The following is a 230,686-nucleotide window of genomic DNA, read 5'->3' on the forward strand; positions in this document are numbered from 1 at the left end:
CGGATGCGCCAGCTTTCGCCGCTCATGAGAAGAACCGACGGGTATCTCAGACTAGCCATGCGGGCGTGGGGTGGTCGCCGCACGGGACGCCGCGTACCCGGCCGAACGAACCGGCCGACGAGGAGGCCGAGGCGCGGTGGCATCGTCGAGGGCCCGGAGGCGGGGCGACGCGGGGGAACGCGTACGCACTGGTCGAACCGGGTGAATCCGAAGCGGTCGCACCCGGCGAATGCAGGTCCGGGGGGCTCACCGGACGCGTCGTTCCGCACCGGGTCCCGGCGGTGGCCGGTCTCCGGCCGCCCAGCGCAAGCGAGGCGCGGCGGCCGGTGTCATAGTCGGGATGTCACCGTCAGGCCGGACGGACGGACCAGGAGAACCGGGCATGGTGTCAGCACAGGACGGTTGGCCGGGGAGCACCGGCGGGGGCCGGTTCACGGTCGAGACGCGGCCGGGCCCGGAGCCGGACATCGTGGTGCTCGCGGTCGCGGGGGAGCTCGACCACGACACGGCCGAACCGCTGCGCACCGCCCTGGACGAGGCGGTCGCGAGCGGCGCGCGGCGCATCCTCGTCGACTGCGGCGGGCTGCTGTTCTGCGATTCCACGGGCCTGAACGTGCTGCTGCGCGCGCGGCTCGCGGCGCAGGAGAACGAGGCCCGGGTGGAGCTTGCGGCGCTTCGGCCCCAGGTGGCCCGGATGCTCGCGATCACCGGTGCCGGGGCGGTCTTTCCCCGGTACGCGAGCCTCGCGGAGGCCCTCGCGGGGCCCCCGCAGGAGTAGTCGTGAGCGCGGCCCTTCCCGCACAGGGACAGACCCGCAGACTCGTCCTCTCCGGGACCCGCGGCGTGGTCGGGCGCTGCCGGGACTTCAGCGCCACGGCTCTGGCCGACTGGGACTGGCTCCCGCCCGACGGCGCCGGGCACGCCCTGTACGGCGGCACGCACGACGCGGCGGAGAACGGCGCGGCGGAGAACGGCGCGGCGGAGAGCGGCACAGCACGCGTCGAGTTCGCCCCCGACGAGTACGGGGGCTGGGACGAACGGTCCTGGAACGAGAGCGCCTGGAACGAGACCCTGGACGCCCCGGTGACCTGGGACGACGAGCGGCGGGCCATCGCCGAGGACGTGCTGATGGTCGTGTCCGAGCTGGTCACCAACGCCTGTCTGCATGCCGGAGGGCCGCTGGAGCTGGTGCTGCACTGCACGCCCGACCGGCTCCGTATCGAGGTCACCGACGCCAGCCCGGTGCAGCCGCGGCCGCGCCCGCACGCCGACCCCGCGGTGCCCGGCGGACACGGACTGGTCGTGCTGGCGAGGCTCGCCCGCGCCTGGGGCTCGGTGCCGCACGGCTCGGGAAAGACGGTGTGGGCGGAGGTCGCGGCACCACGGCGGCCCTGACCGTATCCGGGGCGCCGACCCGGACGCCACGTGCGACAGTCGGTAGTGGACACAAGACGCCGGACGAGCGACACACGAGGTCGGCGATGGACGCATCCGGTCACTCTCGGCCCCCGCTGCGGGACCAGGAACGCGAAGAGGTCCGGCCACCGGCGGCGCTGAGCGAAGAAGGGCTCAGAAAGCTCCTGGCCGGACTCACGGCCGTACGCGACGGCGACTTCTCCGCCCGGCTGCCCGACGAGGCCGACGGCATCATGGGCGAGATCGCCGGCGTGTACAACGGCATGGTCGACCAGCTCTCGCTGGTCACCGCGGAGGTCACCCGGGTCGCGCGCGAGGTCGGCGGCGAGGGCCGGCTCGGCGGCCATGCCCGGGTGAAGGGCGTCGGCGGCGTCTGGCAGGAACTCACCACCGGCGTGAACACCATGGCCGACAACCTCACCTCCCAGGTGCGGTCGATCGCGCAGGTCGCCTCCGCCGTCGCCCGCGGGGACCTGACCCGGAAGATCCGGGTCGACGCGCGCGGCGAGATCCTGGAGCTGAAGGAGACCATCAACACGATGGTCGAACGGCTCTCCTCCTTCGCCGAGGAGGTCACCCGGGTCGCCCGCGAAGTGGGCACCGAGGGCAACCTGGGCGGGCAGGCGACCGTACGCGGAGTGTCCGGGACCTGGAAGGACCTCACCGACAACGTCAACTCGATGGCGATCAACCTGACCAACCAGGTGCGCAACATCGCGCAGGTCACCACGTCCGTCGCACAGGGCGATCTGACGCGCAAGATCGACGTGGACGCGCGCGGCGAGATCCTGGAGCTGAAGACGACCATCAACACGATGGTCGACCAGCTGTCGTCGTTCGCCGCCGAGGTCACCCGCGTCGCCCGCGAGGTCGGCAGCGAGGGGCGGCTCGGCGGCCAGGCCGAGGTCGAGGGCGTCTCCGGCACCTGGAAGCGGCTCACCGAGAACGTCAACGAGCTGGCCGGGAACCTCACCCGCCAGGTCCGCGCGATCGCCGAGGTGACCAGCGCCGTCGCCGAGGGCGACCTCACCAGGTCGATCGCGGTCGAGGCGCCGGGAGAGGTCGGCGATCTCAAGGACAACATCAACGCGATGGTCGAGTCGCTGCGCGCCACCACCCGCGCCAACGAGGAACAGGACTGGCTGAAGACGAATCTGGCCCGCCTCGTGGGCCTGATGCAGAGCAGTCGCGACCCCGCCCAGGTCGCCCACGTGATCATGGAGGAGGTGCCGCCGCTGGTCTCGGCGCAGTACGGCGCGTTCTTCCTGGCCGAGTACGCCGAGTACGCGGAGAACGCCGACAACGACGCCGAGGAGGACGGCGACGGCCCCCAACTCGTCATGACCGCCGCCTACGGAGCCCCGCCCACGCGAGCGTCCGAGCGGCCCGCCCGCTTCCGGCTCGGCGAGTCCCTGGTGGGCCAGGCCGCGCTCAGCGGCCGCACCATCGCCGTCGACGATCTGCCGCCCGGCTACGTCACGATCTCCTCCGGTCTCGGCGCCGGTACGCCCGCGGCCCTGATCGTGCTGCCGATCCTGGTCGAGGGCCAGGTGCTCGGCGCCGTGGAACTCGCCTCGTTGCGCCCCTTCACCGGCATCCACCGCGACTTCCTCGACCAGTTCGTGGAGACGGTCGGCGTCATCGTCAGCTCGCTCATCGCCCATGCCCGTACCGATGAGCTGCTGGACCAGTCCCAGCGGCTGACCTCCGAACTCCGCACCCGCTCCCAGGAGTTGCAGGCACGCCAGGAGGAGCTCCAGCGCTCCAACGCCGAACTCGCCGAGAAGGCGGCCCTGCTGGCCGACCGCAACCGGGACATCGAACGGAAGAACCTGGAGATCGAGCAGGCCAGACAGGAGCTGGAGGAGCGGGCCAAACAGCTCTCCCGCACCTCGATGTACAAGTCCGAGTTCCTCGCCAACATGAGCCACGAGCTGCGCACCCCGCTCAACAGCCTGCTCATCCTGGCCCAGTTGCTCGCCCAGAACCCCGAGGGCAATCTGACGGAGAAGCAGGTCGACTACGCCGAGGTCATCCACTCCGCGGGCTCCGACCTGCTGCAGCTGATCAACGACATCCTCGATCTGTCCAAGGTCGAGGCGGGGAAGATGGACGTCCACCGCGAGCCGGTCTCACTGCACCGGCTGCTGGAGTACGTCGAGATGACGTTCCGCCCCCTGGCGAGCGAGCGCGACCTGGACTTCCGGGTCGTCACCGCGCCGGGAGTCCCCGCCGAGATCACCACCGACGAGCCACGGCTGCGGCAGGTGCTGCGGAACCTGCTGTCCAACGCGCTGAAGTTCACCGAGAGCGGCGCCGTCGAACTGCGGATCGACAAGGCGTCGGACGACGAGCTCCCGGAGGCGCTCCACGGCGTGCAGGTGGTCGCCTTCCGGGTACGGGACACCGGCGTCGGCATCGCACCGGAGCATCTGGACAGCATCTTCGGCGCGTTCCAGCAGGGCGCCGTCACCACCGGCCGCCGCTACGGCGGCACGGGCCTCGGACTGTCCATCAGCCGCGAGGTCGCCCAGCTCCTCGGCGGCGTGCTCGTCGCCGAGAGCCGGCTCGGTGAGGGCAGCGAGTTCACCTTCTACGTGCCCGTCGGCGGCTCCCCGCCGTCGCGTGCCGTCACCGGGACCGGGATCGCGGCAGGCGCGTCACGGCCGGGCGGTGAGGCCCTGCCCTCCGCCGACAAATCGCTCGCCGGGCGGGTGGTCCTGATCGTCGACGACGACGCGCGGAACGTGTACGCGCTCACCGAGATCCTGGAGGCCGAGGGAGTGCGGGTGCTCACGGCGGACGACGGACGGACCGGCATCGAACTGCTCACCGCCCACCGGGAGGTGGACCTCATCGTGATGGACGTGATGATGGCCGGGATGGACGGCTACACGGCCACCGCCGCCATCCGGAGGATGCCCGGCTTCGCCGACGTCCCCGTCATCGCCGTGACCGCCAAGGCCATGCCGGGCGACCGGGCCAAGAGCCTGGCGGCAGGCGCAAACGACTACATCACCAAACCGGTGGACGCGGACGACCTGGTCACCCGCGTACGCAGCTGGCTCAAGCGGCGCTGACCGCACCGGGGGTGAGGGCGGACGGGCCGCAGGCGGAACGCCCGGGGACGGGGAGGGCCGACGGGCCGCAGGCGGGACACACGAGGACGGTGCCTCAGGACAGCCGGACGACGACCAGGCTGGTGTCGTCGTCCGTGTCACCGGTGACCGAGGCCAGCAGGGCGTCGGTCCGCTCGTCCAGTCCACCGGGGCGCAGGCGTTCCACCGCGCGCCGCAGCCGCTCCAGACCCTCGTCGATGCCGGTGCGCCGGCTTTCCACCAGACCGTCCGTGTACAGCATCAGCGTGTCCCCGGGCACGAGGGGCGTCACCGTCTCCGTGTAGTCGGCCGCCGGTACCGCCCCCAGCAGGATGTTGCGCGGCGGTTCGAGGAACACGGCCTCACCGGCCCGCAGCAGGAGCAGCGGGAGGTGCCCGGCGCTCGCCCAGCACAGCGACCGGTCCGACGGGTCGTACAGCGCGCACACCGCGGTGGCCGTCGGACGTCCGTGCGTGTGCAGCGTCACCTCGTTGAGCCAGGCCATCAGGCGTGCGGGCGAATGACCGGTGAACGCCAGCCCGCGCAGCGCGTTCCGCAGCGCCACCATGCCGGTCACCGAGTCGATGCCGTGCCCGGCGATGTCGCCGACGGCGACGAGCACCCGGCCGCTGGGCAGCGGCAGTACGTCGTACCAGTCGCCGCCGACGCGGTACTCCTCGGCCGCCGGCCGGTAGCGCGCCGCGACCTGGAGGCCGGGCAGGCGCTGCAGCACGGGCACTTCGGGGACGATCGCCTGCTGGAGCTGGAGGACGAGCTGGTGGCGCAGCGCCGCCTGCGTCTGGGCGGCGGTCAGCCGGTCGAAGGTCGCGGTGAGCGCGATCTCGGTGTGGTGCTGCGCCGAGACGTCCTGGTAGACGCCGGTGATGCCGGTGAGGACCCCGCCCGTCAGCAGCGGCTCGGCGGCGATCCGTACGTGCCGCAGCCCGCCGTCCTCGCGGACCGCGCGTACGACGGTGTGCGCGCCTTCACGGCGCTCCGTCAGCTCCACCAGCAGCTCGTTGAGGTTGCCGGTCTCGTCGCGGTGCAGATGCGGGGCGAGCCGGCGCAGCGGCACCGGGGGAGCGGCGGGATCGAGCCCGAAGATCCGGTACGCCTGGTCGCTCCACCGGGACTTGCCCGTGATCAGGTCGTCCTCGAACGCGGCCAGGTTCTCCAGCCGGCCCAGCACGCGGCTGAGGGACAGCCCGGGGTCGGTGGCGCCGTGCCAGAGCACCACCGTCCGGCCGGGGCCGACGGGCAGCACCCGCACATCGTGCAGCGGATCGGGATCGCCTGGCCGGTGCTCGACGGGCACCCGGGCCGCCCGCTGCGGGGCCGCCGACTCCCGGGCCACCCGTGCCAGCCGTACGAGACCGGCCTGCATGACCGGGAACAGCTGGGCGAGCGGCCGGCCCGCCGGGCCGTGCACATGACGCGCCGAGTCCAGCGCCGGCCGGTTGAGATGCTCGACGTGCAGCGTTCCGGTCTCCGGATCGGCGCGCAGGACCATGGCCGGATGGGTCAGCAGATCCAGGAGCGGGACGAGCACACCGGACTCCGAGGGGTCGCTCGCGCCCGCGTCCAGGATCCGCGCGGCCGGTACGGCCAGACCCGTCAGCGCCCGTCGTACGGGCTCGTCCAGGGCCGTGGGCCCGGGCCAGTCGACGAGGGCGAGGCCCGTCACCACACCGCGCTGCCGCAGGGGCAGCAGGGCCCGGGCCGCGTCCGGCGCGGGCCCCGGCAGCCGCTCGCCCTCGGGCGGACCGGCCGGCAGCCACAGGGGCGCCGCCTCGGCCAGCACCCGGTGCAGCGCGCTGCCGGTACCCGGTGGCACCCAGCGCCAGTGCGCGGCCTCCAGCGCGCTCACTCCGGCCTGACCGGCGAGCTGGAGGCAGTCCGTCTCGGTACGCCGGAACAGCCAGAGCCCCCGGACCCCGAGCGGCCGCATCCCGCCGTCCAGCAGGGTTCCGGCGATCTCGTCGACCGAGCTGCCGGTCTGTGCCGCTGCTTCCGCCGTCGCCTCGACGAGGCGTGCCCTGCGGGCCGCGGACCTGTCCTCGTCCGTGGCGGCCTCGGCGGCGGCCCCGGTCCCCGCGGCGGCGGCTTCGATGTCCCCGCTCGCCGCACCGTCCCCGCCCGGTGCGCCCTGCCCGCCCGGTGCGCCCTGCCCGGCCGCGGCATTGACGATGTCGGCGGCGAGATCCTCCGGGGAGACGTTCGTGGTCTCGGCCAGCTGAGCGAGGTGGTCCGCGGCGTCGGCGGGGGTGAGGGAGCGCTGGGCGACGAGGACGCCCGAGGCGAGGTCGAGCAGATGACGCCGTGCGAGATCCCGGCGCAGGCCGGCGAGTTCGGCGGTGAGCTGGGCGACCGCGGCGGTCAGTGCGTCTGGGCCGGGCTCGTCCGGGCCGGGTGCGTCCGGCCTCGGTTCGTCCTGTCCTTGATTGGACATGGTCATGTCGTCTCCAGCGTGACGAACCGGATTCTACCCGGGCGAACCGCCCCGGGCAGCGGACGCCCGCCGCACCCGTCCAGGGGGTGCGGCGGGCCGCCGCCTCCTCGGGCCAGGTGGCCCGTCGGTCAGGCGCCGCGCGGCCGGTCCGGCCCGGGGCCGTGCGGTCCGCGCGGCGGTCCGTGCCGCCGATGGTGCTGCTGGTCCTGGCGCGACGGCGCGGGGGCGTCCGGAGCGCCGTCGTCGCCGTCGTCGCCGTCGTACTCCCGGCGCAGCTGCTCGGCCCTGCGACGCAGTCGTGCGCGGTGCTCGGGATCCTTGCAGCGCTCCGCGCCGCGGTCCAGTTCCTCGGCCATCACCCGGACCTGCTCCGACGTCCTGACGGGTTCACCTGCTGTGCTCATGGCTCCTCCTTCCGTGCCCGCACGCCTGACGGCGACGGGCCAGGGGCCATGTGCCAGGCAAACACGGCGAGGTCACGTGCGCATCCGATCACGTCACTCAGTGTGATGACGTGGCCTCCCACCTGGTGCTTTCCGTCGGGAGCCCGGTCGTGACCGGCAGCTTCCACCACTTTTCCGGGATAACCGGGAGGAACCGGGGCAGGCGCCGTACGTCAGCGAAGGGAGAGGGGAGTGGACACCATGACGCAGCTGGTGAAGGACGTGATGACGATCGGAGTGCTGGCACTCCCGCCCGAGGCGTCACTCGTCGAGGCCGCCCGGTTGATGCGCGACAGGGACGTCGGTGATGTGCTGGTCGCCGACGACGACCGGCTGCTCGGTGTGCTGACGGACCGTGACATCGCGGTACGTTCGGTCGCGATGGGCCATGACCCGCACATCATGCCGGTCCGATCCGTGTGCACCCCCGACGTGCTCACCGTCCGGCCCGACGCGGACTCCGGGGAAGCCGTCAGCATCATGAGGGAGCACGGAGTGCGCCGGCTCGCGGTCGTCGACGACGGTCACCCGATGGGCGTCGTCACGCTCGGAGACCTCGCGAGGGCGCGCGATCCCGGATCCGCCCTCGCCGGCATCAGCGCGGCCCCGCCGAACACCGGCGCCTGAGGCCACTGCCGTACGAGGACTGCCGTACGAGCACCTTCCGCAAGGGCGCGTGACGCCCGGCCGCCGCGCGGGGTGGCCGGGCGTGAGGCCTGAGGGCGTGAGGCCTGCGCTCGCGCCGGTGCGACGCATCGGCGCGAGCGAGAGGGCTCCTCAGCCGTCACATACGGCCGTCACATGTGACGGCCGTAGTGCTGCTCGATGAGACGGATGGACGCCACATCGTCGGCGTACCGCCCGCTCTCGAAGTCCGGCGAATCCTTGATCTGCTGCTTCGAGCAGTCCACGTGGACCGTCTCGCCCTCGTGATCGACGCGCGAGACGACTCCCGCCGGGACGAGCACATGGTGACCGAAGATCCACGGCCCGGTGTTCACGACGATGTAGGACCGGCCGACGTCCCCGGAGTGCTTGTCGATCTTGCCGATGGCGCCGTCGGTCGCCTCGACGTGGTAGCCGATGAGCTGCGCCCCCGGCACGAGTCCCGCGCTCTCCGGGAAACCCCAGATGCCTTCACCCATGGCGAAGTCCTTTCCTCTCACGTCGGCCTACCGCTGGGGCGCCCTCCACTCCGGACGCATCGGCGACTACGCGGGCCGACGGAGCGTTGTGCACCGGACCGTTCGGACCGTTCGTCGAGGTGCGCACGTGGCTAATAACCGTGTCGCGCACCCACGTCCGACCGGTTCGTCCTCCGGTCCGGCGTCGTCCGCCAGCAGTGCCGCGCGCAGCTTCGTGAGGACCCGGGCCAGCAGCCGGGAGACGTGCATCTGCGAGATGCCGAGCCGCTCGCCGATCTCCGACTGGGTCAGATCGTCCCCGAACCGCAGGGCGAGGATGGTGCGTTCACGCTCGGGCAGCTCCGCGATGAGCGGCTTCAGGCACTCCAGACACTCGATGATGTCCAGGGCGGGGTCCTCCGCGCCCAGCCGGCGCGTGAGGGGACTCGTGGACTCGTCGTCCTCGAGAGGCTCGATGGAGCGGGCCACGTAGCCGTTGGCGGCGCGCTGGCCCTCGACGACCTCCTCCTCCGTGAGCCCGAGGCGGTCGGCCAGTTCTGCCGCGGTGGGCGCGCGGCCGAGGTCCTGCTCCATGACGTCGTACGCCTTGGCGAGGTCCAGCCGCAGCTCCTGCAGCCGCCGCGGCACCCGCACGGCCCAGCTGGTGTCACGGAAGAAGCGCTTGATCTCGCCGACGACGGTGGGCAGTGCGAAGGAGGTGAACTCGACCTCGCGCTCGACGTCGAAGCGGTTGATCGCCTTGATCAGGCCGACCGTGCCGACCTGGACGATGTCCTCCATGGGTTCGCTGCGGCCGCTGAAGCGGGTGGCGGCGAACTTCACGAGGCTCAGATTGAGCTCCACGAGCGTGTTGCGGACGTACGAGTACTCCTCCGTGCCCTCCTCCAGCGTGCGGAGCCGCCGGAACAGGGAGACGGAGAGAGCGCGCGCGTCCAGCGCGCTGATGGTGCGGAAGTCCGGAATCTCCGGCAGACCGTCGAGTGCCGCCGAACGCTCCGGGCGGGCGGCACGGACGGTCGTGGGCTGTCGGGTGCTGGCGATGGGGGACATGAGCATCCTTCGACGGGAGGAGGCCGGCGCCGGTGGCTGCGGCGCGACCGTCGGTCGAGCTCTGCCGAGCTCATACCCATATGCCCGCTTTTGATGCTTTGGCGTTTTCGCGCCGTGTGCTGCGGTGTGTGCGAAAGGAGACGAAGCGGCAACCGTACGTAGCGGCTTCGGTGGTGTGCGGGCGCGCACTCCCCGTCAGGGCAGGTAACGCTCCAGCGCCGCGGCGCCCTTCTCCTCGATCTCCTTGCGGGCGCGTGCCAGGTTGGCGGGCGTGGGCTCACGGCCGGACGCCATCACCAGATCCTCGGCGTCGAAGGGCCGTTCCGATCCGGTGAATATCTGCGCCGGCCCCTGCCTGCTCTCCGGCTGCTCGCCGCTCTTTTCCTGCTTCATGATGTGCCTCCGGGCGAAATCCCGTGTCTGGGGACGGGGGAACTGACTACCAGCATCACGCGGGATCCGGCGCAATGCAGCCCGGCGGGCACAAAGCGCCGGAAATCCGGCCCGGTCGGTAACGCGACGCAGTACTTGCCCGGCGTGGTGCGGCCCGTGGTGCGCGCCTTCCGCGTCACGCACGGTCCGCGGTGGGCACGGTCCGTAGCGCGCAACGTCGGTAGCGCGCCAGGTCCGTGTCGTCAGGTGGGTCCGTGTCGTCAGGCGACCGTGTTGTCAGGCGATCGACGCCGAGACGATCGCCGCCACCGCGATGTTGCACGACGCCGTGACCCACACCGCCGGGTGCGGCTCCGGCTCCACCAGCGTCGCCCCCAGCTTGCCCGGCGTCACGAGGTCGACGACCAGGAACGCCACGGCCATCAGCACCAGCCCGAGCAGACCGAACGCCGCGGTCGACGCGAGGCCCTTGCCGAAGTCGTTGTACGTCGTCCAGATCGAGGTGAAGACGATGCCGCCGATACCGAGCAGGGCCGAGCTCAGCAGAACGGCCGCGTTGCGATTGCGCTCCTCCCAGATCTGCCGGCCCAGCTTTCCGGGCGTCAGCAGGTCCACCAGGAGGATTCCGAGGATCAGCAGCACCACGCCGAGGGCACCGTAGGCGGTGGCCCGGCCAAGTCCGTTGACTATGTCCGTCATTGAGAAGCCAGTCTCCGTCGTCTGAAAATGATCGTGGTCAAGGCGCCGCAAAATGTATCGCACGGGCTTCGCCCCGAGTCGCCCGCCCGACTCGCCGCCGGCCGGGCCACTCCGCCGCTCGCACGCGCTGGGGAACCTCGTACGCGCTGGGGAGCGCCCGACGCGCGGATGCACCTGCCCGGCGAGATGCTGTTGCTGTGCGCAGTGATGGCGGGCCGCCCCGGCGCCCGGGTTATCTCGCGGCGGCCGCCGTGTTCGCGATCGGCATGGCCGGGACGACCCTGCCCACCCCCCTGTACGGCCTCTACCAGCAGGAGATCGGCTTCTCCGAGCTGGTCGTCACGCTGGTGTTCGCCGTCTACGCCCTCGCCGTCATCACCGTGCTCCTGGTGGCCGGCAACTACTCCGACGACGTGGGCCGAAGGCCCGTGCTCCTGGCCGCCATGGCCTTCTCCGCCGCGAGCGCGGGCTGCTTTCTGCTGGAGCGCGGTCTGCCCCTGCTCTTCGCGGGACGACTGCTCTCGGGTGTCGCCGCCGGGCTGCTGAGCGGTGCGGCGACGGCGGCCGTCATCGAACTCGCCCGCCCGGGACGCAAAGCGCGCGCCGGGTTCGCCGCCACCGCCGCGAACATGGGCGGCCTCGGCTGCGGACCACTGCTGTCCGGCCTGCTCGCGCAGTACGCGCCCCGGCCGTTGACGCTGGTCTTCTGGGTGCATCTGGGACTGATCGCGGTGGGGTGCCTGATCACCTGGTCGCTGCCGGAGACCGTCGAGCACCCGAAGAGGTGGCCACCGCTGAGGCCGCAGGGCGTCAGCGTGCCCGACGAGGTCAAGGGCGTGTTCGTGCCCGCATCGGTCGCGGCCTTCGCCGGCTTCGCGCTGCTGGGGCTGTTCACCGCCGTGGCGCCGAGCTTCGTGGCGACGACCCTGGACGTGCACAACCTCGCCGTCACCGGCGCGGTCGTCTTCTCCGTGTTCCTCGCCTCGACGGCCGGACAGTCGCTGACCCCGATGGTCGGTGTCCGCCGGGCGCTCCCCGTAGGGTGCGGCCTGCTGGTCGTGGGACTCATGCTGGTGGCCTCGTCACTGATCGCCCAGTCGCTGCCCCTGCTCGTGGTGGGCGCCCTGTGCGGGGGAACGGGCCAGGGCCTCGCCTTCCGCGCGGCGCTCACCCTCATCGGCGACGCGGCCCCGGCACACCACCGGGGCGGGACCATCTCGGCGTTCTTCGTCGTCGCGTACACCGGTATCTCCCTGCCGGTCGTCGGCGTCGGCGCGATGGCCACCTGGCTCGGACTGCGCACGGCGGGGCTCGTCTTCTCCGTATGCGTGATGGTGATCGCCGCCTGCGCGGGCACCTACGCGGCCCTCCGCCCGCCCATGGAGCGCAGCACCGAACCCGCTGCCCGGGCAAGCGACTCGTTGTAGGCTGCGGAGAAGATCGGTGCAGCACGGCGACCTGGGTTCGAGCGGCAGCCTTCGCGCCCCCGAGGACCCGGGGCGCGACGGGACGCACACCGATCCGGGACGGAACGGGGACGCCCGATGGCGCGGACACTTCAGTGCTTCCGATGGAAGCGCGTCGTCCTCCCCGTCGGCGTGGTGGCCGCGCTCTGTCTGACCGGCCCGGTCCTCGCCGCCTGCTCCGGCGCGGCCGAGTCCGGTACGGCCGACAGGACCGGCGAAGTGCCCGGATGGGACGACAAGGCCACCCCTGCGACGGTCAGCCGGCAGATGAACATCGACTTTCCGTCCAAGGCCGCCGACATACGGGCGGCACATCAGAACGGGCTCCAGGATGACGGGCTGCTGCTGGCCTTCACCCTCCCCACCTCCGGTGTGAACGCCTTCGTGGAGCAGCTCCGGCCCGAGGGTGGGTTGAGGCAGCGCGACGAGCCCCGCAAGAGCGTCGCGAAGCCCATGACCCCCTTCTCTCACCTCGGACTCCCGGAACCCGAGTCGTTGCCGGACGTCCAGGAAGGGCAGGTCTGTGCCCCCTGCAGCGGAGACTTGAACTCCCTGGCGATCGCGGTGCACAGGCTGGACGACAGCGAGAGCCGGGTCTACCTCAGGGCAGTCGACTGACGAGAACATTCGGCGGCCGGCGGCTCTGCCCGGGGCTCCTGCTTCACATCAACCACCCGGTCATTTCCGGAGGGTAAGGAGTGGCGACGTTCAACCGAGCGACCACCGCATTCCCGAGATCATGCCGGACTTGTCCAAACGTCCGGAGAATCCGAGAAACGAACGCCTCGATCATCCGAGGAACACCGACTGATGGCCGACGACGAGAAGAGCCAGAACGCACAAGACATCGTGGTCGCGGAATGGGCGACCGTTCTGGCCTACGGCCCGGAACGCGTCGACCCGATCGTGCCCCGCACCGCCTACGGCCATCCGGCCCTGCGCGAACCGTTCCCCATGGTCGGCCACGGCGTCCTCTACCTGAGCCGGTGCACCCAGTACCCGTGGACGCACGATGTGCCGACCGCTTTCCCGCACGTCGCCGGCGGCTACCGCGTCCGGCGCGAGTCCGACCGCTCGCTGGTCGGCATGGCCGGGACCGTGGAAGAGGCCTACGAGTTGATCGCGGCCAACCTCCCCGAGGGCTGCGGCCCGGCAGTCGACGGCACTCCGGACGATCTGTGACGCGTGTTGGCCCGGGCATGTCGAACCCTGTCGGTGTGACTCCCGGGACACCTGAGCACCGCTGGAATCACAGGGGGCGGGAGAGCTGCTGTACCGCTCTGGCGATACGTCGGAAGAGTCGGTAGCCGGTCAGCTCCAGTCCTGAAAGATCTGGGGAGAGCCGACCGAAGAAGGCGACTCGTTGTAGGCTCCAGAGATCGCCCTTGACCTGCAGAAAGCAGGCAGGGAGCTGCAGGCATTTCGGGAGTTTTGCCATGTTTCGTACCATGTTCAAGTCCAAGATCCACCGCGCCACCGTGACCCAGGCGGATCTCCACTACGTCGGATCCGTCACCGTCGACGCCGCACTGATGGAGGCCGCGGACCTGCTCCCCGGCGAACTCGTGCACATCGTCGACATCGACAACGGGGCCCGGCTGGAGACCTACGTCATCGAGGGTGAACGCGGTTCCGGCGTCATCGGCATCAACGGTGCCGCCGCGCATCTCGTCCACCCCGGCGATCTGGTGATCCTCATCAGCTACGCCCAGGTCGACGACGCCGAGGCCCGCGCGCTGGTGCCGCGCGTCGTCCATGTCGACGAGCGCAACCGCATCGTCGAGCTGGGCTCGGACCCGTCGCGGCCCGTGCCCGGCAGCGGCACCGAGAGCAGCCCCCACGCCGTCCCGGCCGCCACCGCGGCGCACTGACCCGAGAACTGACCCGAGGAGAACACGATGGCCGATCCAGAGATCCGCGACGACCGGGAGAAGGGCCGCCTGGAGGCGTACGTGGACGGCATGTTCGCCGGTCACGTCGCGTACTTCACGCTGGACTTCGATCCGGCCGCGCTCGTCCCGGTCCACACCATCGTGGAGCCGATGTTCGAGGGCAAGGGCGTCGCGAGCTCGCTCGTCCGCTCGTTCTACGCGATGGCCGCCCGCGAGGGTGTGCCCGTCGTGCCGCTCTGCCCGTACGCGGCCAAGTGGGCCCAGCGCCATCCCGACGAGGCACCGGTGCCTCCGGCCGAGCTGGTGCAGGAGGCCGAGCGGCAGCTGACGAGGCACCCGGGACTGTGACGGACCGGTGCGGGCCCGGGGTGCCACCGGCCCCGGGCCGGGCCCGCACCTGCGCCGCCGCACACCCCGGCCGGTCCCTGCCCCCGTTTTCGACGCCGCGAGCGGCAGCGCCGGCGGCCTGCGGTGGCGGCCCCCGGTGGAAACGGCCGCCGTCCCATGACTGGACCCGGCACGCGGGGGCACCCGCATCGTTGGACCCTGGAATCCGGAGCCGTACGGCCCCGGATGTGCGGCCCCACCGAACCGGGAGAGTCCGTCATGACGCAACCACCGCCCCCCGACCCCGTACCACCCGCACCCACCCCGCCGCCAGGTCCGGGACCCACCCCGCCGCCGGAACCGGGACCCGGACCGGGACCGGGACCTGGGCCGGAACCAGGACCCGCGCCCGGGCCCGTGCCCCCGCCACAGCCGCCGCCCGGCCCCGCACCCGACCCGATCCCGAAGCCCCCGGGACCCGACCCGGTGCCCGAGCCCGAGCCGCCCGGCCCGATGAGCTGAGCGGACCCGGCCCTTCGGGCGAGGCGGCCCCGTACCGGGTCAGTCGGTGCGCACCTCCGACCGGTCGCCGCCCCACAGCGTGTGGAACGACCCGTCACGGTCGGTGCGCCGGTAGGTGTGCGCACCGAAGAAGTCGCGCTGCCCCTGGGTGAGCGCTGCCGGCAGCCGGCGCGCCCGCAGAGCGTCGTAGTACGCGAGCGCCGCCGAGAAGCCCGGAGTCGGTACGCCCTGCCGCGCCGCCGCCGCGACCACGCCGCGCCAGTCGTCCTGGGCCGACCCGATCTCCTCGGCGAACTGCTTGTCGGACAGTAGGCTCGGCAGGTTCGGCTGTGCGTCGTACGCGGCGCGGATCCGGTCCAGGAATGCGGCGCGGATGATGCATCCCGCCCGCCAGATCGACGCGACCGCGCCCAGGTCGATGCTCCAGTCGTAGGCGTCGCTGCCCGCCTGGATGTGGTGGAAGCCCTGGGTGTACGACACGATCTTCGACGCGTACAGGGCCTGCTCGACCTGGTCCGCGAAGTGCGCGGCGTCCTTCTCGCCGAGCGGCTGCGGCACCGGCCCCGGCAGGGCGTGCGAGGCCTCGCGCAGGTCGGCGTGCCCGGAGAGCGAGCGGGCGAAGACCGCCTCGGCGATACCGGAGACGGGAACCCCCAGGTCCAGCGCGATCTGCACGGTCCAGCGACCGGTGCCCTTCTGCTCGGCGCGGTCGGCGACGATGTCGATGAACGGCTTGCCGGTCGCCGCGTCCTTGTGCGCCAGCACTTCGGCCGTGATCTCGATCAGATAGGAGTCGAGCCGTCCCGTGTTCCAGCCGCGGAACGTCTCGGCGATCTTCTCGGGCGAGTAACCGGCGACCGAGCGCAGCAGGTGGTATGCCTCGGCGATGAGCTGCATGTCCGCGTACTCGATGCCGTTGTGCACCATCTTCACGAAGTGGCCCGCGCCGTCCGGGCCGATGTGCGTGGTGCAGGGCGTGCCGTCCGGCGCCTTCGCGGCGATCTTCTCCAGCAGCGGGCCGAGCGAGGCGTAGGACTCCTCGGAGCCGCCCGGCATGATGCTCGGCCCGTGCAGCGCGCCCTCCTCACCGCCGGAGATGCCCACGCCCACGAAGTGGATGCCGCGCTCGCGCAGGTCGTGTTCGCGGCGCCGGGTGTCGGCGAAGTGCGCGTTGCCGCCGTCGATGATGACGTCACCGGGTTCGAGCAGCGGCGCGAACTCCTCGATCACCGCGTCCGTGGGATCGCCCGCCTTGACCATGATCACCAGGCGGCGCGGCCGCTCCAGCGCGGCCACGAACTCCTCGGCGCTCTCGGCGGGGACGAAGGACCCTTCGTCGCCGAAGGCCTCGACGAGTTCGCGGGTGCGGGCGCTGGTCCGGTTGTGCAGGGCCACCGTGAATCCGTTGCGCGCGAAATTACGGGCGAGATTGCGGCCCATCACCGCGAGCCCGGTGACGCCGATCTGGGCGGTACCACTCATGCGTGTGCTCCTGGAGTACGTCGAATACGTCGAGTCCGTCGGAAGTGCGCCCCCGTGGCCAGTATGGATACGCGGGACGGGAGTGCGGCGTTCATGAGAGGCCAAGTCGCTCAAGGGGCGCATCATTCCCCGAATTCCTCCGAACGGCGGCCCGCCGTTGCGCCGTGGCGCCTGACGCACCCCCTTGTCATGCCGTGTTCCGAGCCCATAGCTTGGGCGGCTGCCGAGGTGTTCAAGGGGGACTCATGGCCGTTCGTGGACGACACCGCCGCTACCAGCCGAGCCGTATCAACCGGGCCTCGCTCACCGTCACGGCGGGCGGCGCGGGCATGGCACTGCCGCTGATCGGCGCGGGCGTGGCGAACGCGGCCTCCGAGGACGTCTGGGAGAAGGTCGCGGCCTGCGAGTCCACCGGCAGGTGGCACATCAACACCGGCAACGGCCATTTCGGCGGGCTGCAGTTCAGCCAGTCCACCTGGGAGGGGTACGGCGGTACGGCCTACGCCCCCCGCGCCGACCTCGCCACCAGGGACCAGCAGATCGCGATCGCCGAGAGGGTGCTCAAGGGGCAGGGGCCGCGCGCCTGGCCGACCTGTTCCTTACGCGCGGGGCTCACCCGGGGCGGTGACACGCCCGACGCCTCACAGGTGCGGCAGCGCGAGCCGGGTACCGCCCCCGTCAAGCGGACCGTGCAGGCGGCGACGCCGACCACCGTGCCCACCCAGCGCGAGAGCTACACGGTGGCGCGGGGCGACTCGCTCTCCGGCATCGCCGACTCCCAGCAGGTCCGGGGCGGCTGGCAGGCGCTCTACGAAGCCAACCGGAAGGTCGTCGGCGACGACCCCGATCTCATCCTCCCGGGCCAGCGGCTCGTCCTGCGCGTCACCGCGCCCCGTCCGGCGGCGCCCGGCCGGCAGGAGGCACAGCCGAAGCCCGAGCGGCGCAAGCCGCAGGCGAAACCGGAGCCTGTGCACCAGGCGAAGCCGAAGCCGAAGCCGAAGCCCAAGTCCGAGCCCCGGCAGGAACAGCGGCAGAAGGAACAGCGGCAGAAGGAACAGCGGCAGAAGGAACAGCGCGGGCAGGAGCGCACCGACCGGTCCAAGCACACGGCGGGCTTCAGCGCGCCCGTGGCCGCGGGCGCCGGCACTCCGTACGGCAAGGCCGGTTCGTCCTGGTCGAGCGGCTACCACACGGGCGTGGACTTTCCCGTGCCCACCGGCACATCGGTGAAGGCCGTCGCCAACGGCCGGGTCGTCTCGGCCGGCTGGGCGGGGGCGTACGGCTATCAGATCGTCATCCGGCACGAGGACGGCAGGTACAGCCAGTACGCGCATCTGTCGGCGCTCACCGTCCGCGAGGGACAGCGGGTCAACAGCGGCCAGCGGATCGCCCGTTCAGGATCCACCGGCAACAGCACCGGACCGCACCTCCACTTCGAGGTGCGCACGGGCCCGGGGTACGGCTCCGACATCGACCCGCTCGCGTACCTCCGCTCCGGCGGGGTCGGGATCTGACACGGGTCCGGGCTCCGGCCCGGCCGCCGTGGGGTGGCGCCGCCCCGTGAGCAGGAGGAGCCCCGCGGCCGCCACGACGGCGCAGACGACGGCGAGCGCGGTGCCGCCCGGCCCGTAGCGGAACCGTTCGCCGAAGAGCAGGACGCCGACCGCGGCGGCGACCACCGGGTTCACGACCGTCACGGTCGCCAGGGGTGCGGCGAGCCCCGCGCCTTGGTAGGACGCCTGCGACAGGAGCAGCCCGGCCGCGGCCGTCACCGCGATCATCAGCAGCCCGGGCAGCACACCGGGAAGCAGCCCGACCGGCGAGCGGACCGTCAGTTCGGTCAGGTCCGTCAGGTCTGTCATGCCTGCCTGGCCCGGCAGTTCCTCGGCGACGATCTTGGTGAACACCGAAGCGACGCCGAAGGCCACCCCCGCGCCGCCCGCCAGGGCCACCCCGCGCACCGCGGGCCGCCGCGCCCGCCGTGCCACGACGAACAGCGCGGCGATCGCCGTGAACGCCACCGCGGCCAGCGCCAGCCGTTCCCCGCCGTCCGGCGCCCGGGACTCCCCGGTCTCCGTCAGCGCCAGCAGACCGGCGAGCCCCGCCGTGGCGAGACCCGCGCCCCGCCAGGTGCCCGCCGCCGCCCTGCGCCCTGTGAAGAGGGCGGCCATGGGCAGGGCGAACACGACGGTCAGCGCGCCGAGCGGCTGCACCAGACTCAACGGCCCGTACGCCAGCGCGGCCACGTGCAGCAGCCCGCCCGCGCCGTTCAGGCCGAGAGCCGCCCACCACCCGGCACTGCGCACCGGCGCGTACGACCCGTCGGAGTCACCCGCGGCGACCCGCTCCTGCACGATCGCCGCGGCCGCGTAGGCGACCGCGGAGACCAGGGACAGCAGCACGGCCGGCGCGAGGGAGCTCATGGCAGACACGATCTCCCCGGCGGGCCGCTCCCGTCGTCGTCCTTGAGCAGGCACTTCGGTGTACTGCCGACGGAGTACGGGAGTACGCGCGGGGCACCGCCCGGCGGCCTCGCCGGGCCACCTGGCAAGGTGACGGTGAGCGGTCCCGGGCGGGATGCGCTCCTGACCGACGCGACAGCGATCATCGACCGAAACCGATCACCGATCGAAACCGATCATCGACCGAACCGGGGGAGAAGTGGACGGGAAAGAGCTGGAGTCGGTCGGCGGGTTCTTCGTCGTACGCACCGGGGAGCCCGGCCCTGAGCATCTGCCGCTGGCCCGGCTCTACGGCGGAGACACCGCACCGCTGACCGCCCGGGTCGACCGCGTCGCCGCCCGGCTGCACACGCCCGAGCGCAGGGTCGCCGCCTCCATCGCGCATCTCGGGCTCGCCGCCCGCCTCTGGTCCACCGCGCTCGGCCCCGCGGCGCTCCACGGCGAGTTCCCCGACCCGGCGGCCGGCGGCCTGCACTGGGACCCGGCACTCACCTCGCCCGACGACCTGCGCTGGACCCGGGCCGAGGCCCTCCCCGGCACCGTCGAGAGCATCCGGGAGGCCGTCCAGTACGGCCATCTCGTGCCGCTCGCCGAGGCGCTGCGCCGCGACGTCCGCATCTCGCCCCGGCTGCTGTGGGGCAACGCCGGCTCCGCGCTCGCCGGCGCCCTGCGCGAACTCACCCGCTGGGCCCGGGCGCAGCACCGGCCCGAAGCCGCCGCACGGGCCGCGGACCTCACCGCCGGACTGCTGGCACACCCGGACCTGGCCGGCACCGTCCGTGGCCCGGCCCTGCGCCGGACCACCTGCTGCCTCTACTACCGCTGCCCCGGCGGGGGGCTGTGCGGCGACTGCGTCTTCGACAGCCCGCCGCGGCGCCGGGCCTGAGGCGTCTCAGGTGCGGACACGCTCGCGGGCCCGGTTCCGGATCGGACACTCCCTCGGGCCCGGGTCGGACACTCCCTCGGGCCCGGTTCCGGATCGTGCCCCTGCCTGCAGCGGTCTTCCGCCCCGGCCGTATCTGAGTGACCATCGAGGTATGAGGGTGGGACTGCTCACACGCGAGTATCCGCCGGATGTCTACGGCGGCGCCGGAGTTCATGTGGAGTTCCTCGCCCGTGAGTTACGGGCACTGACCGACCTGGATGTGCACTGCTGGGGCGAGGGCCCGGCGAACGGGGCGGTCCGGCACACCGCCCTCGCCGGGCTCGACGGCGCCAACGACGCCCTGCGCACCTTCTCCGTCGATCTGTCGATGGCCGCGGCGCTCGCCGGCCGTGAAGTCGTCCACTCCCACACCTGGTACGCGAATCTCGCCGGCCATCTCGCCAAGCTGCTGTACGGCGTCCCGCACGTCGTCACCTCGCACTCGCTGGAGCCCCTGCGGCCCTGGAAGGCCGAGCAGCTCGGCGGCGGATACGCCCTCTCCGGCTGGGCCGAGCGCACCGCGGTCGAGGCGGCCGACGCCGTCATCGCCGTCTCCCACGGCATGCGCGCCGACATCCTGGACTGCTACCCGGCCCTCGACCCGGCCAGGGTCCACGTCGTCCACAACGGCATCGACACGACCCTCTACCGGCCCGACCCCTCGACGGACGTGCTGCGCGGCCTCGGCATCGACCCCGCGCGCCCCTACGTCCTGTTCGTCGGCCGCATCACGCGCCAGAAGGGCGTCCCGCACCTGCTGCGCGCCGCCCGCGCCCTCGACCCCGCCGCCCAACTCGTGCTCTGCGCCGGCGCCCCCGACACCCCCGAGATCGGCGCCGAGTTCCGTGAACTCGTCGACGAGCTCGGCCGTGCCCGGGACGGGGTGCTCTGGATCCCCGGCATGCTGCCGAGGCCGGACGTGGTCCAACTCCTCACCCATGCCGCGGTGTTCGCCTGCCCCTCCGTCTACGAGCCGCTCGGCATCGTGAACCTGGAGGCGATGGCCTGTGGAACCGCCGTCGTCGCGTCGGCCGTCGGCGGCATACCCGAAGTCGTCGAGGACGGCCTGACCGGGCTGCTCGTACCGTACGACGCCCGGCATCCGCAGGGCTTCGAGACGGGGCTCACCGAAGCCCTCAACCGGGTGCTCGACGACCCCGCGACGGCACGGCGGATGGGCGAGGCCGGCCGGCGGCGCGCGGTCACCACATTCGGCTGGGACCAGGTGGCCCGGCGTACCTACGAGGTGTACGAGCGGACGCTCAAGTCGGACTGACGGCGCGAGCCGATGGCGTGAGGGGGCGCGATGCGCGGTGGACCTTCGGTGCTCGGGATCGTACTGGCGGGAGGGGAGGGCAAACGGCTGATGCCGCTCACCGCCGACCGTGCGAAACCGGCGGTCACCTTCGGCGGCACGTACCGGCTCGTCGACTTCGTCCTGTCCAACCTGGTCAACGGGGACATCCTGCGGATCTGCGTACTGACCCAGTACAAGTCGCACTCCCTGGACCGCCATGTCACCACCACCTGGCGGATGTCCGGCCTCCTCGGCAACTACGTGACGCCCGTGCCCGCGCAGCAGCGGCTCGGTCCGCGCTGGTACCTCGGCAGCGCGGACGCGATCCTGCAGTCCCTCAACCTGGTCCACGACGAACAGCCCGACCACATCGCCGTCTTCGGCGCCGACCACGTCTACCGCATGGACCCCCGCCACATGCTGAAGCAGCACATCGACAGCGGGGCCGGGGTCACCGTGGCCGGGATCAGGGTGCCGCGCGCCGACGCCTCGTCGTTCGGCGTCATCAGCCCCGCCGCGGACGGCACACGGGTGGAGCGCTTCCTGGAGAAGCCCGCCGACCCTCCCGGCCTGCCCGGCGACCCGGACCGGGTGTTCGCCTCCATGGGCAACTACGTCTTCACCACCAAGGTCCTCGTCGACGCGCTGCACCGGGACGCCGAGGACCCTCGGTCGGTGCACGACATGGGCGGCTCGATCCTGCCGATGCTCACCGAGCGCGGGATGGCGCAGCTCTACGACTTCGACGGCAACCACGTGCCGGGGGAGAGCGCGGCGGAGCACGGCTACTGGCGCGACGTGGGCACCCTCGACTCGTACTACGAAGCGCATATGGACCTGATCGCGGAACGCCCCGGATTCAGCCTGGAGAACCGCCGCTGGCCCATCTACACCCACCCCGGCCAGCTGCCGCCCGCCAGGTTCTGCGCGGGCGGGATCGCGAGCGAGTCGGTCGTCAGCCCCGGCTGTGTGATCCGCGGCCAGGTCACCCGGTCCGTGCTCTCCCCCGGAGTGACCGTCGGACCCGGCGCCGTCGTGCAGGGCTCGGTCCTGCACGACAACGTGCGCATCGGGCGCGGCGCGGTGGTACGCGGAGCCGTCCTCGACAAGAACGTCGAGGTGCCGGCCGGCGCCACGATCGGCGTCAATCCGGAGCGGGACCAGGAGCTGTACACGGTGTCGAAGGGCGGGGTGATAGCCCTCGGGAAGGGGCAGCGGGTGCTGTGACCACGGAGCGGGTGCGCCGACCACGGAGCGGGTGCTCCGTCCCGTACGCCCGGGTGTCGACCTCGCGACGCAGGGTCACGATCCTGACCCTGCGCGCAGGCGAGGTCACGGCCGTGACCTTGCGCGCAGGCGGTTTGGCCTGCACACCCCCGTCTGAAGTAAAGTTCCGCTTTTGGAAACTTCACGCGGACACCACGCGGGTCTCAGGGACACAGGGAACGGCAGCGGCGATGACGGTGACAGACGACAGCCTGGAGTACGGCCCCGGCATCGACCCGGAACGCCTTGCCGTCTGCCTGGGCGTCCTGGAGGAGCTCGACCGGCTGGAGGTCGACCACCCCGACGCGATCATGGTGCGCCGTGCCACCGCCGGTATCTACCGGACCGTGAAGCAGCGCCGCCGCCAGGAGCGCCGGGCGGCCAAGACGGCCCATGACAAGTCGGTCACCGAGGCCACCGCCACCGGCTCCGCCGAGCGCATCGACGACGAGACCCAGGGTCTGCTGCCCTCCTCCTCCGTGGCCGGGGAGATCGCCGGCATACTCCAGCGCCCGCGGTCCTGCTACATCTGCAAGACCCGGTACATCGAGGTCGACGCCTTCTACCACCAGCTGTGCCAGAAGTGCGCCGCCGAGAACCGCGCCCGCCGTGACGCCCGCACCGACCTGACCGGACGGCGCGCCCTGCTCACCGGCGGCCGCGCCAAGATCGGCATGTACATCGCCCTGCGGCTGCTGCGCGACGGCGCGCACACCACCATCACCACCCGGTTCCCGAACGACGCGATCCGCCGCTTCAAGGCGATGCCGGACAGTGACGAGTGGATCCACCGCCTCAAGGTCGTCGGTATCGATCTGCGCGACCCGGCGCAGGTCGTCGCGCTCGCCGACTCGGTCGCCGCCGAGGGCCCGCTGGACATCCTGATCAACAACGCCGCCCAGACCGTACGCCGCTCTCCCCAGGCCTACAGCGAGCTGGTCGTCGCCGAGAGCGCCCCGCTGCCCGCGGGCGAGCTGCCCGCCGCCGAGGTGATCGGCACCTTCGGCAGCGGTGGCGTGGACCGGATGGCCGCCCTGCCCGCGCCGCGGTCCGAGGGGCTCACCGCCCAGGACGTGACCGAGCTGGCGCTGGTCCCCGGCTCGGCGTCGCTCGCCAGGATCGAGGCGGGCACCGCCATCGACGCCGGCGGTCTCGTCCCCGATCTGCACGACACGAACAGCTGGATCCAGACGGTCTCCGAGGTCGACCCGGTCGAGCTGCTCGAAGTGCAGCTGTGCAACTCCACCGCGCCGTTCATCCTGATCAGCCGGCTGCGCCCGTCGATGGCCGCCTCGGCCGCGAAGCGCAAGTACGTCGTGAACGTCTCCGCCATGGAGGGCGTCTTCAGCCGCGGCTACAAGGGCGCAGGCCACCCGCACACCAACATGGCCAAGGCCGCGCTGAACATGCTGACCCGCACCAGCGCCCAGGAGATGTTCGAGTCCGACGGCATCCTGATGACCGCGGTCGACACGGGCTGGATCACGGACGAGCGCCCCCACCCGGACAAGATCCGGCTGGCGGCCGAGGGCTTCCACGCCCCGCTGGACCTGGTCGACGGCGCGGCCCGGGTCTACGACCCGATCGTGCGCGGTGAGGACGGCGAGGAGCTCTTCGGCTGCTTCCTCAAGGACTACGCGCCGGCCAACTGGTAACCCGAATGGCCCAACCCCCCGGGCGAGCAGGACTCCCCGGGGGTTTCCTGTACCCGATGGAGCGTCACCTCTGGCCTGTTTCCTGTAAAGAAACGCCCAATGTGACGTAATCCATCGAGCGCAGCCGCGCTCATATGGGTACTCTGGAGTCAACGGACGGTCGGCAAGGGCCCACGAAACCCCCCGCGACCGCCCTGGGACAGGCCCGCAACCTCGGCCGCGATCCCGCCAAAGACGGCGCCACCGCGACCGGACTGCCCCTGTCCCTTGTGACGCGACACTAAGGAGTGCGCGGTGACGACTGAAATGAAGAAGAAGGACAAGCCCTCGGCGGATCCCGGAGAACGACCCGGGCGGCCCGACGAGCTGGGGAGCCTCGAGGTCTGGGCCAGGTCGGCGCCCATCCGGCTGGCCGGATACGAGGACGATCTCGCCGAGCCGCACATCCTGCCGGGCATCGACTGAGCCGGCGCCGCACAGCGATCGCGTACCCCCTGGTCCCCGCACGGACCGGGGGGTACGTGCGTTCGACGGTAGGTATGCGTGCTCCTTCGCTCCTTACGCCCGGTCGGTGCTGACATCGGTGCCGGCATCGGCGCCGGCATCGGTCGTGCTCAGCCGGGTCGGCGGCAGGAAGTCGCGCACGTGGCGCCGCTGCCACCAGGCCCCGGTGGCGCGCAGCTGCCGCCACGTCGTGAACTCGTAGTGGTACAGCCGGGCCCGGACGTACAGCGGCGGCGCGTCGGGGAACGGGTTGCGGCGCAGCAGCCTCAGCGTGTCACGGTCGTTGTCGAGCAGTCGTTCGACGAAGCCGCCGAACCAGGGCCGGGCGTACGCGGGCGAGAGGGCGGCGAACCACATCAGCCAGTCGAGGCGCAGATGGTACGGGGCGAACTGCCGGGGCAGCCTGCGGACGTCACCGGGTTTGCCGTGGAACTCGTATTCCCGCCACACGGTGCCGGGGCGCAGTACGCGCTCGTCCGTGCCCTCCACGACGACCTCGAACCGGACCCGCCCGACGGTGCCGAACGCCCCGTAGGTGTTCACCAGGTGCAGCGGGTCGAAGGAGCGGTTCATCGCCTGCCGCCGGGAGAGCAGATTGCGCACCGGGTGGTAGCTGAGGGCCAGGACGAGCACCGTCACCGCGATCACCAGGACCTCGTACCACAGCGGCGGGGCGGGGAGCGGATGCGGTCCCGTGAGCGGGGAGAAGTCGACGGCGGACAGGGCGAGGGCGATCGTCAGCCAGTTCAGCCAGGAGAAGTTGCCGGAGAGCACCAGCCACAGCTGGGTCAGGGCGATCATGCCTGCCGCCGCGGTCGCGATCGGCTGCGGGGTGAAGAGGAGTACGGGGACGAGCAGTTGGGTCACGTGGTTGGCCCCGGCCTCCACCCGGTGCAGCGGCCCCGGCAAGCGGTGGAAGAACCAGCTCAGCGGGCCCGGCATCGGCTGGGTCTCGTGGTGGAAGTAGAGACAGGTGAGCCGGCGCCAGCACTCGTCGCCACGGATCTTGATCAGCCCGGCGCCGAACTCCACCCGGAAGAGCAGCCAGCGCAGCAGCCACAGCACCAGTACCGGCGGCGCCGCGCGCTCGTTCCCGAGGAAGATCGCGAGGAATCCCGCTTCCAGCAGCAGGGACTCCCAGCCGAAGGCGTACCAGGTCTGCCCCACGTTGACGATCGAGAGATACAGCGCCCACAGAGCCGCCCACCACAGCATCGCCGTCCACAGCGGCAGCCGGTCGGCCGCGCCGGCGAGCAGCGCGGCCGACAGCGCCGCCCCGGCCCAGGCGCAGCACGCGAAGAACCGGTCCGAGTAGTGCAGTTGGAACAGGCCCGGCGCCCGCCGCATCGTCGCGTACCGCAGATACTCGGGTACCGGCAGCATGCCGCGCTCACCGATCAGCGCCCGGAACTGCAGGGCGGCACCGACGAAGCCCACGAGGTACACGGTGGCCAGCGCCCGCTGGAAGACCAGTCTGCTCAGCCAGTACTCGGGTGCCGTGAACCACTCCATCGCGGACCTCCGGTACCTCCAGTATCGGCCTCGGCCGCGAGGCGCCGCAGCGTGGCGCCGAGCCTGCGGGCGTACAGGCGCTGCAGGAGCGGTACGAGGGGTCCGGCGAGCCGGGTGTACCAGCGGTCCGGCCTGCTGAAGGCCATCACGGTGAACCAGACGGAGCCGTCGTCCCCGAACTCCACGACGAAGCACTCCTCGCCGCGCTCCGGGTGGCCGGTCAGGGTGCCGTAGGCGAAGCCGGTGCGGTCGCGCTCGTACGCGGTCCAGATCACCCGGCAGGGGGCGCGGAACCGCACCGGTCCGATGCCGAGCGACACCTCCACGGCGCTGCCCGGCTCGGCTCGGGTGGTGGAGGCGTCCACGCGCGCGCCCGAGGCGCGGTGCATCCGCCAGCTGGTGACGGCGGCACCGGCGGTCTCGAAGGCGGGGCGGCCGCGGCCGATACGGGTGCGGTGGTGGAGGTGGTGGTAGCCGTCGGGCAGGGGGCCGAGGCGGGTGGCTCCGGCCTGGGGGTAGTTGAGCCCCTCGGTGGAGGTCATGGGGTGGTCCTCTCCGTTCTTCTTCATCGTGCCCATGCGGTCGTCTCCTTCAGTCGTCGCCAGGCCAGGAGCGAGCAGAGCGCGAAGCCCAGCGCGTTGCCGAGGCCGTGCGTGGCGGCCATCCAGGTGAGGTCGGGGTGGGGCAGGCCGGTGGCTTCGCCCAGGGCCCAGCTCAGTGCGAGGAGCATCGTCGCCACCAGAACGGCCGCAGACACCCCCAGCAGCGCGCGAATCAGCCGTTCGGCGCTACTCCTGCGTACATCACGCCAGGTCAGCAGGGCGACGGCCCACATGCCGGCGGTCAGCACCAGCGCCCCGGCGAGCTCGGCCCAGTCGTCGACGAAGTAGCCGGCGAGCACCAGCAGGGTGCCGACCGGGACGCTGAGCGCCGCGAAGCGGCCGGTGGGACCGTCGGCCGACCGGCATACCAGGCCTGCCACCAGCGCGGCGGCGAAGCCTGCGAAGTGGAAGTGCGGCACGGTCAGCGCCAGGATCTCCAGGTCGAAGCCGAAGAGTTCGTGGCCCGAGCGTTCGGCCACCAGGGCGACACCGGCGACGGCCGGCGTGACCAGGGCCGTCAGTACGGCGATCTCCGCGGGGGCGAGCGAGCGGGTGCGCCGCAGCCGGGCGGGGGCGTGCAGGGCGAGCGCCATGGTGGCGAGGGCGTACACCGAGGCCAGGGCGGTGGCGGCGGGGCCGCGGGGCAGCCACAGAGCCACGGCGCCGGGGACGGCGAGCAACGGCCACAGCCTGCGCAGCAGTACCGGGGCCGGCGGGGCGACGAGGCGCAGCCCGAACGGAACGATCACCAGCATGCCCAGCATCACGATCACGTTGACCAGCGCGGTCCTCATGCCCCACCCCCTGCTTGAACATGTTCAATTCCCAGGATTGAGCCTAGAGGGTGACTTGAACATGTTCAAGTCGCGGGTTGCGGGCGAATGCGGCAAGACATGGAGGGATCACTCTGGGTACACACCTCAAAACAGGCGGGAGATGGCGGGGAATGTTCGTGCGCTCACCGATGTATCGCCGGTACGCCGGGCCGGCAGTGTTGTCGGCCGGTCTGTCGGCCGCGCTGCTGGTCACGGGTTGCAGCAGCCTGACGGATCAGGGCCAGTCCGGTTCGGTCCCCACGCAGGAGATCCGTCTGCAGCCCGCCGCGGAACCGGGCCCCGATCCCTTCACCCCATCGACGGCCACCGCCACCGCGGTGTCCCGGCAGCTTCCCGCGCCGCGGGCCTCGGCGTCCGGCGAGGGCTCCGGCACCGTCCGGTCCATCCGCACCGTTCTGGGCTCCACGCCCGGACTGTACGGCGGCACCCGTTCGGTCGCGAGCTGTGACGTCGAGCAGCAGATCCGGTTCCTCGTCGGCGACCCGGGCAAGGGGCAGGCGTTCACCGAGGGGGTCGGCGTCAGCCAGGAGGACATGCCGGCGTTCCTGCGCGGGCTCACTCCCGTCGTGCTCCGCGCCGACGCCAGGGTGACCAGCCACGGCTACCGCGACGGCGTCGCCCAGCGCCGCCAGGCCGTCCTGCAGGCCGGTACCGCCGTCCTGGTCGACGAGCACGGCTCGCCCCGGGTGCGCTGCGCCTCCGGCAGCCCGCTGGCCTCGCCGGTCGTCACCGCGGGGGCCCAGAACGAGCAGGGCAAGCCCTGGCCGGGCTACGACCGCGACCGCGTCGTCGTGATCACCCGTGCCGCCCAAGTGATCGACAACCTGGTGATCGTCGACCTCGCCGGCAACAGCTGGATGGAGCGCAGGAGCGGCTCGGACGGCGAAGCGGACCAGAACCCCCAGGTGCCGCCCTCGTACGACCCCGGACTCCATGTCACCGAGGTCCCGCCCGGCCCCCAGCCGGCCGGGCCGGACAGTCCCAGCGCGCCGCCGCCGAGCCCCGACGCCGCCAGCCCGCAGCCGACGCCTCCGGGGACGGTCGGTCCCGGTGTACCGACCTCCCCGACCCGCGGCCCCGACGGGCCCGGCGCGGGCATCGTGCCGGACGCCGACCCGCCCGCCGATCCGGGCGGCGCGGGCCAGGATCCGGGCGGTCAGGGCATCGACCCGGGCGGCGCCGGCCAGGACGACAGCGGTCTGCTCATCTCGCCCGACTCCGGTGGTGCGCTCCCGCCGGGCGGAGTGGACGGTTCCGGACAGGGGGCCGGCTCCGGTGACGGCGGAGGCGGCAACCCCGACGGCGGGCCCGACGTCATCCTTCCGGACGCCCCGATGCCCGACGGCGTCGGAAGCTTCCCGGAGCCGCAGGCCGACGGGGACGGGAGCCTCCAGGGCTGACATCGAGGGATGCCCGCTCGCTCGATAAATCGGACAAATGATGGCAGAGTGTCACCATGGTTGATCGGGCAGCGGGTGCCCTGTCGCTTCCCGACGACTGGCCCGCCCACCCGGATCTGAGCCTGGCCCTCAACCGCATGGGCAGCTTCGACTGGGATCTCGACAGCGGGCTGATGCATCTGGATCAGCCCGCTCTCGACGTGTTCGACACGCCGGCCGACGCCTACGACGGACGCCCGGAAACGCTCGCCTCCCGCTTCCCGCGCGGAGAGTCGACCCGGCTGGACGGGCTGGTCTCGCAGGCCCTGAAGGACGGCAGCACCAGCTACGGCGCGTACTTCCGCATCCGCTGCAGGGACGGCACGCTGCGCTGGACCCACACCCAGGGATCGATCCTCCGTGACACTGCGGGCCGCCCCCACCGCATCATCGGCATCGTCCGTGACGCGACCCAGGAGCTCGCCGACTCCACCGCCCGGGTCGAACTCGACGCGGAACGCCGCCGCCAGACCAGCGTGGTCGAGAGCACGACCGCGGCGCTCGCGCACGCCAGAACCGTCAAGGACGTCATCGACGTACTGAAGGACTCGCACGGCATGGAGCATCTCGGCGCCACCAGCCTGGTCATGGGCCTGCTGGAGGCCGGCCGGATCCGTCTGGTCGCCGAGGGCCCCGAAGGCTCGTTCGTACCGGGCACCCGCTACACCCGGGTCGACGAGCAGTACCCGATGAGCGAGGTCATCCGCACCCTCGCGCCCCGCTTCATCGAGTCCAAGGAGGACTTCGCCACCTCCTACCCCAGGCTCTGGCCGCACATCAGCGGGCTCGGCATCACCTCGGCCGCCTATATGCCGCTGATCGCCCAGGCCCGCCCCATCGGCGCCCTCGGTCTGCTGTACCGGGAGAAGACCGGCTTCACCACCGAGGAGCGCAATCTGCTCGTCGCGCTCGGCAGCAGCATCGCGCAGAGCCTTCAGCGGGCCGTCCTGTTCGAGCAGGAGCACGATCTCGCCGAGGGGCTCCAGCAGGCGATGCTGCCGCGCCGGATCCCGTCCGTGCCCGGAGCGCAGATCGCGGTCCGCTACCGCTCCGCCCGTCTCGGCCGCGACATCGGAGGCGACTGGTACGACGTGATCCCGCTGCCCGGCGGACGCGTCGGCGCGATCATCGGCGACGTCCAGGGCCATGACACCCACGCCGCGGCGGTCATGGGGCAGCTCCGCATCGTCCTGCGCGCGTACGCCGCCGAAGGGCACACCCCGGCGACCGTGATGGCGCGCGCCTCCGTGTTCCTCCACGAGCTCGACACCGACCGCTTCGCGACCTGTATCTACGCGGAGGCCGATCTGACCACGGGCGTCGTGCAGATGGTCCGCGCCGGGCACATCGACCCCCTGCTGCTCGGCGCCGACGGCGACTGCCGCCGCCTTCCCGTGGACGGCGGGCTGCCGCTCGGCCTCTCCGCCGAGTTCGGCCGGCTCGAGTACCCCGTCGCCACCCTCGAACTGGACCCGGGGCAGACGCTGTTGCTCTGCACCGACGGGCTCGTCGAGCAGCCGGGCGCCGACCTCGACGACGGAATGCAACTGCTCACGGTCATGATCCGCGGTGGCCCCAAGAACCTCCAGCTGCTGGCCGACCGGCTCTGCGAGGAGGTCGACGAGCGGGGCGGCGAGGACGACGTGGCGATCCTGCTGCTGCGGCGCCACGGCGCGTACGCCCCGCGCAGCGGCGGACGCCTGCAGCAGCACGTCGCCCAGAACGATCCCGAGGCGCTCAGCTCCGGCAGGCACATGATCCGGGCCGCGGTACGGGCCTGGGGTGCGGCGGAGCGGTCCGACGAGATCGAGCTGGCGGCCGACGAACTGATCACCAACGCGCTGATGCACACGGACGGCGGTGCGATCGTGACCGCGCGGGTGCTGCCGGGGCCCGAGCGGCGGCTGCGGGTGGAGGTCGAGGATTCGTCCAGCGCACTGCCCAGGCGCCGTGAGGCGGGGGAGTCCGGGGTCTCGGGCCGGGGGCTGATGCTGGTGGACCGGCTGGCGGACGTCTGGGGTGTGGAGTCGCGCGGCAGCGGCAAATGTGTGTGGTGCGAGTTCGCCGTCCCGGGCAGAGCGGCCGCCGGACGGCCACCGGAACTACCGGACGGTAACCCTATGTAACCTGATTGTACTTGACCGTAACCGACCGCAGGCGATTGACTGCGTACTCCTGTGTTCCGGCCTCCTAGGACATGAGGACCTCCTTGAGCACCGAGCTTCTGGCACCTCTCGATCTTGCTTTCTGGCACCTCGAGACCGCCGACCACCCGATGCACCTCGGTGCGCTCGCCTACTTCTCCCCACCCACGGCCGGGGACGGCGCCGCCGCGACCGGCAGCGAGGAGATCCTCGGCCTGCTCGCCACCCGCGCCGCCGCGATTCCCCGGCTGCGGATGTGCGTACGGGACGTCCTGCTGCCCGTGGGCGGCCTGGCCTGGACGGCCGACAAGGACTTCGACGTCCGCCGGCACCTGCGTCAGGTCCGGCTTCCGGCAGGTGACTTCGCCGAGGCGGCGGCGAGGCTCGCCGGAGAGCTGATGGAGCGCCCGCTCGAACGAGGGCTGCCGCCGTGGGAGATGTACCTGCTCACCGGCGGGCCGGGCGATCCGTTCGGCGTCCTGGTCAAACTGCACCACGCCCTCGCCGACGGCATGCGCGCCGTCGCCATCGGCGCCGGGATCTTCGACGAGATCGCCGGGCCGCTCGCCGCCCGCGCCCGCAAGAGCGGACGCAGGGCGGGCCTGGGGCCCTCCTCCGTGCCCCCTCGCTCCTGGCTGCCCGGACCCTGGCAGGTCGCCGGAATGGCACGAGGCCGCATCGAGGAACTGGGCCGGGCCCTCGGCGTCGGCGCGTCCCTCCTCGGCGCCTCGCTCGCCAGAGCCCGCCTCGACCCGCGCGGCGCGGCCGCGCTGAGCGCCACCTCCAGCGGTACGCGCAGGCTCGCCACCGCCGTGCTCGACCTCGACGACGTCCACGCGGTGCGCAGGGTCGCGGGCGGCACCGCCAACGACGTGCTCCTCGCGACCGTCGCCGGAGCGCTCCGGCGCTGGATGGCGGAGCGCGGCGACACGCTGCCGCTCTCCGATCCCAGCGCCCTCGTCCCGGTGTCCCGCCGCCGCCCCGGGGGCCCGCCCGGCTCCGGCAACAAGCTCTCGGCGTACCTCCTCGGACTGCCCGTCTCCGAAGCCGACCCCTGGGCCAGGCTCTACGCGGTCCGCACCGGCATGGACCGCAACAAGGCGGCCGGCCCGCTCCGCGGCGCCGGAGCCGTCGCCGTCCTCGCCGACCAACTCCCGCCCCTGGCCCACCGGTTCGGCGCCCCGCTCGCCGGGAACGCCGCCCGGATGCTCTTCGACCTGCTGGTCACCAGCGTGCCCCTGCCCCGCTCGGCCCTCTCGCTCGGCGGCTTCCCGCTGCGCGAGATCTACCCGATGGCGCCGCTCGCCCGCGGCCAGTCGCTCGCCGTGGCGATGTCGACGTACGGCGGCCACGTCCACTTCGGCCTGGTCGCCGACGGCAAGGCGCTCCCCGACGTCGACCGTCTCGCCCGCGCCGTCGAGGAAGAACTCGCGGCGCTGGTGGAGCTGGTCTGCTAGGTGGAGCTGGTCTGCCGGGACCTCCGCACCCGGGGCTGAGCCCTCGGAAACGGGCCGGGGCGCTCGCCTCACGCGGCGCCGTGCGGCACGCTGGTGGCATGCCCGAACTGCCCGAGGTCGAAGCTCTCAGAGAGTTCCTCGACGAGAACCTGGTCGGCAAGGAGATCGCCAAGGTGTTCCCCGTGGCGATCAGTGTGCTCAAGACGTACGACCCGCCGCTCACCGCCGTCGAGGGCGGCGAGGTCACCGCCGTGCACCGGCACGGCAAGTTCCTGGACATCTCCACCGGAGCCGGGCCGCATCTCGTCTTCCACCTCGCCCGCGCGGGCTGGCTGCAGTGGAAGGACGTCCTGCCGTCCGGAGTGCCCCGCCCCGGCAAGGGCCCGCTCGCCCTGCGCACCGCGCTCACCGGCGGCGACGGCTTCGACCTCACGGAGGCCGGCACCACCAAGCGGCTCGCCGTCCATCTCGTACGCGACCCCGCCGATGTGCCCGGCATCGCCCGGCTCGGCCCCGATCCGTTCGGCGACGGATTCGACCGGGACGCGTTCGCCGCGCTGCTCGCCGGCGAGCGCCGCCAGATCAAGGGCGCGCTGCGCGACCAGAGCCTCATCGCGGGGATCGGCAACGCCTACAGCGACGAGATCCTGCACGCCGCGCGGATGTCGCCGTACAAACTCGCCGCGAAACTGGACGAGGACGAGATCACGACTCTGTACGAGGCGCTGCGCACGACGCTCACGGACGCCGTCGAGCGCTCGCACGGGCTGGCCGCCGGCCGGCTGAAGGCCGAGAAGAAGAGCGGACTGCGGGTGCACGGCCGCACCGGCGAGGCCTGCCCGGTGTGCGGCGACACCATCCGCGAAGTCTCCTTCCACGACTCCTCGTTGCAGTACTGCCCGACCTGTCAGACCGGCGGCAAGCCGCTCGCGGACCGGCGGATGTCCAAGCTGCTCAAGTAGAGGCTTCGGTGGGCGATGGTGCTCAACGGGCCAGGGACACCAGATGCTCGCCGCGCACGGTGCGGACCTCGAAGCGGCCGATCTCCTCGCGCCGCAGCGCCGTACCCACCTCGACATCCAGCGGTTCCGCCGCCTCGGGCGAGCCGGGGATGCCGTAACCACGGCTCGGCACCGACCAGGTGGTGACCGTGTGTTCCTTGCCGTCCTTGCCGACCGCGACGAGGACGCACGTCCGCGGACCGGGCAGTCTGGCCATGCGCAGCGCGACGGACGTGCCCCAGTCCGCCGAGCGCAGATCGACCGCCCCGTAGACACCGGTCGCGGAGTCGGTCGCGGCGATCCGCTCGTCGGGGCCACCCTTACCGCCGGCCGTGCGGCCCCCCGCGAGGCCCGCGGCGACGGCGGGCAGCGCCACGATCAGCGCGGCCGCCGCGGCGACCAGCCGCAGCCTGCGGCGCGAACTGTTCCGGCGTCGCAACGCGACCTCGTGGAGCAGGCGTTCCAGCAGCCGCGGCGCCGGAGGCTGCTCGGGCCGGCCGGGCCCGCTCAGATCGCTCAGCGCCGAGGCGATCGGCGTGAAGTCGGACAACTGCACCGCGCACAGCACACACTCCGACAGATGCTCCTCAAAGCGGAAGGCGTCCGCGGGGCCGAGGACGCCCAGCGCGTAGGCGGCCACATCCCGGTGCTGCTCCCGCAGATTCATGGACCAATCCTTCGGCTCGTCGGCTACGAACGGTCCATACGCGTCGTACGCACCGTGTGGTCTCGACCAGGAGTACGCAGCGGAACCGTGCCGTGCTCACCGGCGGAGGCGGAAAGTGCGCTCCGGTCACACAGAGCGCAACCGGCGTGAGAGAGTGTGGAGAAGGCTCGTGGAACAGGTGTGTAAATGGTGAAGAATCGAGGAGCGGGATCCGCATGACCGGGCCCCCTTCCGTCAGTCCCCACGTGGACGTGCTGCTCGGCGCGTATGTGCTCGGTGCGCTCGCCCCCGCGGAGGAGGCCCGAGTGGCCGGGCATCTCGCTCACTGCGGCACATGCCGGATCACGTATCTGGACATGGCCGATGCCCAGGCGCTGCTGGCGACGCTCTCCGAGGACGATCTCCTGGACCTCCTCGGCGGACCCGGCGGGTCCGGCCGGCCCGGCGGGGGCACCACCCCGTAGTCCCCGGCTTCCCGCGCGCCTAAAATCCGCTGCATGCTGCGCGTACTGGCGGTCGACGACGAGAAACCGGCTCTCGGTGAACTGCTCTATCTGCTGCGCTCCGACCCGCGTGTGCACAGCGCCGACGGGGCCACCGACGCCACCGAGGCGCTGCGCCGCATCGGCCGCGCCCTCGACGCCGGACCCGACGACGCGGACGGCATCGACGTCGTGTTCCTCGACATCCACATGGCCGGGCTCACCGGGCTCGATGTCGCCAGGCTGCTCGCCGGCTTCGCCAGCCCGCCGCTGATCGTGTTCGTCACCGCCCATGAGGGCTTCGCCGTGCAGGCGTTCGATCTGAAGGCCGTCGACTACGTTCTGAAGCCCGTGCGCAGGGAGCGGCTCGCCGAGGCGGTACGCCGGGTCAGCGAGCTGGTCGAGTCGGCGCGCGAACCGCGGCAGCCCGTGTCCTCACCCGCGACCACGACCGCGACCGCGACCGCGACCGCAGCCGCCTCGGCCCAGGCGCCGCACGGTGCGACGGTGCCGGCCGTACACCGGGGAGCCCCCGACCAGATCCCGGTGGAACTCGGCGGTGTCACCCGCTTCGTGGCCATCGACGACATCACGTACGTCGAGGCCCAGGGCGACTACGCCCGCCTGCACACCGCGGACGGCAGCCACCTCGTACGGATCCCGCTGTCCACACTGGAGGAACGCTGGGCGTCCCGGGGGTTCGTCCGCATACACCGCAGCCATCTCGTCGCGCTCGGCCGCATCGACGAGCTCCGTCTGGACGCGGGCGCCACGACCGTACGGATCGGCACGGCGGAGCTCGCCGTCAGCCGCCGCCACGCACGCGAGCTGCGCGACCTGCTGATGCGGCACGCCCGACGCTGACCGCCGTTGGGCGCGCGCGGCGCACCGTTCACCGCCCGGGGCGGACCGTACGGCGACGGGTGCCCCGGCAGGTCCGCGAGGACCCGCCACCCCTGCCTACCCTTGATCGGGAAGCGAGAAGGGGCGGCCGGATGTCCGATATCGAAGCGCTGCTCCGCGAACTCCGTGGTCTGGAGGCGATCCGCGGTGCCGGACCGGGCGAGATCGCGGAGCTCCTCACCAAGGCCAAGAGCGCGGCCGGCCGCTGGGCCGACGTGCTCTACGAGATCCAGGAGTCCACGCAGGGGCTGGTCGGACCGCGCGCGGAAGCCGCCCTGGAGTTCGCGTTCCGCCGCGCCGAGGAGTCGTACGTCGAACTGGAGATCGCCCTCGCGGACTGCTCCCGCGAGCACGGCCGATGAGACCGGGACGAGACCGTCGTGCGCCTACCCTCCCCGATCCTCCCTGCGTAGACTCCTCGGATCCCTGTACGAACGAGACGCCGGGAGCGGACACCGATGTCTGCAGCACAGCCACCCCGCCGTGAAGTCGTCACGGGAGTGCCCCGCGGCGCCCGCCGCCGCCCCGGCCACGCCCCCGCCCGCTCCGAGATCAGCGAGCAGACCCCGCTCGGCACCGTGTACGTCCGCTCCCTGATGCGCAGCCAGCTGCGCGCGGCGCTGTACGCCCTGGGCATGCTCGCCCTCCTCGTCGGCACCCTCCCGCTGCTGTTCGCCTTCCCCACCGCCGTGCTCGGCTCCTTCTCCTCTCCCGAGCCGTTCGTCTGGGTCGCGCTCGGCGTCGCCGTCTACCCCGTGATGTGGCTGATCGCGCGCTGGTACGTGCGCCGGGCCGAGCGCAACGAACGCGACTTCACCGGGCTCGTCGAAGGCCGCTGAGACCGCCAGTGGGGGACGACCGGTGAACCAGACCTACGCGGTGACGGCCGTGACGTTCGTCGTCCTCATGACCGTCCTCATCGGCGCACTCGGCCTGCGCATATCCCGCACCACCTCCGACTTCTACGTCGCCTCGCGCACCGTCAACCCGGGCCTGAACGCCGCCGCCATCAGCGGCGAGTACCTGTCCGCCGCCTCCTTCCTCGGCATCGCGGGGCTCGTGCTCCTCCAGGGCCCCGACATGCTCTGGTACCCCGTCGGCTACACCGCCGGCTATCTCGTCCTGCTGGTCCTGGTGGCCGCCCCGCTGCGCCGCTCGGGCGCCTACACGCTCTCCGACTTCGCCGAGGCCCGGCTCGAATCGTCCGCGGTACGGCGCCTCGCCAGCCTCTTCGTGGTCGGTATCGGCTGGCTCTATCTGCTGCCGCAGCTCCAGGGCGCGGGCCTCACCCTGGAGATCCTGACCGGCGCGGCCGACTGGGTCGGCGGACTCGTCGTCGCCGTCGTCGTCACGGGCGCCGTGGCGGCGGGCGGGATGCGCTCCATCACGTTCGTCCAGGCGTTCCAGTACTGGCTGAAGCTCACCGCGCTGCTCGTGCCCGCCCTGTTCCTCGCCGTCGCCTGGGCCGGCGACGACGCGCCCAGGGCCCGTTTCGACGCGCCCACCGTCTTCCGCGAGCACACCGAGGTCCGGATCGACGACACCGTACGGATCGAGCTGACGGCCCCGCTCACCGTCACCGTGTCCGGCGCGGTCGACGGCACCCGGCACGACGGCCGGCCGCTCACCCTCGACGAGGGCACCCACCGCATCGACGCGGGCACCACGCTCGGCTTCCCCGAGGGGGCCGCCGTACCCGAACGGGCCACGACCGGCGCCGACCCGGCCAGCTGGTCCCAGCCGCTCGCGGGCGGACGCGACGGCTACCAGCTCTACGCCACCTACGGGCTGATCCTCGCCACCTTCCTCGGCACCATGGGCCTGCCGCACGTCGCCGTCCGCTTCTACACCAGCCCCAACGGCCGCGCCGCACGCCGGACCACCCTCGTCGTGCTCGGGCTGATCGGCGCGTTCTATCTGCTGCCGCCCGTGTACGGCGCCCTCGGCCGGATCTACGCTCCCGAACTCGCTCTCACCGGCGATGCCGACGCCGCCGTGCTCGTCCTGCCGGAACGGATGGTCGGCGGACTCGCGGGCGATCTGCTCGGCGCGCTCCTCGCGGGCGGTGCCTTCGCGGCCTTCCTGTCCACCGCCTCCGGGCTGACCATGTCGGTGGCGGGAGTCATCACCCAGGACGTGCTGCCCGCGCGCGGTGTACGGCACTTCCGCCTCGCGACCGTCCTCGCCATGGCCGTACCGCTCGCCGTGAGCGTCGTCGCGACCAACGTGCCCGTCGCGGACGCCGTCGGGCTCGCCTTCGCCGTCTCCGCGTCCTCGTTCTGTCCGCTGCTCGTCCTCGGCATCTGGTGGCGGCGGCTCACCCCGCCCGGCGCCGCGGCCGGACTCCTCACCGGCGGCGGCGCCGCGCTGACCGCCGTCATGGCCACCCGCGCCGGACTCGCGCCCGAGGGCTGGCCGCACACCCTGATGGCCTGGCCCGCCGTCTGGTCGGTGCCGCTCGGATTCCTCACCATGGTGCTGGTGTCGCTCGCGACACCGCGCCACATACCGTCCGGTGCCGCCGCCATCCTCGCGCGCCTCCATCTGCCCGAGGACCTCGTCGGGCGGCCGTCCCAGACGGAAGGAGCCCAGCGGTGACCGGGACGGCGCTCGCCGCGCTCGGCGCCGCCGGAACCCTGCTGCTCGCCGCCGGATTCGCGCTCGGCCGGCTCACCGCACGGCGCGGCGGCAGCCCCGACCTCGACCTCGGCACCCCCGTGGAGCGGGCCACCTTCCACACCCTGCACACCGCCTCGCTCGCCGCACCGCCGCTGCGCGCCGGACTCACCGAGGACACCGCCCGCAAGGCCGCCCGCCGGCTGCGCTCGCTGCTCGGCACCGAGGCGCTGTGTCTCACCGACCGCGAGAGCGTCCTCGCGTGGGACGGCCTCGGCGGCGACCACCACCAGCAGCGGGTGATGCTGCGCGTCACCGAGGTACTGGACTCCGGGCGCAGCCAGAGCATCCGCACCGGCTGCGACGACGTGGAGTGCCCGCTGCGCTGGGCCGTCATCGCCCCGCTGACCGGCGAGGAGGGCGTGCTCGGCGCGCTCGTCGCCTACGGCTCCCGGGAGTCGGCGGTCCTCGTACGGGCGGCGACCGAGGTCGCCCGCTGGGTCTCCGTCCAGCTGGAACTGGCCGAACTCGACCGCTCCCGCACGCGGCTCATCGAGGCCGAGATACGCGCCTTGCGCGCCCAGATATCGCCGCACTTCATCTTCAACTCGCTCGCCGCGATCGCTTCCTTCGTCCGCACCGACCCCGAGCGGGCCCGTGAACTCCTCCTGGAGTTCGCCGACTTCACCCGCTACTCGTTCCGTCGGCACGGCGACTTCACGCATCTCGCCGACGAGTTGCGCTGCATCGAGCAGTATCTGGCGCTCGCCGGCGCCCGCTTCGGCGACCGGCTCAAGGTGACCCTCCAGATCGCGCCAGAAGTGCTGCCGGTGGCGCTGCCGTTCCTGTGCCTCCAGCCGCTCGTCGAGAACGCCGTCAAGCATGGGCTGGAGGACTCCGGACAGGCGTGCCGTGTCTCCATCTCCGCGCAGGACGCCGGCTCCGAGGCGGTCGTCACCATCGAGGACGACGGTGTCGGCATGGACCCCGCCGAGCTGCGCCGGATCCTCGCCGGCGAGGCGGGTGGCTCCTCCGGCATCGGGCTGTCCAACGTCGACGAACGGCTGCGGCAGGTATACGGCGACGATCACGGCCTGGTCATCGAGACGGGCCTCGGGGCGGGAACGAAGATCACGGTGCGGATCCCCAAGTACCGCGCGGGTGTGCACAAGAGCACGGGCGGCCACTGAGCCGTCGGGCCCGCGTGCTGCGTCCGGTGTACCCCGTTCTGCGTCCCGCGGCGGGCGTCAGTAGAGGTGGATGGCCAGATGCCCGAGCGGAAGCCCCAGCCGCCAGGCCGGAGTCCACACCTGCGCCGACTCGTCGGCGGCCGGGTCGGGCCCGAGCGCGGGATGCCACAGGCCGCCGTCCTCGCCGAGATCGGCGGCGAGCAGTTCGGTCCGCTCCAGCCACGTCCAGGCATCGCGCGCCAGTGCCAGATCGGGGTCCGCGCCGGTGACGTCCCGCTCGAAGGACTCCCGTGCGGCGATGCGTTCACGTACCCAGTCCCGCCACGGGTGACCGTACGCCGTGACGGAGAGCCACTCGTCCAGCCGGGACGGCGCACGCCCGTCGGCCGGCCCGTCGCTGGCCTCGCACAGATAGACCGTCAGCGCCAAGGTCTCCCGGCCGGCTCTGTACTCCAGCGAACCGGGCTCCACGAGGCCTCCGGTGCGCAGGACCTCATCGGCTGTGTACTCGGCGCACAGCCAGGCCATGGGGACCGCAAGACCGCCTCCGCTGGTGCCGTTCGTACCCTCGGGCAGCACTCTCTCCACCTTCTCCCTGACGTGTTCTGGCACGGGTTTCGACGACGAGCCTCCACCCGGAGACACGCGTCAGGGTTCCTCTTTACTCAACTCGAGCGGGTCGTTTCGAATCCGGTCGCCCGCGGACGTGGCCCCAGGGAGAGCAGCGTGCCCATGGGGGAGCGGGGACTGAAGTGACCCGCCCGGGAGCCGCGTTGTGGTCGGTGGTCGGTGGTCGGTGGTCGGGCGGTCGGGCGGCGGGTGGTCGGCGGCGGGCGGTCGTCTCACGCGGCGGCCGGGAGCGGAGCCCTGCTGTAGCCGGGCAGACAACGTGCCAGGGCGCGCAGCGCGTAGTACGAACGCGACTTGACCGTGCCCGCGGGGATGCCGAGTGCCTGGGCGGCCTCGGCCACGCTGCGGCCGTGGAAGTAGATCTGCACCAGCACGGCACGGTGCTCGGGGCTCAGTGACCTGACCGCGGCACGGACGTCGAGCACGGCGACCGCGCGATCGGTGACGTCGGACGGGTCCGGGGTGGCGGCCAGGATGCCGTCACCGATCTCGGTCGGCCGCGCCAGCCGCGAGCGTCGCGCGTCGATCGCGAGCCGGCGGCCGACGGTGAACAGCCACGGCCGCATCGACTCGTACGGCGCGTCGAACGCCTCGGGATGCTGCCACGCCCGCAACAGGGTCTCCTGCAGCAGGTCCTCGGCGCGCTGCTGGTCCCCGTACGTCAGGCCGACGAGAAAGCTCAGCAGGGCGGGTCCGTGTTCGCGCTGCAGCTCGACCAGGGCCCGCTCGTCGGTCGTCGCCGTCGCCGTCGTCATCGTCGGCTCCTTTCCCGCATGCATGTCCGGAGAGTTCGCTCCTACGTGGCGTATCCGAACGCATCGGTGCGCGAAGGGACAGGCGTCACACACGGATGTGCGACGAGCGGTCGCACAGAGCGGCGAATGGTGCGCCGAACGGTCCACCGGCCGCGCGTCGTGCCGACGTGAGCCGCGGCGCCGTCACGCCGTCACGCCGGCGGCGTCGCCCCGGTCTCCTGCTTCGCCAGGTTGGACTTCCGGTACGAGTAGCCGAAGTAGATCAGCAGGCCGACCACGAGCCAGACCGCGAAGCGGAGCCAGGTCTGCCAGGCCAGGAAGGTGATCAGCCAGAGCGAGAACACGACGCCGAGCGCCGGCACGAACGGCATCCACGGACAGCGGAACGACCTCGGCAGCTCCGGCCGGCGGTAGCGGAGCACGATCACCGCGATGCAGACGACGACGAACGCGAGCAGAATGCCGATGTTCGTCAGTTCCGCCGCCTCGCCGATCGGCAGGAACCCCGCGATCAGCGCCGACGCCACCCCGACGATCCACGTCACCCGCACCGGCACGTGCCGCGTCGGGTGCGTCTTCGCGAACCAGTGCGGCAGCAGCCCGTCACGGCTCATGGAGAACCACACCCGGGTCACGCCCAGCATGAACGTGAACATCACCGTGAGGATGCCGATGATCGCCCCGATCGCGATGACGTTCGCGAGACCCGGCAGCCCGACCGACTCGAACGCCGTGGAGAAGCCGCTCTCCGGGTCGATCTCCGTGTAGTTCTGCATACCCGTCAGCACCAGGCAGGCCAGCACGTACAGCACCATCGAGATCGCCAGCGAGTAGAGGATCGCCTTCGGCATGTGCCGCTGGGCGTCCTTGGACTCCTCGGCCGCCGTCGACATGGCGTCGTAGCCGAACACCGCGAAGAAGACGGTCGCCGCACCCGTGAACGCCCCGCTGACGCCGTACGGGAAGAAGGGGTTGTAGTTGGACGTGTCGATGTGGAAGAAGCCGACCGCGATCACCAGCAGCACGACCAGCACCTTCAGCACCACCACGACCGTCTCGAACCGGGCCGCGTTCTTGATGCCGAGGGTGAGCAGGTACGCGGTGAACAGACACAGGACCATCGCGAACAGATCGACCTCGTGCCCCGGGCCCGTACCCGGCGCGCCCAGCATCCACGCGGGCAGGTCCACGCCCAGCGCGCCCAGGAGGAAGCCGAAGTAACCCGAGATGCCGATGGCGACCACCGCCACGATCGCCGTGTACTCCAGCAGCAGGTCCCAGCCGATGAACCAGCCCGCCAGCTCGCCGAGCACCGCGTAGCCGTAGGTGTACGCCGACCCCGCCTTCGGGATCATGCCCGCGAACTCGGCGTACGAGAAGGCCGCCGCCGCGCTGGCCACGCCCGCGATGAGGAACGAGACGAGCACCGCGGGACCGGCCGTACCGTTGGCGACCGCTCCGGCGAGGGCGAAGATGCCCGCGCCGATGATGCCGCCGACTCCGATCGCGGTGAGCTGCCAGAGGCCGAGTGTCCTGGTGAGCTGCTCGCTCGGAGCGCCTTCTTCGATCTGTTCGATGGGCTTGCGGCGCAGCACGCCCTGTCCCATCCGGAGCCCTGCCATGAGTCACCTCTTCGCAGACTGCTGTCGGCCGATGGCGGCTCATGATGGCCCAGGGAGAACAGCGGCGGAAGACGACATGCGGTGTCGGCGAGGTGAGGGTTCCTGGGGGCTTACGGAACCACCGTCACCGGCCAGCGCCCGGCCTTCACCAGCCGCACCGCCACCGAGCCGATGAACCGGTGTCCCGCCGACTCGGACGCGCCCACCACCACCGCGTCCGCCTTCAGCTCGTCGGCTGCCGTCACCAGCCCGCTGTACGGATCACCACGGAAGGTGTGGAACTCCCAGCGTACGTCCCAGATGCCGCGCACCCGCTCCGTCGCCGCGCGGATCTCGGCGACCAGACCCTCGGCGATCTCACCGGTCGCGTCCACGACCGGAACGCCCAGCGCGGCGCCCGCGGGCATGACCGGCTGCACGTACACGAGTGCGAGCAGCGCGTTCTGGCGCCGGGCGAGACCGCTCGCGTAGGCCGCCGCCCGCAGCGACGATTCGGAACCGTCCACACCTGCCACGATCACCTTCGGACCGTCGGTGCCGCGCTCGAAACCGCTGGGCTGCTCGTTCACACCCTGAGGCTATCCCCGCCCGACAGGCGGCGGGGCGGCGGTCTCCCTAGAGTGCGGAACATGAGCGTCAGCGTGGCGGAGCGGGCGACCACGGCCCGGAGCGGATTCCTCGGCAAGGTGCCCGGCGCCTTCGCGATGTTCTTCGCCCTGCTCGGGGTGTACTGCGCGGTCATCGCGCTGATCGCACCGCTGCGCCGGCTGCTGGTCCCCGTCTCCGACTTCCTCGACCAGGTCGCCGTACCCGTCAGCGCGAACCTCGCCTACGCCGTCTTCCTGATGCTGCTGGCCGCCGCGATCGGAGCGCGGAAGAGGATCGCCTGGTGGCTGGTCGTCACCTATCTCGCACTGCTCGTCATCACCGACGCGCTGACCCTGATCCTCCAGCGGGACTGGGACTGGATCCCCAACCTCGTGCTGTGCCTGATCGCGCTCGCCCTGCTGGTCGTCGCCCGGCGGGAGTTCTACGCCCTGACCCGGCGCGGCGCGCTGCGGCACGCCCTCCTCGTCCTTGTCCTCGGACTGGCCGCGGGCATCCTCGTCGGCTGGGGGCTCGTCGAGCTCTTCCCGAACGACCTCGTCCCCGAGCAGCGGCTGCTGTGGTCCGCCAACCGGGTGCTCGGCGGGCTCGCCTCCAGCGCCCAGTTCGACGGCACCCCGCCCCGAGCCCTCTTCTTCCTGCTCGGCCTCTTCGGCGCCCTGGCGCTGCTCAACTCCGCCCGCACGCTCTTCCGCTCCCAGCGCATGGAAGCCGCCCTGCACGGTGACGAGGAGCCCCGCATCCGCGCCCTGCTCGGCGCCTACGGCTCCCAGGACTCCCTCGGCTACTTCGCCACCCGCCGGGACAAGGCCGTCGTCTTCTCACCGAACGGCAAGGCCGCGGTCACCTACCGCGTCGAGGCGGGCGTCGCCCTGGCCAGCGGGGACCCCGTGGGTGACAAGGAGGCCTGGACCCCCGCCGTCGAGGCCTGGCTCGACGTCGCCCGCCGCTACGCCTGGGCGCCGGCGGTGATGGGCGCCTCCGAGGACGGTGCCCGCTCCTACGCCCGCTCCGGACTCGGCGCCATCCAGCTCGGCGACGAGGCGATCCTGCACGTCGACCGCTTCGACCTCGACGGCCGCGACATGCGCGTCACCCGGCAGGCCGTCGGCAGGGTCCGCAGGCTCGGCGCGACCGCCCGCATCCGCCGTCACTCCTCCCTCACCGAGGAGGAGATGAAGCAGGTCGTCGACCGTGCCGACGCCTGGCGGGACACCGAGACCGAACGCGGCTTCTCCATGGCCCTGGACCGCCTCGGCGACCCCGTGGACGGCGACTGCCTGCTCGTCGAGGCCTTCGACGCCGACGAGCGGCTCGTCGCCCTGCAGTCCTTCGTCCCCTGGGGGCGCGACGGGATCTCCCTCGACGTGATGCGCCGCGACCGCGACAGCGCCCCCAACGGAGTCATGGAGTTCATGGTCGCCGAGCTGTGCGCGCAGGCCCCGCAGCTCGGCGTGCGCCGCGTCTCCCTCAACTTCGCCGTGTTCCGCTCGGTCTTCGAGGAAGGCGCCAGGATCGGCGCGGGACCCGTGCTCCGGCTCTGGCGCAGGATGCTGCTCTTCTTCTCCAGATGGTGGCAGCTGGAGGCCCTGTACCGGTCCAACGTCAAGTACCGGCCCGCCTGGTACCCGCGCTTCCTCTGCTACCAGGACGCGGGCGCCCTCGCCCGTATCGGCCTCGCCTCCGCGATCGCCGAAGGCTTCGTCTCCGTACCCCGGCTGGGCAAGCGCCGGGGCAAGGGACGGCCACGCGGCATCGCCGGACCCGTCGCGGGCACCGCGGGCCTTCCGTCGATCGACGCGATGGAGCTGACCGGGCCCGACACCGTACGGCCGATGGGGGAGCGCAGACTGCCCGAGCAGGTGCGCATCCGTCACCGCAAGCTGGAGCGGCTGCGTGAGCGAGGCACCGACCCCTATCCGGTCGGCATCGCCGCACGCACCGCCACGCTCGCCGCTGTCCGCGCCGCCCACCCCGACGTCCCGGCCGGGGCGCGCACGGGCGAACGGGCCACCGTCGCCGGACGCATCATGGCCGTACGCGACTTCGGCGGCATCGTCTTCGTCGTCCTGCGCGACTGGTCCGGCGATCTCCAGGTCGCCTTCACCCGCGACGGAACGGGCCCCGAGGTCCTCGACCGGTTCTCCGCCGACGCCGACCTCGGCGACCACATCACCGCCACCGGCGCGATCGGCGCCAGCGACCGCGGCGAGCTCACCGTCTTCGCCGACGCCTGGCAGCTCACCGCCAAGTGCCTGCGCCCGCTGCCCGACAAACGCCGAGGACTCGCCGACCCCGAGGCCCGGGTCCGCCGCCGCTATCTCGACCTCGTCGCGAGCCCCGACGCGCGCGGCGTCGTCCGTGCCCGCTCCACCGCCGTCCAGGCGCTGCGCCAGGGGCTCCTCGACCGCGGCTACCTGGAGGTCGAGACGCCGATGCTCCAGCAGATCCACGGAGGAGCCAACGCCCGTCCCTTCACCACCCACATCAACGCCTACGACATGGACCTCTATCTGCGCATCGCGCCCGAGCTGTTCCTCAAACGGCTGTGCGTGGGCGGTATGGAGAAGGTCTTCGAGATGGGCCGCACCTTCCGCAACGAGGGCGTCTCCTACAAGCACAACCCCGAGTTCACGATGCTGGAGGCCTACCAGGCCTTCGCCGACTACGACGTGATGCTCGACCTGGCCCGTGAACTGATCCAGGGCGCCGCCACCGCAGCCTTCGGCTCGCCCGTCGCCCACAGGGCAGGCCCCGACGGCAAGCTCGTCGTCCACGACATCTCCGGGCCGTGGCCCGTCAAGACCCTCTACGGCGCGGTGTCCGAGGCGCTCGGCGAACACGTCGACGCCGACACCGAGGACGACGCGCTGCGCAGGCTCTGCGATCTGGCCGGAGTACCGCACGGCCCCGACGACACCCGGGGCGACGTCGTACTGGAGATGTACGAACGGCTCGTCGAGGAGAAGACCCAGCTGCCCACGTTCTACAAGGACTTCCCGACCGACGTCTCCCCGCTCACCCGCCAGCACCGTCGTGACCCCCGCCTCGCGGAACGCTGGGACCTCGTCGCCTTCGGTACGGAACTGGGCACCGCCTACTCCGAGTTGACCGACCCGGTCGAGCAGCGGCGGCGACTCACCGCCCAGTCGCTGCTCGCCGCCGGTGGCGATCCCGAGGCCATGGAGCTCGACGAGGACTTCCTCGACGCCCTGGAGTACGCGATGCCGCCGACCGGCGGACTCGGTATCGGAGTCGACCGACTGGTGATGTTCCTGACGGGCCTGACCATCCGCGACACGCTGCCGTTCCCGCTGGTACGCCGCCACTGAGCAACGCCAACTGATCGTCCCATCGGGTGTATTCGACCGCCGAACCGGTGTTGTTGAGGCGCCTCTACCGTCGCCCGTGGCAGCCATTGCTCATGGAGAACGATCAGATGCCGCAGAACCGCCGGTCGGTGCTGTGCATCGCCGCCGGTGTCGCGGCCGCCACAGCCGTGGCCCTGCTCGCCGACGAACGGTTCGATTCGCCGGCCGCCGGGCCCGCCGGGCCGTCCGCCGCACCGGCGTTGGGGGGACCGCAGGCGGGTACGGTGAGCACCGTGAGGAAGTCGTCCGCGTACCGGCTGCAGCCCATGACGGCGTTCGCCCCGGCCCGCCTGGCCAGGGGGACGACTCCCGTACGACAGCAGGCATTTGTGCGCATGCCCGGGCTCGGCCGCTCCATGGTGCTGACCTTCGACGACGGCCCCGACCCCCGCTGGACCCCTCAGATCCTGAAGACGCTGCGGCTCCACGGAGTCCGGGCCATGTTCTTCGTGTGCGGCGAAATGGCCGTCCAGAACCGGGATCTGCTGCGGGAGATGGCCGACGACGGGCATGTGGTGGGCAATCACTCCTGGTCGCACCCCTTGCTCCCAGAGCTCGCCCCGGCCCGGGTCCGTGACGAACTCGGCCGTACCAGCGAGGTCATCGAGCGGACACTCGGCACTCCACCGCTCTGGTACCGGGCGCCGTACGGGGCCTGGGACAGGCACTCCTTCGCGATCGGCGCCGAGCTGGGCATGGAGCCGGTGGCCTGGACGATCGACACCCTCGACTGGTGCGAGCCCGGCACCGGCAGCATCGTCGGCCGGGTCATGGACGGGGCGGAACCCGGCGCCATCGTCCTGTCCCACGACGCGGGCGGCGACCGCTCGCAGAGCGTGGCCGCGCTGAGCCGCTATCTGCCGAAGCTGCTCCAGGCCGGATACCGGATCAAGGTGCCGACTCGCTGACACAACGCCCCCTGATGCAACGTCTCGTGAGGCGTAGGCCTCTGACGCAACGATGCCGCCGGCCGGCCCGCCGATTGCGGACCGGCCGGCGGATCGGCCGGCGGACGGGACGCTCAGCGTGACGCGACCATGCGGGCGAAGACGACGACGTTGCCGTCGTAGCCGGTGCCTCGCGAGTAGCCGCCACCACAGGTGATCACCCGCAGTTCAGGGGTGCCGGTGTCGCCGTAGACACGGGCACCCGGGAAGTTGTTCTTGGAGAAGACCTCGACGCCGTACACCTCGAAGACCGCCACCCTGCCGTCGAAGCGGGTCACTTCGACGTGCTGGCCCTTCTGCAGCGAGCCGAGGCCGTAGAAGACGGCAGGGCCTCCGGCGTTGTCGACGTGGCCGACGACCACGGCGGTGCCCTGCTGGCCCGGTGCGATGCCGTTCTGGTACCAGCCGGCGAGGTTGGGGTCCTGCGCGGGCGGTGCCTCGATCCATCCGTTCGCGTCCAGCCCCACATCGACCATCGGGGCGTCGACACCGATCGCCTGGACGGCGATGCGGGACGCGGGTGCGTACGGGAGCGGCTCCACGGTGCCGGGCAGAGGGACCGAGTCCGGGTTGGCCCGCATGTCGTCCAGCGCGGCCGCGACAGCCGGCTGGGGCGGGCCCATGCCGACGTCGACGCCGTTCCGCACCAACGCGAGTCCGGTGAGCATGACAAGAGCGAGAACGCCCCAGGGTGAGCGTCTTCTCGACTCCGAGCCGGTGTAGTCCTGGCGGCCCATGGTTCTCCCATCTCATCGTCTGCACGCACGCTAAGCACGCCTGCCGGAACCGGCGACCTGAGAGGGGCGAACGGGTGGTACGGCCACTTGGGGTGACCCATACGAGTACGCAGTCATACAAATTCTCTGATGGTCTGTGACCTGCGGCTCCGTCAGATCCGGGCTCTTCGCGTCGGCGTGTCGCTCACTGGGGTGGACGAGTCCCGAAATGCGTCGGATGTTCCTGCCGGTGAGGGTTCGTCATGGAGGGCGTTCTCGTCGAAATCTCCGGAGCGCCGTTCCGGGGCGCACCTCCGCTGGAGGTTCAACCATGCGTGCTTCACGCGCTCTCGCGGTGGCGATCACCGCGTGTGCGGCCATGGGCGCCCCCTCGCCCGTGGTCGCCGCCACCGCCTCCGGGGGTGGCAACGGTCCGACCAACGTCCGCATCTCCCCGTCCGAGGTTCACCAGGGCGCGACCCTGACCATCCTGGTCGATGGCTGCCACCGCGGCGGCACCGTCACGTCCAACGCCTTCCCCGCGGCGATCCTGACCACAGAGCGTGGGGGATACGGCCCGCCCGGCAAGCGAGCGGGCGAGGAGGGTGCGGGCGAGGCGGGGAACGGGACCGGAAACGGGACCGGAAACGGCAACGGCACCGGGAACGAGAACGGGAACGGAAGCGCCTTCGGCCAGGACCAGGGCGGGAACGCGAACGCGAACGGCAACGGGAACGGCAACGGCAACGGGAACGGCAACGGGAACGGGAACGGCAACGGGAACGGGAACGGGAACGGCAACGGGAACGGGAACGGGGTCGGGAACAACGACAACGGCCGTAACGATCAGGGTGGGAACAACAACAACGGCCGTAACGATCAGGGTGGGAACAACAACAACGGCCGTAACGATCAGGGTGGGAACAACAACAACGGCCGTAACGATCAGGGTGGGAGCAACAACAACGGCCGTAACGATCAGGGTGGGAACAACAACAACGGCCGCAATGACCAGGGTGGGAACAACAACAACGGCCGCAATGACCAGGGTGGGAACAACAACAACGGCCGCAATGACCAGGGTGGGAACAACAACGGCCGCAATGACCAGGGTGGGAACAACAACAACGGCCGCAATGACCAGGGTGGGAACAACAACAACGGCCGTAACGATCAGGGTGGGAACAACAACAACGGCCGCAACGACAACCGCCGTGACCAGGGCGGCAACAATGACCGCCGCGGTAACGAGGGCCGTAACGACAACCGTCGCAACGACCGCGACCACTTCGGCAACTTCCGGCGCGGTGAAGGCGTCGCCCTCGCGACGGCACGGATCTTCGACCGCGCGACCCCGGGCCAGTACAACCTGGCCGTCCGGTGCCACGACAGCAACCGGATCGCCACCCGGACCTTCATCGTCCTCTCGGGCCGTGGCGCCCTGGGTGGCCTCGGTGGCTCACAGAAGGCCTCCAGCACCGAGATGGCCGTCGGCGGCGGTCTCGTCGCCACCGCGGCGGTCGGCAGCGCCGTCTACCTCTTCCGGCGCCGCCGCATGAGCAGCGGAAAGGCATGACCGGCCGAACCTCCCGGCCGGCTTTCACCGCCCGTCGCCCCGAATCCTGGCTCAGGACTCGGGGCGACGGGCGTTGCGGGGGTGCTGTAGGTGCTGTCGAGCGGATGCCGTGAGACTGCGAGCTGTCAGTGCAGCCGGCCGCCCGAGCGGCGGCGCAGTACGTAGAACACTCCGCCCGAGGCCGCCACGACGAGCACGGCACCTGCCGCGATCTCGCCGGCGTTCATCCTGCTGATGCTGCCGCCGAGGCCGCCCCTGACGCCCTGGGGGGCGGGGACGGTCGAGGTGGTCGTCGACCGGATCGTCGGCGTGGCCGAACCGCCGGCGCCGCCGCTGATGGTCAGATCGGTCGTTCCGGTCTGGCCGTTGCAGGTGAACTGCACCGAGTACACGGCACCGCGCCGGGCATCCCAGTCGATCGTGGCCGTGCCGGTCTGACGAGGGGGGATGGTGACGGTGTCGAACACTCCCGACGAGGCCGTGGCCGTGGTGTTGCAGCCGGACACGGTCAGTCTGACCGAGCCGCCCGGGGCGACGGTAGAGGGAGTGACGGCGAACGAGAACGGCTGCTTGCGGGCGCCGCCCGCGGCGCCGCCCGCGGTGTCCGCCATCGCGGTGGGAGCGGACAGGGCGAGTGAAGCCGCTCCCAGCAGAGCGGCGGACGCGACGGGTATCGCGCGCATGGCAATCCTCCGGGTCCCCGAGGAGCAGCTGCGGAAGGGGTTTCCACAAAGGCAGGGATGCACCTCGATGACCGAAACGCTAAGAGTGCACGATTGCGCCCGCGATCTCAGACGGGCGAACGGGTCATGCTTGTCCCTCGGGTGGCCCATCGGAGCCTTCCCCGGCTTGCGCCACCCGGGGATCGTGCTCTCAGTTCACGATGTGCGGGAAGAGGTCGGTGAAGGGTCCCGCGGTGGCCGCGAGGCCCCTGCCGAACGGTGCGTCGAAGTCCCAGATCAGGAAGAGCAGAAAGGCGATCAGCGCACTGAAGAGTCCGGCCAGCAGCAACTCGCGGAAGGTCCGGCGGATCTGGAGCGTGAAGATCAGGCCAACGGTCACCAGTGCGCCGGAGATGAGTCCGAACCACACCACACCGGGCATCGTCGCCTCCGCGCCCTGCCCCCGGGCACCTCGCGCGTCGTCGGCCGCCGCGACCTGATCGACCAGTGGCTGGTACGCCTGCCCCTCGTGGTCCGTCTTCGGCACATAGTGCGTCACGTCCCGGCGCACCCGCTCGAGCAGTCTGGTGCCCTGGTCGGTGAGCTGTCCCTTCTCGACCATGTGGTCCCACTCGGTGTTCACGGCATAGCTGACATAGGCGTCGACGTCGTCACGGATACGGGCGCGGACCTCGGCCGGATAGACCTCTGCCCGTGCGCTCACCTCGTGCAGCGCCTGCGCTTCGTGGCGCACCGACTCCTGGGCCGCGCTGCGAGCCTCCCAGACGCCCGCGATGGCCAGGCCCAGCACGATCGCGTACACCACGCCGATCATCATCGTCATGTACTCGATGACGCTGGGGGTCTCCGACGGGTCGTCGTCCTCGCCGACCCGCCGGTGGTTGATGACGGTGATGGTGAGGACGACGGCGCACGCCGCGGCCATCGCGATCGACAGTACGACCCATTCCGACAAGGAAACCTCCGGGAACTAGCGGGATCGGGGGCGCAGAAAGGCCGCGGCGAGCACGGCCGGGGCGGTGACCAGGAGCGTGAGCGAGACCAGTGACGGACCGTCCCGCGGCTCCTCGCGCTGAGGTCTGCGGTAGTGGGGGAGCGCGACCGGGGTCGGTGGCGCGGGGGCCGGCCGGGCCTTGACCGGGGCGGGCGGCGGCGGTGCCGGTGGAGGCGGCGGCGCGGGCGCCGGCTCGATCCGCGGGGGCGCGGGCGGCTCGGGCGGTGGGGGCGGTGGAGGCGGTGGAGGCGGTGGAGGCGGAGGCGGTGGAGGCGGGGGTTCCGGTGGCGGTGGCGCCGGGGCCGGCGGCGGAGGAGGTGGCTCCGGAACGGGCGATGGCCCCGCCACGCAGTGGGCGCTGCCCGCGACCGCGACGGCGGAACCGGGCCCGCCCGGACCGATCGAGGCATACGAGCAGGAGTCGGCCGCGGCGGGCAGTGGAGCCGTCAGCAGCCAGGCGAGTGCGGCGGCTGAAAGCAGCCGTCCGACGAGCGATCCGTACACGCCGGTGAGCATGATCCACGAAGGTGGCCGGCACGCCCGAACGGGTGGTGATTCGCCTGATGGAGGGGTTGTCGGCGGATCGGGTTTGCGGCCCCGGGGAAATTTTCCGCCGGCCGTTGAACACTCGGTGCCCTCCCGCCCGTACCTAGGGCCATGAACGGGCGCACCCCAGGCGCCACAACAGACACCGGGGATTACGGGAGTTGACATGAACACCTGGCGGAACGCCTCGCTCGCGGTCACCGCGGCGGCCGTACTCGCGCTGACGACGGCGTGCGGTCAGGAAAAGGGAACGGAGACCAACGGCCAGGCGGTGGGCGCGGTCAACCCGGCCGGACAGCCCGCGGCCGACAGCGGCTACGGGGCCGGGTACGGCTCCGGCGCCGACGCCGCCGCCAACCCCAAGACGGCGGGACAGCTCGCCGTCTGGGACAGCAAGAAGCTCGGCAAGGTGCTCACCGACAGCGAGGGGTTCACGCTCTACCGCTTCGACAAGGACACCGCCACTCCGCCGAAGTCGAACTGCAACGGCGACTGCGCGAAGGCCTGGCCCGTGGTGGCCGCCGGTGATGTCACTCCCGCCCCCGGCACGGACACCTCGATGATCGGCGAGGTCACCCGCGCCGACGGCACGAAGCAGCTGACCATCGGCGGCTGGCCGATGTACCGCTATGCGAAGGACACCAAGCCCGGCGACGCCAACGGCCAGGGCGTGGGCGGCACCTGGTTCGCCTCGGCCCCCGACGGCAAGAAGGCCGCGCTCGGCGGAGGCGGTGCGGCGGAGGAGGGCGGCGAAGCCGCCGATCTCGCGGGTCTTTCCGTCCGCAAGGACCCCAAGCTCGGCGAAGTCGTCGTCGACAAGAACGGAATGACCGTCTACCGCTTCATGAAGGACTCGGCCTGGCCGATGAAGACGGCCTGCACCGGGTCCTGCCTGACGAAGTGGCCGGTCGTCGAGCCCGTCGACAAGAACGACACCGAGGGCATCCTCAAGAAGGGCTTCGTCACCTTCGACCGCCCCGACGGCATCAAGCAGCAGACCATCGACTGCTGGCCGATCTACACCTTCTCCGGCGACAAGAAGCCCGGCGACACCAACGGGCAGGGCGTGGGCGGCACCTGGTTCGCCGTATCACCCCAGGGTAAGCCGGTCGGAGCGCCCAAATAGGTCCCCACGCAGCGCCTCCGGCCACCGGCCCGCCGTCACGCCCCCGCGTGCCGGCGGGTCGGCTGTTTGCCGTTGTTCGCCCATGGTCCGAGGGCGCACGTGCCGGTGGCGTGTGACCAAGAACGGATCGTTAATTTCCGTTTCTGCTCGCTCTCTTGGCGGGCGATCAGTAGCCTCGGCTCGAACACCGGCCGCGAAGCAGGCCGTATCCCCCGTGGCGACTTGTTGGAGACATCAATGGAGCGTCCCGCCTGGGCCCCGCCGGGCATCGACATTTCGGTGCCGAGCGTGTCCCGCATTTACGACTACTACCTGGGCGGCTCGCACAACTTCGAGGTCGACCGTGAAGCCGCCCGCAAGGCCATGCAGTTCCTGCCGGGCCTCCCCAAGATCATGCAGGCGAACCGGGCTTTCATGCGCCGAGCCGTACACTACGCCGTCGGTGAGGGAGTCACCCAGTTCCTCGATATAGGTTCGGGCATACCGACGTTCGGCAATGTGCACGAGGTCGCGCAGAAAGCCGAACCGGAGGCCCGCGTGGTGTACGTCGACCACGACCCGGTCGCCGTCGCCCACAGCCAGGCCGTGCTCGACGGCAACGAGCGGGCCGGCATCGTCCAGGCCGACCTGCGCAAACCGGCCGAGATCCTCGGGAGTGCCGAGGCCGGCCGGCTGCTCGACCTCGAACAGCCCGTGGCCCTGCTGCTCGTCGCCGTGCTCCACTTCCTGGAGGACGCCGACGACCCGATGCGCTCCGTCGCCGAACTGAGGGACGCGCTCGCGCCCGGCAGCCTCCTCGTCGTCACCCACGCCTCGTACGAGGGCATTCCGCTCCCCAAGGAGCAGGCGGGCGGCGCCGTCGGCGTCTACCGGGACATCCGCAACCCGCTCGTCATGCGCTCCCGCGAGGAGATCGCGCGCTTCCTCGACGGGTTCGAACTCGTCGACCCGGGGCTGGTGTCGATGCCCGACTGGCGGCCCGACGCCCCGGCCGAGGAGGACCCGTTCGCGTTCTCCGGTTTCGCAGGGGTGGGGCGCAAGGCGTGATGTCGCCGTCGCAGGCAGCGGGTTCCGCGGCGGACCCGGACGATCCGGAGGACAGACTCCGGCGGTTCGCGACGATCTGGAGCCGGGCGATCTTCCCGGTGACGGCCACGTCGCTGACCCGCCCCGAGTTCGAACAGCATCTCCTGCCACTGGCACGGGAGTTGAACGAGGCGCTGCACGCGCGTCCGTTCGACCCCGTCGCCGCCCAGCGGGTCGGAGCCGCCCTCGTCGACGCCCACTGCACGGATCCGGACTCCCTCAGTCGTACGCTCGGCGTCGTCGACGCGTATCTGGTCCTGTACTGCGGGGCCGACCAGGAGCCGGCCGAGGACAGCCGCGCCCGCTGCGCCCGGCTGCAGCACGCCCTCGCCGCCGGCTACGCCCAGGCGCTGCGGGAGCGTACCCTCACCGAGCAGGAGGCCATCGCCCGTTCGGCGCTGGCGGCGCGCAGCGACGCCATGGACGCCCTGCACGCCACCGAGACCCGCTTCCGCGCGGTGTTCGAGGGAGCGGCCATCGGCATCGGCATCGCCGACCTCGACGGCAACGTGCTGGAGGTCAACGACACCCTGACCCGGATGTTCGGCGGGCTGGAGCACCATGTGCGCGGCCGCAAGGTCAACGAGTGGGCACACCCGGAGGACCGGCCGCAGACCTGGAACATGTACGACGAGCTCGTACGCGGCGAACGCGAGCACTACCGGGTGGAGAAGCCGTTCTTCCGCAACGACGGCACGGTGCTGTGGACCAATCTCACCGTCTCGCTGCTGCGGGACGCGGAAGGTCTGCCGCAGTACCAGCTGGCGTTGATGGAGGACACCACCGAGCGGCGGCTGCTCAACCTCCGGCTCCGGTACGAGGCGACGCACGACGCCCTCACCGGTCTGCCCAACCGCACCCTCTTCTTCGAGCGGCTGGAGAAGGCCCTGGCCGCGGCCGACGGGGCGCGCTTCGGACTCTGCTACCTCGATCTCGACGGCTTCAAGGCCATCAACGACAGCCTCGGCCACTCGGCGGGCGACCGGCTGCTCGTCGAGGTCGCCGACCGGCTGCAGAGCTGTGCCACGGCACCCGTCGAGATGGTGGCGAGGCTCGGCGGCGACGAGTTCGTGGCCCTGACCACCGGCCGGGACACCCAGCGCGCGGTCCGTGACCTCGCCACCAGGATCCTCACCGTACTGGCCGCGCCGATCACGCTCGACGGGCGGGAGATCAGGGTCCGCGGCAGCATCGGGATCGTCGAGGGACCCGCGGGCGAGCGGACCTCCGCCGAGGTGCTGCGGAGCGCCGACATCACGATGTACCGGGCCAAGTCGGCGGGCGGCAACCGGTTCGAGCTCGCAGACCCCGAGGCGGACGCCCGCGCGATCACCCGGCACGGGCTGACCACGGCGCTGCCGGCAGCGCTGGAGCGCGGCGAGTTCTTCATCGAGTACCAGCCGTTGGTGCATCTCGGCGACGGCACCGTGTACGGCGCGGAGGCGCTGGTGCGCTGGTCCCATCCGCAGCACGGCGTCCTCGGGCCCGACCACTTCATCCCGCTCGCCGAACACACCGGGCTGATCGTGCCGTTGGGCCGCTGGGTGCTCCAGGAGGCCGTAGGGCAGGCCCGGTTCTGGCACGAGCAGGCGAGCCTCGGCGGGCAGGGGGAGCACGGGGCCGCCGCGCGGCCGCTGCGGATCAACGTCAACCTGTCGCCGACCCAGCTGCACCATCCCGGTCTCGTCGCCGACACGGTCGATGTCCTGGAGCGCTCGGGCCTCGCACCCGGGGCGCTGTGCCTGGAGGTCACCGAGTCGGCGCTGATCGGCGCGGACGAGGATCTGCTCAAGCCGCTGCGGCAACTCGCCGAGATGGGCGTCGACATAGCGCTCGACGACTTCGGCACGGGCTACTCGAACCTCGCCAATCTGCGGCGGCTGCCGGTCAGCGTGCTCAAGCTGGACCGCTCCTTCACCCAGGGCATGCAACGGCATCCGGCGGATCCGGTCGATCTGAAGATCGTCGAGGGGATCGTCTCGCTGGCACACAGCCTGGAACTGGCCGTGACGGTGGAGGGCGTGGAGACCGGCGTGCAGGCGGAGCAGCTCCGTGAACTGGGCTGCGACACGGCCCAGGGCTGGTACTACGCCCGCCCTGGCCCGCCGGACCGCCTTCACACCCTGTCCCTGGCGGACGCGGTGTAGGGGGTGTCCGGTGGGTCTTGCTGGGCTCGCGGCGTCATGCGACTCCGTCTCCGGCGTTGTCGTCGGGCGCCAACTCCCCCGTAGCCCTCCGGGCACGGGAGGTACCCCCACCGCGTTGTCTTCCTCCTCCGCCTTGGATCCGAAGCCGCATGACGCCGCTCACTGATCCGGCCTGACCCACCGGACACCCCCTAGCCCTCCGGGCGTGGGGACGATCGATGCTCCGGCCCCGGGCGGGTCAGCGGCTCGCCCGGCCTGCGTCCGGCCCCCGGCCGTGGCCGGCCCTGGCGGCGCTCGCGTGCGAGCGCGGGGGCCCGAGGGCCGGCCCCGTACGCGTTCGTCAGGCGTCCGGGGCCGGCGTGCGGGTGCGCAGCAGCATCCGCTGGAGTTCGCGTGCCGCGCGCGGGGGCGCGACGTCACTGCGGTGTGCCAGCGCGATCGTGCGCCGCAGCCCCGGCCGCGCCAAGGCCGTCACGCGCAGGTCGCGGCCCGCCCGCGCCGCCACCATGCGCGGTACCACCGCCAGCCCCAGCCCCGCCCGCACGAACCCCAGCACCGCGTCCATCTCACCGCCCTCCACGGTGAAGGCCGGCTCGAACCCCGCCGCCCGGCACGCCGCCACCGTCAGGTCCCGCAGGTCGTACCCGTGGCGGAACATCACCAGCGGCTCGCCTTCCAGGTCCGCGATCCGCACCGGCCGGCGCGGCGCGGGCGCGGCCGCCGACGAGACGACGACCAGGTCCTCCTGAAGCAGTTCCACCGTCGTCAGCGCCGGCGACGGCGTCGGCAGCGGCAGCACCACCAGCGCCAGGTCGAGCGCGCCGCGCGCGAGCTCCCGTACGAGATCGTGCGAGCCGCTCTCCTCGATCAGCAGCTCGATCCCGGGGTGCAGATCATGGAACGCGCGCAGCACGTCGGGCAGCAGCCCCGTGCACACGCTCGGCGTCGCTCCGAGCCTGATCCGCCCGCGCCGCAGCTGCGCCAGCTCCTGCACCTCGTGCCTGGCCGTGTCCGCGTCCGCGAGGATCCGCCGGGCCAGCGGCAGCAGGGTCTCGCCGGCGTCCGTGAGCGCGACATTGCCGCGCGCCCGGCTGAACAGCTCCGCCCCCAGCTCCTTCTCCAGCGCCCTGATCTGCTGCGACAGCGACGGCTGCGAGACGTGCACCCGCTCCGCGGCCTGCGTGAAGTGCAGGGTCTCGGCCACGGCCACGAAGTACACGAGCTGCTGGAACTGCATAGGCACAGCCTATCGATATGAGCCGGACCATGTCTTGGACCTGTCGCCACTACCGGCCCTAGCGTCTGGTCCATGGCTCTGGCAACGCGGACGGACCGACGACCGTCCATGACCCGCACCCTGTGGGGATCGACCGTCGGCAAGAAAACGGTCATGGCCGTGACCGGCCTGATCATGCTCGGCTACCTGGTCGTCCACATGCTGGGCAACCTCAAGATCTTCTTCGGCTCCGACGAATTCAACGGCTACGCCCACTGGCTCCGGACCCTCGGAGAGCCCTTCCTCCACTACGAGTGGGCCCTCTGGATCTTCCGCGTCGTGCTGCTCGCCGCCGTCGTACTGCACGCGGTGTCGGCGTACCAGCTCAGCCGCCGCGACATCAGGGCGCGCCCCGCCGCCTACGTCCACAAGCGGCGCCGCGCGAGCTACGCCACCCGCACCATGCGCTGGGGCGGCATCATCCTCGGGCTGTTCATCGTCTGGCACCTGCTGGACCTGACCACGCTCACCGTCAACGAGAACGCCCAGCACGGCCGGCCGTACGAGAACGTCGTCGCGACCTTCTCCACCCCCTACGGCAACGCCATCTACCTCACCGCGATGCTCGCCCTCGGCCTGCACATCCGCCACGGCTTCTGGAGCGCCGCCCAGACCCTCGGCGCGGGCAACGCACGGCGCGAGCGCGCCCTCAAGACCACCGCCAACGCCCTCGCGCTGGTACTGACGCTGGGTTTCATCGCGGTGCCCGTCGCCGTCATGACCGGAATGGTGAAGTGACATGACCTTCCTGGAGTACGAGACCGGTGCACCGGTCGCCGACACCAAGGCCCCCGAAGGCCCCATCGCCGAGCGCTGGGACCGCCGCCGCTTCGAGGCCAAGCTGGTCAACCCGGCCAACCGCCGCAAGCACACCGTCATCGTCGTCGGCACCGGCCTCGCCGGGGGCTCCGCCGGAGCCACCCTCGCCGAGCAGGGCTACCACGTCGTCCAGTTCTGCTACCAGGACTCACCGCGCCGCGCCCACTCGATCGCCGCCCAGGGCGGCATCAACGCGGCCAAGAACTACCGCAACGACGGCGACTCCGTCCACCGCCTGTTCTACGACACCGTCAAGGGCGGCGACTTCCGCGCCCGCGAGTCCAACGTCCACCGGCTCGCCCAGATCTCCGTGGAGATCATCGACCAGTGCGTCGCCCAGGGCGTGCCCTTCGCCCGCGAGTACGGCGGCCTCCTCGACACCCGCTCCTTCGGCGGTGTCCAGGTCTCCCGGACCTTCTACGCCCGTGGCCAGACGGGCCAGCAGCTGCTCCTCGGCGCCTACCAGGCGCTGTCCCGGCAGATCGCGGCCGGCAACGTCGAGCTGCATCCGCGCACCGAGATGCTCGACCTGATCGTCGTCGACGGGCGGGTCAGGGGCATCGTGGCCCGCGATCTGATCACCGGGAGGATCGACACCTACTTCGCCGACGCGGTGGTCCTGGCCAGCGGCGGCTACGGCAACGTCTTCTACCTGTCGACGAACGCCATGAACTCGAACGCCACCGCCGTCTGGCGGGCCCACCGGCGCGGTGCCTACTTCGCCAACCCCTGCTTCACCCAGATCCACCCCACCTGCATCCCGCGCACCGGCGACCACCAGTCCAAGCTGACGCTGATGAGCGAGTCGCTGCGCAACGACGGACGGATCTGGGTCCCGAAGGCGAAGGGCGACACCCGTCCGGCGAACGAGATCCCGGAGGACGAGCGCGACTACTACCTGGAGCGCATCTACCCCTCCTTCGGCAACCTCGTGCCGCGCGACATCGCCTCGCGGGCGGCGAAGAACGTCTGCGACGAGGGACGGGGAGTCGGCCCCGGCGGCCAGGGCGTCTACCTCGACTTCGCCGACGCCATCCGCCGGATGGGCCGGGCCAAGGTCGAGGAGAAGTACGGCAACCTCTTCGACATGTACGAGCGGATCACCGCGGAGAACCCGTACGAGGTGCCGATGCGGATCTATCCCGCCGTGCACTACACGATGGGCGGACTCTGGGTCGACTACGACCTCCAGACCAACGTCCCCGGCCTCTTCGCGATCGGCGAGGCCAACTTCTCCGACCACGGTGCCAACCGCCTCGGCGCGTCCGCGCTGATGCAGGGACTCGCCGACGGCTACTTCGTCCTCCCGTCGACCATCAACGACTACCTCGCCCGCAGCCCGCACCTGGACGCCCTGGACGCCTCGCACCCCGTGGTGGCCGACGTGCTCGCCGAGACCGAGGACCGGCTCCAGCTGCTCCTCGCCGTCGACGGCGACCGTACGCCCGACTCCTTCCACCGTGAACTCGGCGAGCTGATGTGGGAGTTCTGCGGAATGGCCCGCACCGAGGAGGGGCTGCGCAAGGCCCTGGACCGGATCCCGCAGATCCGCGAGGAGTTCTGGCGCCGGATCAAGGTTCCCGGTACCGGCGAGGAGTTCAACCAGTCGCTGGAGAAGGCCAACCGCATCGTCGACTACCTGGAGCTCGCCGAGCTGATGTGTCTCGACGCGCTGAACCGGAGCGAATCCTGCGGCGGCCACTTCCGTGAGGAGTCCCAGACCCCCGACGGCGAGGCGGAGCGGAGGGACGAGGAGTTCTCGTACGCCGCCGCCTGGGAGTTCACCGGCACCGGCGAAGCCCCCGTCCTGCACAAGGAAGACCTCGTCTTCGAGTACGTCCACCCCACCCAGCGGAGCTACGCATGAAGCTCAGACTGCGCGTCTGGCGCCAGCAGAACGCCGACACCCCCGGTGCCATGGCCACCTACGAGGTGGACGGGATCTCGCAGGACATGTCGTTCCTGGAGATGCTCGACACCCTCAACGAGGAACTCATCCTGCGCGGTGAGGACCCCGTCGCCTTCGACCACGACTGCCGCGAGGGCATCTGCGGTGCCTGCTCGCTCGTCATCAACGGCGACGCGCACGGCCCCGAGCGCACCACCACCTGCCAGCTCCACATGCGGTCGTTCCAGGACGGTGACACGATCGACGTCGAGCCGTGGCGTGCCTCCGCCTTCCCGGTGGTGAAGGACCTGGTCGTGGACCGCTCGGCCTTCGACCGGATCATCCAGGCCGGCGGCTACATCTCGGTGCCGACCGGCGCCGCCCCCGAGGCCCACGCGACCCCGGTCCCCAAGGCCGACGCCGACACCGCCTTCGAACACGCCGAGTGCATCGGCTGCGGCGCGTGCGTCGCGGCCTGCCCCAACGGCTCGGCGATGCTCTTCACCTCGGCGAAGATCAACCACCTCAACGTGCTGCCGCAGGGCGCCCCCGAGCGCGAGACCCGGGTGCTCGACATGGTCGCGGCCATGGACGAGGAGGGCTTCGGCGGCTGCACCCTGACCGGTGAGTGCGCCACCGCGTGCCCCAAGGGCATCCCGCTGCCGTCCATCGCGGCGATGAACCGGGAATGGCTGCGGGCGACGCGCAAGGTCAACCGGTAGGGCCGACGAGGAGCCGGCCGGCCCCCGGACGCCGGAGCCGGCGGGTCTGCGGACGCCGGAGCCGGCGGGTCCGGTCGCCGGGATGTGTCGTCACGTGAACGACCCGTGGCGGCCCGCGCCGTCCGCGAAGCGTTCCGCGCCCTCCTGGGTCTCCCCGGCGGTGAGCGGGACCAGGCCGTGCCGGTACTCGCCGGCCAGCGCGTCCGCTTCGGTCAAGCCGTGCTGTTCGCGTACGGAGAGCCGGTCGTGACGGAGACACAGTTGCGGGAACGCGGCGATCTCCCGGGCGAGTCGCTCGGCGGCCCGGCGGGCGTCGCCGGTCGGCACCAGCCGGTTGGCGAGCCCGATGTCGAGCGCCTCGGCGGCCGGGACGGGCCGGCCGGTGAGAATCATGTCCATGGCGCGGCTCTCGCCGATCAGCCGCGGCAGTCTCACCGTGCCGCCGTCGATCAGCGGTACGCCCCAGCGCCGGCAGAACACCCCGAAGACCGCGTCCTGTTCGGCGACCCGCAGATCGCACCAGAGCGCGAGTTCCAGTCCGCCGGCCACCGCATGCCCGGAGACCGCGGCGATGACGGGCTTGGTCAGCCGCATCCGGGTGGGACCCATCGGCCCGTCGCCGTCGGCGGTGACCTTGTTTCCGCGCTCGGTGCCGATGCCCTTGAGGTCGGCGCCCGCGCAGAACGTACCGCCCTCGCCCCACAGCACCGCGACCGCCGCCTCCTCGTCCGCCTCGAAGCGGCGGAACGCGTCCGCGAGCAGGGCGGCCGTCGGGCCGTCGACCGCGTTGCGCACCTCGGGGCGGCTGAGGACCACCGTGAGCACGGGGCCGTCACGTTCGGTCCGTACGGCTGGACTGTCGTCGTTCATCGTTCGCCCTCCTCGGTGACCGGCCTGGCACGGGACATGGTCGCGCGACCAGGCGGCCGACGCTGCCCTTGGCATATGTTCAGGCCAGATTCTCCCTGTGACGCCCGGCACGCACGACACGCACATTGTGAAGATCTTTCACGTGATCGTCACATTCGGGCCCGGACTTCACGTTCGGAGGTCCGGGGGAGTGCGCGGACCGCAAGATCGGCCTTGTTCAACTCTGCACTGTGTGTGGCGACATGTCCGTATGGCGGCCAACCCGTTCCCGGCGATTTCTGCCCATTGCCGACCGGGCGGTAGGCATGGCGACGGCGGTACCGACCGACCAGCGGAACCGCCGTACGACCACATCCACTTGGGGGTAACGCATGTCCGGAATCACCCGCCGCCAGGCCCTGGGCGCGGCCGCCGGTGCCGCCACGGGCCTCGCCGTCGCCGGTGCCGCCTACGGCGGCGCGGCACAGGCCGCGGCCGATCCGCAGAACGAGCCCGGTACGCCCGGCTCCTTCGACGAGGTCTACAAGGGCCGCCGTATACAGGGTGGGCCGTCGCACGACGGCGGCCACGGAGGCGGTCATGGGGGCGGCAACGGAGGCGGCGGCGACCACGGAGGCCACGGCGGCGGCTACACCGTCCGCATAGACGGCCAGGAGCTCCACGTCATGCGCAACGCGGACGGCACCTGGATCAGCGTGATCAACCACTACGAGCCGCAGGCCACGCCACGCGCCCTGGCCCGCGCCGCCGTCACCGAACTCCAGGGCGCCGCCCTCGTCCCGCTCGCCCTCGTCTGATCCGGAGCACCACCGCCATGACCATACGCAAGAACCAGGCCCAGCTCAGCGCCGACGAGAAGCGACGCTTCGTCAACGCCCTCCTCGCCCTCAAGCGCAACGGGCAGTACGACACCTTCGTCACCACCCACAACGCCTTCATCATGAGCGACACGGACACCAGCGACCGCGTGGGCCACCGCTCGCCGTCGTTCCTGCCGTGGCACCGCAGATTCCTCATCCAGTTCGAGCAGGCCCTGCAGTCCGTGGACCCGACCGTGGCACTCCCGTACTGGGACTGGACCGCCGACCGCACCACCGCCTCCTCGCTCTGGGCCGCCGACTTCCTCGGTGGCACCGGCCGCGCCCGGGACGGACAGGTCATGGACGGCCCCTTCGCGGCCGCCTCAGGAGGCTGGAACATCAACGTCCGCGTCGACGGCCGCGGTTACCTCCGGCGCGCCCTCGGCTCCGGCGGGCGGCAGCTCCCGACGAAGGCCGAGACCGACTCCGTCCTCGCCATGTCCACCTACGACGCACCGCCGTGGAACAGCGCCTCGGACGGCTTCCGCAACCACCTCGAAGGGTGGCGCGGGGTCAATCTGCACAACCGTGTGCACGTCTGGGTCGGCGGCCAGATGGCGACCGGAGTCTCCCCGAACGACCCGGTGTTCTGGCTCCACCACGCGTTCATCGACAAGCTCTGGGCCCAGTGGCAGCAGCGCCACCCCGCCTCCCCGTACCTCCCGGCCGCCGGCACACCCGACGTCGTGGACCTGCGCGACACCATGCGCCCGTGGAACGACGTGACACCGGCGGACATGCTGGACCACACGCCGCACTACACGTACGACACGGCCGCCTGACCCACCACGGGACCCGCGCCGTCAGGTCGTGCGTGTCGCGCGGCCGAGCGTCGTGGCGAGATACGGCGCGGTGCGGCTCCCCGCCGCCCGCGCCACCTCCGCCGGGGTGCCCTCCGCCACGATCCGGCCGCCCTCGTCCCCGCCGCCCGGGCCCAGGTCCAGCACCCAGTCGGCGTCCACCACCACGTCCATGTCGTGCTCGACGACCACCACCGAGTGCCCGGCGTCGACCAGATCGTGCAGCCGGCGCATCAGCACCTCCACGTCCGCCGGATGCAGTCCGGTGGTCGGTTCGTCCAGGACGTACAGCGTGTGGCCCCGGTGCTGCCGCTGCAGCTCGGTGGCGAGCTTGATGCGCTGCGCCTCGCCGCCGGACAGTTCGGTCGCCGGCTGGCCGAGCCGCAGATAGCCGAGGCCGACGTCCAGCAGTGCCCCGAGGCTCCGCAGCGCCGCCGGGGTGCCGGCGAAGACCTCCGCCGCGGCCTCCACGGTCAGATCGAGCACCTCGGCGACGGTCAGCCCGCCGTGCCGCACTTCGAGGGTCTCCGGGTTGTAGCGGGCCCCGTGGCACTCCGGGCACGGCGCGTACGTACTGGGCAGGAAGAGGAGTTCCACGGACACGAAACCCTCGCCCTGGCAGGTCTCGCACCGACCGCCGGCCACGTTGAAGGAGAACCGCCCGGCCCGGTAGCCGCGTGCCCGGGCCTCGTCGGTGGCGGAGAAGAGCTTGCGTACGACGTCGAAGAGCCCCGTGTACGTGGCGAGATTGGACCGGGGCGTGCGGCCGATCGGCTTCTGGTCCACGGTCACCAGCCGTTCCACGCCCGGTAGTTCCTCCGTGATGGCGCCGACCAGCGTCGACTTCCCCGAGCCCGACACACCGGTGACCGCCGTGAACACACCGAGCGGCAGCCGCGCCGTGAGACCGCGCAGATTGTGCCGGGTGACCGGCCCGAGGACGAGGTGCCCGGACGGCTCGCGCACCGCCCGCCGCGGCCCCGCGCCCGCCTCGAAGAGGAAGCGGCGCGTCGCCGACTCCGCCACCTCGGCGAGCCCCTCGGGGGGCCCGCTGTGCAGCACCCGGCCGCCGTGCTCACCGGCCCGCGGCCCCACGTCGACCAGCCAGTCCGCGTGCCGCACCACCTCCAGATGGTGCTCGACCACGAAGACCGTGTTGCCGCTCGCCTTGAGCCGGTCCAGAACGACGATCAGCGCATCCGTGTCCGCCGGGTGCAGCCCGGCCGACGGCTCGTCGAGCACGTACACGACACCGAAGAGCCCGGACCGCAGCTGGGTCGCCAGCCGCAGCCGCTGAAGCTCCCCGCTGGAGAGCGTCGGCGCCGCGCGGTCCAGACTCAGATAGCCGAGACCCAGTTCGGTCACCGTGGCGATCCGGGCCAGCAGATCCGCGGTCAGCACCCGCGCCGGCTCGTCACCGGGGCCCTCGTGCAGCACCCGGGCCAGCTCGGTCAGCGGCAGTGTCGCCAGCTCGGCGATCGTCCGCCCCGCGTAGGTCACCGCGAGCGCCTCCGGCCGCAGCCTGCTGCCCCCGCACACCGGGCACGGCTCGGCCGTCAGGAAACGCTCGGCCTTCGTGCGCAGGGTCCGGCTCTTGGAATCGGCGAAGGTGTGCAGCACATAGCGCCGGGCGCTCATGTACGTACCCTGGTACGGCCGCTGGATACGGCCCGCCTCGCGGACCGGATGCACCGTCACCACCGGCTGCTCGTCGGTGAACAGGATCCAGTCGCGGTCCTTCTGCTCCAGCTCGCGCCACGGCCGCTCGATGTCGTACCCGAGGGCGTCCAGGACGTCGCGCAGGTTCTTGCCCTGCCAGGCCCCCGGCCACGCGGCGATCGCTCCCTGCCGGACCGACAGCGCGGGATCCGGCACCAGCAGCTCTTCGGTGGTGCGGTGGATCCGCCCGAGACCGTGGCACTCGGGGCAGGCCCCGGCCGCCGTGTTGGGCGAGAACGCGTCGGAGTCGAGCCGCTCGGCGCCCTCCGGGTACGCGCCGGCCCGCGAGAACAGCATCCGCAGCGAGTTCGAGAGCGTCGTGACCGTGCCGACGGAGGAGCGCGACGTGGGGGAGGAGCGGCGCTGCTCCAGGGAGACGGCCGGCGGCAGCCCGGTGATCTCGCCGACCTTCGGTACGCCCACCTGGTGGATGAGCCGGCGCGCGTAGGGGGCGACGGACTCGAAGTAGCGCCGCTGGGCCTCGGCGTAGATCGTGCCGAAGGCGAGCGAGGACTTGCCCGACCCGGAGACGCCGGTGAAGACGGTGAGGGCGTCCCGGGGAATGTCGACGTCGACGTTCCTGAGGTTGTGCTCGCGGGCGGCGCGGACGCGGATGTAGGGATCGTGGGGGCCTTGCATACCGCGGATTCTAGGCAGCGGCCGGGACATCCGCGCTGGTCAGCCCCGCGAGCAGGGCGAGACGGCGGAACGAGTCCAGCAGTGCGGCGCGGTCGTACGTACTCGTCGTCACCAGCACCTCGTCCGCGCCGGTGTCGCTGATCACCGCCTCCAGCGCCTCCTTGACCTGCTCCTGCGTGCCGTGGATCGGGCCGCGCAGCCCCGACTCGTAGAACTCCCGCTCCTTCGCGGTCATCGCCGCGGCCTCGATCCGCCCGGCCGGCGCGAGCGGCGGGAACGTGCCGTGCGTGCGGGAGTACGCCATCGCCCACGCCTCCGGCACCAGCAGCCGCCTCGCCTCCTCCTCGCTGCCCGCGACCGCGACGGTGCCCGCCACGACGACGTACGGCTCGTCCGCCCACACGGAGGGGCGGAACTCCGCGCGATACCGTTCGACGGCCGCCGACAGCCGGTCCCGGCCCTTCAGGTCGCCGATCACCAGGGGCACCCCGGCGGCCGCGGCGATCCCGGCGCCCTCACCGGTGGCCAGCACGAACGGGGGCACCCGCAGCCCTTCGGAGGGATGGGCGTGCACCTGCGGATGCGCTCGCCGTGTGCCCCGCGGTCCCCGTGATCCCTCGAACCACCCCAGCAGCTCGCTCAGCTGCCCCGCGAAGTCCTCGGCGTCGTCCTTCTCGCGCCCGAGCGCCCTGCGGACGCCGCCCGTGAACCCCACCGAGCGGCCGAGGCCCATGTCGATCCGGCCCGGGAAGAGCGACTCCAGTACGCCGAACTGCTCGGCCACCACCAGGGTTTGGTGGTTGGGCAGCATCACCCCGCCCGTCCCGACCCGGATCGTGGACGTCGCGGCGGCCACCGCGGCCGCCAGCACCGTCGGCGCCGAACCGGCCACGCCCGGCACCCCGTGGTGCTCGGCCACCCAGAAGCGGTGGAAGCCCAGCTCCTCCACCTGCTGTGCGAGCCGGACGGTGCCGCGGAGCGCCTGAGGGGCGTCCTGGCCCTCACGGGTGCGGGAGCGGTCCAGTACGGAGAACCGGGTCGAAGCGATCACTGAGCTCATACACCGTTCAACAGGTGGGGGCCATGATGATTCCCGCAGGCCCTACGCTTGGGGCGCGTGACGCAAGCGACGACGCAGACGGGCCGCGAGCCCGGCCGTGAGACAGGCCGGGGCAGCAGGCCGCTGGCCGTGTTCGACCTGGACGGCACCCTCGCGGGGAACGGCCACCGCCAGCACTTCCTGGAGCGCAGGCCGCGCGACTGGGCGGGGTTCTTCGCCGCCGCACCCGACGACACACCGCTCGCCGAGGGCCTGCGGATCGTGGCCGAGGCGACGGTGGAGTGCGAAGTCGTGTACCTGACCGGTCGGCCGGAGCGCTGCCGGGCGGACACCGTGGCGTGGCTGGAACGGCACGGCCTGCCGACGGGCCGCATCTGGATGCGCCGCAACGACGACCGCCGCCCCGCCCGGACGACCAAGCTGGACACGTTGCGGCGCCTCGCCCGCAGCCGCGAGATCCGCATGCTCGTGGACGACGACGAACTCGTCTGCGACGCCGCCGAACGTGCGGGCTTCCGCGTGGTGCGGGCCCGCTGGGCCGAGGCGTAGCGCCTCAGGCCCGCGGACGCGGGTGCTCACGCTCCCGGACGCGGATGCCTCACGCTCCCGGACGTGGATGCCTCACGCCCTTGGATGCGTCTGCCCTACGCCCTCTCGGACGCGGGTGCCTCAGACGTCGCCCTCTGCGTCCTCGAGGCGGAAACCGACCTTCAGGCCGACCTGGTAGTGCTCGATCTCGCCGTCCGCGATGTTGCCGCGCACCTGCGTCACCTCGAACCAGTCGAGGCTCCTCAGCGTCTGCTTGGCGCGGGCGATGCCGTTGCGGATGGCCTGGTCGACGCCCTCGTGCGAGGTGCCGACGATCTCAGTGACCCGGTAGGTGTGGTGGGACATGGGATCGCATTCCTCTCGGCCGTGTCAGTGGTTCCCCTCCACGTTGCCCCACCACGCCGAGGCGCGCGAGGCGTCGGCCACCGGCCGCCCGCCGTCGTCCCGGCCCACGGCCAGCCGCGACACGATGCGGTAGCGGTCGCCCCGGTACAGCGAGCGGACGTACTCCACGGGCCGGTCCGAGGCGTCGACGGTGACGCGGTCGAACAGCAGCGCGGGAGAGAGCACCGGCACGTCGAGCAGCCGCGCCTCGTCCTCGCCGAGCACGGTCGGCTCGATCGACTGCGTGGCGTGCGCCAGGCGGATCCCGAGGCGCTCGCGCAGATGGGCGTAGAACCCGCCCTCCATCTGCTCCGGCGACAGGCCCGGGACCAGGTCCGCCGGGATGTGCAGGTGCTCGAGGGCGATCGGCGCCCCGTCGACGAGCCGCAGCCGTGCCACGTACACCAGGGCGGTGGCGGAAGAGACCCGGAGCCTGCGCCCGACGCGGGCGCCGGCCCGGACGTCGCGCAGCTCCAGGACCCGGCTGGTCCACGCACCCGGAGCCCGCGGGGCCGTCCCCGGACGGTCCTCGGCGACGAGCTCCTGGGTGATCTTGGCGGGGGCGACGAACATCCCGCGCCCGTGCTCGCGCACGAGCCGGCCGGTGGCGACCAGGCTGGACCGAGACCGGCGAGGACCTCCCCGCCGGCTTCACCGTCCTGACCTGGCGCGACGCGGCCCACGGTCTCACCGCCGCACGCCGCGGCCACGACGTGATCATGGCGCCGTACCGCTGACCTATCTCGACTACCCGCAGTCCGACGACCCCGGCGAACCGCCCGGCCAGCCCGGCGGGATCGTCGACCTGCGCACCGTCCACGGGACCGAACCCGCCCCCGCCGACTGGGAACCCGAGGCCGCCGCCCGCGTCCTCGGCACCCAGGCCCAGCTGTGGACCGAGTACGTGCCCACGCCCGCGCACGCCGAGTACCTGTCCTTCCCCCGGCTGTGCGCCCTCGCCGAGAACGCCTGGTCCGGCCGCCGCGACTGGCCCGGCTTCCAGGAGCGGCTGCACCACCACCGCGTCCGGCTCGACACCCTCGGTGTGCCGCGCCGGCCCCCCACCATCGCCTCAGGAGAGGACAGCTCATGAACGTCAGACGCACCCGGATACGCGCGGCCCTCGCCGCCGCCCTCGTCGCCGGCGTCGGCTGCGCCACGCTCACCGCGGTGCCCGCGGCGGCAGGCGGTGAGCAGGTCAAGGTCCAGTACCGGCAGAGCTCCACCGGCGGCGACCAGGCCGAGCCCTGGTTCAAGGTGGTCAACACCGGCTCCGCCTCCGTTCCGCTGGGCCAGGTCAAGCTCCGCTACTACTTCAAGGCCGAGGCCGGCGCCTCGTACACCTACGCCTGTTCCTGGGCGGTGAAGGGCTGCGCCAACATCACCGGCACCTTCGGGACGCTCGCCAACCCGACCGCCACCGCCGACCGTTATCTGGAGATCGGCTTCACCGCGGGCGCAGGCAGCCTCGCCCCCGGCGCCGACACCGGCGACATGCAGCTGCGCTTCCACCGCTCCAACTGGCAGTCCCTCGTCCAGAGCGACGACTACTCCTTCGGGCCCACCCAGACCGCGTACGGGGACTGGACGAAGGTCACCGCGACCGTCGGCGGCAGCCTGGTCTGGGGCACGGCACCCGCGGGCAACGCCCCCGACCCCGATCCGACCGACCCGACCGACCCGCCGCCCACCGGCGGCGCGGCCCTCTTCGACGACTTCGCCGACACCTCGCACACCGACCCGGCGATCAGCGCCCACGGCTGGAGCGTACGGTCCAACTCCGGCGGCCCCGGGGTGCCCGGCGCCACCTGGGCCCCCGAGAACGTCACCTTCGCCCTGGAGGGACCAACTCGGTCATGAACCTGGAGACGTCCACGGCGGGTGCGGCCCAGTCGACGGAGATGACCGAAGTCCTCACCCGCGCCACGAAGTTCAAGAACGGCACGTACCCGGCGCGCGTCAAGTTCTCCGACACGCCCAAGAACGGCGGCCCGGACGGCGACCGCCTCGTCCAGACGTTCTTCACCATCAACGACCTCAAGGCGCCGATGGCGGACGACTACGCCGAGTACGACTTCGAGTACCTGCCCAACGGCGGCTGGGGCGAGCCGTCCAGCATCCTCTACTCCACCTCGTGGGAGACCTACCGGGCCGACCCCTGGGAGGCCGTCAACCAGCACTCCGAGGTCCGGGCGAGCTACGCCGGCTGGCACGACCTGGTCTTCACCATCGACAACAACGGCATCGTCTACTACGTCGACGGGCAGGAGTTCGGCCGGCACACGTACCTGCCCGAGCGGCCGATGTCGATCGACTTCAACCACTGGCTGATCGACCTGGCGGGACAGCCGAGCACCACACCGCGCGCCTACGACCAGAAGGTCGACTACGTGCTGCACGTGAAGGACCAGGTGCTCACCCCGGCGCAGGTGGCGGCCAAGGTCGCCGCCTATCGGTCGGCCGGCACGGCCTTCGAGGACACGGTGCCCGCGAGCCAGTGACCGGGTGCCCCGGGCCGGGCGGGCGAGGTGTCCCCTTGCCCGCCCGGTGGCACGGAGCAAGCGGCTGATCGCACGGTGCCCGGCGGTCACGTGAGGCTCCGGTGACCCCCTTGCCGTCCGCGGTCGCCCGTCATTCAGATGGCGCACATCCACACTCCGCACCCCCGTCATGTCGAATCCAGCCGGTCACGGAATTAGTTAGGTGCCGGACCGCCGCAGGCGCGGTCCGTCCCCACCGTCCGGCAAGGAGACCGCCATGCCCGCATCGCCAGCCGTCGTCCCGGCCCCGCTCATGACCGCCGCCGAACCCCGTTACGTGGTGTCCCTCGCCCGTGACCAGGACGACGTACGGGCCGCCCAGCGGCTGCGCCACCAGGTGTTCGCCGGCGAGATGGGTGCCCGGCTGGAGGGCCCCGAGCCCGGCCTCGACATCGACGCCTTCGACGCGTACTGCGACCACATCCTGGTGCGCCACGAGGACACCGGCGAGGTCGTCGGCACCTACCGGGTGCTGCCGCCCGAGCGCGCGAAGGTCGCGGGCCGGCTGTACTCCGAGACCGAGTTCGACCTCGCCCGGCTCGAGCCCATCCGCGACGACCTCGTGGAGGTCGGCCGCTCGTGCGTCCACCCCGCGCACCGCAACGGCGCCGTCATCGCCCTCATCTGGGCGGGTCTCGCGCGCTACATGACCCGCACCGGCCACACCTGGCTGTCCGGCTGCTGCTCGATCCCGCTCGCCGACGGCGGCACGCTCGCGGCCGGGACCTGGGACACGGTCAAGGCCAAGCACCTCGCCCCCGAGGAGTACTGGGTCACCCCGCACAAGCTCTGGAGCGCCGACGGCATCGCCCGCCCCGAGGGCCGCGCCGAGCTCCCGCCGCTGCTGCGGGGCTACCTCCGCCTCGGCGCCTGGGTGTGCGGCGCGCCCGCCCACGACCCGGACTTCGGCGTCGCCGACCTGTACGTCCTGCTGTCGCTGCGCCGCACCAACCCCCGCTACCTGCGCCACTTCCTCTCTCTGGCGCCGGTGAAATGAGCGTCTGGCTTCCCACCGCGCCCTGCACCCCGGCCGGCTGCGCGAGCTCGCAGTGGCCGACCGTCGGGCGGCTCACCGCCGTCCTGCGGCTGATCGCGGGCGCGTCGGCGGTCCTCGCGGGCGTCGTCCTGTCCCCGCTGGCGATCCCGCTCGGCCCGCGGGGCCGTGCCCGGCTGGTCGGGATGTGGTGCCGCACCGTGATCCGGGCCTTCGGGGTACGGATACGGATCACGGGTCCCGTGCCCGCGAGCGCGCCGGGCACCGGGCAGCACCCGGCGGCCGGCACGCTCGTCGTCCCCAACCACATCTCCTGGCTGGACATCCCGCTCGTCGCCGCCGTGCTGCCCGGGCGGATGCTCGCCAAGCGCGAGGTGCGGCAGTGGCCCGTCCTCGGGCCGCTCGCCGGATTCGGCGGGACGGTCTTCGTGGACCGGGACAGACTGCGCGCCCTGCCCGGGGTTGTCAGGGTCATGGCCGAGGCGCTCCGGTCCGGCGCACGGGTGATCGTCTTCCCCGAGGGGTCCACCTGGTGCGGCCGGGAGAAGGGGCGCTTCCGGCACGCGGCGTTCCAGGCGGCGATCGACGCCGGGGCGACCGTGCAGCCCGTACGGATCAGCTACGGTCCCGTCGGTGCCGCGGCGTTCGTCGGCGACGATCCGCTGGCCACCTCGCTCTGGCGGGTCGCGACGGCCGCCGGGCTCACCGCGGAGATCACGCTCCTGCCGCCGGTCCCCGCGGGCGCCCACCCCGACCGCCGCTCACTCGCCCGCGCCGCACAGCGCGCCGTGGCCGGGACGACGGCGGGCAACCACGCCGCCGCCCCGCACCTCGTGCGTGCGGCGATCCCCGGTCAGACCGCCGTCGACAGGGACAGCGCGAACCTGCCCTCCGCGTCCGTCCACCACTCGACCAGCTTCATCCCGGCATCCGCGAGTTCGGAACGCACCCCTTCCTGACGGAACTTCGCCGACACCTCCGTACGGATCTCCTCACCCGCCTCGAACGGCACCACCAGGTCCAGCTCGCGGATCTTCACGCTCACCGCCTCCCGCGCCCGGAGCCGCATCTCGATCCACTCCTCCCGCGCGTTCCACACGGCGACATGCTCGAACCGGTCCGCAGGGAAGTCCGCACCCAGCTCCCGGTTCATCACCGCCAGCACGTTCTTGTTGAACTCGGCGGTGACACCGGCCGCGTCGTCGTACGCCGCGACCAGGACCCGCTCGTCCTTCACCAGGTCCGTGCCGACCAGCAGCGCGTCCCCCGGCGCGAGGAGGGCCCGTACGGACTTCAGGAACGCGGCCCGTTCGGCCGGCAGCAGATTGCCGATCGTCCCGCCGAGGAACGCGACGAGCCGCGGCCCGGGTGTCTCCGGCAGGGCCAGCACCCGGGTGAAGTCGGCGATCAGCGCGTGGACATGGAGGTCCGGACGCTCGGCGAGCAGTGACCGGGCCGCCCCGGTCAGCGCGCTCTCGCTGACGTCCACCGGCACATAGCTGTGCAGCCCGTCGAGGGCGTCCAGCAGATACCGGGTCTTCTCCGACGAACCAGAGCCCAGCTCCACCAGGGTGCGGGCGTCGGTCGCCGCCGCGATCTGCGCGGCCCGGGCCACGAGGATCTCCCGCTCGGCGCGGGTCGGGTAGTACTCGGGAAGCCGGGTGATCTCCTCGAACAGCTCACTTCCGCGGGCGTCGTAGAACCACTTGGGCGGCAGCTCCTTGGGGGTACGGGTCAGGCCGCGCAGCACATCGGTGCGCAGCGCGGCGCCGGTGGCGTCCTCGGGCAGGGTGCGGGTCAGCTGGAACGGGCTCACGCGGATGGCTCCTTGAGCGGGGTCAGTAGTACGTCGGTACCGGTGGCCACGAGCAGCGTGCGGTCGGGCACCTCGCACCAGTGGGGGTCGTCGTCGTAGGGCTCCGAGGCCACGACCGTGCTCCGGCCGGGGCCGGCCAGATACCAGAGCGTGTCGCCCCAGGCGGTCGCGGTGATCGTCACACCGTCGGTGAGCAGCAGATTGAGCCGGGACTCGGGGGCGGCGGCCGCCACCTCCAGGACGGTCCCGGCGAGCGCCTCGCCCATCTCGTCGCCGTCCCGGAGCCGGTGCATCACCAGCGCCCAGACGAACGCCGAGTCGCAGCGCGACTCCAGCGACAGCAGTTCGGCGGCGGGCAGCGCGGCGGCGAGCGGCGCGACGCTGCCCGGCCAGCCCCTGACGGCGCCGTTGTGGCTGAACAGCCACGGCCCCGCGGCGAACGGAGCGGCCGCGGCCTCACCGTCCGCGCCCGCCTCGGTCGCGTCCCGCACGGCGGCCAGCAGCGCCTCGCTGCGGACCACCCGGACGAGGTCCGCGAAGGACTGGTCGGCCCAGACCGGCCCGGCACGGCGGTAGCGGGCCGGGACCGGATCGCCCTGTGCGTACCAGCCGACGCCGAAACCGTCGGCGTTCACCGTGCCGTACCGCTGCCGGCGCGGCGCCCAGGACTGCCGCAGCAGTCCGTACGGCGGCTCCACCAGCAGCTCGCCCAGTGCCGTCGGCCGCCCCAGGAAGGCGATGTGACGGCACATCAGACGTCCCTGGCGGTACGGAAACCGGAGAAGATCTGCCGGCGCACCGGCAGGTCCCAGTTGCGGAACGTCCCTCGGCACGCCACCCGGTCCACGGCGAACGAACCACCCCGCAGCACCTTGTGGCCGGGGCCGAAGAACACCTCCGAGTACTCGCGGTACGGGAACGCCACGAAGCCCGGGTAGGGCAGGAAGTCGCTCGACGTCCACTCCCACACATCGCCGATCAGCTGCCGCACCCCGAGTGGCGAGGCACCGTCCGGGTACGCCCCGGCGGCCGCGGGCCGCAGATGCCGCTGGCCCAGGTTGGCCCGCGTCGCGGTCGGGTCCTCGTCGCCCCACGGATAGCGCCGCGAGCGACCGGAGACGGGATCGTGCCGTGCGGCCTTTTCCCACTCGGCCTCCGTCGGCAGCCTCCGCCCGGCCCAGCGGGCGTACGCGTCCGCCTCGTACCAGCTGACGTGCAGGACGGGCTCGTCCTCGGGCACGAGCTCGGTCACCCCGAACCGGCGTCGCAGCCATTGGCCGCCCTCGTGCCGCCAGAACAGCGGCGCGGTGATGCCGTGCTTGCGGATCTGGTCCCAGCCCTCCGGCGCCCACCAGCGCTCGTCGGTGTAGCCGCCCTCCGCGATGAACGCCTGGAAGGCGCCGTTGGTGACGGGCGTGGTGTCGATGAAGTACGCCGGTACGTCACGTCGGTGCGCGGGCCGCTCGTTGTCCAGTGCCCACGGCTCGGCCGAGGTTCCCATCGTGAACGGACCCTTGGGGACCAGCACTTCGGCGGGCAGGCCGGCGGTGCCGCCGGCGGGCGGCTCGGGTGCGTCGAGGGCCGCCGGACCACGCCGCAGCTGATGGGTGATCAGCATCGTCTCGTCGTGCTGCTGTTCGTGCTGCGCGATCATCCCGAAGGCGAACGCGGAATCGACCAGCGGGCCGCCGCTCAGCGGGTGTGCTTCGAGGATGTCGAGCACCCGGCCGCGTACGTCGGAGGCGTACGTCCGGGACTCGGCGGGGGAGAGCAGCGGCAGCGTGGGGCGTTCGGCGCGGGGGTGCTCGAAGGCGTCGTACACCGAGTCGATCTCGGGCCGTATCGCCTCACGCCCGGCGACGGCCCGCAGCAGCCACTGCTCCTCCTGGTTGCCGATGTGCGCCAGGTCCCAGACGAGGGGGGACATCAACGGCGAGTGCTGGGCGGTGAGTTCGTCGTCGTCGACGCAGGTCGTGAGCAGTGCGGTGCGGGCCCGTGCGGTGGTCAGCGCCTCCAGGGCGCGCTCCCTGAGCACGTCGTCCGGCACCACCGGGGACTCGTTCATGAGCTGGTCTCCTTGCTGAGGAGCGTGAAGTCGTCGGCCGGACAGCGGCCCGGCAGGACATAGCGGTCGTGGAACGCGGCGACCGCGTCCTGCACGGCCGTGGACGCCCCCAACCGGGGCAGCGCGTCCAGGGCGACGGCGAAGCAGGTGACGGCGGCGCTGTGCAGCTCGGGCTCGGCCAGGCCGAACCGTGCGGCGTCCTGCCACAGCGGATTGCGCGGCGCGGGCAGCGGCCCTGCCGTCTCGGCGAGCGGCTTGACCGTGCGGTACGCGGTCTCCGCCGCCTCCGGATCGTCGAAGAGCGCCATGGTGACGGCGAGCGGGACCCTCCAGCCGTCCTCGCCCGACTGCGCGTCGATCATGCGCAGTTCGAGATGCCCGCGAGGGCGTACCGGCGGGAACAGCGTGGTGATGTGGTACTCCAGATCGGCGCGGGAGGGCGGCCGGGGCGCCCCGGACCGTATCCACTCCCGGAACGTCAGCCGTTCCGGCACCGGCCAGGGCCCCTCCTGCGCACGTATGCACATCACCGGTGTGTCCAGGACGTGCGTGGCCCAGGCCTCGCGCGGCGGCGCGTCCGGGGACGGCGCGAGGGCCCGGCGCGGATCGAGCTCCGCCCACAGGGCCTGACGGGTGGATTTCCAGCCGGTGGGTCTGCCCGCTCCGGACGGGGAGTTGGCGAACGCGCCGACCAGCACCGCGCCCAGGAGATGGGCCAGTTGCCAGCGCCGGCCGAGGCCCAGCGGGCCGGGCACCTCGAAGCCCGCGTCCAGGCACACCTGGACGGACGCGGACGAGCACATCATGGACCGGCCGGCGGGCCCGGTGCGGTCGAGGCACGCCTCCATGGCGTCGTACCGCGGCTCAAGCAGCAGTCGGCGCGGAGGGAGCCAGGGGTCGTGACCGAGACCGGTCAGTGCGAGTCCGGAGCCCGCCAGCGCGGTCCGGACGGCGGCCAGATCCGCCGAGGTGGAGTCGATGCACTCCATCAGCGAGGCGGCGGGCGGGGAGCTGAGCTCCAGCTGGCCGCCGGGCTCGAAGGTGAGCGCCGAGGCCAGGGGCAGGGTCCGCAGCCCCGCGAAGGCCCGGTCGAGCCGGGTGGCCGCGACGGGCAGGTGCGGCAGGTGCTGATCGTGGACGAGCCACTCCAGTTCCACTCCGACGGTGCGGGGCGGGCCCGTCTTGAAGCAGATACATCGGAGCAGGTCTTCTGCGTCGTCCTCGGTGAGCGGCGGGCCGCTCCCCCCGAAGCCGGGTGCTGCCATGGTCGATCTCCTCCTGTCGATGGCGTTCCGTCCACCTAAAGCCACCGCCGACGGTTCGCACAAGAGTGCCCCTGTGCGCCGTAAGCGGGGCGTAATAGGTTTGCCGCCACCCTTCGTGATCACCGAGGATTCGGGCATGAGTGCACGTTTGCGGGGGATGGCGCGGCAGACCCAGGAGATCGTCGAAGCGGGTCGCTACCGGGCATCGGGCGGCCACATGGTGACGATCGGCGGGGATCTGTCCGCCGCGGTCGAGGGGACACGGATGTTCGGGCCCGAGCCCGTGCCGGTGGTCCCCGACACGGACCGTTTCAGCGTATGCGAGGTCTCCGGGGAGAGCAGCCTGGAGGCTGCCCGGCGGATGACGGCCCGGGGCGGCGGGCCCGTCGCGGTCCTGAACTTCGCCTCGGCCCGCAATCCCGGCGGCGGCTTCCTCAACGGCGCCCAGGCGCAGGAGGAGGCGCTCTGCCGGGCCTCCGCGCTCTACACCACGCTGCTGACCGCTCCGGGCTTCTACGCGCACCACCGCGCAGACCGGAGCCCCTTCTACACCGACCGGGTGATCCACTCGCCCGGAGTCCCGGTCTTCCGGGACGACCGCGGCGGCCTCCTCGACACGCCCTACACGGTGGGCTTCCTCACCTCACCCGCACCCAACGCGGGCGTGATCGCCAGCCGCACCCCCGAGCAGGCCGGCCGCATACCGCAGGCCCTCGGCTCCAGGGCGGAGCGCGTGCTGGAAACGGCCGCCGCCACCGGCTACCGGCGACTCGTCCTCGGCGCCTGGGGCTGCGGGGTGTTCCGGAACGACCCGGCCCAGGTCGCCGAAGCGTTCAGGGCCCTGCTCGCCGACGGCGGCCGGTTCGCCGGACACTTCGACGAGATCGTCTTCGCCGTCCTGGACCGCACACCGGGCCGGACCACGCTGGGCGCCTTCCGGGAGGCGTTCCCGGCGGCTGTCTGAGCCGACCTCCGGCCGCCTGCTGTCAGACCCATCCCTCCAGCGACGCCATGAAGGCGCCGAAGTCGTCGCGGTGGATCGTGTGCCCCGCGCCGGTGACCGTACGTACCTCGAAACCGCGCGAGGTGAGGATCCGGGCCTGCTCGGCGGACACCAGGGAGCTGCCGTCCGCGCGCTGGACCAGTGACGGCACGACCGGCTTCGCCGGCAGCAGGTCCGCACCGCTCGACCCGCCCGACCCGGCCGATCCGGCCGATCCGGCCGATCCGGCCAGTCCGAAGGCGGACGCCTCGTCCCACACCGCGAGGGTCGCCAGCTCGATGTCGACGTCCTCCCGCTCCCATCGCGGGTTGAGCTGCTCGATCCGCTCCCGGGTGGCGAGCGACCTGAACTCGGCGAACTGCGCGGGATCGAAGCCGTTGTCCGGTGTGCCGAGATGCCAGGCGGGATCGGAGTAGACGGCACGCCGTGGAGCGAGGCGCTCCACGGCGAGGGACAGTGTGAGCCCGCCGAGCGAGTGCCCGACGGCCAGGTCGGCGCCCGTAGGGAGGGTCTCGGCCAGATCGTCGGCGTGGTCCCGCGCGGTGTACGAGGCGGCGCGGCCGCTCCGGCCGTGGCCGCGCAGATCGACGGCGAGGACCCGGTAGCCCCGGTCGGCGAGCGCGGGCCCCACCTTCCGCCAGGTGCGATGGTCGGCCATGATGCCGTGGATCAGGAGCGCGACGCGGTCGCCCGCGCCCCAGGTGTGGGTGTGCAACTGCACGTCGGTGCCTTCCGGCCGGCGGAGCGGGGCGGTGAATGCGGAGCCCAGCAGTCGTTACTCGTGTCAGTGACGCGTGCGACCCTTGTCTAGCATCCACTTCAGGCCAACCGCCAGAGCCCGGACGGGACCGGTCTGGAAAGATGCGCAACGCGATGAGCCAGACACCGAGACAGTCAGCAGAACGCTCCGTTCCGACCAGTGCCGACGTCGCCCGGCTGGCCGGGGTCTCCCGCGCCACCGTCTCGTACGTACTGAACAACACCTCCGCGGTACGCATCAGCGAACCCACCCGCCTCCGGGTGCGTGAGGCCGCGGAAGAGCTGGGCTATGTGCCGCACGCGGCGGCGCGCAGCCTGCGCGCCGGGCACACCCGCATGGTGCTGCTGCCCACCGGGCAGGTCCCGGTCGGCCCGCTGTACAGCCGCTTCCTCAACGAGATCCAGTGGGCGCTGCGACGCCTGGACTACACCGTCGTCCAGTACGGCAGCATGGGCCTCGACGGCGACACCGCCGCCCGTGCCTGGGCCGAGCTGCGGCCCGTCGCGGTCGTCTCGCTCGGGGAGATCGCACTGACGCCCCACGGTGTCGAGGTGCTCAAGCGCTCCGGCGCGAAGGCCGTGATCACGCTCGGCCCGCGGCACGTCGAGGGGGCGCACTCCCTGGTCATGGACCAGCGTGAGGTGGGCGCCAGAGCCGCGGAGCATCTGCTGGAGCGCGGTCGCCGGCGGATCGCGGTGATCATGCCGGAGGAGCCCGGCCTCGACCTCTTCTCCGAGGCCCGTCTCGCGGGGATCCGCCAGGCCGCCGAGCCGGCGGGAGCGACCGTACGGGCCGTCCCCCTCGCCTACGAGGAGGGCGCCGCAGAGGCGCTCGCGGCGCGCTGGCGCCAGCTGGGCGCGGACGCCGTGTACGCGTACAACGACGAGTACGCCATGCTCCTGATGCGTGCCCTCCAGGACGCCGGGATCGGTGTCCCGGACGAGACCGCCGTGATCGGCGCCGACGACCTGCTGCTGGGGCGGCTGCTGCGGCCCCGGCTCAGCACGGTGCGCATGGACTTCGTGACCGGGCAGTACCTCGCGGAGCTCGTGGACCGCGTGGTGCGGGAGCCCGGCGGTGCGCCGGAGCGGCACGATCTGATGGGGGCGACAGTGGTACGGCGCGAGTCCACCTGAGCGCGCGGTGACCTCGTGGGGCCCGAGGGCCCTGGGCGCTGACATGCGCGGTGGGCCGTCCGTGGCTAGCGTCATGGCATGAGCACAGTTCCGCGGCGCTTCGAGATCCTGCTCGTGCCCGAGCACGTCGAGGACCGCGGTGGTGCGGCGGTCGAGGACAGCGCGGTCCGCTCGGCCGTCGTGGAGGCCACCGGCGAGAACGGAGCCTCGGGCTACCCGCGGTACTCGGGCCACGGCATCGTCGCGGACATCGACCCCGCCACGCGCACGGTCGAGGCACTGCTCGTGGACGGCTACGAACTCGACTACGGACTGACGGCCCTGGTCTCGGACCGGGCGCCGCGCTGAGGTCCGTACCGCGTACGCCCAACACCCCCGCCGTCGCCGCGCGTTGGCGCCCGGCCGACCGCACCGACCGCACCGACCGCACCGACCGCACCGACCGCACCGACCGCACCGACCGCACCGACCGCACCGACCGCACCGACCGCACCGACCGTGGCCCGGTCCGCGGCCCGGCGCCCGGGCCCACGGTGTCCGGGGCCCGGGCGGCGCCGGGGATCTACTGCTTCTGCTCGGTGTCGGCGATGGACTTGCGCACCTCGTCCATGTCCAGCCCGCGTGCCTGGCCGATCACGTCCTCCAGAACGGGCTCCGGCAGCGCGCCGGGCTGGGCGAAGACCGCCACGTTGTCCCGGACGATCATCAGCGTCGGGATCGACTGGATCTCGAAGGCCGCCGCAAGCTCCGGCTGTGCCTCCGTGTCCACCTTCGCGAAGACGAGATCGGGGTGCCGGTCCGCGGCCTTCTCATAGACGGGGGCGAACTGGCGACACGGACCGCACCAGGAAGCCCAGAAGTCGATCAGGACGAAGCCGTTCTCGGAGACGACCTGATCGAAGTTTTCCTTGGTGAGCTCGACAGTGCTCATTACTCGCTACCTCTTCCTGATGTCCGATCGGACCGCTCCCGACAACGGCGCAGGGGGCGGCCGTATTCCGCCTGCCCATGTGGCCACGGCGCACACGTACCACCACACTGTCCGTATGACGGATGCCGTGGAGTACGACGTTGTGGTGCTGGGGGCGGGCCCGACCGGGGAGAACGTGGCGGACAGGGCACGCGCCGCCGGACTGAGCACCGCGGTGGTGGAGAGCGAACTCGTCGGCGGTGAGTGCTCGTACTGGGCGTGCATGCCGAGCAAGGCGCTGCTGCGGCCCGTCATGATCCGGGCCGACGCACGCAAGGTCCCCGGCGTACGCCAGGACGTGCAGGGCCCGCTCGACGTCGAGGCCGTGCTCGCCCACCGTGACGACTACACCTCGCACTGGAAGGACGACGGCCAGATCGCCTGGCTGAACGGGATCGGCGCCAGGCTGTACCGCGGACAGGGCCGGCTGCACGGCCCCCGCAAGGTCGTCGTCGAGGGATTCGAGGGCGAGCATCACGTCCTGACCGCGCGGCACGCCGTGGCCGTGTGCACCGGCACCCGCGCCGTCCTGCCCGACCTGCCGGGACTGGCCGGCGCCCGGGTGTGGACCAGCCGCGAGGCGACCAGCGCGCAGGCCGCCCCCGGGCGCCTGGTCGTGGTGGGCGGGGGAGTCGTCGGTACGGAGATGGCGACCGCGTGGCAGGCCCTCGGCTCCCGGGTCACCATGCTGGTGCGGGGCGAGCGGCTGCTGTCGCGCATGGAGCCCTTCGTCGGTGAGCACGTCGCCGACGCGCTCACCGCGGCGGGCGCGACCGTGCGCACGAGGGTGCGCGTGGCATCGGTGCAGCGCGCCGACGCCACCGGCCCGGTCATCGTCGTCCTCGACGACGGTGAGCTGATCGAGACCGACGAAGTCCTCTTCGCCATGGGCCGCGCCCCGCGCACGGACGACATCGGGCTGGAGACCGTCGGCTTCGAGCCCGGTTCCTGGCTGCCGGTCGACGAGAGCTGCCGGGTGGACGGCACGGAGTGGCTGTACGCCGTCGGGGACGTCAACCACCGTGCCCTGATGACCCATCAGGGCAAGTACCAGGCACGCATCGCGGGCGCGGCGATCGCGGCCCGGGCCCAGCACGTACCGCTGCTGGAAACGGACCGCTGGGGCGCGCACTCCGCGACCGCGGACCACGACGCCGTACCCCAGGTCGTCTTCACCGACCCGGAGGTGGCGGCGGTCGGCCTCTCCCTCGCCGAGGCGGAGGCCGCCGGACACCGGGTGCGCGCGGTCGACCAGGACATCGCCGCGGTCGCCGGCGCGGGACTCTACGTCGACAACTACCGCGGCCGCGCCCGGATGATCGTCGACCTGGACCGGGAGGTCCTCCTGGGTGTCACCTTCGTCGGCCCCGGCGTCGGCGAACTGCTCCACTCGGCCACGGTCGCCGTCGCCGGCGAGGTCCCGGTCAGCCGGCTCTGGCACGCGGTCCCCGCGTACCCGACCATCAGCGAGGTGTGGCTGCGCCTGCTGGAGGCGTACCGGGACGGGCGCTGAGCGCCCGTCCCGGCTCCCGCTGTCGCACTTCTGAGTCCCGCCCGGCGCCCGCCTCAGGCGACGTCGGGCAACTCGCCGGACATCGCCGCGGCCATCCGCAGATGCGGAGCGGCCTCGGCGTGCCTGCCCTGCCGCTCCAGCGTGCGGCCGAGCATGAGCCGGGCGTAGTGCTCGACCGGATCACGCTCCAGGACCGCGTTCAGCTCGGCCTCGGCCTTACCCAGCCGGGCCGAGTGGTAGTACGCCCGGGCCAGCAGCAGCCGCGGCGCCACCTGCTCCGGTACCTCGGCGACGAGCCCGGCCAGGATCCGCGCCGACGTCACGTACTCCTTGGCGTCGAAGAAGAACCGCGCCCGGTCCCAGCGCTCCGCCGGCGTCCCGAACTCGTAGTACGTGTCGCTGTACGTGTCGCTCATGCGCCCTCCTTCTCCGGCCCACCCGGTGACCCCGGCAACCGGAGAAAGGGATTCAATATTCCACGTCCGTATCCGTACCCATGCCGTGCAGCGCATCGGCAGCGCACAGGACTAGGTTGGGCCCATGAGCAATCTCGATCGGCAGGCCGCGCTCTCCGTGTGCGGCGGCAGGGGCTTCGTCGTCGCCGAGCCGGTGCGTGAACTCCTCGCACCCCGCCGCGTCCAGCTCGGCGAGTCCACCGAAGTGCGCCGGCTGCTCCCCAACCTCGGCCGCCGTATGGTCGGCGCCTGGTGCTTCGTCGACCACTACGGTCCCGACGACATCGCCGAGGAACCGGGGATGCAGGTCCCGCCCCATCCGCACATGGGCCTTCAGACCGTGAGCTGGCTGCACGAGGGCGAGGTGCTGCACCGCGACAGCGTGGGCAGCCTGCAGACGATCCGGCCGCGGGAGCTGGGGCTCATGACCTCGGGGCGGGCGATCAGCCACTCCGAGGAGAGCCCGAAGGCGCACGCCCGCCTTCTGCACGGCGCCCAGCTGTGGGTCGCGCTCCCCGACACCCACCGCAACGTGGAACCCCACTTCCAGCACCACGCCGAGTTGCCCCACGTCACCGCTCCCGGACTGACCGCCACGGTCATCCTGGGCGAACTCGACGGCGCGGCCTCGCCGGGCTCGACGTACACACCGATCGTCGGCGCCGATCTGGCCCTCGCCTCCGGCACCGAGACGAGTGTCCCGCTGGAGCCCGACTTCGAGTACGCCGTGCTCGCGATGTCCGGCGAGGCCCACGTCGACGGCGTGCCCGTCCTGCCCGGCTCCATGCTCTACCTCGGCTGCGGCCGCACCGAACTGCCGCTGCGCGCCGAGTCGGACGCCGGCCTCATGCTGCTCGGCGGCGAGCCGTTCGAGGAGGAACTGGTCATGTGGTGGAACTTCATCGGCCGCACCAACGAGGAGATCGCGCAGGCCCGTTCGGACTGGATGGGCGGCTCCCGCTTCGGCGAGGTCAAGGGCTACGACGGCGCCCCGCTGCCCGCCCCCGACCTCCCGCCGGTGCCTCTGAAGCCGCGGGGACGCGTGCGCTGACATCGGCGCTGCGTCTCGACCTGGTCGCGGTGGTGTACACCTTCAGGCCCCTCCGCCCGTGGGCGGAGGGGCCTGTTCGCGTCCGCCGGGCGCCGGCACCGTGGCGGGGGCGGACGGCCTTCGGCCGACGGCAGCCTTTGATCGATAAGGAATCACCCGATCTTTCGATGAAGGTCTCCGAGGCATCCTTGTGGATTGCAGGCGTGGAGCGACAGACTTTCCATTGAAGGTTGTACAACCTTCTCATTGGTCGGATCTATCGTTGGCCGGTCGGCAAACGAGGTCCGTTCGACACTGATCCCGAAGGGGAAGCGAGTGACACTACTTCGGCCCGTGGCGGGTGCGCTGTCCGCTCTTGCGCTGTGTCTGGGTTTCTCGGCGTCATCCGCGGTGGCGGCACCGGCCGGCGCGGCGTCGGCGGAAGAGCCCTGCCGCGCCGTCGGCCAGGACTGGTACTGCCATACCCGTGGCGGCACCGTGATGTGGGACTCCTGGGAGGGCACCCAGAACCTGGCCGGAATCATGCGCGAGGGAGAGCACTGGTTCCACTGCTGGATCGAGGGCAACCAGCACGAAGGCGGCAACCTCTGGTACTTCGCCGGCCCCCTCGACGAACGTCCGCCGGGGAGCAACGGCGGGATCTACGGCCACGGCTTCATCAGGTCGATCGACGCCGTGGCCGGCACCCACCCCATCCCGCAACTGGGGCGCTGCGCCTTCTGACGGATCGTGCGGCGGGCCACCCGAACGGTGCGGGTTCCGGCCGGGCGCTTCGCAGCAACGGGAACGCCGGGGAGACGGGTGGAACCGTCTCCCCGGCGCATTCCGGGGTCCGTTGCCGGCCGGCGGTCCGGGCTACTGGAGCCCGGTGCTGATCGCTGTCGCCAGCTCACCGTTCGTGGTGTCGCCGCTGAACTCCCAGAAGAAGGCGCCTCCCAGGCCCTGGTTCTTCACGTAGGTCATCTTTCCGGCGATGGTGGACGGGGTGTCGTAGCTCCACCAGTTGCTGCCGCACTTGGCATAGGCGGTGCCGGCGATGGTGCCGGTGGACGGGCAGGACGTCTTGAGGACCTTGTAGTCCTCGATGCCCGGCTCGTACGTGCCGGGGGCCGGTCCGGTGGCGCTGCCGCCGGGGGCCGCTTGGGTCACGCCGGTCCAGCCGCGGCCGTAGAAGCCGATGCCGAGGTTGAGCTTGGTGGCCGGAACGCTCTTGGACTTGAGCTTGGTGATCGCCTCGTCGGAGGTGAAGCCCTGCTGCGGGATGCCGCTGTAGGTGGTGAGCGCGGAGTGCGGGGCGGTCGGACCGTCCGCGTCGAAGGCGCCGAAGAAGTCGTACGTCATCACGTTGTACCAGTCGATGTACTGTGCCGCGCCCGCGTAGTCGGTGGCGTCGATCTTGCCACCGCTGCTCGCGTCGGCGGTGATGGCGGCCGTGACCAGGTTGTTCGCACCGAACTTGGCGCGCATGGCCTGCATCATGTTCTTGAACGCGGCCGGGCCGCTGGTGTCGCAGGACAGGCCGCAGGAGTTGGGGTACTCCCAGTCGAGGTCGATGCCGTCGAAGACATCGGCCCAGCGCGGGTCCTCGACCAGGTTGTAGCAGGAGTTGGCGAACGCGGTCGGGTTGGCCACGGCCTGCGGGAAGCCGCCGGACCAGGTCCAGCCGCCGAAGGACCACAGGACCTTGATGTGCGGGAACTGCTGCTTCAGCTTGCGCAGCTGGTTGAAGTTGCCGCGCAGGGCTCCGGCGTCCCAGGTGTCGGCCACGCCGTCGACGCTCTGCGCGGCGGTGTAGGCCCGGTTGTGGTCGGCCTCGGCGTCGCCGATGGTGCACTGGCCGTTCTGTACGTTGCCGAAGGCGTAGTTGATGTGCGTGATCTTCGCCGCCGTGCCGGAGGTCACGAGGTTCTTCACGTGGTAGTTGCGGTCGTAGGTGCCCCAGTTGGTGAAGTAGCCGAGCTTCACCTTGTTGCCTCCGCCACCGCCGCCGGTGGTCGAGACGGTCAGCGAGCCGCTGGTCGCGCCGACCTGGTCGGCGGTGTCACGGGCCTTGACGCTGTACGTGTACGCGGTGCCCGCGGTGAGACCCGAGTCGGCGTAGCTGGTGCCGGTGACCGTCGCGATCTTCGTGGAGCCGCGGAAGACGTCGTAGTTCTTGATGCCCTTGTCGTCGGTGGCCGCGGTCCAGTTCAGGGTCAACGCGGTGTTGGTGATGCCGCTCGCGGTCGGGGTGCCGGGGGCTGACGGCGGATTGTCGCCGGGGACGACCGGGCCGCCGTCACAGGAGACGCCGTTGAGCTTGCAGCCCGTGGGGGCGCCGGGGCCGGTGCCGTTGAAGCCGAAGGAGACGGAGGCGCCGGGGGCGAGCGTGCCGTTCCAGCTCTTGTTCTTGGCGGTCCAGTGGTTTCCGGAGCCGGTGATGTCGGCGTCCCAGCCGGAGGTGACCGCGGTGCCGGACGGGAAGTCCCACTCGACGGTCCAGGAGGAGACGCTGGTCGTTCCGGCGTTGGTGACCGTCCACCTGCCCTCGAAGCCGGTGCCCCAGTCGGACGTTCTGGTGTACGTCGCGGTGGGCCCGGCGGCCTCGGCGGGAGTCGCCAGGCCGACGAGGGCCGCGAGGGGGAGCAGCAGGGCGGCGAGACCGGCCGTCGCGCGGCGTCTGAAGCGGGTGCTGCGACTAGGGGGTGCAGTGGTCAAGGCGCGCTCCTCGGAAGAGGTTCGGACGTGGGAGGGGGGATTCCTGCGTCGCGCATGAACACGCCGTGCCGCGGCGTGCTCACTGCAGTGCGGCGAGGCTAGATAGGTCTGGACCAGTGGTCAAGGGGCCCTGGGGGCGGCTTCGCAGGTGCGATCCGGAGTGCAACGGTCCTGTGAACGCCGCAGGTTGGGCTGCGTTCCGCCGCACAAATGGACAAACAGCAGGCCGCGGGATCCGGTGCGCGGCAGGTCGGTGAGCCGGATCGCCCCGGCCGGATGTTAGGAAAGTTTCCTAATGGATACCGGAGGCGGACGCCTCGCCTCGGCCCCGGGGGAGGCCTCGCCCGCGGACGGCCGCCACGACGCTTGCGGACGTCGACCGGGGCGTCGCCGGCGGGGTGGGGCGGGATCGCTCACCGTCTTGCGCTAATGCGCTTTAGTAGCTAGTTCTGACTAAAGCGCATTAGTTCTGCCGGATTCATTGACTTCCGTTCGCGCGGGATGCACTTTGGTCGCGCATACGAGCTGAAGGAGAGGCCAGTCATGCGCATCCCGAACAGGCCGGCCGTGGCCGCCGCTGTCGCCCTCGTGTCCGTTCTTTCCCTGGCCGCCTGCGGGACCGGCACTGGGGGCGGGGACCCCGCGGCGGACGCCTCTGGCAAGGTCGAAGGATCCATCACCTTCCAGACCTGGAACCTGAAGGCGTCATTCGGGGACTACTTCAACGGCCTCATCGCGGACTTCGAGAAGCAGCACCCCGACGTCGACGTGAAGTGGGTCGACCAGCCCGCCGAGGGCTACGCGGACAAGCTCAGCGCCGACGGCGCGAGTGGGACGCTGCCGGACGTCGTCAACGTCACCCCCGACCTGGTGCACCCACTGGCGCGGGCAGGGCTCGCGCTGGACGTCGGCAAGGCCGCCGGTCAGTACGAGAAGGAGTACCTGTCCGGTGCCTGGAAGGGGTTCGAACTGCCGGGCGTGGAAGGCGTCTACGCCTTCCCGTGGTACCTCAACACCGGTCCGACGTACTACAACGAGAAGCTCTTCGCGCAGGCGGGCCTCGACGCCGGCAAGCCTCCGAAGAGCTACGACGAGCTGTTCGGCGCGGCGCTGACCATGGCCGAGAAGACCGACGGCCGCATCGCGATGCTGGCAGGAGCCCCCAAGCTGGAGGACTTCGGCCGCTACGGTGTGCGGCTGATGAACGAGGAGGGCACCTCGTTCACGTTCAACGAGGCCAAGGGCGTCGAACTGGTCCAGCGCTACAAGGAGTTGTACGACGCCAAGGCGCTCGACGCGCAGGCGCTGACCTCGTCCCCCGAGAAGACCCTGCACAAGTTCCTGACCGGTGCCGTCGCGATGAACCCGGGCAGTGCCTACGACCTGGAGAACTTCAGGAAGCAGGCCCCCGGCCTGTACCAGAACCTCGGCATCACCGAGGCGGTGACCAACACCGGTCACAACCAGATGTATCTGCAGGGCCTGATGGTCAACTCCCAGAGCAGGCAGAAGCCCGCCGCGGTGCAGTTCGCGCACTTCATCACCAACGCGGAGAACCAGATGAGCTTCGCGAAGCAGGTCACCATCTTCCCGAGCACGCGGGGCTCCCTGGACGACCCCTACTTCTCCAAGGACGACGGCACGCTCGGCACACAGGTGCGGATCGCCTCGGCCAAGTCCCTGAAGAACGCGGTGAACTACGTCCCGGCCGTGTACAGCGAGCAGATGAAGGCCGTGCTGGACGTCGCGGTGGCGAAGGCCCTGCAGGGCAAGCAGTCCCCGAAGGACGCCCTGGACGACGCCGTCGAGGAGTGCGACAAGCTGCTGCGGCAGGGCTGACCGATCCCCTCCGCCCAAGCCCTACCGGGGCCGTGAGCCCTTCCGCAATCCCATCAGAAGGCAGGACCGTTCCTCCATGCACGACGATCGCTCCTTGATCGAGGCCCGTCTGAAGCGGGTCCTGGACGAGCGGATCCGCCCCGCCGTCCACCCCGAGTCCGTTCCGCTGGATGTCGCGGTGTGGCACGCACCGGGTGAACCGGTGCCGGTCGCGGAAGGGCTCGCGGCCCAGCACAATCCGATCTCGGTCGGCGAGATGTGGGGCCCGCCCTGGGGCACCAGCTGGTTCCGCGTGTCGGGCACCGTGCCGCGTGAGTGGGCGGGACGGACCGTCGAGGCCGTCCTCGACCTCGGCTTCGACAACCGGTTCACCGGCAACCAGTCCGAAGCACTCGTCCACACCCCGGACGGGACCCCGGTGAAGGGTGTGAACCCGTGCAACCAGTGGGTGCGGATCGGTGCGTCCGTCGCCGGCGGCGAGCAGGTCCTGCTGCACCTGGAGGCCGCGTCCAACCCGATGCTCCTGCCGCCGGAGAACTCCTTCCGGCCGACGCCGCTCGGCGACCGGGAGACCGCCGGAAGCGAGCCGCTCTACCGGCTGACCCGGATGGACCTCGCCGTGTTCGACGAGACGGTGTGGGAGCTCGTACAGGACCTGGAGGTGCTGGGCGGGCTGATGCACGAACTGCCCGTGGACTCAGGCCGCCGCTGGGAGCTGCTGCGCGCGATCGAGCGCGCCCTGGACGCCATCGACCTGCAGGACGTGAACGGCACGGCGGCCGCCGCCCGATCGGCCCTCGCACCGGCACTCGCCTCTCCCGCGTGCGCCTCCGCGCACCGGATCAGCGCGGTCGGCCACGCCCACATCGACTCCGCCTGGTTGTGGCCCCTGCGGGAGACCGTACGCAAGGTCGCCCGCACCGCCGCCAACATGACCGCGCTGCTGGAGGACGCTCCGGAGTTCGTGTTCGCCATGTCGCAGGCACAGCAGTACGCGTGGATCAAGGAGCACCGGCCCGAGGTCTACGAGAAGGTCAAGAAGGCCGTCGCCGAGGGCCGGTTCGTCCCCGTGGGCGGCATGTGGGTCGAATCCGACACCAATATGCCCGGATCCGAGGCGCTGGCACGGCAGTTCGTGCACGGCAAGCGGTTCTTCCTGCAGGAGTTCGGGCTGGAGAGCGAGGAGGTGTGGCTGCCGGACTCCTTCGGCTACACCGCTGCCCTGCCGCAGATCGTGAAGCAGGCCGGAGCCCGGTGGTTCCTCACACAGAAGATCTCGTGGAACCAGCAGAACCCGTTTCCGCACCACACCTTTCAGTGGGAAGGCATCGACGGCACCCGCGTGTTCACCCACTTCCCGCCGATCGACACCTACAACGCCCAGCTCTCCGGCGCCGAACTCGCCCATGTGGAGGCCAACTTCCGGGACAAGGGAGCCGCGACGCGCTCCCTCGCCCCGACCGGCTGGGGCGACGGCGGAGGCGGGACCACCCGCGAGATGCTCGCGCGCGCCGAGCGCGTACGCGATCTGGAAGGCTCCGCCCGTGTCGAGTGGGAGCGGCCGCGCGACTTCTTCGCCAAGGCCGAGGCGGAGCACCCGAACCCGCCGGTCTGGTCGGGCGAGCTCTACCTGGAGATCCACCGGGCGGTGCTGACCAGCCAGGCGAAGACGAAGCAGGGCAACCGCCGCTCCGAGCACCTGCTGTACGAGGCCGAACTGTGGGCCGCCACGGCCGCGGTACGGGCCGGGTTCCCGTACCCGTACGAGCGGCTGGACCGGCTGTGGAAGACGGTGCTGCTGCACCAGTTCCACGACATCCTGCCCGGCTCATCCATCGCCTGGGTGCACCGTGAGGCCGAGAAGACCTACGCCGCCGTGACCGAGGAGCTCCGGAGCATCGTCGACGCGGCACAGCGGGCGCTCGCCGGGGATCCGCGGGCGTCCACGCATGTGGTCTTCAACGCGGCCCCGCACACGCGCGCCGGAGTCGCGGCCGGCGGAGCGGCACCGAAGGCTCCGGCCGACGGGCGGTCCGTCACCGCGGCCGACCGTCCCGGCGGTGGATTCGTCCTCGACAACGGCCTGCTGCGGGTGGAGGTCGACGGCCGGGGACTCGTCGTCTCCGCGTACGATCAGGCGGCCGACCGCGAGACCGTGGCGCCCGGACGGGCGGCCAACCTGCTCCAGCTCCACCCCGACTTCCCGAACATGTGGGACGCCTGGGACGTCGACGCCTTCTACCGGAACACCGTCACCGACCTGGTGGACGCCGACGAGGTGGCCCTCACCGATCGCCGCCCGCAGGCGGCGTCGGTGCGGGTGGTCCGCTCCTTCGGCTCGTCGCGGGTGACGCAGACGCTGACACTGACGGCCGGTGAGAAGCGGCTGGACATCGACACGGAGGTGGACTGGCGCGAGCGGGAGAAGTTCCTCAAGGCGGCCTTCCCGCTCGATCTCCACACCGACCGGTACGCCTGCGAGACGCAGTTCGGCCACGTCCACCGGCCCACCCACACCAACACGAGCTGGGACGCCGCCAAGTTCGAGGTGTGCGCCCACCGGTTCGTCCACCTGGAGGAGCCGGGCTTCGGTGTCGCCCTCGTCAACGACTCCACGTACGGCCACGACGTCACCCGTGACGTCCGGACCGACGGCACGACCACGACCGTCCGCCTCTCCCTGCTGCGTGCGCCCCGCTATCCCGACCCCGGCACCGACCAGGGCGTCCACCGCTTCCGCTACGCCCTCGTTCCCGGCGCGGGCATCGGCGACGCGGTCCGCGAGGGATACGCGCTGAACCTCCCCGAGCGCAGGGTCCCCGGTGACGCCCGGGTCGCCCCGCTGGTGAGCATCGACAATGATGCCGTCGTCGTCACGGCGGTCAAGCTGGCGGACGACGCGAGCGGCGACGTCGTCGTCAGGCTCTACGAGTCCCGGGGCGCCCGCGCCCGCGTCCGCCTCGACGCGTCTTTCGCGTCCGGATCCGTCATCGCCTGCGACCTGTTGGAACGGCCCTCGCCCGACGGGCCGGCCCTGACGACCACCGCCGACGGCGCCACCTTCGCGCTGCGCCCGTTCCAGATCACCACGCTGCGTCTGAAGCGCACGGCGATCGAGAGGAGCGCGGGATGATGCCGGCGGCCCCGGAACTCCCGGACGCGGCCTTCGTCGTGCACGACGACGCGGACGGTCCGTGCCCCGCCGTACGCAGCGGGGACCGCTTCACCACCGCGGACATGGAGATCGCCCTCGATCAGGCCCGGTACGGGCTCCGCATCGCGGTCTCCTGCCCGTCCCGCGGACTGTCCCGGATCGCGCTGCGATGGCACCGGCGACTGCCCGGCTCCGCGCTGTATCTGGGCGACGCCTGGGAACGCGGTTACGGCGACCTGCAGTGGCGGCACCGCCAGCCGGAGCGGATCCTGCCCTGGTACTGGCTGGCGCACGACCCGCAGGACGGTTCCACCCTCGGAATGGGTGTCCGCGTCAGGCCGCACGCCTTCTGTTCCTGGACGGTCGACGAGGACGGCATCACGCTGTGGCTCGACGTCCGGAGCGGCGGATCGCCCGTACTGCTCGGCGAGCGGGTCCTGGACGCAGCCACTGTCGTGGAGATCGGCAGCGCCGCGGGCGAATCGCCCTGGCAGACGCACCGTCGGCTGTGCACGTCCCTGTGCAGCGACCCGCTGCCCGCCCGCGGCCCCGTCGTCGGCTGCAACAACTGGTACTACGCGTACGGCGTGGACTTCGGTCCCGCGGAGGTGCAGCGCGACGCCGAGACGATCGTGGAGCTCGCCGACGGGCATCCCGTCGCGCCCTACTGCGTCGTCGACGCCGGCTGGAGCCCGGGCGGCGTCGCTCCCGGCGGCCCGTGGACGGCCGGGATCCCCGGTCTCTTCGACGACATGGCCGCCCTCGCCGACGGCATTGCGCAGCGCGGCGCACGGCCCGGCATCTGGTTCAGGCCCGCTGCACTGAGCACGGTGGACCGCGAGGAGCGCCTGCGCGCCGGACCGCGTCCCGTACCGGAGCAGCCGCTCGACCTCACCCTCGACGAGAACCTGGCGGCGATCGGGGACGACGTCTCCCGCCTCGTCGGCTGGGGCTACGAACTGATCAAGCACGACTTCTCGACGTACGACGCCTTCGGCAGATGGGGCAGCCCGACGACCTCCGAACCGACCGAGCCGGGATGGCGGTTCGCCGATCCCCGGGTGACCAACGCGGAGGTACTGCTGGGGCTCTACCGGACCATCCGCGCGTCGGCGGGCGGCGCGCTGGTCCTCGGCTGCAACACGGTCGGCCACCTCGCGGCGGGACTCGTCGACGTGCAGCGCACGGGCGACGACACGTCCGGGCGCAGCTGGGAGCGCACGCGCCGGATGGGTGTGAACACTCTGGCCTTCCGGATGGCGCAGCACGGTTCGTTCTTCACCGCCGACGCCGACTGCGTCCCCTGCACCCCGCGGACGCCCTGGACGATGAACCGCCGGTTCCTCGACCTGGTCGCCCGCTCCGGAACCGCGCTGTTCGTCTCCGTCGACCCGAAGGCCCGTACGACGGAGACCGACGCCGACCTGCGCGCCGCGCTCCGCCTCGCCCTCGACGGCGGCGAACCCGGCGGAGTCGAGGCGCTGGACTGGCTGCACACGACCGCGCCACGACGCTGGAACAGCGCCGGCGGGATCCATGAGTACACCTGGTCCGAGTCGGCCGGAGTCTGGCCGCTCGCCGTGTGAGGGGGCCCGTGTGAGGGGGTCCGGTGAGGAAGCCCGTATGAGGAAGGTCCGTATGAGGAAGGGGAACAATATGGCCGCACCCCACACCGGTGCGTGGTGGCGCGACGCCGTCATCTACCAGGTGTACCCGCGCAGCTTCGCCGATGCCGACGGCGACGGCGTCGGAGACATCGCCGGCATCCGCGCCCGCCTCGGCCACATACGCGAACTCGGCGCCGACGCCGTCTGGATCAGCCCCTGGTACGTCTCACCGATGGCCGACCACGGGTACGACGTGGCCGACTACCGCGACATCGACCCGCTGTTCGGCACCCGTGCGGACGCCGAAGCCCTGATCGCCGAGGCCCGCGAGGCGGGTCTGCGGATCGTCGTCGACCTGGTGCCCAACCACTGCTCCGACCGGCACCCCTGGTTCCGGGCAGCGGTGGCCGCCGGCCCCGGCTCCCCGGAACGGGAGCTCTTCCACTTCCGCCCCGGCCGGGGTGAGGGGGGCGAACTGCCGCCCAACGACTGGCCGTCCAACTTCGGCGGCCCGGCCTGGAGCCGGATCACCGAACCGGACGGGCGACCGGGGGAGTGGTACCTGAGAATGTTCGCCGCCGGCCAGCCCGACTGGAACTGGGACCATCCCGCGGTGCGCGAGGAGTTCGCCTCCGTCCTGCGGTTCTGGCTGGACCGGGGCGTCGCCGGCTTCCGGATCGACGTCGCCGACTACCTCGCCAAGGCGCCGGGGCTCCCCGACAGGGCCGAGTACACGGGTGAGTCCCGCGATCCCTGGTCCGACCAGGACGCCGTCCACGAGATCTACCGCGGCTGGCGCCGCGTGCTCGACTCCTACGACGGCGAACGGGTCTTCGTCGCCGAGCTGTGGAACGACGACCCCGTGCGTTTCGCCCGCTACCTGCGGCCGGACGAGCTCCACTCCGCCTTCAACTTCCCGTTCCTGCAGGCGCGATGGGACGCCCGTGCGATGCGTGAGGTGATCGACGCGACCATCGCCGAGCACGCCCTCGTCGGCGCGCCCACCACCTGGGTGCTGTCCAACCACGACACCACGCGGCACGTCACCCGCTACGGCCGCGTCGAGACCGGCTACGGATTCAACCGGGCCGAGCTGCACGGGACGCCCGTCGACCTGGAGCTCGGCACCCGCCGCGCCCGCGCCGCCGCCCTGCTCACCATGGCCCTCCCGGGCTGTGTCTACATCTATCAGGGAGATGAGCTCGGTCTCTGGGAGGTCGAGGACATCCCGATGGAGCTGCGCCAGGACCCGGCCGTCGTCGGCACGGGCGGCGCCGACCCGGGACGCGACGGCTGCCGCGTGCCGATCCCCTGGGACGGCGACCGCGCCCCGTACGGCTTCAGCCCACCGGACGCCGACGCCGGGCCGTGGCTGCCGCAGCCCGCGGACTGGAAGGCCCACACCGTGGCCGCCCAGACGGGCGACCCCGACTCGTCGCTGGAGCTCTACCGGCGTGCCCTGGCCGTCCGCCGTGCCGAACCGGCCCTGGGTGACGGCACCCTGACCTGGCTGCCCGCACCCGGAGGAGTCCTCTCCTTCACCCGCGGACAGGGCCTCGTCTGCACGGTCAACCTGAGCGGTGAGCCCGCGGAACTCCCGCCCCACACCGAGCTGCTGCTCACCAGCGGCCCCCTGGACCACGGTCTCCTTCCGCCGGACACCACGGTCTGGCTGCGCGGCGCGGAGTGATTCCGACGAGTCCGCGGCCGTGCCTCCTGGAGTGGGGGGCGATTCTGGCGAGAGGTCCGGACAGCGGCACGCCCGACGACCGGCGCCGGACGCCGCGGACTCACGATCCCGGTGCGGAGGCGGGCTCGACAGGGGCAAGCCGTACACCGACGGCGCCGAGCTACCGTGAAGGAAGCTCCCGCCCTCGCCGACGCCCGCACCGTGGCGAGCTCCGATCGTGCCGACGTGACATAGCTCCCGTCCGTAGGAGATCGACTACACCTTTACTGATCGGTACCGTCCACGGGAACAGCGGCTGCCGGACCCGGCGGCCGGAATGACATCGCCACCTTCAGTCCGTACGCCCGCACCACGACAGGGGTCAACGATGTTCCGCAAGGTATTGGTCGCCAACCGGGGCGAGATCGCGATCCGCGCCTTCCGCGCGGCTTTCGAGCTCGGCATCTCCACCGTGGCCGTGTTCCCTTACGAGGACCGCAACTCGCTTCACCGGGCCAAGGCGGACGAGGCCTACCGGATCGGTGAGAAGGGCCACCCGGTACGCGCCTATCTCTCGGTCGACGAGGTGATCAGGGCCGCGCGCAAGGCCGGCGCCGACGCCATCTACCCCGGCTACGGCTTCCTCTCGGAGAACCCCGACCTCGCCGCCGCGTGCGCCGAGGCCGGGATCACCTTCGTCGGGCCCCCCTCCGCCGTCCTGCACCTCACCGGCAACAAGTCCCGCGCGGTGGCCGCCGCCCGTGCGGCCGGGGTCCCCGTCCTGAAGTCGTCCGAGCCGTCCACGGACGTGGACAGGCTGGTCGAAGCCGCCGACTCCATCGGCTTCCCGGTGTTCGTCAAGGCCGTCGCAGGCGGCGGCGGGCGGGGAATGCGTCATGTCACCGAGCCCGCGGAGCTGCGGGACTCCATCGACGCGGCGATGCGCGAGGCGGAGTCGGCGTTCGGAGACGCCACCGTCTTCCTGGAGCAGGCCGTCGTCAACCCGCGCCACATCGAGGTGCAGATCCTCGCCGACACCGAAGGCAACGTCGTCCATCTGTTCGAGCGTGACTGTTCGGTGCAGCGGCGCCACCAGAAGGTCGTCGAGATCGCGCCCGCTCCCGCACTCGACCCGGATCTGCGCGATCGCATCTGCGCCGACGCCGTCGCGTTCGCCCGGCACATCGGCTACGTCAACGCGGGAACCGTCGAGTTCCTGGTCGACGAGCGCGGCAACCACGTCTTCATCGAGATGAACCCCCGTATCCAGGTGGAGCACACGGTCACCGAGCAGGTCACCGGACGGGACCTGGTCATCGCCCAGCTGCGGATCGCCGACGGAATGACGCTTCCGGAGCTGAACCTGACGCAGGACGACATCGTCCTCACGGGCACGGCCCTGCAGTGCCGTATCACCACCGAGGACCCCGCCAACGGATTCCGCCCCGACACCGGCACCATCTCCGCGTACCGCTCCCCGGGCGGCCCCGGCGTACGGCTCGACGGCGGCACGGTCCACACCGGCGCCGAAGTGTCGGCCCACTTCGACTCGATGCTGGTCAAGCTGACCTGCCACGGACACGACTTCGCCAACGCCGCACGCCGTGCACGGCGTGCGATCGCCGAGTTCCGTATCCGCGGAGTCGCCACCAACCTGCCCTTCCTCGGTGCCGTGCTCGACCACCCCGGATTCCGCGAGGGCCGTGTCACCACGAGCTTCATCGCCGAGCATCCGGAACTGCTCCGGGCGCGCCCCTCGGCCGACCGCGGAAGCCGCATGCTCACCTATCTCGCCGAGACGACCGTCAACCGTCCCCACGGCCCGCGTCCCCAGGTCATCGACCCGGCCGCCAAGCTGCCTCCCGCCGCTCTGGACCAGGCACCGCCGGCAGGCTCCCGGCAGCGCCTCGCGGCGCTCGGGCCGGAGGCGTTCGCCGCGGAACTGCGCGCGCAGCGGGCCGTCGCGGTGACGGACACGACCTTCCGCGACGCGCACCAGTCCCTGCTGGCCACCCGGGTGAGGACGCGCGATCTGCTGGCCGTCGCCCCGTACGTCGCGCGCACGGCACCGGAGCTGCTGAGCCTGGAGTGCTGGGGCGGCGCCACCTACGACGTGGCCCTGCGCTTCCTCGCCGAGGACCCCTGGGAGCGTCTCGCGGCCCTGCGGGAGGCGGTGCCCAACATCTGTACGCAGATGCTGCTGCGGGGACGCAACACCGTCGGCTACACGCCCTACCCCGTCGAGGTGACCGACGCCTTCGTCGCCGAGGCGGCGGCGACCGGCATGGACATCTTCCGGATCTTCGACGCGCTCAACGACGTCTCGCAGATGCGTCCCGCCATCGACGCCGTACGGTCCACCGGCACGGCGCTGGCCGAGGTCGCCCTGTGCTACACCGCGGACCTGTCGGACCCGGCAGAACAGCTCTACACGCTCGACTACTACCTGCGCCTCGCGGAGCAGATCGTCGAGGCCGGCGCGCACGTCCTGGCCATCAAGGACATGGCCGGCCTGCTGCGCCCGCCCGCCGCCCGCACCCTGGTGACCGCACTGCGCGAGCGCTTCGACCTTCCGGTGCATCTGCACACCCACGACACGGCGGGTGGCCAGCTCGCGACACTGATCGCCGCGATCGACGCGGGCGTCGACGCCGTCGACGCCGCCGTCGCCTCGATGGCGGGCACCACCAGCCAGCCGTCCCTGTCGGCGCTCGTCGCGGCCACCGACCACACCGAGCGCACCACCGGGCTCTCGCTCGACGCGGTCGGAGCGCTCGAACCGTACTGGGAGGCCATGCGGAAGGTCTACGCGCCCTTCGAGTCGGGGCTCACCTCGCCCACGGGGCGCGTCTACCACCACGAGATCCCCGGCGGACAGCTGTCGAACCTGCGTCAGCAGGCCATCGCGCTCGGGCTCGGCGACCGCTTCGAGCTGATCGAGGACTGCTACGCGGCCGCCGACCGGATGCTGGGCCGGCTGGTCAAGGTGACGCCCTCCTCGAAGGTGGTGGGAGACCTCGCCCTGCACCTGGTCGGAGCGGGCGTCGAGGCGGCCGACTTTGAATCCGATCCCGGCAAGTTCGACGTACCGGACTCGGTGGTCGGCTTCCTCCGCGGCGAGCTGGGCGACCCGCCCGGCGGCTGGCCCGAGCCGTTCCGCACCCGCGCGCTCCACGGCCGCCCCGCGCAGGCCGAGGACCCGACCCTGTCGGACGAGGACCGTCAGGGGCTGGCCCAGGACCGGCGGGCGACGCTCAACCGGCTGCTGTTCCCCGGCCCGGCCAAGGAGTTCGACGCCCATCGCGAGGCGTACGGCGACACGTCCGTACTGCCCACGCAGGACTTCTTCTACGGCCTGGAACCGGACACCGAGCACACGGTCACCCTGGAGGCCGGTGTCACGCTGCTGATCGAGCTCGAGGCGATCTCCGAGGCCGACGAGCGGGGCTTCCGTACGGTCCTGGCCACGCTGAACGGCCAGCTGCGCCCGGTGGCGGTGCGGGACACGTCCGTCGCCACGGAGGTCAAGGCCGCCGAGAAGGCCGAGCGCGGCAACGACCGGCATGTCCCCGCTCCGTTCGCGGGCGTCGTGACGCTCCAGGTGGAGGAGGGCACTTCGGTGTCGGCGGGACAGACGGTGGCCACGATCGAGGCGATGAAGATGGAGGCCTCCATCACCGCCCAGTCCGCGGGCACGGTCGCGCGGCTGGCGATCGGAAAGATCCAGCAGGTCGAGGCGGGCGATCTGCTCATCGAGATCGGCTGACGCCCGCTGCGTGTGTACGTGAGTACGTGCGCGTGCTGCGCGCGTAGCCGGCCCGGGAGAGGTTCCCGGGCCGGCCGCCCGCGTACGGGCGCCGGTCGGCGACGGGTCTCCGGTAAGGACTACGCCTGTGCCGCCTGTGCGGTCAGGAGCGCCAGCGGGGTCGCGGCCGCCCATGCCTGCGGCGAGTTCGCGTGCGGATACGGGACCACGGTCGCGTGCTCCTCGCGCCCGTATCCGGCGAGCACCTCCGGGAGACGGTAGCCGTGCAGGACCGCGGCCGCCGTCAACCCGGAGGTGAGCGCCCGCAGTTCGGCGCCGCAGCCGTAGCGGGCGAGGCCGAGGGCGATGACGGCGTTGTCGTGGGGCCAGGCGCTGCCCCGGTGGTAGGACAGCGGATGGTACGGCGCCTGTCCCGATGCCAGGGTGCGGATCGCCCAGCCGGAGAAGAAGTCGGGCTCCAGCAGGCGCCCGGCGACGCGTTCCCCGTGCGGCTGGTCGAGGATGCCGGACCATAGCAGGTGGCCGGCGTCGGAGGCGAGCACGTCCACCTGCCGTCCCTCGCCGTCGAGCGCGAGGGCGGGGAAGTCCTGGCCGGACATCCAGAAGTCGCGGTGGAACCGCTCACGCAGAGCGGCGGCCGTCGCCTCCAACCGCCCGGCCCAGTCGGCGTCGTGCCACACGTTCCGCGCCAGCCGCGCGGTGCGCACGAGCGCGTCGTAGGCGTACCCCTGGGCCTCGCAGACCGCGATCGGGCCCTCGGCCTGGGTGCCGTCCGTGAAGCAGATCGCGCCGGCGGAGTCCTTCCAGTTCTGGTTGACCAGCCCCTTCGGGTCGGGGTGGTAGACGAGGTAGCCGTGCCGGGTCAGGCCGCCGTCGGTGAGCATCCAGTCGACGGCGGCCCGGGCGTGCTGCTCGAGCCGGAGCGCGAGCGAGGTGTCGCCGGTGGTGTCCGCGTACGCGCCGAGGAGCACCAGGAAGAGCGGTGTGGCGTCGACCGAGCCGTAGTAGCGCCCGTAGGGCACCTGCCGGAAGTGGGCGAGCTCGCCGTGGCGGACCTCGTGCACGATGCGGCCCGGCTGCTCCCCGCGGAAGTCGTCGTAGGAGCGGCCCTGGGTGGCGGCGAGCGCGAGAAGGGTGTTCTCGGCGGTGTCCGGCCGGTAGGGCAGCAGGAAATACGAGGTGAGGAGCGAATCGCGGCCGAACAGGGTGAGGAACCAGGGGATCCCGGCGGCCGGCACGGTCAGTCGCTCGCCGTCGATCCCGTCGGCGGGAACCTGGAGGAGATCGAGGTCCGTGAGCCCTTGCCGGCAGGCGCGCAGCAGGTCCGGGTCGGCGGACCCGGGCAGAGCCACCTCGTCGGACGGCGCGGGGAGCGGGACGGCCTGTGCACCGTGCGGGTGGGCCTCGGCGGTCAGGCGCAGTTCGGCTTCGCCGTGCGCAGGCAGCGTCAGCTCCCAGGCCAGACGCCCTGCGGTGACGGTGTCCGGCGCGGGCCGCGCGGCGACGGTCGTACGGGAGTGCCAGTGGCCGCGCCGGTAGCCGAACTCGACACCGTCCGCGCGTAGACGGGTCTCGTGCTCGGCGTCCGGCTTCGGATAGGCGCGGTCGTCGGCGCGCAGCTCGAACTGGTCCGCGAAGTCGGCGTCGAGCGCGAGTTCGATGTGCGTGGTCAGCGCCGTCGGGCCGTTGTTGACCAGACGCACCCTGTCCACGAAATGCCCTGCCCCGACCGACTGTTCACGGAAGACGGTGTAGGCGGGCGGCGCGTCGCGCGTGCCGGCGGGGGTGAGGACGCTGGTCGACGGGGCGGTGTCCGACGCCGGAACGAGCACGGTGGGGACCGTGCCGTCGACCGTCAGCTCCCAGCGGCTCAGGTGGCGGGCGTCGCGCAGGAACAGCCCGTCCGGCGTCGTCCCCCGGGAGCCGGTGATCGAGCCGTCCGGGCCGAGAATCGCGAACGTACCGTCGCGGACGAGCAGAACGCGGCCGGAGGGTGTCATCGAGCGGTCTCCTGATGGTCCGGGCGCGGGTTCGCGAGCAGATCGAGGGTGAGGGCGGCCGTCCAGGCGAAGTCGAGAGTGCCCCGGCCCTCGCCGGTGAACGGGTCGACGTACTCGGCGAACCCCGAGGTCCCGGCCGCCGTGAGGAACGCGGCCCGCAGCCTGTCGGCGCGGCCGTCGGCGCCGTACAGACGCAGGCCGCGGTCGATGAGCCAGGCGGTGTTGAACCAGGCGGGTCCCCGCCAGTAGCGGGTCCGGTCGAAGGCGTGGCCGCTCAGCGCGTAGCTGGCGACGAGGCCGGTGTCCGACGCGCGGAAGTGGGGGCCGTCGAGCGTGTCGAGCAGTGCCCGCACGATGTCGTCGGGCAGGCCCGGGACGATCAGCGGCACGAGCCCGGCGATGCTGCGTTCCCGTACGAGCTCGCCGCCCACCAGGTCGCGGCAGAGGAACAGCCCGGCCTCCGCGTCCCACAGGCGGGTGACGAGGGCGTCCGTCAGACGCTGCGCGCGCTGCTCGTGGCGCAGCGGGTCGGCGCCGGTCGCCCGGGCGATACGGGCGAGCGCGTACTCGGAGACGATCAGCAGGGCGTTGAAGCACGGGTCCTCGACGGCGAAGGCGTGCTCTCCGTCCGCGTACCCGCCGTCGCGGTAGTCGGCGGCGAGCCGCACGTACCGTCCGTAGTCGACGTCCGTGGGCCGGTCGTCGGCGTGGCCGTGGTCCAGGTCGGCCCGGCGGAAGGAAGCGGGATCGGCCGGCGCGACACGGGAGAGCGGGACGTCCCAGCAGGGACTGTTGTCCATGCCCGGCTCCCACGGGTGCATCACCGCGGCGAGCCCGCCCCCGCCGAGGTCCCGGGCGGACAGCAGGTAGTCGTGCCAGGCCGCGAGACCGGCGTACACACGGGAGAGGAAGCCGCGCCGGACCGACTCGGCCGGGTCCGCCTCGTGCACGAGCCACGCGGCGAGCGCGTGCACGGGCGGCTGGACGATCCCGGAGGTCTCGGGAGCGGCGGGGGCTCCGGCGGCGGCGCCTGCCTGCGACGAGCGCCAGAAGTCCGGGCTCGGGAAGTAGGCGTCCAGGGGCACGGCCGGATTGAAGGCGATGTGCGGGATGCGCCCGTCGGCCCACTGGGCGCCGAGCAGCGTCTCCAGTTCGCGTTGGGCGCGGCGGGGCGACAGATGCCGCAGCCCGATCGCGACGAAGGCCGAGTCCCAGCTCCACTGGTGCGGATACAGGGTGCGCGAGGGGACCGTGGAGGAACCCGTCCAGTTGTCCAGGAGTACCCGTGCCGCACCGCGCCGCAGTGTCAGGTCCGCGGCAGCGGTGGGCACGGGCTGATCGAGGGCGGCCGCCTCGCCGGACGGTGTCCCGTCGGACGGCGCCTCGCCGGACGAGGACTGGTCGGCGACCACTGCGTCGAGGAGGGTCGTCATGCGCCGGACCGCCGAAGGAAGCCGGGGACGGAGCGCACGGCCTCGACCGGGTCGCCGGTCAGCCGGCATTCGGCGGCGAGGTAGCCGTCGTAGCCGATGGTCTTCAGCGCCCCGAGCCAGGCGGGCCAGTCGAGGTGGCCCGCGCCCGGCTGGAAGCGGTTGGAGTCCGAGACCTGGGCGTGGCCGATGACGTCCGCGTGGGCGAGGATCGACGCGGCCGGATCGGACTCCTCGATGTTCATGTGGTAGCTGTCGATGCCGATCCGCACGCCGTCGGAGCCGACGGTACGGATCAGTTCCGCCGCCTGCTCCAGCCGGTTGACCATGTGGTCCTCGTAGCGGTTGAGCGGCTCCAGGTAGAGGGTGACGCCCTCGGCCCGGGCGTGCTCGCCCAGCTCGGCGAGGCCGGCCAGCAGGACGTCGCGGTCCTCCGCCTCGCTGCGCGGCGGCTCGAAGGGAGGCAGCCGGCGCGAGAACATCCCGTACGACGCCGGGGTCTGGGCCCCGAGGCCGCCGAGTTCCCCGATGACGGAGAGCTGGGACTTCATCTGGGCGATCGCGTCCCGGCGCAGCTCCACGTCGAAGGCGCCGAAGAAGTGGAGCATCTCGACGCAGACGGTCGGCATGACGACGCCGTCCTTGAGCGCCTGCCGCAGCTCGGGCAGGCGTCCCCGGAAGTGGAAGTCGCCCTTGGCGCGCAGCTCGATCGCGTCATAGCCGGCTGCCTGCGCGAACTCCCATTTCTCCTGGAGCGTGTCGCCCGGCAGCAGCTGTTCCTGGGCGGCGGTCTTGAGCACGGTCTTGCTCCCTCGGTAACGCGGAAACGTCGGAAAGTCGGATACGTGGAGCCCCGGACACTCGCCGGGGCCGAAGGCTCAGAACTCCAGGACGACCTGGAGCGCGTCGGCGGGGCGCTCGTCCAGCAGGACGTACGCGTCGGCCGCGTCCGCGACCGGGACGACATGGCTGACCAGAGCCTCCACGTCGACCTGGCCTTCGGCGACCAGCCGCAGGAACGTCCGCTGGAGGCGCTCGACCGTCCAGCGCCCGGCGAGCTGCGGCGGCACCCCGCCGATCTGCGAGCAGATCAGCTGCACCCGGTTGTGGTGGAACTCGTCGCCGAGACGCAGCCCGGCGCCGTCCCCCTGGTAGAAGCCGGAGGCGACGACGCGGCCGCCGACGGCGACCGAGCGCAGGGCCTCGTGCAGGGCGGGGTAGGCGCCGCTGATCTCGACGGCGACGTCAGCGCCCAGTCCGCCGGTGGCCTCGCGGACGCGTTCGGCGACCGCGTCGGTGCGGGCGTTGAGCGTGTACTGCGCGCCGTACGCCTTGGCGCTCTCCAGCCGTACGTCGAGGGCGTCCACGGCCGTGACGCGGGCGCCGTTCAGCTGGGCGAGGCGGGTGGTGAGGAGTCCGATGACGCCCTGGCCGAAGACGGCGACGTCCTCTCCGACGTGGATGTCGGCGGCGAGGACGGCGTTGTAGGCGATCGCGCCGACGCGGGCGAAGGCACCGGCGAGCGGCGCGAGCCCGGCGGGCAGGGTGTGTCCGGCCATGCGCTCGGCGGGGACGATGCCCTCGCTGCGGTGGCCCCAGATGCCCCACACGAGGTCGCCCGGCTCCGGCATGCCGGGAGTGCCGACGAGCTCGGGGGAGACCTCGGTGACCTCGCCGACCTCGGAGTAGCCCCAGCCCGCGACCGGGTACTCGATGCCGGCGGCGCCGTCGCGGAACAGCCGGGCCTCGGGGTCCCAGGTGCGGGTCAGATACGGGTTGGTGCCGCGGTAGGCCGTCAGCTCGGTGCCGGCGGAGATGCCCGAGTAGCGGGTGCGCACCCGCAGGTGTCCGGGCGGCAGCGGGGCGGAGGCGTGCTCCGCGACCTCGACCTGGCGGGGGCCGGTGAATTGGACGACACGTTCCACGAGAGGGCTCCGAGGGGGGTTGGGTTCACCACTTAGGTTGAGAATATCTTCGACTTACGTCTTGTCAACACGCAAAAGTGATGCTGAGATGCTTCATCGGTAGACGTAAGTCGGTGATGGCTCAGACGCCGGCACCGAGGCACTGAGGACGGGACATGCGCAAGAGGACCCGGTGGTCGAAGGCGACCCCCCGACGGTCGAAGGTGATCGCAGCCGGTCTCGCGGCGGCACTGGGCATGGGAGTGCTCGCCGGCTGCTCCGGCGGCGGAAACGGCCCTGGTAAACCCGACAAGCGGATCACCGTGTGGTCCCAGGAGAACCTGACCCCGCGCGTGGCGGCCACCGAGAAGATCATCGGACGCTTCGAGAAGGAGACCGGCATCCAGGTCGATCTCGTGGGCGTCGACGAGGGCCAGATGCCCCAGCTGATCATGTCGGCCGCCGCCGCCGGGAAGCTCCCCGACGTCATCGGCGCCGTACCGATGGGCCAGACCTGGCAGATGTACGGCAACGGGCTGCTCAACACCGACGTCCCCGAGGCGATCGTCGACGAACTCGGCCCGGGGACCTTCAACGCCAACGCGCTCGGCCTGACCGCCGACGGCGCCACCCAGCTCGCCGTCCCCTCCGACGCCTGGCTGCAGCTCCTCGTCTACCGCAAGGACCTGCTCCAGCAGGCCGGGCTGAAGACGCCCGACACCTACGACGCACTCCTCGCCGCGGCGAAGGGACTCGACACCAAGGGACGGGACGGCATCGCGGCCGCCACCGACCCCAGTGACGTCTTCACCCACCAGAGCTTCGAGAACATCGCGCTCGCCAACGACTGCCAGCTCACCGACGACAAGGGGACGGTGAAACTCGACTCGCCGCAGTGCGCCACCGCGTTCGAGGCGTACGACACCCTCGCCCGCGGCCACGGCGCACCCGGCACCCAGACCGTCGACTCCACCCGCGCCACCTACTTCGCCGGCAAGTCCTCGATGATCGTCTGGTCGTCCTTCCTCCTCGACGAACTCGCCGGGCTGCGCAAGGACGCCCTGCCCAGCTGCGCCGAGTGCAAGAAGGACCCCGGCTTCCTCGCCGCCAACAGCGGCATCGTCACCGCCCTCAAGGGACCCGACTCCGCGAAGCCGGCCCAGCTCGGCGAGGTCACCTCCTGGGTGACGACCAGGACCGCCGAGACGGACGCCTCGCGGAAGTTCATCGAGTACATGATGGGCGCCGGGTACGAGGACTGGTTCGGCATGGCACCCGAAGGCAAGATCCCCGTGCGCAAGGGAACCGCCGAACAGCCGGAGAGGTACCTGGACGCCTGGCGGCACAGCGAGATGGGCGTCGACACCCTTCGCCCCATGAACGAGGTCTTCTCCGACCGGCTCCTCGACCAGCTCGCCGACGGCGTCAGCAACATGCAGCGCTGGGGGATCACCCAGGGCGAGGGCGCCCTCGTCGGCGCGATGAACGGCGAACTGCCCGTCCCCAAGGCCATCGGTGCCATGACCAGCGGCCAGACCTCCCCGGACGAGGCCGCCCACGAGGCGAACGAGGAAGTCGCCGCCCTGCAGAAGTCCCTCCAGTAGGCCGAGGAACCGACCCATGACCACAGCTCAGCGCGGCGCGACGGAGCGCCGCCCCACGGACGGCGGCCCCACGAACGCCGGCCCCAAGATCCCCCGCAAGGCCCGGCGCCCGCTCACCGCCACGCGCCCGCTCACCGCCGCCCGGCGCGAGAACCGCGCGGGACTCGCCTTCGTCTCGCCCACCTTCCTGGTGGTGCTCGTCGTGGTCGTCCTGCCCATCCTGTGGACCGTGCTCCTCGCGTTCCAGGACGCCAAGCTCGTCGACATCCAGGGCATGGGCCTGTTCGGCAACTGGACGCTCGACAACTTCCAGCAGGTCTTCGGCTCCGCCGGATTCTGGAGCAGCCTCTCCACGACCGTCATCTACACCGTCGGTGCCACCGTCGGATCGCTCCTGCTCGGCCTCGTCGCCGCACTCGCGCTCCGCACCCCCTTCCGAGGCCGCGGACTGCTGCGCGGCGCGATGCTCCTGCCGTACGTCGCCCCGGTCGTCGCCGTCGCGTTCGTCTGGGAGGTCGCGCTCAGCCCCCAGTACGGCATCGTCAACGAGTGGGGCCGCTCGCTCTTCGGCTGGGACGACCCGATCGCGTTCCTGTCCACGCGCGAGTACGAGATCGGCCTGTTCGGGCTGCACTTCGACATCCCGCTGTCCCTGCTCACCGTCATCGCCTTCGAGATATGGCGCTACTTCCCCTTCGCGTTCCTCTTCCTCCTCGCCCGGCTCCAGGCCGTACCGGACGTACTCGAGGAAGCCGCCAAGGTCGACGGCGCCACGCCCCTGCAGCGTTTCCGCCACATCCTCATGCCGCAGCTCATGCCGGTCATGGCGCTGCTGTGCGTCCTGCGCTTCATCATGACGTTCAACAAGTTCGACGACGTCTACCTGCTCACCGGCGGCGGCTCCGGAACCGACGTCGCGGCCGTCCGGGTCTACGACTTCCTCACCGCCCGCTACGACGTCGGCGCCGCCTCGGCCCAGGCCCTCGTCCTCGCCGGCGTCCTCGTGGTCCTGCTGGGCCTCTACTTCAAGTTCTTCGGCAAGAAGATGCAGGAGGAGCAGTCGTGACGCGCATCTCCACGACCCCCCGTACGCCCATGAGCCGGGCGCAGTTCGAGGAACGGCTCATCCGTGTCCTGCGCTGGATCGTGATCGCGTTCCTCGCCGCGATCACGATCGTGCCCTTCTACTACATGCTGCTGCTGTCGGTGAAGTCCATCGACGCGCTGCTGCTCGACCCCGGGTCCCTGTGGGTCTCGGCGAAGGACTTCACGCTCGACACCTACCGCAATGTCATGACGCCCGCCGAGGACGGCGGACAGGGCTTCACACGGCTGCTGCTCAACTCCGCGCTCGTCTCCCTCGGCACGGTGGTGCTCACCCTCGCCGCCGCCGTCCCCGGCGCGTACGCCATCAGCCGCCTCAGGTTCTTCGGCGGCCGGCAGGTGAGCGCCCTCTTCCTGGCCGTCTACCTCTTCCCCGCCACGCTGCTCGCCGTCCCGCTCTTCGTGATGTTCGCGAAACTCGGTCTGTCCTCCAGCCTCGCCGGCCTCGCGATCGTCTACGTGGCGCAGACCGTGCCCGTGTCGATCTACATGCTGAAGAACTACCTCGTCACGATCCCCTCCTCGATCGAGGAGGCCGCCGCCCTCGACGGCTGCTCCCGCCTGCAGACCGTGCGCAAGGTGATCCTGCCGCTCGCGACCCCGTCGCTGATGGCCACCGGGCTGTACGTCTTCATGATCGCCTGGAACGAGTTCCTCTTCGCGCTGCTCTTCCTCGCCGCCGACCCCGGCAAGTGGACCGTCTCCCTGGGCCTCGCACAGCTCGCCAACGGCATCGAGGTTTCCAAGACCGTTCTGATGGCCGGGTCCGTGGTCCTGACGATCCCCGTGGTACTTCTGTTCTTCGCCGCCGAACGCCTCCTCACCGAGGGACTGACCAGCGGCGCGGACAAGAGCTGAGGGGACGGGGACCACCACCATGCCGGGGAACCAGGCGAGCGCCGGACACCTGTTGCGGCTGATCCGCAGCGGCGAGGCGACCACACGAGGCGACCTCCAGCGCGCCACCGGTCTGTCACGGTCCACCGTCGGGCACCGACTGGACCAGCTGTTCGGGGCCGGCTGGCTGCGCGACGCCGCGGGCACCTCGACCGGCGGACGCCCGTCCGCCCGCATCGAGTTCGACCCGAAGCACGCCGTCGTACTCGCCGTCGACCTGGAGACCCGGCACGCCCGCGCGGCGGTCCTGGACCTCACCGGCACGGTGCTCGCCGTCCGCTCGGGAGCACTGCTGATCGGCGACGGGCCCGTGGCCGTCCTCGGCGAACTGGCCCGCTGGTTCGCGCCGCTGCTCGCCGAGGCGGGAGCCGGACCCACGGACGTGTGCGGCATCGGCCTGTCCGTCCCCGGACCCGTCGACTTCGGCACCGGACGTGTCGTCCAGCCGCCGATCATGCCCGGCTGGGACGGCTTCCCCATCCGCGAGACGATGCAGGAGGCGTACGAGGAACACGTCGGCCCCTCGCGGGAACCGGGCCCCGTGCCGGTGCTCGTCGACAACGACGCCAACCTGATGGCGTACGCGGAACACCGCGCCGCCCACGCGGGCTGCTCGGCCTTCCTCCTCGTCAAGGCGTCCACCGGCATCGGCGCCGGCGTCGTCGTCGACGGCGGGATCTACCGCGGCATCGACGGCAGCGCCGGCGACATCGGACACATCAGGCTGCACGACCGGCCCGACGCGCTGTGCATGTGCGGCTCCTACGGCTGCCTCGCCGCCGTCGCGAGCGGACGCGCCCTTGCGGCGCAACTGTCCGAACTCGGTGTCCCGACCACCTCCGGCTCCGACGTCCGCCGGCTCCTCGCCGAGGGACAGCCGGACGCGGTCCGCCTCGCACGCGAGGCCGGGCAGCTCATCGGCGAAGTGCTCGCCACCGTCGTCACGTTGCTCAACCCCGGCGTGCTGGTCCTCACCGGCGACCTGGCCGGGACCCCCTTCCTGACGGGCGTGCGCGAGCTCCTCTACCAGCGCGCCATGCCTCGTACCACCGCCCACCTCGACGTGGTGACGGGCAGACTCGACGACCGTGCGGGCCTGACGGGCGCCGCCGCCCTCGTCGTCGAACACCTCTACGCGCCCGACCTGGCCGACCGGCGCCTCGCCGCCCTCAACGCCACCGCCGATCGCAGACACGGAGCCCCCGCATGAACACCCCCTGGACGCTGCCCCCGGTGAAGGTCGGCCTGATAGGCGCCGGCCCCTGGGCCCGTGCCATGCACGCCCGGATGCTCGCCGCCGGGCCGGAGACCGAACTCGCCGCGGTGTGGGCGCGCCGCCCGGAGGCGGCACACGAGACCGCCGCGCCCTACGGAGTGCCGGTCGCCGCCTCGTTCGACGAACTCCTCGACCGCTGCGAGGCCGTCGCGTTCGCCGTGCCGCCCGCCGTACAGGCGGAGCTGGCCGTACAGGCCGCGAAGGCGGGCCGCCACCTGTTGCTGGAGAAGCCGCTCGGCCCGGACGTGCCCTCGGCACGGCGGGTGGCGGACGCGGTCGCCGAAGCCGGGGTCGTGTCCCAGCTCGTCCTCACCAAGCGCTACCACCCGGTGACCCGCGAGTTCCTGCGCAAGGCGGCCGAGCTGGAGGTCACCGGAGCACGGTCCTGCTACCTCCACGGAGCCTTCCTCGGCGGAGACTTCGCCACCGCTTGGCGCCTCGAACACGGTGCCCTGCTCGACCTCGGACCCCACCTCCTCGACCTCCTCGACACCGCGGTCGGCCCCATCGCCGCCGTCCACGCGACGGGGGACCCGCGCCGCTGGATCGAGCTCACCTGCGAGCACGAGAACGGCTCGGTCAGCCAGGCCTCCCTGTCCGGCACCGTGAACCTGCCGGGTGCCAGAACCCGCATCGAGCTCTTCGGCCCCGAGCGGGAACTCGTCTACGACACCGCCGAACTCGACCACGAGGAGTGCTGGCCCATCCTGCGCAACGAGTTCGCCCACGCCGTACGCGCCGGCAGGTCGACCCCGATCGACGCGGCACGCGGCCTGCGGATCCAGGAGCTGCTGGCCCTCGCGTCGCCCGCATCCTGACGGTGAACCGGCCGGGGCCGGCTCCGCGAGGAGACCGGCCCCGGCGGCCCGTTCGTGTCGCGGCGGGCGAGCCACGCGTCGGCGATGACATCGGCCGGCGTCAGCGGCCGATGCCAGCGGCGGGCATCACCGCCCCGCGTCGACCGCCGCGTCGACCACCGCATCAACCACCGGTTCGACGGTCCCGGGCGTGTCCCGGAGCTCGCGCTTGAGGATCTTGCCCGTGGCGTTGGTGGGCAGGATGTCGAAGAACCCGACGAGGCGAGGGTACTTGTAGCCCGCCATCTCGTCCCTGCACCAGGTGATGAGCTCCTGTGCGGAGAGCTCCGCACCCGGGGCGAGCACCACGCACGCCTTGACCTCCTCGCCGTGGCTCTCGTCCGGCACGCCGATGACCGCGGCCATGCCCACGGCGGGATGGGTGAGCAGTACCTCCTCGATCTCCCGGGGGTAGACGTTGAAGCCGCCACGGATGATCAGGTCCTTGGCGCGATCGACGATGTGGAACCATCCGTCGGCGTCCCTGCGGGCCAGATCGCCGGTGCGGAACCAGCCGTTGCGCATCACCCCGGCGGTCGCCTCGGGCCTGTTGTAGTAGCCCTTCATCACGTTGTGTCCGCGGACGACGATCTCGCCGACCGCGTCGGGGCCGGTGACACGGGTCCAGTCCTCGGCGATCAGGTCCACCTCCACGCCCCAGACCGGACGCCCGATGGACCCCGGGCGCGCCTTCTCGCCGCGCTGCGAGAACGTGGCCACCGGGCTGGTCTCGGACAGGCCGTACCCCTCCAGAATGGTGACGCCGAACCGCTCGGCGAACCGGCGGTGGATCTCGACCGGGAGCGCCGAGCCTCCCGAGCCGGCCATCCGCAGATTCCCGGCGATCTGCGGCAGGTCCACGTCGGGCGCTTCCGCTTCGAGCAGGGCCCAGTACATCGTGGGGACGCCCGCGAAGAAGGTGACGGCATGGCGCTGCATCAGGGCCAGGGCCGACCGGGGGTCGAAGCGCGGCAGCAGCACCAGCGTCGCCCCTGAGGCCAGGCCCGCGTTCATCTCGGTGACCAGCTCGACGACGGCGTTCAGGACCGCCCCGGTGACCCGCTCCTCGCGCGGCCGCCCCGGTCCCCGCTCCGTCCCACGCGCCTCAGTACCCGCCATGCCCCGAGCCTACGAGCTGAGCCGGACCGCGGTGGCCAGGGGGTGCGGTCGCCGAACCGGTGGCCGGTGGGGCGGGCGGTGGGCGACAGGCGCGAAGTCCGGTCCGGCGACCGGGTGGCGTGGGAGCAGGACCCACCGCGACGGCCTGGTTCCCGGCCTGAGAGCATGGCGAGGACCGTAGTGGTACGGACCGTAGTTGATGGGGGAAGACCATGGCTGTGCTCGTCCTGTCCGGCATTCTCGTACTTGCCGTCGGCGGATGCGTCTGCGTCGTGTGGGCGGCGCGCGGCGGCCCACGCTGGGTGCGCGCGATCGCCGCCGCGACCCTGGCGGCGGGCGAACTCGTCCGCCACACGGGGCGTACGAGCCGGAGCCGACGCCTGAGCCAGGGCTCCGACTCGGACGGCTGACTCGCCGCGCGGCGTCCGTGCCGCGGATGTTGGCTTCCAGCTGAGTCGGACGCCCCCGAACCGTCTACGGCACCAGTTCCGCCATCACGACAAGCGGCAGCGACGCGTTGGCGGCCGCCGCTTCCACCACCATCCGGTCCTCGTCGGCGAGCAGTTCGACGACGACCTGCGGAGGCAGGGCGGGGTGGCCTGCAGCGATGGGCCTCGCCTGCTTGTCCGCCAAGCAGGCGAGCAACGACGGGGGCGTCGCCTTGCGGTGCCGGGCGATCTCACGCAACGCCTTGCGCACCGGCGGTTCATGCCGGGCCAGATGCTCCAGCAGCTCAGCCGACGCGTCCGGGTTGGCCGCCACCCTGGCCAGGACCTGGACTCCGTACCGACCGACCATGGCACGCAGTTGGGCTTCGGAAAGACCCGGGTGCGGAGCGATGGCCTTGACCACCTTCGCGTCGGGGTCGGCGGCCAGCGCGTCGCGGACCGAGCCGGGCAGATCGCGTCGTGCGGCAAGGAGCATCCGTACGGTCGGGCTCGGTGAGTGGGCCAGCTCCTCGACCTCGACGGGAGACGCCGAGGCGATCCGCGGCAGCAGTGTCGGGCCGATCCAGGTGGCGTCGGCCAGGTGGGTCAGCACGTCGAGAGGCACGTGTGGGTGGTGTGCGAGCCTGCGCCGGACGTCGTGGCCGACGTCGGTGGCCAGCGTCCGGATCAGCGCGTCATCGATCGCGGGATTGTCGGCGAGTTCGGCTCGGACGGCAGGAGCGGGATCACCCGCGAGCCGTAGGTACATCTCCGGCGGAAGATCGTGCCTGGCGGCGAGTTGGCAGCGCAGGAGCATCGAGGGGTGGTCGGCGAAGCGGATGACGGCCGCGGCGGGCGTGGCCGGGTTGCTCAGCACTCTGAGCTGTATCTCGTGCACGGCGGACTCGTGGGAGCCGTCGCAGGAGGCGCCCGGCCCCAGATCACAGCCGCCCCGGACGCAGTGCGGATCGTGGACGAACGGCGTCCGTTCACGGTCGCAGACCACGCAGCTCCTGGCCGGAGGCAGCCCCTCGCCGGTGACCAGCATCGCCAGGACCGCCGGCGGCGTCGCCTCGTTGCCCGCCACGGAGCGGCGGACCGCGGCATGCGGATGCGCCGCCAGCCGGGTGGCCCATTGCGGCGTCGTCCACAACGCGAGCTCCCCGACGACCCCTATCTCGGGGTCGGCGGCGAGCATCTCCGTCACATCGGGCGGCAGACCGGGACAGGCCGCCAGCTTCTCGCGGTACTCGACGGTGGGATCCGACGCGAAGCGACGCGCCCACTCCGGGCTGCCCGCACCCTCGTCGAGCAAGGCCAGGGCGGCGTGCGGCCGGGTCACGGGATCGACGTCGGCGGTGCTCAGCAGGCCTCGGTAGGCGAGCGGTACCGCGGTCTCCTCGACGCGCGCGGCCAGCGCGACCGCCTGCGCGGGACTGAGGTCCGCGCGATGAGTGAGTTCATCGGCGACATCGGCGTCCGCGATCGCTATCAGCCGGTCGACCAGCTCGGGCGGCAAGGCCGGATTGGCAGCGAGTCCGGACAGGAGATGGTCCACAGGGGCGTCCTGCCCGGACCACGATCGAACGGCCCGTGAATTTCGGCGCCCACGAGTTCCCGGCCGTGCTCCGCGCATCACGGCCCTTCATCACGGACTGCGAGCGGTGCCGTTGCCGGGGCTCAGCCCGTCGGGGACTCCTCGGACGGGCGCAGGTTCTGCTGGAGGTCGGTCGCGCCGGTGATGATCGTGGTGTAGAGCCCGGAGCAGGTCGCGAACTTCTGGGTCGTGGCCGGGTCGATGGTGGTCTCGGGCACGGTGGCGCACATCGAGCCGAAGTACTCGTCGTAGTTCTGGTCGATGGCGGTGGTGCCGTCCAGCGTCGCTCGGTACCGCGCCTTGTCCGGGAGGGCTTCCACCTCCTCGCGCAGCTGCTCGGTGATCGCGTGAACGGCTGCCGCGTGGGTCTCGCAGGCGCTGCCCACGCCCGCCCGGCAGCCGTCAGGCTTCGCGTTCACCGCGTCGCCGATCCTGCCGTGCCACTTCTTCTCCAACTCCAGGGACCCGCCGCCCTGGTCGTCGGCGGAACCTCCGCAGCCGGCGGTCGTCGTGATGAACCCGCAGACCAGCAGCGGTATCAGCGCCCGCAGTCCCGTACCAGCCCTCATCGACCGCCCCAGTCGTCCGCTCTCACCGCCCGGCCCGGGCGGAGCGCCGAGAGCGTAGCGCAACCGCGCGGCCTGGACGAAGCGGCGAAGCTCACCGAGGGGGCGCCTGCCGCCGTCGTGGGAGTGGGAGGGCGGCGGTGCCTTCCCGGACTCGACCGGCCGACGGCGACAGACGGTGCGGCGGGGGTGTGTGGCTCAGAGGCCGAACTCCTGCGGGGACAGCCCGAGCACCGAGCACGCCTCGCGCAGGACCTGCTCCTCGGCCGGTGCGACATACCCGTCCGCGCCGGCGACGACGAAGCCCGTCTGCACGACCGCCCTCGCCTCCGTCGGCTTCTTCGCCGCCTTGGCGATCTCCTGCATGACCTCGGCCTTGCCCTGCTGGAAGTTGAACGCCAGCTGGTCGACGTGCTTGTTGAACCGCTGCCGCAGCTGCTCGGGCGGGAAGTTCTGCAGGACGTCGTTGTTCAGGATCAGCGACTCCACGTGCTGCCGCTCGGCCGGGTCGACCTGTCCGTCGGCGGCCGCGACCAGGGCGCACATCGCCATGCTGGCGTCCCGGTAGGCGCCGCTCTTCAGCTCGGTCTTGAGGGAGGTGAGCTGGGACTTGAGCGTATTCACCAGCTGCGCCCGTGATCCGCCGGAGGACCCCGAACCCGGCCGTCCGTGTCCGCCGGAGCCCCGCGCCCCCTGCGTCTGCTGCAGCGTCTTCGCCTGGTCCTTGATCCGATCCCACATCGCCACTCGTGCCACCTCGGCTTCTGCCACGTCGTTCCGGTCACCCGCGCGCGATCCACGCGCTTCCCTGCCAACGCCTGCCGGCCCCTCGAAGTTCCGCGGCACGACCGGCCACCCCTGCCACGTGCCTCAGGTCGGCCCCGTGAGGTGCCGCCACCCGTAGTCTGCTCGCACTGACCATTCGTCACGAAGGGAGCGACTTGTGGCTTCTCGTCTCAACCCGTACATCAGCTTCTCCGGCGATGCCCGGCAGGCCCTGGAGTTCTACAGGAGTGTCCTCGGCGGCGAACTGCGCCTGAGCACGTTCGGCGAGTTCGGCGGCCCCGGTGGTGGCACCGGGCAGGACGACAAGATCATGCACGGCATGCTGGAGACCAGCAGTGGATTCACGCTGATGGGCGCCGACACCCCGCCCGGGATGGAGTTCAGGCCGGGGACCAACTTCGCGGTGAGCCTGAGCGGTGACGACGCCGACGAGCTGAAGGGCTACTGGGAGAAGCTGTCCGACGGCGGCAACGTGGCGGTTCCCCTCGAGAAGCAGATGTGGGGCGACGTGTTCGGCATGTGTACGGACAAGTTCGGCATCGCGTGGATGGTCAACATCAGCGAACAGCAGTCCTGACCAGGCGTCACCACCGAGCGGTGCGTCGGCGGCCCGGGGGAGGTCGCCGACGCGCTCATGGGCGCCCGGCGATCCGCGGGAGGCCGCCCACGGGCCCCGGCGTGCGGCGGCGCCCAGCAGGGCTGCGGCAGCCCCCCACCAGGCGGGCGGTACCGGCCCCCGTCCGGCATGGCGCCAGGACCGACGGCGCGATGTGCCGGATGCTGATGCCCTCCGACCTGCGGGAGAGGCACGTGAACGACCCCAGTACTCAAGGAACGCGGAATCCGGCACTCCCCGGCGCGGGCCGTGACAGCGTCGGTCAGCCGGGGGTCATCGGCCTCGCACTCGCCGCCGTGCTGGCGGCCGCACTCGCGCAGGGTTCCTGGCAGTGGTTCGCCACCTACATCGGGGTGACACTTCTCGCCGTGCTCTTCGCCTTCCAGCGACTGCCCGCATGGACCTCGGACATCCGGTCCGCGTACATGCGCGGTCTGGTCGCGTACTCGATGGTCGTCGGCCTGTGCGTGGCGATCACGATCGCCCCCATGCTGCAGCGCTGGGCCTGGCTGTTCCCGATGCCGGGCACGCGCAGCCGGTGCCCCGAGCTGGGCGCGTACGAGGCCATGCGGGCACGGGCCGCGCTGACGAACCTGGCCGGCCACGACGGCGTGGCTCTCGCCTACGCGCAGAAGGCCCAGAGCCATGACGCCGTTGCCGTCTGCCTGTCGGCCGTCACGACCGAGTGGCTGCCCGCGTACGCGGCAGGTGCCGCCATGCTGGTGGGTGCGTGTGCGTGGTTCCGCGGCCGGGCCCGGGCGGGGAAGAGGGACTAGCCGCGCACGGCACCGGCAGCCGCCGCGTGCGTCCGGCCGTCAGGGCGTCAGCCGGGCGGCGAGGATGGCGACGTCGTCGTGAAAGAAGCCTTCGCGGTGCGTCAGGAGCTTGTCGCAGAGTTCCGTGAGGGGTTCGGTGGCGAGCGTGGCGGCGACGGCGGCGGCCTGCTGCATGCCCTCGTCGATGGGCCACGTCCGGTGTTCGACCAGCCCGTCGGTGTGCAGCAGCACGGTGGTTCCCGGTTGCATGACCTCCTCGTGGTCGTAGCGGGGCAGGTCCGGGTCCACGCCCAGGGGGAGACCGGTTTCTGCGGTGGGATAGCGCGCCTGGCGGTCGGGGCCGATGAGCAGGGGAGGCAGGTGGCCGGCGCTCGCCCATTGCAGCCGGCGGCCGGTGCCCTCGGGTTCGAGGCGGGCGATGATGACGGTCGCCATGGGGCCGCCGTGGAGTTCGTGCAGAACGCTGTCCAGGCGGTGCAGGATGCGGCTGGGCGGCTCCTGTTCGTCGAAGGCGATGACCCGGAGCATGTTGCTGATCTGGCTCATGACGGTGGCGGCGGCGATGCCGTGACCCATGACGTCACCGAGCATCAGGCAGGGCACCCGATCGGGCAGGTGGATCAGGTCGTACCAGTCGCCGCCGATCCGCGGGGCCTCGGTGGACGGCTGGTACCGGGCCTGGAGTTCCATGCCGTCCAGGTCGGGCATCTGGGGCAGAAGACGCCGCTGGAACTCCTCCGTGGCCTGACGTACCTGCTGGTAGAGGCGGGCGTTCTCGATCGCGACCCCGGCCGCGCCGGCCAGTGCGACCAGCAGGTCCTCGTCCTCGCTCGTGAACGACTCGCCGGTGGTCTTCCCGGCCAGGTAGAGGTTGCCGTAGAGCGCGTCGCGCACCTTGATGGGCACGCCGAGCAGTGTGGGCGTGCGCAGGCGTTCCCCGGTGCTTCCGGTGCTTCCTGCGGCGCCGGCCGGGTCGCCCGGGTCGCCGCTGCCGCCGTGGCTCCGCGTGTGCAGGGGGCGACGGTCGTCGAGGAGGGCGGCCAGCGGCCCGGCCCCGTGCGGGACGCCGTCCCCCGTGGCGGAGCGTCCCCCGGCCGCGAACCCGGACGTGATCACCTCGCTGAACCGCTCCGCGTCGCCCAGTACCCCGAGCGCGCCGCACCGGGCCTGTACCAGCTCACAGGCGGTGTCGGTGATCCTGCGGAGGACCGCGTCCAGCTGGAGTTCCTTGCTCACCTCCAGGACCGCGTTCAGGAGTTCCTGCGCCCGGCCGGGCACCCGCGCGGCTTGTCGCAGCCCCTGTTCGAGGCGGTCCAGATGCTCATCGGTCAACTGCGGGACCGGCGGCACGTCCTCGTGGCCGTGCGGGCTTCCACTCTCAGGGGAGTACGTCATCGTGGTCGCCCTTCCGCGCTGCCCTTGTCGTGGTTCTTCCGGTCCGGTCCGGACGGGGCGAGCCCTGTCGGCCGCCCGTGTCGCGTCCCTTTCGTATGCCCTGCCAGCTTCGCCGCAGACGAATCACCACACAACAGATGAAAGTGCAATCTTCGGGTAGTCGGACGACACCGTTCGAATGATCAAAAGGGCGGCGGGTTAGCATGTGAGCGCCGCCTAGCTCGAAAGATAAACCTGTGACTGTCAATGACGACTCGTTCACCAATTGGAAGAACCGCGAGGAGATCGCGGAGTCGATGATCCCGATCATCGGGAAGCTGCACCGGGAGCGGGACGTCACCGTCCTCCTCCACAGCCGCTCCTTGGTGAACAAGTCGGTGGTCAGCATCCTCAAGACCCACCGATTCGCCCGGCAGATCGCCGGCGAGGAGCTCTCGGTCACCGAGACGTTCCCGTTCCTGCAGGCTCTCACCGCGCTCGATCTCGGTCCCTCCCAGATCGACCTCGGCATGCTCGCCGCGACGTACCGGGCCGACGGCCGCGGTCTCTCGGTGGAGGAGTTCACCGCCGGGGCCGTCGCCGGCGCCACGGGTGCCAACAAGATCGAGCGCTGCGAGCCGCGCGACGTCGTCCTCTACGGCTTCGGCCGCATCGGCCGCCTCGTCGCCCGCCTCCTCATCGAGAAGGCCGGCTCGGGCAACGGCCTGCGCCTGCGTGCCATCGTCGTCCGCCGGGGTGGCGACCAGGACATCGTCAAGCGCGCCTCGCTGCTGCGCCGCGACTCCATCCACGGCCAGTTCCAGGGCACGATCACCGTCGACGAGGCCAACGGCACGATCATCGCCAACGGCAACGAGATCAAGGTGATCTACGCGGGCGACCCGTCGGAGGTCGACTACACGGCGTACGGCATCAAGGACGCCATCCTCATCGACAACACCGGCAAATGGCGCGACCGCGAGGGTCTGTCGAAGCACCTCCGCCCCGGCATCGACAAGGTCGTGCTGACCGCGCCAGGCAAGGGCGACGTCCCCAACATCGTGCACGGCGTCAACCACGACATGATCAAGCCGGACGAGCAGATCCTGTCCTGCGCCTCCTGCACCACGAACGCGATCGTGCCGCCGCTGAAGGCCATGGCGGACGAGTACGGCGTTCTGCGCGGCCACGTGGAGACCGTCCACTCGTTCACCAACGACCAGAACCTGCTGGACAACTACCACAAGGCCGACCGCCGCGGCCGCTCCGCGCCGCTCAACATGGTCATCACCGAGACCGGCGCCGCCTCCGCCGTCGCCAAGGCGCTGCCCGATCTCAAGGCCCCGATCACCGGCAGCTCGATCCGCGTCCCGGTGCCGGACGTCTCGATCGCGATCCTCAGCCTGCGGCTCGGTCGCGAGACCACCCGCGAGGAGGTCCTCGACTACCTCCGCGACGTGTCGCTGACCTCGCCGCTCAAGCGCCAGATCGACTTCACCACCGCCCCCGACGCGGTGTCGAGCGACTTCATGGGCTCGCGCCACGCGTCGATCGTCGACGCCGGCGCCACCAAGGTCGACGGGGACAACGCGATCCTCTACCTGTGGTACGACAACGAGTTCGGCTACTCGTGCCAGGTCATCCGCGTCGTCCAGCACGTCTCGGGCGTGGAGTACCCCACCTTCCCCGCCCCGGTGCTCTGATCCCGGTGCTCTGATTCCGGTGGTCCGGCCCCGACGGTCCGGCCCCGACGGTCCGGGCCCGGCGGACTCTCCGGTCCGGCGTCGCGCCGGCCGGGCGGCGGTGTGGGCGGCAATCGAATCCGACAGGCATTCGGTTGCCGCCCACCGCCTCCGCCGAGCCACCACCGCCACCGTCCGGCCGCGCACCGCGCGACCAGCAACTTCGCAGACCTGTGCCGACGGCCCTTCCGAATCGATTCGACGATCGAGGCACGGGGGCTTGTCGTGACATTCGCACGACACTTAGGGTCCCTTGCAGCAAGCGCTTTCCCGTCATGCGAGGAGCCGCTTCGCGTACCGCTACCGCGTGGTGATCGCGGACGGAGCCTGGGACCGCGACCGCGTCACCTCGCATCTGGAGGGACTGACATGGTGAGCCTGCCGAACCTCCCGCATCCGCTGCCAGGAGCCGTGGGCCTGTCGCACCTCAGCGCCTATGAATGGGAAGCCGCCGACGGGGCGTGCGGCGGCAGCCCGCATCTGCATCTCGTGTGCACGGAGGCGTACGTCGTCACGGGCGGCCGGGGCGCCGTCCAGACCCTCAGCCCCGACGGCTACCGCGACACCCCTCTGGAGCCGGGTTCGGTGGCGTGGTTCACGCCCGGCACCGTGCACCGCATGGTGCAGGGCGGCGGACTGCGCATCACCGTGCTGATGCAGAACAGCGGACTGCCGGAAGCCGGGGACGCCGTCTTCACCTTCCCGCCCGACGTGCTCGCCGACCCCGAGCGGTATGCGGCCGCGGCATCCCTCCCGGCGCGGACCGGCCCGGAGGCGGCGACCGCCGCCCGTAAGCGCCGCGACCTGGCCGTCGAGGGGTATCTGCCGCTGCGCGAGGCGCTCATGGCCGGTGACAACGGCCCCTATGTCGAGTTCCAGCAGGCCGCGGCGCGCCTTGTCAGGGACCGGGTCCCCGCCTGGCGTGAGCTGTGGCGGGCGGGCGCGCTGGCCACGGCGGAGCGCACCGGGGCCCAGCTCACGGCCCTGGAAGCCGGTGACCCCGGCTATCTCGCCGACGCCCGTTCGTACGACACCGGGCCGACCCGGCACGGCGGTTACGGCATGTGCGGCCGCCGCGAGGAGTACGAACTGCCGGGCACCACGCTCCCGTATCACGGCGAGTAGCGCCTTCAGGAAGTCACCGTCCACGCTCCACGGCCGGCGCGGAGCCGTAGCGGCACGCCTGGGACCGGCCCGGTCGACCCACCCCCGTATCCGCACTCCGGAGCCAACTCGATATTTCTACGAGGCTCCCCGGCCCCGTGGCGCACTAGCGTCGCGCCATCGGCTCCGGCGTGAGAAAGAGGTACGAGGTGTCCCATGCGGTGCGGTGGTCCGAAGCTCCGCCGGCGGCGGAGACCTTCACCGACACGGCCGAGGCGGCCAGGCTCCTCGAACTGCTCGTCTGGTGCGGTGCGGCGGCGGGGGTGGCCGGGGTCGTCGTCGTGGGAACACACCTTGCTCTCGCGCTGCGCAGGGGACAGGCGGTCGCGCAACTGGGTTCGCTCGGCTGGGTGCTCGCGGCCTGTGTCGTCGTCGCCACCGCGGCGCCCCTCGTGAACGCGCTTCTCTGAAGCCCCGGAAGCCCCGGAATCCCGCGGGAGCCCCGCAAGTCCCGGCAGCCCCAGGAACCCCGGACCCCGGAAGGCCCAGGAGCCCCAGGACTTCCAAGGATCCGGGAACTCCGGATGCGCGACCGGGCCCCCTCGGCCCCCCACCAATCCCAGGAGAATCGGTGAGATCAGCATTACTGGCGCTTGCGGCGAGATCCCAGGATCCCTCCCCGAACATTCCCCAGCCCACCCCCAGTGCGCCGGCGGCCCTGGAGGAGAAGATCGAGCTCCTTCTCGGCGTACTCGCCTGGGTCGGGACGACGGCCGGTGTGGTCGGCGTCCTGGTGACCGGCATCATGATGGCGGTCTCCCACCGCAGGGGCGAGCTGTCGGAGCACATGAGCCGGCTCGCGACCGTGCTCGTCGGCTGCGGACTGGTCTCCGTCGCCGGCCCGCTCGTCACCTTCGTCTTCGGGCGAGCCGGTGAAGTGGCAGCGCACGCCCCGTTCGCACGGCTCCGGGCACCGAGCGGAGAGCGGTGCCGGGGAACGGCCGTACTGGAAGACGCGGGCCGCCCGGCGGACCCCTTCCAGGGGTACGTGGACGATGTGCGGGCCTTTCCCCGTCCCGTCTCGCAGTCCGAGGCAGCGACGCTGGCGGCCGGATGACGCGCCCGCCCGCGCCCCGCTACTCCTTGCGCCATTCCGCTGCCAGGAGGCCGTAGACCACTTCGTCGCGTCGTCCGTCGGGGAAGGCCGCTGCCTGGCGCAGCACTCCCTCCTGCGTGAAGCCCAGGCGCCGGGCGACCCGCTGACTGCGCTCGTTGTCGGGGTTGGTACGCAGTTCGACCCGTCGCAGTCCGAGAGGGCCGAACGCCTGGTCGAGCACCGCGGCAACGGCTCGGGTCACCAACCCGCGTCCCTCGTGCGCGGCCTCGATCCAGTAGCCGACCTCGCCCGATCGTGCCGGGCGGTCGATCCTCAGGCCGACCGTCCCGACCAGACGCCACCGGTCCTCCTCCGGCACGGCGATGGCCAGGGGCAACAGCGTTCCGTCCAGCCAGGCCCGGCCCGTTGCGACGAGGGCCTCACGGGTCTGGGCCAGCGTGGGCGGGTGGTCGTCGGCCGCCGGATTCCAGCGGGCGATCCGCTCGCGGTGATTGGCCTCCAGCAGCGCGTGGTACGCCTCGGCGATCTCGGGCGTGCGGGGTATCAGGACGGCGTCGTCCCCGAGAGGGTGGGTGAACATCGACGCGGTGACGGTGGACACATGTGCTCCAGAGCTGGTGGCGATGAGGCACACCCTAGAGCGATCATCGCCACGGCGGTCGACTCGTCGAAGGCCCTCGGTACCTGGGCTCCTCAGTCGCGCCGCGCCGCGGCCAGGGAGGCGCGCAGTGTCGCGGCGTCCGCGCTCGTGCCCGGGTCGTCCGCGGAGATGCCGAGCCCCTGCGGGTTCTTCGCGTAGGGGACGACATAGGCGGGAGTGTCGCGCTGGAACCGCCAACTGTCGGCGAGGGGACCCGCGTCCACGGCGTCGTATCCCAGGAGGTCGAGCAGCCGTGTGGCGGCGGCCTTCGCGTCCGGGTCGTCACCGGCGATCGGCAGCGCCGAGCGGTCGGACGCGCCCGACGGCCGGGCCAGCGCGGCCAGATGCCCGTAGTAGATGTTGTTGAACGCCTTGACGACCTGGGCGTCCGGGAGATGCCGCTGCAGGAGTTCGCTGGTGGTGGTCTCCTCCGCGTCGAGTTCGGCGATCCGACCATCGCGTTCGGGGTAGTAGTTGTCGGTGTCGAGGACGACCTTCCCCGCCAACGGCGCCACCGGCACCTGCCGGTAGTTCTTCAGCGGGACGGTGACCACGACCCAGTCTCCCGCGGCCGCCGCCTCGGCGGGGGTCGCGGCCCGCGCGTGCGGGCCCAGCTCGGCCACGAGGCCGGCAAGGGTCTCGGGCCCGCGTGAGTTGCTGAGGACCACGTCGAGCCCGGCGGCGACGCCGAGCCTCGCGAGAGTGCTTCCGATGTGTCCACTGCCGATCAGCCCAAGAGTGCTCATGATGATGACAGCCGGGGATCCGGCACCCGTATTCCCCATCAGGAGGTCGGGAAGCCGGGAGCCGGAAGCCGGGAACCCAGGACGACAGGAAGTCAGGACGACAGGACGCGCAGGAAGTCAGGCGGACAGGAAGTCAGGACGCGCAGGAAGTCAGGACGACACGTCGGCCGGAGCCCCCTTACGTGAGGCGGGTACGGCGGACTCTCGCACGGCGACCCCGCGCGCCGGAACGCGCCGCCCGGCCAGCCGGCACCCGAGGCAGCCCGGGTGCCCCTCACGCGCCGCGCGGTCCCGGTCCCGGAGGCGCCACTGGTCGGCGGGCCGCGGGCCGGGCGGCTTGCCCCAGCCCGCGAGGTGCAGGCCCCAGGTGACCAGCACCGCCGCCGCCATCACACCGACCCCCCACCAGATTCCCGGCCGCCAGCCGCAGAGCCCCGCGCCGGCGAGCGCGGACCCGGCCGTGGCGACGGCGCACCCGGTCCAGCCGGCGATGGTGTGGCCTTCGTCGTACTGATGTCCGCTCATGTGCCCGCCCTTCGCTCCGCCGGCGTTGCGTCACGGCATGCCGCGGCTCCACCACCGGCCCGACCTATGATGTCTTAGCAAGTGAGAAATTTATCTTACGCACTAAGGAACATCAATGGAGGGCAAGCCCCGCCCCGCCGCCTCCGCCTCGGACGCGATCAGCGCGATGGACGGCCTCATCGCGACGAGCATCGTCGGCCAGCAGGAGTTCGCCCGGAACCTCGGACTGAGCGTCACGGACCTCGTCTGCTTCGCGTACGTCCTGGAGGCAGGGGACTCCCCGGTCACCGCCGGCGACCTGGCCGGGCGTGCGCACGTCACGACGGGTGCGGTGACCGGCATCCTCAACCGCCTGGAGCGCGGCGGCTTCGTGACCCGCGAGCCCGACCCCGCCGACCGGCGCCGGGTGCGCGTCGCCGCCGTCCCGGCCGCCGAGGAGCGTGTGCGGGCGATCTACGAGCCGTACTACGCGCGGCTCGCGGAGCTCTTCGCGGACTACGCACCGGACGAGATCGCCGTCCTCGCCGACTGGTTCACGCGCGCCGGTGCGCTGGCGCGCGCCTATCTGGAGGAGTCCTGCGACGACTGAACCGTCGGCTGTCGGCTGTCGGCTGTCGGCCGTCGGGGACGGTCGGCGGGCCGGGGTGCGGCCGGACGGATGAAGTGGCCCCGTCGAACGCGTTTGATGATTGACGCACCATCAGACAGTCGCGACTCTGTTCCTCCATTCCCAGTACCCCTGTGCTCAGGCGAGGAACGATGCTGTCCATTTCGAAGTGGGGCGTGGTGGCCGCGACGACGGTCCCGCTGGCGATTCTCGCGAGCTCGGCCTCCGCGTCCAACGACCCGTACCCCCTGGACCGGAGCGCGGACCGGGCCCGCACCAAGGTCATCAGCGTGACGACGACCGGCACCGGAACCACGATGGTCGACAACGGGGCGCCCGGGCCGGGGATCGGCGACCAGGTCGTCATCACGGCGAATCTCTTCCGCAAGGGTGTCAGTTACGGCGACGAGGGAGCGGTGTGCACCCGGGTGGCGGCGCAGACCACTCACTGCACGGGCACCTTCCGGCTTCCCGGGGGCCAGGTGACGTGGCAGCACCTGCAGACCACCGCGGTGGGCAAGCCGCCGAGCGACTTCGACGTCGCCGTCACGGGCGGCACCGGCACCTATGCCACCGCCCGTGGCTACGGCCACGTCGCCCGCACCTCCGAGTCGGGCGGATCCTTCACCCTCCATCTCGTGCTCTGACCTCTGACCGTGCTCCGACCTCTCCCGTCCGGCCCGGCTGCTGAGCGACTGCCCGGCCGCCGGGCCTGCGTGCCACCACCGACCTCCCGCATGTGACGAAGGCCACAGTGCGTCGTCCCGGATCATCAGGTCATCATATGACCCGATCGCCGCACGGATGAGGAGCCGGGCCACGCCCCGGACGGCACAGCGAGACGAGGATGGGCATGAGTGAGCAGGACAGGCCGGCACGGCCGCGCGTGGGCGTGGTGGGACTCGGGGCCATGGGCCTCGGCATGGCCCGCAGCCTGCGGAACGCGGGCTATGACGTGGGGGTCCACGACCTGCGACCGGAGGTGGCCTCGGCCTTCGCCCGTGACGGCGGCACGGCGTTCGGTTCGCCGGGCGACCTGGCTGCCGCGGTGGACGTCCTGGTCGGCGTGGTGGTCAGTGCGGCACAGGTCGAGTCGGTGCTGTTCGGCTCCGACGGGGCGGCCGACCGGCTCCGCCCCGGCGCCGTCTTCGTGATGTGCTCCACCGTCGACCCCGGCTGGTCCGCCGCACTCGACGCACGCCTGGCCGAGAAGGGCGTGCTGTACTTGGACGCTCCGATCTCCGGCGGCGCCGCGCGTGCCGCGGCCGGCGAGCTGACGATGATGACGTCGGGCTCCGCCGCGGCATACGCGGTCGCCGACCCCGCACTCGAAGCCATGAGCAGCACGGTCTACCGACTGGGGGACCAGGCAGGACTCGGCTCGAAGGTCAAGATCGTGAACCAGCTGCTCGCCGGTGTGCACATCGCCGCGGCGGCCGAGGCGATGGCCCTGGGCATCAAGGCCGGCGTTCCGGCCGAGGCGCTCTACGAGGTCATCACGCACAGCGCCGGCACCTCGTGGATGTTCGAGAACCGCATGCCGCACGTGCTCGCCGGTGACTACACGCCTCTCTCCGCGGTCGACATCTTCGTCAAGGACCTGGGGCTGGTGCTCGACTCCGCCCGGCCGGAGAGGTTCCCGCTTCCTCTGGCCGCCACCGCACACCAGATGTTCCTCCAGGCATCGGCGTCCGGTCTGGGGGCAGAGGACGACAGTGCGGTCATCAAGATCTTCCCGGGCGTCGACCTGCCCGAGCCGGAGGTGGTCTGAGATGGGAATCCGACTCGGGTGCATCGCCGACGACTTCACCGGTGCCACGGACCTGGCCAACAACCTGGTGCGGGCGGGTATGCGCGTGGTCCAGCTGATCGACGTGCCGCCGGCCGGTGCAGACCGGCCGGCCGACACCGACATCGAGGCGGACGCCGACGCCGACACGGACACGGACACGGACCTGGGCGTGGACGCGGACGCCGTGGTCATCGCGCTCAAGTCACGCACCGTCCCGGCGGCCGAGGCCGTCGAGGCGTCGCTCCGGGCACTCGCCTGGCTGCGGGCCGCGGGCGCCGAGCAGATCTACTTCAAGTACTGCTCCACCTTCGACTCGACACCGGCCGGCAACATCGGACCGGTCACCGAGGCCCTGATGGACGCGATCGGCGCCGACTTCACGCTCGCGACACCGGCCTTCCCCGACAACGGACGCACGGTCTTCAAGGGGCACCTCTTCGTCGGCGACGTCCTGCTCAGTGAGAGCGGCATGCGCCACCATCCGCTCACCCCGATGACCGACCCCAACCTCGTCTCCGTCCTCGGCGCGCAGACCACACGCCCGGTCGGCCTCATCGACCACACGGCCGTCGCCGGCGGCGCCGAGGCGATCCGGGCCCGTATCGACGCCCTGCGCGAGGAGGGCGTCGGGATCGCCATCGCCGACGCCGTCTCCGACGACGACCTGCTGCGCCTGGGTTCGGCGGTCCGTGAGCTGCCCCTGGTGACCGCCGGCTCCGGCCTCGCGATCGGCCTGCCCGCCAACTGGGGCATCGAGCCGTCCCCGGCGGCCGCGCAGCTGCCACCGGCCGGCGGCCACCGGGCCGTCGTCTCCGGCTCTGTCTCCGTCGCCACCAACCGCCAGGTCCAGGAGTTCCTGGACAGCGGCAGGCCCGCGTTCAGCGTCGACCCGCTGCGTATCGCGGCCGGCGAGGACGTGGCCGGACAGGCCCTGGACTTCGCCGAGAAGCACCTGGCCGACGGCCCGGTCCTCGTCTACTCCACCGAGGCACCCGACACGGTCCGCACCGTCCAGGGCCGGCTCGGCGCCGCCGAGGCCGGTGAGCTGGTGGAGCGGACCCTGGCCCGCGTCGCCCGGGGACTCGTGGCGCGCGGTGTCCGTCAACTCGTCGTCGCGGGCGGTGAGACCTCGGGAGCGGTCGTCCAGGAACTCGGCCTCACCGGGCTGCGGATCGGACCGCAGATCGACCCCGGTGTGCCGTGGTGCGCGGCGGCCCTGCCCGACGGGGACACGCTTCACCTCACCCTGAAGTCCGGCAACTTCGGTGGTCCCGGCTTCTTCACCGACGCGTTCGCGCTCCTGGACGAGGAGGCGTCATGACCTCGTCCGTCGACACCACGGCCGACGAAGCGCGCGCCGAGATCGTCCGGGTGGGCACGAGCCTGTTCTCCCGTGGCTACGTCCACGCCAGCGCCGGCAACATCAGCGCCAGGCTGGGGGACGACGGCCATCTCATCACGCCCACCGACGCGGCCCTGGGCTTCCTCGAACCCCACCGCCTCGCGCTGGTCGACGCCCAGGGCGAGCAGATCGCGGGCGACCGCGCCAGCAAGACCCTCACCCTCCACCGACGCATCTACGAGGCCGACCCCACGGCCCGTTTCGTCGTCCACACCCACTCCACCCATCTGGTCGCGCTCACCCTGGCCGGTGTGTGGAGCCGGGACGACGTGCTCCCGCCCATCACGCCGTACTACGTGATGAAGGTCGGGCACGTTCCGCTCATCCCGTACCACCGGCCCGGCGACCCGCGCGTGGCCGATCTGGTGACCGCCCGGATCGCCGACCGCAGGGCGAGCCGTACGCCGATCAGGGCCGTCCTGCTCGACCGGCTGGGCCCCGTGGTCTGGGGCCCCGACGCGGCCACCGCCCTGGCCGTCCTCGAAGAACTCGAGGAGACGGCACGTCTCTGGCTCCTGACAGACCGTCGACCGGAGCCGCTCCCCGCCCACGCCGTCGACGAACTGCGATCCACGTTCGGCGCCGCGTGGTGACCAGCCACTGACCCGTCAGCGAATCCCCCGAGCCGCACGAAGGATTCCGTCATGTCCACACCCATATCAACGGCCGAGTCCCCCGACCTCGCCCGCGAGAACGCCGTCTTCCGCAAGGTCGTGCGGCGCATCGTCCCGTTCCTGATCCTCTGCTACGTCTTCTCCTACCTGGACCGGGTCAACGTCGGCTTCGCGAAGTTGCAGATGTCCGACGACCTCGGGTTCAGCGAGGCGGCGTACGGCCTGGGCGCCGGGCTGTTCTTCATCGGCTACTTCCTGTTCGAGGTCCCCTCGAACCTGATGCTGCAACGCATCGGCGCCCGCACGTGGATCGCCCGGATCATGATCAGCTGGGGTCTGGTCTCGGCGTCGTTCATGTTCGTCACCAACGAGGCGATGTTCTACGTCCTCAGGTTCCTCCTCGGCGCCGCCGAGGCGGGGTTCTACCCGGGCGTGATCCTCTACTGCACCTACTGGTTCCCGTCGCACCGCCATGCCCGCGTGATCGCGATGTTCATGTCGGCCATTCCCGTCGCCGGCATCTTCGGCAACCCGCTCTCCGGCTGGATCATGGACCGGTTCCAGGGAGTCAACGGCTGGCAGGGCTGGCAGTGGATGTTCCTGCTCGAGGCGATCCCCGCACTCCTCGTCGGCGTCGCCACGCTGTTCTACCTCGACGACGGCGTGCGCAGCGCGAAGTGGCTCTCCGACGACGAGAAGGCCGTCGTCGAGCGGGCGATCGCCGACGACACCGCGCACCAGACGGTGCACGGCCGTGTCTGGGACGCGTTCCGTGAGCCCAAGGTGTGGCTGATGTGCCTCATCTACTTCTGCTTCGTGATGGGCCAGTACGCGCTGACCTTCTGGATGCCCACGTTCGTCCAGTCCACCGGCATCGAGGGCAATCTCGCGATCGGCGTGCTCAGCGCCGTGCCGTACCTGGCCGCACTCGTCGCGATGAACGTGTTCGGGCGTTCCGCGGACAAGCGCCGCGAACGCCGCTGGCATCTGGTCGTGCCGAGCCTCATGGGCGCGGTCGGGTTCTCGCTGGCCGCCGTCTGGAGCGGGTCGACCGTGCTGTCCCTGATCGCGCTGTCCTTCGCCGCGGCCGGAGTGCTGACCTGCGCACCGCTGTTCTGGTCGCTGCCCACCGCGTTCCTGGGCGGCGCCGCCGCCGCGGCCGGCCTCGCCGTGATCAACTCGGTGGGCAATCTCGCCGGCTTCGTCAGTCCGTACATGATCGGCGCGCTCAAGGACGCCACCGGCTCGACATCGATCCCGATGTACGTCCTGGCGCTCAGCCTCGTCGTCGGAGCCGCCGCGGTGCTCACCACCAAGAAGCAGGTCGTCAACCGCTGACCGGATCCGGCACCGGGCCCGCCGCCCGGGCCCGGTGCCGGTCCGACCACAGGAGCAAACATGCCGAGGTTCGCCGCGAACCTGTCCATGATGTACACGGAACACGACTTCCCCGACCGCTTCGCCGCGGCGTCGGCGGACGGCTTCGACGCCGTCGAGTACCTCTTCCCCTACGCGTACGACGCCACCGGGCTGCGTGGCCGGCTCGACGAGCACGGCCTGCGGCAGGTGCTCTTCAACGCGCCTCCCGGCGCCTGGGATTCCGGTGAGCGTGGGACCGCGGCACTGCCAGGACGCGAGGCGGAGACACGGGCCGGTGTCGAGCGCGCCCTGGAGTACGCCGCGACGCTGGGCTGCCCGCGCGTCCACCTGATGGCCGGGCTGGTACGGCCGGACGCGACGCCGGCGCAGCTCGCCGAGCACCGCGACACCTACCTCGCCAATCTGGCCTGGGCCGCGGAGCGTGCCGCCGCGGCGGGCGTCGACATCCTGATCGAGCCGATCAACACCCGTGACATCCCGGGCTACTTCCTGAACCGGCAGACCGAGGCCCACACCGCGGTGCAGGAGGTGGGCGCCCCGAACCTCAAGGTCCAACTCGACCTCTACCACTGCCAGATCGTCGAGGGCGACCTCACCACGACCCTGCGCCGCGACGTACCGACCGGGAGGGTGGGCCACCTGCAGATCGCCGGCGTACCCGACCGGAACGAGCCCGACCGGGGCGAGCTCGACATCCGCCATCTGTTCGACGTCGTCGACGACCTGGGCTTCGACGGATGGATCGGCTGCGAGTACCGACCCCGCGCCGGCACGAGCGAGGGGCTCGGCTGGCTCGACGACTACCGGAACCAACGAGGGGAACACGCATGAGGATCGTCATCACGGGAGGCTTCGGCTTCCTGGGACGGCAGGTGGCCGCCGCACTGCTGCGGCGGCGTACGTTCCGCGGCACACCGATCGACCGGCTGGTGCTCGCCGACCGCTTCGTGCCGTCCGAGCCGGAGGCCGCCACCGACCCGCTCGTGGAGATCGTGCAGGGCGACCTGACCGACCGCCTCACCGAGCTGTTCGCGGAGCCGGTGGACGTCCTGATCCACCTCGCCTCCGCCGTCTCGGCCGAGTGCGAGGCCGACTTCGACCTCGGCATGAGCGCCAACGTGGACACCACCCGCGCCCTGCTCGAGGCCGCGCGGGCCCAGTCGGTCGCCGGCGGCCCGACGCCGCTGGTGGTGTTCTCCAGCAGCGTCGCCGTCTACGGCTCCGACCCGGCGCTGCCGCTGCCGCCGGTGGTCAGCGAGTCGACCCTGCCCACGCCGCGGTCGAGTTACGGCACCCAGAAGCTCGTCTGCGAGCAACTGGTGGCGGAGTACACGCGCCGTGGCTTCGTGGACGGCCGCGTCGCCCGGCTGATGACCGTGTCGGTACGGCCGGGCAGGCCGAACGCGGCCGCCTCCGGCTTCCTGTCCGGCATCGTCCGCGAGCCGCTCGCGGGCCTCCCGGCGAACTGCCCGGTCCGCCCCGATCTCCGGGTGGCCCTGGCCTCACCGCGCCGCACGGTCGAGGGAATCCTCCGCGTCGCCGAGGTCGAGCGCGGCGACGGCCCGGGCCGGCTCGACGGCGCGCTGCCGGTCAACCTTCCCGCTCTCACGGTCTCCGTCGCCGAGATGCTGGCCACCCTGCGGAAGGTCGCCGGCGACGCCGTCGCCGACCTGGTGACGATCGCGCCCGACGCGGACGTCGAGGCCATCGTGGGCTCATGGCCCGCCGCCTTCGACAACGCCCGCGCCGCCGCGCTCGGTCTCGGACCCGACCCGGACTTCGCCTCGGTGGTACGGGACTACCTCGACGACCACGCCGACGCCGTCACCGCCGGTGCCCTCCTCGCAGCCGGGGCCGCCGGGCCCGCGCCGATAGACTGAAGACCATGTTTTCCAAGGTGAGTGGTTCCGTCCGGCTCGCGGACCGGGTCGCCGAGATCCTCTCGGCGGAGATCGAGTCCGGACGGCTGGCCGAGGGCGACAAGCTGCCGACCGAGGTGGAACTGGTCAAGCAGCTCGGCGTCAGCCGCACGGTGGTGCGCGAGGCCGTCTCCAGGCTCCGCAACGCGGGTCTCGTCGAACCGCGCCAGGGCCGGGGCGTCTTCGTCCTGCCCCGGCGCACCCGGCCACTCGACCTCGAGGCCGGTGCCGCCGACACCCGGTCCAAGGTGCTGCAGATCGCGGAAGTACGCCGCGCCATGGAGGGTGAGGCGGCCTCCCTCGCGGCCGAACGCGCCACGCCCGGCGATCTCGTCCGGATGCGTCAGGCCCTCGACGCGATCGACGCGGCGGTCGCGGCCGGGGGCGACGGCGTGGACGAGGACCTCGCCTTCCACCGCTCCATCGCCGAGTCCACGGGCAACGCGGTGATGGTCTCGACGGTGCGCTACCTCGGCGACGTGCTGCGCGGCGGAATCCGCGTCACGCGGGCGAACGAGGCACGACGGGGCGACTTCATCGAAGCGGTCCGCGAGGAGCACCACGCCATCCTGGCCGCCATCGAAGGCGGCGACCCGGGCACGGCGCGCACCGCCGCCCGCCGCCACATGGAGCACGCCGCCGCCCGGCTCCAGGACGCGGACGACGGCTTCTGGACCGGGGCCGAGACCCTCGAAGTGGACCTCGACGCCGCCCCCTGACGCGCGCCGCCGGGCAGCTCGCCCCCAGCCCTTTCCCGCACTCCGGCCTTTACGCCGGATACATGGATGAAAGAGGCACAATCGAAGGAGAGGGGCACGGCGAACGATCCGCCCGGAGGTGATCAGATGCCAGGGACCCGCTCTCGTTCGCGCTATGTCGCGGATCGGGGACTCACCACCCGCATGGTGACCACGATGTTCCTGATCGGGCTGCTCTATGTGGTCTTCGTCGGCGTCCTGCTGGCGCTCCTGCGGAGTTCGTGGCCCTTCATCCTGGTGATCGCGGGCGCTCTGTTCATCGCGCAGTTCTGGTTCAGCGACCGGATCGCGGCGTACAGCATGGGCGCCCGCGAAGTCACCCCCGAAGAGGCCCCCGAGCTGCACGGAACCGTGGACCGCATCTGTGCCCTCGCCGACATGCCGAAGCCGCGTGTGGCGATCGCCGACAGCGATGTGCCGAACGCCTTCGCCACCGGCCGCAACGAGAAGGCCGCCCTGGTCTGCGCCACCACCGGCCTGCTGCGCCGCCTGGAGCCGGAGGAACTGGAAGGCGTCCTCGCGCACGAGATGTCGCACGTCGCCCACCGAGACGTCGTGGTGATGACCATCGCCTCGTTCCTGGGCGTCCTCGCGGGCGTGATGATGCGCGTCTGGCTCTACAGCGGCCTCGGCCGCAGCAGCCGCGACAGCAACGCCGCCATCGCGATGCTGGTGATTCCGTTGGTCAGCGCGGCCGTCTACGTGATCAGCTTCCTGCTCACCCGGCTGCTCTCCCGCTACCGCGAGCTGTCCGCCGACCGCGCCGCCGCGCTGCTCACCGGCCGCCCCTCCGCACTCGCCTCCGCGCTCACCAAGGTCAGCGGCCAGATGGCCACCATCCCGACCCGGGACCTGCGGAAGGCGGAGCCGTTCAACGCCTTCTGGTTCGCGCCCGCCTTCTCCTCGCACAGCCTGAGCCGGCTGCTCTCCACGCACCCGACGCTGGAGCAGCGCCTGGACCAGCTGGGCAGGATGTCGATGGAGCTCGGCCGTGGGACTTCTTGACACCATCCTCGGCCGCAGCAAGCCGGTACGCCCCGACCTCGACCAGCTCTTCGGCCTGCCGGCAGCCGCGATCACCCTCCAGGCGGGCGCCGGTTTCGTTCCGACGGGCATCGGCTCGGTGTGCTTCGCCAGCGTCGAGGGCGGAGCCTTCGCCAGGATCCAGCAGGACGTACGGGAACTCCTCGACGCCGACACCGGCCGGGGCGGGACCCCCGTCGAGTTCGGCCAGGACGCGTACGGCTACACCTGGCTGGTCGCCCGCCGGGCCGCCGACGACACGGTCTCCCTGGTCAACGACGTGCACGCCGTGAACACCCTCCTCGAGGAGGCCGGATTCGGGCCTCAGCTGCTCTGCTCCCTGATCGGCTTCCGTGACACGGCGGGGGAGCGTGTGCTGGCGCTGGTCTACCTCTACAAGCGCGGCACCTTCTACCCCTTCGCCCCGCTGCCCGGAGCGAACGAGAAGCGCGACAGCGCCCTGGAACTCCAGATCAGGGCGCTGCTCGCGGACGACCTGCGGGTCGAGGAGGACCTTGGCCGCTGGTTCCCGGTCTGGGGCGCTCCGGGGCTCGACGGGACGGAGCGCGGGGGCGGGGGCGGGGGCGGGGGCGAGGGCGTGGGCGGCTGAGTGCGCGCGCCGCGCTGTCCTCACGGCCTCACGGCTCAGTCTTCGGTCCCTACGCCTGCTGCCGGAGCCAGTCCCTGTAGTGGGTGGGGGCCAGCTCGGTGCCCTTCGGCGCGATGAGCACGTCTCCGCTCACCTCTGCGAACATGCCCGCCTGGTCGTCCGTGACCACATGGCGGTCGCCGTCGGGGCGTGCTTCCAGGGTGATCCGGCCCAGCTCGTCCAGCGTGAACACCTCGGGGCCCGCGACGTTGCGGATGCCCTGCAACGGGGAGCCGGTGGCGGCACGAACGACCGCCGCGGCGACGTCGGCGGCGGCGATCGGCTGCACCGGGGTGGACGGCAGGCGGACGGCGTCACCCTCGGTCGTCCAGGACATGATCGCGCCGACGAACTCGAAGAACTGGGTGACGCGCACGATCGAGTACGGCGTCGGCCCGTTCTCGAGGATGTGCTCCTGAGCGACCTTGGCCCGGTAGTAGTCGACCGGGACCTGGTCCACGCCGATGATCGAGAGAATGACGAAGTGGCGGACACCGGCCGCCTCCGCCGCGGCGCCGATGTTGCTCATCGACGTTTCGAAGAAGTCGATGGAGGTGTCGTCGAACGAGGGCGAGTTCGTCAGGTTGATCACCACATCGGCGCCCGCGAGGGCCTCCTCCAGGCCCTTGCCGCTGACGACGTCGAGTCCGGTGGACAACGAGGCGGGTTTCACGTCGTGACCGAGCGCGGTGAGGCCGTCGACCACCTGCGATCCGATCCTGCCGCGTCCCCCCAGGACTGCGAACTTCATGACGCACCCTTCGTCGAGTGTTCAGGTGCCGGGCCGCGCAGGAGGCCGGTCGGCATGCGTGTCGTCCCAGATCGACAACATCCCTTTTGACCACGTTAGCCCGGCAACGGGACAACGGCAGCCGAGCCGGGCCGACGGCCTCGGGGGCGCAGTGTGATCGCCCGGCCCTGGCGTATCCGCCTGGTACGTCTGCTTGTTCGTCGGTTCCGAACGGTGCGCCGAGCCGCTTCGGAGGACCGGGTCACGCCGTTCGGGACGGTGACCGCCCGCGCCCGCGACGTCATGGTCGGTGAGCATGCGCCACGGCATCGCCCGCAGGGGCGGCGTTCGGGCACGCTGGGCCATAGCCTGAAGAGCGGAGCGCGCCGTACGCCGTGCCACCCACTCGGTCAGACGGCGCAGCCAGGACTCGGAGGCCGGTATGGAAATCGGCCGCTTCGGGCGCAGGCCCCGGCAGCCGGCGGTCGGCTTCGACGAGATGGAGGCGAACCTCCGGGCCGACCTGCAGGGAGTGCTTGCGCTGAACGGCATGGGCGGCTTCGTGTGGGAACTCGACAGCGGCCTGGTCTTCCTCGACCGCGGCGGTCTCACCGTCTTCGACCTGGCCCCCCGCGCCTACGACGGCCGAGCGGAGACGCTGAGCCGGCGCATCGAGCCCGAGGACCGCTCAGCGCTCAGGTGCCTGGTGGACGACGCACTCGCGCACCGTGACAGCTTCGGTGCGTACTTCCGTGTGCGCTGTGCCGACGGCCACCTCCGCTGGGCGCATGCGCAGGGCCACATCCAGCGCGACCGAACAGGGCGGCCGTGCCGCATCGTCGGCATCGTGCGGGACGCCGGCCCCGAGCTGGAGCACCTCCGGCAGCAGGCCGCCCTCGAGGCGGACCGTCGGCGCCAGGCGGACGTCGTGCAGGCCACCACGAGCGCCCTGTCCCAGGCCCTGACCACCGAGGACGTGGGCGCCGCGCTGACCAGCAAGAACGTCATGGACACGATCGGCGCCGCGAGCATGGTCCTCAGCCTCGTCGAGAACAAGCGGCTGCGGATCGTGGCCACGGCCGGTCTGGCGCCCGAGTACGCCCGTGACCTGCGCTTCGTCCGTCTCGACGATGCGCTGCCCATCGCCGAGGCCGTCCGCACCCAGTCGGTACGGTTCATGCGCAGGGAAGAGGCCCTCACCTACCCCCGGCTCCGGCCGCACGTCATCGACACCGATCTGACGGTCTCCGCCCTGCTGCCCCTCGTCGCCCAGGCCAGGCCGATCGGTGCCCTCGCGATCATCTACCGGGACAAGGCCGACTTCACTCCCGAGGAGCGCAACCTGCTCCTCGCGCTCGGCGCCACCGTGGCCCAGTCCGTGCAGCGGGCCGTGCTCTACGACCAGGAACACGCGATGGCCGTCGGCCTCCAGCAGGCCATGCTCCCGGCCGGCATCCCCGATGTCCCCGGCGCGCGGATTGCCGCCTGCTACCGGTCCGCCCGCACCGGCCACGAGATAGGCGGCGACTGGTACGACGTCGTACCGCTGCCCGCCGGCCGCGTCGGCCTGGTCGTCGGCGACGTCCAGGGACACGACATCCACGCCTCCGCCGTCATGGGCCAGTTGCGGATCGCGCTGCGCGCCTACGCCGCCGAGGGGCACCCGCCCGCCACCCTCATGGCCCGCGCCTCCGCCTTCCTCCACGATCTGGACACCGAGCGCTTCGCCACCTGCATCTACGCCGAACTCGACCCGGCGACGGGCCGCACCCTGCTCGTACGGGCCGGGCACCACGGCCCGATCATCAAGGACGCGGGCGGCCGCTGCAGCCGCCCGCACATCCGCGGCGGACTGCCGCTCGGCCTGCCGCAGCACGGCCGCCACGCGCCGTACCCGACCACGTCGCTGCGGCTCGCGCGCGACGAAACGGTGCTGCTGTGCACCGACGGGCTGATCGAGTTCCGCGGCATGGACATCGACGAGGGCATGGACCGGATCGAGGCCGTCCTGCGCGCCGGGCCCGCCGATCTGGACCGGCTCGCGGAGCACCTCGTCACGAACGTCGAGGACCGCCATGGCCAGGAGGACGACATCGCGCTGCTCCTCGTCGCCCTGAGCGGCGGCTGATCACGCGACGTCAGCGGACCTCGGCGGAGAGGAACTCCAGAAGAGCGGCGTTGACCTCCTCGGGGCGCTCCTGCTGAACCCAGTGGCCCGCGCCGTCGAGGACGACGTGCCCCCGCAGATCGGTGAGCGTCCGGTCGAGGCCGGTCGGCGGCATGAAGCGTCCGACGGGGTCCTTCGAACCGGTCAGGAAGAGCGACGGCTGGTTGATCCGGCGGTCGGCCAGACGCTCGGTGAGTGCCCAGTCGCGGTCCAGGTTGCGGTAGTAGTTGAGCCCTCCGGTGAACCCGGTCTTCTCGAACGTCCTGACGTAGTGGTCGAGCTCGTCGTCGTCCAGCCACGGCGGGGCCGGCGGCGGCTCGTCGTCCCGCGCGGCCCAGGCGGCGGACCACAGCTCGCGCGCGACGAGCGTCCTGCGCACGTTCCGGCTGAGCGCACGGTCCGCGACCTCGGGCTCCTGGAACCAGACGATGTAGAAGTCGTCGCCGAAGTGCGAGCGAAGGATCGGTACCGGTGGAGCCGGGGGGCGTGGCTGCGGGGGGACGCTCATCCCCACCACGGCGCGGACCCGCTCCGGGTACGCCAGGGCCATGTGCCACACGACGGACGCGCCCCAGTCGTGGCCCACGAACACCGCCTCGTCGGCTCCGGCGTCGTCGAGCAGGCCCGCCAGATCCGCGCAGAGCGTCAGCACGTCGTACGCCTCGACGTCCTCGGGACGCGAACTCCCGCCGTAGCCGCGCATGTCGGGAGCCAGGACCCGGTAGCCCGCCTCGGCGAGGGCGAGGACCTGGTGCCGCCACGAGAACGCCAGCTCGGGAAAGCCGTGACACAGGACCACCAGGGGCCTGTCGTCGCCTCCCTCGCCGTGGTCGACGACCCGGAGCGTGATGCCGTTGGTCGCCACGTCGCGGGAACCGAGCCGCTCCCACTCGACGGTCGGCACGTGTGCTGTCATGCGCGCAACTCCTGTGGTCGGCGTGATCAGGTCCGGCCGCCGGACCATACTGTGAACCCGGCGTCGCTTCAACGACCGGCAGCAGCTGCGCCGAGAAGCCGGGCGACGTCGGGGCCGCGTAGTGACCGGCGTTGATGACGACCGGGTGAGGCCTACGGTTCGATCAGACCGGCACGGATGGCGTAGCGGGTGAGTTCGAGGCGGTCGCGCAGGCCGAGCTTCTGGAGCAGGTTGGCCCGGTGGCGTTCGACGGTCTTGGCGCTGATGACGAGGATGTCCCCGATCTCCTTCGAGGTGTGGCCCTCCGCGACGAGTTTGAGGATCTCCTCCTCGCGTTCGGTGATCGGTCTGGCCGGCAGCGGATCGCCCTGGCGGACGCGGTCGAGGTACTTGCGGATGAGGGTGGTCTCGGCGCCGGGATAGATGAACGGTTCGTCGCGTATCGCGGCGCGGCACGCCTCGACGAGGTCGCGGTCGGCGACGGACTTGAGGACGTAGCCGCAGGCTCCGGCTTTGAGCGCCTCGAAGAAGTACTGCTCGTTGTCGTACATGGTCAGGATCAGGATGCGCAGGTCGGGACGGAGCCGGGAGAGTTCCCGGGCCGCCTGCAGCCCCGTCTGGCGGGGCATGGCGATGTCGAGGATGGCCAGGTCGACGTCGGCCGTGCGGGCCTGGGCGACGGCCTCGGCGCCGTCGTCGGCCTCGGCGATGACGGTGAGATCGGGTTCGGCGTCGAGGATGAGGCGTACCCCGCGGCGTACGAGGGCGTGGTCGTCGGCGAGCAGGATGCGGACGGGTGCGCTCATCGGGCGTTCCTCTTCGCGTCGGTGACGTCGAGCCGTACCTCGGTGCCCCCGTCGCGTCCGGGGCCGATGCTCAGATCGGCCCCGACCAGGAGGGCGCGTTCGCGCATGCCGCGGATGCCGGCCCCTTCGGCCGCCCCGCCGATGCCCTTGCCGTCGTCGCGGATCAGCAGGCCCACACCCTCTTGGGGCAGTATGCGCAGGTGCAGTTCGACCCGGCGGGCGCCGGAATGGCGGGCGGTGTTGGTCAGCCCCTCCTGGGCGATCCGGTACAGGACCAGCTCGGTGGCCTGGTCCAGTGGGGGCAGGCCGGGACCGATGTAGTGGCGTACGTCGAGGCCGCGGGTGGTGAACTCGGCGGCCAGGGCGCGCAGCGCGCTGTGCAGGCCGAGCTCCTCCAGCACACCCGGCCGCAGCCGGCGTGCGATACGGCGGATCTCGTCCAGGCTCGCGCGGGTGGTCTCCTGCGCCTGATGGAGGTCGTCGCGTACGGGCTCAGGTGCCCGGTCGGCGGCGTGCTTGATCTGCAGCAACACGGCGGTGAGGGTCTGTCCGATCTCGTCGTGGAGTTCCTGGGCGATGCGCCGGCGTTCCGCTTCCTGGGCGGACAGCACACGGCCGCTGCTGGTCGCCCGCTCGGCTTCGAGCCGGTCGAGCATGGCGTTGAACGTCTTGGTCAGTTCCGCGATCTCGCCCTGGCCGGTGACCACCGGCCGGCTGCCGGGCTTGAGCAGGTCCGCCGTGGCCATCGCCAGGGTGAGGCGCTGCAGGGGCGCGAGGCCGACCCGCAGCAGGGCGGCGTTGGCGATGAGCATCGCGGCCAGGCCGGCGACCAGGATCAGGGCCTCACTCAGCAGCACCGGGGTGGAGACGGTGACCGGGCCGAGGAGCAGCAGGACCGCGACGACGAGCACGGCGGCGTTGAGGACGAAGATCCGCCAGTACAGCGACATGTTCCGTGCCTTTCTCGGTGGGCTCCCACTTCCACTATCACCGGTCACGGCACACGCTGTGAGCTGCGGCGGGATCTACTTCCCCGCCCAGCCTCACCCCTGCCGACGGGTGGTGTCCATCCGTGCTGACACCCATGTTCCGGCCCCCGGCCGGGATGGCAGCATGGGTCATTGCCGCGTCCGGATGTCAGCGATGGATCTCCTGCCCACGACGTATCTCCGCCGCGCGCCGCACCACTGTCCGAAAGAACGAAGAGGGGGATGGGCTGTGCCTGCTCCACGCATGAGCACCACACCGCTGCCCGGAATCGGTGTCCAGTACGACCTCACCACGCGTGAGCAGCGCCACCTGTCGGTGATCGCGCACCGGGACGGGACCCGCACGGTGAACGTCTACCGGGCGGACGACCCCGACGCCTGCGCGCAGTCGCTCCACCTCAGCGTGGCGGAGACGGCCTCCCTGATCGACGCGCTGATGCCGGCCCATCACAGCCCCAACGTGCTGCACACCACCGACCTGGGCCTGGTGGCGGAGCGGATCGAACTCTCCGTCCAGTCGCACTGGAACGGGCGCGTCCTGGGCGAGATGCGCATGCGCACCGAGACGGGCGCCTCGATCGTCGCCGTGCTGCGCAGGGCGGAGGCCATTCCGTCCCCGGCACCGGACTTCCGGCTGGCCGGCGGCGACACGCTGATCGTCATCGGCACCCGCGAGGGTGTGGAGGCGGCCGCCGCGATACTCGGACGGGACTGAACGTATGCACTCCGCAGTCTTCCTGATCGAGTTCGGTGCGATCATCCTCGGCCTCGGACTGCTCGGCCGCTTCGCGGGCCGCTTCCAGTTCTCCCCGATTCCGCTGTACCTCCTGGCCGGACTCGCCTTCGGCAAGGGCGGGCTCCTGCCGCTCGGCGCGAGCGAGGAGTTCGTCGCCATCGGTGCGGAGATCGGGGTCATTCTCCTGCTGCTGATGCTGGGACTGGAGTACACCGCCAGCGATCTCGTCTCCAACCTCAAGACCCAGTACCCGGCCGGGCTCGTCGACTTCGCCCTCAACGCCGTACCGGGTGCCGTCGCGGCACTGCTGCTCGGGTGGGGGCCGGTGGCGGCCGTCGTCCTGGCGGGCGTCACCTGGATCTCCTCCTCCGGCGTCATCGCCAAGGTCCTCGGCGACCTGGGCCGGCTCGGCAACCGCGAGACCCCGGTGATCCTCAGCATCCTGGTCCTCGAAGACCTGGCCATGGCCGTCTATCTGCCCATCATCACGGCCCTGTTGGCCGGGGTGAGCCTCGCCGCCGGAAGCGCGACCCTGGCCATCGCGCTCGGTGTCGCCGGAGCCGTGCTGTTCATCGCCCTGCGGTACGGGCGGGTCATCTCCCGCTTCGTGTCGAGCGACGACCCCGAGAAGCTCCTGCTCGTCGTCCTCGGCCTCACCCTGCTGGTCGCCGGCATCGCCCAGCAGCTCCAGGTGTCCGCCGCGGTCGGCGCGTTCCTCGTGGGCATCGCCCTGTCCGGCGAGGTCGCCGAGGGCACCCACACGCTGCTCAGTCCGCTGCGGGACCTGTTCGCGGCCGTGTTCTTCGTCTTCTTCGGCCTGCACACCGATCCCGCGAGCATCCCGCCCGTGCTGCTCCCCGCGCTGGCGCTCGCCGTGGTGACCGCGCTGACGAAGATCGCCACGGGGTACTGGGCCGCGCGGCGGGCCGGGGTGGGCGTCAAGGGGCGCTGGCGGGCCGGCGGCACGCTGGTGGCGCGCGGCGAGTTCTCCATCGTCATCGCCGGTCTCGCCGTCACGGCGGGGATCGAGCCGCAGATGGGACCGCTGGCCACGGCGTACGTCCTGCTCCTCGTGGTGATCGGACCGCTGACCGCGCGCTGGACCGAACCGATCGCCCAGCGCCTGGTGGGACGCCGCCGTACCGCGGTCGCCGCGGCCCCTGCCGCACGGGACACCGTGCCCGCCGTGGAGGTGCTGGAGCCGGTGGACGACGGCCCGGCCGGACGGGCGTGAGCGACGTCGCCCGGCGGCCGCCCGCCGGGCGGCGAATCCCGATCCGATGGGGGCCACTCGGAGAGTGGCCCCCATCGGATCCCCCGCTCCGGCCGGCGGCGGTCAGCCCCAGGGGTCGAAGGGGATGCCGCTGGGCTTGGAGTTGTTCAGGAGGTTGCGGAAACGGTCGTCCCGGTCGGTGATCTTGATGGTCGCGGACCCGAAGTCCGCGTTCATGAGCCGGTCGCGCAGCGAGGTGCTGGGAAAGCCGTCCCAGTCCACGAGCGGGGGATAGCGCCAGTTGTGGTAGTGGTTCTCCGGCGGTTCGTCGTTGCCGTTGGCGAGCCGGAAGAAGTGCGTGCTCGCACCGTCCTTGTGGTAGACGGCCTTGGGGTGGGAGCCGTCGAAGCGCACCTGCGAACTCGGGTAGGTCTTGACGGTGCTGTGCTGCGTCGTCGACACGTACTCCACACGGTTCGCCGCCTGGTCGACCCAGGAGATGACGTGCTCCCAGTCGTGCCGGTGGCCTCCGAGGCCGCTGCCGTGCACGGCCTGGTCCTTCTCGAAGTAGCTGGCGTACACGATGGCGCACCAGCCGTTGTTGCACTTGGAGCGGGCGTAGGTCTGGGAGTTGTCGAGGTCGGACTGGTCACGGCAGCTGCCGTTGATCGCGCCGCTCGTGTTCAGCCCGGGAGCGAGTGTCCCGTCCGGTCCGATGGCGGGCGTGGCGTAGCAGCCGTCGCCGTCGTAGTCGTATGCCGGGGAGAACGACTGCTCGTACCCGCCGGCGTGTTGGGGCAGGTTGTGCGGCGGATCGGCATGGGCCGACGACGCGGGGACCAGGACCGCCAGGGCGGTGGCGCCGAGCAACGCGCCGATACGGGAGGCCCTGCGCCCGGGGGAGGCGGGACGGGAGGACCTGGCGCCTGGGAAGAGGGAGGGGGAGGGGGAGGGGGAAGGGGGCGCCGATATCGACGCCCCCGCCTGCGACTCTGCCGATGACAGGCTTCTCATGCGCCGAACAATGTCGGCGCGCACCGGTACGTGGGGTCGTGATCCTCCAAGACGGCCTGAACACGCCCAACATGGATACTGCAACGACTTCGTCGGTCACGGCGGCACCGCAGGCAGCGGGCTGCGAGGGCACGTCACCAGCCCTGGGTCCACCGCGAACGAGAACCAGGTTGGCGCGAAACCGCCCTCACGGCCGGGTCGGCACGCCGACGGTTCGACGGGCCGCGGACAGCACGCGGGCCGCGTCGCCCGTACGCCGCGCGTTGCTCACTTGCGTGCGCGCAACAGGAAGGAATGGCCGGCCGGATCGGACATGAGGCGTGCTTCGCGCGGCGTCCCCCGGTCCTTGAGGCCCATCGGGGTCGCTCCGAGGCTGACCGCCTCCCGTTCGGCCTCGTCCAGGTCGCCCGGCGGGACCAGGACCAGCAGGTGCGCCTGCTGGGCGTCCTCCGGGCGCGGCCAGCTCGGTGGCGCGAGCCCGTGGTCGCGCTGGAAGCCCAGCACCGATCCGTCCTCACCGACCACCTCGATGAGGTCGGGATCCCCTGTCGGCCGGATCTCGCCGCCCAGGAGTGCCGCGTAGAACTCCGCGAGCGCCTCGGGCTCCGCGCAGTCCAGTGCGAGAACCGCCGTCTTCATCACCGTCATTGCCCCTCCCACGTACACAGAGTGATGGGTTGCCCGGGTACCCCGGATGCCGCCGCCGAACCGCGACCGAACGACCGGCGCCCGCATCCGGAGCACTGACCGGACGCCGCGCTCAGGCCGCGGGGCGGCAGGCCGCGCTCCGCTCGCGCCGGGCAGCGGCGATCAGGGCCCGGCGTTCCTCCTCGCCGAGCCCGCCCCACACGCCGAACTGCTCGCGAGCCTCAAGGGAATGGCGCAGACAGGCCTGGCGGACCGGGCAGCGGAAACACACCCGCTTGGCCTTCTCCTCCCGCTCGGTGCGCGCGTCGCCGCGCTCGTCCGGTGGGTGGAAGAACAAGCTGCTGTCGGCGCCACGGCAGGCAGCACTCAGCTGCCAGTCCCAACGGTGATGGAACGCGCCGGGCAGACGCGAAACATCCGTCATCGGACCGTCCTCTCCTCGGGTGTCGTCACCGGGTACCCCGCGCTGGATCCCTTACGCGGGCCCGTCGTTCGAAGCGGGGCGGGTGGCCTCCCGCGTCACGCGCCGGGCGCGAGCCTGTGGGATATGAACGATCCAATTCCATGAGGGCGGATGCCCCGGCCGCGCCTGCCCGGCTCATGGTCTCGGTTTGGTCGCGCCTGGTCCTGAGGGTTGACGGCGCTGCGTTTTGGCTCCATCTTGAACGATCAAATCGCCGCTGTGCAGGCCCTTGGGACGGGGCTTCTTCGCGAGCTGCACGGCAGGCGGCGCAACTGGAGGAGGAGCACGGTGAGTTCGTCGCAGCTGAGCCGCACAGGGAGCGGTCTCCCGGCCACGAGATCCGCAGCAGGAACCGTCCGGGCGGGACAGGCGGGCCAAGGAGGCCGGTCCGGAAAGGCACGACGGGCATGGGCCGTGGCGGCGTCGGCGGCGCTGCTCGCCGGCACGCTCGCCGGATGCGGCACGGGCTCGCCCGAACCCGCCGCCTCCGGCCCGGCGGCAGGCGGCCCGGGGGAGTTCACCGGCCGCGGCCCGATCACCCTGGTCACCGGCAAGGACACGACGGGCACCGTCCAGGGCCAACTGGACCGGTGGAACAAGGAACACCCGCAGGAGAAGGTCACCCTCGTCGAGCTGCCGGAGAGCGCCGACCAGCAGCGGCAGCAGTTCATCCAGAACGCCCAGACCAAGTCGGACGCCTACTCCGTCCTCAACCTGGACCCCATCTGGGTCGCCGAGTTCGCCGCCAACCAGTGGATCGACGAACTTCCCGCGAAGAAGTTCCCGCTCGACAGGATGCTCCCCGCGGTCGCGAAGACCGGCGAGTACTTCGGCAGGCAGTACGCCGTCCCGTTCAACACCAACGCCGGGCTGCTCTTCTACCGCAAGGACCTGCTGGACAAGGCCGGTGTCCAGCCGCCCAGGACCTGGGACGAGATGAAGCGGGCCTGCGCCGAGGTGCGCAAGCTGCCCGAGGGCAAGGGAGTCGACTGCTACGCGGGCCAGTTCGACACGTACGAGGGCCTCACGGTGAACTTCTCCGAGGCGGTGGCCTCGGCCGGCGGCACCGTCGTCGACGCCGAGGGCAAGGCCACCGTCGACTCCGAAGCCGCCCGGAAGGGCCTGGAGTTCCTCGCCGGAGGATTCAAGGACGGCACCTTCTCCAAGGAGTCCTCGACCTACAAGGAGGAGGACGGCCGCCGCGCCTTCCAGGCGGGCACACTGCTCTTCCACCGGCAGTGGCCGTACCAGTGGGTGCTGGCCAACGCCACCGACGGATCGAGCAAGGTCGCCGGGAAGTTCGGGGTCGCCCCGCTGCCCGGCCTGACGGGCACGGGCAAGTCCTCCCTCGGCGGATACGACCTGGCCATCAGCAAGTTCGCCAAGAACAAGGCCACCGCGCTCGACTTCATCACGTACTTCTCCAGCGAGGAGAACGCCCGCACCAACCTCGAGGTCACCTCGAACGCCCCGCCGTACGCGGCCCTCTACGACGACCCGGCGCTGCGCAAGCAGTTCCCGTATCTGGCCACGCTCAAGGAGTCGCTGAGCAGCGCCGCACCCCGGCCCGTCGTCGTCCGCTACGGCGACGCGACGGCAGCCATCCAGGAGAACGCCGCCGCCGCGCTGGACGGAGACAAGTCCGTCGACGACGCGCTGGCCGACATGCAGCGGGATCTCTCCGCCGCGATCGACAAGAAGTAGCCGGGCGGAAGAGGTTCCCTGGTGTCCGTCCTGTCCAAGGCGCCGCCGCACAGCGCGGTCGTGTCCCGGCCCCCGCGCGCCACGCGCCGGGCCGGGACCGGCCGGCCGGCCGCCGCCCTGCTCTCGCCCACTCTCCTCGTCCTCGGCCTGGTCGCCGGTTACCCGGTGCTGGCGGCGTTCCGGCTGTCGTTCGTCGTGTCCAGCGAGTCCATCGACCCGAGCACGGGCTTCACGGTGACCTCGACCTCGTACGGCCTCGACAACTACGCCGCCGTCTTCACCGGTGAGCGCTTCCTCGGGCCGTGGTGGAACACGACGTCGTTCGCGCTCGCCTCGGTCACGCTGGAGGTGCTGATCGGGGTGGCGATGGCGCTCGTGATGCACCAGGCGTTCCGCGGCCGCGCCCTGGTACGCGCGGCGATCCTCGTCCCCTGGGCGATCCCCACGGCCATCTCGGGCCTCCTCTGGAAGTGGATCTTCAACAGTCAGGGCGTCGCCAACGAACTGCTGGGCGTCAAGGTGCTGTGGAGCAGCGAGGGTTTCCAGGCCTGGCTCTCCGTGGTGATCGCCGACACCTGGAAGACCGCGCCGTTCATCGGGCTGCTGGTCCTCGCCGGGCTGCAGATGATCCCCGGTGAGCTGTACGAGGCGGCCAGGGTGGACGGTGCCTCGTCCTGGCGCACCTTCTGGCGCATCACGCTGCCACTGGTCCGTCCGGCGCTGGTGGTCGCGGTCCTCTTCCGGCTGCTCGACGTCCTGCGCATGTTCGACCTGCCGTACGTGCTCGTCGGTGCGCGCAAACACTCGGTGGAGACGCTGTCGATGGTCGCCTTCGAGGAGATGTCCAATCTGCGGTTCGGGACCGCGGCCGCCTATGCCTCCGTGCTGTTCCTCTACATCGCGGTGGTCGCCTTCGCGTTCGTCAAACTGTTCGGCGCCGACCTGATCGGCCGGGGAACGGGGAATCCGCAATGAGCACCATGGCCCGTCCCGCGGGAATCAGGGGCCCGGGCGGGGGACGACTGGCCCGGCGCATCGGCATCGCCGCCGTCGTCGTGTACTGCCTCGCGCCCTTCTTCTGGATGGTGGTCTCCAGCCTGCGCAGGCCCGCCGACCAGTTCTCCAACTCACCGTTTCCGGTGCCGGTCTCCTTCGACAACTACGCCGCGGCCTTCGACGCACACAACGGATTCGGCCGGGCCCTCCTCAACAGTGTCGTCGTCGCCGGGGCCACCACCACCGCCACCCTGATCGTCGCGATCTTCGCGGGATACGCCCTCGCACGGCTGCACTTCCGGGGCAAGACCGTCATCCTCGCGCTCGTCATCGCCACCTCGATGTTCCCGCCGATCACCCTGGTGGTGCCGCTGCTCCGGCTCTTCACCGACGCGGGCTGGATCAACACCTACCAGGCGATGATCGTGCCCAGCATGAGCTTCGCGCTGCCGCTCGCCGTCTGGAACCTGACCGCCTTCTTCCGCCAGATGCCGACGGATCTGGAGAAGGCCGCGCAGGTCGACGGCTGCACGCCCGCGCAGGCGTTCCGCAAGGTCGTGCTGCCGCTCGCCGCGCCGGGCATCTTCACCACGGCGATCCTGGTGTTCATCTGCGCCTGGAACGAGTTTCTCATCGCCATCAGCGTGGTGAACGAGAAGCAGATGATGACCGCCAACGTGATCGTCTCCCTCTTCACCGGCCAGTACAAGCACGACCAGCCGTTCGGTACGCAGATGGCGGCCGGAGTGATGGTCACGCTGCCGCTGGTGATCGCCGTGCTGGTCTTCCAGCGCCGGATCGTGGACGGACTGACCGCGGGAGGGCTGAAGTGACGGCCGGGGACGAGTGGGTGCTGGCCACGGACGACCACCCGCCGCCCCCGGGCGCCGATGGCGAGGGCCTCCACCTCGCCGCGCTCGCCGGCTACCACCCGACCTTCACCGGCAACGGCTATCTGGCCGCACGGGTGCCGCCGGCCGGGAACGGGTACGCCACGGCGCCCGTCCCCACCCAGTTCCACGTGGTGGGTCTGTACACCGCCACGGCGGGGGAGTGGTCGCGCAAGGCGGGCCTGCCCGCCTGGACGACCCTCGACGTCGGCGACGGCAGCGGACGTTTCAACGACGCCTTCGCCCCGGCGGCCCCGGAAGGCGGGGAGCAACCGGTGGGCGGCGACTGGACGCCGGTCGGCGCCCCCGTCGCGGCCGTCGCCCGCGGTATCTCGGACTACCGTCAGGCCCTGGACCTGCGGACCGGCGTCATCACCACCACCGCCCGCTGGACGTCCCCGGCCGGACGCGTCACCGACGTACGCTACGACCTGTTCGCCGACCGGTCGCGGCCGCACGTCGGGTCGGTGAGCGTGAGGGTGACACCGCACTGGGACGGCCGGCTCGACGTCACCGACGCCCTGGACGGCCGTGCGGCACTACGGGTCTCCGGCATCCGGACCGGCGTGGAGCAGGGGCTGATCCGGCTGACCGCGCGGGCCGAGGGCAGCGGCATCCCCGTCGCCGTCGTGTCGGTGCTCCGGGGCCCGGGGACCGATGCGTACGAGGCGGCCGGCGAAGGCGACGCACCGGCGGTCCGGCGCCGCGTCACCGACGTCGTCGCGGGACGCACGTACACCTTCACCAAGTACGTCGGTGTCGCCACCGGCCACGACCGCGACGACCCGCTCGCCCTCGCCCGCGCCGCGGCCGAGGAGGCCGCGGCCGCCGGACACCGCCGGCTCGCCGACGACAACCGGCGGGCCTGGCAACGGGAATGGGACGGCGACATCGTCGTCCACGGCGACGCCCGGCTCCAACGCCAGGTGCGGGCCGCGAAGTTCTATCTCCTCACCAGCGCGCGCGAGGACTCCCCCTGGTCACCGTCACCCGCGGGCCTGTCGAGCGACGGCTACAACGGGCACGTCTTCTGGGACACCGAGACCTGGATCTGGCCGAGCCTGCTGGCCCAGCACCCCCACATCGCCGAGAGCGTCCTCGACTACCGGGTGAACCGGCTCGACGCCGCCCGCGCCTACGCGGCCGACCACGGGCAGCGGGGTGTGAGATTCCCCTGGGAGAGCGGCCTGGACGGCAGCGAGGACACGCCGGCCTGGGCCCCCTTCGGCCGTTTCGAGCAGCACATCAGCGCCGATGTCGCCCTCGCCTTCTGGCAGTACTGGCTGGCCGCCGGGGACGAACGGTGGCTCCGTGCGAAGGGCTGGCCGGTGCTGCGCGGCGTCGCGGACTTCTGGGCCGGACGGGCCACGACCGGCGAGGACGGCGCCTACCACATCAACGGGGTGATCCCGCCCGACGAGTACGCCGACGAGCCCCACGACGACTCCGCCTACACCAACGCGGCCGCGCGCGCCTCACTGCGCTTCGCCGTCGAGGCCGCCGCGGTGCTGGGGGAGCCGGCCGCCCCGGAATGGACCGCGGTGGCCGACGGCCTCGTCGTACCGTTCGACGACGTGCTCGGTGTCCACCGGGAGTTCACGGGGTACGAGGGCCAACTGATCAAGCAGGCCGATGTGGTCATGCTGGCCTATCCGTGGGAGAACCCGCAGTCCGACGAGGTCACCCGGGCCGATCTCGCGTACTACGTCCCGCGCACCCACGAGGGCGGGCCGTCGATGACGGACTCGGTGCACTCGATCGTCCTGGCCCGGCTCGGCGACGCGAAGGCGGCGTTCGAGCACACCAGACGCAGCGTCGAACCCTTCGTCCGCCCGCCGTTCGACCAGTTCGCCGAGGCCCGCGACGGAGGCGCCTTCACGTTCCTGACCGGACACGGCGGCTTCCTCCAGGAGTTCCTCTACGGGTACTCCGGAGTGCGCTGGCACCCGGACCGCCTGGAGCTGGCGCCCGTCCTGCCCGAGGAACTCGACGGGATCACGCTGCGAGGGCTGCGCTGGCGGGGACGGGTCCTCGACGTCGACATCCGGCGGGAGGCCACGACGGTCCGGCTGCGCGAGGGCGACCCGCTCCCGGTGCGCGCCGACGGGGTCACTCGCACGGTGGCGGCGGGGGGCGCGATCAGCGTCGTGACGAGGGGTGGCCGTTCCGGTGGCACCCCGCGGTAGCGGGCCCGGTCAGGGGTGGCCGGCAGTAGTGGTGGATTCCCGGACGGCCGGGCGCGTCAGCCGCGAGCGCTGCTGGAGCGGACGATCAGCTCCGGTTCGAGGAGCCGGTTCAGCTGCGGTACGGCCGCCCCCCGGCCGTTGCCCGTCAGCCGTACGAGCTCGGCCATGATCAACCGGCCCGCCTCCTCGATCGGCTGGCGCAGGCTCGACAGCCCGAGCGCGGACGCGGCCGGGGTGTCGTCGAAGCCGACCACGGCCACGTCGTCGCCGGGCCGCAGGCCGCGGTCCCGCATGGCCTGGAGCACACCGGCCCCGAGGGTGTCGGTGGCCGCGACGACGGAGGTGGGCGGCTCCGGCCGGTCCAGCAGCTCCGCCATGAGGCGGGTGCCGTTCGCCATCGTGTCCGCGCCGGCTCGTACGTCGAGACGATGGCTCTCGGCGAGCAGGCCGTGCCGGTCCATGGCGGTGAGCCAGCCGCGGGCCCTGGCGTCGCCGACGCTGGTTCCCTCCGGCCAGCCGAGGAAGCCGATCCGCCGGTGGCCCGCCGCCACCAGGTGGTCGACGGCGGCGGCCGTTCCCGCGGCGTTGTCCACGTCGACCCAGCTGTAGTGCTCGGTGCCCGTGGCCGTACGCCCGAAGGCCGCGAACGGGACACCGGCCGCGGCCAGTCGCTCCGGGCGTGGATCGTGCGGGGAGATGTCGTACAGCACGACACCGCTGACGGCACCGGTGCGCCACAGGGCCGTGCAGCGCTCGCTCTCCCCTTCGGGATCCGCCGCCGTGAACACCAGCACATGGTGGTCGTCGGCCTGGCCGGCCTCCGCGAGGGCGTGCAGGAAGCGGTCGTGGATGGCGGCGACGGACTCGGTCGCCACCGGCTGGAGACGGTAGCCCACCATGCCCGGTGAGCTGGCCCGCAGCGAGCGTGCCAGCCGGTTGGGGTGGTAGCCGAGTTCGGCGATGACACGCTCGACCCGTTCGCGGGTGGCGGCGCGCACCCGGTGCGGCGCGTTCAGCACGTTCGACACCGTCTGGCGGGACACTCCGGCCGCCTCGGCCACGTCCGAGATCGTCGCGGAGGCTCCTGCGGCGGAGCGCCCGGATCCGGGATGGACTACCACGCGAACTTCCCCCGATGCTCGGCCGGTGCGGACGGTCGCCTCGGAGGGGTGCCCCGGGCCCGTTGATTTTATCGTTCAAGCCCCGTCTGTCGATCCCCGCTCGTTCTCCCGCCCTCTTCCCCGCCCCTGCCCCACCCCTTCCCCGCCCCTTCCCCGCTCCCTCCGCTTGAGGCCTCACCGCATCGGCGTAGCGTGAAGATTGCCGGTGTGCCTCACCACGAGGAGCGATGGCCATGGGCAAGCCCTCGATCGATCCACTGCGCGAACGTGTACGCGGGGCGGTCGTCACCCCTGATGACGACGCCTACGACGAAGCACGCAAGGTCAACAACGCCATGATCGACAAGAGACCGGTCGCCGTCGTGCGCTGCACCCACGCCGACGACGTCATGGCCACGGTCGACTTCGCCCGTCAGCACGACCTCGCTCTCGCGGTACGTGGCGGCGCGCACAGCGTGCCCGGCTTCGGTACCTGCGACGGCGGCGTCGTGGCCGATCTCTCGCCCATGCGTGGTGTGCGCGTCGACGCCGAACGCCGCACCGCGCGCGTGGAGGGCGGGGCGACCTGGAGCGACCTCGACGCGGCGACGCACGCCTTCGGGCTGGCCACGACCGGCGGGATCATCTCCACCACGGGGGTCGGCGGGCTCACCCTCGGCGGTGGCATCGGATATCTCGCCCGCGGGCTCGGTCTCAGTTGCGACAACCTGATCTCCGCCGATGTGGTGACGGCGGACGGCCGAGTGGTCGTCGCGAGCGAGGACGAGCACGACGACCTCTTCTGGGCCCTGCGCGGAGGCGGCGGCAACTTCGGTGCCGTGACCGCCTTCGAGTTCCGGCTCAGCCCCGTCAAGGACATCTACGGCGGGCCGATGCTCTACGAACTGGAGGACGCCGGAACCGTCCTGCGCTCCTTCAGGGATCTCATCGGCGACGCGCCGTGGCAGCTCGGCGGCTTCCCGGGCTTCCAGATCGCCCCGCCGCTGCCGTTCATCCCGGAGGACCGGCACGGTGACCTGTTCGCGCTGATCGTGGCGTGCTGGTCCGGGCCGCTGGAGGAGGGGGAACGCGCCCTCCAGCCCTTCCACGACATCGCGCCGGTCGTCGCCGAGCACGTCGGCGTCATGCCCTATCCCGCGCTCAACAGTGCCTTCGACGCGCTCGTACCCCCCGGCCTACAGCACTACTGGAAGGCCAACTTCGTGACCGGACTGAGCGATGCCGCGATCGAGACCCATCTACGGCACGCGCCCGGACTGCCCGTCGTGAACTCGACCATCCACTTCTATCCGATCGACGGCGCCTGTCACGAGGTCGCGCCGGACGCGACGGCCTTCGCCTACCGAGACGCCTCGTTCGCGGTCGTCATCGCCGGCATGTGGCCCGACGCCGCCGACAACGAGGCCAACACCACCTGGGTCCGCGACTACTACGAGGCGGTCGCCCCGTACTCCGAGGAAGGCGGGTACATCAACTTCATGGCGGGCGACGACCAGAGCCGGATCAAGGCCAACTACCGGACCAACTACGACCGTCTGGTGGATGTCAAGCGGGCCTACGACCCGGACAACGTCTTCCATGTGAACCAGAACATCAAGCCCTGAGGGCCCTGCCCCGGAGCGGTGTGCGGGCTCCGGGGCGGAGACCGGTGACGGACCGGCCGGACCGGCTGTCAGCCGGAGACGCTCGCCGCGCCGGTCTCGATGTGTCCGAGGAAGCGCTGCGACCAGCCGGTGTCGCTGCTGACCGTGAGGGTGAAGTCGTACCAGCCGTCCGCGTAGGCCACGTTGTTGAAGAAGTCCTCCGTGCTGCCGCCCGCCGGTACGGAGTAGGTCCAGGTGCCGGAGCGGTAGGCGTTCGACGTGATGGTGAAGGTCACCGCCGAGGCGGAGGTGTTCTTCATCGTGAACCAGATCGCGAGCTTGCCCGTACCCGACTCCACCGCGATGCGGCTGCTCACGAAGGCGTTCTTGCCCGCGGTCGTGGCGTTGCCGACGAAGCGGCGCATGAAGCGGTTGGGGCCGTACATGCTGATGTCGTACTTGCCGTCGCCGTAGCCCGCGCCGACGTTGAAGAAGTCCTCCTGGGTACCGCCCGCGTCGACGGTGTACTGCCAGGGGGTGCGGGAGCGGTGGGCGTTGGGGTGGATGGAGAAGTGCGCGGCCTGCCTGGCGGGCGTGCCCACGTTGACCATCTTGAACCAGGGCTTCATCGTGGTCCCGCTGATCTCCAGGCGGTCCAGATAGCCGTTGGCCTGGTACGGCAGCGCGCGCGCCGGGCGGGTGCCGGTCTCCTGGGCGGGCAGCGCGTTGGTCGTCGGCCTGGGGTCGGGGACGCCGTTGCAGCGGCTGCCGATCGTGGCCGTCGCGGGAAGCGAGGGCAGCCCGTTCACCGGTGCGGCGAAGTTGAAGACGCCGGTGAGGTCGCCGCACACCTTGCGCCGCCAGGCGCTGATGTTGGGGGAGGTGGCGGGCTTGCCGATGGCCGCGGTCCACTTCTCCATGAAGCGGATGACGGAGGTGTGGTCGAAGACCTCCGAGTTCACCCAGCCGCCGCGGGTCCAGGGGGACACCACGAGCATGGGGACGCGGAAGCCGAGCCCGACCGGCTTGCCACCGATGACCAGCTCGTCCGCCGTGCTGCTCGGCGGGATGGGCGGCGGCACATGGTCGAAGAAGCCGTCGTTCTCGTCGTAGTTGATGAACAGGACGGTGGAGTTGAAGACGGCCGGGTCGGCGTTGAGCGCCTTCATCAGCATGTTCGTGAAGTGGTGGCCGTCACCGGGGGTGCTGCCGGAGGGGTGCTCGGAGAACGCCTGGTCGGTCACCACCCAGGAGACCTGGGGCAGCGTGCCGTTGACCACGTCCGCGCGGATCGCGTCGATGATGGCCTGGTGCGTCGGCGTGGACGAGGAGCCCGGGACATCGGCGACACCGCGGTCGTACAGTGCGTTGCCGGGGCCCGCGTTCGCGAACTGGTTGAAGTACTCCAGGGCGTTGTCGCCGAAGTTGTCGTCCTTGCGGTTGTAGACCCGCCAGGTCACGCCCGCGTCCTGGAGGTTCTCGGCGTACGTCTTCCATGTGCAACCGTGCAGGTCACCGCCGTTGTTGTGGCTCGCGTCGATCTTCCCGCTCCACAGGAAGGCCCGGTTCGGGCCGGTGCCGGTGAGGGAGGAGCAGAAGTAGGAGTCGCAGATGGTGTAGGCGTCCGCCAGCGCGTAGTAGAAGGGGATGTCGGTGCGGTCGAGGTAGCCGACGCTGTGCACACCGCCCGCACCGGCCACGAAGTTGTCCATGAGCGCGCCGTTCCAGCAGTTGTGCTGGGTGGTCCAGTCGTGGCCCAGACCGGGGGCGCAGTGCGGCACCAGCGACGCGTCGCCCCCGACGCCCTCGCGCAGCGAGTACGGGTACTGCCGGCCCGAGCCGTTGGGCTGGTTGAAGACCGAGTGGCCGCCGTTGAGCAGCATCGCGCTGCGGTCGGAGAAGCCGCGTACGCCCTTCAGCTTCCCGAAGTAGTGGTCGAAGCTCCGGTTCTCCTGCATGAGGACGACGATGTGCTTGACGTCCGCGATGGTGCCGGTCGCGGCGGCGGCCGCGGGCGCCGCCGCGAGGTCGAGCGCGGACCCGGCGACGGCTCCGGCCGTCGCTCCGGCGGTCATACCGAGGAACTTCCGACGATCCACCTGATCACCTCTCGGGAAGGACGCCCGGTCGCGGAGGGGGAGGACCGGGCGTGCAAGCAGGACTGTGCGTGCCGGTTCTCGGGCAGGGGAGCCGTCGTCCGAAGCACCGCAGGAGCGGGAAGGAATGGTCTGTGCCGATGCCAATAGGCGGCACGCAGAGTTTTGAGGATTCCCTGACGCCGGGTCAATAGCCCTGCAGTGAACTGATCCGGAACGATCATGGCTGGAAAATGAATCGGATCAGAACCATTGGCCATTGATCGATCGTGCCGCGCCGGCGGGGCCGCCCTGAAGGACGGCCCCGCGGTCTCCCGCTGCGGTGCGGTGCGGTGAGCTGAGCTGAGCTGAGCTGAGCTGAGGTGCGGTGCGGTGCCGTTCAGCCGGCCGGCCAGTGCGGCCAGCCCGGTGCGTACGCGCACCAGTACTCCGCGCAGCCGACCCGGTAGGCCCGGGTGACCGTCTCCGTGACCGACGCCCCGGAGCGGTCCTCGGCGCTCACCCTCAGCGAGACCCAGCCGGTCTTCAGCGCCGGTACGGTCACCTGTCGCACGCCGTCCCGGCCGCGCACCTTCGCCGCCCGCCAGGTGGCACCGTCGTCCGTGGAGTACTGGACCGACACCCGGTCCACGTCGGCGCCGTGGGCACCCGCCTGACGGCCGAAGCCGAGACCGAAGGTGAACACCCGGTCCTCGGGCACCGAGTTGTCACCGTCCAGTCCTGCCATGTCGTAGCGCGTGTCCAGGAGCGGCAGCGGCCGTTCCTCGCGGGTGTGCTCCGAACGGAAACGCCAGGTGTCCGTGACATGGGTGCCCAGCGTCCACTCCGGGTGGTCGCGGTGCGCGGTCGACGTCAGCTCGTACCACTGGCCGCGTCCCGGCACGTCGAAGACACCCTGCCCCGGCTCGTCGTTGCGGTCGAGCACCGTGCCCGAGCCGTCGCGCAGCACCGTCTCCCCGGACTCCAGATCCCGCGCGGGGTCCGACCGGTGACCGGCCGCGTCCGAGAACATCGGCAGCGCCAGCCGCAGCTTGTCCCCGTCCCGCGTGGCCTGCGGCCGGCCGTCATGGCCGGTCACCGAGAGCGAGGGGTTGAACGGGCCGGTGAGCCAGTTGTCGGCGACCGTGCGTCCCGCGCGGTGGACGGTCGGGTCCGAGTACTGCACACCGAGCGGACCGTCGGCGTCGATCGCGTACTCGAAGGTGGCGGTCGTCCACGGCACGCCGGGCGCGTAGTACGCGCTCATGCGGTGCGGCGCGCGGAACAGCGTCGACTGCTGGGCGAGCCGCAGACCCCGGTGGGTCACCCAGCCGTAGATCCCCTTCGGATCGTTGGGGTAGCCGGTGGTGCGGAAGCTGTGGTCCACGCGGGCCAGATCCCGGCGCCGGTCCTGCCAGTGCGCACCGGCCGGAACCCCGTCGTCATGGGTGTGGAAGGTGAAGTAGGTGCGCTCACCGTTGCGTTCGCCCTTGATGCGCAGGGTCACCTCGCCCTTGGCGAGCCGGTCGCGCAGCAGCGCCACGCCGTGGGCGTCGATGCCCAGTGGCGGATCGGCCGGGTCGATGGAGGCGGATCCGGACATCAGGATCGCGGCCGGCTGCTGCGCCTCGATCGCCGCGTAGCGCCGGTCCTGCTCGTCCCAGGGGACGGGCCAGCCCGTCTCGAACAGCACGATCCGGTCCTTCAGCTCCAGGCCGGACAGGTCCTCGCCGCTGCCCGCGTCGACCACCTGCTTCTCCAGGTCCCACTCCAGCCGCTGCCACGACACCAGCCGCACCGGCACGTCGACCGGGGTGCCGGCCCCGCCGACCGTCGTGGCCCGGACATAGGGCTGCTCCCAGGAGGCCGCGGAGAAGTACGTCAGCCCGGGTATGCGGCCGCTGCCCACGGCGTACGACTTGTAGGCGCCGTTGAACAGCGGCGCGGCGAGCCCCGACACTCCGCCCGCCCCGGTCGTGGAGACGATGCCCGTCGCCGAACCGTTCTCGTTGACGCGCATGTCCGGGTCGTCGATGCCCATCGTGACGGGCTTCGCGGCGGACACATCGGTCCTCAGGGTGCGGTCGGCGGTCAGCGAGACGGGCTGGGCGACCGCGACGGACGTCTCGGGGACGCTCGCCTCGCCGTAGCGGACGTACTCCCAGACCCCGCCGAAGACCCGGTAGTCGCCGACGGGCAGCCGCAGCTCCTCCGCGCCGGTGGTGAGGCCGACCAGCTGTGACTCGCCGGTCTTCTCGTTCTGCACCACCAGGTTGGTGTACGCCGCCTCGACACCGGGCCGCGTGGCCGCGGGTTCGAGGGTGAGCGTGGCGCTCGGGCCCTCGGCGTCCACACCGACGGGCGTGCGCACCCTGCTGCCGTCGCTGCCGCGCGCGGTGATCCAGGCACTGTGCGCGCCGGCCGAGGCCCGGCCCGTGTCGATGCGCACGGTCGCGACGGCGGTCCCGCCGGCCGGGACGGTCAGCTGCCGCGTGGCGAGCGACACCGGAGCCGTCCCGTCCAGGGACAGACCGAGGCGGACGTCCTTGCTGCCGCCGTTGCGGTAGGTGACGGTACGCGTCGGGCTCCCCCCGTATGGCCAGAGCAGCTCGGCGGAGACCGCCGCGGGGGTCGCGGTGATCTTGGACCCGAGCGCGCCGGGCACGTCGACGCTGCCCGCGCCCTGCTCGTACACGCCCGCCCCGTCGACCGGGTCCGCGGTGGCGACCAGCGCGGACTTGAGCCGCTGTGCGTCCCAGTCGGGGTGCTGCTGCTTGACGATGGCGGCCGCCCCGGAGACGTGCGGGGTCGCCATGGAGGTGCCGCTGATCGTCGCGTAGAACTCGCTGCCCGCGGCGTCGTGGAGGGTGCCCGCGGCGCGGGCCGCCGTGATCGCGCTGCCGGGCGCGGTGATCTCGGGCTTGACGCCGCCGTCGGCCATCGCGGGGCCACGGGAGGAGAACGACGACATCCCGCCCTCCTTGGTGATCGAGCCGACGGTCAGCGCGCTGGGCGCGGCGGCGGGTGCGCCGATGGTGCGCGGGGCGCCGTCGTTGCCCGCGGCGACGACGAACAGCGGTCCGTCGTCGGCGGACAGGGTCTCCACCGCCTGGGAGAGCGGATCGCTCCCGTCGCTCGGCAGGCTGGAGCCGAGGCTCATGGAGACGATGTCGGCGTCCTGGCCGGCCGCCCACTCCATGCCCTCCAGGATCCAGCTGGTGTAACCGGAGCCGCCGCCGTCGAGGACCTTGCCCACCAGCAGCTCGGCCCCCGGCGCCACACCCTTGTAGCGGCCCTTGGAGGCGGCGCCGCTGCCGGCGACGGTCGACGCGACGTGCGTGCCATGGCCGTTGAGGTCGGCGACGCTCTCGTCCCAGGTGAAGTTCTTCTCCGCGGTGACCTTGTTCCTCAGGTCGGGGTGGGCCGCGTCGTAGCCGGTGTCGAGCACCGCGACCTTCACGCCCTTGCCGTCGAGACCCTTGCGCCAGGCGTCGGGCGCGCCGGTCATGGCGACGCTGCGGTCCAGGCTCGCCTCGACCTTGGCGTCCAGCCAGAGCCTGCCGGGCGCGGCGGTACGCGACCTCGCCCCCGTAGCGGCGAGGAAGCCCTGCCAGGCCTTCGCGGCGTCGGCCTTGCGCACCGTACGGGCCGTCAGTCCGAGGCCGGGGAACGTGCCCTGCTCGGCCGCCCCGCGCAGCGAGGGACCCGACCGCGCGGTGGCGATCAGGGGAATGTCCGCCCGGGCGGAGTCGTCGTACCCCTGCGCGGCGAGCGCGGTGATGTCGAAGAGCTGCCGGTCCACGCGCCCGTCGGCCAGGGCCTGGGTGGCGTCGACCGGAATGACGTACTCGTGGTCGTCGACCCTGGCCCGGGTGAACGCCGTGTTCTCCCGGCCCTTTGCCGGGGTGACCCCGCTGACCTGAAGGTCGTCACCGCCACCGGTGAAGCTCACGCGGTCGCCGCTGACCAGTGTGACGGTGCGCTGACCGGGGGCCGCCGCCGGTGGCGGGGCCGAGTGGCCGGGTCCGGCGTCCGGCTGGGGCCCGGCCGCGGCGGGCAGGCCGGCGGCCAGCAGCGCCGCCGTGGTGGCCGCCACCACGGCCACGGTTCTCGATCTCATCCCTGCTGCCAACTCCTCGAAAGCATGGTGAAGGGGCGCCGGCCGGTGAGCCGACGCCCCATTCACAGACAGGAGTTGACGCGGTGCCAGTGGGTGACGCAGGCGGGTTCCCGCCGTGGCACATGACCGCCATCGACCGGCCGGGAGCTCAGCTCGCCGGAACCTGCTCCGCGGTGTGACGCGGGGCCGGAATGGGCAGCCCGGACAGATGGACGTCCGACTGCTGCCCGTCCGTCGACTGCCCGGCCGCCTGCTGCACGGAGACGGTCCGCGTGGGAGCGGGGATCCTGATGCCCTCCGCCCGGTACCGCTGGTGCAGGCGCTTGATGAACTCGTGCTTGATCCGGTACTGGTCGCTGAACTCGCCGACCCCGAGGATCACCGTGAAGCCGATCCTGGAGTCACCGAACGTGTGGAAGCGGACCAGGGGCTCGTGCTCCGGCAGCGCACCGGTGACATCGGTCATCACGCCCTCGACGACCTCGATCGTGACCCGTTCGACATGCTCCAGGTCGCTGTCGTAGCCGACTCCGACCTGGACGTTGAGCGTCATCTGCTGTTCGGGACGGTGGAAGTTGGTCATGTTGGTGCCGGACAGCTTGGTGTTGGGGATGATGACCAGGTTGTCCGAGAGCGTACGCACCACCGTGTTACGCCAGTTGATGTCGACGACGTAACCCTCTTCGCCGCTGCTGAGCTTGATGTAGTGACCGGGCTGCACCGTCCTGGAAGCCAGGATGTGCACGCCCGCGAACAGGTTGGCCAGTGTGTCCTGCAAGGCCAGGGCCACCGCCAGACCGCCCACGCCCAGTGCCGTGAGGAGCGGCGCGATGGAGACGCCCAGGGTCTCCAGCATGACGAGGAACCCCATGGCCAGCACCACGACGCGGGTGATGTTCACGAATATGGTGGCCGACCCGGCGACACCCGACCGGGCGTGCGCCAGGGCCTGCACCAGTCCGGCGATGATCCTCGCGACGGTGAGCGTCGCGGCCACGATGAGCAGCGCGGTCAGCGTCATGGTGACGTTGCGCTCGACCCTCGACGTCAGCGGCAGCACCGAGGCCGCGACGGCCGCGCCACCGGTGATCGCGGCCCAGGGGACGAGAGCCCGCAGCGCGTGGACGATGATGTCGTCGCCGCTCCAGTTGGTTCTCACGGCCCGTTCACCGAGCCATCTCAGGAGCACGCGAAGCAGCAATGCGGCCGCGATGCCCGCGGCCAATGCGATTCCGGCGACGATCAGATCGTGCGGAGTGAGAGTCCGGGTCACTTCTTCCCCCTTGGCGCGCTGACCCCGGTGCGGGGGGCGGTGGTTACCGCCGTGAGCCGGATGTGATGTGTCGTCACCGTGCCACCTGTGTGTTCTGGAGTACGTGTTCGTGCGGTCGCGCCGGCCGTACGGAACCGACCGGGCGCGACGTGCCATCCTGCCGCACTCCGTGGGCCGTGACTCTGCTGGCCCCACCATCCGTCATCGACCGCTGAGCACGCCGACCGCCGCCACCGCCGCCCGCGCCGCGTCCTCCACCGTGCCGACGCCCGCCTGCTTCGACCTGTTGCCGTCGGACAGCACGGCGACGAGGTACGTCCGGCCGTCGGCCTCGATCCTGCCGACGCTGTTGATGACCCACAGCCCCGTTGCCGACCTGGGGAGCCAACCGTTCTTGAGGGCCGTCCCGGCCCCCTCGGAACCGGTGGACGCGGCGGCCGAGACGCCCCAGTCCTGGCCCGCGGAGACGTTGCCCATCAGGTGCGACACATACGCCCGCGAGGCCGCCGTCAGCGGTGAGCCGCTGTCCCCGAAGACGACGTCGAGCAGTGCCAGTTGATCAGCGGCCGTGGTCTGGGTGAGACCCCACAGATCCCCGGCCCCACCCCGCGTCGAGGTCATCCCGAACCGCTCGTCGGCCACCTCCAGGCCCTCCGCCCTGCCGATGGCCCGCCACAGCGCCAGCGCGGCGGCGTTGTCGCTGTTCTCGATCATCGTCACCGCCCGCGACTTCTCCAGGGCGGTCAGCTCCCGGCCCTCGTCCTGGGCCTGGAGCAACAGCGTCGCGAGGATGTTGACCTTGGCGATGCTGGCACTGTCGAAAGCCTCCTCGCCGTACACGGCACTGCGACCGCTCGTGGAATCCCGTACGGCGACCGACAGCCCGCCGTCCGCCTCGGCCGCGACCGGGGCAAGGACCGTCGCCAGATCCACGGCGGGCGAAGGTGACGGCGCAGCGGATGGAGACGGCGACATCGAGCGTGAGGGAGTCGGCGAGGGCGACGGTGCCGCGGTGGTCACCGAGGCCGCCGCCTCCGCGGTGCGCCCGGCGCCGTTCCCCGCGTGCGCCGCGCCGTACGCCGCGGCCACCGTCGCGCCGACGGCCAGCACGACGGCGGTGCCCGCCACGGAGCGCACCAGACGGTGCGCGACCGGGTGGAGTGCCCGGGAGCCGCCGCCGTGCCCGCCGACCTGTTCGGGTATGCCTTCGCCCATGCCCAGCGACGGTAGGGACACCGACTGCGCCCACCGTAAGAGGGGGATTAACTCCCTGTGAGAAGTGCCGTGACCGTGGTCGTTCCCGCGGGGACGGTGAGCAGCGTGCCGAGGCCGGCCGGCTCGGCGGACGCCGGTGCGGGCGACCCCTCGCCCGGCTCCGCCCCCGCCCCGACCAGCAGCACCCGCCACGGCCCGGTCGCACCCTCCGACTCGACGGTGAGGCTGTCGCCCTCGCGGCGGGTACGGAAGGCGACCGCCGTGCCGTCAGGGCCGCCCGGGACGCGCGTGACCACCGTCGCCCCGTCGACCGGCGCGTGGACCCGCAGCGTCACCCCGCGCGCCCAGTCGTAGACCGCGGCGTCGTCGCTCTCGCCGTACGGGATCACCGAGCCGGGGCGGGCCAGCAGCGGCAGGCTGTCGTAGCCGTACCGCTCGCGCCGCCAGCCCGGTCCCTGGATCCGTTCGCCCGACAGCAGATGCGTCCAGACGCCTTCGGGTACGTAGTAGTCGACGACGCCGTCGGCGGAGAACACCGGTGCCACGAGCAGATCGTCGCCGAGCATGTACTGCCGGTCCAGTGTGTGACAGGCCGGGTCGTCCGGGAACTCCAGCACCATCGCCCGCATCACCGGCGTTCCCCGCTCGGCCGCCTGCTGCGCCGCGCGGAACAGGTACGGCATCAGCCGGTGCTTGAGCCGGGTGAAGTCGCGGGTGACCGCCACCGCCTCCTCGTCGTAGTCCCACGGCACCCGGTAGGACTTGCTGCCGTGCAGCCGGCTGTGCGACGACAGCAGCCCGAACTGCACCCACCGCTTGAACACCTCGGGCGTCGGCGTGCCCTCGAAGCCGCCGATGTCATGGCTCCAGAAGCCGAAGCCGGACAGGCCCAGGGAGAGTCCGCCGCGCAGGGACTCGGCCATCGCACCGAAGTGGGACTCGCAGTCCCCGCCCCAGTGCACCGGGAACTGCTGACCGCCCGCCGTCGCGGAGCGGGCGAAGAGCACCGCCTCGCCGGCCCCCCGGGCCTCACACAGCACGTCGAAGACGGTCTCGTTGTAGAGCTGCGTGTAGTAGTTGTGCATCCGCTCCGGGTCGGAGCCGTCGTGCCAGACGACATCGGTGGGTATGCGCTCGCCGAAGTCGGTCTTGAAGCAGTCCACGCCCTGCGCGGCGAGCACCCGCAGCTTGTCCGCGTACCACTCGCGCGCGTCGGGGTTGGTGAAGTCGACCAGGGCCATGCCCGCCTGCCACAGGTCCCACTGCCACACGTCGCCGTTGGCCCTGCGCACCAGGTAGCCGTGGCGCTTGGCCTCGGCGAACAACGCGGACTTCTGCGCGATGTACGGGTTGATCCACACCGACACGCGCAGGTCGTGCTCCTCCTTCAGGCGCCGCAGCATGCCCTCCGGGTCCGGGAAGACGTCCGGGTCCCAGACGAAGTCGCACCACTGGTACTCGCGCATCCAGAAGCAGTCGAAGTGGAACACGCCCAGCGGGATGTCGCGCTCGGCCATGCCGCGCACGAAGCGGCCGACCGTCTCCTCGTCGTAGGAGGTGGTGAAGGACGTGGACAGCCACAGGCCGAACGACCAGGCGGGCGGCAGCGCCGGGCGGCCGGTCAGCGCCGTGTAGCGGTTCAGGACGTCCTTGGGCGTGGGGCCGTACACGACGAAGTACTCCAGCGACTGGTCCTCGACGCTGAACTGCACCCGCCCGACGGCCTCCGAACCGATCTCGTAGCTCACCTGCCCGGGGTGGTTCACGAAGACGCCGTAGCCACGGTTGGTCAGATGGAACGGCACGTTCTTGTACGCCTGCTCGCTGGCGGTGCCGCCGTCGGCCTGCCAGATGTCCACGGTCTGGCCGTTCTTGACGAACGGGGTGAAACGCTCGCCGAGCCCGTACACCAGCTCGCCGACACCGAGGGAGAGCTGGGCCAGCGAGTGGTGTCCGCCGTCGCCGGTCACCGCGAAACCGGTGCCGCGGGCCCCGGCCGAGGTGAGGGTGCGGCCGTCGGCGGTGAAGTCCAGCCGCCACGGGGCCGCGGTGTCCACGCGCAGGGACAGCTCCCCGGCCGTCAGCTCCAGCAGCGAGCCCTCACGGGTGACCTTCGCCGTGTGGCCCGGCTCGGTACGCAGCGCGAACTCCGGGCCACGTTCGGCGGCTCCCGCGTGGTGGGTGGTGCGGACCCCGATCACGCCGTCGGCGGGGGACCAGCATTCGACGGTCAGCAGTGGGCTGTTGAGGGTGTGGCCGCGGTCGGTCACCTGCCGCACGGGCGCGTAGAGCGTGAACCGGTCATCGGTGGCCTGTACGTCGGCGACCTCGGCCGCGTACGACGCCTGGACGCCGTCGCGCATGAGCCAGTAGCCGTCGGTGAACTTCATCGGGGGTCCTTACCGGGGGTGGTGCGGTTGCCGTTACGGGCGCGGTGGGCGACGATCGGCCGCCGGTACTCGGGGAAACCCATGTGCGTCCGTCCTACTTGACCGACCCGCCGGTGATCCCGGCGGCGATGTACTTCTGGGCGACGACGAGCAGCACGGCCGCCGGCACGGCGGAGAGCACGGCGGTCGCCATGACCGCGCCCCAGTCGCTGACGTGCGCGCCGACGAACTGGTAGATGCCGAGCGTGATCGGTTTGACGTCGTCCGTGGTGTTGAGGGTCAGCGCGAACATGAAGTCCGACCAGGCGAAGAGGAACGTGAAAAGACCGGCCGTGATGAGGGCGTTGCGGCTCATCGGCAGCACGATCCGTACGAACGCGGTGAAGCGGTTCGCCCCGTCCACCATCGCGGCCTCGACGACCTCGCCGGGAATGGACACCATGAACGCCCGCAGCAGGACGATCGCGAACGGCAGCCCCAGGGAGGCGTCCGCGAGGATCAGCCCCAGATAGGAGTTGACCAGGCCCAGTTCCGCGTACGCGCTGTAGAGGGCGTTCGCGATGACGATGCCCGGCACCATCTGGGTGATGAGCGTGGTGAAGACGATGCCCTGGCCGCCGCGCAGTCCGAACTGGGCGAGCCCGTAGGAGGCGGGCGCGGCGAGCGCCAGACAGACGACGACAGCGCCGAGGGCGACGGCGAGGCTGGTCAGGAGCGAGCCGCCCTGGGTACTGATCGCCGTGTCGAAGTTGGTCAGGCCCGGCGAAGTGGGGAACCACTGGGTGGCGGCGATGCTCGCCTCGGGCTGGAGCGCGGTGTTGAGCATCCAGTAGACCGGGAAGAGCAGCACGGCGAGGATCAGCAGCGCGGCGGTGGTGTTCCGGGCGGAGCGGAAACGGAGACGGTTCATCGTCGGTCACTTCCCCTTGCCGAAGTCGGCGCGGTTGGCCCGCAGGTACAGCACGGCGAAGACCGCGCTGATGAGGATCAGGACGTTGCCCACGACGGCGCCCTGGCCGAAGTCGAGCTGGAGGAAGGACAGCTGGTACGTGACGGTGCCCAGCGTCTGGGTGGAGTCGGCGGGACCGCCCGAGGTCAGCGCCAGGATCAGGTCGAGGATCTTCACCGTCGACATGAAGCCCAGCACCAGCACGACGGTGATCACCGGGCGCAGCATCGGCAGCGTGATGCTGCGGAACGTGCGCCAGGCACCGGAGCCGTCCAGCGCCGCGGCCTCGTACAGATCCCGGGGGATCTCCTGGAGGCCGCCGTAGAGGATGACCATGTTGAACGGGATGCCGATCCAGATGTTGACCAGGATCGCCGAGAACAGTGCCACGCCGGGGCTGCTGAGCCACGGGACCCCGTCCGCGGGGACCAGTCCCACCGCGTGCAGCGCGGTGTTCAGCATCCCGTGCTCCTGGTCGAGGATGCGCCGCCAGACGACGGCGGACACCACCATCGGCACCAGCCAGGGCAGCAGGAGTACGGCGCGGATGAAGCCGGAGAGCCGGAAGCGGCGGGAGAAGAAGACGGCGAGGGCCAGGCCGATGGTGAACTGGCCGAGCAGCGAGCCGACGGTGAACAGGGCCGTGTGCCCCAGGGCGTCGGTGAACAGTTCGTCGGCGAAGACGGCTCGCCAGTTGTCGAGGCCGTTGAACGGGGCCTCGCCGGTGAAGTACGTCCTCGGTGTGTAGTGCTGGAAGCTCATCACGATGTTGCGGACGAGCGGGTAGCCGAAGAAGAGCGCCATGTAGGCGAGCGCCGGGACGACGAAGAGCCAGCGCAGCAGCCCGCGGCTCCGCGCCGAGCGGTCGGACGCGGTGCGGGCTCCGGCGGTGCCCGTGGCGGGCGCGATCGAGGTGATGGTGGTCATGGCCGGTTCCTCACTTCCCCGCCGCGGCCTGCTGCTGCGCCCGGTGCAGGGCCTGTCCGGGACTGGTCCGTCCGGTCAGCACGGACTGGAACGCGCCCGCGAGCGCGTCGCCGACGACGGGCCAGCCGGTGCCGACCTTCGCGGTGCGGGAGCGGGCCGTGGTGACCAGCTCGGCGAAGGCGGCGAGCTTGGGGTTCTGCCGCGCGTACGCCTGGGCCGCGGCCGCGCGGGTGGGCACGTTGTTGACCGACTCGCCCCACTGGAGCTGGTTCTTCTCGGTGTTGAGGCAGTTGAGGAGCTTGCCGGCGTTCTTCTCGCGCGCCGGGTCGTCGTCGTTCTTCGGCACGGCCATGACGGTGCCGCCGATGGGCGGCACCGCGGCCTTCCCCGCCTCGGGCACCGGGATGCTCGCGACCGCCCAGTCCACGTTCTTCTGGGCGCTGAGGACCGGTACCTGCCACGGTCCGTTGATCATCATCGCGGCGCGGCCGGCGATGAACTGGTCGTTGACGTCCTGCTGGTTCCAGTTGACGACGGACTTCGAGGCGGAGCCGTCCGCCACGAGGTCCTTCCACAGCTGGAGCGCGGCCTCGCCCTTGCCGTTGTCGATGCGGGCCTCGTCACCGCCCGCGGACCAGAAGAACGGCAGGAACTGGTACACGCCGTCCGCGTTGGGGCTCGCGCTGAAGGCCATCCCGTACGTGTCGCCGGCCGTCAGCTCCTTCGCGGCGGCCCGCAGCTCCTCCCAGGTGGTGGGGGGCGCGATGCCCGCGTCCTTCAGGAGCTTGGTGTTGTAGATCAGGGCGAGTGAGTTGACCGAGCGGGCGATGCCGTACTGGGTGCCGTCGTACGACCCGAGCGACGTGGCGCTCGCGGAGAAGCCGGCGGTGTCGACCCCGGCCTCCGCCAGCGGCCTCAGGCCCTCGGTCTGCGCGAACTGCGGCAGCTCCGAGCCGTCGAGCTCCAGGACGTCGGTGAGCGAGTCGGACGACGCCATCCGCAGCGCCTTGGACGCGACCTGGTCGGCGGGCACGCTGATCTGCTCGACCCTGAGGCCCAGCGGCTTGCCGCAGCGGTCGAAGAACCGCTGGTTGGCCGTGTGCTCGGCGGTGTCGGTGGCCGAGTTGAGCACCGTGACGGTGCCCGGGTCGGGTTCGGCGGCGCAGCCGGTCAGCCCCAGCGCGAGGGTGCTGAACGCGAGGGGCACGGCGACCACGGGGACGGGTATGCGCCCTGCTCTGGACGGCATTCGGTTCTCCATTACATGTGCGGCTCTGGACATGCGGGGACACGCGGGGGACGGGGAGTGGACGGCGGAGCGGACCGCGTCGCGGGGGCTCGTGGGGTCACCGGTGCGAGCCCGCCGTGCGGGTCAGCCCTGCGCCGGCGGTGGGGCGATGGGGGGCCCGGAGGCGGCCATCCGGGGCGGGATCAGATGGTGCGGTGCTCCGGAATCCGTGGCCGGTCGGGGCGCCGGGGCGGTGGAGCCGCCTCCGATCGCCTCGACCGCCAGCCGGGCCACGGCCGTGGACATCTCCGCCACGGGCAGATCGATCCGCGGCAGATGCCGGATGCCGAGTTCGTCCGGGAGGCTGCCGACGAGCACGACGGCCAGGTCGTCCGGCACCCGCAGCCCGGCCCCGGCGATCGCGTCCAGCAGGTGCGGGAGCAGGATCAGATGCTGGACGACCAGCGCGGTGGGGGCGGGACTCATGGCGAGGGCCTCGCGCAGTCGGCGCCCGAGCACATCGGGATCGCCGTGGGAGGGGAGCACCCGCACCTCGGCCCCGGTCTCCGCGGCGGCCCGCCGGGCACCGTCGCGGCCGTGCAGCGCGTAGCCCCGGCGGGCGGCGATCTCGTGCTCGGCGGAGGCGAGGAAGACGATCCGCCGGTGGCCGGCCGCCACGGTCTCGCGCACGGCGAGCGCGACGGCGGCCTCCCAGTCGAGGTCGGTCCAGGGCACCTCGGCGTGGTCGTCATGGCCGAGCAGAACGGTGGGGAAACCCAGCTCGCACAGGACGTCGATGCGCGGGTCGCGCTGCTCGACGGCCATCAGCACCGCCGCGTCCGCGAGCCCGCTGCGTGCGACCCGCCGCATCCCGCCGACACCGTCCAGGTCGGTCATGAGCAGGACGTCGTAGCCGTGGCCGCGTGCGGCGTCCGTGATGTCGATGGCGAACCGGCCGTCGATCGCCCGGTACGCGCCGGGTACGCGCGGCACGGCCAGCGCGAGCACGTGGGTGCGGGCGCTGCGCAGGGTGCGGGCGCTGGCGCGCGGGTGGTAGCCGAGGTCGTCGATCGCCGCCTGCACCGCGCGCCGGGTGTCCTCGGAGATCTTGCGGGATCCGCTGAGGACGTACGAGACGGTGCTGGGCGCCACGCCCGCCCGCTCGGCGACATCCTTGATCGTGGCCATGACCACCTGCCCATCGCGCCGCGGCGGCCGGTCCGTGCCGGTCCGCCGGAACCGTCGAATTCATCGAATCGATTCGATGAACCGGCGTGACTCTAAGCAGCCCGAAGTCGTGAGGGCAATACCCCGGCCGATATCCGGGGCGAAGTGACGCGACGGCGCTGTGCTGGACGTGGTCCCGGAACCCGGCGGCGACGCGGGGAGCGGACGCCTTTGGCGTCCCTTTGGCGTCCCTTTTCCGCCGGTGGCGCAGGGCTCAGCTGCGGCGCCAGGTGTCGCGGCCCGCCATGCCGAACTGCTTCAGGGCCAGTGCGCGGTCCGGGGCGACCGCCACGAAGGCGGCGTCCGGCGTCTCCGGGCCGTCGGGCATGAAGTCGTTGAGGTCGTAGTCGAACAGGCCCGTCCACAGCCGGCGCTTGGTGTCGAGGTCCGTGTGGACGGTCGCCGTGCCCCAGATCATCACCCCGTCGCCGCTCTCGTCGACCTGCCAGTGCATCGCGACCGCGGGGTTCACCGCGATGTTGCGGGCCTTCACGCTCTTGGTGCTGGTGGAGAACCAGAGGGTGTCGCCCTCCCACGCCGGGTGGACCGGGACGACGTGCGGCTTGTTGTCCGCGCCCACCGTGGCGATGTGGACCCACGGGGAGAGGCGCGCCCCTTCCGCCTTGATCTCGTCGAGTTGCACTGTGCCGTCCTCCTCGGTCGCCGCAAGAGCACGAGCAGCGTAAGCGGCGGGCACCCGGCGAGCCGGGTGCGCCGCGCCCGGGCGCCATCCCCGTACCCGCGTGCGGAGCGTGACGGCCCCGGGCTCCACGTCACCGAAGGGGTCCGAGCGGCCCCGTGGATGTGATGCCAGGCATAGGAGCCAGGTCACGTCCTAAGGAGGCTAGTAGCGGCGGGCCGCCCCTCTCCCCGGGAAAAGGCCGCGCGGCGGATGATTCCGGACATTCCCTCAGTGCTGGGGTAGTACGTCACATCTTTGCGCTCCGCTCCAGGCGCCGTTAACCATGGCTGACGTTCCGGGGGAGCAACGCGCCGGACCGGTCGGATCCCGTCCCGCCCGATCGTCGCTCTCGCCGAACCGGCCTTCGGTTCGCCCCCACTGATGTCACTCATTGGAGTCCCTCCGTATGACCGCCAACGCTCAGACCAGCACCAGCCGCATCGCCCGCCTTCGCAAGCTCTCCGTCGCAGGCATCGCCACCGCGGGTGCCGCGGCAGCGGCTCTCACGCTGGCCCCCTCGCCCGCCCACGCCGCCGAGCACACCTCGGTGAGCGTCACGGCGGAGAAGGCTGCGGCGGCCGACGCTCCGGCGAAGAAGGCCAAGAAGGCCTACGCCGACAACCTCGACGGCTGGATCAACGAGGCCCTGGACATCATGAAGTCCAAGAACATCCCCGGCAGCTACGAGGGCCTGAAGCGCAACATCATGCGCGAGTCCAGCGGCAACCCCAACGCCCAGAACAACTGGGACGTCAACGCCCAGAACGGCACCCCCTCCAAGGGTCTGCTCCAGGTCATCCAGCCGACCTTCGACGCCTACCACGTCAAGGGCACCAAGCACGACCTGACCGACCCGGTCGCCAACATCACCGCCGCGGCCAACTACGCCGCCGACCGGTACGGCTCCATCGACAACGTCGACTCCGCCTACTGACAAGACACCGGGCAGGCATCCGGACCCGTGACCACTCCGGCTCCGTTGCCACTTCCCTGAACGCGCACCCGTACGACGCCGGCCTCTGCCGGCGTCGTACGGGCGTTTCCGGGCTCGATACGGTCCGGAGGACGCCTCCTAGTGCCCCAGCCCGTGCCTGACCACCCGCTGCGCCAGTACGTTGCGTGCTTCGGCGAGTTCGGCCGTGATCAGGCTCTCCCTGCCGGCGTCCGCGACCACGGCGGCCGCGAGCGGCTCGCCGACGAGCAGACACGCGCGCCGCAGATGGGTCGGCGGATGCGTCGAGTCGACGCTGTGTCCCCTGAGGGCACCCACACGCCGCTGCCGTTCGTACTCGCCCTCCGGAATCGTGGCCATGTGCGCGGCCAGACGCTCCCACAGCCCGTGCCAGGGCTGCTCCGGCGAGCGGGCACCGCGTGTCCGGACCTGCCGGCTGCTGGCCTCGCGCTGCAGCATGTTCTCCGCGGAGTGGGCGACGAGGATCCTGTCCATGACCCCCACGGCCGCCTCGGTGGACCCGGCACGCGCGGACATCGCGTCGGCGAGGTACTCGGCGCGCTGCGTCGCCCGCAGCGTCAGCCGGTCGAGCAGGATCAGCAGGCCCTGGACCAGGGTGCGCGGCACCACGTAGAACAGGTTCACCAGCATCTCGACGACGTTCGGGTCCGGGATCGGCGCCACGTAGTAGCGCCACGTGGTCAGTGAGTGGAACGCGGTCCCGATGACCAGCCCGTGGCGGGTGTCCCCGTTGCTGTAGTGGCCCAGTTCATGGCCCAGCAGGGCGATCCGCTGCTGCGGAGTGAGGGTCTCCCAGAAGGGCAGCCCGAGCGTCAGTACGCGACGGGAGCGGACACCGTACGTCGTCACGCTCGCGTTGAAGGCGGCGCTGACGGTGACGGCGTCCACGCTCCTGGTGCCGGCCACGGCGGCGACCTCGTCGATGAGGGCGAACAGCTCGGGAGCGTCGGCCCGGCGCAGCACGGGTTCGTCGTCGGGCAGTTCGGGGAACCGCGGACGCAGCGTCCATGAGAGCAGCAGCAGGAACAGCCCCAGCACCACTGCCGCGCCGCCCCATCCCGTCACCACCAGCCAGAGACCGCCGACGAGCAGCGCCACGGTGACACCGTGAACGGCCAGGGCGAGGACATGGGCCAGCACGCCGGCGGCGTCGCGCCGCGGACGCGGCGTCTCCCCGGCGCTCACCTCCGCCAGCAGTTTCTCGCCGTGCCGGTGGGCGAGTGCCTGGCGCAGGCTGTCGAGCCGTCCCGGCTCCGCGCGGTCGGGCCGCTCCGGATCCACGTTCCAGTCGCAGGCGGCGCACCACGTGGTGAACCGGCCGTCCACGCGGATCTCGACGCCGCACTCCGGGCACGGCTGAGTCGCTTCCTCCATGGTGGTGCGCATCAGCGCGCCTCCCCTTCCCCTCGGCCCCTCCCCAGAGGCCGCTCCGATCTTTGCGCGGCACAGCTGATCATGTCGCCGTTCCGGTGTAAAGCCACCGGAAGGCCCTGTTCCGGATCGTGATCAGGCGGCGTGGACCGGAGCGGGCGACAGGTCGAGACCAGCTGTTCTCCGCGATGTCCCCAACGCCCCCCTGACAGGGCACCTGTTGCGCCGCGATGCTGAAGCGCCGATGAGTGCGCAGCAGGCGCACTTGGTCCGCCTTCACCGGAGTTGCCGTGCTGTCAGCTGGATTCACTAGATCTGCGGTCGTCGTGGCGGCGTGCACCGCCCTGGCGCTGGGCGCCGTCGGGCCGGCCGCCGCCGGGACCGCACCGCCGCCCGAGCCGCTCGCACGGTCGGCGGCCGACATGCTGAGGCCCGTCTCACCGCCCGCCGCGAGCAATACGGAGGGCACCGGCGCCGACGGCTTCGAGAGCTTCTCCATCGCCGAGGGCGACGGGCTGGAGACCGCCCGCAACACCCGTCCGCTCGCCCCCGGCGTCGAGCTGACCTCGTACGACCGCCTGGAGTCCGACAAGTGGCTGCGGGTCGACGCACTCTCCGTCGACCTCACCGGCGGCACCAAGGTCGACTACCTCTACCCCGGCAAAGTCGCCGCCCGCAGGACCGTCTCCCAGCTCGCCGCCGAGCACGACCCCGGGCCGGGCCGCCGCACCGTCGCCGCGATCAACGGTGACTTCTTCGACATCAACCAGACCGGGGCTCCCAGCGGCGTCGCCATCGACGACGGACAGCTCGTCAACTCGCCCGCCACCGGCTACCACCGGGCCGTCGGCTTCGGCCCCGCCGACGCGGGCCGCATCCTGCAGCTCTACTTCGACGGCACACTGACCCTCCCCGCGGGCGCCCGGCCACTCGCCGCGCTCAACGCCGCCAACGTCCCCGCGAACGGCATCGGCGCCTACAACGCCCAGTGGGGCGAGGCGGACCGCGCCCTCACCGTCGACGGAGCACAGCGCACCGCCGAAGTGACCGTCGTGGACGGGAAGGTGGCCACCGCGGCCGCCGCGCCCGGCAAGGGACCGGTCCCGGCCGGTACGACCGTGCTCGTCGGCCGGGACACTGGGGCCGACGCGCTCGCCGCGCTCGCCGCGGGCGACCCGGTCACCATGGAGTACCGCCCGCGCGCCGGCACCGGAGACGTGCCGCGGACCGCCATCGGCGCCAACGAACTCCTCGTCGTCGACGGCAAGCCGGTCGACCACGAGGGCGGCGGCAACAACACGGCGGCCCCGCGCACCGCCGTCGGCTTCTCGCAGGACGGCAGCAGGATGCACGTCCTCAGCGTGGACGGCCGCCAGGCCGACAGCGGTGGCACCACCCTCACCGAACTCGCCCTGATGATGCAGCGCGCGGGCGCGTACAACGCCATCAACCTCGACGGCGGCGGCTCCTCGACACTCGTCGCCCGCGAGCCGGGCAGCGACACGACGCAGGTGGAGAACAGCCCCTCCGACGGCACCGAACGGACCGTCCCCAACGGTCTCGCCCTCACCGCCCCCGACGGCAGCGGACGGCTCGAGGGCTACTGGGTCGAGACCGCGACGGACCCCGGCTCCGCGCCGAGTGCCGACCCGGTCAGGGGCGGCCACCCCGAGCGGGTCTTCCCCGGACTCAGCCGCCGTCTCACCGCGGCCGGATACGACGAGACCTACGGTCCGGCGCAGGGGACGCCGCTCTGGTACGCGGAGAACCCTCTTGTCGGGCGCGTCGGCCACGACGGGGTGTTCACCGCACGGCACAGCGGCAGCACGAAGGTCACCGCGCAGCGCGGAAGCGCACGCGGCAGCGTCCGGTTGACCGTCCTCGACGAGCTGGACCGGATCAGGACCTCCACCCGGCGGGTCGGTCTCGCCGATGCGCAGGCGTCCGGGCGCTTCGGCGTCATCGGCCTCGACGCGCACGGCACCAGCGCGCCCGTCGAGCCGCGCGACGTCGAACTCGACTACGACCACGCCCTGTTCGCCATCACGGCCGACACCGGCGGCGGCTTCACCGTGAAGGCCCGCACCACACAGCCCGCGGCCGGCCAGGTCAAGGCGACGGTCGCGGGCAGGAGCACGGTCCTCGCCGTCACCGTCGGGCTCGCCGAACAGCAGGAGGCGACCTTCGACGACGCCGACCGCTGGACGTTCAGCGCGGCCCGCGCCTCCGGATCCGTGGCGCCGGTGGCGGACGGACACACCGGCACCGGTCTCGAGATCAGCTACGACTTCACCCAGTCCACCGCCACCCGTGCCGCGTACGCCAACCCGCCCGGGCAGCAGATACCCGTCGACGGCCAGCCGCAGTCGTTCGGAATGTGGATCAAGGGCGACGGGAACGGTGCCTGGCCGACCCTGCACCTGAAGGACTCGGCGGGCTCGGACCAGCTGCTGCGCGGGCCCTACATCACCTGGACCGGGTGGAAGTACGTCGAGTTCGCCGTCCCCGCCGGCGTCTCCTATCCGCTGACCGGCTACCGCTTCTACCTCGCCGAGACCGCGGCCGCCCGCTCGTACACCGGGAAGATCGTCATCGACGATCTCACGGCGAAGGTGCCGCCCGCGGTCGAGCTGCCGGACGAGCCGGTGCACCGCGACCCGCTCATCGGCACGGCCGCCGGGGCCGAGGGCAGGGACCGGCGGTTCGCCGTGATGTCGGACGCCCAGTTCGTCGCGCGCAGCCCCGGCAGCCCGATCGTCGCGCAGGCCCGGCGCACCCTGCGGGAGATCAAGGCCGCCCGTCCGGACTTCCTGGTCATCAACGGCGACCTCGTCGACGAGGGCTCGCCCGCGGACCTCGCCTTCGCCCGCACGATCCTGGAGGAGGAGCTGGGCGACGAGCTGCCCTGGTACTACGTGCCCGGCAACCACGAGGTGATGGGCGGGAAGATCGACAACTTCGTGGCCGAATTCGGCCCCGCTCAGCGGACGTTCGACCACGAGGGCACCCGCTTCATCACGCTCGACACCTCCAGCCTCGGCCTGCGGGGCGGTGGGTTCGCGCAGATCAAGGAGCTCCGCCGGCAGCTGGACGCGGCCGCCACGGACCCGCGGATCGGCTCCGTGATGGTCATCCAGCACGTGCCGCCGCGCGATCCGACGCCGCAGAAGGGCAGCCAGCTCGGCGACCGCAAGGAGGCAGCGATGCTGGAGAGCTGGCTCGCCGGCTTCCGCCGTACGACGGGGAAGGGCGTCGGGCTCATCGGCAGCCACGTCGGCACCTTCCACGCCGAGCACGTCGACGGCGTCCCGTACCTGATCAACGGCAACTCCGGTAAGAACCCGGCCACTGCGGCTGACGAGGGCGGCTTCACCGGCTGGTCGCTCGTCGGCATCGACCGGGTGTCCGAGGCCCAGCAGGCCGCCGCGCGCCGCCAGCCGTGGCGCGGCGGCCCCGACTGGCTGACCGTAGGGACACGGGCCCACGTCGACGCTCTGACGCTCACCGCCCCGGCGTCGCTGCCCGCCCGGCAGAGCACCGCCGTCACGGCCACGGTCGTCCAGGGCGAGGGCACCGCAGCGCGGGAGGTGCCGGTGGGCTTTCCGCTGAGCGCCGACTGGAGCGGTTCGCCGAACGTGTACGTCGGCGACCCCGACCGCGCCAGGCCGTGGCACATCGCCGCGTACGACCCGGCGACGGGCAGGCTCACCGGTCTGCGGCCGGGCACGGGCACGCTCGCCGTGACCGTCAACGGTGCCAAGGCCGAGGCCCGCTTCGCCGTGGCCCGCCAGGGCGCGGGCCTGGCCCCGGCCGCGTAACCCTGCGCATCCGGCCCCTCAGGGACCCGGGCCCGTCCGAGCGGACGGACCCGGGTCCCGCTGTGCGTGCGCCGGAAATCCGGATGACCGGCGGCGGTCGCTCTCCGTACTCTCGGCCCCATGAACCCCGCACACCTGCTCAATGTCGTCGATGTCGAGGCGACCTGCTGGGAAGGACAGCCACCGCCCGGAGCGGTCAGCGAGATCATCGAGATCGGGCTGACCGTGGTCGATCTGCACACGCGTGAGCGGGTGGCCAGGCACCGGATACTCGTACGGCCCGCGCGGTCCGAGGTCAGCGCCTTCTGCACCGAGCTGACCGGCCTCGGCCGGGCCGAGGTGGACACCGGCGTCGGGTTCGCCGAAGCGTGCCGGACCCTGGCCGCCGAGCACGGTGCCGGGGCGCGCCCGTGGGCCAGTTGGGGCGACTACGACCGTCATCAGTTCACCCGGCAGTGCGCGGCGACGGGCACGGCGTACCCCTTCGGGCGCCGGCACACCAACGCCAAGGCCGTCTTCACCGACTCCCACGGCCTCCGTAAGCGACCCGGGATGGCCCAGGCCCTGCGCATCGCCGGCCTTCCGCTGGAGGGGCGCCACCACAGTGGCGAGGACGACGCCTGGAACATCGCGGCGCTGGTGCTGTCGCTGGCGGACCGCGGCGACTGGCCGGCGTAGCGGACCTGCGGGCCCCACATCGCCGGGCACATGAAGCCGACCGGCGCGAGCGGTTGTCGCCAAGGGTATTGACGTCCGGCCGGAGAGCATCCATGATCCCCGTGGAATCGATTCCATGGAATCGATTCCACGTCAGTAGGACACTGCCAGGCAGTGGATGCGCGCCTCCCGCACCGAAAGGCCCGTCGTGGACAGCACCGTGACGATCAAGGACGTCGCAGAGCACGCAGGCGTGTCCGTGGGCACCGCCTCGCGGGTGCTCTCCGGCAACCCCGCCACCTCCGCCACCGCTCGCGAGCGGGTGCAGGCGGCCGTCACGGAACTCGGCTACCGGCCGGACGCACGGGCCCGCGCCCTGCGGTCCGCCCGCAGTCATGCGGTGGGCCTGCTCGTCTCCGACGTACGCAACCCGTTCTTCGCCGACATCGCACACGGCGCCGAGCAGGCGGCGCTCGGCGCCTCGTACGTGACCCTGCTCGCCAACGCCAACGAGGACACCGCACAACAGGACATCTACCTGGAGGCGTTCCTCACCCAGCGGGTCGACGGCATCGTCATCGCCCCGCAGGGCGAGGGCGGCGGCAACCTGCGCGCCCTCGAACGGGCCCGTACGCCCCTGGTGTTCGTGGACCGCACCGTCGACGGGTTCGACGTCCCCAGCGTGACCGCCGACAACGCGCAGGGAGTCGAGCTGGCCGTGGCGCACCTCGCCGCCGAGGGCCACACCCGTATCGGCTACATCGGTGGGCCCTCGTCCGTGTCCACCGGGCGCGCACGCCACGACGCGTTCCTCGCCGCCGTCGCCCGGCACGGCCTGGACGAGGATCCGGACCTGATCACGGCAGGAGACTTCCGCAGCGCCAGCGGCGGCGCGGCCGCCGCCGCGCTCCTCGGCCACCGAAGACCGCCGACCGCGCTGCTGGCCGCGGACAGCCTGATGGCGGTCGGTGCGCTGGGAGAGGTGCGCCGGCAGGGCCGTCGTATCGGCGCGGACCTGGCGCTGGTCGCCTTCGACGACATCGACTGGTTCGGGGAGCTCGACCCGCCGCTGACGGTGGTGGCCCATGACGCGCGTGAACTCGGTGCTCGAGCGGTACGGCTGGTGCTCGACATCATCGACGGCAGACCCGTCGAGTCGGCGGTACTCCCGATGAGGCTCGTCGTACGCGAGTCCTCGACCGGGCGCCCGGCCGCCGACTGACACCCGGGGCCCGTCCCGCGAAGCGGCGGACGGCGCTCCACCGTCCTTGCGCGGACGCCGAGTTCCTCTGGGAACCCCTACGCGGACCTCCGCGAACTGGTCCGCGATGTCTTCCGCGGACGCTCCGCGATCTTCTCCGCGAAGTCTTCCGCGGACGCCCCGCGAACTTCATCACGGAATGTTCGCGAACTTCTTCACGGATTGCTTCGTGCTGCCCCACGTCAGCGAAGCCCACGCCCGAAACGGAAAGGCGCCATGCCGTCAGTGCACGTCGTAGGAAGTCTCAACGCCGACCAACTGCTGGAGGTGACGGCCTTCCCGGGAGCCGGCGAGACCGTGCTCGGGTCCGGGATGCGGATCACCGCCGGCGGCAAGGGCGGCAACCAGGCCGTGGCGGCGGCCCGTGGCGGAGCCCGAACCGCCATGGTCGGCGCGACCGGTGACGATGCGCACGGCCGGCTGGTCCGGGACGCGCTGGACGGGGCGGGCGTGTGCACCGCGTCCGTGCGGACCACCGCCGGGGCGCACACGGGACTCGCCGTCGTGCTCCTCGAACCCGGGGGAGACAACCGCATCATCGTCACCCCCGGCGCCAACGCGAGCCTCACCGAGGCGGACGCCGCGGCCGGTCTCGCCGCCGTGGAACCCGGCGACATCGTCCTCCTCCAACTGGAGATCCCGCCCACGGTGGTCGCCCACGCGGCCAGGACCGCCCGCGCCCGGGGCGCCACCGTCGTGCTCAACGCGGCGCCCGCGCCCACGGATTCGCGCGCTCTCACCCCGGGCGACCTGGACGTCCTGGTCGTCAACGACCCCGAGGCACACGCGGTCGCCCGGCTGCTCGGCCTCACCGGGCACACCACGCCCGAGGAACGGGTCATCGCCCTGGCACGGGCCCTGGACGCCCTGGTCGTCTGCACGATGGGGGCCGACGGAGCCTACGCCGCCCCCGCCGGGGGACGCCGTCCCGCACTGCACGTCCCCGCCCTCCCGGTCGTGCCCGTCGACACCACCGCGGCGGGGGACACCTTCACGGGATATCTGGCGGCGGCACTCGCCGAGGGAGCGGACGACCTCTCCACGGCGCTGAACCGGGCCGCCGCGGCGGCCGCCCTCGCCGTCACCCGCAGCGGTGCGATGGCCTCCATCCCCGCACGGCGCGAAGTCCTGCGGGCCCGCGCCTCCCTGCCGACCGCCAAGGACTGAACCGAAAGGAACGACCATGCGCATCGCACTGGGCAACGACCATGCCGGCATCGGGCTCAAGGAACATGTCCGCGAGGTACTCCTGCGCCTCGGCCACGAGGTGCTCGACCGGGGCGTGGACGGTGACACACCCGTCGACTTCCCCGACATCACCTTCGCGACCTGCGACGAGGTACGCAGGGGCGAAGCCGACCGGGCCGTGCTCGTGTGCGGCACGGGGGCCGGCGCACTGATGGCCGCGAACAAGATCGCGGGCATCCGGTGCGGCCTCGGCCACGACGTGTACTCGGCGCACCAGGCCGTCGAGCACGACGACGCCAACGCGATCGCCATCGGCGCCTGGCTGGTCGGTCCGGCAACGGCGACCGAGGTCCTCGAGGCGTTCCTCGGCGCGACCTTCGACAACGATGCCGACACCGTGCGCCGTGTCGCCAAGCTCCATGAGCTGGAGCTGCGTTCGGCACGGGAACTCACCGACCGGACCTGATCCGCGCGCCCACACCCGACTCCCCGGCCCGGCGAGTCCCGGACTTCCCGACTCCCGGACTTCCCGACCCCGCCAGCTCCACGACTCCTCCTCAACTCCCCAACTCCTCAACTCCCAGATCCCCGACTGCTCCACCTGCATCGGCACCTTCGCCGATTCGTCCCCGCGCACACCGCGATCGAAGGAGACCCCGGAATGAGCGCGCTCAACACCCCATCCGTACCAGGCACCCCACAGGGACGCGTCAGGACCGCCCTCGCCTCCGCGGCCGGCACCTGCGTCGAGAACTACGACTTCGTCGCGTACGGCACCGCGTCCGCCCTCTACTTCGGCGACGCGTTCTTCCCCGACTCCGACCCGGTGGTCGGCACCCTCCTCGCCTTCGTCACGCTCGGCGTCGGCTTCCTGATGCGCCCCGTCGGCGGCGCGCTCGGCGGATACCTCGGCGACCGGCACGGCCGGAAGCCCGTACTCGTGGGTGCCCTGCTGACCATGGGCATCGCCACCGTGCTCATCGGTGTGCTGCCCACGTACGCCCAGGCCGGCGTCCTCGCACCGGTTCTCCTCGTGGCCATCCGCTGTGTCCAGGGCCTCGCCTTCGGCGCCGAATGGGGCGGCGCCGTGATGATGACGTACGAGCACGCCCCGCGCAGGCGCCGCGGTCTGTACGCGGCGATACCGCAGGCCGGGAACCCGCTCGGCATCGCCCTGGCCAACATCGCCTTTCTGCTCTCCGCATCCTTGGACGGCGACTGGGCCTGGCGGCTGCCGTTCCTGGCCAGCGCCCTGCTCATCGTGGTGGGACTGGTCGTACGGATGAAGCTGAACGAGTCGCCCGAGTTCGAGGCGGCCAAGGCGGAAGGCGGCACCGTGCGCAACCCTCTGCTGACGGTGTTGCGGGACGACTGGCGCAACATCCTCCGCATCATCGCCCTGAGGGTCGTCGAGTCCTGCGCGTACTACCTCACGGCCACCTACCTGCTGTCGTACATCACCGACCGTGACCCCGACGACCGTGGTGTCGCGCTGGCCGGTGTCGTCGTCGCCAGCCTGCTCGCCGTGGGCACCACCGTCCTGTCCGGGGCACTGACCGACCGCGTCGGGCGCCGCCCCGTGTACCTGGTCGGCTGTCTGCTCGCCGTGGCCTTCGGCATCCCCATGTACGTGCTGGCCAACACCGGTGCGGCGGTGCCGATCGTGCTGGTCTTCCTGATCGCCATCGGCGTCATCCACGCCGCGCTGACGGGTACTCAGGCCGCCTGGTTCGCCGAGCTGTTCAAGACGGGTACCCGGACCTCGGGGGCGTCGCTGGGTTACCAGACGGCCGCGTCGGTGGCGGGCTTCGCCCCGTTCGTCGCCGTGCTGCTCACCGACTCCTTCGGGTGGTGGGGGCCGGCCGGGCTCTACGTGGGCGTCGCCGCCGTAGGGCTGATCGGTGTGCTGACGACCCGCGAGACCTGGGGCCGTGAACAGCGCGCGGCCGCCGCGGCGCCGCAGCCGGCGGAGACGCTCACAGGGATCCCTGCCCAGGACGGCTCCCGCCAGGACGCGGCGCCGCACCGTTCCTGACGGCGGCTGCCGCCTTCGTCCGCGTGACCGGCCCTCCGCCTTCGCCCGCGTCACCGGCTCGGATCAGGTGCTTCACCAACATGACTACTCATGTCGTTGAGTACCCTGAGGGCATCGGAAGGACGGACGGGAGGCGGTGTCATGGCGCTGCGGCACGCGGTGCTGGCGGCCCTGCTCGACGGGGAGTCCAGCGGGTACCAGCTGGCCAGGTCGTTCGATCTGGGCATGGCGAACTTCTGGCACGCACTGCCCCAGCAGCTCTATCTGGAGCTGACCAAACTGGAGAAGGACGGCCTCGTCGAAGGCCGCCGGGTCGTCCAGGAATCACGCCCGCCGAAGCGGCTGTTCACCCTCACCGAAGCGGGGCTGGCCGAACTGGCGCGGTTCGCAGAGGCCTCCGTCAAGCCGTCCTTCATCCGCGACGACCTGATGGTCAAGGTGCAGGCCGTGGACCACGTACCCGTGGAGCCGGTGCTCGAACAGCTCGACGAGCGAGGCGCCATGGCCGCCGCCAAGATCGACATCTTCGAGCGGTTCCTGCGACGGCTGCGCGGCGACCTCGACGAGGAGACCTTCCTGGCCACCGCGGAACGCGTCGGACCGTATCTGACGTGTCTGCGGGGCCTGCGCTTCGAGGAGGAGACAGCCGCCTGGTGCGCGAGGACGGCCGGCGCCCTGCGGGTACGAAGCGGTCTCACCCGGGGCGGCCCGCGACCGTGACATGCCGCCCCGGGCGGCGCCACTGACCCGGGATCCGGCACCCGGGATCCGGCACCCGGGATCCGGCACCCGGGATCCGGCACCCGGGATCCGGCACCCGGGATCCGGCACCCGGCACCCGGGATCCGGCGTCGAGGACCGGGCGCTGAGGACCGGCGCCCGGAACTCGGCGGCGAGGACCGGCGCCCGGAACTCGGCGGCGAGTGCCGGGTGTTGAGGGCCCGGGGGTGGCCGGGGCCCGGGGTCAGGACAGCTTCTTGAGGACCTCGGTCGCGACCGCCGTGGAGGAGGCCGGGTTCTGGCCGGAGACCAGGTTGCGGTCGACGACGACGTTCGGGGCCCACGGCTCGCCCTCCTGGACCTGCACGCCGGCCTCGGTCAGCCGGTCCTGGAGCAGCCACCTCGCCTTGTCGGCGAAGCCGGCCTGGGTCTCCTCCGCGTTGGTGAACGCGGCGACCCGGTAGCCGGCGAAGGCGTTGGAGCCGTCGGCATGGGCCGCGGCGAGCAGCGCGGACGAGGCGTGGCAGACGACGGCGAGCGGCTTCCCGGAGCCGAGGGCCTCGATCAGCAGCCTGCCGGAGCCGGCGTCGGCGGAGAGGTCCTCCATGGGGCCGTGGCCGCCCGGGTAGAGGACGGCCGCGTAGTCGTCGAGGTTCACCTCCGCCAGCTCGATCGGGTGCTGGAGGGCGGTGAACGCGTCGAGGGCCGCGGCGGTCCTTTCCGCACCCTCCTGGCCGCCGTTGACCTCGGGGGCGAGGCTGCCCTTGTCCACGGTCGGGACGACACCGCCGGGCGTGGCGACGACGATCTCGTGGCCCGCCGCCGTGAATGCCTCGTACGGGACGACGGCCTCCTCGGCCCAGAATCCGGTGGGGTGCTCGGTGCCGTCGGCGAGCGTCCAGTGGTCGGCGCCGGTCATCACGAAGAGGATCTTCGACATGGGTGGTTTCTCCGAAGGGAGGGGAGGGGCGGTCGGTGATGACAGGACGGTAGACCGCATCAGCCATAGGTATCCAATGAGGAAGCCGATGTCGGCCATAGGCTTTCCGATGGGTCCCGAGGGCGGGCGACGGCTAGGGTTCCGGTGTGAGCCAGGAAGAATCCGACGCCGGCGCGCCGGGTCCCGGCGCCGCACCCGCCCCGCACGCCGATCTGAATCTGCTGCGTACCTTCCTCGCCGTGTACCGCTCCGGGTCCTTCACCGCAGCCGCGCAGCTGCTGAGGTTGTCACAACCCACCGTGACCACCCAGATGCGCGCCCTGGAGCGGCAGTCGGGACGTGAGCTGTTCGAGCGGCTGCCGCGCGGGGTCGCCCCGACGTCCGTCGCCGACGAACTCGCGGCCCGGATCGCCGCGCCTCTCGACGCGCTCGCCGCCGCCACCGGGCACGGCACCCCCGAGGGCGGGCGTCCCGCCGAGCCGGTCCATGTCGCGGGCCCGGCGGAGCTGCTCTGCGTCCGGGTGCTGCCGGCCCTTGCGGCCCTCGTCGCCGACGGGGTGCGCCTGCGCGTCACCATGGGCCTGACCGACGCACTGCTCGACGAGCTGCGCGCGGGCCGCCACGATCTGGTCGTCGCGACCAGAAGACCGCGCGGGCGAACCCTCGCCGCGGCTCCCCTCATGGACGAGGAGTTCGTCCTGGTCGCGGCCCCCGCATGGGCGGAGCGGGTCGCCGGACGCATGGCCACCGACGGGCCCGCCGCACTGCACCCCGTGCCGCTGGTCACCTACGCCGAGGACCTGCCCATCGCCCGGCGGTACTGGCGGCACGTCTTCGGCAGGCGCCTGGCCTGTCGGGCCGCCGTCACCGTCCCCGACCTGCGCGGCGTCCTCGCCGCCGTCACGGCGGGCGCCGGCTTCGCCGTGCTGCCCCGCTACCTCTGTCCGGACGAGCTCGCCTCGGGCCGCCTCGTCCTCCTCCACGATCCCGACGAACCGCCGATCAACACCTGCTACCTCGTTCAGCGCCCGGGGACCTCCGACAACCCGCACGTCGCACGGGTGCGTGACCGGCTGCTCCAGGCCGGCCGCGACTGGTAGGGGCGCGAGGCCCCTCGTACGCCGTCGACGTCCCGGGCCACGGCCGTCACGGCCGTCACGGCTGGCACGGCTGGCACGGCCGTCACGGAGCGCCCTGCTCCGCGCCCCGGAACGTGCGCCGGTAGGTCAGCGGGGACACACCGATGGCTGCGTGCAGATGCTGGCGCAGGGACGTACCGGTGGCGAAGCCCACCCGGCCGGCGATCTCGTCCACGGGCATGTCGCTGGCTTCGAGCAGGTGCCGGGCCCGGGCGACGCGCTGCTGGGTCAGCCAGCGCCCGGGGCTCATGCCCACCTCGTCCTGGAAGCGGCGGGCGAAGGTGCGCAGGCTCATCCGCGCGTGACCGGCGAGGCCCGCCAGGGAGAGCGGCTCGTGCAGGTTCTCCAGCGCCCACTGCCGTGTCGCGGCGGTGCTGGTCGAGGACGGCTCGGGCACCGGCTGTTCGATGTACTGGGCCTGCCCGCCGTCCCGCCAGGGCGGGACCACGCACATCCGTGCCACCTGGTTGGCCACCTCGCTGCCGTGGTCCCGGCGCAGGAGGTGCAGGCACACGTCGACACCGGACGCGGCACCGGCGGAGGTCAGCACGTCCCCGTCGTCGATGAAGAGGACGTCCGCATCGAGCGCCACCCGAGGGAACCAGCGGTGGAAGATCTCCGCGAGCGCCCAGTGGGTCGTGGCCGGGCGTCCGTCCAGGAGGCCGGCGGCGGCGAGGACGAACGCGCCGGTGCAGATGGACACGATGCGGGTGCCGGGCCGCAACGACGCCAGGGCGGCCGCGACCGCCGGCGGGAGCGTCTCCGTGATGAACGAGGTGTCGAACGGAGGGAGCACCACGGTGTCCGCCTCGGCCAGGACCTCCGGTCCGTGCTCCACGGTGATCGAGAAGTCGGAGCTGGTCCGCACGGTGCGCCGCTCGTCGGCCGTGCAGGTCCGCACCTCGTACCGCCCGCCGGCGGAACCGAAGACGCGGTTCGCGATGCCCAGCTCGAAGGGGTAGACCCCGTCGAGAGCCAGCACGACGACACGATGAACACGATCCATGGCACGATCCTATCGGAAGTTGGCAATCGTGCCATGGTCCAGAACGGCGGAGTGACCGACGCTGGAGGCATGAGCGAGACGACGAACACCACGACAACCCCGGTCACCATGCGCGCCATCAGCCAGGACGAGCACGGATCCCCGGAGGTGCTCAGGGAAGTGCGGCTGCCCAGGCCCGCTCCCGGACCGAGCCAGATCCTGGTCGCCGTGCGTGCGACCGGCGTCAACCCCACCGACTGGAAGCACCGCGCGAGCGGCATGTTCCTCAACCGTCTTCCCCTCGTCCTCGGTTGGGACGTCTCCGGCGTCGTCGAGGCCGTCGGCTACGGCGTCACCCTCTTCAAGCCCGGCGACGAGGTCTTCGGCATGCTCCCGTATCCCTACGGAGTCGGCGCGCACGCCGAGTACGTGACCGGGCCCGCGCGCGCCTTCACGCACAAGCCGGACGCCGTCGACCACGTCCAGGCCGGGGCCCTCCCCCTCGCCGCGCTCACCGCCCATCAGGCGATCGTCGACACCGCCGACGTCCGGCCCGGGCAGCGGGTCCTCATCCACGCGGCCGCCGGGGGAGTGGGCCATCTCGCCGTGCAGATCGCCAAGTCCCGGGGCGCGTACGTGATCGGCACCGCCAGCGCGCCCAAGCACGACTTCCTGCGCTCGCTCGGCGCGGACGAGGTGATCGACTACCGCACCACCGACTTCGCCGACGCCGTACAGGACATCGACATGGTGCTGGACCCGCTGTCCGGCGAGACCCGCGCCCGCTCGCTCGACGTGCTGCGCCCCGGTGGCGTCCTCGTGTCTCTGCTGCCCGGGGACGCCCCGGACGAGGCGGAGCGGGCGGCCCGCCTCGGAGTACGCGTCGAGACCCTCCTGGTCGAGGCCGACCACGCCGGTATGCGCGCCATCGCCGAACTCGTCGAGGCAGGACGGCTCCGCGCCCACATCGAGGCGACGTTCCCCCTCGCGGAAGCCGCCAAGGCGCACGCCCTGGGCGAGACGGACCGGACCACGGGCAAGATCGTTCTCGTGGTCGAGTAGGTGGTCGAGTAGGTGGTCGAGTAGCAGGGCGGCAGTGACAGTGACCGCCCCGATCAGGCACCAGGAGCCGGGGTGACGGACGCCGGGACGGTCGCCCCGCAGGCGGCGTCCGGCGCGTCACGGTCGGGTTGGTCGCGGCCGGGTTCGTCGCGGTCGTGTTCGTCACGATCAGGTTGGTCGCGTTCGCGGTCGCGTGCGTCATGGGCGGGTTGGTCACGGTCGGGTGCGTCGCGCTCGGGCTCGGCCGCGTACTGCGCCGCCTGGGTGCGGAACATGGACGCGTACCGCCCGCCCGCCGCGATCAGTTCGTCGTGGGAACCGTGCTCGACCAGCCGGCCCTCGTGCAGGACATGGATCGTGTCGGCATGGCGGACCCCGGACATGCGGTGCGTCACCAGCACGATGGCCCGGCGCGGACCCGCCAGCCTCCGGATCCGCTCGAAGGCGGCGATCTCCGCCTCGGGATCGAGCGCGGAGGTCGGCTCGTCGACGATCAGGATGCTGTCCGCCCGGCAGTGGTGGGTACGGAAGTGGGTACGGGCGAGGCCGATCTTCTGCCACTCGCCGCCCGAGATCTCCGACGCCCCGCGGAACATGCGGGCCAGTAGCGTCGCCAGGCCGTGCGGCAGCCGGCCGACGACCGAGGACGCGCCCGCGTACCGCACCGACTCCTCCAACTCCTCCTCCAACTGCTCCTCGGACGCGTCCCGGTAGGGGCGCCCGATGCGGATGTTCATCGCGGCGGTCATCGGCCAGCGCTCGAAGTCCTGGGTCAGCAGGGCGACCCGGTCGAACAGCTGGGCGCGGTCGAGGCCGGCCATGTCGACGCCGGCCCAGTGGACGGTGCCGCTCTTGGGCAGCAGCAGTCCGGCGAGGACCTTGATCAGGGTGCTCTTGCCCGATCCGTTCTCGCCGACCACGGCCGTCACGGATCCCATGGGGATCGTCAGCGACACCCCGTCCAGGGCGGCGGTGTCACGGTCGGGATAGCGGTACGTGACAGCGTCCATGCGGATCTCGCCGACCCGGTCGGGCACGTCGAGCCCGCCCTCCGGAATGGCGTACCTGCCCGCCTCCTCCAGGAAACGGTCGTGGTCGTGGACGTACAGGGCCTCCTCATGGAGCTGGTTGACGTTCATGACCAGCGCGCCGAGGTTCGCCGACCCCGAGCGCACCGCGATCACGGCCGTGCCGGCCACCGCCAGCTCCATGTGCCCGGCCACGATCAGCCAGACCATCACCCCGTACGTGCACACCATCGCGAGCCCGGACATCCCGGCCGCCACCAGCTCGGTCAGAGCCTTGTTCGTGGCCAGCCGCTTCTGCTCCTCCTCGGCGCTCTCGGCCATGTCCCGGTAGCGGTCCAGCAGGAACCGGCCCACGGTGTGGATGCGGACTTCCTGCGCCGCGGTCCGCGAGGTGAGCAGGCTGCCGAGCAGCCGGCCGGCCCGTAGGTGCTCGACCCACGCCATCACCGAGACATAGCGCTCCTGGGCCACCCGCATGGCGCCCCAGCCGCGCGGGGCCGCGATCAGCAACAGCATCGGCAGCAGCGCCGGGTGAAGCACCGTCAGCACCCCGCCGGCCGCGACCAGCGAGATGGTGCCGTTCATCGCGGCCACACAGGCACCGATCATGCGGCGCGCGGAGGCGGCACCGTACTGGGCGACATCGATGAGGCGGCGGAACTCTGGGTCCTCGATGGCCTCCAGTTCCACCGCCGCTGCCGCCGCCAGGTACTCGGTCGTGGCCAGCCGCTCCACCAGCGGCTCCAGCCGGCCGGCCTGTGACGTGGACCAGCAGGCCAGCCCCGCGTTGACGACCGCGACCACACCCGCGATGATCAGCGCGGGCAGCGCGGCGTGCAGCCGTTCGACCGGTGTGCCGCCGCCCAGCAGTGCGTACATCACCGCGTTCACCGCGAGCAGCCCCACCGCCGCGGCGACGCCCTGACCCACCTCGCTCACCGCGACCGCGACCAGCGCCGGCCGGTCGGCCCGCCAGGCCCTGCGCAGTGTGCCGCCGACCAGCCGTGGCATCGCGCGCACCGCGGACAGCATCGTCAGATCCAGCCAGGCGCGCTCATGCTCCGCCCAGCCCAGGTCGTAGCGCAGCGGCCCGCCGAACAGCTCCCGCTCACTCGCCGAGACCGTGGCCTCGGACATCCTCACCCGCCGGAACATCCTCATCCCTGACCCCCTCCCGTGAGCCCATGGATACCCAGCCCCCGCGTCAGGTCCCCCGTTCACGCCCGCGCACCCGGCACATACGCATGCGCCTCCCGGTGAACGGCGTCGGCCCACGGCACGTATAGACGAGCGGACCCGGGCCGCTTCCCGGGTCCCGCACAGCTGGTGACACCGTGTCAGGACGACCTTGGGGCCGCGGATGAGGCACGCACGACGGAACCTTCAGCGGATCGCGCGGCTGGCGGCCGTCGGCGGGCTGGTCTGCGGCTCGCTGATGGTCTCCGACGCCATGGCGGGCGAAACACCGGCGCCGCCGCCGGGCGCCGGCGCCACCACGCGGGCCGGCGATGCCACGGCGAGCCTCGTGGAGCGGCTCGGCAGCGCCCGTACCGCGGGCAACTGGACGGGGGCCGACGGCCGTCCCGTCGTCGCCGTGACCGACACGGAGGCGGCGGCCGAGGTGCGCCGGGCCGGGGCGGACGCCAAGGTCGTACGCCACAGCATGGACCGGCTCCGCTCGGCCACCGAGACCCTGCGCGAGGCACCCCGGGTGAGCGGCACCGCGTGGTCGATGGACTACGCGTCCAACGAGGTCGTGGTGCACGCCGACACCACCGTCTCGGCCGCCGACTGGACACGCCTGTCCTCCGTCGCCGAGGGCATCGGCGGCTTCGTCCGCATGGAAAGGACCGAGGGGGCCTTCACGACCCGGCTCAACGGCGCCGCCCCCTTGTTCGGAGGCAACAGCCGCTGCTCCGCCGGCTTCAACGTCACCGACGGCCGCGGCTCGTTCATCCTCACGGCCGGGCACTGCGGTGGCGTCGGCACCACCTGGTTCGAGGACCGCGGCCGGGACACCACGGTCGGCACCACCGTCGCCGCCAGCTTTCCCGGCGATGACTTCTCCCTCGTGAAGTACGCGGACGGCCGGGCCCCCGAACCGGCCGGCGACGCGGGCATCGTGGCGATCGGCGACGGACGAGGCGTACGGATCACCGGAGCGGCCGACCCCGACGTCGGCCAGCAGGTCTTCCGCAGCGGCAGCACCACGGGACTGCGCACCGGGCGGGTCACCGCGCTGAACGCGACGGTCAACTACCCCGAGGGCACGGTCACCGGACTGATCGAGACCACGGTCTGCGCGGAACCCGGCGACAGCGGGGGCCCGTTGTTCGCGCAGGGGCTGGCGCTCGGAGTCACCTCGGGCGGTAACGGGGACTGCACCACCGGAGGCATCACCTACTTCCAGCCGGTGACCAGCGCGATGTCGGCGCTCGGTGTGAGCCTGGCCGGACAGGCCGCCGCCGGCGGGGACGCCGACGGCGCGGGCCCGGAGCCGGGAGGCCCGTCGGCTCCCGCCGCCCAGGCGCCCCCACCGGGCGCGGAAACGGGAACCGGAGCGGGAGCGGGAGGAACGCCCGGAGGCGCCGCGTCGCCGGGAGGCGCGGGCGGACCGGGGATCGTCACCGAGCTCGCCGAGGGCCTCGGGCCGCTCGGCGCGGTCGCCCCCGGCCTCGCCGTCATCGGTACGAGCCTGGTCCTGCTGCTCATCAGCCGCTGGATCCAGTCGGCCCAGGGCCGCAGGAACTACCGCGAGTTCTACTCGCAGACCTGGGCCTGACACCTGCTCACCCGACGCCCGCGCCCCCGCCCGATGACGCCCGTGCCCGTCCGGTGACGCCCGTGCCCGTCCGGTGTGACGAGCATCACCTGTGGGTTGCGCTTCTTCAGGGGCACCGGCGGGCGGTACGTTCCCCGCCATGACTGACGATCTTGCGTACGCAGGTGTCGCCGGACAGGCCGCGGCCATCCGCGCGGGCGACGTGTCCGCCCGCGAACTCACCGGGCTGCTGCTCGCCCGCATCGAGCAGCACGGCGGCAGTCTCAACGCGTTCACCGTCGTCATGGCCGAGGAGGCGCTGGCCGAGGCTGAGCGCCGGGACTCCACCGCGCCGCAGGACCGGGGCCCGCTGCACGGAGTGCCGGTCGCCATCAAGGAGGAGAACGACGTCGAGGGCCGGGTGACGACCTTCGGCACCGCCGCCAACACCCGGCCCGCGCCCGCCGACAGCGAGGTCGTACGCAGGCTCCGCGCTGCCGGTGCGGTCGTCATCGGCAAGACGAACATGCCCGAGTTCGGCCTGTTCCCGTTCACCGAGTCGACGGCGCACGGCAGCACCCGCAACCCGTGGTCAGCCGAGCACTCGCCCGGCGGCTCCAGCGGCGGCTCGGCGGCCGCGGTCGCCGCGGGTCTGGTACCGGCCGCCCTCGGCGGGGACGGCGGCGGCTCGATCCGGATCCCGGCCGCCTGCTGCGGCCTGTTCGGGCTGAAGCCCACCCGGGGACGCGTCAGCACCTCCCCGCATCCGCACCTGTGGTGGGGGCTCGGCGTGCTCGGTCCGCTGACGCGCTCCGTCATGGACTGTGCCCTCGTCCACGACGCGATCCGCGGCCCGGCCGAGGGGGACATGTTCCGGGCCGGCGAGCCGGCCACCTCGTTCACGGCGGCGGCCGCCGCCGAACCCCCGCGGCTGAGGATCGGCTGGTCCACCAAGCCCGCCGCGCTCGGCGTACGGCCCGCGCCCGAGGTCGTCAAGGCCGTCACCGACACGGCGGCGCTGCTCGCGCAACTGGGGCACCACGTCGAGGAGATCGACCCCCACTACCCCGACCCGACCGCGGCGTTCGTGCCCCAGTGGTTCGCCGGGCTGCGCACCGAGGCGTTCGCGATGGACGACTACGGCCGCCTGGAGCGCCGTACCCGTGAGACGGTCCGCCTCGGCGCCTGGGCCCGTCCCGGGGTCACCCGGTGGGCCATGGCCCAGGGCGAGAGGACCGCCGCCAGGGCGAACCGGGTCTTCGAGCACGTCGACGTGCTGCTCACGCCGACGATCGCGGGCCTCCCGCCCAGGACCGGACGGCTGAGCGGCACCGGAACGGTCCGGGCCGCGCTGCGGGCGATGCCGATGATCGCGTACTGCGCGCTGTGGAACGTCACGGGCAACCCCGCGGCCTCGGTCCCGGCCGGGTTCACCGACGACCGACTGCCGCTCGCCGTACAGCTCGTGGGCCGCCGCGACGACGAGACGACCCTGCTCTCCCTGGCCGCCCAGCTGGAGACGGCCCGCCCCTGGGCCGGACACACACCCCTGGCCCCGTAGGGCTTCGTCAGGTCGTGTCCGGTCCCGTCCTGCTCCCGGCCGGAGCGGGACGCGCGATGCCCGGAACGGCTGCCTCCAGGTCTCTCGTCCGCACACCGGCGTTCACAGGACGTTGCCGACCCGGCCATCCGCCCTGCCTAGCCTCCCGACGGCGCGATCCCGGCGGCCGTCCGGCCCGCCGGTACAGGACACGACTCGGTGGAGAAACCGTGGAACGTCGTAACTTCCTGCGTGGAGCAGTCATCGGGACCTCGGCAGCGGCCTTCGGCGGCTCGCTGTGGCGGGGCGCGGCCCACGCCGATCCGGCCCAGCCGGGCACCGGGCCCTACGGACCGCTCGGCGCCGCGGACGCCAACGGCATCGAACTGCCCGGCGGGTTCAGCAGCCGGGTGATCGCCCGCTCCGGGCAGAGCGTCCCGGGCACCTCGTACGGCTGGCACTCCGCCCCCGATGGCGGGGCCTGTTACGCCGACGGCACGGGCTGGATCTACGTGTCCAACTCGGAACTGCCCCTGATCGGCGGGGCGAGCGCGGTGAGGTTCGACTCCTCCGGTACGGTCACCGGCGCCTACCGCATCCTCAGCGGCACCAACTCCAACTGCGCGGGCGGCGCCACCCCGTGGCAGACGTGGCTGTCCTGCGAGGAGGTCGGCCGGGGCTACGTCTACGAGACGGACCCGTGGGGGGCCAAGGGCGCCGTCCGGCGACCCGCGATGGGCCGCTTCAAACACGAGGCGGCCGCCTGCGACCCGCAGCGCCAGGTCGTCTACCTCACCGAGGACGAGACCGACGGCTGCTTCTACCGCTTCCGCCCCAACGCCTGGGGCGACCTGTCCGGCGGCACCCTCGAAGTGCTCGTCGGTGACACGGCCGCCACCTCGGGGCCGGTGAGCTGGGCCGTCGTCCCCGACCCGGACGGCTCGCCCACCACACGCAGCCAGGTGGCCGGTGCCAAGCGGTTCAACGGCGGCGAAGGCTGCCACTACGCCGACGGCATCTGCTACTTCACCACCAAGGGCGACAACCGCGTGTGGGCCTACGACGCCGCGGCCTCGACCATCGCCCTCGTCTACGACGACTCACTGGTCCCGGACGGCGCCGCCCCGCTCACCGGCGTGGACAACGTCACCGTCGCCTCCGCCGGCGACATGTTCGTGGCCGAGGACGGCGGCAACATGGAGATGTGCATCATCACGGCCGCCGGCACGGTGTCCCCGTTCCTGCGGATCAACGGCCAGTCCGGCTCGGAGATCACCGGCCCCGCGTTCTCGCCCGACGGTGGCCGGCTGTACTTCTCCAGCCAGCGCGGCACCAGCGGCAACACCCTGGGCGGCGGCATCACCTACGAGGTCACCGGGCCGTTCCGCGGCTGACCCGGAGCAGGGGCCACGGTGGCGGACCTGGCACCACCGTGGCCCCGGCGGCCGGGCCATCCTCGCCCAGTATCGTCTCCCGCTGTTGACAGCCATCCGATGTATCCATAAGTTCCACGCCCAGTAGCCGCATTGGGCGTCGGAGCGCCGCGCATAGCTCGGATGAATGGCGTGGTGTCCGGCACTAGCCACGGGGAGCCGTCGTGCGCCGGACACCGAGACCGTCCCGCCTGTCCCTGTCCCGCCTGTCCCTGTCCCGCCTGTCCGTGCACCGCCGTCCGTCCCTGCCGTTCCGCCTGGCGGCCGGTGCCGCCGCGGTGGCCATGGGCGCGGGACTCACCCTGCTCCCGGGACCACCCGCGAGCGCCACCCCCGCCGCGGGTATCAGTCTGCATGTGTCCACCCACGGCACCGACCGGGCCACCGGCAGCGCCGCCCGGCCCTTCCGCACCATCGAACGCGCCCAGCGGGTGGCCCGTGTGATCTCCCGGACCCTCCGGCTTCCCGTCCGCGTCGTCGTGCATGGCGGTACGTATCACCTGACCGACACCCTGACGTTCGGGCCCCTGGACTCCGGCACCGCGAAAGCCCCCGTCCACTACACCGCGGCCCCCGGCGAGAACGTCGTGCTCAGCGGCGGCCGTGCGCTCCGGCCGGTCTGGCGAACCCACAGCGGGCGGACCAAGGTCACCGACATCGGCACCGGCCTCGACTTCGACGAGCTGTTCGTCGACGGCAAGCGGCAGATCCTGGCCCGCTACCCCGACTACGACCCCAACAAGCCCGTTCTCGGCGGCACCGCCGCGGACGCCTTCTCACCCGCCCGCGTGGCGACCTGGGCGAACCCCACCACCGCCCTCGTCCGCACGCTCCACAACGGCGCCTGGGGCGGCAACTCCTTCAAGGTGACCGGCGTCAACGCGGACGGCACCCCGAAGCTCGACTGGGTAGGCGACAACAACCGCGGCAGCGGGATGCACGCCACCCACCGCATGGTGGAGAACGTCTTCGAGGAACTGGACGCCCCCGGCGAGTGGTTCTACGACAAAGCCGCCGGCAAGCTCTACTACCACGCCCCCGAGGGCACGGACCTCACCGCGGCTCGTGTGGAGACCGCCGAGCGCGCGGAACTCCTCAGGGTCGAGGGCGAGAGTCCGCAGAAGCCGGTACGGCACCTGACCTTCTCCGGTTTCACCTTCACCCAGACCCACCGCACACTCTTCACCCACCCCTACGAGAAGCTCCAGCTCGGCGACTGGGCCATCGCGCGCACGGGCGCCGTGTACCTGAAGAACACCGCGCACGTCGACGTACGGAACTCTCTCTTCGACCAGGTCGGCGGCAACGCCGTCTTCCTCGACGGCCACAACGACGCGAACACCGTCTCGGGCAACGAGTTCAGCCACTCCGGTGCCACGGACGTCGCCGTCATCGGCAGCCCCGACGCCGTACGCGAACCGTCCACCTGGGACGCCATGCGCCGGACGATCACCGACACCACCCCCGGCCCGAAGTCGGAGAACCATCCTCGCGACATCACCATCAGCGGCAACCACATGCACGACAACGGACAGTTCGAGAAGCAGACCTCGGGCGTGCAGATCTCGATGAGCCGCCGGATCACCGTCTCCGGCAACACGATCCACGACGGCCCGCGCGCCTGCGTCGACATCAACGACGGCACCTGGGGCGGTCACCTCGTCGAGAACAACGACATCTTCAACTGCGTCAAGGAGACCTCCGACCACGGCCCGTTCAACTCCTGGGGCCGCGACCGCTTCTGGCCGCTCGACGCCGACGACGCCACCAAGAAGTCGTACGCGAAGCTCGACGCCATGGACACCACCGTCATCCGGCACAACCGGATCCGGCACTCCTCGGCCTGGGACATCGATCTCGACGACGGCTCGTCGAACTACCTGATCGAGAACAACCTGCTGCTCAACGGAGGCGTCAAGCTGCGTGAGGGCTTCCACCGCACGGTACGGAACAACATCTTCGTCAACGGCGGCGGACACTTCCACGTCTGGTACGCGGACACCGGCGACGTCATCGAGAAGAACGTCTTCGTCACCGACAACCCGTACGACCTCATCGGCGTCGACATGGCCAAGTCCCGGCCGGTCATCGACAGGAACCTCTTCTGGAACAACGGCAGGCCCGTCCCCGACATCAACGACTCCTGGCGCGCCCGGGGACTGGACACCGGCTCGCTGACCGCCGATCCCCGGTTCACCGGAAGCAACCCGTTCTCCGACCCCGCCAAGCTCGACTACACCGTCCAGGCCGACTCCCCGGCACTCACCCTCGGGTTCCGGAACTTCCCGATGACCGGGTTCGGCGTGCCGGGCGCCCCCACGCCCCCGCCCCTGGAGTGGCGGGCGGCGCCTGCCGACCCCTACAAGTCGCTCGCCGAGCCACTGCTCGGTGCCACGGCGACCCAGATCTACTCGGACGAGCTCAAGTCCTCCGTCGGCCTCACCGACTACGACGGCCTCGTGCTGAAGACCGTGCCGCAGGACTCGTACGCCTTCCAGCAGGGGCTGCGCGTCAACGACGTCATCCGCGGGATCAACGGTCAGCAGGTCGGCGACCGGAACAGCTTCTGGAACGTCTACCACCGGATCGCGGCCGGCGGTCCGGTCGGCCTCGCGGTCTGGCGCGACCATGCCGCCACGGAGGTGACGTTCACCAAGCCGTCCGGCACCGCGACGGTCAACAACACCGCGGGAGTCGTCCACACCGGCAGCTGGGGATTCTCGGCGAACCGCGGCGTCGGCGACCTCGCCGACGACGTGCACTACACCACCGCGGACGGCGCCGCGGCGACGCTCACCTTCCACGGCACCGGCGTCACGGTGCTCGGCGAGAAGTACTCGGACCAGGGCGACGTCGAGATCTTCGTCGACGGGGTCTCCCAGGGGCTCGTGGACACCACGGCCACCGAGCGCCTGGCCCAGGCCGAGATCTTCGCCGTCTCGGGGCTGAGCGCGGGCGAGCACAGCATCCGGATCGTCAAGCGCAGCGGGAAGTACGCCACCCTCGACGGATTCCGGATCACCGGCTGAGACGTGCAGCAGACCCGATGCGGGGTGGGCATGGTGAAAACGGACCAGTAGGCGGTGACCGCGGCCCACGCGGTCCCGGAGCGCCCCGCATAGCGTGACGTCCATGCCCATGCAGCCATGGTTCTCCGACGCCAAGCTCGGAATCTTCCTCCACTACGGCATCTACGCGGTCGACGGCGTACCCGAGTCCTGGTCCTTCTACCGGGGCGACGTCCCGCACGACCGGTACATGAAGCAGCTCGACGGATTCACCGCGTCGCGCTACGACCCCGGCGCGTGGGCGGACCTGTTCCTCCGCGCCGGGGCACGGTACGCCGTGCTGACCGCACGTCACCACGACGGCGTCGCCCTGTGGGACACCGCGCACGGCGAGCTGGACGTCGTACGGCGCACGCCGGCCGGCCGCGATCTCGTCGGCCCGTACGCCGCCGCCCTGCGGGAGCGGGGTCTCAAGGTCGGCCTGTACTACTCGCACTCGGACTGGAACCACCCGGACTACGCGAGCGTGGTCCACCCGGAGCCGCCCAACGAGGACGTGCGGACCAACCGTTTCGTGGTTCCCGCGGACGGCGTCGAGGACCCCGGGGCCTGGTCCCGCTTCCTCGCCTACCGCAACGGGCAGGTGGCCGAACTCGTCGACCGTTTCCGCCCGGACCTGCTGTGGTTCGACGGGGAGTGGGAGCGCAGCGAGGAGCAGTGGCGGATGGGGGAGCTCGCACGGCAGATCCTCGTGGGCAACCCGGAGACCGTGCTCAACGCGCGCATGCTCAGCCACGGCGACTACGCCACTCCCGAGCAGGGCGTGCCGCTGCTGCCGCCGGACGGGCCGTGGGAGCTGTGCCTGACCGTCAACGACTCCTGGGGCTTCCAGCACCAGGACCACAACCACAAGTCGGTGCGGCAGCTGGTGCGCTACTTCACCGAGACGATCGGCGCGGGCGGCAATCTGCTCCTCGACGTCGGCCCGCGCGAGGACGGCACGATCCCGGCCGAGCAGGTCGAACGGCTCGAAGGGCTCGGGGCCTGGATCGCCCGGCACGAGGAGGCCGTGTACGGCACGGTCGCCGGGCTGCCGGCCGGCCACCACTACGGTCCGAGCACCCTGTCCGCCGACCGCCGCACGCTGTATCTGGTCTGCTTCGACACTCCGCGCGAGTCGGTCTCCCTGCGCGGACTGCGCAACCGGGTGGGGCGGGTACGGGTGGTGGGCACGGGCACGGAACTGGCGCACCGTGTCACCGGCGGGCTCGGCGACGTACCCGGTGTGCTGTGGATCGACGCTCCGCAAGCGGTTGACGTCGACGAACAGGCCACCGTGCTGGCCGTCGAACTAGACGGCGAACTCGACCTCTACCGGGGCACCGGCCGCGACTGAGGACGGCACCGGCCTGGGTGCCGGCCGGGGAGCCGGTTGTCCGGTCCGGTCGGGGAGCCGGTTGTCCGGTCCGGGGGCCAGGTCTCACCAGGGCCGGGTCTCAGCGTCCGGATCAGCCGCCGGCGCGGATCGCGCGCGGGGACGCGCCCAGTTCGCGCCGGCACGCCTTGTTGAACGCCTGCAGGTCCGCCACGCCGACGGCCGCCGCGATCGCGGGAATGGACAGCGTCGACTCACACAGCAGATGCCGCGCCCGCTCCATCCTGCGGCGGCGGATGTAGCCCACGACCGTGCCGCCGGTCTCGGCACGGAACAGCCGGATGAGGTGGTTGTGCGACACCCTGGCCGCCCGGGCCACGTCGGTCACCGTGAGCCGCCCGGCGAGATTCGACTCGATGTACGCGATGGCCGCCGCGGCGGACGCGTGCGGCCGGGGAGCGCCCACGACGGGCTCGGCCAGTTCCGCGACCCGCCACAGCGCGCCCCACACCTCGGCGTCCGCACGGCGAGGGCTGCGCGGCGCGATGGCGATGGCGCCCTGCAGCAGCTCCGACAGCACCGGGGTCAGCGCCCCCGCGTCCTGGAGCACGGGAACCTCCCGCACCTCACCGGTGCCGGGCAGGTCCAGATGCACGTACAGGTGCTCGGACCTGCCGCGGTAGCGGTAGCGCACCACGGCACCGGGCGGAACGAGACCGACGTGGCCCGGCCGGATCGTGTGGACGGCGCCGTCGACGGTGAGTTCGGCGGTGTACCGGTACAGATGTAGCTGCCACAGTCCGGGGAGCCGGAACACGTCGACATCGCTCGCGGTCCCGTGCACGCCGACCCCGAGCGCCGCCACCTTCGGCGGCTCGTCGAGCCGTACCGCCACGGCCCGCCCCGGCACCGTCCAATGACTCTCCGTCACGTGGAGAATCTACCAGTCGGGACCGGGGCGGGCCGTGCCGTGAGAGCCCTACGCCAGGGGCTCGATCCAGACGTTGCGGTACCGCACCTTGTTGCCGTGGTCCTGGAGGCGGATCGCCCCGGCCGTCGGTCCCTCGGGCGCGCCCGCGCCGGTCGGTCCGGTGATGGCGACGTCGTCGTGGACCTTCGTGCCGTTCCACACCACCGTGACGCGGGCGTCCTCGGTCTTGGTCCCGTCGCCGTCGAAGCGGGCCGCGCGGAAGACGATGTCGTACGTCTGCCAGGTCCCCGGCGCCCTGGCGGCGTTGACGTCTGCGGCCTTCTGCTTGTAGATCGCGGCCGCTTCGTCGTCGGCGGGGGTGACGTCGCCGTAGGAGTCGAGCACCTGGATCTCGTAGCGCTCCTGCAGATACACCCCGCTGTTGGCGCGGTCCTGGCCCGTCACGTCCGGCGGAAGCTCCGGCAGCCAGAACTCGACGTGCAGTCGGAAGTCGCCGAAGGCCTGTTTGGTGCGGAGGTCACCGCAGCAGACCTCCATCCCGCCCGCGGTCAGCGGCCACTGCGCGGGGCGGCCGTCGTTCTGCTGCCAGCTCGCCCGGTCCGCTCCGTCGAACAGGACGACACGGCTGCCGTGAGGATGGACGGTGATGAGATCGAGGTTGACATGTCCGGTGTCGCCGGCGTCGTATCTGTAGGTGATGGTGTTCGGCCCGGCACGCAGCGGCAGTTGCTCGGTCCTGGTCGACCAGGCCTTCCAGTCGCCGGTGCTCAGCAGGCTCGTCTGCCCGGTCCTGCGGCCGTTGACGTACACGCTGAGGGTCTTCGTGCCGGTGAACGGATGCGGTCCGTTGGCGTACCGCAGGCCGATGTCGTACGTCCCCTTCTTCCCGGCGACGACCTTGAAGGTGGTGGCCGCCCCCTCGGTCCCGTACGCGTCGACGAAGCCGCTGCCCGAGTACCCGGGGTGGTCCGTGCCGGTGCCCGCGCCGCCGCTGAGCGTCGCCTCCTCCGCCTCGTAGAGCGTCGTCGGAGGCTCCTTGCCGAGCAGGGAGTTCAGCGTGTACCAGGCCTCGGTGCTCCACAGCGTCTCACCGCCGGCGGAGCTGAAGGGACGGGGCGAGCGCACGTGCACCACCCGCCCGGGCTTCAGGCCGACGATGTCGAGCGTGACCTTCTTGCGGTCGGCGGACAGGGACGCCGCCCGCACGGCGAGCGTCTCCTCGTCCACCTTGGGGCCGCCGTAGGAGGGGGTCGGGACATAGCGCCACTGCTTGACCCGGTAGTGCGTGGCCAGTTCCTTCGCCGTCTCCTCGGAGAGCGGCTGGGTGTACTCCAGCTCGAAGCCGTTCGGCTTCGCGCGCATGGCCAGGATGTCGAAGGCGTCGGCGCCGTTGGGGGTCAGCTTCTGCAGACCGTAGGTGAGTTTGCCCTCCTGGCCCCAGTTGCCGCCGGCGCCGAGGCCGCCCGCGTAGATCGCGCCGTCCGGACCCAGGCTGATCCGGTTGACGCCCGCTTCGAGGCCCTGGGTGTGCCGGAAGACCGCACCCTGGTACTCGCCCTTGACCTTCTCCAGGTAGGCGCGCTGCAGTCCGCCGTAGGTCACGTCGCCGAACAGCATCTGCCCGGCGAAGGGGCCCTTGGTCAGCCGGAGCGGTGTGCTGGGCGAGTTGGCTATCTCGTTCTGCGGCAGCCAGAGCACCGGCTGCGTCACCGGCTCGGAGTCGAAGGGCCCGTCCGGATTGGTGTGATGGTTGAAGAATCGGTCCTGCTTGATGTGCATCAGCTTGGAGGACGGGAGCCAGCCGCCCTGGTTGTCGGTCACGAAGATGTCGCCCTCGGGACCCCAGCCGATGCCGTTGGGCGTACGCAGACCGCCCGCGACGTACGACACCTTGCCGGTCTTCCGGTTCACCTTGATCGTGGTGCCGCGGTTCGGCGCGGGCTGGGGATCCGTCGTCGCGCCGCCGTAGTCGATCGCCACCGACAGGTTCAGGTAGAAGTACCCGTCCCGATAGAGCAGACCGAAGGCGAACTCATGGAAGTTGCCGCCGAACGGCCAGGTGGCGACCGTCCTGCGGGTGTCGGTGACATCGTCCCCGTCGGTGTCCTTCAGTTCCGTCAGCTCGTGCTTCTGCGAGACGTAGATCGCCCCGTCGACGACCTTGATGCCCATCGGCTCCTTGAGGCCGCTCGCCACCTTCTTGGCCGTCACCTTGTCCGGGCCGGTGTTCCCCGTGACGTTGCTCAGGAGATGGACCTCGCCGGCCGTGTTGTCCGTACCACCCCAGGTCGTCACGGCCAGTCGCCCGTCGGCGAGCCAGTCCATCGCGGTGATCTGCGGCTCGAACCCGCTCGGACGGAGGTCGGTCAGGGTGTAGTTCGGATGCACCGCGGTCAGGGGAAGCCCGTCACCGGGGGAGTCGGTGCCGCCCTCGCACTCCTTGCGGCCGGGGGCTGTCACCCGTACGACTCCGGCATCGGTGCTCAGCACGGAGTTCGGCACGACGGCGAAGTCGGCGGCACCGGGCGGCTTCCAGGCCAGGGTGATCTGCTGGCCGCCGGTACGGTCGAAGTGATCGATACGCAGCGAGTGATGACCTGCCGTCAGCTCGACGGTGCCGTCCTTGGGCTCCGCTCCGTGCAGGCCGTCGTGATCGATGACCGGCTTGCCGTCGATCAGCAGCCGTGAGCCGTCGTCGCTGGTCAGCCGGAAGGCGTACGCACCGTCCTGGGGGACGGTGATGTTGCCGCTCACCTGCGACACGAAGTGGTCGCCGACACCGAAGTCGGCGTCCGAGCTCCAGTCGATCGTGGGCATCAACCTGTCGACGTTCGGCGTCTGTCCCGGCTTGAGATCGCAGATCTCGCTCAACGGCGCCTGAACATCGAAGACGCGCAGAGTGACCCCGGGCTCCTGCGGGGGCAGGTCGTCGAAGGACGCACGGGGCGCCTGAGCGGCGGCCGGCGAGGACAGCGCGCCGCCGGCGAGCAGCGAGGCGATGACGATGCCGGTCACGTGTCCGCGAAGCGCACGCAATCGGTGGAAGCCGCGAAGCCGGCGATACGGGCGTGGATTCATGCATCCTCCTGGTGCTCCCGGCACGGGGGAGCACGTGACGGTGGTGGACGTGGACCACAGCGCGGGGCGATCGGTAGGGACCGATCCGGAGGCCGCCGGACGAGCGCGTGCAGAATCTGACGCTCCGACGATTGCGACGCACACCCTAGGAGACTTTTTCCGGCGGTGTCCATACTTCGTCATCACCGAGTACAAAGTTCAGGGCGGTCAGGGGGAAGGAAACGAGCCGGAGCGCCAACTACCCCCCTGGTACTGGCAAATCGATGCCCAGCGGCGTGGAGGGCGCCGCGCGCAGCCCGAACCGATGGGGACGGTTCCGGTTCCGGAGTCCCGGGCATCTGGGGGGAATGACCGACTCCGCCGCTCTGCATTCCACGTCACGGCCGCCGCCGTCCCTCGCCCGTTCCCGCCGCGCGCTGTTCGCCGGATCCGTCGGCAACTTCGTCGAGTGGTACGAGTTCGGCGTCTACGGCTACTTCGCCACCGTCATCGCCGCCAACTTCTTCACCCCCGAGGGCGGCAGCGACGTCGAGGCGCTCGTCAAGACCTATGCGTCGTTCGCGCTGGCGTTCTTCTTCCGCCCGATCGGAGCGGTGCTCTTCGGCCGGATCGGCGACCGCATCGGCAGACGGCCCACCCTGATCCTGGTCATCGGGCTGATGACGCTCGCCACCACCCTCATCGGTCTGCTGCCCACCTACGCCACGGCAGGCGCGGCGGCCCCCTGGCTGCTGACCCTGCTGCGCGTGCTCCAAGGGCTTTCCGCGGGCGGTGAGTTCGCCGGCGCCGTGTCGCTCATGACGGAGTTCGCACCGCCGGGCCGGCGCGGGCTCTACGGATCCTGGCAGTCCTTCACCGTCGCCCTCGGGCTGCTCGGCGGCGCCGGTGCGGCGGCGCTGCTCGCGACGCTGCTGTCCGACGCCGCGCTCAACGACTGGGGCTGGCGCGTCCCGTTCCTGCTGACGCTGCCGCTCGGCCTGGTCGCGCTGTGGCTGCGGCTCCGGCTGGAGGAAACACCCAGCTTCCGCCGGGCCGACGCGGAGACCGCACCCGCTCCGCCGCCACGCCGGAAGGAGCTCGCCGGCGCCATCGTGCTGGGCGCCGGGCGCATCATGGGCTGGGCGGCCGCCGGGTACACGTTCCTCGTCGTGCTGCCGTCGTATCTGCAGTCCACGCTGGGCGCGACGTTCCGGGAGGCACTGATCGCCACCGTCCTCGCGAACCTGGGCTTCGCCGCCTCGATCATCCCCGCCGGACTCCTCAGCGACCGGATCGGCCGGCGCGCCGTCATGCTCACCGGGGCCGTACTCGTCGTGCTGCTGGCACTGCCGCTGCTGAACCTGCTCCAGGACACCGGCGCCTCCACCGCCGCCAAGGGCGGCGCGGTACTGGTCGCCGGGGCCGTCGTCGGACTGATCGCGGGGCCGGGGCCCGCCATGCTCGCCGAGATGTTCCCGACGAAGGTCCGCTGCACCGGCCTGGGCGTGGCCTACGCCCTCGCCAACGCGGTGTTCTCCGGCTGCGCAGGACTCGTCATCACCGAGCTCATCAAGCGCACCGGCAATGCCGACATCCCCGCCTACTACGCGGCGGGAGCCTGCGCCGTCAGCGTGTTCGCCCTGCTGACACTGCGCGGCGACGACCACCGGAGGCCGCTGCGATGAGGGTCGTCGGGCTGATGTCGGGTACGTCGTACGACGCGATCGACGCCGCGGCCGCCGATCTGGTCCTCGAGGACGGCACCCTGGTCCTCACCCCGCTCGGCATGGTCAGTGAGCCGTACTCCGTCGAGCTGCGGTCCGCGCTCGCCGGGGCGCTGCCGCCCGCGACCACCACCCTGGCGCAGGTGTGCCGGCTGGACACGCTCATCGGGCGGGCCTTCGCGGACGTCGCCGTACGCGCCGACCGGGAACTCTGCCAGGGCCGGGCCGAGCTGATCGCCTCGCACGGCCAGACCGTCTTCCACTGGACCGAGTACGGCCGGGTGCACGGCACGCTGCAGCTCGGGCAGCCCGCGTGGATCGCCGAGGCCTGCGGCCGCCCCGTCGTCTCCGACTTCAGGCCCCGGGACATCGCGGCGAACGGCCAGGGCGCACCGCTGGTGAGCCTGGTCGACCTGATGTGGCTGCGCGGCAGGCCGGGTGTGCCGGCCGCGCTGAACATCGGCGGCATCGCCAACCTCACCGTGCTGCCCGCCGCGGAGGGCGATCCCGCCGCGTTCGACACCGGGCCCGGCAACGCGCTCATCGACGCCGCGGTCCACGAACTGACGGCGGGCCGGCTCGCCTACGACGCCGGCGGCGCGCTCGCGGCCGGCGGCCGCGTCCACGAGCCGCTGCTGCTGAGGCTGCTGGAGGAGCCGTACTACCGCATGCCCGCGCCCAGAACGACGGGCAAGGAACTCTTCCACCGCGACTACCTCCGCTCGGCGCTCGCGGGATTCGGCGGGCTCGCCGACCGGGACGTCATCGCCACGCTCACCCGGTTGACGGCACGGACCGTCGCCGACGCGGCCCGGCCGCTCGGCGCGACCGAGCTGATCGCCTCGGGCGGCGGCACCAGGAACCCCGTACTGATGGAGATGCTGCGCGACGAACTGGCCGGCGTCCCGCTGCGGACGTCCGACGCGCTCGGTCTGCCCGCGGCCGCGAAGGAGGCGTACGCGTTCGCCGTCCTCGGCTGGCTCACCCTCCACGGTCTCCCGGGCAACGAGCCCTCCTGCACCGGGGCGCGGGGAGCGCGCGTGCTCGGCTCGATCACCCCGGGACGCCAACCGCTCCGGCTCCCCCCGGTGCCCGCACGCGCCCCCCGCGCACTCGTCGTCGCGCCGGGCCCGGCCGGAGCGCACCCGGCGGCCGCGACGGACCACGGGAGCGCGTCCCGGCGGCCGGGCAGTCTTGGGGCCCGTCCGCCGGATCCCGCCGGGCGACCCGATCCGGCGGACAGGCGCTAACGGCCGTGCGTTGCACTGGTCCGGGCCACCAGGAGGATGCGAAGCTTTCGACCCAGACACTGCCGCCGCTCACCGACGGGTGGATGCCCTCATGAGACTTCGCCGACTGGTCGTCCTCCGACATGCGAAGTCGGCCTGGCCACCCGACGTGGACGACCGCGACCGGCCACTGGCCGAGCGCGGCCTGCGCGACGCACCCGCGGCCGGACGCTGGCTGCGCGACGCCGACTGCGTCCCGGACCTCGTCCTGTGCTCGCCCGCCGTCCGGACCCGGCAGACCTGGGACCTCGTCGCGCAGCAGCTCCCGACCAGCCCTCCGGTCCGCCACGACCCCCGTCTCTACGGCGCCGATGCCGAGGGGCTCCTCGCCGTCGTGCGGGAGACCCCGGACACCGTGGCCACCCTGCTGCTGGTGGGCCACAACCCGGCGGTCCAGGACCTGGTGCTCCTGCTGACCTCGGAGGCGCTCGGCGACGCCCTCGAACGGACCAGGGAGAAGTTCCCGACCTCCGCCATCGCCGTCCTCACCCAGCAACGGTCGTGGCCGGAGGCCGTTCAGTCAGGCTCCCTTCTCACCGACGTCGCGGTGCCGCGCGGAGCGGCGACGTAGCGGCGCCCGCCGGGCCGCCGGTCACTGCCGGGCCGGCGTCGTTGCGCCTCGGGCCCGCCCGTAGCCTGGACGTTCGAACTTGGCAGGGGCGCGTCATCCCTCGAGGTGGGTGGCGCGGGCCACGAGCGGCAGGAACGGGGCGGGCATGGCGCGTACGGCGGTGGTCCGGTGGACGGCGTGGACCGCGGGGGTGCTGGTCCTGGTGCTGCTGGCGGCCTGGATCTGGTGGCGGGAGAGCGAGACCGCGGCCCGCTGGCGCCAGGCCGAGGCCATGGAGACCTTCTGCGGAGGCGTGCTGGCTTACGAGCGGAGCCCGTTGTTCGAGGGGCTGCCTCCCAGCACCAAGCTGTTGACGGACCACAAGGTCGGCCGGGACGGGCACGGCTGCGTGATGGGGCGCACCCGGGCGCAGGTGACCGCCGCGCTGCTGCCCGCCGGGGATCCCGGAGGCCGGAACGCGGAGAGGGTTCTGCCGCCGCCCTTCCGCGGCGATCTGCTCCCGGTCCCTCTGACCGGTGGGTGGCGTGGTGCCGCCGACGGCGATTCGGTCCGGGTTCTGCTGAGCTGCCGGGACAGCCAGGACCTCGTCTCCGTGACGGTCGATCAGTACCTGCCCAGGATTTCCCACGAGGCGCAGGATGCTCGCCAGGAAGGGCGAGGCGAGTGGCTCCCCGAAGATCTGTACTGGGCGCGGTTCGCGACGGCGACGGCCGCCAAGGCCTCGGAGCACTGGGGCTGCGAGGCCGACACGGGCCGACCCTTGCGCGCACTGCCGTCGTTCAGCGGAGCCGAGCCGCTCGCGGGCGCGAACGGCACGTGTGCCGGCCTTCCCTTCGCCGTCGACGAGCGGCTGGACACTCTCTCGGAGACCGTCACCAGCAGCAGCGCCCTGTACGAGGCGTGCCAGGTCGGGGCCCTGTCCCACTTCGACGGCCGCTACTGGTTCCTCGCCCGCTTCGGAGCCTATGCGACGCGCGACCGTGACCGGGTCCTCCCGGATGACGCGCGCGATGCCGGAGTCGGCGACCACCTGCTGTGGGGAAGCGCCCGCTGTCCTGGCCACACGGAGCGCGCGTTGTTCACCGCCGAGATTCCGCCCGAGGCGGCCACCGTGTGGATGCCCGGGAAGAAGGGCAAGGAGACCTTCGGCATGCCCGCCTTCCGGGAGTTCGCGGAGCGGTCGGCCGAGCGCCATGGCTGCACGGACCTGCGCCTGCCTCCCGCCTCCTGAAACGGGCCGGCCCGCACCCGTGCCTACGGGCGCTCGAACGCCTGGAGCACCCCGCCCAGTGCGAAGCACGACGCGCCCAGAAGGGTTCCCCAGTTGGCGATCCCGGCGTTCACCAGGCTCCCCGTTCCCGGCCGGGTGAAGTCGGCCAGGGCCGAGACCATGAACAGCGCGGATCCGATCTGGTTGACGGCCACGATCCACCAGCCGAGGTCGTGCGCGCGGATGCGCGGACGGCCGTGGGACACCTCGACCAGGGCGAGATGACCGGAGATCAGGAACAGCAGGCAGCCGACCATGTCGGGGGCCCAGATCAGCCGGTTCGACTGCTGCGTGGTGAGCCCGTGGAGGAACGAGTCCAGCAGGTTGATGCCGAAGACCAGCGTCCCGGCGAAGAGCACGAAGGTGCTGAGCCAGTCGATCCGCATCGGCTCGTAGCTCCACCACCGCCAGTGCCCCGACCGCAAGGTGCCCGATGTGCCGCCCGGCCGGGGCGCGTTGACCGTCTGGAGCAGTGAGGCGTAGCCGCCGGTGCTGAAGAACAGACCTCCGGCGAAGTAGACCGCGGCACTCGTCGTCGGGCTGCCCGACCCGAGGGCGAGGGCGGCGCCGAGTGCGAACAGCGCTCCGCCGATCGTGAAGGCCACGGCGGCCGTGGTGTTGAGCCTGCGCAGCCGGTCGAGCGTGGGGGTGTCCGCCGGCCGGGCGACGGCCGTCGCGTCCTCGGTGGTCCGGACGCTGAGCGCACCCCGTTTGCGTACGGCCCGCGACTCCCAGACCGCCATGCCGCCTTCGGCGAGGCGCCACGTCCGTCGTGTCGTGAACGGTCCCGCGCCTTCGGCGATCTCTTCGACATGACCCACGCGGACCAGCGTACTGATCCCGGTGCCCGGAATGTTCCATGGTGCGGGTAAGGGACCGTGTCGCCGTCTTCGCCCCAGGGATCGGATCTCTCTCTGCTCAAATGTCCAAGCGGACTTGGACGTTCTGCAGTCCTTCAGTGAGAAACATTGACCTGGGACGCCGTCCCTGGATTGGATCGACAGGTAGAGATCTCAGGATAGAGGTCCGATGACTTCGCCATGTAATCCCACTCCGACGGGAGTTGCAGTGCTGCGTAGACGATCCTCCTCCCGGCTTCTGGGCGCCGTTGCGGCGGCTCTGCTGATGCTGATTGGGCCGGTGCCGGCCGCCCGGGCATCGGCCGAGGCGGAAGCCGCGGGACCCGCGACCCCGCCTGCCGCTGCCCCGCCCGCCGCCGCCTCGCCCGGCACCGCGCCCGTCACCGTTCCGGCGCTCACCGACTGGACCCCCAGGGTAGGGACGTACGCCTTCGGCAGGGGCGCCCGGCTGGTCGTCGACCCGCGCGACAGGGAAGCCCGTCGCGTCGCGGCCACGCTCGGCGGCGACCTCCGTGCCGCCGGCCACGGCACCGTGCCGGTCGTGAACGGCGGCGCACGACCTGGTGACATCGTCATCGACGTCGAACCCGCGCGGAAGCGGAGCCTCGGCCGCGAAGGGTACGAGTTCACGGCGGGCCGCGAGGTCGCCATCACCGGCGCCACCGGCACCGGCGCCTTCTACGGCACCCGCACCCTGCTCCAACTCCTCGCCTCCGGCGGCCGGATACCCGCCGGACGCACCGTCGACGTACCGCGGTACGCGGAGCGCGGCGTGGGAGTGTGCGCCTGCTACATCCACATCACGCCCGACTGGCTGGAGAACCTCGTACGCGACATGGCGTACAACAAGCTCAACCAGCTGCTCCTCGAACTCAAGGTGAAGAGCGACAAGCACCCCGAGGCCAACACCTGGGGCTATTACACCAAGGACGAGATCCGCAGGCTCGTCGCGCTCGGAGAGAAGTACCACGTCACGGTCATACCCGAGATCAACTCCCCTGGGCACATGGACCCGTGGATCGAGAACCGCCCGGACCTCCAGCTCACCGACAGCGACGGCAAGCCGCAGCCGTCGCGGCTCGATGTGACCGCCTCCGAGGCGTTCGCGTACTACACCTCGCTGATCGACGAGTACGCCGAGGTCTTCCCCGCCGGCTCCTGGCACATGGGCGCCGACGAGTACATGCTCGGCTCGGACTTCGCCAAGTACCCGCACATCCTCGAGTACGCACGGAAGAAGTACGGTCCGGACGCGACACCGCAGGACGCCTTCATCGACTTCGTCAACCGCGTCCACGACTACGCCGCCACCAAGGGCAAGCGCCTGCGTATCTGGAACGACGGACTGACCGGTGACCACACCGTGCCCGTCAGGGCCGGGACGACGGTGGAGCACTGGCTCAATGTGCGCACGAAGCCCAGCGAGCTCATCGCCCAGGGGTATCCGCTGCTCAACGCCTCGTACTCGCTCTACCTCGTCCGTGGCGGCTTCCACATGAACACCGAGTCGCTGTACGAGCAGCGGTGGGACCCCCGCAGCTTCGAGGGCGAGAAGCTCGCGAGCGCCGACGGCATCACCGGGGCGAAGATCAGCCTCTGGCCGGACAACGGCCGCGGCGACACCGAGAACGAGGTCGCCGCCGGCATGTACCTGCCGCTGCGCTACATCGCCCAGACGACCTGGGGAGTCCCCGGCCCCGACGCGACCTACGCCGGCTTCACCGCCCGCGCCGAGGCCGTCGGCCATGCGCCGGGGCACCGCGACCTGACCCGGCTGCCCGTCGCCGAGGGCACGTACACCCTCAGCGACAGCGAGGGCAGGACCGACCTCGGGGACCGGGAGATCCGCCGCACCGCCGACGGTTACGCCACGCTCAGGTCCACGACCGGCGGCCTGTGCGCCGAGACGCGCAGCGGCAGGCTCACCCTGAACACCCCGCTGCAGCCCGGCACTCCGGTGACCGAGGAGACCTGCGACCCCGCGAACACCCTGCAGCGCTGGCAGCTCACCGCGGTCCCGGGCGGCTACACGCTCACCAACGCCATCACCCGGATGGCCGTTCACGTCACCGAGGACGGCCGCCTGCTGCAGTACCCGACCGACCAGAAGCGGCCCGCCGTCTGGCGTCTCGCCCCGCACTGATCACGGAGGTCTTCCGCACATGGCCATCAGCAGACGCCTCTTCGTCGGCGCCGTCGCCGCGTCGAGCACCTCGTACGCGCTCACGGCGGCGCACGCGACCCCCGTACCCACGGTGACGCACGCGACACCGGCGAACGCCGCCCACCCGGCGGCGGCCCCCGTGGAGCCGTACTACCGCATCCCCGTCAGTGCCTCCGACACCCCCGAGCAACTGGTCGCCAAGGCCGCCCGGGTCCGTCCCACCGAGCGGCAGATCGCGTGGCAGCGCCTGGAGAGGACCGCGTTCCTCCACTTCGGTGTCAACACCTTCACCGGACTCGAATGGGGGACCGGCGACGAGGACCCGGACGTCTTCCAGCCGGTCGGCCTGGACACCGACCAGTGGGCCAGGGCGCTGCGCGACGGCGGCTTCACGCTCGCCATCCTCACCGTCAAGCACCATGACGGCTTCGTGCTCTACCCCTCCCGCTACACCCGCCACAGCGTCGTCTCCAGCACCTGGGAGGACGGCCGTGGCGACGTACTGCGCTCCTTCGCCGACTCCATGCGGCGGCACGGCATCAAGGTCGGCGTCTACGTCTCCCCGGCCGACGAGAACCAGTACCTCCACGGTGTGTACGCCAACGGCAGCGCCCGCACCACCCACACCGTCCCCGCCCTCACCGACGGCGACGACCGGGCGGGCAAGGACCTGCGCACCTTCGAGCTCCAGGCCACCGACTACGGCGCCCATATGCTCAACCAGCTCTACGAGGTGCTCACCGAGTACGGACCTGTCGACGAGGTCTGGTTCGACGGGGCCCAGGGCCGTATCCCGCCGGACAAGGTGGAACGCTACGACTGGGACAGCTGGTACGAGCTGATCCGCACTCTCGCGCCGGACGCCTCCATCGCCGTGTCCGGCCCCGACGTCCGCTGGGTCGGGAACGAAGGGGGACTCGCGCGGGAGGACGAGTGGAGCGTCGTCCCGGTCAAGGAGAAGGACTACGGCCGCACCGACTACGCCCTCCACTACGAAGCCGCCGACCAGGGCAGCCGCGAGGCGCTGCTGGAGGCGCAGACGCTCGCCCAGTACGTGCAGTGGTGGCCCGCCGAATGCGATGTGTCCATCAGGCCCGGCTGGTTCTACCACGCCGACCAGCAGCCCAAGACGGTCGAGCAGCTCACCGACATCTGGTTCCGCTCCGTCGGCAGGAACTCCGTGCTCCTGCTGAACATCCCGCCGGACCAGCGGGGAAGTCTGCCCGACGCGGACGTCACGGTCCTGCGCGAGTTCCGCGAGCGCACCGCGCGCGAGCTGCCCGGGGACCTGGCCAGGGGAGCGCGGACCTGGGGTGACGGCAGCAGGACCGCCCGGGCCGTCGACGGCGACCCGGACACGGCGTGGACCGCTCCCGCGCCGTCCCGGGGGACGCTCACCGTCGACCTCGGCCGTGAGCGGGCCGTCGATCGGATACGCCTCGCGGAGGACGTACGGCACGGCCAGCAGGTCGAGTCGGCGGTCGTGGAGGCGCGCACCGCGGACGGCTGGGAACGGATCGCCGCCGTCGGCACCATCGGCGCGAGCCGGATCCTCGTGCTGCCCGCTCCGGTGACGGCCCGTCAGTGGCGGCTGCGGATCGACGGCTCCCGGAACGCCGCCCGGATCGCCGCGTTCGAGCTCCACCGCTCGCGCGTCTGAGTGCCACCGTGGGTGCCGGCCGACGATCGCGGCCGGCACCCACGGCGTTTCCGCGTCTCCGGCCGGTCAGGAGGAGGGTCAGGGAGTGGCCGGCAGGCAGCCCGTGAACTCGACTCGATGAGCGGCGCCAGGGCGGAGGGGCGGCGTCGGTACCGGGCGACACGCGGAATGCCGGGCGCGGGCCGGTGCGGATCATCGTGGGAACGAAGCCCCACACTGGACCCCGGCCGCCGGGAACGCGGCCGGAACGGAGGGCGGCACGGCGATGAGCTCCCCACTGCCGGACAGGGGGCACGAACGGCCGTACGACCCCGGTCTGCGGAACCTGACCCGGATCACCCTGCGGCCCATCGCCTCGCCGATGCCGCTCGGCTTCTACACCGTGGCGATCGCCTCGACGATCACCGCCTGTCTCCAGCTCGGCGTGTTCGACCCGGGCGACCGCCGGGCGGTCGCCCTGACCATCGTGCCCGCCTTCGTGCTGCAACTCCTCGTGAGCGTCTTCGCGCTCGGCGCGAGAGACGTCGTCGCCGCCACCGTGATGGCCAGCTTCGCCGGCCACTGGCTCGCCAACTCCCTCGTGCTGTCGGCGGCTCCACCGGGCGGGCCGGTCGTCCTCGGCGTGCTCAATCTGGTCTTCGCCGTGTTCGCCGTTCTCATGGTCACGGTCATGGGCCGCCGCCGGGCCGTGTGGCTGGTCCTGGTCGTCGCGACCCCCTGGTTCGCCTTCTCGGGCGCGTACGGAATCGTCCAGGCCGCATGGCTCGGTCGCGTCGCCGGCTCGATCGGTCTGGTGCTCGCGGTCGTCGCGATGTACACGGCGTACGCGCTCATGCTGGAGGAGTTGCGCGGCAAGGAGATCCTCCCCGTCGGACGCCACGGTCAGGCCCACACGGCCGTCGAGGGCGACCTCGCGGACCAGCTCCGCGATCTGGAGCGCCAGGCGGGAGTGCGCCGCACGCTCTGATGCGCAACGCCGCGACGGAGTGCCGGACTTCCGGCCGGACGGCCGTATCCGCGACGCGTTAGGAAAGTTTCCTAACCAACCTCTTGACGGTGCGTCGGCTCGTTCACGAAGCTGTGGTGCCATCGCCCCCCACGGTCTCCGTCCCCCTCCGTCCCCCTCATCGGGAGGCCCCTGTGCGTTTCCGTTCCCGTCTGCTCGGCGCGGCAGGCGCGGCACTGACGGCAGCCGCCGCGGTGCTCGTCGCACCCGGCTCCGCCCATGCCGCCAATCTGCTGCTCAATCCCGGCTTCGAGACCGGCTCGCTGTCCGGCTGGTCGTGCACCGGCGGACTCGGTTCAGTGGTCGGCTCTCCCGTGCACGGGGGCACCAAGGCCCTGGCCGGCGCGGCCGGTTCGAGTGACAACGCCAAGTGCACCCAGACCGTGTCCGTCCAGCCCAACACCGCCTACACGCTCTCCGGCTGGGTGCGCGGCAACTACGTCTACCTCGGTGTCACCGGCGGTTCCTCCGTCTGGACGCCGTCGGCGGCCGCGTACAGCAAGCTCAGCGTGTCCTTCACGACCGGCGCGACACAGACCAGCGCCGAGATCTATGTCAACGGCTGGTACGGGCAGGGCACCTACTACGCCGACGACATCTCCCTGGACGGGCCCGGCGGCCCGGGCGACGGTGACACCCAGCCGCCGTCCGTTCCCGCGAACCCCCGCTCCACGGCGAAGACCGCAGGCAGCGTGAGCCTCGCCTGGGACGCCGCCACCGACAACACCGCCGTCACCGGCTACGACGTCTACCGGGGTTCGTCCCTGGCGACCACCGTGTCCGGGACGAGTGCCACCGTCGGCGGCCTGGCCGCATCCACCGCATACACGTTCACGGTCCGGGCGCGCGACGCCGCGGGCAACACCAGCGCGGCGTCCACCCCGGTGAACGTCACGACCGACGCAGGCCCGGTCACCCCCGGTGTCAACGTGCCCTTCGGCAGCCACTCGTTCCCGTACGCCGTGGGCACCATCAAGGTCTCCGGAAACCAGGCGGCCAACGACGCCAAGGTCGTGGCGTACTACCAGCAGTGGAAGAACGCCTTCCTCAGATCGAACTGCGGCAACGGCTGGTCGGCCATCGCCTCGCCCGACGCCGACCACCCCTATGTCGCCGAGGGCCAGGGCTACGGGCTGACCATCCTGGCCACGATGGCGGGCGCCGACCCGGACGCACGCACCTCCTTCGACCGCGTGCTGAAGTACGTCCTCGACCACCCCTCGGCCATCGACCCCGATCTGCACGCCGCCGAACAGAACAGCAGCTGCCAGAGCGTCAACGGCGGTGACTCCGCCACCGACGGCGACCTGGAGATCGCCTACGCGCTGCTGCTCGCCGACAAGCAGTGGGGCAGCACCACGGGCACCTACGACTACAAGGCGCTCGCGGTGAAGCGCATCAACGCCATCAAGCGCAGCGAGATCGTCTCCGCCACCGGCCTGACCAACCTCGGCGACTGGTCCTCCGGCGGCTACGACGCCATCAGCCGCACCTCCGACTGGCTGCCCGGACACTTCCGCGCCTTCAGGAAGGCCACCGGTGACGCCTCCTGGGACACCATCAGGGACAAGCACCAGACCCTCATCGCCCATCTCCAGTCCCAGTACGCCCCGTCCACCGGCCTGCTCCCGGACTTCGTGGAGAACACCACCACCAGCCCCAGGCCCCCCGCCGGCCAGGTGCTGGAATCACCGCTCGACGGCACCTACAACTGGAACGCCTGCCGCGACCCGTGGCGCATCGGCGTGGACGCGCTGACGAGCGGTGACAGCCGTTCGCTCGCCGCCGTCCGCAAGATGAACACGTGGATCAAGCAGTCCACCGGCGGCAACCCGAACAACATCCAGCAGGGCTACCGGCTCGACGGCACCGTCACCACGTCCGGCTCCTCCGTCGCCTTCATCGCCCCCTTCGCCGTGGCCGCCGCCACCGACGCGGGCAGCCAGGCGTGGCTGGACGCCCTGTGGAACAAGCTCAACGCGACCCCGCTCGACGCGGGCAGCTACTACGGCTCCAGTATCCAGCTCCAGGTGATGATCGCCGTCACCGGCAACCACTGGCTCGCCTGACCGGCGGGCAAGGGCCGCCCGGGCCCATGGTCGCCCGGCTCCCGCCATACGGCGGGAGCCGGGCTTCCGGCCGTCAGGAGCGGAACGGGTTGCGCAGATACGTCAGGTCCAGTTCACCGGTGTTGTCGAAGTACGTGGACACCAGCAGCGCCGGATCGGTGACGATCGCCCCCGCCTGGAGCGCGCTGCCGTCGTTGCCGTCGTCCCAGGCCCACGGCGCGTGCGCCGCGTTGTCCTTGCCGTTGTCGCCGCGGAACGTGCCCCAGGACGCGTAGGTCTCGGCGTTGCTCCGCCGCTCCCACAGGCTGCCGGCGCCGGTCAGGTCGACGAGCCCGTACGTCGCGTCGCGGTCGTTGCCGCCCGCCGGTACGGCGCCCGCGCCGCGGCTCGGGCGGTAGACGATGCCGTCGCCGCCCGGGAACTGAGCCCCGTCCCAGGCGTAGGCCCCGTGGCCGCGGGCCTCCTGAAAGCTCGTCGGGTGCTCGTTCCCGTCGAAGCTCTGCATCACCAGGGTGGCGTCGATGTTCTCCTGGCCGTCGGTGAAGGGGCTGCCGGGCGGCGTGTAGGAGTAGAAGTTGTCGTGGGCGAGCGTGACGACGGCCTCCAGCGTGCCGTACTCGCTGCCGTCCTTGCGTACGACCTCCAACTGCCCCTCCATGTCGTTCTCGTGCGAGAACACATTGAGCGGGGAGTCCTTCCAGTCCCGGGGGTGGAAGAAGGCGTACGTCAGATACCAGTGGGTGCTGGTCTCGGACACCGCGTAGTAGACCGTGCCCTTGAGCCCGCCGGCCTGGGCGTCGAGGTTGTCCCAGTTGTCGAGCGCGTTCCAGTTGCCGTCGTAGTCGACGGGGGCGAGATAGTCCGCCCGGTAGTTCGACGACGAGCTGTCCTGGTAGTGAACGGGGGCCCAGCGATAGGCGAGTTCGGGATCGCCGGGCGCGGCGTGTGCGGGCGCCGGTGCGAGGAGCACAGCGGCGAGAGCGGCAGCGGACACCGTCGTGAGAGCGGTTCTCCACCGTGACATGGACACCTCCGGGATGCGGGAACGATCCGTATCCTGGAGGGCGGTTCGCCAAGGCGGCACCGGGCGCGGTGAGTGTTCACCAACGCCCCTCCCGTCACGGCCCCACCGGTCGTCGGCAGTTCACCCGAGCGGCCGAACACCCGCGGTGTCTGGGCGGTGAAGGCCGCACGGGCCTCTACGGTGTGCCATCGGAAGGTGCGGGTGGTGCGTGGTGGCTTCGGGGCGGCAGGGTGCGGGAGCGACTCAGGACATGGCGGTCACCGCTGCCCGCGCGGGTGACATCGCCGCCGCACGGCTCAAGGAACGCATCTACGCGACCATCACCCTGACCGCCGTCGTCGTCGCCCTCTCCGAGACGGACCATCCCGAGCACCTCGAAGCGGCGCTCACCGTCGCGGTGACGGCGCTCGGGGTCTGGCTGGCCACGCTGGTCGCCGACGAGCAGTCCCACCGGGCGCTGACCCGGCGCAACGCCACCTGGGCGGAGATCCGCACGGCGCTGCACGTCTCCTGCCCGCTGCTGCTCACCGCCGTGGGACCGCTGGTGCTGATCGGCCTCTCGGCGCTCGGCGCCCTGGGCCTGGAGACCGCGCTGCTGATCAGCGCCGGGGTGGAGGTGGCCACCCTGTTCCTGTGGGGCTGGCGGACCGGACTGCGCATGGGCAACGGTCCGCTGAGCGCCCTGATCTCGGGCCTGATCGACACCGTGATCGGCGTTGGGGTCGTGGCCGTGAAGATCCTCGCGGGTCATTGAGTGCGATATCCACTGAAGCCGGGCGTGAGCACGTCCCGCGGCCGTCCCGCCAGCGAGCAAGGTCACAGCCGTCTCCTCTGCTGCTCATCCGTACGACTGGCCTAGCATCCGAGCATGACGGTTCTGCCTGATGACGGGCTTACGCTCGCCGCCGAGTTCCCTGACGCCACCCATGAGCAGTGGCAGCGCCTTGTCGAGGGTGTGCTGCGCAAATCGGGCAAGGACGTGTCGGGTGCGGCGGCCGAAGAGGCGCTGGCGACAGCACTGGACGACGGGCTCGTGGCGAGCCCCCTCTACACCGCGCGGGACTCCGCCCCCGACGCCGGATATCCGGGCTTCGCCCCGTATGTACGCGGCAGCCGGCCCGTCGGCGGCTGGGACGTACGCCAGCGGCACGAGCGACCGGAACCCGCCCGCACCAACGAGGCCCTGCTCGCGGACCTGGAGAACGGCGTCACCTCGGTGTGGCTCGCCGTGGGAGGCACCGGGATCGCGGTGACGGGCCTCGCCCAGGCCCTGGACGGCGTCTACCTCGACCTGGCACCCGTCGTGCTCGACGCCGGCGACGAGACCGGCGCCGCCGCCCGCGAGCTGCTGCGCCTCTACGACGAACGCGGTGTCGCCCGTGACGCCGCGCGCGGCAACCTCGGCGCGGACCCCCTGGGACTCGCCGCCCGTACCGGTCGACCCGCGGACACGGACACGGCCGTGGAGCTGGCCGGACTGTGCCACGAGGAGTACCCGGGACTGCGCGCGCTGACCGTGGACGCGCTGCCCTACCACGAGGCCGGAGCCTCCGCCGCCCAGGAACTGGGCGTCTCGCTCGCGACCGGAGTCGCTTCTCTGCGCACCCTGACCGCGGCGGGACTCACGGTCGAGGCCGCCTGCCGGCAGCTGGAGTTCCGGTACGCGGCGACCGCCGACCAGTTCCTCACCGTCGCCAAACTGCGGGCGGCGCGCCGGCTGTGGGCCCGGGTCGCCGAGGTGTCCGGCGCCGGCGCCGGGGACGCCGGAGCGCAGCGCCAGCACGCCGTGACCTCGTCGGTGATGATGACCCGGCGCGACCCGTACGTGAACATGCTGCGCACCACGATCGCCTGCCTCGGCGCGGGCGTCGGCGGGGCCGACGCCGTGACCGTGCTGCCCTTCGACCACGAACTGGGCCTCCCGGACGCCTTCGCCCGCCGCATCGCGCGCAACACCTCCTCGATCCTGCTGGAGGAGTCGCATCTGGGCCGGGTCGCCGACCCCGCCGGCGGCTCCTGGTACGTCGAGCGGCTGACCGATGAACTCGCCCACCGTGCCTGGGCGTTCTTCCAGGAACTGGAGCGAGCGGGCGGCCAGGAGGAGGCACTGCGCTCCGGACTGATCGGTGACCGAATCGCCGCCACCTGGCAGGAGCGCAAGCGAAGGCTCGCCAAGCGCCGTGAACCCGTCACCGGCGTCAGTGAGTTCCCCCATCTGGCCGAGAAGCCCGTCGAGCGTGAGCCCGCCCCCGAGGCCCCGCGCCACGACGGCGGACTTCCGCGCGTCCGCCGCGACGAGGACTACGAGGCGCTGCGTGCCCGCTCCGACGCGCACCTGGCCGACACCGGCGCCCGTCCGCGTGTCTTCCTCGCCGCCCTCGGCCCGGCCTCCGCCCACACGGCACGCGTCGCGTTCGCCTCGAACCTCTTCCAGGCGGGCGGGGTCGAGCCGGTGCACGACCCGGTCACCGTGGACGCGGCCACCGCGGCCGACGCCTTCGCCCGCAGCGGGGCGTCCGTCGCCTGCCTCTGCTCCAGCGACGCGCTGTACGAGGAGCACGCCGAGGAGGTCGCCAAGGCCCTCAGGGCCGCCGGTGCCCAGCAGGTCTTCCTCGCCGGCAGGCCCGGTGAGCATCCCGGCGTCGACGCCTACGTCTTCGCGGGCTGCGACGCCGTGAGCGTCCTGTCCTCCGTCCTCGACCGCATGGGAGTGACCCCGTGACGCAGATCCCCGACTTCTCCGAGGTCGCCCTCGGCACGGGCGGCGAGCCCGCCGGGGCGACGGAGGAGCAGTGGCGCGCCGCCGTGAAGGAGTCGACCGGAAGCAGCGTCGACGACCTGCTGTGGGAGACCCCGGAGGGCATCGGGGTCAAGCCCCTCTACACCGGCCGTGACACGGAGGGCCTCGACTTCCTCGGCACCTACCCGGGCGTGGCGCCGTATCTGCGCGGCCCCTACCCGACGATGTACGTCAACCAGCCGTGGACGATCCGCCAGTACGCGGGCTTCTCCACCGCCGAGGAGTCCAACGCCTTCTACCGGCGCAACCTCGCCGCCGGACAGAAGGGCCTGTCGGTCGCCTTCGACCTGCCCACCCACCGCGGCTACGACAGCGACCACCCGCGCGTCACCGGCGACGTCGGCATGGCGGGCGTCGCCATCGACTCCATCTACGACATGCGGCAGCTCTTCGACGGCATCCCGCTGGACCGGATGACCGTGTCGATGACGATGAACGGCGCCGTGCTGCCGGTGCTCGCGCTCTACATCGTGGCGGCGGAGGAACAGGGCGTACCACCGGAGAAGCTGGCCGGGACCATCCAGAACGACATCCTCAAGGAGTTCATGGTCCGCAACACCTACATCTATCCGCCGCGCCCCTCGATGCGGATCATCTCCGACATCTTCGCCTTCACCTCGCAGAAGATGCCGCGCTACAACTCCATCTCCATCTCCGGCTACCACATCCAGGAGGCCGGTGCGACGGCCGACCTGGAGCTGGCGTACACCCTCGCCGACGGTGTGGAGTACCTGCGGGCCGGGCGGGACGCGGGCCTGGACGTGGACGCCTTCGCGCCCCGGCTGTCGTTCTTCTGGGCGATCGGCATGAACTTCTTCATGGAGATCGCCAAGATGCGCGCGGCCCGGCTGCTGTGGGCCAAGCTGGTCCGGCAGTTCGACCCGAAGAACGCCAAGTCGCTGTCGCTGCGCACCCATTCGCAGACCTCCGGCTGGTCGCTCACCGCGCAGGACGTCTTCAACAACGTCACGCGCACCTGCGTGGAGGCGATGGCCGCGACCCAGGGCCACACCCAGTCGCTGCACACCAACGCCCTCGACGAGGCGCTCGCCCTGCCGACGGACTTCTCCGCGCGCATCGCCCGCAACACCCAGCTCCTGCTCCAGCAGGAGTCGGGCACCTGCCGGGTCATCGACCCGTGGGGCGGCAGCGCCTACGTCGAGAAGCTCACGTACGACCTCGCCCGCAAGGCGTGGCAGCACATCCAGGAGGTCGAGGCGGCCGGCGGCATGGCCCAGGCCATCGACGCCGGCATCCCCAAGCTGCGCGTGGAGGAGGCCGCCGCCCGCACCCAGGCCCGTATCGACTCCGGACGGCAGCCCGTCATCGGCGTCAACAAGTACCGGGTCGCCAACGACGAGCAGATCGACGTCCTCAAGGTCGACAACTCCTCCGTGCGCGCCCAGCAGATCGCGAAGCTGCGCAGGCTGCGCGAGGAACGCGACGAGAACGCCTGCCAGGACGCGCTGCGCGCGCTGACCGCGGGCGCCGAGGGAACGGCCAACCTGCTGGAGCTCGCGGTGAACGCGGCCCGGGCCAAGGCCACCGTCGGCGAGATCTCGGACGCCCTGGAGAAGGTGTACGGCCGGCACGCGGGCCAGATCCGTACGATCTCCGGCGTGTACCGCAACGAGGCAGGGGAGTCGCCGTCCGTGGAACGCACCAGGGGCCTGGTCGAGCGCTTCGAGGAGGCCGAGGGCCGCCGTCCGCGCATCCTCGTCGCCAAGATGGGCCAGGACGGCCACGACCGCGGCCAGAAGGTCATCGCCACCGCCTTCGCCGACCTCGGCTTCGACGTGGACGTCGGCCCGCTGTTCCAGACCCCGGCCGAGGTGGCCCGGCAGGCGGTGGAGGCGGATGTGCACGTCGTCGGCGTCTCCTCGCTCGCGGCAGGCCATCTGACCCTCGTCCCGGCGCTGCGCGAGCAGCTCGCGGAGGAGGGCCGCGACGACATCATGATCGTCGTGGGCGGGGTGATCCCGCCGCAGGACGTGCCCACCCTGCTGGAGATGGGCGCCGCGGCGGTCTTCCCGCCCGGCACCGTCATCCCCGACGCGGCCCACGACCTGGTCGAGCGCCTCGCCGCGGCGCTGGGCCACGACGGGCTGTAGCCGCGGATGGCCATCGACCTCGACAGCTACGTGAAGGGCGTACTCGACGGGAAGCGGGCCTACATCGCCCGCGCCATCACCCTCGTCGAGTCCACCCGCCCCGACCACCGGGCCCTGGCCCAGCGGCTCCTGACGGAGTTGCTGCCGCACAGCGGCGACGCACGGCGGATCGGGATCAGCGGGGTGCCCGGGGTGGGCAAGTCCACCTTCATCGACGCCTTCGGCACGATGCTGACCGGGCTCGGCCACCGGGTGGCGGTGCTCGCCGTCGACCCGTCCTCCAGCCGCACGGGCGGCTCCATCCTCGGCGACAAGACGAGGATGGAGCGCCTCGCGGTGGATCCGGCGGCCTTCGTCCGGCCGTCGCCGTCGGCGGGCACCCTCGGCGGTGTGGCGAAGGCGACGCGCGAGTCCATGGTCGTGATGGAGGCGGCCGGTCACGACGTCGTCCTGGTGGAGACCGTCGGCGTCGGCCAGTCCGAGACGGCCGTCGCGGGCATGGTCGACTCGTTCCTGCTGCTCACCCTCGCCCGCACCGGCGACCAGCTCCAGGGCATCAAGAAGGGCGTCCTGGAACTGGCCGACGTCATCGCGGTCAACAAGGCCGACGGCCCGCACGAGCGCGACGCACGGGCCGCCGCCCGTGAACTCGCGGGCGCGCTGCGGCTGATGTACCCGGCCGACGCGGCCTGGACCCCGCCGGTGCTGAGTTGCAGCGCCCGGGAGTCCAGCGGACTCGACACCGTCTGGGACCGCCTGGAGCAGCACCGCACCCTGCTCGACGCGGGCGGCAGACTCGCCGCCAAGCGCCGTGACCAGCAGGTCGAATGGGCCTGGGCGATGGTCAAGGACGAACTCCTGGGACGGCTGCGCTCCCATCCCGCCGTACGCGCGCTCGGCCCCGGGCTCGAACAGCAGGTGCGTGACGGCGCGCTGACCACCACGCTCGCCGCCGAACGCATCCTGGAGGCGTTCGGCCGCGACGGTTGACGACGTCGGGGACGGGACGGGGCAGGGGCCGCGTCAGCGCGCGAGCGCCAGCATCGCCAGCCGGCGCCAGCTCAGCCGGGGCCGGGAGCGCGGCACTCCGGGCCGGTGGCGCGGCACCCGCACCCGCAGCGCCCGCGGCCGGACGGTGCAGCGTACGGGTACGGGCAGGGTGAGCGCCTCGCCGTCCACGCCCACCTGCACCTCCGGCGCGTCGGCGTCCACGACGACCTCGCGGGCGGTGAGCAGCGTGAAGCCGGGCGAGCGTTCGCCGCGCAGCAGGTCCGCCGCCTGCGCGGCGCTGTCCACGGTGACGCCCACGATGCCGAGGACGCCCCTGTCCAGACGGTCCCGGCGCGCGACCGACGCCCGGTCACCCGGCCGGTAGGGGTTGTTGCTCACCAGCACGGCCTGCGGTGAGCCGATCGTGACATCCGCCGCCCGCACGGTCAGCCGCGGCCCGGCCCGGTGCGTCAGCACGTCGGGGAACAGCTGAAGGACGGTGCCGACCTTGTCGTCGCGGTACGCGTCGCTCTGCACGACCAGTGCATAGGCCCCGAACGACGCGTTGTTGACGAAGACCCGGTCACCGATGACCCCGAGGTCGACCGTCAGTTCGACCCCGTCGGTCAGGGCGTCCAGCGCCGCCGAGGGATCCTCCCGGTCGAGCCCGAGATCGAGCGCGAAGTGGTTCCGGGTCCCGGCCGGGACCACCAGGAACGGCACCTCGTGCTCCGCGGCGACCCCGGCGACCAGCGCCTGGGTGCCGTCCCCTCCGGCCACCCCGAGCAGATCCGCACCCTCGGCGACGGCCTCGCGCGCGAGCGCCGCGACATCGCTCGGACGGTCCGGATCCAGCATGAACACCCGCGCCCCCGCGGCCTCCGCCTTCTCCCGCAGTCCGAAACGCTCCACCTTCCCCCCGCCGGAGCGGGGATTCATGATCAGGAACGGTCGTGCGGCACGTCTCGCCGCGACCACGGGCTGAGTCGTCCGCCTGGCGTCGACGGCCAGCGCCTCCCAGCCGGAGCCCACCGCGACCGTTCCCAGGAAGAGACACAGCACCAGCAGCCACAGCATTCCCGAGCGGATCTGCAGCACGATCACCACCACCGGGGCGGCCACCGCCAGGACCGTGGCGCAGACGCGCACCGGTCCCCGCCGGGTCAGCGCCCACCACAGCGCCGCGGCCGTCACGACGGTCCCGGCGATCACCTGCACCACCAGCGCGAGGCCGCCGAGCCCGGAAGCGACCAGCAGAACCACCACCGCGGCGGCCGCCAGGATCGCCAGCCGCGCGCACCAGCGCTGGATACGGACCGTGTGTGCCTTCGCGCCGACGCCGTTCATGACACCTCCGGTCCTGACCTTCCTACCGCCATTGCACAACCGCACGGGGCGGCGCGCCTCCCCGCCGGCCGCGGCCGAGGGCGCGTCACGGCGCCGATGGCGATCATGGAAGGCCGCTGGGATCATGAGGGCTGACAACGGACGGCACGGCGGTGGAACGCATGGCCGAGGACGCCCAGCTGCATCCCAGCGGTGACCCGCTGCTTGCCGCGAAGTTCGCGGTACCCGTCGTACCCCCTGCCTTCGTGGCGCGAAAGCGGCTCCTCGACCGGCTCACGGAGGCCACCCAGGGCCCCTTGACCGTGATCACCGGCCCGGCGGGCGCGGGCAAGACCAGCCTCGCCGCCTCATGGCAGTCCGAGCACCTGGCGCCCGGCCCCGTGGTGTGGCTCACCCTGGAGAACGACGACCACGCACCCGGTGTGTTCTGGGCCTATGTCCTCGGCGCCTTCCGCTACCACCGGGTGCCGCTGCCCGACGGCGTCGGCAGCCCGTCCAGCGCCGACAACGTCGACCACTCGCTCATCGTGCGCCTCGCCTCCGCGCTGGCCGAACTGCGCGGCCCGGTCGTCCTCGTACTCGACGGACTCGAGCACACGGCCGCCCACGACGTTGCCGCGGAGCTGGACTTCGTCCTCGCCCACGCCGGACCGCAGCTGCGCCTCGTCCTCCTCGGCCGGGTCGATCCCGCACTCCCGCTGCACCGCTACCGCGCGGAGGCCCGTATCTGCGAGATCCGCGGCTCCGAACTGGCCTTCAGCCCGCGCGAGACGGACCGGCTGCTGCGCTGCCACGGACTGCAGCCCTCCAAGGAAAGCGTGACCGCGCTCACCGAGCGGACCCAGGGCTGGGCCGCCGGCCTGCGCCTGTGTGCCCTTGCCATGCAACGGACCGAGGACGCCGAGCAGTTCGCCCAGTCCTTCGCGGCCTCGCAGAACGCCGTCGCCGACTACCTGATGGCCGAGGTCCTGGCCGTCCAGCCCGACACCACCCAGGATCTGCTCATCCGGACCAGCATCCTCACCCACGTGCATCCGGAACTCGCCGACGCCCTCACCGGACGCGCCGACGGCGAGCTGATCCTCGGCCGGCTCGTCCGCGAGAACGCGTTCGTCGAGCCCATCGGCGACACCGCCTGGTACCGCTGCCACCCGCTGTTCGCGGAGGTCCTCCGCGCCCATCTGCGCAGCCGCAGCCCCGAGCTGGGCGCACCCCTGCACCGTGAGGCGGCGCACTGGCTCGACCGGCACGACCGGCTGACCGACGCGCTCGAACACGCCGCCGCCGCGGACGCGTGGACGTACGCGGCGGGCCTCCTCGTCGACCGGCTCGCCGCCGCACGGCTGCTCACCGGCCCGGACAGCCACCGGCTCGAACGGCTGTTCCGTGCCATGCCGGACGGGCTGCCCGGCACCGCGCCCGCCCTCGCCGCGGCCGCGTGCGCCCTCGCCCGCGGCGACACCGTCGCGAGCCGCAAGCACCTCGCGGGCGCCGGCGAGAACGGTGACGCGACCGTCGAGAGCCGGTTGACCGGGGCACTGCTGCGGCTCCTCACCGACGGCGGGGCACACCGGCCCGCCCAGGAGGCGTCCGACCCCGGCCGTGAGGTGCGCGTCCTCATGGAGCAGGTGGACCGCGACACGCTGGGGCGGCATCCCGAGATCGAGGCGCTCCGCCGCTACGGCCTGGCCCGCGCACACCTCGGCGCGGGCCGTCGCGCCGAGGCACGGGAGGCGTTCACCGCGGCGCTGGCAGCCGCCACGGACGAACAGACCTGGACGGTCCGCCACCACTGCCTGGGAGCCCTGGCCCTGACCGAGGCCGTCGACGGGATGCTGTGCGAGGCCGAGGCGCACGCCCGGGAGGGGCTCCAGGCCGCCGACGAGCACGGCATCCCCGTCGGCCACCGCACGGGACTGTGCCATCTCGCGCTCGCCGCCGTCGCCTCCGACCGCGGCGACCTCACCGGCGCCGGCCGGTATCTCGGCGCGGCGGTCGGGTCCGGCGCACCGACCTGGGACGCGCTGGGCGCCGCCGAGGCCGCGGTGCTGCGCTCCCGGCTCGAACTCGCCCACGGGCGTACGGCGGCGGCCCTGAGCGAGCTCGACGACGCATCCGTCTCCGCCGGCGGCGCGCCGTTCGCCGAGGGCGAGGCCGCGGGCCGCGTCGCCGTGGCCCGCTCCGCCGTCCACCTCGCCCGCGGCGATCCACGCGCGGCCCTCGGCGCGCTGCGCCGGGCTCCACGGACGGGTCCCGCGCACGCGGTCGCCTCCGCGGCCGCCCATCTCGCGGCAGGGGACACCGAACAGGCCCGCCGGCTGCTCGCCGCACTCGGCGACGGGGAGGGCGACGGCGCCGGCGATGCCTGCCCTGGCGTGCGGGTCCGGGCGCTGCTCGTCGAGGCACAGGCCGCGGCGGCCGAGGACGACATCGCACAGGCCGTGGCGCTCCTCGGCAGGGCCCTCGACACCGCGCGCCCGCAGCAGCTGCGCGCGCCGTTCACGGAACGGGGCCCATGGCTGCGGCATCTGCTCGCGCGTACACCCGAACTCGCCGACGCGCACGCCTGGCTCAGCGGCCGTCCCGCCGCCGCGGACGGGCGGCACGGACCGGGCACCGCGGGCGCGTCGCCCGCCGGGCCGCCGCTGCTGGTCGAGCGCCTCAGCAGGCGGGAACTCGACGTCCTGCGGTGCGCCGCACAGCTGATGTCGACCGACGAGATCGCGGCCGACCTGTTCCTGTCCGTCAACACGGTCAAGACGCATCTGAAGAGCGTGTACCGCAAGTTGTCCGTCTCCCGCCGCAGCGAGGCGGTGCGGCGCGCCAGGGACGCCGGTCTCCTGTGATGCCACGCCCCTCGGTCCGTGCCCGGGACGACCGGCGCCAGGTCCGCGACCAGGTCACCTCATCCGGGTGATGTGCCGACGGCCGCCCGCACCGGACGATGGTGAACAGCCCCTAGCGCACGGGGAAGTGCTCGCATGCGATACGAGTTCCGCGTCTCCGGTCAGCTGTCCCCGGCCGTCGCCGGTGCGTTTCCCGAGCTCGACGAAGCGACGGTGCCGCAGGAGACCGTCCTGTACGGTCCTGTCACCGACGAGGCACATCTGTACGGGCTGCTCGTCCGCTTCCAGGACCTCGGACTGCACGTCGTGGAACTGCGCCGGCTGCCCGACTGACCTGGCCTGCGGACCTCCGGCCCTCGGCTGCCCGGCTCCCCGGCTCCTGGACCTCCGGTCCGGCAACCCGTCCGCCGTCAGGCGGCTTCGTCGGCGTCGGCCGTACGCTCCCGCAGCCGTGGATCCCGCTCCGACGCCCTCGCGTACCAGGCCCCGTACCGCTCGCTCAGCCGCACTGCCGTCACCCCGTGCAGCAGCACGCTCAGGGCCACGGTGACGGCGACGACCCGGCCGGGGAGCGACGCCTCGGGCCCGTACTCCTTGACCACGAGCAGTCCCAGGACCAGCGACGCCAGGCCCCGCGGTCCGAACCATCCCACGTACGCCACCGTGGGCCGCCGCAGCCCGCTCCCGACGAGGGAGAGCGCCACCGGCACCATCCGTACGACGGTCAGGCTCAGCACCGCGTAGACGACGGTCCGCCAGTCCAGGTGCCCCAGCGCCGGCCCCAGCAGCACGGCACCGAACACGAGGAAACTCATGCCCGCGAGCAGCGAGGCGACGTTCTCGGCGAACTCGTGGCTCCGGTCGCCGCCCAGGTCCTCCGGCGACGAGCCACGGCGCAGGAACACGGCGAAGGCGATCCCGCCGCACCAGGCGGCGATGAACCCGCTCCCGCCGACGAGGACCGCCAGCCCGTACGACGCCAGGGTGGTGGCCAGGACCAGCAGCTGGCGCCCTTCCCGGCCCACCCAGCCGGCGGAACGCGCCACATGCAGCAGCCGGCCGGCCACGGCGCCGGCGCCGAGTCCGAGCAGCGCGCTGAGCACCAGCGAACGCCAGAAGATGCCGGCGAGGCCCTGCTCATGGGCGGCCGTCCCCGGCAGCGCCGCGAGAAGGAGGAGGAAGACCGGAAGGATGATGCCGTCGCCGACGCCGCACTCGGCGTTGAGACCGTTGCGGACGACCGGCGGCACCCGCGGCGAGGCGATGGCGGTCCGGCACACCGCCGCGTCGGTGGGCGTCAGGATCGTCGCGACGAGCGCCAGTTCCCACAAGGTCAGCCCGGGCAGCAGGGGCCAGGCCAGCAGCCATCCCGCCGCGATGGTGAGCGGCAGTCCGATCAGGAGCAGCCGCAGCGGCAGAAAGCGTCCGCGGTGCAGCTGCCGCCCGCGCAGCTGCAGGGCGTCGGTGAAGAGGACCAGGGCGAGCGCCGCCTCGACCAGGACGAGGACCGGGCCCGCGTCGTGCGCCAGACCGAAGAGATCGAGGCCCGCGGGGCCGATGAGCACTCCGCAGCCGGTGAAGAACAGCGGCCCGGTGAGCGCCGTGGTGGAGATCCGACGCGACACCAGCGCATAGCCGGCCGTGACCGTCGCCACCGCCACCGCGGTCAGGGCGCTCCCTCCGCTCACGTACCCCTCACCCACCCGACCTGTGGCATCACGGACCGGTTCATCGTCGGTCACACCGTCACGGCCGCCCGGCACCGACACGACGGGACGGCGCCTCCTCCCGGCACGGCGCCTCCTCCCGGCACGGCGCCTCCTCCCGGCACGGCGCCTCCTCCCGGCACGGCGCCTCCCCTCCCGCACGGCCACCGATTCACCCGTGCGGGGTGAGGGAACCGCGCGCGGGCCGTCCCACACTGACGGCGAGCGGACGCCCGGCGTCCGATGGGAACGGCAGGAGGACGGCGATGGACGGCACTGTCTACCTCGCGTACGACTATCCGGTTCTGGGCGCGTTCTGGACCGTGATGTGGATCTTCCTCTGGGTGATGTGGCTGATACTGCTCTTCCGGGTGATCATGGACATCTTCCGTGACCACGAGATGAACGGATGGGCCAAGGCGGCCTGGCTGCTGTTCGTGCTGCTGATCCCGTTCCTCGGCGTGCTGGTCTACGTGATCGTGCGCGGCAAGGAGATGGGCAAGCGCGAGATCCAGCAGGCGCAGCAACAGCAGGAAGCGTTCAACTCCTACATCCGGCAGACCGCCAAGGGCTCCGGCACGGGCGAGGAGCTGGCCCGGCTCTCCGAACTCAAGGCCAAGGGTGACCTGAGCGAGGCCGAGTTCCAGCGGGCGAAGGAGAAGCTCCTGAGCTGACAGGAGCTGAGCATCGGCACGAGGGGACATCATGACCGATTCGACCCGGACGACCGGCCCGACCGGCTCCACCGGCCCGACCGGCACGACGACCAAGCAGGCACCCGCCACGGGCGGCCACGGGCTCCTGGCCGCAGGACTGGCCACCTTCGCCGCGGTGATACTGATCATCGCCGGATTCCTCGATCTGTTCCGGGGAATCATGGCCATCGCCCACGACGACCTCTTCGTCACGACGCGGGGCTACGTCTTCCGCTTCGACCTCACCGCATGGGGCTGGCTGCATCTGATCTTCGGAGTCCTCGCCATCGTGGCGGGGTTCGCCCTCTTCAAGGCCGCCCTGTGGGCCCGGATCCTCGGCATCGTCCTCGCGGGCGTGCTGGTGATCGTCAACTTCCTGTCCCTGCCGTACTACCCGCTCTGGTCCCTGATCTCGATCGCGCTCTACATCGCCGTCATCTGGGCCCTGTGCGTCGTACGGCCGGACGACTTCTGACCGGCCCGGGCAGACCGGGCCGACCGGGCCGTCGGTGCCTCATGAAGTTACGCCGGGACAGGCCTCGAACCGGATCATGGGTCCACGCCAGGCGCGCCGGGCACGGTACGCACACGGTCCGCGGCGGCACCTCGCAGGCGAGGAAGGCCCGGGCAGGAACCGCGGCCGGCTGCCCGGCCGGCTCATTCGCTTCCGCCCTCGGTGCGACCCCGCCGCGCCCATGTGATGCACTGGGCTGGCGAGGGCGCACCACCAGGGACACCGAGCAGGAAGAGAGCAGGAGCAGCATTGACCAGCTACCGGCAGCCCGGCCTGGTCCTCACGGACCGCCATTTCACCGTTCCCCTCGATCACGCCGACCCCACCGGGGAGCAGATCGGGCTCTACGGCCGTGAGATCGTCTCCAGCACCCGCGCCGGGGCCGATCTGCCCTGGCTGGTGTATCTGGAGGGCGGACCCGGCTTCGGGGCGCGGCGCTTCCCCGGCAAGCAGGCCTGGCTGGGACGCGCGGTACAGGAATTCCGCGTACTGCTGCTCGACCAGCGCGGCACCGGGCTGTCCACCCCCGCCAATCGGCAGACCCTTCCGCTGCGCGGCGGGCCCGAGGAGCAGGCCCGCTATCTCGCCCATTTCCGCGCCGACAGCATCGTCCGGGACTGCGAGGCGGTCCGGGCGCAACTGACGGGCGGGGCGCGCTGGACGGTTCTCGGCCAGAGCTTCGGCGGCTTCTGCGCCACGCACTATCTCTCGACCGCGCCGGAGGGCCTGAAGGCGGTCCTGATCACGGGCGGGCTGCCCGCGCTCGACGCCCGCGCCGAGGACGTGTACCGGGCCGCGTACCCCCGTATCCAGCGCAAGAACGAGGCCCACTACGCCCGCTACCCGCAGGACGTCGAACGCGCCCGCCGGATCGCCGAGCACCTCTCCGGCCGGCGGACCGTCCTCCCCGGCGGATACGTCCTCACCCCCGAGGCGTTCCAGTCCCTCGGGATCCAGCTCGGTACCGGCGACGGCAGCCACCAGTTGCACTACCTGCTGGAGAACGCGTTCGTCCGCACGGCGGACGGCGACGAACTCTCCGACACGTTCCAGCAGGGCGTCCTCGCCGCACTGTCGTACGCCGCGCATCCTCTGTACGCCGTGCTGCACGAGGCGATCTACGCCCAGGGCGAGGCGCCCACCGCATGGGCGGCCGAGCGGGCACGGGCCGAGTTCCCGCAGTTCGACGCGGAGAAGACGCTGGCGGGCGACGGGCCGCTGCTCTTCACCGGCGAGTCCGTCCACCCCTGGCACTTCGAGACGGACCCGGCTCTGCGGCCGCTGCGTGAGGCCGCCGAACTGCTCGCCGCCCGCACCGACTGGCCCGCGCTGTACGACGCGGAGCGCCTCGCGGCCAACGAGGTCCCGGTCGCCGCGGCCGTCTACCACGACGACATGTACGTCGACACCGCCCACTCCCTCGCGACGGCACGCGCCATCCGGGGCCTGCGCACCTGGGTCACCGACGAGTACGAGCACGACGGTGTACGTGCCTCCGGCTCCCGCGTCCTCGACCGGCTGCTCGCCCTGGTCCGCGACGAAGTGTGACGCCGGTGAGCGGCACCGCCCCGGCTACGCTGCCCGTATGACGGATCCTCAGCTCGAACCGATGCCGGACGACTGGGAGCGCGCCCTCGCCGTCGTCGCCCACCCCGACGACCTCGAATACGGCTGCTCCGCGGCCGTCGCCGGCTGGACCGACGCGGGCAAGGACGTCACGTACCTGCTGGCCAGCAGGGGCGAGGCCGGCATCGACACGATCGCTCCCGTCGAATGCGGGCCGCTGCGCGAGCGTGAGCAGCGGGCGAGCGCGGCGGTCGTCGGCGTGTCCGCGGTGGAGTTCCTCGGCCACCGGGACGGGGTGATCGAGTACGGCCCCGCCCTGCGCCGCGACATCGCCGCCGCGATCCGCCGGCACCGCCCGGAACTGGTCATCACACTCAACCACCGCGACACCTGGGGCCCCGTGGTCGGCGGCTGGTGGAGCACACCGGACCACCGTGCCGTCGGCAGGGCCACCCTGGACGCCGCGGGCGACGCCGGCAACCGCTGGATCTTCCCCGAACTCCTCACCGAACAGGGCCTCCAGCCGTGGAACGGGGTGCGCTGGGTGGCGGTCGCGGGCTCGTCGACACCGACCCACGCCGTGGACGCGACGCCCGGACTGGAGCGCTCCGTCCGGTCCCTGATGGAGCACCACACCTATCTGGAGGTGCTGACGGACAAGGACCCGGAGGACTACTGCCGGGAGTTCCTGACCGGCAACGTTCGTCAGCTCGCCCCTCGTTTCGGGGGCCTGCCCGCCGTCGGCTTCGAGCTCTTCCCGCGCCAGTAGCACGGCCGTCGCCCGCGGCGGGCGGGGCGCGGGCGCCGTTTGCTCCCGGGGTCCCCGGGTAACCGCCGCGAGAGCGTCCTCGGCGAGGGATACCGTGCCTTGGCGCTGCAACTCTGGGTCTGTGGCGCGGAGTGCGCGGGCGACGCGGGGCAGGATGGTGTCGGGGTCTGGGTGGTTCAGGGCGAGTCCGATGACGGCGACGCCAACGTGTCGCTCGCCGCGCTCGAACGCGGCGTCGACGATGGCGGGGTCATCGACCCCGATCAGCCCTGTCCCGTTCTCCCAGTCCAGGACCTCGGGCTGGGTCTCCGGGATCTCCTCGTACTCCATGACCGGACCATAGGGGTGGCCTCCCACCTCAAGCCACTGTGTATTCAGTGCGGGGCTCGTCATCAAGGAACAGGCCGGCAGCTGGACCCTCACAGGCCATCTGACGCCTCAGTAAGCGGTCGGCATCGTGATCACGATGCCGACCGTTTCGTCGGTGCTACCAGGACACTTGCGGCGGTGTCCCTCACCGGGTCAGGGACTCGCCGAAGGCAATGCTGTCCAAGTGGTCCGGCGGCGGCCGTGGTACCGCGGTCGTCGTCACGGACCCCCACGCCTGGGGAGCACAGAGCGCGGTGGAGGACGCGATGAGCTGACAAGGCGCGGGCCGTCCTGCACGAGACGGGGGCGAGCCCGGCCCACCCCCTGTCCAGCGCGGCTCGGTGGCCCTGATGACGCAGAAGTTCCGCGCGGCTGTCGCCGCGGGCAGCGCCTGACGCTGGACCGGAGTATGCGGTCGGGCGGCGATCCGTTCAGACGACGGCTGGATGTCCGGCGGCCTTACCCGTGGCGTCGCGGCGCATGGCGGTCATGCTCAGGTCCGCCATGCGGGGCGCGAAGGCCACGTCGAGTTCGTCGACAGGGTGGAGCAGGCCTCGTTCGCAGGTCTCCGCCAGCCACACGGTGAAGGTGGCGGTGGGGCAAGCGGGGTTGATACCGATCTCGCCCTTGGGGAGAAAGCCGTTGAACGGCGTTGCGATCTGGTGGCTGTTCCAGTAGTTCCAGGCCCGAAGGGCCTTGGCCTGTTCGAAGGCGAGATAGAGCTGCGGATAGCGTTCCAGGATCCGCATCTCGCGGAAGAGCGTCTGTCCCAGCAGGGACGGCGCGGTCCGGGTGAGGCTGTCGAAGTCCTGATCGCGGAAGGTGAAGGCGGCGGCGTCCTGGCCGGGTTCGAGGGCCAGAGCGGTCAACAGGTGGGAGAGGCGGTCCCTGGTGTACTGCGCTGCACCGGGTGCGAGACGGGGCTCGATGCCGTTGATCAGGTCGTGCAGGCGCTGGTGCCCGGGGTGGAAGCGGGACAGATCGAACAGCTTGTCCATGCCGCTGACCGCGGAGAACGCCAGTCGCTTGAAGAGGCGGTTGTTCATCTCGCCAGCGGCTGCGTACGCCTTGGTCTCGGCGCTGGTGGAGTGAAGCATCAGGTACTCCGACAGCACCTCGAAGTACACGTAGCCCAGGAACGGCAGATACTGGGCGGCGGAGGCGAGCTGGTCCACGAACGTGCCCGGCGCGGTCCTGCGGCGCGTGGCGTTGGCCAGGGCCATGTCCAGGAAGGGGGCGGTCGTGCGGATCTGGTGCAGCGCCTTCCTGCGCAGCCGGGTGTCCTCGGCCTCGGTGAGGAAGCTGCGGTGGTTCAGATAGGTGTGCAGGTGGAGGTGGCCGAGCCGCAGGTAGTCGATGCCCTTGGCCGGCGTCGGGGCGGTGGGCGTGATCTCGATCAACAGGGTGCGGGTGTGCGGCATGTTCTGCAGGAGGTAGGCACCGAGGTTGTGCGGGCGCAGGCCGGCGGGAGTCTCGGTCAGCGGGGCGCAGTACAGCGCGGCGAGCAGGCATCCGGAGGAGGCGTACAACTGGCCGCTGGCGCGGATGGCGTCCAGCGCTGTCGTGGTGTGCATCAGGTGGATCGGGCCGCCGTCTGTGAGTGTCCGGGTCATGGCGTTGTGGGCGAGCAGATGGCCGCAGGGGGTGTCGTGCTGCAGGCGGTGGCGCCAGTCCGCCTCGCTCTCGGCGCACCCGGTCGGCACGGGCCGGGTGCGGAGGCTGGTGTAGTCGGTGTGGGCGTCGTCGAGGTCGGTGTCCACGGAAAGGTCTCCTACTGGCCGACGGTAAGACTCTGGCGGGCGCCGGTGACGGCGTGGTGAGGGGTGGCGCCGTCGAGGCGGGCCTGCTCGCTTCGCACGACGAGGGCGAAGGCTGCAGGGGGCAACCAATCGGGCACCGGGATCCGCAGCCGGCTCGTGTCCGGCCACCACTGCTGAAGCGGCAAGCGGTAGCGGTCCAGGCAGTCGGCCGCCTTGAGGACGTCGACGAGGTGCGGGGCCTGTCGGTAGGCGCGCTCCTGCCGCACGGTGAAGCGGTCGTAGGGCACGTCGTGCACGGCGATCGCTTCTGCCGCCCGGTGCAGCGAGAGCGCCGGTAACTCGCACCCCAGGGTGCGGGAGACCGTGTCGGTGTGGTCCAGGAACCACGATGCGGCGCGCGGCCCGTGCCCGGGGTCCGACCGGTCGTCACGCCGCCTGCAGTCGTGCACCGCCCCGGCGGCGCAGACCGCCGCGATGTCGTCACTGTCGAGCCCGTACTCCTGGGCCAGGAGCGCGGCGTACAGGCTGACGCGGGCGTTGTGGAGGACGCCGTGGTTGGCATCAGCCTGGCGCGGGGTTGCGAACCAGGACCTGGCCGGTACGAGCATCAGCCCCGCACGTGGGAAGCTGGGCGCGGCGTCGAAGTTCACCGGCCGGTTGTCCGCGATCCATTGAAGTGTCACCCGGTCCATCGGCTGGTGGGCGGGCAGTCGGCGCTGGGAGGCGAGTTGATGCAGGCAGGCGCGGCCGGGCGGAGTCCGATGGGTCATGGCGCCCTTCAGACAGATGGGTACGGAGCAGGCGTGAAGCTGGGCGTGGCGATCCTGACGATGGGCACGCGGCCCAAGGAATTGGCGGAGCTGCTGGCCTCGGTCCGTGCACAGACGGCCCCGGCGGTACGGACGGTAGTGGTGGCCAACGGTTGCGCGATGCCCGATCTGCCGCCGTGGGTCGAGACGGTGCAGCTGGCGGAGAACCTGGGCGTGACCGGCGGCCGCAACGCCGCTCTGGAGTACCTCGGGGACATGGATCTGGTGCTGGACCTGGACGACGACGGCCTGCTGGTCTCCGACGATGTCTTCGCCACGATCACCACGCTGTACGAGGCGGACCCCCAGCTGGGGATCGTCGGTTTCCGTATCGCGGACGAGACCGGGGTGACCCAGCGCCGCCACGTGCCTCGGCTGCGGGCCGGCGATCCGATGCGCGCAGGGCTGGTGACCGGCTTCCTCGGCGGGGCACACGTACTTTCCACGCGGATGCTGGAGGAGGTCGGCCACTGGCCGGATGCCTTCTTCTTCGCGCACGAGGAGACCGACATGGCCTGGCGGGCGATCGACTCCGGCTGGAGGGTGCGCTACGAGCCGCGACTGCTGCTTCAGCACCCGCGCACCTCCCCGGCGCGACACGCGTTCTTCTACCAGGTCAACGCCCGCAACCGGGTCTACCTGGCACGCCGTCACCTGCCCGCGGTGCTGGTACCCGTCTACCTGGGGATGTGGGTGGCCTTGACGCTGGCCCGCACCCGCAGCCTGGCCGGGCTGCGGGCCTGGTTCGGCGGGTTCGCCGAGGGCTGGCGCACCGAGTGCGGGCCTTGCCGGCCGATGCGCTGGGGCACCGTGTTCACGCTGGCCCGCCTCGGGCGCCCCCCGGTGATCTGAAC

At 71.6% G+C, this 230,686-nt stretch carries 188 protein-coding genes and 4 pseudogenes; 117 read left to right on the plus strand and 75 right to left on the minus strand.

Features of this window, described 5'->3' with window-relative positions; translation table 11 throughout:
• Window positions 1-382 precede the first annotated feature (382 nt).
• The 3 genes from OG766_RS31885 to OG766_RS31895 all read left to right on the plus strand — a co-directional run bounded on the left by OG766_RS31885 (window position 383) and on the right by OG766_RS31895 (window position 4,496).
• On the plus strand, window positions 383-778 hold the full coding sequence (locus tag OG766_RS31885) for an STAS domain-containing protein (protein ID WP_266385742.1): 396 nt from the start codon (window positions 383-385) through the stop codon (window positions 776-778).
• 2 nt (window positions 779-780) lie between these two features.
• On the plus strand, window positions 781-1,395 hold the full coding sequence (locus OG766_RS31890; RefSeq protein ID WP_328726917.1) for an ATP-binding protein: 615 nt from the start codon (window positions 781-783) through the stop codon (window positions 1,393-1,395).
• Between the two features lie 86 nt (window positions 1,396-1,481).
• Window positions 1,482-4,496, plus strand: coding sequence for a HAMP domain-containing protein (locus tag OG766_RS31895; RefSeq protein WP_266385736.1), 3,015 nt, complete (start codon window positions 1,482-1,484; stop codon window positions 4,494-4,496).
• Window positions 4,497-4,590: 94 nt separating this feature from the next.
• On the opposite strand, the gene OG766_RS31900 is transcribed toward OG766_RS31895, so the two are convergent.
• A complete protein-coding gene (locus tag OG766_RS31900; protein WP_328726918.1) occupies window positions 4,591-6,969 on the minus strand; it encodes a SpoIIE family protein phosphatase in 2,379 nt (792 codons plus the stop codon).
• 122 nt (window positions 6,970-7,091) lie between these two features.
• Window positions 7,092-7,367 (minus strand): DUF6381 family protein, encoded by a 276-nt coding sequence (locus OG766_RS31905; RefSeq protein WP_328726919.1) that lies wholly within the window; start codon window positions 7,365-7,367, stop codon window positions 7,092-7,094.
• 240 nt (window positions 7,368-7,607) lie between these two features.
• Between OG766_RS31905 and OG766_RS31910 the strand changes: the two genes are divergently transcribed.
• Window positions 7,608-8,033: a CBS domain-containing protein gene (locus OG766_RS31910; RefSeq protein WP_266385729.1), complete on the plus strand. Its 426-nt coding sequence runs from the start codon at window positions 7,608-7,610 to the stop codon at window positions 8,031-8,033.
• Between the two features lie 170 nt (window positions 8,034-8,203).
• Here OG766_RS31910 and OG766_RS31915 read toward each other — a convergent pair whose 3' ends face one another.
• The 4 genes from OG766_RS31915 to OG766_RS31930 form a co-directional block, all read right to left on the minus strand.
• On the minus strand, window positions 8,204-8,551 hold the full coding sequence (locus tag OG766_RS31915; RefSeq protein ID WP_328726920.1) for a PRC-barrel domain containing protein: 348 nt from the start codon (window positions 8,549-8,551) through the stop codon (window positions 8,204-8,206).
• Between the two features lie 66 nt (window positions 8,552-8,617).
• Window positions 8,618-9,607 carry a SigB/SigF/SigG family RNA polymerase sigma factor gene (locus tag OG766_RS31920; RefSeq protein ID WP_423247129.1) on the minus strand — a complete coding sequence of 330 codons (990 nt, stop codon included), beginning with the start codon at window positions 9,605-9,607 and terminating at the stop codon, window positions 8,618-8,620.
• A gap of 189 nt (window positions 9,608-9,796) precedes the next feature.
• A complete protein-coding gene (locus OG766_RS31925; RefSeq protein ID WP_266385720.1) occupies window positions 9,797-9,994 on the minus strand; it encodes a hypothetical protein in 198 nt (65 codons plus the stop codon).
• A gap of 276 nt (window positions 9,995-10,270) precedes the next feature.
• On the minus strand, window positions 10,271-10,693 hold the full coding sequence (locus tag OG766_RS31930) for a DUF350 domain-containing protein (protein ID WP_266385717.1): 423 nt from the start codon (window positions 10,691-10,693) through the stop codon (window positions 10,271-10,273).
• 197 nt (window positions 10,694-10,890) lie between these two features.
• On the opposite strand from OG766_RS31930, the gene OG766_RS31935 reads away from it, so the two are divergent.
• The 5 genes from OG766_RS31935 (at window position 10,891) to OG766_RS31955 (ending at window position 14,399) form a co-directional block, all read left to right on the plus strand.
• Complete coding sequence (locus OG766_RS31935) at window positions 10,891-12,120, plus strand: MFS transporter (protein WP_266385714.1); 1,230 nt, start codon at window positions 10,891-10,893, stop codon at window positions 12,118-12,120.
• A gap of 117 nt (window positions 12,121-12,237) precedes the next feature.
• Window positions 12,238-12,777, plus strand: a complete 540-nt coding sequence (locus OG766_RS31940; protein WP_266385711.1) for a hypothetical protein — start codon at window positions 12,238-12,240, stop codon at window positions 12,775-12,777.
• 192 nt (window positions 12,778-12,969) lie between these two features.
• On the plus strand, window positions 12,970-13,341 hold the full coding sequence (locus tag OG766_RS31945) for a DUF6193 family natural product biosynthesis protein (RefSeq protein WP_328726921.1): 372 nt from the start codon (window positions 12,970-12,972) through the stop codon (window positions 13,339-13,341).
• Between the two features lie 254 nt (window positions 13,342-13,595).
• The gene (gene panD / locus OG766_RS31950; RefSeq protein WP_266385705.1) at window positions 13,596-14,030 is read left to right on the plus strand and encodes an aspartate 1-decarboxylase; all 435 of its coding nucleotides are present in this window, start codon (window positions 13,596-13,598) and stop codon (window positions 14,028-14,030) included.
• 27 nt (window positions 14,031-14,057) lie between these two features.
• The gene (locus OG766_RS31955; protein WP_266385702.1) at window positions 14,058-14,399 is read left to right on the plus strand and encodes a GNAT family N-acetyltransferase; all 342 of its coding nucleotides are present in this window, start codon (window positions 14,058-14,060) and stop codon (window positions 14,397-14,399) included.
• A gap of 540 nt (window positions 14,400-14,939) precedes the next feature.
• Here the strand turns inward: OG766_RS31955 and gndA are convergent.
• Window positions 14,940-16,382: an NADP-dependent phosphogluconate dehydrogenase gene (gene gndA, locus OG766_RS31960; protein WP_266385700.1), complete on the minus strand. Its 1,443-nt coding sequence runs from the start codon at window positions 16,380-16,382 to the stop codon at window positions 14,940-14,942.
• Window positions 16,383-16,627: 245 nt separating this feature from the next.
• Between gndA and OG766_RS31965 the strand changes: the two genes are divergently transcribed.
• Complete coding sequence (locus OG766_RS31965) at window positions 16,628-17,896, plus strand: peptidoglycan DD-metalloendopeptidase family protein (RefSeq protein WP_328726922.1); 1,269 nt, start codon at window positions 16,628-16,630, stop codon at window positions 17,894-17,896.
• Here OG766_RS31965 and OG766_RS31970 read toward each other — a convergent pair.
• Entirely contained in the window at window positions 17,777-18,805 is a 1,029-nt protein-coding gene (locus tag OG766_RS31970) for a DMT family transporter (RefSeq protein WP_328726923.1), read from the minus strand. The genes OG766_RS31965 and OG766_RS31970 overlap by 120 nt on opposite strands.
• A gap of 238 nt (window positions 18,806-19,043) precedes the next feature.
• Here OG766_RS31970 and OG766_RS31975 point away from each other — a divergent pair, with 238 nt between their 5' ends.
• From OG766_RS31975 to OG766_RS31995, 5 genes are all read left to right on the plus strand, one after another.
• Window positions 19,044-19,730 (plus strand): (2Fe-2S)-binding protein, encoded by a 687-nt coding sequence (locus tag OG766_RS31975; RefSeq protein ID WP_328726924.1) that lies wholly within the window; start codon window positions 19,044-19,046, stop codon window positions 19,728-19,730.
• 151 nt (window positions 19,731-19,881) lie between these two features.
• Window positions 19,882-21,045, plus strand: coding sequence for a glycogen synthase (gene glgA, locus OG766_RS31980; protein ID WP_328726925.1), 1,164 nt, complete (start codon window positions 19,882-19,884; stop codon window positions 21,043-21,045).
• A 30-nt stretch (window positions 21,046-21,075) separates the two neighbouring features.
• Entirely contained in the window at window positions 21,076-22,293 is a 1,218-nt protein-coding gene (gene glgC / locus OG766_RS31985; protein ID WP_266385688.1) for a glucose-1-phosphate adenylyltransferase, read from the plus strand.
• A 230-nt stretch (window positions 22,294-22,523) separates the two neighbouring features.
• Window positions 22,524-23,987, plus strand: coding sequence for an SDR family NAD(P)-dependent oxidoreductase (locus OG766_RS31990; RefSeq protein WP_266385685.1), 1,464 nt, complete (start codon window positions 22,524-22,526; stop codon window positions 23,985-23,987).
• Between the two features lie 294 nt (window positions 23,988-24,281).
• Complete coding sequence (locus OG766_RS31995) at window positions 24,282-24,452, plus strand: hypothetical protein (protein ID WP_266385682.1); 171 nt, start codon at window positions 24,282-24,284, stop codon at window positions 24,450-24,452.
• 93 nt (window positions 24,453-24,545) lie between these two features.
• Here the strand turns inward: OG766_RS31995 and OG766_RS32000 are convergent, their stop codons facing one another.
• The 3 genes from OG766_RS32000 to OG766_RS32010 are packed head-to-tail and all read right to left on the minus strand — an operon-like array spanning window position 24,546 to window position 27,399.
• Window positions 24,546-26,003, minus strand: a complete 1,458-nt coding sequence (locus OG766_RS32000) for a lipase maturation factor family protein (protein WP_266385679.1) — start codon at window positions 26,001-26,003, stop codon at window positions 24,546-24,548.
• Window positions 25,970-26,581, minus strand: a complete 612-nt coding sequence (locus tag OG766_RS32005) for a DUF1990 family protein (protein WP_423247130.1) — start codon at window positions 26,579-26,581, stop codon at window positions 25,970-25,972. The genes OG766_RS32000 and OG766_RS32005 overlap by 34 nt, the downstream gene beginning before the upstream one ends.
• Window positions 26,569-27,399, minus strand: a complete 831-nt coding sequence (locus OG766_RS32010) for a YndJ family protein (protein WP_266385675.1) — start codon at window positions 27,397-27,399, stop codon at window positions 26,569-26,571. The genes OG766_RS32005 and OG766_RS32010 overlap by 13 nt, the downstream gene beginning before the upstream one ends.
• A 152-nt stretch (window positions 27,400-27,551) precedes the next feature.
• On the opposite strand from OG766_RS32010, the gene OG766_RS32015 reads away from it, so the two are divergent.
• The 4 genes from OG766_RS32015 (at window position 27,552) to OG766_RS32030 (ending at window position 33,443) form a co-directional block, all read left to right on the plus strand.
• The gene (locus OG766_RS32015; RefSeq protein ID WP_266385672.1) at window positions 27,552-28,841 is read left to right on the plus strand and encodes a DUF6777 domain-containing protein; all 1,290 of its coding nucleotides are present in this window, start codon (window positions 27,552-27,554) and stop codon (window positions 28,839-28,841) included.
• Between the two features lie 56 nt (window positions 28,842-28,897).
• A complete protein-coding gene (locus tag OG766_RS32020) occupies window positions 28,898-31,006 on the plus strand; it encodes a SpoIIE family protein phosphatase (RefSeq protein WP_328726926.1) in 2,109 nt (702 codons plus the stop codon).
• 83 nt (window positions 31,007-31,089) lie between these two features.
• Window positions 31,090-32,481, plus strand: a complete 1,392-nt coding sequence (locus OG766_RS32025; RefSeq protein WP_266385669.1) for a wax ester/triacylglycerol synthase family O-acyltransferase — start codon at window positions 31,090-31,092, stop codon at window positions 32,479-32,481.
• Window positions 32,482-32,579: 98 nt separating this feature from the next.
• Window positions 32,580-33,443 (plus strand): Fpg/Nei family DNA glycosylase, encoded by an 864-nt coding sequence (locus tag OG766_RS32030; protein WP_266385667.1) that lies wholly within the window; start codon window positions 32,580-32,582, stop codon window positions 33,441-33,443.
• 22 nt (window positions 33,444-33,465) lie between these two features.
• Here the strand turns inward: OG766_RS32030 and OG766_RS32035 are convergent, their stop codons facing one another.
• Entirely contained in the window at window positions 33,466-34,149 is a 684-nt protein-coding gene (locus tag OG766_RS32035) for a zf-HC2 domain-containing protein (RefSeq protein WP_266385664.1), read from the minus strand.
• A gap of 215 nt (window positions 34,150-34,364) precedes the next feature.
• Here OG766_RS32035 and OG766_RS32040 point away from each other — a divergent pair, with 215 nt between their 5' ends.
• The 6 genes from OG766_RS32040 (at window position 34,365) to OG766_RS32065 (ending at window position 39,340) form a co-directional block, all read left to right on the plus strand.
• Window positions 34,365-34,613, plus strand: coding sequence for a zf-HC2 domain-containing protein (locus tag OG766_RS32040; RefSeq protein WP_266385661.1), 249 nt, complete (start codon window positions 34,365-34,367; stop codon window positions 34,611-34,613).
• A gap of 33 nt (window positions 34,614-34,646) precedes the next feature.
• Entirely contained in the window at window positions 34,647-35,495 is an 849-nt protein-coding gene (locus OG766_RS32045) for a LytR/AlgR family response regulator transcription factor (protein WP_328726927.1), read from the plus strand.
• Between the two features lie 131 nt (window positions 35,496-35,626).
• A complete protein-coding gene (locus tag OG766_RS32050; protein ID WP_266385656.1) occupies window positions 35,627-35,896 on the plus strand; it encodes a hypothetical protein in 270 nt (89 codons plus the stop codon).
• Between the two features lie 96 nt (window positions 35,897-35,992).
• Window positions 35,993-36,373 carry a hypothetical protein gene (locus OG766_RS32055; RefSeq protein WP_266385653.1) on the plus strand — a complete coding sequence of 127 codons (381 nt, stop codon included), beginning with the start codon at window positions 35,993-35,995 and terminating at the stop codon, window positions 36,371-36,373.
• Window positions 36,374-36,395: 22 nt separating this feature from the next.
• Entirely contained in the window at window positions 36,396-38,132 is a 1,737-nt protein-coding gene (locus OG766_RS32060) for a sodium/solute symporter (protein ID WP_328726928.1), read from the plus strand.
• On the plus strand, window positions 38,129-39,340 hold the full coding sequence (locus tag OG766_RS32065) for a sensor histidine kinase (RefSeq protein WP_328726929.1): 1,212 nt from the start codon (window positions 38,129-38,131) through the stop codon (window positions 39,338-39,340). Before OG766_RS32060 ends, OG766_RS32065 begins: the two co-directional genes overlap by 4 nt.
• 57 nt (window positions 39,341-39,397) lie before the next feature.
• On the opposite strand, the gene OG766_RS32070 is transcribed toward OG766_RS32065, so the two are convergent.
• From OG766_RS32070 to OG766_RS32085, 4 genes are all read right to left on the minus strand, one after another.
• Window positions 39,398-39,919: a hypothetical protein gene (locus tag OG766_RS32070; protein WP_266385644.1), complete on the minus strand. Its 522-nt coding sequence runs from the start codon at window positions 39,917-39,919 to the stop codon at window positions 39,398-39,400.
• Window positions 39,920-40,182: 263 nt separating this feature from the next.
• Window positions 40,183-40,725 carry a sigma-70 family RNA polymerase sigma factor gene (locus tag OG766_RS32075; RefSeq protein WP_266385640.1) on the minus strand — a complete coding sequence of 181 codons (543 nt, stop codon included), beginning with the start codon at window positions 40,723-40,725 and terminating at the stop codon, window positions 40,183-40,185.
• 191 nt (window positions 40,726-40,916) lie between these two features.
• The gene (locus OG766_RS32080; protein ID WP_266385637.1) at window positions 40,917-42,347 is read right to left on the minus strand and encodes an amino acid permease; all 1,431 of its coding nucleotides are present in this window, start codon (window positions 42,345-42,347) and stop codon (window positions 40,917-40,919) included.
• 110 nt (window positions 42,348-42,457) lie between these two features.
• A complete protein-coding gene (locus tag OG766_RS32085) occupies window positions 42,458-42,916 on the minus strand; it encodes a universal stress protein (protein WP_266385634.1) in 459 nt (152 codons plus the stop codon).
• A 60-nt stretch (window positions 42,917-42,976) separates the two neighbouring features.
• On the opposite strand from OG766_RS32085, the gene lysX reads away from it, so the two are divergent.
• Entirely contained in the window at window positions 42,977-46,285 is a 3,309-nt protein-coding gene (gene lysX / locus OG766_RS32090; RefSeq protein WP_266385632.1) for a bifunctional lysylphosphatidylglycerol synthetase/lysine--tRNA ligase LysX, read from the plus strand.
• Between the two features lie 92 nt (window positions 46,286-46,377).
• Window positions 46,378-47,232 (plus strand): polysaccharide deacetylase family protein, encoded by an 855-nt coding sequence (locus tag OG766_RS32095; protein ID WP_328726930.1) that lies wholly within the window; start codon window positions 46,378-46,380, stop codon window positions 47,230-47,232.
• 113 nt (window positions 47,233-47,345) lie between these two features.
• On the opposite strand, the gene OG766_RS32100 is transcribed toward OG766_RS32095, so the two are convergent.
• Window positions 47,346-48,008, minus strand: a complete 663-nt coding sequence (locus OG766_RS32100) for a class F sortase (protein ID WP_266385627.1) — start codon at window positions 48,006-48,008, stop codon at window positions 47,346-47,348.
• A gap of 1,291 nt (window positions 48,009-49,299) precedes the next feature.
• Here OG766_RS32100 and OG766_RS36790 point away from each other — a divergent pair.
• Window positions 49,300-49,563 (plus strand): annotated as a pseudogene (locus OG766_RS36790) (hypothetical protein); the annotation flags it as partial.
• A 125-nt stretch (window positions 49,564-49,688) separates the two neighbouring features.
• On the opposite strand, the gene OG766_RS32110 reads toward OG766_RS36790, so the two are convergent.
• Together OG766_RS32110 and OG766_RS32115 are read right to left on the minus strand one after the other, a co-directional pair.
• Window positions 49,689-50,246 carry a hypothetical protein gene (locus OG766_RS32110; protein ID WP_266385621.1) on the minus strand — a complete coding sequence of 186 codons (558 nt, stop codon included), beginning with the start codon at window positions 50,244-50,246 and terminating at the stop codon, window positions 49,689-49,691.
• A gap of 190 nt (window positions 50,247-50,436) precedes the next feature.
• Window positions 50,437-51,201 carry a bestrophin-like domain gene (locus OG766_RS32115; RefSeq protein ID WP_266385618.1) on the minus strand — a complete coding sequence of 255 codons (765 nt, stop codon included), beginning with the start codon at window positions 51,199-51,201 and terminating at the stop codon, window positions 50,437-50,439.
• Between the two features lie 751 nt (window positions 51,202-51,952).
• Here OG766_RS32115 and OG766_RS32120 point away from each other — a divergent pair.
• From OG766_RS32120 to OG766_RS32130, 3 genes are all read left to right on the plus strand, one after another.
• Complete coding sequence (locus OG766_RS32120; protein WP_266385616.1) at window positions 51,953-52,912, plus strand: SCO0930 family lipoprotein; 960 nt, start codon at window positions 51,953-51,955, stop codon at window positions 52,910-52,912.
• A gap of 237 nt (window positions 52,913-53,149) precedes the next feature.
• Window positions 53,150-53,959, plus strand: coding sequence for an SAM-dependent methyltransferase (locus tag OG766_RS32125; RefSeq protein WP_266385613.1), 810 nt, complete (start codon window positions 53,150-53,152; stop codon window positions 53,957-53,959).
• A complete protein-coding gene (locus OG766_RS32130; protein ID WP_266385609.1) occupies window positions 53,959-56,145 on the plus strand; it encodes a putative bifunctional diguanylate cyclase/phosphodiesterase in 2,187 nt (728 codons plus the stop codon). The genes OG766_RS32125 and OG766_RS32130 overlap by 1 nt, the downstream gene beginning before the upstream one ends.
• A 340-nt stretch (window positions 56,146-56,485) precedes the next feature.
• On the opposite strand, the gene OG766_RS32135 is transcribed toward OG766_RS32130, so the two are convergent.
• On the minus strand, window positions 56,486-57,382 hold the full coding sequence (locus OG766_RS32135) for a LysR family transcriptional regulator (protein WP_266385606.1): 897 nt from the start codon (window positions 57,380-57,382) through the stop codon (window positions 56,486-56,488).
• Window positions 57,383-57,454: 72 nt separating this feature from the next.
• Between OG766_RS32135 and OG766_RS32140 the strand changes: the two genes are divergently transcribed.
• The 3 genes from OG766_RS32140 to OG766_RS32150 are packed head-to-tail and all read left to right on the plus strand — an operon-like array spanning window position 57,455 to window position 60,850.
• On the plus strand, window positions 57,455-58,159 hold the full coding sequence (locus OG766_RS32140) for a succinate dehydrogenase (protein WP_266385603.1): 705 nt from the start codon (window positions 57,455-57,457) through the stop codon (window positions 58,157-58,159).
• 1 nt (window position 58,160) lies between these two features.
• On the plus strand, window positions 58,161-60,107 hold the full coding sequence (locus OG766_RS32145) for a fumarate reductase/succinate dehydrogenase flavoprotein subunit (protein ID WP_328726932.1): 1,947 nt from the start codon (window positions 58,161-58,163) through the stop codon (window positions 60,105-60,107).
• Window positions 60,104-60,850 (plus strand): succinate dehydrogenase/fumarate reductase iron-sulfur subunit, encoded by a 747-nt coding sequence (locus tag OG766_RS32150; RefSeq protein WP_266385597.1) that lies wholly within the window; start codon window positions 60,104-60,106, stop codon window positions 60,848-60,850. Before OG766_RS32145 ends, OG766_RS32150 begins: the two co-directional genes overlap by 4 nt.
• A 90-nt stretch (window positions 60,851-60,940) precedes the next feature.
• On the opposite strand, the gene OG766_RS32155 is transcribed toward OG766_RS32150, so the two are convergent.
• Window positions 60,941-61,720, minus strand: coding sequence for a crotonase/enoyl-CoA hydratase family protein (locus OG766_RS32155; protein ID WP_266385594.1), 780 nt, complete (start codon window positions 61,718-61,720; stop codon window positions 60,941-60,943).
• Between the two features lie 371 nt (window positions 61,721-62,091).
• Here OG766_RS32155 and melC1 point away from each other — a divergent pair, with 371 nt between their 5' ends.
• Together melC1 and melC2 are read left to right on the plus strand one after the other, a co-directional pair.
• Window positions 62,092-62,517, plus strand: a complete 426-nt coding sequence (gene melC1, locus OG766_RS32160; RefSeq protein WP_266385592.1) for an apotyrosinase chaperone MelC1 — start codon at window positions 62,092-62,094, stop codon at window positions 62,515-62,517.
• 17 nt (window positions 62,518-62,534) lie between these two features.
• Window positions 62,535-63,362 (plus strand): tyrosinase MelC2, encoded by an 828-nt coding sequence (gene melC2 / locus OG766_RS32165; RefSeq protein WP_266385590.1) that lies wholly within the window; start codon window positions 62,535-62,537, stop codon window positions 63,360-63,362.
• A gap of 21 nt (window positions 63,363-63,383) precedes the next feature.
• Here melC2 and OG766_RS32170 read toward each other — a convergent pair whose 3' ends face one another.
• Both OG766_RS32170 and OG766_RS32175 read right to left on the minus strand, forming a co-directional pair.
• Window positions 63,384-65,738 carry an excinuclease ABC subunit UvrA gene (locus tag OG766_RS32170; protein ID WP_266385588.1) on the minus strand — a complete coding sequence of 785 codons (2,355 nt, stop codon included), beginning with the start codon at window positions 65,736-65,738 and terminating at the stop codon, window positions 63,384-63,386.
• Between the two features lie 10 nt (window positions 65,739-65,748).
• Complete coding sequence (locus OG766_RS32175; protein WP_266385585.1) at window positions 65,749-66,798, minus strand: MsnO8 family LLM class oxidoreductase; 1,050 nt, start codon at window positions 66,796-66,798, stop codon at window positions 65,749-65,751.
• Window positions 66,799-66,855: 57 nt separating this feature from the next.
• On the opposite strand from OG766_RS32175, the gene OG766_RS32180 reads away from it, so the two are divergent.
• Window positions 66,856-67,347: a phosphatase domain-containing protein gene (locus OG766_RS32180; protein ID WP_266385582.1), complete on the plus strand. Its 492-nt coding sequence runs from the start codon at window positions 66,856-66,858 to the stop codon at window positions 67,345-67,347.
• Window positions 67,348-67,467: 120 nt separating this feature from the next.
• Here the strand turns inward: OG766_RS32180 and OG766_RS32185 are convergent, their stop codons facing one another.
• Together OG766_RS32185 and OG766_RS32190 are read right to left on the minus strand one after the other, a co-directional pair.
• Window positions 67,468-67,692, minus strand: coding sequence for a dodecin (locus OG766_RS32185; RefSeq protein ID WP_266385579.1), 225 nt, complete (start codon window positions 67,690-67,692; stop codon window positions 67,468-67,470).
• A 24-nt stretch (window positions 67,693-67,716) separates the two neighbouring features.
• Window positions 67,717-68,364 (minus strand): annotated as a pseudogene (locus OG766_RS32190) (GntR family transcriptional regulator); the annotation flags it as partial.
• On the opposite strand from OG766_RS32190, the pseudogene OG766_RS32195 reads away from it, so the two are divergent.
• From OG766_RS32195 to OG766_RS32210, 4 genes and pseudogenes are all read left to right on the plus strand, one after another.
• Window positions 68,328-68,824 (plus strand): annotated as a pseudogene (locus OG766_RS32195) (family 20 glycosylhydrolase); the annotation flags it as partial. The pseudogenes OG766_RS32190 and OG766_RS32195 overlap by 37 nt on opposite strands.
• Window positions 68,821-70,232 (plus strand): annotated as a pseudogene (locus tag OG766_RS32200) (cellulose binding domain-containing protein). The pseudogenes OG766_RS32195 and OG766_RS32200, both read left to right, overlap by 4 nt.
• 256 nt (window positions 70,233-70,488) lie before the next feature.
• Entirely contained in the window at window positions 70,489-71,268 is a 780-nt protein-coding gene (locus OG766_RS32205) for a GNAT family N-acetyltransferase (protein WP_266385575.1), read from the plus strand.
• Window positions 71,265-72,224 carry a lysophospholipid acyltransferase family protein gene (locus OG766_RS32210; RefSeq protein ID WP_266385572.1) on the plus strand — a complete coding sequence of 320 codons (960 nt, stop codon included), beginning with the start codon at window positions 71,265-71,267 and terminating at the stop codon, window positions 72,222-72,224. Before OG766_RS32205 ends, OG766_RS32210 begins: the two co-directional genes overlap by 4 nt.
• Here OG766_RS32210 and egtD read toward each other — a convergent pair.
• From egtD to egtA, 4 genes are read right to left on the minus strand one after another with little or no spacing between them, the layout of a single operon-like run.
• The gene (gene egtD / locus OG766_RS32215; RefSeq protein WP_266385571.1) at window positions 72,119-73,081 is read right to left on the minus strand and encodes an L-histidine N(alpha)-methyltransferase; all 963 of its coding nucleotides are present in this window, start codon (window positions 73,079-73,081) and stop codon (window positions 72,119-72,121) included. The genes OG766_RS32210 and egtD overlap by 106 nt on opposite strands.
• Window positions 73,078-73,833 (minus strand): ergothioneine biosynthesis protein EgtC, encoded by a 756-nt coding sequence (egtC, locus tag OG766_RS32220; protein WP_266385569.1) that lies wholly within the window; start codon window positions 73,831-73,833, stop codon window positions 73,078-73,080. Before egtC ends, egtD begins: the two co-directional genes overlap by 4 nt.
• Window positions 73,833-75,146: an ergothioneine biosynthesis protein EgtB gene (gene egtB, locus OG766_RS32225; protein WP_328726933.1), complete on the minus strand. Its 1,314-nt coding sequence runs from the start codon at window positions 75,144-75,146 to the stop codon at window positions 73,833-73,835. The genes egtC and egtB overlap by 1 nt, the downstream gene beginning before the upstream one ends.
• Window positions 75,143-76,411, minus strand: coding sequence for an ergothioneine biosynthesis glutamate--cysteine ligase EgtA (egtA, locus tag OG766_RS32230; protein ID WP_328726934.1), 1,269 nt, complete (start codon window positions 76,409-76,411; stop codon window positions 75,143-75,145). The genes egtB and egtA overlap by 4 nt, the downstream gene beginning before the upstream one ends.
• 136 nt (window positions 76,412-76,547) lie before the next feature.
• Here egtA and OG766_RS32235 point away from each other — a divergent pair, with 136 nt between their 5' ends.
• Window positions 76,548-77,375, plus strand: coding sequence for a TIGR02452 family protein (locus tag OG766_RS32235; protein ID WP_266385560.1), 828 nt, complete (start codon window positions 76,548-76,550; stop codon window positions 77,373-77,375).
• Between the two features lie 22 nt (window positions 77,376-77,397).
• On the opposite strand, the gene OG766_RS32240 is transcribed toward OG766_RS32235, so the two are convergent.
• Window positions 77,398-78,135, minus strand: a complete 738-nt coding sequence (locus tag OG766_RS32240) for an alpha/beta fold hydrolase (RefSeq protein ID WP_328726935.1) — start codon at window positions 78,133-78,135, stop codon at window positions 77,398-77,400.
• A gap of 152 nt (window positions 78,136-78,287) precedes the next feature.
• Between OG766_RS32240 and OG766_RS32245 the strand changes: the two genes are divergently transcribed.
• Window positions 78,288-79,310 (plus strand): LacI family DNA-binding transcriptional regulator, encoded by a 1,023-nt coding sequence (locus OG766_RS32245; protein ID WP_266385554.1) that lies wholly within the window; start codon window positions 78,288-78,290, stop codon window positions 79,308-79,310.
• A 78-nt stretch (window positions 79,311-79,388) separates the two neighbouring features.
• On the plus strand, window positions 79,389-79,658 hold the full coding sequence (locus OG766_RS32250; protein WP_266385551.1) for a hypothetical protein: 270 nt from the start codon (window positions 79,389-79,391) through the stop codon (window positions 79,656-79,658).
• A 214-nt stretch (window positions 79,659-79,872) separates the two neighbouring features.
• Here the strand turns inward: OG766_RS32250 and trxA are convergent, their stop codons facing one another.
• Window positions 79,873-80,241 carry a thioredoxin gene (gene trxA / locus OG766_RS32255; protein ID WP_328726936.1) on the minus strand — a complete coding sequence of 123 codons (369 nt, stop codon included), beginning with the start codon at window positions 80,239-80,241 and terminating at the stop codon, window positions 79,873-79,875.
• Between the two features lie 115 nt (window positions 80,242-80,356).
• On the opposite strand from trxA, the gene OG766_RS32260 reads away from it, so the two are divergent.
• The gene (locus OG766_RS32260; RefSeq protein ID WP_266385545.1) at window positions 80,357-81,793 is read left to right on the plus strand and encodes a dihydrolipoyl dehydrogenase family protein; all 1,437 of its coding nucleotides are present in this window, start codon (window positions 80,357-80,359) and stop codon (window positions 81,791-81,793) included.
• 53 nt (window positions 81,794-81,846) lie between these two features.
• On the opposite strand, the gene OG766_RS32265 is transcribed toward OG766_RS32260, so the two are convergent.
• The gene (locus OG766_RS32265) at window positions 81,847-82,209 is read right to left on the minus strand and encodes a tetratricopeptide repeat protein (protein WP_266385543.1); all 363 of its coding nucleotides are present in this window, start codon (window positions 82,207-82,209) and stop codon (window positions 81,847-81,849) included.
• Window positions 82,210-82,333: 124 nt separating this feature from the next.
• Here OG766_RS32265 and OG766_RS32270 point away from each other — a divergent pair, with 124 nt between their 5' ends.
• Window positions 82,334-83,299 carry a pirin family protein gene (locus OG766_RS32270; protein ID WP_266385540.1) on the plus strand — a complete coding sequence of 322 codons (966 nt, stop codon included), beginning with the start codon at window positions 82,334-82,336 and terminating at the stop codon, window positions 83,297-83,299.
• A 315-nt stretch (window positions 83,300-83,614) separates the two neighbouring features.
• Window positions 83,615-84,022 (plus strand): hypothetical protein, encoded by a 408-nt coding sequence (locus OG766_RS32275; RefSeq protein WP_266385538.1) that lies wholly within the window; start codon window positions 83,615-83,617, stop codon window positions 84,020-84,022.
• Window positions 84,023-84,154: 132 nt separating this feature from the next.
• Here OG766_RS32275 and OG766_RS32280 read toward each other — a convergent pair whose 3' ends face one another.
• On the minus strand, window positions 84,155-85,996 hold the full coding sequence (locus OG766_RS32280; RefSeq protein WP_328726937.1) for a glycoside hydrolase family 18 chitinase: 1,842 nt from the start codon (window positions 85,994-85,996) through the stop codon (window positions 84,155-84,157).
• 543 nt (window positions 85,997-86,539) lie between these two features.
• Here OG766_RS32280 and OG766_RS32285 point away from each other — a divergent pair.
• The 5 genes from OG766_RS32285 to OG766_RS32305 all read left to right on the plus strand — a co-directional run bounded on the left by OG766_RS32285 (window position 86,540) and on the right by OG766_RS32305 (window position 98,031).
• Complete coding sequence (locus OG766_RS32285) at window positions 86,540-87,835, plus strand: ABC transporter substrate-binding protein (protein ID WP_328726938.1); 1,296 nt, start codon at window positions 86,540-86,542, stop codon at window positions 87,833-87,835.
• A gap of 76 nt (window positions 87,836-87,911) precedes the next feature.
• Window positions 87,912-90,968, plus strand: coding sequence for an alpha-mannosidase (locus tag OG766_RS32290; RefSeq protein WP_328726939.1), 3,057 nt, complete (start codon window positions 87,912-87,914; stop codon window positions 90,966-90,968).
• Window positions 90,965-92,575 (plus strand): hypothetical protein, encoded by a 1,611-nt coding sequence (locus tag OG766_RS32295; protein ID WP_328726940.1) that lies wholly within the window; start codon window positions 90,965-90,967, stop codon window positions 92,573-92,575. The genes OG766_RS32290 and OG766_RS32295 overlap by 4 nt, the downstream gene beginning before the upstream one ends.
• 70 nt (window positions 92,576-92,645) lie before the next feature.
• Window positions 92,646-94,286, plus strand: coding sequence for a glycoside hydrolase family 13 protein (locus OG766_RS32300; RefSeq protein WP_266385505.1), 1,641 nt, complete (start codon window positions 92,646-92,648; stop codon window positions 94,284-94,286).
• 367 nt (window positions 94,287-94,653) lie between these two features.
• Window positions 94,654-98,031 (plus strand): pyruvate carboxylase, encoded by a 3,378-nt coding sequence (locus OG766_RS32305; RefSeq protein WP_328726941.1) that lies wholly within the window; start codon window positions 94,654-94,656, stop codon window positions 98,029-98,031.
• A 119-nt stretch (window positions 98,032-98,150) separates the two neighbouring features.
• Here the strand turns inward: OG766_RS32305 and OG766_RS32310 are convergent, their stop codons facing one another.
• From OG766_RS32310 to OG766_RS32325, 4 genes are all read right to left on the minus strand, one after another.
• The gene (locus tag OG766_RS32310) at window positions 98,151-100,031 is read right to left on the minus strand and encodes an amylo-alpha-1,6-glucosidase (protein ID WP_266385499.1); all 1,881 of its coding nucleotides are present in this window, start codon (window positions 100,029-100,031) and stop codon (window positions 98,151-98,153) included.
• Window positions 100,028-101,464, minus strand: a complete 1,437-nt coding sequence (locus tag OG766_RS32315) for an MGH1-like glycoside hydrolase domain-containing protein (RefSeq protein ID WP_328726942.1) — start codon at window positions 101,462-101,464, stop codon at window positions 100,028-100,030. Before OG766_RS32315 ends, OG766_RS32310 begins: the two co-directional genes overlap by 4 nt.
• Window positions 101,461-102,261: a sugar phosphate isomerase/epimerase family protein gene (locus OG766_RS32320; protein ID WP_266385493.1), complete on the minus strand. Its 801-nt coding sequence runs from the start codon at window positions 102,259-102,261 to the stop codon at window positions 101,461-101,463. Before OG766_RS32320 ends, OG766_RS32315 begins: the two co-directional genes overlap by 4 nt.
• Before the next feature lie 78 nt (window positions 102,262-102,339).
• Window positions 102,340-103,386, minus strand: coding sequence for a zinc-dependent alcohol dehydrogenase (locus tag OG766_RS32325; RefSeq protein WP_328726943.1), 1,047 nt, complete (start codon window positions 103,384-103,386; stop codon window positions 102,340-102,342).
• Between the two features lie 155 nt (window positions 103,387-103,541).
• Between OG766_RS32325 and OG766_RS32330 the strand changes: the two genes are divergently transcribed.
• Genes OG766_RS32330 through OG766_RS32350 form a run of 5 tightly spaced genes read left to right on the plus strand, consistent with a single transcriptional unit; the run spans window position 103,542 to window position 109,064 of the window.
• The gene (locus OG766_RS32330) at window positions 103,542-104,969 is read left to right on the plus strand and encodes an ABC transporter substrate-binding protein (protein WP_328726944.1); all 1,428 of its coding nucleotides are present in this window, start codon (window positions 103,542-103,544) and stop codon (window positions 104,967-104,969) included.
• A 16-nt stretch (window positions 104,970-104,985) separates the two neighbouring features.
• Window positions 104,986-106,035: a carbohydrate ABC transporter permease gene (locus tag OG766_RS32335; RefSeq protein WP_328726945.1), complete on the plus strand. Its 1,050-nt coding sequence runs from the start codon at window positions 104,986-104,988 to the stop codon at window positions 106,033-106,035.
• Window positions 106,036-106,064: 29 nt separating this feature from the next.
• Window positions 106,065-106,931 (plus strand): carbohydrate ABC transporter permease, encoded by an 867-nt coding sequence (locus tag OG766_RS32340; protein WP_328727559.1) that lies wholly within the window; start codon window positions 106,065-106,067, stop codon window positions 106,929-106,931.
• A 19-nt stretch (window positions 106,932-106,950) separates the two neighbouring features.
• Window positions 106,951-108,180 (plus strand): ROK family transcriptional regulator, encoded by a 1,230-nt coding sequence (locus OG766_RS32345; RefSeq protein ID WP_328726946.1) that lies wholly within the window; start codon window positions 106,951-106,953, stop codon window positions 108,178-108,180.
• Window positions 108,177-109,064, plus strand: a complete 888-nt coding sequence (locus OG766_RS32350) for a Gfo/Idh/MocA family protein (RefSeq protein WP_266385478.1) — start codon at window positions 108,177-108,179, stop codon at window positions 109,062-109,064. The genes OG766_RS32345 and OG766_RS32350 overlap by 4 nt, the downstream gene beginning before the upstream one ends.
• A 126-nt stretch (window positions 109,065-109,190) precedes the next feature.
• On the opposite strand, the gene OG766_RS32355 is transcribed toward OG766_RS32350, so the two are convergent.
• Window positions 109,191-110,222 (minus strand): AMP-binding protein, encoded by a 1,032-nt coding sequence (locus OG766_RS32355; RefSeq protein WP_328726947.1) that lies wholly within the window; start codon window positions 110,220-110,222, stop codon window positions 109,191-109,193.
• A 212-nt stretch (window positions 110,223-110,434) separates the two neighbouring features.
• On the opposite strand from OG766_RS32355, the gene OG766_RS32360 reads away from it, so the two are divergent.
• Window positions 110,435-110,632 carry a hypothetical protein gene (locus OG766_RS32360; RefSeq protein ID WP_266385472.1) on the plus strand — a complete coding sequence of 66 codons (198 nt, stop codon included), beginning with the start codon at window positions 110,435-110,437 and terminating at the stop codon, window positions 110,630-110,632.
• 64 nt (window positions 110,633-110,696) lie between these two features.
• On the opposite strand, the gene OG766_RS32365 is transcribed toward OG766_RS32360, so the two are convergent.
• From OG766_RS32365 to OG766_RS32375, 3 genes are all read right to left on the minus strand, one after another.
• Entirely contained in the window at window positions 110,697-112,208 is a 1,512-nt protein-coding gene (locus OG766_RS32365) for a hypothetical protein (protein ID WP_328726948.1), read from the minus strand.
• A gap of 122 nt (window positions 112,209-112,330) precedes the next feature.
• On the minus strand, window positions 112,331-112,816 hold the full coding sequence (locus OG766_RS32370; protein ID WP_266385466.1) for a hypothetical protein: 486 nt from the start codon (window positions 112,814-112,816) through the stop codon (window positions 112,331-112,333).
• A gap of 195 nt (window positions 112,817-113,011) precedes the next feature.
• Window positions 113,012-113,560, minus strand: coding sequence for a tellurite resistance TerB family protein (locus OG766_RS32375; protein ID WP_328726949.1), 549 nt, complete (start codon window positions 113,558-113,560; stop codon window positions 113,012-113,014).
• A 196-nt stretch (window positions 113,561-113,756) separates the two neighbouring features.
• On the opposite strand from OG766_RS32375, the gene OG766_RS32380 reads away from it, so the two are divergent.
• Together OG766_RS32380 and OG766_RS32385 are read left to right on the plus strand one after the other, a co-directional pair.
• A complete protein-coding gene (locus OG766_RS32380) occupies window positions 113,757-114,176 on the plus strand; it encodes a VOC family protein (protein ID WP_266385460.1) in 420 nt (139 codons plus the stop codon).
• 233 nt (window positions 114,177-114,409) lie between these two features.
• Window positions 114,410-114,991: a hypothetical protein gene (locus OG766_RS32385; protein WP_328726950.1), complete on the plus strand. Its 582-nt coding sequence runs from the start codon at window positions 114,410-114,412 to the stop codon at window positions 114,989-114,991.
• A gap of 39 nt (window positions 114,992-115,030) precedes the next feature.
• Here the strand turns inward: OG766_RS32385 and OG766_RS32390 are convergent, their stop codons facing one another.
• Entirely contained in the window at window positions 115,031-116,386 is a 1,356-nt protein-coding gene (locus tag OG766_RS32390; RefSeq protein WP_328726951.1) for a PP2C family protein-serine/threonine phosphatase, read from the minus strand.
• 236 nt (window positions 116,387-116,622) lie between these two features.
• Here OG766_RS32390 and OG766_RS32395 point away from each other — a divergent pair, with 236 nt between their 5' ends.
• From OG766_RS32395 to OG766_RS32410, 4 genes are all read left to right on the plus strand, one after another.
• Entirely contained in the window at window positions 116,623-118,068 is a 1,446-nt protein-coding gene (locus OG766_RS32395; RefSeq protein WP_328726952.1) for a glyceraldehyde-3-phosphate dehydrogenase, read from the plus strand.
• Between the two features lie 408 nt (window positions 118,069-118,476).
• Window positions 118,477-119,232 carry a cupin gene (locus tag OG766_RS32400; protein WP_266385448.1) on the plus strand — a complete coding sequence of 252 codons (756 nt, stop codon included), beginning with the start codon at window positions 118,477-118,479 and terminating at the stop codon, window positions 119,230-119,232.
• Between the two features lie 200 nt (window positions 119,233-119,432).
• The gene (locus OG766_RS32405; protein ID WP_266385446.1) at window positions 119,433-119,681 is read left to right on the plus strand and encodes a hypothetical protein; all 249 of its coding nucleotides are present in this window, start codon (window positions 119,433-119,435) and stop codon (window positions 119,679-119,681) included.
• Between the two features lie 161 nt (window positions 119,682-119,842).
• Window positions 119,843-120,328: a hypothetical protein gene (locus tag OG766_RS32410; RefSeq protein WP_328726953.1), complete on the plus strand. Its 486-nt coding sequence runs from the start codon at window positions 119,843-119,845 to the stop codon at window positions 120,326-120,328.
• A 19-nt stretch (window positions 120,329-120,347) separates the two neighbouring features.
• On the opposite strand, the gene OG766_RS32415 is transcribed toward OG766_RS32410, so the two are convergent.
• From OG766_RS32415 to OG766_RS32425, 3 genes are all read right to left on the minus strand, one after another.
• Window positions 120,348-120,929 carry a GNAT family N-acetyltransferase gene (locus tag OG766_RS32415; RefSeq protein ID WP_328726954.1) on the minus strand — a complete coding sequence of 194 codons (582 nt, stop codon included), beginning with the start codon at window positions 120,927-120,929 and terminating at the stop codon, window positions 120,348-120,350.
• Window positions 120,930-121,021: 92 nt separating this feature from the next.
• Window positions 121,022-121,714: an NADPH-dependent F420 reductase gene (locus OG766_RS32420; protein WP_266385437.1), complete on the minus strand. Its 693-nt coding sequence runs from the start codon at window positions 121,712-121,714 to the stop codon at window positions 121,022-121,024.
• Window positions 121,715-121,864: 150 nt separating this feature from the next.
• Complete coding sequence (locus OG766_RS32425) at window positions 121,865-122,239, minus strand: hypothetical protein (protein WP_266385435.1); 375 nt, start codon at window positions 122,237-122,239, stop codon at window positions 121,865-121,867.
• A gap of 115 nt (window positions 122,240-122,354) precedes the next feature.
• Here OG766_RS32425 and OG766_RS32430 point away from each other — a divergent pair, with 115 nt between their 5' ends.
• The 11 genes from OG766_RS32430 (at window position 122,355) to pspAB (ending at window position 132,344) form a co-directional block, all read left to right on the plus strand.
• Window positions 122,355-122,828: a MarR family winged helix-turn-helix transcriptional regulator gene (locus OG766_RS32430; RefSeq protein WP_266385432.1), complete on the plus strand. Its 474-nt coding sequence runs from the start codon at window positions 122,355-122,357 to the stop codon at window positions 122,826-122,828.
• A 170-nt stretch (window positions 122,829-122,998) separates the two neighbouring features.
• Window positions 122,999-123,493, plus strand: a complete 495-nt coding sequence (locus OG766_RS32435; protein WP_328726955.1) for a hypothetical protein — start codon at window positions 122,999-123,001, stop codon at window positions 123,491-123,493.
• 206 nt (window positions 123,494-123,699) lie between these two features.
• The gene (gene ltnD / locus OG766_RS32440; RefSeq protein ID WP_328726956.1) at window positions 123,700-124,617 is read left to right on the plus strand and encodes an L-threonate dehydrogenase; all 918 of its coding nucleotides are present in this window, start codon (window positions 123,700-123,702) and stop codon (window positions 124,615-124,617) included.
• A 1-nt stretch (window position 124,618) separates the two neighbouring features.
• Window positions 124,619-125,959 (plus strand): 3-oxo-tetronate kinase, encoded by a 1,341-nt coding sequence (gene otnK / locus OG766_RS32445; RefSeq protein ID WP_328726957.1) that lies wholly within the window; start codon window positions 124,619-124,621, stop codon window positions 125,957-125,959.
• Window positions 125,956-126,633, plus strand: a complete 678-nt coding sequence (locus OG766_RS32450; protein ID WP_266385420.1) for a class II aldolase/adducin family protein — start codon at window positions 125,956-125,958, stop codon at window positions 126,631-126,633. The genes otnK and OG766_RS32450 overlap by 4 nt, the downstream gene beginning before the upstream one ends.
• Before the next feature lie 51 nt (window positions 126,634-126,684).
• Window positions 126,685-127,992 (plus strand): MFS transporter, encoded by a 1,308-nt coding sequence (locus tag OG766_RS32455; protein ID WP_328726958.1) that lies wholly within the window; start codon window positions 126,685-126,687, stop codon window positions 127,990-127,992.
• Window positions 127,993-128,052: 60 nt separating this feature from the next.
• A complete protein-coding gene (otnI, locus tag OG766_RS32460; protein ID WP_266385414.1) occupies window positions 128,053-128,865 on the plus strand; it encodes a 2-oxo-tetronate isomerase in 813 nt (270 codons plus the stop codon).
• Window positions 128,862-129,914, plus strand: coding sequence for a D-erythronate dehydrogenase (gene denD / locus OG766_RS32465; RefSeq protein WP_266385411.1), 1,053 nt, complete (start codon window positions 128,862-128,864; stop codon window positions 129,912-129,914). The genes otnI and denD overlap by 4 nt, the downstream gene beginning before the upstream one ends.
• A 5-nt stretch (window positions 129,915-129,919) precedes the next feature.
• On the plus strand, window positions 129,920-130,672 hold the full coding sequence (locus OG766_RS32470) for a FadR/GntR family transcriptional regulator (protein WP_266385408.1): 753 nt from the start codon (window positions 129,920-129,922) through the stop codon (window positions 130,670-130,672).
• Window positions 130,673-130,798: 126 nt separating this feature from the next.
• Window positions 130,799-131,716: a zinc metalloprotease HtpX gene (gene htpX, locus OG766_RS32475; protein WP_328726959.1), complete on the plus strand. Its 918-nt coding sequence runs from the start codon at window positions 130,799-130,801 to the stop codon at window positions 131,714-131,716.
• Complete coding sequence (gene pspAB, locus OG766_RS32480) at window positions 131,703-132,344, plus strand: PspA-associated protein PspAB (RefSeq protein WP_328726960.1); 642 nt, start codon at window positions 131,703-131,705, stop codon at window positions 132,342-132,344. The genes htpX and pspAB overlap by 14 nt, the downstream gene beginning before the upstream one ends.
• Window positions 132,345-132,393: 49 nt before the next feature.
• Here pspAB and OG766_RS32485 read toward each other — a convergent pair whose 3' ends face one another.
• Entirely contained in the window at window positions 132,394-133,134 is a 741-nt protein-coding gene (locus OG766_RS32485; RefSeq protein WP_266385402.1) for an SDR family oxidoreductase, read from the minus strand.
• A 421-nt stretch (window positions 133,135-133,555) separates the two neighbouring features.
• On the opposite strand from OG766_RS32485, the gene OG766_RS32490 reads away from it, so the two are divergent.
• Window positions 133,556-135,241, plus strand: a complete 1,686-nt coding sequence (locus OG766_RS32490; RefSeq protein ID WP_328726961.1) for a SpoIIE family protein phosphatase — start codon at window positions 133,556-133,558, stop codon at window positions 135,239-135,241.
• Window positions 135,242-135,251: 10 nt separating this feature from the next.
• Here OG766_RS32490 and OG766_RS32495 read toward each other — a convergent pair whose 3' ends face one another.
• The 3 genes from OG766_RS32495 to OG766_RS32505 all read right to left on the minus strand — a co-directional run bounded on the left by OG766_RS32495 (window position 135,252) and on the right by OG766_RS32505 (window position 137,952).
• Window positions 135,252-136,196: an alpha/beta fold hydrolase gene (locus tag OG766_RS32495; protein ID WP_328726962.1), complete on the minus strand. Its 945-nt coding sequence runs from the start codon at window positions 136,194-136,196 to the stop codon at window positions 135,252-135,254.
• A 152-nt stretch (window positions 136,197-136,348) separates the two neighbouring features.
• Complete coding sequence (locus OG766_RS32500) at window positions 136,349-137,002, minus strand: response regulator (RefSeq protein ID WP_266385396.1); 654 nt, start codon at window positions 137,000-137,002, stop codon at window positions 136,349-136,351.
• The gene (locus tag OG766_RS32505; protein ID WP_328726963.1) at window positions 136,999-137,952 is read right to left on the minus strand and encodes a sensor histidine kinase; all 954 of its coding nucleotides are present in this window, start codon (window positions 137,950-137,952) and stop codon (window positions 136,999-137,001) included. The genes OG766_RS32500 and OG766_RS32505 overlap by 4 nt, the downstream gene beginning before the upstream one ends.
• A 283-nt stretch (window positions 137,953-138,235) precedes the next feature.
• On the opposite strand from OG766_RS32505, the gene OG766_RS32510 reads away from it, so the two are divergent.
• Together OG766_RS32510 and OG766_RS32515 are read left to right on the plus strand one after the other, a co-directional pair.
• Window positions 138,236-138,706, plus strand: coding sequence for a cation:proton antiporter regulatory subunit (locus OG766_RS32510; protein ID WP_266385392.1), 471 nt, complete (start codon window positions 138,236-138,238; stop codon window positions 138,704-138,706).
• A gap of 4 nt (window positions 138,707-138,710) precedes the next feature.
• On the plus strand, window positions 138,711-139,961 hold the full coding sequence (locus tag OG766_RS32515) for a cation:proton antiporter (RefSeq protein ID WP_266385390.1): 1,251 nt from the start codon (window positions 138,711-138,713) through the stop codon (window positions 139,959-139,961).
• Between the two features lie 102 nt (window positions 139,962-140,063).
• On the opposite strand, the gene OG766_RS32520 is transcribed toward OG766_RS32515, so the two are convergent.
• From OG766_RS32520 to OG766_RS32530, 3 genes are all read right to left on the minus strand, one after another.
• Window positions 140,064-140,954, minus strand: coding sequence for an NPP1 family protein (locus OG766_RS32520; RefSeq protein WP_328726964.1), 891 nt, complete (start codon window positions 140,952-140,954; stop codon window positions 140,064-140,066).
• 267 nt (window positions 140,955-141,221) lie between these two features.
• A complete protein-coding gene (locus OG766_RS32525; RefSeq protein WP_328726965.1) occupies window positions 141,222-141,602 on the minus strand; it encodes a VOC family protein in 381 nt (126 codons plus the stop codon).
• Between the two features lie 112 nt (window positions 141,603-141,714).
• On the minus strand, window positions 141,715-142,026 hold the full coding sequence (locus OG766_RS32530) for a WhiB family transcriptional regulator (RefSeq protein WP_266385384.1): 312 nt from the start codon (window positions 142,024-142,026) through the stop codon (window positions 141,715-141,717).
• Window positions 142,027-142,479: 453 nt separating this feature from the next.
• Here OG766_RS32530 and OG766_RS32535 point away from each other — a divergent pair, with 453 nt between their 5' ends.
• Genes OG766_RS32535 through OG766_RS32550 form a run of 4 tightly spaced genes read left to right on the plus strand, consistent with a single transcriptional unit; the run spans window position 142,480 to window position 147,841 of the window.
• A complete protein-coding gene (locus tag OG766_RS32535; protein WP_266385382.1) occupies window positions 142,480-143,769 on the plus strand; it encodes an ABC transporter substrate-binding protein in 1,290 nt (429 codons plus the stop codon).
• Window positions 143,770-143,790: 21 nt separating this feature from the next.
• Window positions 143,791-144,744, plus strand: coding sequence for a carbohydrate ABC transporter permease (locus tag OG766_RS32540; RefSeq protein WP_328726966.1), 954 nt, complete (start codon window positions 143,791-143,793; stop codon window positions 144,742-144,744).
• The gene (locus OG766_RS32545) at window positions 144,741-145,598 is read left to right on the plus strand and encodes a carbohydrate ABC transporter permease (RefSeq protein WP_266385377.1); all 858 of its coding nucleotides are present in this window, start codon (window positions 144,741-144,743) and stop codon (window positions 145,596-145,598) included. The genes OG766_RS32540 and OG766_RS32545 overlap by 4 nt, the downstream gene beginning before the upstream one ends.
• Window positions 145,595-147,841, plus strand: coding sequence for a glycosyl hydrolase family 65 protein (locus tag OG766_RS32550; RefSeq protein WP_328726967.1), 2,247 nt, complete (start codon window positions 145,595-145,597; stop codon window positions 147,839-147,841). The genes OG766_RS32545 and OG766_RS32550 overlap by 4 nt, the downstream gene beginning before the upstream one ends.
• Before the next feature lie 56 nt (window positions 147,842-147,897).
• On the opposite strand, the gene OG766_RS32555 is transcribed toward OG766_RS32550, so the two are convergent.
• Window positions 147,898-148,962, minus strand: coding sequence for a LacI family DNA-binding transcriptional regulator (locus OG766_RS32555; protein WP_266385373.1), 1,065 nt, complete (start codon window positions 148,960-148,962; stop codon window positions 147,898-147,900).
• Window positions 148,963-149,195: 233 nt separating this feature from the next.
• Between OG766_RS32555 and OG766_RS32560 the strand changes: the two genes are divergently transcribed.
• The gene (locus OG766_RS32560; protein ID WP_266385370.1) at window positions 149,196-150,566 is read left to right on the plus strand and encodes an FAD-binding oxidoreductase; all 1,371 of its coding nucleotides are present in this window, start codon (window positions 149,196-149,198) and stop codon (window positions 150,564-150,566) included.
• A 68-nt stretch (window positions 150,567-150,634) separates the two neighbouring features.
• Here the strand turns inward: OG766_RS32560 and OG766_RS32565 are convergent, their stop codons facing one another.
• The 10 genes from OG766_RS32565 to OG766_RS32610 form a co-directional block, all read right to left on the minus strand.
• Window positions 150,635-152,644, minus strand: a complete 2,010-nt coding sequence (locus tag OG766_RS32565) for a phosphocholine-specific phospholipase C (RefSeq protein ID WP_328726968.1) — start codon at window positions 152,642-152,644, stop codon at window positions 150,635-150,637.
• A gap of 376 nt (window positions 152,645-153,020) precedes the next feature.
• Complete coding sequence (locus OG766_RS32570; RefSeq protein WP_328726969.1) at window positions 153,021-156,740, minus strand: S8 family peptidase; 3,720 nt, start codon at window positions 156,738-156,740, stop codon at window positions 153,021-153,023.
• A gap of 148 nt (window positions 156,741-156,888) precedes the next feature.
• On the minus strand, window positions 156,889-158,013 hold the full coding sequence (locus tag OG766_RS32575; protein ID WP_328726970.1) for a mechanosensitive ion channel family protein: 1,125 nt from the start codon (window positions 158,011-158,013) through the stop codon (window positions 156,889-156,891).
• 201 nt (window positions 158,014-158,214) lie between these two features.
• Entirely contained in the window at window positions 158,215-159,228 is a 1,014-nt protein-coding gene (locus OG766_RS32580; protein ID WP_328726971.1) for a serine hydrolase, read from the minus strand.
• A gap of 47 nt (window positions 159,229-159,275) precedes the next feature.
• Window positions 159,276-161,618: an alpha-xylosidase gene (yicI, locus tag OG766_RS32585; protein WP_328726972.1), complete on the minus strand. Its 2,343-nt coding sequence runs from the start codon at window positions 161,616-161,618 to the stop codon at window positions 159,276-159,278.
• Between the two features lie 94 nt (window positions 161,619-161,712).
• Complete coding sequence (locus OG766_RS32590) at window positions 161,713-162,528, minus strand: carbohydrate ABC transporter permease (RefSeq protein ID WP_266385353.1); 816 nt, start codon at window positions 162,526-162,528, stop codon at window positions 161,713-161,715.
• A 6-nt stretch (window positions 162,529-162,534) separates the two neighbouring features.
• Window positions 162,535-163,494, minus strand: a complete 960-nt coding sequence (locus OG766_RS32595) for a carbohydrate ABC transporter permease (RefSeq protein ID WP_266385350.1) — start codon at window positions 163,492-163,494, stop codon at window positions 162,535-162,537.
• Between the two features lie 10 nt (window positions 163,495-163,504).
• Window positions 163,505-164,743, minus strand: coding sequence for an ABC transporter substrate-binding protein (locus OG766_RS32600; protein WP_328726973.1), 1,239 nt, complete (start codon window positions 164,741-164,743; stop codon window positions 163,505-163,507).
• A 123-nt stretch (window positions 164,744-164,866) separates the two neighbouring features.
• On the minus strand, window positions 164,867-165,910 hold the full coding sequence (locus OG766_RS32605) for a LacI family DNA-binding transcriptional regulator (RefSeq protein WP_266385345.1): 1,044 nt from the start codon (window positions 165,908-165,910) through the stop codon (window positions 164,867-164,869).
• A gap of 253 nt (window positions 165,911-166,163) precedes the next feature.
• The gene (locus OG766_RS32610) at window positions 166,164-166,592 is read right to left on the minus strand and encodes a pyridoxamine 5'-phosphate oxidase family protein (protein WP_266385342.1); all 429 of its coding nucleotides are present in this window, start codon (window positions 166,590-166,592) and stop codon (window positions 166,164-166,166) included.
• Window positions 166,593-167,037: 445 nt separating this feature from the next.
• Between OG766_RS32610 and OG766_RS32615 the strand changes: the two genes are divergently transcribed.
• Window positions 167,038-167,565: a transglycosylase SLT domain-containing protein gene (locus OG766_RS32615; RefSeq protein WP_266385339.1), complete on the plus strand. Its 528-nt coding sequence runs from the start codon at window positions 167,038-167,040 to the stop codon at window positions 167,563-167,565.
• A gap of 138 nt (window positions 167,566-167,703) precedes the next feature.
• On the opposite strand, the gene OG766_RS32620 is transcribed toward OG766_RS32615, so the two are convergent.
• Window positions 167,704-168,990: a M48 family metallopeptidase gene (locus tag OG766_RS32620; RefSeq protein ID WP_328726974.1), complete on the minus strand. Its 1,287-nt coding sequence runs from the start codon at window positions 168,988-168,990 to the stop codon at window positions 167,704-167,706.
• 311 nt (window positions 168,991-169,301) lie between these two features.
• On the opposite strand from OG766_RS32620, the gene OG766_RS32625 reads away from it, so the two are divergent.
• From OG766_RS32625 to OG766_RS32655, 7 genes are all read left to right on the plus strand, one after another.
• Window positions 169,302-172,793, plus strand: a complete 3,492-nt coding sequence (locus tag OG766_RS32625) for a phosphodiester glycosidase family protein (RefSeq protein ID WP_443045570.1) — start codon at window positions 169,302-169,304, stop codon at window positions 172,791-172,793.
• Between the two features lie 120 nt (window positions 172,794-172,913).
• A complete protein-coding gene (locus OG766_RS32630) occupies window positions 172,914-173,471 on the plus strand; it encodes a 3'-5' exonuclease (RefSeq protein ID WP_266385335.1) in 558 nt (185 codons plus the stop codon).
• A 187-nt stretch (window positions 173,472-173,658) separates the two neighbouring features.
• Window positions 173,659-174,672, plus strand: a complete 1,014-nt coding sequence (locus OG766_RS32635; RefSeq protein WP_328726975.1) for a LacI family DNA-binding transcriptional regulator — start codon at window positions 173,659-173,661, stop codon at window positions 174,670-174,672.
• A 255-nt stretch (window positions 174,673-174,927) separates the two neighbouring features.
• Window positions 174,928-175,878: a ribokinase gene (locus OG766_RS32640; RefSeq protein ID WP_266385331.1), complete on the plus strand. Its 951-nt coding sequence runs from the start codon at window positions 174,928-174,930 to the stop codon at window positions 175,876-175,878.
• Between the two features lie 16 nt (window positions 175,879-175,894).
• Window positions 175,895-176,365 (plus strand): RpiB/LacA/LacB family sugar-phosphate isomerase, encoded by a 471-nt coding sequence (locus OG766_RS32645; protein WP_328726976.1) that lies wholly within the window; start codon window positions 175,895-175,897, stop codon window positions 176,363-176,365.
• Between the two features lie 195 nt (window positions 176,366-176,560).
• The gene (locus OG766_RS32650) at window positions 176,561-177,934 is read left to right on the plus strand and encodes an MFS transporter (RefSeq protein ID WP_266385325.1); all 1,374 of its coding nucleotides are present in this window, start codon (window positions 176,561-176,563) and stop codon (window positions 177,932-177,934) included.
• A gap of 141 nt (window positions 177,935-178,075) precedes the next feature.
• Window positions 178,076-178,654: a PadR family transcriptional regulator gene (locus OG766_RS32655; protein ID WP_266385322.1), complete on the plus strand. Its 579-nt coding sequence runs from the start codon at window positions 178,076-178,078 to the stop codon at window positions 178,652-178,654.
• A gap of 244 nt (window positions 178,655-178,898) precedes the next feature.
• Here the strand turns inward: OG766_RS32655 and OG766_RS32660 are convergent, their stop codons facing one another.
• Window positions 178,899-179,594: a type 1 glutamine amidotransferase domain-containing protein gene (locus OG766_RS32660; RefSeq protein WP_328726977.1), complete on the minus strand. Its 696-nt coding sequence runs from the start codon at window positions 179,592-179,594 to the stop codon at window positions 178,899-178,901.
• 146 nt (window positions 179,595-179,740) lie between these two features.
• Here OG766_RS32660 and OG766_RS32665 point away from each other — a divergent pair, with 146 nt between their 5' ends.
• Entirely contained in the window at window positions 179,741-180,694 is a 954-nt protein-coding gene (locus OG766_RS32665) for a LysR family transcriptional regulator (RefSeq protein ID WP_328726978.1), read from the plus strand.
• An 82-nt stretch (window positions 180,695-180,776) separates the two neighbouring features.
• Here the strand turns inward: OG766_RS32665 and OG766_RS32670 are convergent, their stop codons facing one another.
• Window positions 180,777-181,739 (minus strand): GlxA family transcriptional regulator, encoded by a 963-nt coding sequence (locus OG766_RS32670; protein WP_266385314.1) that lies wholly within the window; start codon window positions 181,737-181,739, stop codon window positions 180,777-180,779.
• 108 nt (window positions 181,740-181,847) lie between these two features.
• Between OG766_RS32670 and OG766_RS32675 the strand changes: the two genes are divergently transcribed.
• The gene (locus OG766_RS32675; RefSeq protein ID WP_266388650.1) at window positions 181,848-182,780 is read left to right on the plus strand and encodes an NADP-dependent oxidoreductase; all 933 of its coding nucleotides are present in this window, start codon (window positions 181,848-181,850) and stop codon (window positions 182,778-182,780) included.
• 53 nt (window positions 182,781-182,833) lie between these two features.
• On the opposite strand, the gene OG766_RS32680 is transcribed toward OG766_RS32675, so the two are convergent.
• Window positions 182,834-184,945 (minus strand): ABC transporter ATP-binding protein, encoded by a 2,112-nt coding sequence (locus tag OG766_RS32680; RefSeq protein ID WP_423247213.1) that lies wholly within the window; start codon window positions 184,943-184,945, stop codon window positions 182,834-182,836.
• Window positions 184,946-185,168: 223 nt separating this feature from the next.
• On the opposite strand from OG766_RS32680, the gene OG766_RS32685 reads away from it, so the two are divergent.
• From OG766_RS32685 to OG766_RS32705, 5 genes are all read left to right on the plus strand, one after another.
• Window positions 185,169-186,590: a S1 family peptidase gene (locus OG766_RS32685; protein WP_266385310.1), complete on the plus strand. Its 1,422-nt coding sequence runs from the start codon at window positions 185,169-185,171 to the stop codon at window positions 186,588-186,590.
• A gap of 139 nt (window positions 186,591-186,729) precedes the next feature.
• Window positions 186,730-188,130 carry an amidase gene (locus OG766_RS32690; RefSeq protein ID WP_328726980.1) on the plus strand — a complete coding sequence of 467 codons (1,401 nt, stop codon included), beginning with the start codon at window positions 186,730-186,732 and terminating at the stop codon, window positions 188,128-188,130.
• A 209-nt stretch (window positions 188,131-188,339) separates the two neighbouring features.
• Entirely contained in the window at window positions 188,340-189,503 is a 1,164-nt protein-coding gene (locus tag OG766_RS32695; RefSeq protein ID WP_266385306.1) for an alkaline phosphatase PhoX, read from the plus strand.
• Window positions 189,504-189,706: 203 nt separating this feature from the next.
• Complete coding sequence (locus OG766_RS32700; RefSeq protein ID WP_328726981.1) at window positions 189,707-192,571, plus strand: right-handed parallel beta-helix repeat-containing protein; 2,865 nt, start codon at window positions 189,707-189,709, stop codon at window positions 192,569-192,571.
• A 103-nt stretch (window positions 192,572-192,674) separates the two neighbouring features.
• Complete coding sequence (locus tag OG766_RS32705) at window positions 192,675-193,946, plus strand: alpha-L-fucosidase (RefSeq protein WP_443045572.1); 1,272 nt, start codon at window positions 192,675-192,677, stop codon at window positions 193,944-193,946.
• 112 nt (window positions 193,947-194,058) lie between these two features.
• Here the strand turns inward: OG766_RS32705 and OG766_RS32710 are convergent, their stop codons facing one another.
• Window positions 194,059-194,856 carry a helix-turn-helix transcriptional regulator gene (locus OG766_RS32710; RefSeq protein ID WP_328726983.1) on the minus strand — a complete coding sequence of 266 codons (798 nt, stop codon included), beginning with the start codon at window positions 194,854-194,856 and terminating at the stop codon, window positions 194,059-194,061.
• Window positions 194,857-194,904: 48 nt separating this feature from the next.
• Window positions 194,905-197,934, minus strand: coding sequence for a family 16 glycoside hydrolase (locus tag OG766_RS32715; RefSeq protein WP_328726984.1), 3,030 nt, complete (start codon window positions 197,932-197,934; stop codon window positions 194,905-194,907).
• Between the two features lie 347 nt (window positions 197,935-198,281).
• Between OG766_RS32715 and OG766_RS32720 the strand changes: the two genes are divergently transcribed.
• From OG766_RS32720 to OG766_RS32735, 4 genes are all read left to right on the plus strand, one after another.
• The gene (locus tag OG766_RS32720; protein ID WP_266385292.1) at window positions 198,282-199,598 is read left to right on the plus strand and encodes an MFS transporter; all 1,317 of its coding nucleotides are present in this window, start codon (window positions 198,282-198,284) and stop codon (window positions 199,596-199,598) included.
• The gene (locus OG766_RS32725; RefSeq protein ID WP_328726985.1) at window positions 199,595-200,887 is read left to right on the plus strand and encodes an anhydro-N-acetylmuramic acid kinase; all 1,293 of its coding nucleotides are present in this window, start codon (window positions 199,595-199,597) and stop codon (window positions 200,885-200,887) included. Before OG766_RS32720 ends, OG766_RS32725 begins: the two co-directional genes overlap by 4 nt.
• A 91-nt stretch (window positions 200,888-200,978) precedes the next feature.
• On the plus strand, window positions 200,979-201,497 hold the full coding sequence (locus tag OG766_RS32730; protein WP_266385286.1) for a SixA phosphatase family protein: 519 nt from the start codon (window positions 200,979-200,981) through the stop codon (window positions 201,495-201,497).
• Between the two features lie 145 nt (window positions 201,498-201,642).
• Entirely contained in the window at window positions 201,643-202,728 is a 1,086-nt protein-coding gene (locus OG766_RS32735; protein ID WP_328726986.1) for a hypothetical protein, read from the plus strand.
• A 23-nt stretch (window positions 202,729-202,751) separates the two neighbouring features.
• Here OG766_RS32735 and OG766_RS32740 read toward each other — a convergent pair whose 3' ends face one another.
• Window positions 202,752-203,588, minus strand: a complete 837-nt coding sequence (locus tag OG766_RS32740; protein WP_266385280.1) for a hypothetical protein — start codon at window positions 203,586-203,588, stop codon at window positions 202,752-202,754.
• A gap of 208 nt (window positions 203,589-203,796) precedes the next feature.
• Here OG766_RS32740 and OG766_RS32745 point away from each other — a divergent pair, with 208 nt between their 5' ends.
• The 4 genes from OG766_RS32745 to OG766_RS32760 all read left to right on the plus strand — a co-directional run bounded on the left by OG766_RS32745 (window position 203,797) and on the right by OG766_RS32760 (window position 210,526).
• Complete coding sequence (locus OG766_RS32745; protein WP_443045573.1) at window positions 203,797-205,770, plus strand: family 20 glycosylhydrolase; 1,974 nt, start codon at window positions 203,797-203,799, stop codon at window positions 205,768-205,770.
• A gap of 19 nt (window positions 205,771-205,789) precedes the next feature.
• Complete coding sequence (locus tag OG766_RS32750) at window positions 205,790-207,451, plus strand: alpha-L-fucosidase (RefSeq protein WP_328726987.1); 1,662 nt, start codon at window positions 205,790-205,792, stop codon at window positions 207,449-207,451.
• Window positions 207,452-207,716: 265 nt separating this feature from the next.
• Window positions 207,717-208,418, plus strand: a complete 702-nt coding sequence (locus OG766_RS32755) for a hypothetical protein (protein WP_328726988.1) — start codon at window positions 207,717-207,719, stop codon at window positions 208,416-208,418.
• Between the two features lie 173 nt (window positions 208,419-208,591).
• Window positions 208,592-210,526 carry a glycosyl hydrolase family 8 gene (locus OG766_RS32760; protein ID WP_443045574.1) on the plus strand — a complete coding sequence of 645 codons (1,935 nt, stop codon included), beginning with the start codon at window positions 208,592-208,594 and terminating at the stop codon, window positions 210,524-210,526.
• A gap of 73 nt (window positions 210,527-210,599) precedes the next feature.
• Here OG766_RS32760 and OG766_RS32765 read toward each other — a convergent pair whose 3' ends face one another.
• Complete coding sequence (locus tag OG766_RS32765) at window positions 210,600-211,550, minus strand: hypothetical protein (protein ID WP_328726989.1); 951 nt, start codon at window positions 211,548-211,550, stop codon at window positions 210,600-210,602.
• 250 nt (window positions 211,551-211,800) lie between these two features.
• Here OG766_RS32765 and OG766_RS32770 point away from each other — a divergent pair, with 250 nt between their 5' ends.
• The 4 genes from OG766_RS32770 to meaB all read left to right on the plus strand — a co-directional run bounded on the left by OG766_RS32770 (window position 211,801) and on the right by meaB (window position 217,451).
• Window positions 211,801-212,304 carry a hypothetical protein gene (locus tag OG766_RS32770; protein ID WP_328726990.1) on the plus strand — a complete coding sequence of 168 codons (504 nt, stop codon included), beginning with the start codon at window positions 211,801-211,803 and terminating at the stop codon, window positions 212,302-212,304.
• Between the two features lie 114 nt (window positions 212,305-212,418).
• Complete coding sequence (gene mutA / locus OG766_RS32775) at window positions 212,419-214,272, plus strand: methylmalonyl-CoA mutase small subunit (RefSeq protein ID WP_328726991.1); 1,854 nt, start codon at window positions 212,419-212,421, stop codon at window positions 214,270-214,272.
• On the plus strand, window positions 214,269-216,461 hold the full coding sequence (gene scpA, locus OG766_RS32780; protein ID WP_328726992.1) for a methylmalonyl-CoA mutase: 2,193 nt from the start codon (window positions 214,269-214,271) through the stop codon (window positions 216,459-216,461). The genes mutA and scpA overlap by 4 nt, the downstream gene beginning before the upstream one ends.
• 6 nt (window positions 216,462-216,467) lie before the next feature.
• Complete coding sequence (gene meaB / locus OG766_RS32785) at window positions 216,468-217,451, plus strand: methylmalonyl Co-A mutase-associated GTPase MeaB (protein WP_328726993.1); 984 nt, start codon at window positions 216,468-216,470, stop codon at window positions 217,449-217,451.
• A 33-nt stretch (window positions 217,452-217,484) separates the two neighbouring features.
• Here the strand turns inward: meaB and OG766_RS32790 are convergent, their stop codons facing one another.
• Complete coding sequence (locus OG766_RS32790; RefSeq protein ID WP_266385261.1) at window positions 217,485-218,798, minus strand: diacylglycerol/lipid kinase family protein; 1,314 nt, start codon at window positions 218,796-218,798, stop codon at window positions 217,485-217,487.
• 161 nt (window positions 218,799-218,959) lie between these two features.
• Between OG766_RS32790 and OG766_RS32795 the strand changes: the two genes are divergently transcribed.
• Window positions 218,960-221,644 (plus strand): helix-turn-helix transcriptional regulator, encoded by a 2,685-nt coding sequence (locus tag OG766_RS32795; protein ID WP_328726994.1) that lies wholly within the window; start codon window positions 218,960-218,962, stop codon window positions 221,642-221,644.
• 135 nt (window positions 221,645-221,779) lie between these two features.
• The gene (locus OG766_RS32800) at window positions 221,780-221,977 is read left to right on the plus strand and encodes a hypothetical protein (RefSeq protein ID WP_266385258.1); all 198 of its coding nucleotides are present in this window, start codon (window positions 221,780-221,782) and stop codon (window positions 221,975-221,977) included.
• 77 nt (window positions 221,978-222,054) lie between these two features.
• Here OG766_RS32800 and OG766_RS32805 read toward each other — a convergent pair whose 3' ends face one another.
• The gene (locus OG766_RS32805) at window positions 222,055-223,332 is read right to left on the minus strand and encodes a cation:proton antiporter (protein WP_328726995.1); all 1,278 of its coding nucleotides are present in this window, start codon (window positions 223,330-223,332) and stop codon (window positions 222,055-222,057) included.
• A gap of 284 nt (window positions 223,333-223,616) precedes the next feature.
• Here OG766_RS32805 and OG766_RS32810 point away from each other — a divergent pair, with 284 nt between their 5' ends.
• From OG766_RS32810 to OG766_RS32825, 4 genes are all read left to right on the plus strand, one after another.
• Window positions 223,617-224,024, plus strand: a complete 408-nt coding sequence (locus tag OG766_RS32810; RefSeq protein WP_266385251.1) for an SHOCT domain-containing protein — start codon at window positions 223,617-223,619, stop codon at window positions 224,022-224,024.
• Between the two features lie 31 nt (window positions 224,025-224,055).
• On the plus strand, window positions 224,056-224,520 hold the full coding sequence (locus tag OG766_RS32815) for a DUF7144 family membrane protein (RefSeq protein ID WP_266385249.1): 465 nt from the start codon (window positions 224,056-224,058) through the stop codon (window positions 224,518-224,520).
• A gap of 288 nt (window positions 224,521-224,808) precedes the next feature.
• Window positions 224,809-226,107, plus strand: a complete 1,299-nt coding sequence (locus OG766_RS32820; protein ID WP_266385247.1) for an alpha/beta fold hydrolase — start codon at window positions 224,809-224,811, stop codon at window positions 226,105-226,107.
• Between the two features lie 37 nt (window positions 226,108-226,144).
• Window positions 226,145-226,894, plus strand: coding sequence for a PIG-L deacetylase family protein (locus OG766_RS32825; protein ID WP_266385244.1), 750 nt, complete (start codon window positions 226,145-226,147; stop codon window positions 226,892-226,894).
• Between the two features lie 800 nt (window positions 226,895-227,694).
• Here the strand turns inward: OG766_RS32825 and OG766_RS32830 are convergent.
• Together OG766_RS32830 and OG766_RS32835 are read right to left on the minus strand one after the other, a co-directional pair.
• Complete coding sequence (locus OG766_RS32830) at window positions 227,695-229,023, minus strand: hypothetical protein (protein WP_328726996.1); 1,329 nt, start codon at window positions 229,021-229,023, stop codon at window positions 227,695-227,697.
• An 11-nt stretch (window positions 229,024-229,034) separates the two neighbouring features.
• On the minus strand, window positions 229,035-229,793 hold the full coding sequence (locus tag OG766_RS32835) for a hypothetical protein (protein ID WP_266385238.1): 759 nt from the start codon (window positions 229,791-229,793) through the stop codon (window positions 229,035-229,037).
• On the opposite strand from OG766_RS32835, the gene OG766_RS32840 reads away from it, so the two are divergent.
• The gene (locus OG766_RS32840) at window positions 229,785-230,684 is read left to right on the plus strand and encodes a glycosyltransferase family 2 protein (RefSeq protein WP_328726997.1); all 900 of its coding nucleotides are present in this window, start codon (window positions 229,785-229,787) and stop codon (window positions 230,682-230,684) included. The genes OG766_RS32835 and OG766_RS32840 overlap by 9 nt on opposite strands.
• Window positions 230,685-230,686: the final 2 nt, after the last annotated feature.

Source organism: Streptomyces sp. NBC_00259, from assembly GCF_036181745.1.
GTDB classification, from domain to species: Bacteria; Actinomycetota; Actinomycetes; order Streptomycetales; family Streptomycetaceae; genus Streptomyces; species Streptomyces pratisoli.

Excerpts from the sequence above, each read along its gene's own strand:
- OG766_RS32505 (WP_328726963.1), bottom strand. The coding sequence starts at position 137,952 with ATGTCGCTGTACTGGCGGATCTTCGTCCTCAACGCCGCCGTGCTCGTC.
- melC2 (WP_266385590.1), top strand. The coding sequence starts at position 62,535 with ATGACCATACGCAAGAACCAGGCCCAGCTCAGCGCCGACGAGAAGCGA.
- OG766_RS32615 (WP_266385339.1), top strand. The coding sequence starts at position 167,038 with ATGACCGCCAACGCTCAGACCAGCACCAGCCGCATCGCCCGCCTTCGC.
- OG766_RS32630 (WP_266385335.1), top strand. The coding sequence starts at position 172,914 with ATGAACCCCGCACACCTGCTCAATGTCGTCGATGTCGAGGCGACCTGC.
- OG766_RS32620 (WP_328726974.1), bottom strand. The coding sequence starts at position 168,990 with ATGCGCACCACCATGGAGGAAGCGACTCAGCCGTGCCCGGAGTGCGGC.
- OG766_RS32795 (WP_328726994.1), top strand. The coding sequence starts at position 218,960 with ATGGCCGAGGACGCCCAGCTGCATCCCAGCGGTGACCCGCTGCTTGCC.
- OG766_RS32655 (WP_266385322.1), top strand. The coding sequence starts at position 178,076 with ATGGCGCTGCGGCACGCGGTGCTGGCGGCCCTGCTCGACGGGGAGTCC.
- OG766_RS32210 (WP_266385572.1), top strand. The coding sequence starts at position 71,265 with ATGAGCGTCTGGCTTCCCACCGCGCCCTGCACCCCGGCCGGCTGCGCG.
- OG766_RS32530 (WP_266385384.1), bottom strand. The coding sequence starts at position 142,026 with ATGACGGATGTTTCGCGTCTGCCCGGCGCGTTCCATCACCGTTGGGAC.
- OG766_RS32130 (WP_266385609.1), top strand. The coding sequence starts at position 53,959 with ATGTCGCCGTCGCAGGCAGCGGGTTCCGCGGCGGACCCGGACGATCCG.
- OG766_RS32135 (WP_266385606.1), bottom strand. The coding sequence starts at position 57,382 with ATGCAGTTCCAGCAGCTCGTGTACTTCGTGGCCGTGGCCGAGACCCTG.
- OG766_RS31915 (WP_328726920.1), bottom strand. The coding sequence starts at position 8,551 with ATGGGTGAAGGCATCTGGGGTTTCCCGGAGAGCGCGGGACTCGTGCCG.
- OG766_RS32600 (WP_328726973.1), bottom strand. The coding sequence starts at position 164,743 with ATGCCGTCCAGAGCAGGGCGCATACCCGTCCCCGTGGTCGCCGTGCCC.
- OG766_RS31905 (WP_328726919.1), bottom strand. The coding sequence starts at position 7,367 with ATGAGCACAGCAGGTGAACCCGTCAGGACGTCGGAGCAGGTCCGGGTG.
- OG766_RS32175 (WP_266385585.1), bottom strand. The coding sequence starts at position 66,798 with ATGAGCTCAGTGATCGCTTCGACCCGGTTCTCCGTACTGGACCGCTCC.
- OG766_RS32030 (WP_266385667.1), top strand. The coding sequence starts at position 32,580 with ATGCCCGAACTGCCCGAGGTCGAAGCTCTCAGAGAGTTCCTCGACGAG.
- OG766_RS32290 (WP_328726939.1), top strand. The coding sequence starts at position 87,912 with ATGCACGACGATCGCTCCTTGATCGAGGCCCGTCTGAAGCGGGTCCTG.
- OG766_RS32055 (WP_266385653.1), top strand. The coding sequence starts at position 35,993 with ATGTCTGCAGCACAGCCACCCCGCCGTGAAGTCGTCACGGGAGTGCCC.
- OG766_RS32235 (WP_266385560.1), top strand. The coding sequence starts at position 76,548 with ATGAGTGCACGTTTGCGGGGGATGGCGCGGCAGACCCAGGAGATCGTC.
- OG766_RS32080 (WP_266385637.1), bottom strand. The coding sequence starts at position 42,347 with ATGGCAGGGCTCCGGATGGGACAGGGCGTGCTGCGCCGCAAGCCCATC.
- OG766_RS32520 (WP_328726964.1), bottom strand. The coding sequence starts at position 140,954 with ATGAGAAGCCTGTCATCGGCAGAGTCGCAGGCGGGGGCGTCGATATCG.
- OG766_RS32040 (WP_266385661.1), top strand. The coding sequence starts at position 34,365 with ATGACCGGGCCCCCTTCCGTCAGTCCCCACGTGGACGTGCTGCTCGGC.
- OG766_RS32525 (WP_328726965.1), bottom strand. The coding sequence starts at position 141,602 with ATGACGGTGATGAAGACGGCGGTTCTCGCACTGGACTGCGCGGAGCCC.
- OG766_RS32720 (WP_266385292.1), top strand. The coding sequence starts at position 198,282 with ATGACCGACTCCGCCGCTCTGCATTCCACGTCACGGCCGCCGCCGTCC.
- OG766_RS32640 (WP_266385331.1), top strand. The coding sequence starts at position 174,928 with ATGCCGTCAGTGCACGTCGTAGGAAGTCTCAACGCCGACCAACTGCTG.
- otnI (WP_266385414.1), top strand. The coding sequence starts at position 128,053 with ATGCCGAGGTTCGCCGCGAACCTGTCCATGATGTACACGGAACACGAC.
- OG766_RS32765 (WP_328726989.1), bottom strand. The coding sequence starts at position 211,550 with ATGTCACGGTGGAGAACCGCTCTCACGACGGTGTCCGCTGCCGCTCTC.
- OG766_RS32270 (WP_266385540.1), top strand. The coding sequence starts at position 82,334 with ATGAGCAATCTCGATCGGCAGGCCGCGCTCTCCGTGTGCGGCGGCAGG.
- panD (WP_266385705.1), top strand. The coding sequence starts at position 13,596 with ATGTTTCGTACCATGTTCAAGTCCAAGATCCACCGCGCCACCGTGACC.
- OG766_RS32120 (WP_266385616.1), top strand. The coding sequence starts at position 51,953 with ATGAACACCTGGCGGAACGCCTCGCTCGCGGTCACCGCGGCGGCCGTA.
- OG766_RS32605 (WP_266385345.1), bottom strand. The coding sequence starts at position 165,910 with ATGGCCACGATCAAGGATGTCGCCGAGCGGGCGGGCGTGGCGCCCAGC.
- OG766_RS32310 (WP_266385499.1), bottom strand. The coding sequence starts at position 100,031 with ATGACACCCTCCGGCCGCGTTCTGCTCGTCCGCGACGGTACGTTCGCG.
- lysX (WP_266385632.1), top strand. The coding sequence starts at position 42,977 with ATGAGCGTCAGCGTGGCGGAGCGGGCGACCACGGCCCGGAGCGGATTC.
- OG766_RS32285 (WP_328726938.1), top strand. The coding sequence starts at position 86,540 with ATGCGCATCCCGAACAGGCCGGCCGTGGCCGCCGCTGTCGCCCTCGTG.
- OG766_RS32435 (WP_328726955.1), top strand. The coding sequence starts at position 122,999 with ATGCTGTCCATTTCGAAGTGGGGCGTGGTGGCCGCGACGACGGTCCCG.
- OG766_RS31955 (WP_266385702.1), top strand. The coding sequence starts at position 14,058 with ATGGCCGATCCAGAGATCCGCGACGACCGGGAGAAGGGCCGCCTGGAG.
- OG766_RS32755 (WP_328726988.1), top strand. The coding sequence starts at position 207,717 with ATGAGCTCCCCACTGCCGGACAGGGGGCACGAACGGCCGTACGACCCC.
- OG766_RS32490 (WP_328726961.1), top strand. The coding sequence starts at position 133,556 with ATGGAAATCGGCCGCTTCGGGCGCAGGCCCCGGCAGCCGGCGGTCGGC.
- OG766_RS32800 (WP_266385258.1), top strand. The coding sequence starts at position 221,780 with ATGCGATACGAGTTCCGCGTCTCCGGTCAGCTGTCCCCGGCCGTCGCC.
- OG766_RS32730 (WP_266385286.1), top strand. The coding sequence starts at position 200,979 with ATGAGACTTCGCCGACTGGTCGTCCTCCGACATGCGAAGTCGGCCTGG.
- OG766_RS32660 (WP_328726977.1), bottom strand. The coding sequence starts at position 179,594 with ATGTCGAAGATCCTCTTCGTGATGACCGGCGCCGACCACTGGACGCTC.
- egtB (WP_328726933.1), bottom strand. The coding sequence starts at position 75,146 with ATGAACGAGTCCCCGGTGGTGCCGGACGACGTGCTCAGGGAGCGCGCC.
- OG766_RS32265 (WP_266385543.1), bottom strand. The coding sequence starts at position 82,209 with ATGAGCGACACGTACAGCGACACGTACTACGAGTTCGGGACGCCGGCG.
- OG766_RS32340 (WP_328727559.1), top strand. The coding sequence starts at position 106,065 with ATGAGCCGGGCGCAGTTCGAGGAACGGCTCATCCGTGTCCTGCGCTGG.
- OG766_RS32000 (WP_266385679.1), bottom strand. The coding sequence starts at position 26,003 with ATGGAGTGGTTCACGGCACCCGAGTACTGGCTGAGCAGACTGGTCTTC.
- egtC (WP_266385569.1), bottom strand. The coding sequence starts at position 73,833 with ATGTGCCGTCACATCGCCTTCCTGGGGCGGCCGACGGCACTGGGCGAG.
- OG766_RS31930 (WP_266385717.1), bottom strand. The coding sequence starts at position 10,693 with ATGACGGACATAGTCAACGGACTTGGCCGGGCCACCGCCTACGGTGCC.
- OG766_RS32150 (WP_266385597.1), top strand. The coding sequence starts at position 60,104 with ATGAAGCTCAGACTGCGCGTCTGGCGCCAGCAGAACGCCGACACCCCC.
- OG766_RS32500 (WP_266385396.1), bottom strand. The coding sequence starts at position 137,002 with ATGAGCGCACCCGTCCGCATCCTGCTCGCCGACGACCACGCCCTCGTA.
- OG766_RS32250 (WP_266385551.1), top strand. The coding sequence starts at position 79,389 with ATGAGCACAGTTCCGCGGCGCTTCGAGATCCTGCTCGTGCCCGAGCAC.
- OG766_RS32185 (WP_266385579.1), bottom strand. The coding sequence starts at position 67,692 with ATGTCCCACCACACCTACCGGGTCACTGAGATCGTCGGCACCTCGCAC.
- OG766_RS32125 (WP_266385613.1), top strand. The coding sequence starts at position 53,150 with ATGGAGCGTCCCGCCTGGGCCCCGCCGGGCATCGACATTTCGGTGCCG.
- OG766_RS32835 (WP_266385238.1), bottom strand. The coding sequence starts at position 229,793 with ATGACCCATCGGACTCCGCCCGGCCGCGCCTGCCTGCATCAACTCGCC.
- OG766_RS32095 (WP_328726930.1), top strand. The coding sequence starts at position 46,378 with ATGGAGAACGATCAGATGCCGCAGAACCGCCGGTCGGTGCTGTGCATC.
- OG766_RS31920 (WP_423247129.1), bottom strand. The coding sequence starts at position 9,607 with ATGCTCATGTCCCCCATCGCCAGCACCCGACAGCCCACGACCGTCCGT.
- OG766_RS31940 (WP_266385711.1), top strand. The coding sequence starts at position 12,238 with ATGGCGCGGACACTTCAGTGCTTCCGATGGAAGCGCGTCGTCCTCCCC.
- OG766_RS32100 (WP_266385627.1), bottom strand. The coding sequence starts at position 48,008 with ATGGGCCGCCAGGACTACACCGGCTCGGAGTCGAGAAGACGCTCACCC.
- OG766_RS32350 (WP_266385478.1), top strand. The coding sequence starts at position 108,177 with ATGAACACCCCCTGGACGCTGCCCCCGGTGAAGGTCGGCCTGATAGGC.
- OG766_RS32560 (WP_266385370.1), top strand. The coding sequence starts at position 149,196 with ATGGGCAAGCCCTCGATCGATCCACTGCGCGAACGTGTACGCGGGGCG.
- OG766_RS32300 (WP_266385505.1), top strand. The coding sequence starts at position 92,646 with ATGGCCGCACCCCACACCGGTGCGTGGTGGCGCGACGCCGTCATCTAC.
- OG766_RS32140 (WP_266385603.1), top strand. The coding sequence starts at position 57,455 with ATGGCTCTGGCAACGCGGACGGACCGACGACCGTCCATGACCCGCACC.
- OG766_RS32330 (WP_328726944.1), top strand. The coding sequence starts at position 103,542 with ATGCGCAAGAGGACCCGGTGGTCGAAGGCGACCCCCCGACGGTCGAAG.
- OG766_RS32145 (WP_328726932.1), top strand. The coding sequence starts at position 58,161 with ATGACCTTCCTGGAGTACGAGACCGGTGCACCGGTCGCCGACACCAAG.
- OG766_RS32770 (WP_328726990.1), top strand. The coding sequence starts at position 211,801 with ATGGCGGTCACCGCTGCCCGCGCGGGTGACATCGCCGCCGCACGGCTC.
- OG766_RS32400 (WP_266385448.1), top strand. The coding sequence starts at position 118,477 with ATGGTGAGCCTGCCGAACCTCCCGCATCCGCTGCCAGGAGCCGTGGGC.
- OG766_RS31965 (WP_328726922.1), top strand. The coding sequence starts at position 16,628 with ATGGCCGTTCGTGGACGACACCGCCGCTACCAGCCGAGCCGTATCAAC.
- egtA (WP_328726934.1), bottom strand. The coding sequence starts at position 76,411 with ATGGCAGCACCCGGCTTCGGGGGGAGCGGCCCGCCGCTCACCGAGGAC.
- OG766_RS32670 (WP_266385314.1), bottom strand. The coding sequence starts at position 181,739 with ATGGATCGTGTTCATCGTGTCGTCGTGCTGGCTCTCGACGGGGTCTAC.
- OG766_RS32745 (WP_443045573.1), top strand. The coding sequence starts at position 203,797 with ATGACTTCGCCATGTAATCCCACTCCGACGGGAGTTGCAGTGCTGCGT.
- OG766_RS32015 (WP_266385672.1), top strand. The coding sequence starts at position 27,552 with ATGTTCGTGCGCTCACCGATGTATCGCCGGTACGCCGGGCCGGCAGTG.
- OG766_RS32725 (WP_328726985.1), top strand. The coding sequence starts at position 199,595 with ATGAGGGTCGTCGGGCTGATGTCGGGTACGTCGTACGACGCGATCGAC.
- OG766_RS32715 (WP_328726984.1), bottom strand. The coding sequence starts at position 197,934 with ATGAATCCACGCCCGTATCGCCGGCTTCGCGGCTTCCACCGATTGCGT.
- otnK (WP_328726957.1), top strand. The coding sequence starts at position 124,619 with ATGGGAATCCGACTCGGGTGCATCGCCGACGACTTCACCGGTGCCACG.
- OG766_RS31900 (WP_328726918.1), bottom strand. The coding sequence starts at position 6,969 with ATGACCATGTCCAATCAAGGACAGGACGAACCGAGGCCGGACGCACCC.
- OG766_RS31990 (WP_266385685.1), top strand. The coding sequence starts at position 22,524 with ATGACGGTGACAGACGACAGCCTGGAGTACGGCCCCGGCATCGACCCG.
- OG766_RS32515 (WP_266385390.1), top strand. The coding sequence starts at position 138,711 with ATGCACTCCGCAGTCTTCCTGATCGAGTTCGGTGCGATCATCCTCGGC.
- OG766_RS31970 (WP_328726923.1), bottom strand. The coding sequence starts at position 18,805 with ATGAGCTCCCTCGCGCCGGCCGTGCTGCTGTCCCTGGTCTCCGCGGTC.
- OG766_RS32035 (WP_266385664.1), bottom strand. The coding sequence starts at position 34,149 with ATGAATCTGCGGGAGCAGCACCGGGATGTGGCCGCCTACGCGCTGGGC.
- OG766_RS32815 (WP_266385249.1), top strand. The coding sequence starts at position 224,056 with ATGACCGATTCGACCCGGACGACCGGCCCGACCGGCTCCACCGGCCCG.
- denD (WP_266385411.1), top strand. The coding sequence starts at position 128,862 with ATGAGGATCGTCATCACGGGAGGCTTCGGCTTCCTGGGACGGCAGGTG.
- OG766_RS31925 (WP_266385720.1), bottom strand. The coding sequence starts at position 9,994 with ATGAAGCAGGAAAAGAGCGGCGAGCAGCCGGAGAGCAGGCAGGGGCCG.
- OG766_RS32360 (WP_266385472.1), top strand. The coding sequence starts at position 110,435 with ATGGCTGTGCTCGTCCTGTCCGGCATTCTCGTACTTGCCGTCGGCGGA.
- OG766_RS32790 (WP_266385261.1), bottom strand. The coding sequence starts at position 218,798 with ATGAACGGCGTCGGCGCGAAGGCACACACGGTCCGTATCCAGCGCTGG.
- OG766_RS32005 (WP_423247130.1), bottom strand. The coding sequence starts at position 26,581 with ATGGGCACGATGAAGAAGAACGGAGAGGACCACCCCATGACCTCCACC.
- OG766_RS32420 (WP_266385437.1), bottom strand. The coding sequence starts at position 121,714 with ATGAGCACTCTTGGGCTGATCGGCAGTGGACACATCGGAAGCACTCTC.
- OG766_RS32170 (WP_266385588.1), bottom strand. The coding sequence starts at position 65,738 with ATGCAAGGCCCCCACGATCCCTACATCCGCGTCCGCGCCGCCCGCGAG.
- melC1 (WP_266385592.1), top strand. The coding sequence starts at position 62,092 with ATGTCCGGAATCACCCGCCGCCAGGCCCTGGGCGCGGCCGCCGGTGCC.
- OG766_RS32450 (WP_266385420.1), top strand. The coding sequence starts at position 125,956 with ATGACCTCGTCCGTCGACACCACGGCCGACGAAGCGCGCGCCGAGATC.
- OG766_RS32305 (WP_328726941.1), top strand. The coding sequence starts at position 94,654 with ATGTTCCGCAAGGTATTGGTCGCCAACCGGGGCGAGATCGCGATCCGC.
- OG766_RS32735 (WP_328726986.1), top strand. The coding sequence starts at position 201,643 with ATGGCGCGTACGGCGGTGGTCCGGTGGACGGCGTGGACCGCGGGGGTG.
- OG766_RS32680 (WP_423247213.1), bottom strand. The coding sequence starts at position 184,945 with ATGTCCGAGGCCACGGTCTCGGCGAGTGAGCGGGAGCTGTTCGGCGGG.
- OG766_RS32295 (WP_328726940.1), top strand. The coding sequence starts at position 90,965 with ATGATGCCGGCGGCCCCGGAACTCCCGGACGCGGCCTTCGTCGTGCAC.
- OG766_RS32315 (WP_328726942.1), bottom strand. The coding sequence starts at position 101,464 with ATGACGACCCTCCTCGACGCAGTGGTCGCCGACCAGTCCTCGTCCGGC.
- OG766_RS31945 (WP_328726921.1), top strand. The coding sequence starts at position 12,970 with ATGGCCGACGACGAGAAGAGCCAGAACGCACAAGACATCGTGGTCGCG.
- OG766_RS32260 (WP_266385545.1), top strand. The coding sequence starts at position 80,357 with ATGACGGATGCCGTGGAGTACGACGTTGTGGTGCTGGGGGCGGGCCCG.
- OG766_RS32595 (WP_266385350.1), bottom strand. The coding sequence starts at position 163,494 with ATGACCACCATCACCTCGATCGCGCCCGCCACGGGCACCGCCGGAGCC.
- yicI (WP_328726972.1), bottom strand. The coding sequence starts at position 161,618 with ATGAAGTTCACCGACGGCTACTGGCTCATGCGCGACGGCGTCCAGGCG.
- OG766_RS31885 (WP_266385742.1), top strand. The coding sequence starts at position 383 with ATGGTGTCAGCACAGGACGGTTGGCCGGGGAGCACCGGCGGGGGCCGG.
- OG766_RS32020 (WP_328726926.1), top strand. The coding sequence starts at position 28,898 with ATGGTTGATCGGGCAGCGGGTGCCCTGTCGCTTCCCGACGACTGGCCC.
- OG766_RS32675 (WP_266388650.1), top strand. The coding sequence starts at position 181,848 with ATGCGCGCCATCAGCCAGGACGAGCACGGATCCCCGGAGGTGCTCAGG.
- OG766_RS32045 (WP_328726927.1), top strand. The coding sequence starts at position 34,647 with ATGCTGCGCGTACTGGCGGTCGACGACGAGAAACCGGCTCTCGGTGAA.
- OG766_RS32650 (WP_266385325.1), top strand. The coding sequence starts at position 176,561 with ATGAGCGCGCTCAACACCCCATCCGTACCAGGCACCCCACAGGGACGC.
- OG766_RS32335 (WP_328726945.1), top strand. The coding sequence starts at position 104,986 with ATGACCACAGCTCAGCGCGGCGCGACGGAGCGCCGCCCCACGGACGGC.
- OG766_RS32705 (WP_443045572.1), top strand. The coding sequence starts at position 192,675 with ATGCCCATGCAGCCATGGTTCTCCGACGCCAAGCTCGGAATCTTCCTC.
- OG766_RS32840 (WP_328726997.1), top strand. The coding sequence starts at position 229,785 with ATGGGTCATGGCGCCCTTCAGACAGATGGGTACGGAGCAGGCGTGAAG.
- OG766_RS32645 (WP_328726976.1), top strand. The coding sequence starts at position 175,895 with ATGCGCATCGCACTGGGCAACGACCATGCCGGCATCGGGCTCAAGGAA.
- OG766_RS32110 (WP_266385621.1), bottom strand. The coding sequence starts at position 50,246 with ATGCGCGCGATACCCGTCGCGTCCGCCGCTCTGCTGGGAGCGGCTTCA.
- OG766_RS32485 (WP_266385402.1), bottom strand. The coding sequence starts at position 133,134 with ATGAAGTTCGCAGTCCTGGGGGGACGCGGCAGGATCGGATCGCAGGTG.
- OG766_RS32155 (WP_266385594.1), bottom strand. The coding sequence starts at position 61,720 with ATGAACGACGACAGTCCAGCCGTACGGACCGAACGTGACGGCCCCGTG.
- OG766_RS32390 (WP_328726951.1), bottom strand. The coding sequence starts at position 116,386 with ATGACGTACTCCCCTGAGAGTGGAAGCCCGCACGGCCACGAGGACGTG.
- OG766_RS32545 (WP_266385377.1), top strand. The coding sequence starts at position 144,741 with ATGAGCACCATGGCCCGTCCCGCGGGAATCAGGGGCCCGGGCGGGGGA.
- trxA (WP_328726936.1), bottom strand. The coding sequence starts at position 80,241 with ATGAGCACTGTCGAGCTCACCAAGGAAAACTTCGATCAGGTCGTCTCC.
- OG766_RS32425 (WP_266385435.1), bottom strand. The coding sequence starts at position 122,239 with ATGAGCGGACATCAGTACGACGAAGGCCACACCATCGCCGGCTGGACC.
- meaB (WP_328726993.1), top strand. The coding sequence starts at position 216,468 with ATGGCCATCGACCTCGACAGCTACGTGAAGGGCGTACTCGACGGGAAG.
- OG766_RS32690 (WP_328726980.1), top strand. The coding sequence starts at position 186,730 with ATGACTGACGATCTTGCGTACGCAGGTGTCGCCGGACAGGCCGCGGCC.
- ltnD (WP_328726956.1), top strand. The coding sequence starts at position 123,700 with ATGAGTGAGCAGGACAGGCCGGCACGGCCGCGCGTGGGCGTGGTGGGA.
- glgA (WP_328726925.1), top strand. The coding sequence starts at position 19,882 with ATGAGGGTGGGACTGCTCACACGCGAGTATCCGCCGGATGTCTACGGC.
- OG766_RS32590 (WP_266385353.1), bottom strand. The coding sequence starts at position 162,528 with ATGAACCGTCTCCGTTTCCGCTCCGCCCGGAACACCACCGCCGCGCTG.
- mutA (WP_328726991.1), top strand. The coding sequence starts at position 212,419 with ATGACGGTTCTGCCTGATGACGGGCTTACGCTCGCCGCCGAGTTCCCT.
- OG766_RS32430 (WP_266385432.1), top strand. The coding sequence starts at position 122,355 with ATGGAGGGCAAGCCCCGCCCCGCCGCCTCCGCCTCGGACGCGATCAGC.
- OG766_RS32750 (WP_328726987.1), top strand. The coding sequence starts at position 205,790 with ATGGCCATCAGCAGACGCCTCTTCGTCGGCGCCGTCGCCGCGTCGAGC.
- OG766_RS32010 (WP_266385675.1), bottom strand. The coding sequence starts at position 27,399 with ATGAGGACCGCGCTGGTCAACGTGATCGTGATGCTGGGCATGCTGGTG.
- OG766_RS32810 (WP_266385251.1), top strand. The coding sequence starts at position 223,617 with ATGGACGGCACTGTCTACCTCGCGTACGACTATCCGGTTCTGGGCGCG.
- OG766_RS32470 (WP_266385408.1), top strand. The coding sequence starts at position 129,920 with ATGTTTTCCAAGGTGAGTGGTTCCGTCCGGCTCGCGGACCGGGTCGCC.
- OG766_RS32355 (WP_328726947.1), bottom strand. The coding sequence starts at position 110,222 with ATGGCGGGTACTGAGGCGCGTGGGACGGAGCGGGGACCGGGGCGGCCG.
- OG766_RS32075 (WP_266385640.1), bottom strand. The coding sequence starts at position 40,725 with ATGACGACGGCGACGGCGACGACCGACGAGCGGGCCCTGGTCGAGCTG.
- OG766_RS31910 (WP_266385729.1), top strand. The coding sequence starts at position 7,608 with ATGACGCAGCTGGTGAAGGACGTGATGACGATCGGAGTGCTGGCACTC.
- OG766_RS32685 (WP_266385310.1), top strand. The coding sequence starts at position 185,169 with ATGAGGCACGCACGACGGAACCTTCAGCGGATCGCGCGGCTGGCGGCC.
- OG766_RS32245 (WP_266385554.1), top strand. The coding sequence starts at position 78,288 with ATGAGCCAGACACCGAGACAGTCAGCAGAACGCTCCGTTCCGACCAGT.
- gndA (WP_266385700.1), bottom strand. The coding sequence starts at position 16,382 with ATGAGTGGTACCGCCCAGATCGGCGTCACCGGGCTCGCGGTGATGGGC.
- OG766_RS32580 (WP_328726971.1), bottom strand. The coding sequence starts at position 159,228 with ATGGGCGAAGGCATACCCGAACAGGTCGGCGGGCACGGCGGCGGCTCC.
- OG766_RS31895 (WP_266385736.1), top strand. The coding sequence starts at position 1,482 with ATGGACGCATCCGGTCACTCTCGGCCCCCGCTGCGGGACCAGGAACGC.
- OG766_RS32495 (WP_328726962.1), bottom strand. The coding sequence starts at position 136,196 with ATGACAGCACACGTGCCGACCGTCGAGTGGGAGCGGCTCGGTTCCCGC.
- OG766_RS32050 (WP_266385656.1), top strand. The coding sequence starts at position 35,627 with ATGTCCGATATCGAAGCGCTGCTCCGCGAACTCCGTGGTCTGGAGGCG.
- OG766_RS32370 (WP_266385466.1), bottom strand. The coding sequence starts at position 112,816 with ATGAGGGCTGGTACGGGACTGCGGGCGCTGATACCGCTGCTGGTCTGC.
- OG766_RS32510 (WP_266385392.1), top strand. The coding sequence starts at position 138,236 with ATGAGCACCACACCGCTGCCCGGAATCGGTGTCCAGTACGACCTCACC.
- OG766_RS32345 (WP_328726946.1), top strand. The coding sequence starts at position 106,951 with ATGCCGGGGAACCAGGCGAGCGCCGGACACCTGTTGCGGCTGATCCGC.
- OG766_RS32570 (WP_328726969.1), bottom strand. The coding sequence starts at position 156,740 with ATGAGATCGAGAACCGTGGCCGTGGTGGCGGCCACCACGGCGGCGCTG.
- OG766_RS32455 (WP_328726958.1), top strand. The coding sequence starts at position 126,685 with ATGTCCACACCCATATCAACGGCCGAGTCCCCCGACCTCGCCCGCGAG.
- htpX (WP_328726959.1), top strand. The coding sequence starts at position 130,799 with ATGCCAGGGACCCGCTCTCGTTCGCGCTATGTCGCGGATCGGGGACTC.
- glgC (WP_266385688.1), top strand. The coding sequence starts at position 21,076 with ATGCGCGGTGGACCTTCGGTGCTCGGGATCGTACTGGCGGGAGGGGAG.
- OG766_RS32205 (WP_266385575.1), top strand. The coding sequence starts at position 70,489 with ATGCCCGCATCGCCAGCCGTCGTCCCGGCCCCGCTCATGACCGCCGCC.
- OG766_RS32825 (WP_266385244.1), top strand. The coding sequence starts at position 226,145 with ATGACGGATCCTCAGCTCGAACCGATGCCGGACGACTGGGAGCGCGCC.